This is a genomic window from Streptomyces buecherae (assembly GCF_014295035.1).
In the GTDB taxonomy this organism is placed as follows: domain Bacteria; phylum Actinomycetota; class Actinomycetes; order Streptomycetales; family Streptomycetaceae; genus Streptomyces; species Streptomyces youssoufiensis.
Window position 1 is genome coordinate 5,381,644 of the sequence record NZ_CP060404.1, and the last position, 230,686, is coordinate 5,612,329.

205 protein-coding genes, 2 tRNA genes, 4 pseudogenes and 1 riboswitch (2 of these 212 running past the window's edge) are annotated in these 230,686 nt (G+C 71.3%); of the genes and pseudogenes, 122 read left to right on the forward strand and 89 right to left on the reverse strand.

Annotated features, from left to right (window positions below):
• From sdhA to H7H31_RS21185, 4 genes are all read right to left on the reverse strand, one after another.
• Window positions 1-8, reverse strand: the 5' portion of a protein-coding gene (gene sdhA, locus H7H31_RS21170; RefSeq protein ID WP_187060127.1) for a succinate dehydrogenase flavoprotein subunit. The gene continues 1,747 nt to the left of window position 1, outside the view; 8 of the gene's 1,755 nt are visible here — the first part of the coding sequence; its start codon is at window positions 6-8; the stop codon falls past the left edge of the window.
• Window positions 9-30: 22 nt separating this feature from the next.
• Window positions 31-501, reverse strand: a complete 471-nt coding sequence (locus H7H31_RS21175; RefSeq protein WP_187060128.1) for a succinate dehydrogenase hydrophobic membrane anchor subunit — start codon at window positions 499-501, stop codon at window positions 31-33.
• Between the two features lie 2 nt (window positions 502-503).
• Window positions 504-884 carry a succinate dehydrogenase, cytochrome b556 subunit gene (gene sdhC / locus H7H31_RS21180; RefSeq protein ID WP_176162091.1) on the reverse strand — a complete coding sequence of 127 codons (381 nt, stop codon included), beginning with the start codon at window positions 882-884 and terminating at the stop codon, window positions 504-506.
• A gap of 202 nt (window positions 885-1,086) precedes the next feature.
• Complete coding sequence (locus H7H31_RS21185) at window positions 1,087-1,731, reverse strand: 2-oxo-4-hydroxy-4-carboxy-5-ureidoimidazoline decarboxylase (RefSeq protein WP_332112644.1); 645 nt, start codon at window positions 1,729-1,731, stop codon at window positions 1,087-1,089.
• 421 nt (window positions 1,732-2,152) lie between these two features.
• Between H7H31_RS21185 and H7H31_RS21190 the strand changes: the two genes are divergently transcribed.
• Window positions 2,153-3,922, forward strand: a complete 1,770-nt coding sequence (locus H7H31_RS21190) for a family 20 glycosylhydrolase (RefSeq protein WP_232109996.1) — start codon at window positions 2,153-2,155, stop codon at window positions 3,920-3,922.
• Between the two features lie 412 nt (window positions 3,923-4,334).
• On the opposite strand, the gene H7H31_RS21195 is transcribed toward H7H31_RS21190, so the two are convergent.
• A complete protein-coding gene (locus H7H31_RS21195) occupies window positions 4,335-5,054 on the reverse strand; it encodes a creatininase family protein (RefSeq protein ID WP_187118004.1) in 720 nt (239 codons plus the stop codon).
• Window positions 5,055-5,068: 14 nt separating this feature from the next.
• Window positions 5,069-6,418, reverse strand: a complete 1,350-nt coding sequence (locus H7H31_RS21200) for a tetratricopeptide repeat protein (RefSeq protein WP_187118005.1) — start codon at window positions 6,416-6,418, stop codon at window positions 5,069-5,071.
• Between the two features lie 261 nt (window positions 6,419-6,679).
• Between H7H31_RS21200 and H7H31_RS21205 the strand changes: the two genes are divergently transcribed.
• The 4 genes from H7H31_RS21205 (at window position 6,680) to H7H31_RS21220 (ending at window position 11,085) form a co-directional block, all read left to right on the forward strand.
• Window positions 6,680-6,901, forward strand: coding sequence for a DUF7848 domain-containing protein (locus H7H31_RS21205; protein ID WP_187118006.1), 222 nt, complete (start codon window positions 6,680-6,682; stop codon window positions 6,899-6,901).
• Window positions 6,902-7,147: 246 nt separating this feature from the next.
• Entirely contained in the window at window positions 7,148-7,744 is a 597-nt protein-coding gene (locus tag H7H31_RS21210; protein WP_187118007.1) for a hypothetical protein, read from the forward strand.
• A 1,652-nt stretch (window positions 7,745-9,396) separates the two neighbouring features.
• Window positions 9,397-10,161: a hypothetical protein gene (locus H7H31_RS21215; RefSeq protein WP_187118008.1), complete on the forward strand. Its 765-nt coding sequence runs from the start codon at window positions 9,397-9,399 to the stop codon at window positions 10,159-10,161.
• Window positions 10,162-10,218: 57 nt separating this feature from the next.
• Entirely contained in the window at window positions 10,219-11,085 is an 867-nt protein-coding gene (locus H7H31_RS21220; RefSeq protein ID WP_187118009.1) for an endonuclease/exonuclease/phosphatase family protein, read from the forward strand.
• A gap of 842 nt (window positions 11,086-11,927) precedes the next feature.
• On the opposite strand, the gene H7H31_RS21225 is transcribed toward H7H31_RS21220, so the two are convergent.
• Window positions 11,928-12,284, reverse strand: coding sequence for a hypothetical protein (locus H7H31_RS21225; RefSeq protein WP_187118010.1), 357 nt, complete (start codon window positions 12,282-12,284; stop codon window positions 11,928-11,930).
• Between the two features lie 3,410 nt (window positions 12,285-15,694).
• Between H7H31_RS21225 and H7H31_RS21230 the strand changes: the two genes are divergently transcribed.
• The 11 genes from H7H31_RS21230 (at window position 15,695) to H7H31_RS21280 (ending at window position 26,435) form a co-directional block, all read left to right on the forward strand.
• Entirely contained in the window at window positions 15,695-15,955 is a 261-nt protein-coding gene (locus H7H31_RS21230; protein ID WP_187118011.1) for a hypothetical protein, read from the forward strand.
• Window positions 15,956-16,601: 646 nt separating this feature from the next.
• Window positions 16,602-16,814 (forward strand): hypothetical protein, encoded by a 213-nt coding sequence (locus H7H31_RS21235; RefSeq protein ID WP_187118012.1) that lies wholly within the window; start codon window positions 16,602-16,604, stop codon window positions 16,812-16,814.
• 119 nt (window positions 16,815-16,933) lie between these two features.
• Window positions 16,934-17,197: a hypothetical protein gene (locus H7H31_RS21240; RefSeq protein ID WP_187118013.1), complete on the forward strand. Its 264-nt coding sequence runs from the start codon at window positions 16,934-16,936 to the stop codon at window positions 17,195-17,197.
• 974 nt (window positions 17,198-18,171) lie between these two features.
• Complete coding sequence (locus H7H31_RS21245; protein ID WP_187118014.1) at window positions 18,172-18,780, forward strand: hypothetical protein; 609 nt, start codon at window positions 18,172-18,174, stop codon at window positions 18,778-18,780.
• Window positions 18,781-18,964: 184 nt separating this feature from the next.
• A complete protein-coding gene (locus H7H31_RS21250; RefSeq protein ID WP_187118015.1) occupies window positions 18,965-19,318 on the forward strand; it encodes a hypothetical protein in 354 nt (117 codons plus the stop codon).
• Window positions 19,319-20,212: 894 nt separating this feature from the next.
• Complete coding sequence (locus H7H31_RS21255) at window positions 20,213-20,386, forward strand: hypothetical protein (protein ID WP_187118016.1); 174 nt, start codon at window positions 20,213-20,215, stop codon at window positions 20,384-20,386.
• Between the two features lie 220 nt (window positions 20,387-20,606).
• Window positions 20,607-20,903, forward strand: a complete 297-nt coding sequence (locus H7H31_RS21260) for a hypothetical protein (RefSeq protein WP_187118017.1) — start codon at window positions 20,607-20,609, stop codon at window positions 20,901-20,903.
• A gap of 134 nt (window positions 20,904-21,037) precedes the next feature.
• Window positions 21,038-21,178, forward strand: coding sequence for a hypothetical protein (locus tag H7H31_RS21265; protein ID WP_187118018.1), 141 nt, complete (start codon window positions 21,038-21,040; stop codon window positions 21,176-21,178).
• A 1,627-nt stretch (window positions 21,179-22,805) separates the two neighbouring features.
• Window positions 22,806-23,138, forward strand: coding sequence for a histone-like nucleoid-structuring protein Lsr2 (locus tag H7H31_RS21270; protein WP_187118019.1), 333 nt, complete (start codon window positions 22,806-22,808; stop codon window positions 23,136-23,138).
• A 1,876-nt stretch (window positions 23,139-25,014) separates the two neighbouring features.
• Complete coding sequence (locus tag H7H31_RS21275; RefSeq protein WP_187118020.1) at window positions 25,015-26,088, forward strand: recombinase family protein; 1,074 nt, start codon at window positions 25,015-25,017, stop codon at window positions 26,086-26,088.
• The gene (locus tag H7H31_RS21280) at window positions 26,085-26,435 is read left to right on the forward strand and encodes a hypothetical protein (protein ID WP_187118021.1); all 351 of its coding nucleotides are present in this window, start codon (window positions 26,085-26,087) and stop codon (window positions 26,433-26,435) included. The genes H7H31_RS21275 and H7H31_RS21280 overlap by 4 nt, the downstream gene beginning before the upstream one ends.
• A 59-nt stretch (window positions 26,436-26,494) precedes the next feature.
• Here H7H31_RS21280 and H7H31_RS21285 read toward each other — a convergent pair whose 3' ends face one another.
• The 23 genes from H7H31_RS21285 to H7H31_RS34635 form a co-directional block, all read right to left on the reverse strand.
• Entirely contained in the window at window positions 26,495-26,704 is a 210-nt protein-coding gene (locus H7H31_RS21285; protein ID WP_187118022.1) for a hypothetical protein, read from the reverse strand.
• A gap of 671 nt (window positions 26,705-27,375) precedes the next feature.
• A complete protein-coding gene (locus H7H31_RS35165) occupies window positions 27,376-28,374 on the reverse strand; it encodes a peptidoglycan-binding protein (protein ID WP_232109997.1) in 999 nt (332 codons plus the stop codon).
• A gap of 71 nt (window positions 28,375-28,445) precedes the next feature.
• The gene (locus H7H31_RS21295) at window positions 28,446-28,709 is read right to left on the reverse strand and encodes a hypothetical protein (protein ID WP_232109998.1); all 264 of its coding nucleotides are present in this window, start codon (window positions 28,707-28,709) and stop codon (window positions 28,446-28,448) included.
• Complete coding sequence (locus H7H31_RS21300) at window positions 28,706-29,119, reverse strand: hypothetical protein (protein WP_187118023.1); 414 nt, start codon at window positions 29,117-29,119, stop codon at window positions 28,706-28,708. The genes H7H31_RS21295 and H7H31_RS21300 overlap by 4 nt, the downstream gene beginning before the upstream one ends.
• A 155-nt stretch (window positions 29,120-29,274) precedes the next feature.
• Complete coding sequence (locus H7H31_RS21305; RefSeq protein ID WP_187118024.1) at window positions 29,275-30,357, reverse strand: hypothetical protein; 1,083 nt, start codon at window positions 30,355-30,357, stop codon at window positions 29,275-29,277.
• Window positions 30,358-30,361: 4 nt separating this feature from the next.
• Window positions 30,362-31,594 carry a Gp37-like protein gene (locus H7H31_RS21310; RefSeq protein ID WP_187118269.1) on the reverse strand — a complete coding sequence of 411 codons (1,233 nt, stop codon included), beginning with the start codon at window positions 31,592-31,594 and terminating at the stop codon, window positions 30,362-30,364.
• A gap of 15 nt (window positions 31,595-31,609) precedes the next feature.
• Entirely contained in the window at window positions 31,610-32,548 is a 939-nt protein-coding gene (locus H7H31_RS21315) for a phage tail family protein (protein WP_232110000.1), read from the reverse strand.
• Window positions 32,549-32,619: 71 nt separating this feature from the next.
• The gene (locus H7H31_RS34195) at window positions 32,620-37,287 is read right to left on the reverse strand and encodes a transglycosylase SLT domain-containing protein (protein WP_187118025.1); all 4,668 of its coding nucleotides are present in this window, start codon (window positions 37,285-37,287) and stop codon (window positions 32,620-32,622) included.
• Between the two features lie 10 nt (window positions 37,288-37,297).
• Window positions 37,298-37,696: a hypothetical protein gene (locus tag H7H31_RS34200; protein WP_232110001.1), complete on the reverse strand. Its 399-nt coding sequence runs from the start codon at window positions 37,694-37,696 to the stop codon at window positions 37,298-37,300.
• 17 nt (window positions 37,697-37,713) lie between these two features.
• On the reverse strand, window positions 37,714-38,022 hold the full coding sequence (locus H7H31_RS21330) for a hypothetical protein (protein WP_187118026.1): 309 nt from the start codon (window positions 38,020-38,022) through the stop codon (window positions 37,714-37,716).
• Window positions 38,023-38,050: 28 nt separating this feature from the next.
• Complete coding sequence (locus H7H31_RS21335; protein WP_187118027.1) at window positions 38,051-38,686, reverse strand: phage tail tube protein; 636 nt, start codon at window positions 38,684-38,686, stop codon at window positions 38,051-38,053.
• 131 nt (window positions 38,687-38,817) lie between these two features.
• Window positions 38,818-39,183: a hypothetical protein gene (locus H7H31_RS21340; protein ID WP_187118028.1), complete on the reverse strand. Its 366-nt coding sequence runs from the start codon at window positions 39,181-39,183 to the stop codon at window positions 38,818-38,820.
• Between the two features lie 20 nt (window positions 39,184-39,203).
• The gene (locus tag H7H31_RS21345; RefSeq protein ID WP_187118029.1) at window positions 39,204-39,368 is read right to left on the reverse strand and encodes a hypothetical protein; all 165 of its coding nucleotides are present in this window, start codon (window positions 39,366-39,368) and stop codon (window positions 39,204-39,206) included.
• 691 nt (window positions 39,369-40,059) lie between these two features.
• Window positions 40,060-40,551 carry a phage gp6-like head-tail connector protein gene (locus H7H31_RS21350; protein ID WP_232110002.1) on the reverse strand — a complete coding sequence of 164 codons (492 nt, stop codon included), beginning with the start codon at window positions 40,549-40,551 and terminating at the stop codon, window positions 40,060-40,062.
• A gap of 73 nt (window positions 40,552-40,624) precedes the next feature.
• Window positions 40,625-41,749 carry a hypothetical protein gene (locus H7H31_RS21355; protein ID WP_187118030.1) on the reverse strand — a complete coding sequence of 375 codons (1,125 nt, stop codon included), beginning with the start codon at window positions 41,747-41,749 and terminating at the stop codon, window positions 40,625-40,627.
• A 29-nt stretch (window positions 41,750-41,778) separates the two neighbouring features.
• Window positions 41,779-42,291, reverse strand: coding sequence for a hypothetical protein (locus H7H31_RS21360; protein ID WP_187118031.1), 513 nt, complete (start codon window positions 42,289-42,291; stop codon window positions 41,779-41,781).
• Between the two features lie 8 nt (window positions 42,292-42,299).
• Window positions 42,300-43,727 carry a phage portal protein gene (locus tag H7H31_RS21365; RefSeq protein ID WP_187118032.1) on the reverse strand — a complete coding sequence of 476 codons (1,428 nt, stop codon included), beginning with the start codon at window positions 43,725-43,727 and terminating at the stop codon, window positions 42,300-42,302.
• Window positions 43,728-43,769: 42 nt separating this feature from the next.
• A complete protein-coding gene (locus H7H31_RS21370; RefSeq protein WP_232110003.1) occupies window positions 43,770-44,795 on the reverse strand; it encodes a hypothetical protein in 1,026 nt (341 codons plus the stop codon).
• A gap of 38 nt (window positions 44,796-44,833) precedes the next feature.
• Window positions 44,834-45,157, reverse strand: coding sequence for a hypothetical protein (locus H7H31_RS34205; RefSeq protein ID WP_232110004.1), 324 nt, complete (start codon window positions 45,155-45,157; stop codon window positions 44,834-44,836).
• Between the two features lie 253 nt (window positions 45,158-45,410).
• Window positions 45,411-45,881 (reverse strand): XF1762 family protein, encoded by a 471-nt coding sequence (locus H7H31_RS35045; RefSeq protein WP_372455942.1) that lies wholly within the window; start codon window positions 45,879-45,881, stop codon window positions 45,411-45,413.
• The gene (locus tag H7H31_RS35170) at window positions 45,838-46,311 is read right to left on the reverse strand and encodes a phage terminase small subunit (protein ID WP_187118033.1); all 474 of its coding nucleotides are present in this window, start codon (window positions 46,309-46,311) and stop codon (window positions 45,838-45,840) included. Before H7H31_RS35170 ends, H7H31_RS35045 begins: the two co-directional genes overlap by 44 nt.
• Window positions 46,308-46,460 (reverse strand): hypothetical protein, encoded by a 153-nt coding sequence (locus H7H31_RS21385; RefSeq protein ID WP_187118034.1) that lies wholly within the window; start codon window positions 46,458-46,460, stop codon window positions 46,308-46,310. The genes H7H31_RS35170 and H7H31_RS21385 overlap by 4 nt, the downstream gene beginning before the upstream one ends.
• A 70-nt stretch (window positions 46,461-46,530) precedes the next feature.
• Window positions 46,531-46,872: an HNH endonuclease gene (locus H7H31_RS34635; protein ID WP_269475458.1), complete on the reverse strand. Its 342-nt coding sequence runs from the start codon at window positions 46,870-46,872 to the stop codon at window positions 46,531-46,533.
• Window positions 46,873-47,241: 369 nt separating this feature from the next.
• Between H7H31_RS34635 and H7H31_RS21395 the strand changes: the two genes are divergently transcribed.
• On the forward strand, window positions 47,242-47,703 hold the full coding sequence (locus tag H7H31_RS21395; RefSeq protein ID WP_187118035.1) for a hypothetical protein: 462 nt from the start codon (window positions 47,242-47,244) through the stop codon (window positions 47,701-47,703).
• Window positions 47,704-47,753: 50 nt separating this feature from the next.
• On the opposite strand, the gene H7H31_RS21400 is transcribed toward H7H31_RS21395, so the two are convergent.
• Window positions 47,754-48,272, reverse strand: coding sequence for a LuxR C-terminal-related transcriptional regulator (locus H7H31_RS21400; protein WP_187118036.1), 519 nt, complete (start codon window positions 48,270-48,272; stop codon window positions 47,754-47,756).
• 749 nt (window positions 48,273-49,021) lie between these two features.
• Here H7H31_RS21400 and H7H31_RS34640 point away from each other — a divergent pair.
• From H7H31_RS34640 to H7H31_RS21485, 19 genes and pseudogenes are all read left to right on the forward strand, one after another.
• The gene (locus tag H7H31_RS34640) at window positions 49,022-49,144 is read left to right on the forward strand and encodes a hypothetical protein (RefSeq protein WP_269475459.1); all 123 of its coding nucleotides are present in this window, start codon (window positions 49,022-49,024) and stop codon (window positions 49,142-49,144) included.
• Window positions 49,145-49,590: 446 nt separating this feature from the next.
• A complete protein-coding gene (locus tag H7H31_RS21405) occupies window positions 49,591-50,358 on the forward strand; it encodes a RecB family exonuclease (protein ID WP_187118275.1) in 768 nt (255 codons plus the stop codon).
• Between the two features lie 25 nt (window positions 50,359-50,383).
• On the forward strand, window positions 50,384-51,220 hold the full coding sequence (locus tag H7H31_RS21410) for an AAA family ATPase (protein WP_187118037.1): 837 nt from the start codon (window positions 50,384-50,386) through the stop codon (window positions 51,218-51,220).
• 22 nt (window positions 51,221-51,242) lie between these two features.
• Window positions 51,243-51,584 (forward strand): hypothetical protein, encoded by a 342-nt coding sequence (locus H7H31_RS21415; RefSeq protein WP_187118038.1) that lies wholly within the window; start codon window positions 51,243-51,245, stop codon window positions 51,582-51,584.
• A complete protein-coding gene (locus tag H7H31_RS21420; RefSeq protein ID WP_187118039.1) occupies window positions 51,584-52,009 on the forward strand; it encodes an endonuclease VII domain-containing protein in 426 nt (141 codons plus the stop codon). The genes H7H31_RS21415 and H7H31_RS21420 overlap by 1 nt, the downstream gene beginning before the upstream one ends.
• Window positions 52,006-52,191: pseudogene (locus tag H7H31_RS35050) on the forward strand (CHC2 zinc finger domain-containing protein); the annotation flags it as partial. The gene H7H31_RS21420 and the pseudogene H7H31_RS35050, both read left to right, overlap by 4 nt.
• A 64-nt stretch (window positions 52,192-52,255) precedes the next feature.
• A complete protein-coding gene (locus tag H7H31_RS21430) occupies window positions 52,256-52,918 on the forward strand; it encodes a toprim domain-containing protein (RefSeq protein WP_232110006.1) in 663 nt (220 codons plus the stop codon).
• An 86-nt stretch (window positions 52,919-53,004) separates the two neighbouring features.
• A complete protein-coding gene (locus tag H7H31_RS21435; RefSeq protein WP_197995966.1) occupies window positions 53,005-53,346 on the forward strand; it encodes a DUF3310 domain-containing protein in 342 nt (113 codons plus the stop codon).
• Between the two features lie 359 nt (window positions 53,347-53,705).
• A complete protein-coding gene (locus H7H31_RS21440) occupies window positions 53,706-54,518 on the forward strand; it encodes a metallophosphoesterase (protein WP_232110007.1) in 813 nt (270 codons plus the stop codon).
• A complete protein-coding gene (locus H7H31_RS21445; protein WP_187118043.1) occupies window positions 54,515-55,072 on the forward strand; it encodes a hypothetical protein in 558 nt (185 codons plus the stop codon). Before H7H31_RS21440 ends, H7H31_RS21445 begins: the two co-directional genes overlap by 4 nt.
• A gap of 9 nt (window positions 55,073-55,081) precedes the next feature.
• Window positions 55,082-55,633 carry a hypothetical protein gene (locus H7H31_RS35175; RefSeq protein WP_443728872.1) on the forward strand — a complete coding sequence of 184 codons (552 nt, stop codon included), beginning with the start codon at window positions 55,082-55,084 and terminating at the stop codon, window positions 55,631-55,633.
• Between the two features lie 91 nt (window positions 55,634-55,724).
• Entirely contained in the window at window positions 55,725-57,512 is a 1,788-nt protein-coding gene (locus H7H31_RS21450; RefSeq protein WP_232110008.1) for a DNA polymerase, read from the forward strand.
• An 8-nt stretch (window positions 57,513-57,520) separates the two neighbouring features.
• On the forward strand, window positions 57,521-57,772 hold the full coding sequence (locus H7H31_RS21455; RefSeq protein ID WP_187118045.1) for a hypothetical protein: 252 nt from the start codon (window positions 57,521-57,523) through the stop codon (window positions 57,770-57,772).
• The gene (locus H7H31_RS21460; protein ID WP_187118046.1) at window positions 57,765-58,046 is read left to right on the forward strand and encodes a hypothetical protein; all 282 of its coding nucleotides are present in this window, start codon (window positions 57,765-57,767) and stop codon (window positions 58,044-58,046) included. The genes H7H31_RS21455 and H7H31_RS21460 overlap by 8 nt, the downstream gene beginning before the upstream one ends.
• Before the next feature lie 16 nt (window positions 58,047-58,062).
• Window positions 58,063-58,218 (forward strand): helix-turn-helix domain-containing protein, encoded by a 156-nt coding sequence (locus H7H31_RS21465; RefSeq protein ID WP_187118277.1) that lies wholly within the window; start codon window positions 58,063-58,065, stop codon window positions 58,216-58,218.
• A gap of 625 nt (window positions 58,219-58,843) precedes the next feature.
• Window positions 58,844-60,124 (forward strand): tyrosine-type recombinase/integrase, encoded by a 1,281-nt coding sequence (locus tag H7H31_RS21470; protein WP_187118047.1) that lies wholly within the window; start codon window positions 58,844-58,846, stop codon window positions 60,122-60,124.
• Between the two features lie 469 nt (window positions 60,125-60,593).
• Window positions 60,594-61,505, forward strand: a complete 912-nt coding sequence (locus H7H31_RS21475) for a DUF4328 domain-containing protein (protein WP_232110009.1) — start codon at window positions 60,594-60,596, stop codon at window positions 61,503-61,505.
• A gap of 77 nt (window positions 61,506-61,582) precedes the next feature.
• On the forward strand, window positions 61,583-62,464 hold the full coding sequence (locus H7H31_RS21480) for an RNA polymerase sigma factor (protein WP_187118278.1): 882 nt from the start codon (window positions 61,583-61,585) through the stop codon (window positions 62,462-62,464).
• Window positions 62,464-64,110 (forward strand): hypothetical protein, encoded by a 1,647-nt coding sequence (locus H7H31_RS21485; protein WP_187118049.1) that lies wholly within the window; start codon window positions 62,464-62,466, stop codon window positions 64,108-64,110. Before H7H31_RS21480 ends, H7H31_RS21485 begins: the two co-directional genes overlap by 1 nt.
• A 605-nt stretch (window positions 64,111-64,715) precedes the next feature.
• Here H7H31_RS21485 and H7H31_RS21490 read toward each other — a convergent pair.
• Window positions 64,716-65,603, reverse strand: coding sequence for a L,D-transpeptidase family protein (locus H7H31_RS21490; protein ID WP_232110010.1), 888 nt, complete (start codon window positions 65,601-65,603; stop codon window positions 64,716-64,718).
• A gap of 289 nt (window positions 65,604-65,892) precedes the next feature.
• Here H7H31_RS21490 and H7H31_RS21495 point away from each other — a divergent pair, with 289 nt between their 5' ends.
• Both H7H31_RS21495 and H7H31_RS21500 read left to right on the forward strand, forming a co-directional pair.
• Window positions 65,893-66,630: a GNAT family N-acetyltransferase gene (locus tag H7H31_RS21495; protein ID WP_187060538.1), complete on the forward strand. Its 738-nt coding sequence runs from the start codon at window positions 65,893-65,895 to the stop codon at window positions 66,628-66,630.
• A 121-nt stretch (window positions 66,631-66,751) separates the two neighbouring features.
• On the forward strand, window positions 66,752-68,107 hold the full coding sequence (locus tag H7H31_RS21500) for an erythromycin esterase family protein (protein ID WP_187060539.1): 1,356 nt from the start codon (window positions 66,752-66,754) through the stop codon (window positions 68,105-68,107).
• A 44-nt stretch (window positions 68,108-68,151) separates the two neighbouring features.
• On the opposite strand, the gene H7H31_RS21505 is transcribed toward H7H31_RS21500, so the two are convergent.
• Together H7H31_RS21505 and H7H31_RS21510 are read right to left on the reverse strand one after the other, a co-directional pair.
• Window positions 68,152-68,928 carry an SAM-dependent methyltransferase gene (locus H7H31_RS21505; protein WP_187060540.1) on the reverse strand — a complete coding sequence of 259 codons (777 nt, stop codon included), beginning with the start codon at window positions 68,926-68,928 and terminating at the stop codon, window positions 68,152-68,154.
• Window positions 68,929-69,095: 167 nt separating this feature from the next.
• Entirely contained in the window at window positions 69,096-69,797 is a 702-nt protein-coding gene (locus H7H31_RS21510) for a FadR/GntR family transcriptional regulator (RefSeq protein ID WP_176162084.1), read from the reverse strand.
• 131 nt (window positions 69,798-69,928) lie between these two features.
• Here H7H31_RS21510 and H7H31_RS21515 point away from each other — a divergent pair, with 131 nt between their 5' ends.
• The 4 genes from H7H31_RS21515 (at window position 69,929) to H7H31_RS21530 (ending at window position 75,248) form a co-directional block, all read left to right on the forward strand.
• The gene (locus tag H7H31_RS21515) at window positions 69,929-70,453 is read left to right on the forward strand and encodes a gluconokinase (protein WP_187086460.1); all 525 of its coding nucleotides are present in this window, start codon (window positions 69,929-69,931) and stop codon (window positions 70,451-70,453) included.
• 222 nt (window positions 70,454-70,675) lie between these two features.
• Complete coding sequence (locus H7H31_RS21520) at window positions 70,676-72,073, forward strand: GntT/GntP/DsdX family permease (RefSeq protein ID WP_187060365.1); 1,398 nt, start codon at window positions 70,676-70,678, stop codon at window positions 72,071-72,073.
• 540 nt (window positions 72,074-72,613) lie between these two features.
• The gene (locus H7H31_RS21525) at window positions 72,614-73,474 is read left to right on the forward strand and encodes a GNAT family N-acetyltransferase (RefSeq protein WP_187060366.1); all 861 of its coding nucleotides are present in this window, start codon (window positions 72,614-72,616) and stop codon (window positions 73,472-73,474) included.
• 772 nt (window positions 73,475-74,246) lie between these two features.
• Window positions 74,247-75,248 (forward strand): hypothetical protein, encoded by a 1,002-nt coding sequence (locus H7H31_RS21530; RefSeq protein ID WP_187060367.1) that lies wholly within the window; start codon window positions 74,247-74,249, stop codon window positions 75,246-75,248.
• 135 nt (window positions 75,249-75,383) lie between these two features.
• Here H7H31_RS21530 and H7H31_RS21535 read toward each other — a convergent pair whose 3' ends face one another.
• On the reverse strand, window positions 75,384-77,369 hold the full coding sequence (locus H7H31_RS21535) for an FAD-dependent monooxygenase (RefSeq protein WP_187118050.1): 1,986 nt from the start codon (window positions 77,367-77,369) through the stop codon (window positions 75,384-75,386).
• Between the two features lie 236 nt (window positions 77,370-77,605).
• Between H7H31_RS21535 and H7H31_RS21540 the strand changes: the two genes are divergently transcribed.
• Complete coding sequence (locus H7H31_RS21540) at window positions 77,606-78,280, forward strand: TetR/AcrR family transcriptional regulator C-terminal domain-containing protein (protein WP_187063530.1); 675 nt, start codon at window positions 77,606-77,608, stop codon at window positions 78,278-78,280.
• Window positions 78,281-78,507: 227 nt separating this feature from the next.
• On the opposite strand, the gene H7H31_RS21545 is transcribed toward H7H31_RS21540, so the two are convergent.
• Genes H7H31_RS21545 through H7H31_RS21555 form a run of 3 tightly spaced genes read right to left on the reverse strand, consistent with a single transcriptional unit; the run spans window position 78,508 to window position 82,057 of the window.
• A complete protein-coding gene (locus tag H7H31_RS21545; RefSeq protein ID WP_187063531.1) occupies window positions 78,508-79,695 on the reverse strand; it encodes an acyltransferase family protein in 1,188 nt (395 codons plus the stop codon).
• The gene (locus H7H31_RS21550; RefSeq protein ID WP_187063532.1) at window positions 79,692-81,080 is read right to left on the reverse strand and encodes a polysialyltransferase family glycosyltransferase; all 1,389 of its coding nucleotides are present in this window, start codon (window positions 81,078-81,080) and stop codon (window positions 79,692-79,694) included. Before H7H31_RS21550 ends, H7H31_RS21545 begins: the two co-directional genes overlap by 4 nt.
• Window positions 81,080-82,057: a glycosyltransferase family 2 protein gene (locus H7H31_RS21555; protein WP_187063533.1), complete on the reverse strand. Its 978-nt coding sequence runs from the start codon at window positions 82,055-82,057 to the stop codon at window positions 81,080-81,082. Before H7H31_RS21555 ends, H7H31_RS21550 begins: the two co-directional genes overlap by 1 nt.
• 187 nt (window positions 82,058-82,244) lie before the next feature.
• On the opposite strand from H7H31_RS21555, the gene H7H31_RS21560 reads away from it, so the two are divergent.
• From H7H31_RS21560 to H7H31_RS21615, 12 genes are all read left to right on the forward strand, one after another.
• Complete coding sequence (locus H7H31_RS21560) at window positions 82,245-83,585, forward strand: DUF6716 putative glycosyltransferase (protein WP_187063534.1); 1,341 nt, start codon at window positions 82,245-82,247, stop codon at window positions 83,583-83,585.
• A 224-nt stretch (window positions 83,586-83,809) separates the two neighbouring features.
• Window positions 83,810-85,165, forward strand: coding sequence for an acylneuraminate cytidylyltransferase (locus H7H31_RS21565; RefSeq protein WP_187063535.1), 1,356 nt, complete (start codon window positions 83,810-83,812; stop codon window positions 85,163-85,165).
• A complete protein-coding gene (locus tag H7H31_RS21570) occupies window positions 85,162-86,085 on the forward strand; it encodes an N-acetylneuraminate synthase family protein (RefSeq protein WP_176162073.1) in 924 nt (307 codons plus the stop codon). Before H7H31_RS21565 ends, H7H31_RS21570 begins: the two co-directional genes overlap by 4 nt.
• A 205-nt stretch (window positions 86,086-86,290) precedes the next feature.
• Complete coding sequence (locus H7H31_RS21575; RefSeq protein WP_187063542.1) at window positions 86,291-87,532, forward strand: hypothetical protein; 1,242 nt, start codon at window positions 86,291-86,293, stop codon at window positions 87,530-87,532.
• A gap of 189 nt (window positions 87,533-87,721) precedes the next feature.
• Window positions 87,722-89,077 carry an amidohydrolase gene (locus H7H31_RS21580; protein WP_187063536.1) on the forward strand — a complete coding sequence of 452 codons (1,356 nt, stop codon included), beginning with the start codon at window positions 87,722-87,724 and terminating at the stop codon, window positions 89,075-89,077.
• 142 nt (window positions 89,078-89,219) lie between these two features.
• Entirely contained in the window at window positions 89,220-90,254 is a 1,035-nt protein-coding gene (locus H7H31_RS21585) for a BMP family lipoprotein (protein ID WP_176162071.1), read from the forward strand.
• Between the two features lie 136 nt (window positions 90,255-90,390).
• A complete protein-coding gene (locus H7H31_RS21590; protein WP_187063543.1) occupies window positions 90,391-91,992 on the forward strand; it encodes an ABC transporter ATP-binding protein in 1,602 nt (533 codons plus the stop codon).
• Window positions 91,989-93,107, forward strand: a complete 1,119-nt coding sequence (locus tag H7H31_RS21595) for an ABC transporter permease (RefSeq protein ID WP_187063537.1) — start codon at window positions 91,989-91,991, stop codon at window positions 93,105-93,107. The genes H7H31_RS21590 and H7H31_RS21595 overlap by 4 nt, the downstream gene beginning before the upstream one ends.
• Window positions 93,104-94,411, forward strand: coding sequence for an ABC transporter permease (locus tag H7H31_RS21600; protein ID WP_187063538.1), 1,308 nt, complete (start codon window positions 93,104-93,106; stop codon window positions 94,409-94,411). The genes H7H31_RS21595 and H7H31_RS21600 overlap by 4 nt, the downstream gene beginning before the upstream one ends.
• Window positions 94,408-94,920, forward strand: a complete 513-nt coding sequence (locus H7H31_RS21605; RefSeq protein WP_187063539.1) for a cytidine deaminase — start codon at window positions 94,408-94,410, stop codon at window positions 94,918-94,920. The genes H7H31_RS21600 and H7H31_RS21605 overlap by 4 nt, the downstream gene beginning before the upstream one ends.
• Before the next feature lie 154 nt (window positions 94,921-95,074).
• Complete coding sequence (locus H7H31_RS21610; RefSeq protein WP_187063540.1) at window positions 95,075-96,352, forward strand: thymidine phosphorylase; 1,278 nt, start codon at window positions 95,075-95,077, stop codon at window positions 96,350-96,352.
• A 186-nt stretch (window positions 96,353-96,538) separates the two neighbouring features.
• A complete protein-coding gene (locus H7H31_RS21615; RefSeq protein ID WP_187063541.1) occupies window positions 96,539-97,129 on the forward strand; it encodes a Uma2 family endonuclease in 591 nt (196 codons plus the stop codon).
• Between the two features lie 51 nt (window positions 97,130-97,180).
• On the opposite strand, the gene H7H31_RS21620 is transcribed toward H7H31_RS21615, so the two are convergent.
• Window positions 97,181-98,353, reverse strand: a complete 1,173-nt coding sequence (locus tag H7H31_RS21620) for an MFS transporter (protein ID WP_187063544.1) — start codon at window positions 98,351-98,353, stop codon at window positions 97,181-97,183.
• Between the two features lie 750 nt (window positions 98,354-99,103).
• Here H7H31_RS21620 and H7H31_RS21625 point away from each other — a divergent pair.
• Window positions 99,104-99,973, forward strand: a complete 870-nt coding sequence (locus H7H31_RS21625) for a LysR family transcriptional regulator (protein ID WP_232110012.1) — start codon at window positions 99,104-99,106, stop codon at window positions 99,971-99,973.
• A 106-nt stretch (window positions 99,974-100,079) separates the two neighbouring features.
• On the opposite strand, the gene H7H31_RS21630 is transcribed toward H7H31_RS21625, so the two are convergent.
• On the reverse strand, window positions 100,080-100,706 hold the full coding sequence (locus H7H31_RS21630; protein ID WP_187059707.1) for a TlpA family protein disulfide reductase: 627 nt from the start codon (window positions 100,704-100,706) through the stop codon (window positions 100,080-100,082).
• Between the two features lie 298 nt (window positions 100,707-101,004).
• Window positions 101,005-101,778 carry an alpha/beta hydrolase gene (locus H7H31_RS21635; RefSeq protein ID WP_187059964.1) on the reverse strand — a complete coding sequence of 258 codons (774 nt, stop codon included), beginning with the start codon at window positions 101,776-101,778 and terminating at the stop codon, window positions 101,005-101,007.
• A gap of 115 nt (window positions 101,779-101,893) precedes the next feature.
• On the opposite strand from H7H31_RS21635, the gene H7H31_RS21640 reads away from it, so the two are divergent.
• Both H7H31_RS21640 and H7H31_RS21645 read left to right on the forward strand, forming a co-directional pair.
• The gene (locus H7H31_RS21640) at window positions 101,894-103,024 is read left to right on the forward strand and encodes an adenosine deaminase (RefSeq protein WP_187059965.1); all 1,131 of its coding nucleotides are present in this window, start codon (window positions 101,894-101,896) and stop codon (window positions 103,022-103,024) included.
• A gap of 173 nt (window positions 103,025-103,197) precedes the next feature.
• Window positions 103,198-103,431, forward strand: coding sequence for a hypothetical protein (locus tag H7H31_RS21645; protein ID WP_187059968.1), 234 nt, complete (start codon window positions 103,198-103,200; stop codon window positions 103,429-103,431).
• Window positions 103,432-103,542: 111 nt separating this feature from the next.
• On the opposite strand, the gene H7H31_RS21650 is transcribed toward H7H31_RS21645, so the two are convergent.
• From H7H31_RS21650 to afsQ1, 5 genes are all read right to left on the reverse strand, one after another.
• Window positions 103,543-103,749 carry a PspC domain-containing protein gene (locus tag H7H31_RS21650; RefSeq protein ID WP_187059966.1) on the reverse strand — a complete coding sequence of 69 codons (207 nt, stop codon included), beginning with the start codon at window positions 103,747-103,749 and terminating at the stop codon, window positions 103,543-103,545.
• 87 nt (window positions 103,750-103,836) lie between these two features.
• Window positions 103,837-104,385 (reverse strand): VanZ family protein, encoded by a 549-nt coding sequence (locus tag H7H31_RS21655; RefSeq protein ID WP_187059967.1) that lies wholly within the window; start codon window positions 104,383-104,385, stop codon window positions 103,837-103,839.
• A gap of 224 nt (window positions 104,386-104,609) precedes the next feature.
• The gene (locus H7H31_RS21660) at window positions 104,610-105,311 is read right to left on the reverse strand and encodes a hypothetical protein (protein ID WP_232110013.1); all 702 of its coding nucleotides are present in this window, start codon (window positions 105,309-105,311) and stop codon (window positions 104,610-104,612) included.
• A complete protein-coding gene (locus H7H31_RS21665) occupies window positions 105,308-106,963 on the reverse strand; it encodes an ATP-binding protein (protein ID WP_232110014.1) in 1,656 nt (551 codons plus the stop codon). The genes H7H31_RS21660 and H7H31_RS21665 overlap by 4 nt, the downstream gene beginning before the upstream one ends.
• Before the next feature lie 50 nt (window positions 106,964-107,013).
• Window positions 107,014-107,691 (reverse strand): two-component system response regulator AfsQ1, encoded by a 678-nt coding sequence (gene afsQ1, locus H7H31_RS21670; protein WP_176166125.1) that lies wholly within the window; start codon window positions 107,689-107,691, stop codon window positions 107,014-107,016.
• A 203-nt stretch (window positions 107,692-107,894) separates the two neighbouring features.
• On the opposite strand from afsQ1, the gene H7H31_RS21675 reads away from it, so the two are divergent.
• Window positions 107,895-108,686, forward strand: coding sequence for a SigE family RNA polymerase sigma factor (locus H7H31_RS21675; RefSeq protein ID WP_187060121.1), 792 nt, complete (start codon window positions 107,895-107,897; stop codon window positions 108,684-108,686).
• A 310-nt stretch (window positions 108,687-108,996) separates the two neighbouring features.
• On the opposite strand, the gene H7H31_RS21680 is transcribed toward H7H31_RS21675, so the two are convergent.
• The 4 genes from H7H31_RS21680 to deoC form a co-directional block, all read right to left on the reverse strand.
• Window positions 108,997-109,623, reverse strand: coding sequence for a uridine kinase family protein (locus H7H31_RS21680; RefSeq protein WP_232110015.1), 627 nt, complete (start codon window positions 109,621-109,623; stop codon window positions 108,997-108,999).
• A gap of 335 nt (window positions 109,624-109,958) precedes the next feature.
• Window positions 109,959-110,843 carry an aldehyde dehydrogenase family protein gene (locus H7H31_RS21685; protein WP_187062613.1) on the reverse strand — a complete coding sequence of 295 codons (885 nt, stop codon included), beginning with the start codon at window positions 110,841-110,843 and terminating at the stop codon, window positions 109,959-109,961.
• A complete protein-coding gene (locus tag H7H31_RS21690; protein ID WP_187062614.1) occupies window positions 110,843-112,324 on the reverse strand; it encodes an aldehyde dehydrogenase family protein in 1,482 nt (493 codons plus the stop codon). Before H7H31_RS21690 ends, H7H31_RS21685 begins: the two co-directional genes overlap by 1 nt.
• 5 nt (window positions 112,325-112,329) lie before the next feature.
• Window positions 112,330-113,328, reverse strand: coding sequence for a deoxyribose-phosphate aldolase (gene deoC, locus H7H31_RS21695; RefSeq protein WP_187062615.1), 999 nt, complete (start codon window positions 113,326-113,328; stop codon window positions 112,330-112,332).
• A 618-nt stretch (window positions 113,329-113,946) separates the two neighbouring features.
• Between deoC and H7H31_RS35055 the strand changes: the two genes are divergently transcribed.
• On the forward strand, window positions 113,947-114,519 hold the full coding sequence (locus H7H31_RS35055; RefSeq protein WP_187062622.1) for a PH domain-containing protein: 573 nt from the start codon (window positions 113,947-113,949) through the stop codon (window positions 114,517-114,519).
• A gap of 82 nt (window positions 114,520-114,601) precedes the next feature.
• Here the strand turns inward: H7H31_RS35055 and H7H31_RS21705 are convergent, their stop codons facing one another.
• The 3 genes from H7H31_RS21705 to H7H31_RS21715 form a co-directional block, all read right to left on the reverse strand.
• Window positions 114,602-116,377: a phospho-sugar mutase gene (locus H7H31_RS21705; RefSeq protein WP_187062616.1), complete on the reverse strand. Its 1,776-nt coding sequence runs from the start codon at window positions 116,375-116,377 to the stop codon at window positions 114,602-114,604.
• Window positions 116,378-116,679: 302 nt separating this feature from the next.
• The gene (locus H7H31_RS21710; protein WP_372454717.1) at window positions 116,680-117,525 is read right to left on the reverse strand and encodes a purine-nucleoside phosphorylase; all 846 of its coding nucleotides are present in this window, start codon (window positions 117,523-117,525) and stop codon (window positions 116,680-116,682) included.
• 128 nt (window positions 117,526-117,653) lie between these two features.
• Window positions 117,654-118,091, reverse strand: a complete 438-nt coding sequence (locus H7H31_RS21715) for a gamma-glutamylcyclotransferase (RefSeq protein WP_176162053.1) — start codon at window positions 118,089-118,091, stop codon at window positions 117,654-117,656.
• Window positions 118,092-118,332: 241 nt separating this feature from the next.
• Here H7H31_RS21715 and H7H31_RS21720 point away from each other — a divergent pair, with 241 nt between their 5' ends.
• Window positions 118,333-119,772 carry an NAD(P)H-quinone dehydrogenase gene (locus tag H7H31_RS21720; RefSeq protein WP_176162052.1) on the forward strand — a complete coding sequence of 480 codons (1,440 nt, stop codon included), beginning with the start codon at window positions 118,333-118,335 and terminating at the stop codon, window positions 119,770-119,772.
• A gap of 135 nt (window positions 119,773-119,907) precedes the next feature.
• Entirely contained in the window at window positions 119,908-120,900 is a 993-nt protein-coding gene (locus tag H7H31_RS21725) for a DeoR/GlpR family DNA-binding transcription regulator (protein WP_232110346.1), read from the forward strand.
• A gap of 165 nt (window positions 120,901-121,065) precedes the next feature.
• Here H7H31_RS21725 and H7H31_RS21730 read toward each other — a convergent pair whose 3' ends face one another.
• Complete coding sequence (locus H7H31_RS21730) at window positions 121,066-121,710, reverse strand: TetR/AcrR family transcriptional regulator (protein WP_372454716.1); 645 nt, start codon at window positions 121,708-121,710, stop codon at window positions 121,066-121,068.
• 435 nt (window positions 121,711-122,145) lie between these two features.
• On the reverse strand, window positions 122,146-123,927 hold the full coding sequence (locus H7H31_RS21735; protein WP_187062618.1) for an ATP-binding protein: 1,782 nt from the start codon (window positions 123,925-123,927) through the stop codon (window positions 122,146-122,148).
• A gap of 415 nt (window positions 123,928-124,342) precedes the next feature.
• Here H7H31_RS21735 and H7H31_RS21740 point away from each other — a divergent pair, with 415 nt between their 5' ends.
• Window positions 124,343-124,801 (forward strand): hypothetical protein, encoded by a 459-nt coding sequence (locus tag H7H31_RS21740; RefSeq protein ID WP_187062619.1) that lies wholly within the window; start codon window positions 124,343-124,345, stop codon window positions 124,799-124,801.
• Between the two features lie 83 nt (window positions 124,802-124,884).
• Here H7H31_RS21740 and H7H31_RS21745 read toward each other — a convergent pair whose 3' ends face one another.
• The 4 genes from H7H31_RS21745 to H7H31_RS21755 form a co-directional block, all read right to left on the reverse strand.
• On the reverse strand, window positions 124,885-125,520 hold the full coding sequence (locus tag H7H31_RS21745; RefSeq protein ID WP_187062620.1) for a Maf family protein: 636 nt from the start codon (window positions 125,518-125,520) through the stop codon (window positions 124,885-124,887).
• A gap of 118 nt (window positions 125,521-125,638) precedes the next feature.
• Window positions 125,639-125,770 (reverse strand): morphogenic membrane protein MmpB, encoded by a 132-nt coding sequence (gene mmpB, locus H7H31_RS34645; protein WP_261801409.1) that lies wholly within the window; start codon window positions 125,768-125,770, stop codon window positions 125,639-125,641.
• Window positions 125,771-125,867: 97 nt separating this feature from the next.
• Window positions 125,868-126,077: an acyl-CoA carboxylase epsilon subunit gene (locus H7H31_RS21750; RefSeq protein WP_222624505.1), complete on the reverse strand. Its 210-nt coding sequence runs from the start codon at window positions 126,075-126,077 to the stop codon at window positions 125,868-125,870.
• A 13-nt stretch (window positions 126,078-126,090) separates the two neighbouring features.
• Complete coding sequence (locus H7H31_RS21755) at window positions 126,091-127,680, reverse strand: acyl-CoA carboxylase subunit beta (RefSeq protein ID WP_187060307.1); 1,590 nt, start codon at window positions 127,678-127,680, stop codon at window positions 126,091-126,093.
• A 224-nt stretch (window positions 127,681-127,904) separates the two neighbouring features.
• Between H7H31_RS21755 and H7H31_RS21760 the strand changes: the two genes are divergently transcribed.
• From H7H31_RS21760 to hutH, 6 genes are all read left to right on the forward strand, one after another.
• Complete coding sequence (locus H7H31_RS21760) at window positions 127,905-128,894, forward strand: biotin--[acetyl-CoA-carboxylase] ligase (RefSeq protein WP_187060308.1); 990 nt, start codon at window positions 127,905-127,907, stop codon at window positions 128,892-128,894.
• A gap of 376 nt (window positions 128,895-129,270) precedes the next feature.
• Window positions 129,271-130,527, forward strand: a complete 1,257-nt coding sequence (locus tag H7H31_RS21765; protein ID WP_187060310.1) for an adenylate/guanylate cyclase domain-containing protein — start codon at window positions 129,271-129,273, stop codon at window positions 130,525-130,527.
• Window positions 130,528-130,856: 329 nt separating this feature from the next.
• Window positions 130,857-131,651 carry an enoyl-CoA hydratase/isomerase family protein gene (locus tag H7H31_RS21770; protein ID WP_187059782.1) on the forward strand — a complete coding sequence of 265 codons (795 nt, stop codon included), beginning with the start codon at window positions 130,857-130,859 and terminating at the stop codon, window positions 131,649-131,651.
• 281 nt (window positions 131,652-131,932) lie between these two features.
• Entirely contained in the window at window positions 131,933-133,246 is a 1,314-nt protein-coding gene (locus H7H31_RS21775) for a GGDEF domain-containing protein (protein WP_217202155.1), read from the forward strand.
• 879 nt (window positions 133,247-134,125) lie between these two features.
• Entirely contained in the window at window positions 134,126-136,495 is a 2,370-nt protein-coding gene (locus tag H7H31_RS21780) for a coiled-coil domain-containing protein (protein ID WP_187060494.1), read from the forward strand.
• 33 nt (window positions 136,496-136,528) lie between these two features.
• The gene (gene hutH / locus H7H31_RS21785) at window positions 136,529-138,085 is read left to right on the forward strand and encodes a histidine ammonia-lyase (RefSeq protein ID WP_187060495.1); all 1,557 of its coding nucleotides are present in this window, start codon (window positions 136,529-136,531) and stop codon (window positions 138,083-138,085) included.
• Between the two features lie 61 nt (window positions 138,086-138,146).
• Here the strand turns inward: hutH and H7H31_RS21790 are convergent, their stop codons facing one another.
• A complete protein-coding gene (locus H7H31_RS21790) occupies window positions 138,147-138,431 on the reverse strand; it encodes a hypothetical protein (protein WP_187060496.1) in 285 nt (94 codons plus the stop codon).
• A gap of 109 nt (window positions 138,432-138,540) precedes the next feature.
• Between H7H31_RS21790 and H7H31_RS34845 the strand changes: the two genes are divergently transcribed.
• The 3 genes from H7H31_RS34845 to H7H31_RS21805 all read left to right on the forward strand — a co-directional run bounded on the left by H7H31_RS34845 (window position 138,541) and on the right by H7H31_RS21805 (window position 142,341).
• Window positions 138,541-139,050 (forward strand): hypothetical protein, encoded by a 510-nt coding sequence (locus H7H31_RS34845; RefSeq protein ID WP_308284250.1) that lies wholly within the window; start codon window positions 138,541-138,543, stop codon window positions 139,048-139,050.
• A gap of 342 nt (window positions 139,051-139,392) precedes the next feature.
• Complete coding sequence (locus H7H31_RS21800; protein WP_187059626.1) at window positions 139,393-140,667, forward strand: L,D-transpeptidase; 1,275 nt, start codon at window positions 139,393-139,395, stop codon at window positions 140,665-140,667.
• A gap of 375 nt (window positions 140,668-141,042) precedes the next feature.
• Window positions 141,043-142,341 (forward strand): DUF2786 domain-containing protein, encoded by a 1,299-nt coding sequence (locus tag H7H31_RS21805; protein WP_187118051.1) that lies wholly within the window; start codon window positions 141,043-141,045, stop codon window positions 142,339-142,341.
• A 51-nt stretch (window positions 142,342-142,392) separates the two neighbouring features.
• Here H7H31_RS21805 and H7H31_RS21810 read toward each other — a convergent pair whose 3' ends face one another.
• Entirely contained in the window at window positions 142,393-142,812 is a 420-nt protein-coding gene (locus H7H31_RS21810) for an acyl-CoA thioesterase (protein ID WP_187060214.1), read from the reverse strand.
• 229 nt (window positions 142,813-143,041) lie between these two features.
• Window positions 143,042-144,544, reverse strand: a complete 1,503-nt coding sequence (locus H7H31_RS21815; protein ID WP_187060215.1) for a DUF2079 domain-containing protein — start codon at window positions 144,542-144,544, stop codon at window positions 143,042-143,044.
• 254 nt (window positions 144,545-144,798) lie between these two features.
• On the opposite strand from H7H31_RS21815, the gene H7H31_RS21820 reads away from it, so the two are divergent.
• The 3 genes from H7H31_RS21820 (at window position 144,799) to H7H31_RS21830 (ending at window position 147,573) form a co-directional block, all read left to right on the forward strand.
• Entirely contained in the window at window positions 144,799-145,527 is a 729-nt protein-coding gene (locus H7H31_RS21820; RefSeq protein ID WP_187060216.1) for an HNH endonuclease family protein, read from the forward strand.
• A 290-nt stretch (window positions 145,528-145,817) separates the two neighbouring features.
• Entirely contained in the window at window positions 145,818-146,462 is a 645-nt protein-coding gene (locus tag H7H31_RS21825; RefSeq protein ID WP_187063408.1) for a SurA N-terminal domain-containing protein, read from the forward strand.
• Window positions 146,463-146,493: 31 nt separating this feature from the next.
• Window positions 146,494-147,573, forward strand: a complete 1,080-nt coding sequence (locus H7H31_RS21830; RefSeq protein WP_187063409.1) for a nucleoside triphosphate pyrophosphohydrolase — start codon at window positions 146,494-146,496, stop codon at window positions 147,571-147,573.
• A gap of 30 nt (window positions 147,574-147,603) precedes the next feature.
• Here H7H31_RS21830 and H7H31_RS21835 read toward each other — a convergent pair whose 3' ends face one another.
• Complete coding sequence (locus tag H7H31_RS21835; RefSeq protein WP_254391219.1) at window positions 147,604-148,983, reverse strand: MFS transporter; 1,380 nt, start codon at window positions 148,981-148,983, stop codon at window positions 147,604-147,606.
• Between the two features lie 242 nt (window positions 148,984-149,225).
• Here H7H31_RS21835 and H7H31_RS21840 point away from each other — a divergent pair, with 242 nt between their 5' ends.
• The 8 genes from H7H31_RS21840 (at window position 149,226) to H7H31_RS21875 (ending at window position 158,465) form a co-directional block, all read left to right on the forward strand.
• Complete coding sequence (locus H7H31_RS21840) at window positions 149,226-149,675, forward strand: DUF6479 family protein (RefSeq protein WP_187063410.1); 450 nt, start codon at window positions 149,226-149,228, stop codon at window positions 149,673-149,675.
• Between the two features lie 306 nt (window positions 149,676-149,981).
• Window positions 149,982-151,220: a cytochrome P450 family protein gene (locus H7H31_RS21845; protein ID WP_187063427.1), complete on the forward strand. Its 1,239-nt coding sequence runs from the start codon at window positions 149,982-149,984 to the stop codon at window positions 151,218-151,220.
• 669 nt (window positions 151,221-151,889) lie between these two features.
• Window positions 151,890-152,993 carry a transglycosylase family protein gene (locus H7H31_RS34650; RefSeq protein WP_187063411.1) on the forward strand — a complete coding sequence of 368 codons (1,104 nt, stop codon included), beginning with the start codon at window positions 151,890-151,892 and terminating at the stop codon, window positions 152,991-152,993.
• A 275-nt stretch (window positions 152,994-153,268) separates the two neighbouring features.
• Window positions 153,269-153,434, forward strand: a riboswitch (cyclic di-AMP (ydaO/yuaA leader).
• 2 nt (window positions 153,435-153,436) lie between these two features.
• Window positions 153,437-154,198 carry a LysM peptidoglycan-binding domain-containing protein gene (locus H7H31_RS21855; protein ID WP_187063412.1) on the forward strand — a complete coding sequence of 254 codons (762 nt, stop codon included), beginning with the start codon at window positions 153,437-153,439 and terminating at the stop codon, window positions 154,196-154,198.
• Window positions 154,199-154,694: 496 nt separating this feature from the next.
• The gene (gene eno, locus H7H31_RS21860) at window positions 154,695-155,981 is read left to right on the forward strand and encodes a phosphopyruvate hydratase (protein ID WP_187063413.1); all 1,287 of its coding nucleotides are present in this window, start codon (window positions 154,695-154,697) and stop codon (window positions 155,979-155,981) included.
• 259 nt (window positions 155,982-156,240) lie between these two features.
• Window positions 156,241-156,711 (forward strand): FtsB family cell division protein, encoded by a 471-nt coding sequence (locus H7H31_RS21865; RefSeq protein ID WP_187063414.1) that lies wholly within the window; start codon window positions 156,241-156,243, stop codon window positions 156,709-156,711.
• Between the two features lie 135 nt (window positions 156,712-156,846).
• Complete coding sequence (locus H7H31_RS21870; RefSeq protein WP_187063415.1) at window positions 156,847-157,449, forward strand: DUF501 domain-containing protein; 603 nt, start codon at window positions 156,847-156,849, stop codon at window positions 157,447-157,449.
• On the forward strand, window positions 157,446-158,465 hold the full coding sequence (locus H7H31_RS21875) for a Ppx/GppA phosphatase family protein (protein WP_187063416.1): 1,020 nt from the start codon (window positions 157,446-157,448) through the stop codon (window positions 158,463-158,465). The genes H7H31_RS21870 and H7H31_RS21875 overlap by 4 nt, the downstream gene beginning before the upstream one ends.
• 423 nt (window positions 158,466-158,888) lie before the next feature.
• Here H7H31_RS21875 and H7H31_RS21880 read toward each other — a convergent pair whose 3' ends face one another.
• Entirely contained in the window at window positions 158,889-159,170 is a 282-nt protein-coding gene (locus H7H31_RS21880) for a type II toxin-antitoxin system Phd/YefM family antitoxin (protein WP_187063417.1), read from the reverse strand.
• 138 nt (window positions 159,171-159,308) lie between these two features.
• Between H7H31_RS21880 and H7H31_RS21885 the strand changes: the two genes are divergently transcribed.
• Both H7H31_RS21885 and gap read left to right on the forward strand, forming a co-directional pair.
• Complete coding sequence (locus H7H31_RS21885) at window positions 159,309-160,265, forward strand: GlxA family transcriptional regulator (RefSeq protein ID WP_187063418.1); 957 nt, start codon at window positions 159,309-159,311, stop codon at window positions 160,263-160,265.
• A 251-nt stretch (window positions 160,266-160,516) separates the two neighbouring features.
• Window positions 160,517-161,515 carry a type I glyceraldehyde-3-phosphate dehydrogenase gene (gene gap, locus H7H31_RS21890; RefSeq protein WP_187063419.1) on the forward strand — a complete coding sequence of 333 codons (999 nt, stop codon included), beginning with the start codon at window positions 160,517-160,519 and terminating at the stop codon, window positions 161,513-161,515.
• A 323-nt stretch (window positions 161,516-161,838) separates the two neighbouring features.
• Here the strand turns inward: gap and H7H31_RS21895 are convergent, their stop codons facing one another.
• Window positions 161,839-162,099, reverse strand: coding sequence for a hypothetical protein (locus H7H31_RS21895; protein WP_187063420.1), 261 nt, complete (start codon window positions 162,097-162,099; stop codon window positions 161,839-161,841).
• 439 nt (window positions 162,100-162,538) lie between these two features.
• On the opposite strand from H7H31_RS21895, the gene H7H31_RS21900 reads away from it, so the two are divergent.
• Window positions 162,539-163,000 (forward strand): hypothetical protein, encoded by a 462-nt coding sequence (locus tag H7H31_RS21900; RefSeq protein WP_187063421.1) that lies wholly within the window; start codon window positions 162,539-162,541, stop codon window positions 162,998-163,000.
• Window positions 163,001-163,081: 81 nt separating this feature from the next.
• Here the strand turns inward: H7H31_RS21900 and H7H31_RS21905 are convergent, their stop codons facing one another.
• From H7H31_RS21905 to H7H31_RS21920, 4 genes are all read right to left on the reverse strand, one after another.
• Window positions 163,082-163,507, reverse strand: coding sequence for a hypothetical protein (locus tag H7H31_RS21905; protein WP_187063422.1), 426 nt, complete (start codon window positions 163,505-163,507; stop codon window positions 163,082-163,084).
• Window positions 163,504-163,917, reverse strand: coding sequence for a hypothetical protein (locus H7H31_RS21910; RefSeq protein ID WP_187063423.1), 414 nt, complete (start codon window positions 163,915-163,917; stop codon window positions 163,504-163,506). The genes H7H31_RS21905 and H7H31_RS21910 overlap by 4 nt, the downstream gene beginning before the upstream one ends.
• Window positions 163,918-164,030: 113 nt before the next feature.
• Complete coding sequence (locus H7H31_RS21915; protein WP_187063424.1) at window positions 164,031-165,218, reverse strand: helix-turn-helix domain-containing protein; 1,188 nt, start codon at window positions 165,216-165,218, stop codon at window positions 164,031-164,033.
• Window positions 165,219-165,449: 231 nt separating this feature from the next.
• Window positions 165,450-166,670: a helix-turn-helix domain-containing protein gene (locus tag H7H31_RS21920; RefSeq protein WP_187063425.1), complete on the reverse strand. Its 1,221-nt coding sequence runs from the start codon at window positions 166,668-166,670 to the stop codon at window positions 165,450-165,452.
• A gap of 647 nt (window positions 166,671-167,317) precedes the next feature.
• Between H7H31_RS21920 and H7H31_RS21925 the strand changes: the two genes are divergently transcribed.
• Both H7H31_RS21925 and H7H31_RS21930 read left to right on the forward strand, forming a co-directional pair.
• A complete protein-coding gene (locus tag H7H31_RS21925) occupies window positions 167,318-168,301 on the forward strand; it encodes a BtrH N-terminal domain-containing protein (protein WP_187062186.1) in 984 nt (327 codons plus the stop codon).
• 603 nt (window positions 168,302-168,904) lie between these two features.
• Window positions 168,905-170,302, forward strand: a complete 1,398-nt coding sequence (locus H7H31_RS21930; RefSeq protein WP_187062187.1) for an NAD(P)/FAD-dependent oxidoreductase — start codon at window positions 168,905-168,907, stop codon at window positions 170,300-170,302.
• A gap of 311 nt (window positions 170,303-170,613) precedes the next feature.
• On the opposite strand, the pseudogene H7H31_RS34230 reads toward H7H31_RS21930, so the two are convergent.
• A pseudogene (locus H7H31_RS34230) lies at window positions 170,614-170,770 on the reverse strand (transcriptional regulator); the annotation flags it as partial.
• Window positions 170,771-170,977: 207 nt separating this feature from the next.
• Here H7H31_RS34230 and H7H31_RS21935 point away from each other — a divergent pair.
• On the forward strand, window positions 170,978-172,459 hold the full coding sequence (locus H7H31_RS21935) for an SAM-dependent methyltransferase (RefSeq protein WP_187062188.1): 1,482 nt from the start codon (window positions 170,978-170,980) through the stop codon (window positions 172,457-172,459).
• Window positions 172,460-172,596: 137 nt separating this feature from the next.
• Here the strand turns inward: H7H31_RS21935 and H7H31_RS21940 are convergent, their stop codons facing one another.
• Both H7H31_RS21940 and H7H31_RS21945 read right to left on the reverse strand, forming a co-directional pair.
• Window positions 172,597-175,125 (reverse strand): ABC transporter permease, encoded by a 2,529-nt coding sequence (locus tag H7H31_RS21940; protein WP_187062189.1) that lies wholly within the window; start codon window positions 175,123-175,125, stop codon window positions 172,597-172,599.
• 48 nt (window positions 175,126-175,173) lie between these two features.
• Window positions 175,174-175,944: an ABC transporter ATP-binding protein gene (locus H7H31_RS21945; RefSeq protein WP_187062190.1), complete on the reverse strand. Its 771-nt coding sequence runs from the start codon at window positions 175,942-175,944 to the stop codon at window positions 175,174-175,176.
• Window positions 175,945-176,752: 808 nt separating this feature from the next.
• On the opposite strand from H7H31_RS21945, the gene H7H31_RS21950 reads away from it, so the two are divergent.
• Window positions 176,753-176,837 (forward strand) — tRNA-Leu (locus H7H31_RS21950).
• 466 nt (window positions 176,838-177,303) lie between these two features.
• On the opposite strand, the gene H7H31_RS21955 is transcribed toward H7H31_RS21950, so the two are convergent.
• The gene (locus H7H31_RS21955) at window positions 177,304-178,350 is read right to left on the reverse strand and encodes an EamA family transporter (protein ID WP_187062191.1); all 1,047 of its coding nucleotides are present in this window, start codon (window positions 178,348-178,350) and stop codon (window positions 177,304-177,306) included.
• Between the two features lie 69 nt (window positions 178,351-178,419).
• On the opposite strand from H7H31_RS21955, the gene H7H31_RS21960 reads away from it, so the two are divergent.
• Window positions 178,420-179,289, forward strand: a complete 870-nt coding sequence (locus H7H31_RS21960; RefSeq protein ID WP_187062192.1) for a LysR family transcriptional regulator — start codon at window positions 178,420-178,422, stop codon at window positions 179,287-179,289.
• A 69-nt stretch (window positions 179,290-179,358) separates the two neighbouring features.
• Here the strand turns inward: H7H31_RS21960 and H7H31_RS21965 are convergent, their stop codons facing one another.
• A complete protein-coding gene (locus H7H31_RS21965) occupies window positions 179,359-180,255 on the reverse strand; it encodes a helix-turn-helix domain-containing protein (RefSeq protein ID WP_187062193.1) in 897 nt (298 codons plus the stop codon).
• A gap of 287 nt (window positions 180,256-180,542) precedes the next feature.
• Between H7H31_RS21965 and H7H31_RS21970 the strand changes: the two genes are divergently transcribed.
• The 3 genes from H7H31_RS21970 to H7H31_RS21980 all read left to right on the forward strand — a co-directional run bounded on the left by H7H31_RS21970 (window position 180,543) and on the right by H7H31_RS21980 (window position 184,218).
• Window positions 180,543-181,445, forward strand: coding sequence for an MBL fold metallo-hydrolase (locus tag H7H31_RS21970; RefSeq protein WP_187062194.1), 903 nt, complete (start codon window positions 180,543-180,545; stop codon window positions 181,443-181,445).
• A 234-nt stretch (window positions 181,446-181,679) separates the two neighbouring features.
• Entirely contained in the window at window positions 181,680-183,182 is a 1,503-nt protein-coding gene (locus H7H31_RS21975) for a carboxylesterase/lipase family protein (RefSeq protein ID WP_187060738.1), read from the forward strand.
• 151 nt (window positions 183,183-183,333) lie between these two features.
• Window positions 183,334-184,218 (forward strand): Bax inhibitor-1/YccA family protein, encoded by an 885-nt coding sequence (locus H7H31_RS21980; protein ID WP_187060734.1) that lies wholly within the window; start codon window positions 183,334-183,336, stop codon window positions 184,216-184,218.
• 171 nt (window positions 184,219-184,389) lie between these two features.
• Here H7H31_RS21980 and H7H31_RS21985 read toward each other — a convergent pair whose 3' ends face one another.
• Complete coding sequence (locus H7H31_RS21985; protein ID WP_176162010.1) at window positions 184,390-184,620, reverse strand: DUF4287 domain-containing protein; 231 nt, start codon at window positions 184,618-184,620, stop codon at window positions 184,390-184,392.
• Window positions 184,621-184,740: 120 nt separating this feature from the next.
• Here H7H31_RS21985 and H7H31_RS21990 point away from each other — a divergent pair, with 120 nt between their 5' ends.
• On the forward strand, window positions 184,741-185,097 hold the full coding sequence (locus H7H31_RS21990) for a hypothetical protein (RefSeq protein ID WP_232110016.1): 357 nt from the start codon (window positions 184,741-184,743) through the stop codon (window positions 185,095-185,097).
• 106 nt (window positions 185,098-185,203) lie between these two features.
• On the opposite strand, the gene H7H31_RS21995 is transcribed toward H7H31_RS21990, so the two are convergent.
• The 3 genes from H7H31_RS21995 to H7H31_RS22005 all read right to left on the reverse strand — a co-directional run bounded on the left by H7H31_RS21995 (window position 185,204) and on the right by H7H31_RS22005 (window position 189,231).
• Complete coding sequence (locus H7H31_RS21995) at window positions 185,204-186,106, reverse strand: hypothetical protein (RefSeq protein WP_187060735.1); 903 nt, start codon at window positions 186,104-186,106, stop codon at window positions 185,204-185,206.
• Window positions 186,107-186,476: 370 nt separating this feature from the next.
• On the reverse strand, window positions 186,477-187,697 hold the full coding sequence (locus tag H7H31_RS22000) for an acetyl-CoA C-acetyltransferase (RefSeq protein WP_187060736.1): 1,221 nt from the start codon (window positions 187,695-187,697) through the stop codon (window positions 186,477-186,479).
• 304 nt (window positions 187,698-188,001) lie between these two features.
• A complete protein-coding gene (locus tag H7H31_RS22005) occupies window positions 188,002-189,231 on the reverse strand; it encodes an SGNH/GDSL hydrolase family protein (protein ID WP_187118052.1) in 1,230 nt (409 codons plus the stop codon).
• Window positions 189,232-189,664: 433 nt separating this feature from the next.
• On the opposite strand from H7H31_RS22005, the gene H7H31_RS22010 reads away from it, so the two are divergent.
• Entirely contained in the window at window positions 189,665-191,053 is a 1,389-nt protein-coding gene (locus tag H7H31_RS22010; protein ID WP_187060910.1) for a cystathionine beta-synthase, read from the forward strand.
• A gap of 467 nt (window positions 191,054-191,520) precedes the next feature.
• Here H7H31_RS22010 and eno (H7H31_RS22015) read toward each other — a convergent pair whose 3' ends face one another.
• Window positions 191,521-192,867: a phosphopyruvate hydratase gene (eno, locus tag H7H31_RS22015; RefSeq protein ID WP_187060911.1), complete on the reverse strand. Its 1,347-nt coding sequence runs from the start codon at window positions 192,865-192,867 to the stop codon at window positions 191,521-191,523.
• A gap of 173 nt (window positions 192,868-193,040) precedes the next feature.
• Here eno (H7H31_RS22015) and H7H31_RS22020 point away from each other — a divergent pair, with 173 nt between their 5' ends.
• Window positions 193,041-193,463 carry a MarR family winged helix-turn-helix transcriptional regulator gene (locus H7H31_RS22020; RefSeq protein WP_187060912.1) on the forward strand — a complete coding sequence of 141 codons (423 nt, stop codon included), beginning with the start codon at window positions 193,041-193,043 and terminating at the stop codon, window positions 193,461-193,463.
• A 42-nt stretch (window positions 193,464-193,505) separates the two neighbouring features.
• Here H7H31_RS22020 and H7H31_RS22025 read toward each other — a convergent pair whose 3' ends face one another.
• Window positions 193,506-194,717, reverse strand: a complete 1,212-nt coding sequence (locus tag H7H31_RS22025) for a DMT family transporter (protein WP_232110017.1) — start codon at window positions 194,715-194,717, stop codon at window positions 193,506-193,508.
• A gap of 83 nt (window positions 194,718-194,800) precedes the next feature.
• Between H7H31_RS22025 and H7H31_RS22030 the strand changes: the two genes are divergently transcribed.
• The gene (locus H7H31_RS22030; RefSeq protein WP_187060914.1) at window positions 194,801-195,700 is read left to right on the forward strand and encodes a LysR family transcriptional regulator; all 900 of its coding nucleotides are present in this window, start codon (window positions 194,801-194,803) and stop codon (window positions 195,698-195,700) included.
• Window positions 195,701-195,714: 14 nt separating this feature from the next.
• Here the strand turns inward: H7H31_RS22030 and H7H31_RS22035 are convergent, their stop codons facing one another.
• Complete coding sequence (locus tag H7H31_RS22035; RefSeq protein ID WP_176162002.1) at window positions 195,715-196,152, reverse strand: hypothetical protein; 438 nt, start codon at window positions 196,150-196,152, stop codon at window positions 195,715-195,717.
• A gap of 352 nt (window positions 196,153-196,504) precedes the next feature.
• Between H7H31_RS22035 and H7H31_RS22040 the strand changes: the two genes are divergently transcribed.
• On the forward strand, window positions 196,505-197,968 hold the full coding sequence (locus H7H31_RS22040; RefSeq protein ID WP_187061807.1) for an acyl-CoA synthetase: 1,464 nt from the start codon (window positions 196,505-196,507) through the stop codon (window positions 197,966-197,968).
• Window positions 197,969-198,107: 139 nt separating this feature from the next.
• Here H7H31_RS22040 and H7H31_RS22045 read toward each other — a convergent pair whose 3' ends face one another.
• The gene (locus H7H31_RS22045; protein WP_187061808.1) at window positions 198,108-199,154 is read right to left on the reverse strand and encodes a helix-turn-helix domain-containing protein; all 1,047 of its coding nucleotides are present in this window, start codon (window positions 199,152-199,154) and stop codon (window positions 198,108-198,110) included.
• A 96-nt stretch (window positions 199,155-199,250) separates the two neighbouring features.
• Here H7H31_RS22045 and H7H31_RS22050 point away from each other — a divergent pair, with 96 nt between their 5' ends.
• From H7H31_RS22050 to H7H31_RS22080, 7 genes are all read left to right on the forward strand, one after another.
• Entirely contained in the window at window positions 199,251-200,147 is an 897-nt protein-coding gene (locus H7H31_RS22050; protein WP_187061809.1) for an alpha/beta hydrolase, read from the forward strand.
• Window positions 200,148-200,354: 207 nt separating this feature from the next.
• Window positions 200,355-200,777 (forward strand): cupin domain-containing protein, encoded by a 423-nt coding sequence (locus H7H31_RS22055; protein ID WP_187061810.1) that lies wholly within the window; start codon window positions 200,355-200,357, stop codon window positions 200,775-200,777.
• Window positions 200,778-200,976: 199 nt separating this feature from the next.
• Entirely contained in the window at window positions 200,977-201,828 is an 852-nt protein-coding gene (locus H7H31_RS22060; protein WP_187061811.1) for a MurR/RpiR family transcriptional regulator, read from the forward strand.
• Between the two features lie 186 nt (window positions 201,829-202,014).
• Window positions 202,015-202,632 carry a hypothetical protein gene (locus tag H7H31_RS22065; protein WP_187061812.1) on the forward strand — a complete coding sequence of 206 codons (618 nt, stop codon included), beginning with the start codon at window positions 202,015-202,017 and terminating at the stop codon, window positions 202,630-202,632.
• 200 nt (window positions 202,633-202,832) lie between these two features.
• On the forward strand, window positions 202,833-203,237 hold the full coding sequence (locus tag H7H31_RS22070) for a cupin domain-containing protein (protein WP_308284235.1): 405 nt from the start codon (window positions 202,833-202,835) through the stop codon (window positions 203,235-203,237).
• Window positions 203,238-203,386: 149 nt separating this feature from the next.
• Complete coding sequence (locus tag H7H31_RS22075; RefSeq protein WP_232110019.1) at window positions 203,387-203,935, forward strand: AAA family ATPase; 549 nt, start codon at window positions 203,387-203,389, stop codon at window positions 203,933-203,935.
• A gap of 145 nt (window positions 203,936-204,080) precedes the next feature.
• Window positions 204,081-204,149, forward strand: a tRNA-OTHER gene (locus tag H7H31_RS22080).
• A 167-nt stretch (window positions 204,150-204,316) separates the two neighbouring features.
• Here H7H31_RS22080 and H7H31_RS22085 read toward each other — a convergent pair.
• Window positions 204,317-205,828, reverse strand: a complete 1,512-nt coding sequence (locus tag H7H31_RS22085) for a type III PLP-dependent enzyme domain-containing protein (protein WP_187061813.1) — start codon at window positions 205,826-205,828, stop codon at window positions 204,317-204,319.
• Window positions 205,829-206,163: 335 nt separating this feature from the next.
• Here H7H31_RS22085 and H7H31_RS22090 point away from each other — a divergent pair, with 335 nt between their 5' ends.
• The 6 genes and pseudogenes from H7H31_RS22090 (at window position 206,164) to H7H31_RS33500 (ending at window position 212,565) form a co-directional block, all read left to right on the forward strand.
• A complete protein-coding gene (locus tag H7H31_RS22090; protein WP_232110020.1) occupies window positions 206,164-206,823 on the forward strand; it encodes a helix-turn-helix domain-containing protein in 660 nt (219 codons plus the stop codon).
• 39 nt (window positions 206,824-206,862) lie between these two features.
• Window positions 206,863-208,062 (forward strand): annotated as a pseudogene (locus H7H31_RS22095) (NAD(P)/FAD-dependent oxidoreductase); the annotation flags it as partial.
• A gap of 147 nt (window positions 208,063-208,209) precedes the next feature.
• On the forward strand, window positions 208,210-208,614 hold the full coding sequence (locus H7H31_RS35060; RefSeq protein WP_269475471.1) for a (2Fe-2S)-binding protein: 405 nt from the start codon (window positions 208,210-208,212) through the stop codon (window positions 208,612-208,614).
• Complete coding sequence (locus H7H31_RS22100) at window positions 208,611-210,335, forward strand: FAD/NAD(P)-dependent oxidoreductase (protein WP_187118054.1); 1,725 nt, start codon at window positions 208,611-208,613, stop codon at window positions 210,333-210,335. The genes H7H31_RS35060 and H7H31_RS22100 overlap by 4 nt, the downstream gene beginning before the upstream one ends.
• Before the next feature lie 11 nt (window positions 210,336-210,346).
• Entirely contained in the window at window positions 210,347-211,441 is a 1,095-nt protein-coding gene (locus tag H7H31_RS22105) for a dihydrodipicolinate synthase family protein (RefSeq protein ID WP_187059664.1), read from the forward strand.
• Window positions 211,441-212,565, forward strand: coding sequence for a proline racemase family protein (locus tag H7H31_RS33500; protein ID WP_197995967.1), 1,125 nt, complete (start codon window positions 211,441-211,443; stop codon window positions 212,563-212,565). The genes H7H31_RS22105 and H7H31_RS33500 overlap by 1 nt, the downstream gene beginning before the upstream one ends.
• 109 nt (window positions 212,566-212,674) lie before the next feature.
• Here the strand turns inward: H7H31_RS33500 and H7H31_RS22120 are convergent, their stop codons facing one another.
• Window positions 212,675-213,919, reverse strand: coding sequence for a multidrug effflux MFS transporter (locus H7H31_RS22120; protein ID WP_187060869.1), 1,245 nt, complete (start codon window positions 213,917-213,919; stop codon window positions 212,675-212,677).
• 429 nt (window positions 213,920-214,348) lie between these two features.
• Window positions 214,349-215,377, reverse strand: coding sequence for a helix-turn-helix transcriptional regulator (locus H7H31_RS22125; RefSeq protein WP_187060870.1), 1,029 nt, complete (start codon window positions 215,375-215,377; stop codon window positions 214,349-214,351).
• Between the two features lie 198 nt (window positions 215,378-215,575).
• Between H7H31_RS22125 and H7H31_RS22130 the strand changes: the two genes are divergently transcribed.
• The 6 genes from H7H31_RS22130 (at window position 215,576) to H7H31_RS22155 (ending at window position 223,984) form a co-directional block, all read left to right on the forward strand.
• Window positions 215,576-216,325 carry a class I SAM-dependent methyltransferase gene (locus tag H7H31_RS22130; RefSeq protein ID WP_187118055.1) on the forward strand — a complete coding sequence of 250 codons (750 nt, stop codon included), beginning with the start codon at window positions 215,576-215,578 and terminating at the stop codon, window positions 216,323-216,325.
• Between the two features lie 241 nt (window positions 216,326-216,566).
• Window positions 216,567-218,231 (forward strand): urocanate hydratase, encoded by a 1,665-nt coding sequence (hutU, locus tag H7H31_RS22135; protein ID WP_187060872.1) that lies wholly within the window; start codon window positions 216,567-216,569, stop codon window positions 218,229-218,231.
• 143 nt (window positions 218,232-218,374) lie between these two features.
• Window positions 218,375-219,580: an allantoate amidohydrolase gene (locus H7H31_RS22140; protein WP_187060873.1), complete on the forward strand. Its 1,206-nt coding sequence runs from the start codon at window positions 218,375-218,377 to the stop codon at window positions 219,578-219,580.
• Between the two features lie 167 nt (window positions 219,581-219,747).
• Entirely contained in the window at window positions 219,748-221,190 is a 1,443-nt protein-coding gene (locus H7H31_RS22145; RefSeq protein ID WP_187061478.1) for a formimidoylglutamate deiminase, read from the forward strand.
• A gap of 17 nt (window positions 221,191-221,207) precedes the next feature.
• Window positions 221,208-222,452, forward strand: coding sequence for an imidazolonepropionase (gene hutI, locus H7H31_RS22150; RefSeq protein ID WP_187061469.1), 1,245 nt, complete (start codon window positions 221,208-221,210; stop codon window positions 222,450-222,452).
• A 131-nt stretch (window positions 222,453-222,583) separates the two neighbouring features.
• Entirely contained in the window at window positions 222,584-223,984 is a 1,401-nt protein-coding gene (locus tag H7H31_RS22155; RefSeq protein WP_187061470.1) for a methyltransferase, read from the forward strand.
• Window positions 223,985-224,027: 43 nt separating this feature from the next.
• Here H7H31_RS22155 and H7H31_RS22160 read toward each other — a convergent pair whose 3' ends face one another.
• Window positions 224,028-224,444, reverse strand: a complete 417-nt coding sequence (locus H7H31_RS22160) for a nuclear transport factor 2 family protein (RefSeq protein ID WP_187061471.1) — start codon at window positions 224,442-224,444, stop codon at window positions 224,028-224,030.
• Between the two features lie 243 nt (window positions 224,445-224,687).
• Between H7H31_RS22160 and H7H31_RS22165 the strand changes: the two are divergent.
• Window positions 224,688-225,263 (forward strand): annotated as a pseudogene (locus H7H31_RS22165) (TetR/AcrR family transcriptional regulator); the annotation flags it as partial.
• Window positions 225,264-225,474: 211 nt separating this feature from the next.
• On the opposite strand, the gene H7H31_RS22170 reads toward H7H31_RS22165, so the two are convergent.
• Window positions 225,475-226,470 (reverse strand): zinc-binding dehydrogenase, encoded by a 996-nt coding sequence (locus tag H7H31_RS22170; protein ID WP_187061473.1) that lies wholly within the window; start codon window positions 226,468-226,470, stop codon window positions 225,475-225,477.
• A 126-nt stretch (window positions 226,471-226,596) separates the two neighbouring features.
• Here H7H31_RS22170 and H7H31_RS22175 point away from each other — a divergent pair, with 126 nt between their 5' ends.
• Window positions 226,597-227,286: a TetR/AcrR family transcriptional regulator gene (locus H7H31_RS22175; RefSeq protein WP_187061474.1), complete on the forward strand. Its 690-nt coding sequence runs from the start codon at window positions 226,597-226,599 to the stop codon at window positions 227,284-227,286.
• 199 nt (window positions 227,287-227,485) lie between these two features.
• Here H7H31_RS22175 and H7H31_RS22180 read toward each other — a convergent pair whose 3' ends face one another.
• A complete protein-coding gene (locus tag H7H31_RS22180; protein WP_187061475.1) occupies window positions 227,486-228,433 on the reverse strand; it encodes an RNA polymerase sigma factor SigF in 948 nt (315 codons plus the stop codon).
• Between the two features lie 252 nt (window positions 228,434-228,685).
• On the opposite strand from H7H31_RS22180, the gene H7H31_RS22185 reads away from it, so the two are divergent.
• The gene (locus H7H31_RS22185) at window positions 228,686-229,054 is read left to right on the forward strand and encodes an STAS domain-containing protein (RefSeq protein ID WP_187061476.1); all 369 of its coding nucleotides are present in this window, start codon (window positions 228,686-228,688) and stop codon (window positions 229,052-229,054) included.
• Window positions 229,055-229,225: 171 nt separating this feature from the next.
• Window positions 229,226-229,711 (forward strand): ATP-binding protein, encoded by a 486-nt coding sequence (locus H7H31_RS22190; protein WP_187061477.1) that lies wholly within the window; start codon window positions 229,226-229,228, stop codon window positions 229,709-229,711.
• 759 nt (window positions 229,712-230,470) lie between these two features.
• On the opposite strand, the gene H7H31_RS22195 is transcribed toward H7H31_RS22190, so the two are convergent.
• On the reverse strand, window positions 230,471-230,686 hold the 3' portion of the coding sequence (locus tag H7H31_RS22195; RefSeq protein ID WP_187059770.1) for a peptide MFS transporter. The gene runs 1,314 nt beyond the window's last position; only the last 216 of its 1,530 coding nucleotides appear in the window; the start codon falls outside the window, past its right edge; it ends in the stop codon at window positions 230,471-230,473.

A 230,686-nucleotide genomic window follows, 5' to 3' on the forward strand; every position in this document is an offset into this window, starting at 1 on the left:
ATCTTCATCGGATTGCGTCAGCCCCGGGCTCTAGCGGATGTTCGGGTCGAAGGTGAAGATCACCAGCGTGCCCAGCAGGATGGTCCACACGGTGGCGCAGTAGAGCACCGTCTTCAGCCAGAAGCGGGTCTGGTCGCGCTCCGCGTAGTCGTTGATGATGGTGCGCAGCCCGTTGGCGCCGTGCAGCATCGCCAGCCACAGCATCACCAGGTCCCACGCCTGCCAGAACGGCGAGGCCCAGCGGCCGGCGACGAAGGCGAAGCCGAGCCGGGAGACGCCGCCGTCGATCACGAGCTGGATCAGCAGGTGACCGAGGACCAGGACGGTGAGCAGGATCCCGGACAGCCGCATGAACAGCCAGCCGTACAGCTCGAAGTTGGTCCGGCTGGCCTTCGGGGTCCTGGAGGTGCGGGCCCGGGGCGGTTCGATGACCGGCGCGGGGTTGTCGACGCCGTACGTCGTGACCGTGCCGGCCGTCGCGGGGGTGGTGTCAGTCGCCATCATCAGCTCCCGAAGAGGTCGCGGAGGGAGTGCTCCATGATCGGGTAGAAGGCGCCCGCCATCAGGACGACCCAGATACCCACCGAGGCCCAGAGCATCTGCTTCTGGTATCGGGGACCCTTCGACCAGAAGTCCACGGCGATCAGGCGCAGGCCGTTGAGCGCGTGGAAGAGCACGGCGGCGGCGAGGCCGTACTCCATCAGGTTCACTACGGGATTCTTGTAGATCGCGATCGTGTCGTCGTACGCCTCGGGCGATACGCGGACGAGCGCGGTGTCCAGCACATGGACGAGCAGGAAGAAGAAAATGGTCACGCCGGTGACTCGATGAGCCACCCAGGACCACATGCCTTCCCGGCCGCGGTACAGCGTTCCAGCCGGCACGGAAAACCCTCCGGGAGCGGGGACTGGGGCCACCGGCTTGCTGTCGGTCGGGCCCGGCCGGGTACGGTCCACCGGCCCTGGCCATCGTAGCGACGTGTTGTCGGTTCCCCGCGCCGGGGTCCGGAGGTGTGATCAAACAGCCACGTACGGCCTAGGGCCGCCTGGCCCCCGGCGCGTCGGGTACGGCGCGGCGTGCGGAGTCTCAGGTTCCGTGTGGCCTGGTCGCGGCGAGGTGGGCGAGCCGTCCCCGCGCGATGCGGCGCAGTTCCTCGGCGGCCACCTCGCGCTCGGTCTCCGCGTCGTTGTCGAGCCGGGCGCGGATGGCGGCCAGCACGTGGCCGAGCACCTCCTCGTGCGGGACGCCGTCCAGGCACACCACGAAGACGTGGCCGAACTTGCTCTCGTACGCGGCGTGCGCCGCCCGCAGCGCGGTGTGCGCGGCGAGCGTGCCGGGGCCACGGGAGCCTGAGGGCGCGTGCTGGGCCACGGACTCGTCGGCGAGCGCCTCGGTGAGGTCGCGGGGCGTGAGGTCGTAGCTCGCCTCGTCGGCGGCGGCCAGCAGTGCGGGCAGGTCGGGGTAGGGGCGGTGGGTCGCGAGCCGGCGGGCCCAGCGGCGGCTGCCGCAACAGGCCAGCAACGCGGCCTCGACGGCCCCGTCCTGGGCGGCGTTGAGCCGGTCGAGCGCGCAGCCGGGCGGTGGCGGTGGCGCGGCGGGTGCCGGGGTCGGCGCGGCGGGGGCCCCGGCGGCGGGGGCGGGCGCGGGGGCCGGGGCCGGCGGGGCGATGGCTGAGGGCTGGGTCGACGCGGTGGTGGCGCCGGTCAGCACGTCCGGGGTGTCGCTGGACACGGTGGCCTCCTCGGGATGAGCGGCCCGGAGAAGAAGGCGGCGAACGGGGCGGGTGCGGGCGACCGCGGGGCCGGACCGCGGAGGCCGGACGCTGCGGAGCGTGACGAGATGGATACGTGAAGGGAACGGCCAGGGAAAGTGGGCGGGAAGAGGGAGTGCGTTGGCCAGGGTCGCCGAGGGCGGTGCCTGGCGGGCGGGAGGGGGATCGAGCGAGGTGGGCCAGCGGGAGGAGGGAGCGGGAGGGTGCGCGGGAGGCAGGTGAGAGCTCAAGGGGGAGGCGGAGGTCACGGTAGCGACACCTCTCCGAAATGGACCCGGTGCGACGTGAACTTCACCCGAAGGAGAGAGTTTTTCTGCGGGTGGTGGACGATTCGCCTCCGCTATCTCCGCTCTTTCGCCCCTCAATGGGAAGTTTGCCCCCATGAGGATGCCTCGCTCTGTCTCCAAGACCACGATCATCGTCGCGGCCCTCGCGGTCGTGGCGGCCCTGGCGATCGTGCTGGCCGTGGTGGGGTGGCCCGGCGGCGACGACGACTCCGAGCCCGCGCGCGACGGCCCCGGCTCCGCCTCCGCCGGCCCCTCGCAGCCGCCGCCGCTCGACGCCCGCCCGGCCCGCTCCCTCGGCTCGGCCGACCCGCCGCCCGCGCCGCGCACCGTCCCCGCCGTCCGCTCGTACGAGCCCGAGGGCGGCCCCGGTTGGCGGCCGGGCGACGACTCGCGGGTGGTCGTGGACCGGAAGAGCCCGCTCGCCGACGAGGCCGACCGGCTCGCCCGCGAACTCGGGCTCACCGTCGCCACGGGGCCGCCCCGCCGTGGCGACATCGCCCTCGCGCTGCGCCCCGCGTCGGCCATCCGGGCCACGCCGAAGGGCGGGGACGGCAGGGGCCCGGCGCGGCGGCCCGACCAGCGCTCGGCACCGCGCGGCGCGCGGGCGCCGGAGCGGCCGGGCGAGGACCAGATCGCGCGCGAGTCCTACGTGCTGACGGTGCGTGACGGGCAGGCGCTGATCACCGGCTCCGCCGACGCGGGCGTCTTCTACGGCACCCGCACGGTCCGCCAGGCGCTGCGCTCGGGCGACGGGCGGCTGCCGGCCGGCGTCGTGCGGGACGGTCCGGACCGGCCGCAGCGCGGGCTCATGATCGACACGGCGCGCAAGCACTTCACGGCGCGCTGGATCGAGGACCGGGTGCGCGAGGCCGCCGAACTCAAGCTCAACCAGGTCGGCCTGCACTTCTCGGACGACCAGGGCTTCCGGATCGAGAGCACATCGCACCCGGAGATCGTCTCCGCCCAGCACCTGACCAAGGCTCAGGTGCGGCGGATCGTACGGCTGGCCGAGCGACTCCACGTCGCGGTGATCCCGGAGATCGACTCGCCCGGCCACCTGGGCACGGTGATCCGCGCCCACCCCTCGCTGCAACTGCGCGGCGCGGACGGCAGTGCCCCCCGCGGCACGATCGACATCTCCGCGCCCGGCGCGGCCCGCATCCTGGACGACCTGCTGCGCGAGTTCGCCCCGCTGTTCGCGACCGACGCCGGCGGCGGCCCGTACTGGCACCTGGGCGGGGACGAGTACCTGGCCCTGACCGTGCGCGACCCGGAGAACACCTTCCCGCAACTGGCCCGGCACGCCGAGCGCAGGTACGGGTCCGGGGCGCGGGTGCGGGACCTGGCCACCGGCTGGCTCAACGACCGCGCCAAGGCGGCCCGCGCGGCCGGAGCCCGGGTCAAGTCGTGGAACGACGGCCTGTTCCGGGGCGGCGTGGTCCAGGCGGACAAGGACCGCGAGGTGGAGTACTGGACCGGCAAGGAGATCGGGGCCCGACAGCCGGAGGAGTACCTGCGCGAGGGCCGTCCGGTGATCAACGTGAACGACGAGTACCTCTACTACGTACTCGGGGAGCCCAACGACTTCACGTACCCCACCGGCCGGCGGATCTACGAGGAGTGGTCGCCGCGCGTGCTGCGGGGCAGCGAGTCGGTGCCGGCCGCGCTCGGTGGCCGGGACCGGGTGGTGGGGGGCCGGTTCGGCATCTGGTGCGACATCGCCGACGCACAGACGCCGGAACAGATCGCGCGCGGCATCCGCGCGCCCCTGCGCGCGCTGGCGCAGCGCGTGTGGGACCCGCGCGAGCCCCGCGAGCCCTGGGCGCGGTTCGCGGCGCTGGGCGAACAGGTGGCGGGCCGGTAGCCGGCGGCCCGCCGGCCTGACCGGACTCTCGTGAGCCGCGCGTGCGCGGGTCACGCCGCGGGTCACGCGCCGGTCGCACGAAGGCCCTGGTCCGCGTGGAGTCGCAGGCCAGGGCCGTGGGAAAGCTCAAGACGGTCGGGGCCGCCACCCCCGACCTAACTGGTAGACAAAAGCCCTCTGACCAGGCACTTTGGGCCTGGTCAGAGGGCTTGCCGTTGTCTGGAGTCGTGCTCTGTTACCAGGTGTTTCTGCCCGTTCCTGGGCGCCGTTGGTCATGCGTTGGTCACGTGGCCAACGGGCCGAAACGGGTCGCACTGACCGGGAGCAGTACCCTGCTCGGAGACAGCTCGCCCCCACCCAGCAAGGGGGGCGGGCTGTTGCGTCTCTGGGCACATCTGCCCAGGAACGGGGGCTAAGACGGGTTCCCTACGATCAGGCTCAGGTGGGCACGGGCAGCGTGGGAGAGGCTATCGAGCAACGCTTTACCCTTGGCCGCCGTAGCAAGCGATGGCCGCCCGATGATGCCGTTGGTGGTGTACCCCGCCATGCCAACAGTGAGTAGGTGGGGCCGGCTCGGGGCTGAGTGGTCGTCGCCCTGAATGCCATCGCGGACAAGGTGGGGTGCGCCGTGTAGTAGTAGCGAGACCTCGAACTCCCCGCCGTGCATATCTTCGGCGCTGCTGCTTTCCAACCTTGCATATGCCCTGGACTGATCGCGGTCTTCTGGAGCAGGAAAGAGGGCGACTCGTGGGCCGGCGCTGTTGAGCTCCTGGACGACGTTGGACAGGACGTAATTGCCGCCGTGCCCGTTGACGATGATGAGCCCCGGGACTCCAGCGGCTTCGAGAGACCGCCAGATGTCATTGATCATCGCGTACAGCGTCGCCGCGCTGATACTCACAGTGCCCGGCATCGAGGCATGTTCGTGAGAGCAGGCAATAGTGATGGGCGGCAAGAGGAACAGGTTGTGGTCGTCCGCTATGCGACGGGCTATCAGGCAAGCAATGGCGGTGTCGGTGGTGAGGGGCAGATGCGCGCCGTGTTGCTCGAAGCTTCCGACAGGGAGGACAGCGATAGAGGGGCCTCTGCGCTGCTCATCGCTGGACGTGGCTTGCGTGATCAGGTCATCCATGCACTCAGCATCTCTCACCGCTGGAGTCCCAGCCGCCTCGGTCGCTGAACAAAACGGCCGCGAACAGCCTCGTACCCCTCCATGAAACTCGCCACCTCCGATGAGCCTGACCGTGCCGCAACCGCGCGCACAACGGTGCCCAGTTCGGTGAATGTGCGGGCCGATCCCGTTTGCCCCACGATCGCAAGCGCCTTCGAGGCGGAGCGCGCCCCCTGATCGATCTCGCCAGCCGCCACGTACGCGCGGGCGAGCCGGGCTAGGTACACCCCCCGGTCATTGCGGTAGACCTGGGGTAGCGCTCCCAACTCGTCCTCAAAGAGCCGTGCGGCGCGCAGCGGCTCACCGAGGGCGATCCAGCAACTCGCGCGCTGAATTTCGATATATGCAGGTGTGCAGTACGACGTGTCGAGCGTGGAATCTGCGCTGGTGTCAGCCGCATCCGAAGTAAGCTCGTGTGCCGCGTCAAAGCAAGCAAGGGCGGCCGTCGGGTTTCCCTGGAGTGCGTACGCTGTCGCTTCCTGTTGGATGGCAAGGGCCTTGATCGTAGGCGTCAGCCCGGAGATGCGCTGAGCCGCCCTGGCGAGCCCTACCGCCTGCCTGGCAAGTCCTGCGGCCCGCTGCGCGGTCGCTCGCGCCGCGGCCTGGTGACTCTTCCGGAACAGTACGTATGCCTGCATGTGATCGTCCGTCGCCTCTTGTGCCCACTCCATGGAACGATCCGACCAGTAAGCCGCTGACTCGAAGTCGCCTAGATCTTGGTAAAGCCATCCAAGGAACTCGGCGACTCGGCTACCTGTCCGTAAGAGAGCTTGCCGGGGTGCCCCCGCAGCGCGCTCCAGTAGAGCTACGAGGTTCTGCGCGTAGTGTGCGGCTGCGGGGATGGCCTGATGGGCACCAAAGAAGTTGGCGCTTTCGTAGAGCTGGGGAAGCTGGCTTTCGATGAGCCTGACAACGAACTCATCGTCCTCATCCTCGTCCGGGTAGGCAGCCCATGCAGCAGTCGCGGATGTGGGCAACGACGACCAAGTGGCCGCGGCGCCCGGAGGCACGGGAACTGGCGCACTGCCGTCAGCGGCTTCCCAGTCCCGCATGCTGAGTCCGAGCATGTGGCCAGGGATGCGCAGGCCATCAGCCACGCGCTCGATAACGTCGATGTCCTTAATGGCCCGTCGTCCGGCCAAGACTTCGCCCACTCGGCTGGGGGTCATCTCGCAGCGGCGCGCTATCAGCGAGGGGTAGAACCCGCCCCGAGCTTTGGCCAACGCGAAGATCTTAGAGAAGTCACGCTTGGCGCAGGCGCTGATCATCTCGTCATCAGCTAACAGACGGGCGGGAAGCTCTTGCGGCTGCTCGTACTTGGGCATACGTGGCGCTCCGGGGCTGGCTAGCCGGGCTGCTCGGTTACCGGCAATGTTACCCACCGTGGGTAACCGCGTTGGGCTAGTTACCGCTGTTCGCCCGCTGCAACTCTGGTGGCACGAGGGCGCCCACGGCGGCCGAACCGCCGTAGGGCCTGAACCACCCCGGATGAGGCAGGTAGCCATGAACAGGAGTAGGACGCGGCCCGACCGTTCTGCCCGAAGGCGCGGGACACAGGCGAAGTTGGCCTTCCCTGGCGGCTCCTCGTGAGCGTCCGCGCCGGCGTCGTCATCCCCGAGGAGCGAGCGCCGGCCCCGAGGGTCGAGGCCGCGTGCACGGTCCCGGGGTGCGCAACGGCTGGTGGCTTCGAGGACCAGGCCGCGGCCGACGACTGGGCGGCCTGGCACGCGGGTCGGTACCCGGAACACACCCGCTTCCGCATCGAGACCACGCGAACCCAAATCGTGGTCGCCCACCCGCCCGACTGAGCGCCTGGGCGCAGAGCTCCACCCCCGATAACTCCCGGCCTGAGTCGCCTATCCATTCGGCCACCTCCAGGCCGGGACGGAGGGGGACCGGAAAACGGGCCAGTGGATTGGTGCCGGCTCCCCCTCCGTGATCTCCCGCCCCTCACAGGATGCGCAGCACGTGGCTCCCCCGCCCGCATGTGCCTCCTTCCCTGTGAGGGGCGGGCCCCACCCGCCACGCCTTCTCTGTCAGTCAGGTGGATTCCCTTGTCTGAGAAGATTTCCCGCGATCTCCGCCGCATCAGTCAGCTATGTGCCGGCGGTGGCCGTGAGACCCATAGGGCGGTCTTTCACGAGCTTGCCGAGATCGTAGGAGCTCTGGCGGAAACTACTTTCTGGTCGAGCGTCCCCAGGGGAACGCAACGCCACCTCCGGGATTTCTGCGGCAAAGCCGTGACGGCACTGTCTGACGCGAGCGCTGATGCGGTGGGCCTGTACCTGCGACTGACCAGCGGTGCCCTGAATAGGGTGGCGGACCTCTACGACGAGTGGCGCTCTCCCGAGGAACTTGCTCACGCGCTCCGGTGCGTGGGGAACTTGCTCTTCTTCGGCAAGTCCGTAGAGCAGGCCCTAGAGGACACTCAGAGGCTTGTAGAGGATCTAGGGAAATACTGGCGGCGTGATTTTCCGGACGGTTTGCAGCGCCGACTCTATGACGCCTATCGCCTCGCGGAAGACGCGTGTACGAGTGGCGAGACGCCGGGACGCTTGATTCTGATGGACATGGGAGAGGCGCTAAATTCTGCGGCAGATCATATTGCCCTCAGCCTCAGAGCGTCTAGAAGTCCCGATGACGCCCCGTAAGGAAAAAGGCAAGAGCGAAGACGGGAACGCTCAGGGCCGCAGTTTTTGCGGCTTCTGCACGAGCCATCTCGAAGTTTGGTGTCCCGTGTGCTGGGGCTTCGAGGGCTGTGAGCACTGCGGCCCCGAGACAAAGAAAGTGCCCTGCCCCTACTGCTCTGGGGGCGACATCACGCTTTTCAGGTAGACGATTGGAAATCTCATGGGGAACGCCATTTTCGTGGTCCTGTCCCTCGCCCTCGTGATCGCCATACCGTGGGCCGCGGCCACCGGAAACCTCGGATAGCACTAGGAGTTCTTGTGGTTGGCCTCGACTGGTCTCCACCTTCCGGCGATGGGATAAGCCTGCTCCCTATCGGGGAAGAGTGGGACGTGGTGCGGGCGCCCTTGGCAGTTGATGACCACATGATGGATGCGGGAATCACCGAAAGTTTCCTCATCATGGCCATCGAAGCCAATTACTGCGCCTGGTTGATACCCGCCGGGGCCGCAGCGTTGCGGCCGTACAGTTTCACGCGGCTCAGGCGCTACGTACAGGTGATCACCGAGGGATACGCGGCTATTCCGCATACGGACCGGAGGGAAGGCCCGGGGCCGCACTGGGTGCGGTCGCCCCGCTGGTCTTACCTCTCGGACACGTATGTGTGCCCTGCGGCGGATGTGTCATTGGATTTGGCGACGGCCACGCTTGACCTGGGCCCTGCTTCAACTCGCTGTCACTGCGGGGCTCCCGTCTATCCCGATGAGGCGGTCTGGGGCCCCAACCCGCTTGACCCGTACGGGCAGAGAAAGGCGATGCACCCGACCTGTGCGGGTCCGGGTATCGCGAATGATCTCCCTTCGGGCGTGCGCGTCCTTTCGAGTGCCCCCAGCGCCAGGCGCCGAGGGCAAGTTTGGCCGCCTGATGAAACGGATTGGGGAGCCTGATGGCCAGTAATCTCCGAAACGGCCTGCTGCGGTCTCAGTCCGGGCCGCCTGACCCCGACTCGTGCGAGACCTGCCGATTGCTGTGGAAGACGCTGGACGGCAATAACAGCAAGGACTACGGGCTTGGTGTGGGAGCGGCATATGTTGCTCTCGCGCAGCACATCGAAAACAGTCACGCCGAGTACATCAGTGCTTGGGGAGAGGAGTAGAGCCAATGCCATCTGATGGTCGGGTGGTTATTTTCTGGGTTTTCTTTTTGGGGATGATTTTCGCCCTGGTGTACTCGCTGTCCAGTCTGGTGCTGTGATGGGCGAAGAGACGAGGGCCGCCGGAACTTCATCTGAGAGGTCAGAGCTCCTAAGCAGAGTGCTGGCACAGCTTCGGGCGGGCCTACGAAGACGGCTCCTGGCGGAGCTGCGCGAGGTCAGCCGGCATCTGCGCTTGGCTCCAGCGCCGGACAGCCCTCCCGAGAGGGCTGAGCGAGCCTTGGCACGCGTAGGCCCGGCCTTGGCGGTCGTGGAGATGCAGCCGGACGTGATGGCCGCGCTGGACCCCGAGGGGCGCCGGGCGCTGCGTAGAGCTCGCCTGCTGTGCGCGGCGCCCACCACGGAGCCCGTGGGGCTCGCACCGTACTTCCTGGCTTGTGCCGCGGATTTCGCCACGGAGGCTCTAGCGGGACCCTGGCAAATCGAACCCGAATAGTCGATGAGTGAAATCGATTGGAAACCATGAACGTCACTGACAAGAACGAGCTTTTCGGCGAGGGGCTGTACCAGGGAGCCAGCATCCTCATTTTTGGGGGTCCGCTCGACTCCGTACTCATGGTGCGAGAGGCTAACGGCGACAAAAAGTGGTGCCTCCCCAGTAGTCCAATGCTCCCTGGGAAGAGCCCCGAGGGGTCTGCCGTGGCGCATCTGGCCGCGATTTCGGGCATCGAGAGCCGCGCGAGGCGTCTCCTCGTCACGGACCACCAGGCCGATGGCCGCGGCCTGGTGCACGTCTTCCATGGCACATATCTCGACCCTGACCATGAGAGCGCGCTCAAGCTGACGGAGGAGGGGAGGAAGGCGTACAGCGATATCGCGCTTATCCCGCGACGCGATATCTACGCCAGTTGCACCGAACGAATCGCTATGCGAGTGGAACGAGCGATCCTGGCGAGGAACTACAAGGAGCCCGCCATTCTGCGCGATGGCACAGCACCTGTCGCAGGGTGGCACTACGACCTTGCAGCCGAGGCCCACGAATACTTCACGACGCCAGAGCGCCGGGCCGCCGAGGAAGCCGGTTACACGCTATTCAAGACCTTCGAATCCTGCGGCGTGCATCTGGGACCGATGAGCCTGGAGCCGGCGCCAGAAGACGCCGAGGACGACCGGCCCGAGTTTCTGATCTCACTGGGCAGCCTGGACGTACGTGACGCGCGGTCGCTCACCTTGCAACTCGAAGCGGTTCAGCAGGCCCGGAAGAGGAACCGCGCAGAGCGCGAGTAGACCGCAATCACCTCCCACCCCTAACTTTCGGAAGAAAGCTCCGAGAAAGCGGCCACCGTGGCAGATGAGTTAGTAGTCGTCTCATGGAACGTCAAGAACAACGGCGGCTTGAACGGCGGAGATGTGATCAGCATCCTCCAGAAACTCAAGCCGGACATTCTATTCCGCCAAGGGTTCTCCGAAGTGACGCATGCCGGGAAGATCGGCCTGCATGGCGCCGGCACCCTGCTCGGCATGACGCCTTTCAGCACCGAGCCGAAGAAGGGGCGTAGCCAAAACCCTGTCGGGGTCCTGGTGAACCCGTCCATCTTCGAAGTGCACGCAGAGGTGGAGCACGACTTGCCTTGGAGGCCGATCCTTCAAGTCAAGGGAACCTTTGTCGGCGGTACACGCCCCCTCAGCCTGCTATCCGCACACCTGACGCACTTCGACCCGAGCATCCGGCAAACGGAAGCTCTGCGAATCACAACCGTGGCCGACCACTGCCAATCTGCCCTGGTGGGTATGGATGCCAATTCGTACCCTCATCGATACCGGGACGAGGTGGCAGAGCCTATCGACTGGGGATTTGCCGCCGATCCAGTCCACTACATGCACCGAACCATTCCCGGACCAGATGGCGAACGCATTTCTGATATGCGTCCGAGTGAAATCCTCACCGGCGGCAAGGCCATCTTCACGGACTTGGCTCACTACGCCGGCACGAGCCTGGACCAACCCGATGCCCTCAAACCCACAAGCAACCTGTGGCGAGACGACCAAGGGCCGCGCCAGCGTACCGATTGGCTGCTAGCCACTTCTGACGTGGCATCCGCACTGCAAAGCGTCGAGGTGGTTGACGGCGCCGACGTGGCGCGCCTGAGCGATCACGCTCTCTTGGTCGCGCGCTTCGGCCTCGCTGAACTTCGCTACATCTTCGCGTAAGGCCGGCGAGCAGAGCCTTACCCCATGGCGACCGTTTCGGGTCAGGGTCGCACTGCACCACCCCAGAACTCCCGCTGCCGCGGAACCACTCGGGAGGGCACCGCGGCAGCGGGTTGGCGAGCACAGGCACAAAGCGGCTCGCAGGACAACGAGAATCGGGGCACACGAACGCGTCAACTGCCCCCGTAGAGAGGGGAGGAGGTGAGACCATGGCCGGTAGGGACGAGGTGAACGGGTATGACGTGTATGAGAACGAGATCGTCACACCCGCTGAGCCAGAGCCAGAAGAAGAGGGCGAGGGCGACGATGGCTAAGAAGCCCTGGACAGGGATCGGTCCGTACATCAAGCGCGACCTACCGGAGCGCGCTCCTGCATCGAAGTGGTGCGGGAAGCACGGCCAGGAGCGCACGCGCCTGGTGGCGCGAGCCCAATGGGTCTGCTTGGACTGCGTACGAGAGGCCGCCCGACCGGCGGCCTAGGGAACCGGAGGCCCCCCGCGGCAAGCAGGGGGCCTCTGGCAGCTTGCCCCTGTCTCTACGCCCACCTTTGGTGGGCGACAGACCCTGCGGCCCTCTGGGCCGACTCTGAGGGGCAACAGACAGGCCCTCGACCCTTTGGGGGGTCGCGGGCCTGTGAGTGAGCGAGACTCGACTTTCCCCGGCCTGGCGGGGCCGGGGAAGACTGAGAAGAGAGTCTTTCTGGCGGGGGATATTATTTCCCCCGCCATTAATTATGTACGTGTCCTCTGGCATGCGCTGGGACACAATGTGTCCGAGGCCACAGAAACTCTTCTTCTCTTCATCGTGAGGGTATGAGGAGTTTTCAGCGCTCGACAGAGGTGCTAGGAGGCCGACACGTGTTCGTCGGCAGCGGAGCAAGGCCCAGTCAGCCGCAGCACGCGCCCGCACCTACCAAAGATCGCGTTCTCAGGGCACCTTGCGAGGTGGATGGCACCCAACTTGCGTAGCTCGCCCGCCAGCTCGGCCGCGGCGACCTGGATGGCGGGCAAAGCTTCCTGGTCCACAGCGCGGGCGAAACCGCGATACGTGGCGTTGAGCTGCGGGTATCGCAGCGTCCACGCAACGCTAGCCCGAGAGAGCCGGAGCAGGTTGGCCACGCCATCTGGTGTCAGCTCGTGGATGGCCGTCAGAGCCTCAGCGAGCTCGACGGCATTCATTTTCCTGTAGTCCGTGGACACGTCTCCCCTTTCAGTCGCGATTCCTGCGTCAGAACCTATACCAGGGCCGCACCAGAGGTGCCCGGGTCCCGGAAACTGGACTGACGATCGAAAAGGGACGGCCGCGGCCTGGAGCCGCGAGGCGAATCGTTCCGCTAAAGGCGTTGAAAGCATGTCCCGGGAGCTCAGAAACTACTCTTCGATTGCCCCCTTGTGAATCAACAAAACTCGTACAGAAGCAAAGGGAGGCCCTCCGGCGGTTATTGTGATGATGAGTAGTAGCCATTACCCCCGGTGTGTCAAGACATGATGAATAGTTGTTTCGGGTGCGCTACTACATCTCTTCTCTTCATGGCAAGGGTATGAAGAGTTTCCGCGCGTGTGACGTAGACAACGCCTGTCGAGCTGCCCGCTGATTGCGGGCGCCGTCCGCGCCTTTCCTCCGTCCGAGTTGACCTGGTTCGTCGCATGTAAAAGTCAAGAGCAAGTAAAGACTTGCTTTGTGGTGGACTCGGGGCAAAGTGGATAAACCACCACAGTGCAAGTCGCCCACCTCTCCTTATGTCTTTACTGGGGCGCCTGGCGATGGCCCTGCATGTCGTTTCGCCACTTGCTTTGTGGTGGGCAATGGTGCGTAATTAGAGGGCACCACCGAGCAAGCCAAGAGCGGCCCGCAGTACCACCCACAGAAGTGGGGTCGGGAAATGGGTTTCACGCGTAGAAGGGCTTTCAGGCTCAGAGGGTGGAGCCATTCCCCAAGAGGGAGTGCAAGCGGGAGACGCAACGGACGCCGAAAGCTCGTACGAGGGGAAACCCGACAACAGATGAGCGACGGAGAAGCGGGACCGGGCGACGAACGGAACAGCCGTACTTTGAGAACTTAATAGCTCTGCGCGCCCGTTGAAGCGAATAGACACGGGATGAGCCCTGAACGCCCCGCCTCGCTGTGAAGCGACCACGGGAGTACGTCAAGGGAGAGCGCTAGGAGTGGTCAGAAATGAACTGACGATCGTAGAGAACCCGCCCGACAGGGTTGCCAAATAGTCGGGACTGCAATGCCTGCTTTACCTACGACTCATGCCCCAACACGGGGTGTCCAGCGTGCTCGGGGTCATGGTGACTGATACTCGCCAGGCCCTTTCAGTGCGTCTCTAAGCCCCTGCGGGGCGTGAGTCGGGGGGGAAGTGCAGGACTGCGCTTCAAAGGGCCGTACGCGGCCACTGAGAGAGGATGTAGGGCATGAGCGTGAGCCTGGTGAAGCCGGCGGCTCTACTGCGGACGCTCCCTTGTGACATGGAGCGGTGCAGCATTCCCGCTGTGTTCACTGTGGTGGCTTCTTTCACTAGCTCTAAGTGTGAGAGAGCCATTCTTGCCGTGGATAACGTTTGCTTGGTGCACTGCTTCGAAGCTGTGGCGTTCCTTGCTCAGTCCGATACCGTTCACGCGACGGTAATGGCCGCTCTTTTGGTCCATGGATAACAGGCTTTGCCGTAACTACTTGCCACATGAGGGTGCACGTGTGCCCGCAGTGGTTGAGTACAGGGAAGATTTCTTCAACGGCTATGAGTCTGAGTCGTTGCATGTCTGTCGTGAGTGCTTCGAGCGTGCGAAGCGCGAGGGCATAAGGGTGCGTGTGATTTCGGAGTTGGAAACCTGAGAGAGGACAGGGGATGACGTTTCACAGAGAGTTTGTGAACCACCGTTTCTTGGTGCGTGTCAGTAGCGCGCACGGGGTGACGGAGAACGAATTCAGTTCGTGGGGTGGGGCGGTTAACGGTATTCGTTCCGCGTACCGCACGTGGATGGGGCTGCCCGTGCGAGCTGGCCAGATGCGCTCGATTTACATATCTGGATACGGACTCATTCACGGACTCAATGTCCGCGTGATTCCGCTTCCCTAGCCTCCGTGCGGGAGTCGGGTACCCAATCCGTGCTGGAGATTGGGTGCCCTCTCGCCTGTACGGCGACGTATGAAGGGAAAGGGGGCAGGGTGTTTTGGTATGGAGTGTGCGCCTATCTGGGTGAACGCGAGATCCTTATAGGCGAGTGGCGGGGTGAACTAGGCCGCGCCGAATCCGCAGCATTGGCGACCTATAACCGTTTCCACGGTACGGCGGCCGTAGTAATCCTGCGGGATGGCGGCTCGTGGCGCCATGTGGTGGCGCCGCCCCGCCGCATCCGGGGCCGTAAGCCGTTCATCACGGATGCGGGATTCTGCGCGCACTCTCAGTGTGGGCAGATTCCTCCCGAGAGTTGCTATTGCTTAGAGAGTGAGGCGTGAATGAGTACGGCCACGTACAGGGTTATCAGGAACGGCAAGGCGCTGCCTGTGACGCTGGCAATGCGTGACGCAGCTCGACTGGCTTCCCGCTTGCGGGTCCTTTTCCCGGGTGACGACGTTCAGGTTGTGCCCCGCAGGATTAGCCAGTGTGAGGGCTGCTACAGCCCGCTAGGTGCCTACGAGGGGGGCGGGGTCCATCACTTCATAGATCAGATCGTGTGGTTCCCCTGCTCTGTGCATGCCGGTTAGTCGTAGTCGGTCGATTGGCGCACGTGACAGGGATCAAGGTCACGTGCGCTTTTCTGTCTACTGCGGCGGGCGGTAGCGAGAGAAGGGGTGAGCGGTTTTGAATGCATGGCAAGAGGCTGGCCGTATGGCCGCGAGGTATCTCGCGGTACCCGTTACTCCGGAAAACCTCAAGCGGGGGGACATCATCACGGGATTCCACTTGGAGCCGGTTTCGGTGGTGGAGTCCGCGCCTGTCCCTCATCCGACGCGCGAGGGGTGGTGGACGCTTGAAAAGGCCACACGTTATGGCGTAGGTCAGTACGTCCTCACCGAGGGAGAAACGGAAAGCGTTGGGCGTGTGCCACTGGTAGACGTGGGTCACTCCTTCGGAATATGGCTCGCTCCGTGTGGTTGTGCCGTTAGCGCGGAGGACCATTGCGAAAAATGCGGGCCGTACAACCGTCACAGCCCCAAGTACGGAGAGGAGACGAACGCCGGTGTCTGAGATCAAGACAGGGAATCGCGTCGGAGTCCATTACAGCAGCTATGCGGCGGCGCACGGAATCATTTGTGTGCCGTACTGCAACGAGAAGCCAACGCATTGGATTTGCACTGAACGTTTCGGGGATAGGCATCATGCCTGTGCGGCTCGTTGCGAGAAGCACGGGCGAGATGGCGGGGAGAATACCCGATACACAGAGATTGAGTGAGCTTCCGTAGTAGGTCGATTGGCGCACGTGACAGGGATCGGGGTCACGTGCGCCTTTCTGTCTACTGCGTCGGAGCGGTAGCGAGAGAAAGGGTAAGAGGGGCCTGAGCCTGTGTAGCTGATTGATTGGATTTGGTAGCGCACGTGATGGGAAATGGGTCACGTGCGCTTGCCATGTCCGCTCATTCGGAGCGGGAGAGAAAGGGGGCAGGAATGATTGACCAGTGGACGGGCAAGGTCATTTTGCGCAAGGTGGCTAAGCGGCATCTGTTCATCACGCCGAAGTCGGGGCACCTACGCGCTACCGCCGTAGCGACGATGGATGGTCAAACCAGTGTGCGCCTGATCTTCTGGCGGACGGATGGAACGGTTCGAACCGCCGAGATCACCGCTTTCGGATTCGATGAGTCCGTGGCGCGAGTGAGGGGCATGGAAGCGCCCTTCACTACTGCGGAAATACCTCCTAAGCCTTGATCGGGTTTGGTGGCGCACGTGGCGAAGCTGGGGCCACGTGCGCTTGCCATGTCCGCTCATTCGGAGCGGGAGAGAAAGGGCAACGTATGAATGCGTGGGTGCGGGAGCGGTGCGCCTGGTGCGGCATCTTATGGCGCGTGGTGCACGTGGACTACTTGACGCGGGGCATTGGCAACCAGCCACAGAGAAAGCCGCTGTGTCTGGACATGTGCTTGCCGCGTATGCAGGCGCTTTCGGAGTGCCAGGGGCGAAAGCACGGGCTGTATGAGTACGTGCGTCAGGCGCCTACCTACGTGCATCGCGACACGTGGGGTAACAAGGAGACGCGGGAGATCACGGCCCCCCAGACACACGCGGGGCAATCGTCTGAGTCTCTAATCGGGGAGCTAGTCCGGGCGCGACCGTATTACCACGTGCCGGACACGCGGCATTCGCTCAAACGCGCTCGATCCCACGTGACCTACGAAGCGCGTGTAGTTGATTCGGCGCTACTCGCAAGCATGGTCTACGTCGAATACACCTGGGTAACTGGTTCGTCCCCATGGAAGCCGCGACAGCTTTTTTATCCGCGCGAACTGCACCTAGCCACCTGCGAATGCGCGGCATGTGTCGGCGACGGAAATCACGAACTGGACGGGGCGTGACAATGAGCACGGATAAGCGGCTGAGCATCCGTGAGACGAACGCGGCTTACGGGGACCTTGAAGATATGGCGCACGCTCTACGCGAGGACATTTTTATGTGGGCGCTCGAAGATGAGAAGCCACACCGAAAGTCGCGTGAGGAACTGCGCGTCGCACTTGACGCCTATATAGACCGGGCGGAGTGGCTGGACAAGCACGGGCACAAGGGCGAGTAGTCGCTAGCGGCTGAATATCGGGGGCGAAAGAAGGTCAACCGCGTGAGCGGTCGGGATCACTTTCGCCCCTTGGTATTGGGTCTCTAGAGACTGGCTCTAGAGCCTCGAAAGGGGGACACGTGTCAATACTGCTCATAGGGTACATGAACGACTCTGGGCACCTGATCATTACCAGATCTCTGCCCGTGGAAGACGAGGCAGCCGTTAGCGCCATCGTCGGAGAGCTGCACGATGCGAGCGCCTGGGCAGCAACCTTCGATGAGCCGACGCATAAGCGCGCCATTCAACAGGCTTTTGAAGAGTACGTCAGGGACGAATGGGAGCGGGACCCGAACACTCGGCTGATAGATGAAGTGGAGCACTACGAGCCGAGCACGGACTAGGGAGAGAAGCGAATGAGCGTCACTTTCACTTGTACGAGCAATGAGGAAGCGGAAACCATCGGGAACGCTGTCAACCTGTATGGCCGGTGTGTGCTGCGGGAACAAAGGGGGGTGGATCTCCGGAATTATGCGCCCGCCATCCCCGGTGTGGCCGCTGGTTTCGGTTGGGATGCTGTGCGCGACGCAGCACGACAAATGCACGAGGGCAGCGTTACGCCCATGTCGGACCGCATGGCGGAGGCAATTCGCCTCGCTCTCCGGTACCGCGCTTACAGCGGCCGGTATGAGCGGGTAGGTATCGCCACGGTACTTGAGGAGCGCATGAGCGCTTGCATTCGCGAGGCGTGGCGTCAGGCCGAGTCTCGGGGCGAGTACATGTGTGAGGTCTACCGGAGCAAGGCCGAAGGGCACTGCTCGACGCGGGGCGTTGTAGTGGCTCACAGAGAGCACAAGGGAGAGCGTATTTCCCTCGTGATGTGCGCGGGTCACGCTCTCCAACACTTCACCCACTGGGAGCGCACGCCAGTGGGTGAGTACATCAGAGGGCACGGCCGTACTCCGGCAATCCACGTAAAGGGCCGCGCTTTCCCTGACCCTGATATCCCTGTCAAGCGCACGGGCTATATGGCTGCACCGCCTGTGTGGGGCGACGAATACGGGGCCCGTTACGCGGCCCCGGTTCCGGCGCTCGACGTACGAGCCGGAGATCTGTATGTCTTCACCAACGGTCACGGTAATGCGCATGAGGTGAAGACGATAGAAGAAATCCCCATGCCGGACGGGTCAACCTGGATGCGTTTTGGCTGCAACAGGGGTGTGCAGGCGGGCGCTGGTCGGCATCGCGTTGTCACCGTACTTCGTCCGACGCCTTTCTAACCCTGTAGCGCGGGAGGTTGGGGCACGGGCCTGTTTGGTCCGTGCCCTTTCCTCCGGACCTACCGGAGACAGACGAAAGGGCAGAGATGTCTGGAAGAGTGATCGAGTACCCCTACACCATCTCGGAATACAGTCGCGCGGCTGTAGATGTGCTGGGGTACGGCTGGGATGGGGATTCCGGATTCCTGGGGGCGTACGGACTCATCTGGCGGAAGGCCGATGACCGCACTTTTCGCGTGTGGGTTGACGCGGAGCGAGACGACGAATCCCGTCTGATGGTGGCGGACAAGGACGACAGCGCACGATTTGTGGAGGTGCCGTTGACTAGCGAAGCGCCGACGGACGCGGAGAGCTTGAGGGAAGTGGGGCGGGCCGTCGCGGCGGCTGTCCTGTCAGTGGTGGGTGTGCATTACCACATTTCTGTGACGCGCGAGTTGACGCCGTACACGACGTGCACCCGGTACGACACTGAGCCGCTGGCGCGGGAGACGGCTGCCAGGAAGGTGACCGAAGCCTTTCTAGAGGAGGAGCCCAAAGAATGGGGGGAGGGCACCGGGCAGCGCTTGACGGAGGCCGTAGGAATGATCACCGCTTTCGGCTCCGTGGTTGCCGGAGGCGTGCGCATAGACGTGGTGGAGAGAGCCAACGAGCGGTGCGGGCACTGTGACCCCTTGGTTGGTGTGGTGGGCTGGGTGGCCCCGTGGTAGGGCCCGCCGATGCGCTGATTGTCGGGGCCCTGGCGCCCCTGGTGGTGGTGCTGCTGTGGGAGGTAGCGCACTGGACTCGGGTTGGGGTGGCCGGACTCCGGGAGTACAGGGCCAACCGTCCGCCCCGGCCTCGACCCCGGCACGCGCGCGGCCGGCGCTTGCTTCGACAGATGGAGGGAGCGCGGTGACGACGCATATGGCCGTAGGGCTCATGGCCGAGCTGCCACAGCTTCACGTGATCGTGGAGTGGACCCAGGAAGAGGCCACGGTGACTGGGGACCGGCCCCCGGAAGCGGCCACGGTGGTCGTGTCCGTGCAGGGCCAGAACGGGGAAGTGGTGCGGGAGGAGACGCAGCATGCGACGCCTCTAGGTATCGCCCCTTCGTCGTTTCTCCTCGACCTGGTGGTAGTGAGCGCTCTTCGCTGGCATTGGCAACGAATGACAGCAGGAATCGAGGCCGCTACAGAGCCGGGCATGGTCTTTGAGGAAGCCGCCAAAGAGGCGATCGAATGGAAGGGCAGCACCCACCACAAGTGACTGACTGATTAAGACAGTTGATGTTTTCGGGGCCGCGCACACCGTGCGGCCCCTTCGTCATTCGAGAGAGGGAGAGATGCGGAGACAAGAGCAGGTGCGCCAGTGGCAGCGTCTCAAAGCGCGGTGGCCGCGCGTACGGCGCGGCGGGATTAGCGCGCGTCGTGCCCTGGTGCACGCGGACCAACACAGCCTCGCCGGTTGGACGCATGCGCCAGGAGTTCGAGAGTGGCAGCCCTATGCCGCTGACAACATCCGCATGGCGGAAGCCAAGGGCGAGCCCCGCCCGGATTGGTGCCGGGACGTGGTGAACCGCGTGCGTGTGCGGCCCCTCCGGCGGGGGCCGGCCGCTGCCCCCCTTCGTCGGGGCCCGGACTTGCCTCGTGTCCGCGTGAGCGAGCTGGACCAGATACCGCCGTCCGCTCCCCGGCGCGGGGTGCCCTATGTGCCGTACGTGCCGTTGAGCGTGCGCGAGGCGTCCGCGCGCATGGAGCGGTGGCGGCGGTGACGGGCCAGCTTGACCCGCGCGCGGCGCGGGCCCTGGCGGTAGCCAGGGGGCTGGTATCTCCTGACACTCCCTTGCCTGTGTCCCCGGCGGAACTGCGTCTGCTGGCTGAGCACTTGAAGAGTCAGTCACGGCGGGCCGAGATAGAGCGCGCGAGGGCTCGCCGGGAGCGCGATGCGACGCTGATAGCCGCAGAGCGCGACTTGCGGGCCCAGACGCGTACCCCGCACGGGCCGGCCATTGTCCGGCTGGCCCGGGAGTGGGCCCTGCGTACAGGGAGGCACAGAGGCACGCGCGGGCGCCTGCCCGCGCTCGTCCTACACGCCTACCGCACACACGTCGCCCGGGGATGGCTGCTCACTGACGGCCCGCGCTGGGCCGTAGGTGACCGCGTGGCCGATGAACGGGAGCCGGGACGGGCCGGCGTGGTCGTGAGCGTAGGGGCTGACCTCTACCGGGGTGCGTGGCTCTATGAGGTCCAGTACCCCGACGCTCCGACCCGCCATGTGCCCTACCGCGGGGGCCTGGTGGCCGCGCAGGACCAGGACCAGGACCAGGGCGAGTGAGCGCCATGGGTGCGCTCGGAATTGACGCGGCCGAGCTGGAGCGGGCCGCGCGCGCCGCCGCGCAGCTCGGTTCCGCGCGTGAGCGCCTGGCGGCGCTTGCCCTCGTCTACGGGAGCGCCGGAGAGACAGCGAACCGGTACGCCGACCCTGGCCGTGCCGCGCTAGAGCTGGTGCGCCTGGTAGCGCACGCATACCGAGAAGAGATAGAGGAGGGGCAGTCATGCCTTACGTAGATCAAAGCATTTTGGACGGCTTGGAAAGGCGGTCCAAGGTACTGGAGAAGCACGCGCCGGCAATCCGGCGGTTGCTCGGGGACGCGGCAGAGGTTGCACGCATCGGAGAGCTGGAGATGATGTCCGCCTATCTGCGCGGCCTGGAAGATGCGGGGTACCGGGCCGCGCTCGATGCTGGGGTCGTGACTCACGTGGGCTGGAAAATAGCGGCCGAGAAGCAAGCGCAGGTAGTTGCTCAGACAGAGCGAGATCTAGAAGAACTCGACGCGGTGATTCCTGAATGACTAAGCCACTGCTTTTCTGGACCCGCCAAGCCGCTCTACTGCTAGGGCGACTCAATGCGCCTAGGCTCTACCCTTCGACGCTTATTGTGCTGCGGGAGTGCCCGGGTGAGGTAACTATTCACAGGGTCGCGCTCGTGGGCGCGCACTACGATCCTGGGCAATCTTTCCCGGATATCGATACGGCCAAGGCTTTTGCTGAGCAGCTATTAGCCGACTGGTACGAGATGATTAGTGAGGGGATGAGCCACGCGCAGAGAGTGGCAGATGGTTCCTGAGCCGCTTTGATCGGGGCCGGGCCTGCGGGCCCGGCCCCTTTCATGGAGTCTCATGAAAGGAGAAGGGTGCATGGAACGGGATGGAGCGGAATTCGACTCCATGGCCTACGGGCCTATCGGTAAAGCTGTGCGAGCCTCGATGGCGCACTCCGAAGCTGACCCAATAGGAACGCTGGCCGCGCTGCTCGCTCAAGTATCTACGGCCTTTACAGGGCATGTGCGTCTGCTTTTTGACGAACCCTTGGGCGTGTGGACTTTGGCCGTGGGTCTTCCTGCGGAGGGCAGGAAGGGGACCGCCGTGCGTACTGCGTTGGCTCTCCTTCCTCCGAAGGTTCGCGCTTTCATTGGGGATCGTACGGTGTCAGGGGTCGCTAATGGGCCCGCATTCCTGGATAAACTCTTGGAGGTGAAGGAGGAAGCCGACACAACAAAGGACAGCCGCGGGCCGGGGATGCTCGTTTTTGAGAGTGAGTACACGAACATCACTATGTCTTCGTGCCGGAAGCTGCAACCTTTCTTACATGACGCTTGGGATGGGGCCCGGATCAGCAATACGACGAAAGGGGGCCCTCAGTCCATCAGCCGGCCACGAGTCGGGTTCCACGCTCATATTCAACCGGGTATCTGGGGCGCGGCAATTAAGCCCTTGGCCGCTCAACAGGGCTCATATAGCCGCGTCCTGCCTGTCTGGGTTCACTCTGAACGCCTGCTGCCGACCCCCAAGAAGGGGGCCCCGGACTGGCTTGCCAGTGTGAAACCGTGTGCGGCGCTCGATGCGGCCTTTGAGTGGCTTCTCAAGGAGCCCCGCCTCATTGGTTTTGATGAGGGGGCCCGTGTCGAGTACGACGCGCTAAGGCAGCGGTGGATGCGCCAGAATCGAACACGCTCAAGAGATCTGAGCGCCTTTTTCACGCGTGCCGATGCTCACGTAAGGCGCATCGCTGCTGTCTATGCGATCGTGGCGCGAAAGACAGAGATCACGCGGCCCATGTTGCAAGCGGCAAGGGCATTCGTGGAATACTCGATGTCAACCGTCGAATGGCTAGAGAGTCAGGCGACGCGCAAGAATCGCAGGGGTATTGTGATTCCCATCGATGATCGCATTGTCTCTGCCCTTGGTCGGCTCGGAGGTCAGGCCACGCGGACCCAGCTTTTTGCGGCTCTTGGGGGCATGGTGCCGCGCGCGGAGATTGACCCGGCGCTAGATCTCCTAATAGAGATTGGCCGTATCGAACCTTTCGCAATCCCCCGGGAAGCGGGGGCGCGAGGACCCGCACCCAGGGCGTATCAGATAGTCGAAAGAGCCCTGGAGGAGCCCGAGCCTGTGAAGCAGGCGAAGAAAGCCCGGCCTGCGCGGACAGCTCGACCCGCGAAGAAGGCTCCGGCTGCGCGGAAGCGCACGCAGAGCGCCCCCGCGCAGCCGGAGGAGTCGGCGCCCAAGCGGCGACCCAGGCCGGCTAAGACGGCCAAGACGGCGGCGCCCAGTCCGAACCTCGCGCTTTTCCCGGAGGAGTAGCGCTCTACCCGACAGGGGGCAGGCTCCGTGCCTGTCCCCTTCTAAAACCGGCACACGCGCACTCGCGCGTGTGCTTCACTATCAAGCAATCCCAGATTGAAAGGCACCACCGTGGCACAGAGGGTCGAAATCCTGCTCGTTGACGACATTGACGGCGGGGAAGCTGACGAGACAATCACGTTTGGCCTGGATGGCCGGACGTACGAGATCGACTTGACCGGCAAGAACGCTGACAAGCTGCGTAAGGCACTTAAGCCGTACGTAGAGAGCGGGCGCCGTATTGGGGGCCGTGCGACGAGCGGACGCAAGGCGAAGCCGGCCGCGTCCGGTGGCGCGGACACGGCCAAGATTCGCGAGTGGGCGAAGGAGAACGGCTTCGAGGTCAACGACCGCGGCCGAGTGCCCGCCACCGTGCGTGAGGCGTACGAGAAGGCCAACGGCTAGGCAGCTCGCACATCGAATCGAAGGGGCCCCCGAGTGGGGCCCCTTCGCTGTTGTGGGGACCCTATGACCGACACTCACACACTCCGACGGCGCCCGGAGGGGCGCTGGCAGTGCACGAAATGCCGGGCGGCCTACCTGGCGCCGGAGCGCGCCAGGGGCGCCGTGTGCGCCGGAGAGCACCTAGCACACGCGCCCCCCGGATTCAGAGAGCACCTGGTAGAGCCACGGGACCTGGACAGATCGTGCGCGGCCTGGAGCTGCCCGGACCCGGACCCCTCCCACGCGTGGCACGGCCCTGACCCGTGGTGTGACTCCCACACGTGCCGGCGGTGCCAGCACGACTGCACATGTGACGCGTGCACGGGCACTGTGGATGCGCCCGGCCTGGCCCTCCTGGAAGACGTGGCGGACCACAAACAGAACTGCACTAGAAAGAAGAGGCGACAGCGAATGGCTGACGAACTGGCGGACCAGTTAGGAAAGTTGGGGCCGGGCGACTCCGTGACCGCTCGGGGTTTCGACGCGGGAGGACGGGCGGTGACGCGTACTGGCGTCCTCCTGGCCCAGCCCCAGGAGGTGACCGCACGCCGCAGCGGCGTGCGAGAGAAGGCGTGGCGGGTCTACGTCGGGTCTCTTGGCGCTCCGGCAGGCAGGGCCGTCCTTGTCACGCTCTTCCCGGGCCGGGGGACCATTGAGCCCCAGGCCGACGAGCCCGAGATTTCCCCGGCCGCCGAGAAGCGCGACCAGGACCAGGGCCAGGACCCGTCGCCCGCCAGCTCGACCCCGCCGCGTCGGCGCGGACTCCTGGCAGAGGGCTGGCTAGGGAACCTGGAGGGCCGCGGGTACGCGGTGTGGAGTCTCGATCGCACGCGTGTACTCGGCTGGCTGACGCTAGACCGGTCCCGCTTCCTACGGGCGACGTGACTGGATATCTTAAAGACTGGCGCCCCGCCGTGCGGGGGTGGTTCCTTTTCTCGTCTGCCCATGCTTATCGCGCTAACGCAGTCCCCGCATTGCGGGGCTAGGGAGCGAAAACGCTCCCTGCCGCGTTTGGGAGAGATGTAGAGTGGCAGAGAATCGTAAGACGTTACGTCTATGCCTCAGAGAGCCTGACGGGAATGACGAGCTAATCTACGAAGACGTAGAGCTAGACTTGCTCACCCCGAAGGCCCGAGCCCTGGCGGAAACGATCGGGCAGTCTGCCCTAAAGGCGCGCCGGCATTTTCTCATTGAATCTGATGCCGGCGAGCTGCGTGCGTGGGATCACTGGAGAGACAGGCCGGCGAATGCTTCGGAGTCGGCTATTCTCTACCTGGAGTACGAAGCGAGAAAGATTCCGCAAGGGTGGCACGTATACGGCATCTCGGTTGAACGGCCGGCCCCCTCACGCGAGGCCGCCGCTAACGATCGGCACCTCACGGAAAGGCAAGCCAGGGCGTATCTTCGCCTCAAGCTCGATGATTTCAATCGGCTGAGGGCAAAATTGCCCCGGGGGGATCGTTATGTAGGTCGGGCGCCGGAGTGGTTGCCTGAGACCTTGGACGCATTCGCGGCGGAGACGCTACATCGCGACTCGACTCCGTCCATTGAACCGGAGGACAAGCCGTAACTTGAAACGCCCCCTCAACGCAGGAATAGGCGGCCTCGACACTTACCGTGCGGGGCCGCCTTTCTTTGCGCAAACAGGAAACAACAACGAGAGGAGTGGCGGGCTACTTGCCCGATAAATGCCATGCCATCGCACTTTGGTCCCCCTGTTGACCTTGCAGACCTACCCAACTACGAACGGGCCGACCTACGGCCCCGGCGTCCGGTTTTCGTCGGCAGAGTCTCTACGAAAGACAATCAGAACCCGGCTTCGTCCATACCGCGGCAAGTGGACACTGCTTCTGAGCGTCTAGAGCCAGGAGAAGAGTTCGTTGCGTATTACTGGGACGTGGAAAGCGGCATGCTGCCCCCTGAACTGCGGGGGCTGGGGCCGCAGGAGATGTACGACGCGCTTGGAGTGCCTACGCCCCGCACAGGGGGGCTCCAAGACCTGATAGACCGCGCGGAAATCCTAGGCATAACCCACGCACTAGCCGAACGGTCCGACCGCATAGCGCGCGCGATGCTTACCAGCCTCACTGTGGAACACGCGCTGAAAAAGACCGGAACGGAAGTCGTGTACGCCAACGAGCCGACGGGGGGCACGGAATCAGGGCGACTACGGGCCCGTCGATACAGCCAAGTAGACGCGGAAGTCTTCAAAGCCACGCTGATGGAAATGTCAACGGGCGGGCAAATACAGCACGCGGTACAAGGGTGGAATCACGGCTACCCCCCGTACCCCTATATCGCGGTGGTTGACGAGGATGCGCCAGTTCCTACGAGGGGGCGCTTTGGCGCGACGCGACCTAAGCGAAAACTCGTCCCACACCCCGATGCTCGCCGAGGCGAAGCAGTCCGCGAAATGTACCGACTTCGCCGCGAAGAACGTCTAACCGATACGCAAATCGTCACCATATTGGCCGCTGATCGTGACCGGTACCCGATTGAGAGACACTGGACATACAATCGGGTGTACGGACTCCTCTCCAACCCTAAGTTGACGGGCTATCAGGTATACAACCGAAAGGCCAGTCGGACAGGCCGGCAAGGCTTCTCCAGGCTGAACCCGGTTTCCGAATGGGTCTGGTCACCGGAAATCGTTCATGAACCAGTTGTCAGCTTGGAGGAATGGAAGCAAACGCAGGAAGTAACCGCGGAACTGCGCACCCGCGCGGGCAGCGGTACGGGCCTGTCTCGCGTTCGCGCCGCTGCCCGCGAGCTGGGCTACAGCGTCACCCTCATCAACCGCAGTGGCACGCACGCGCTGTACCAGATTGGAGGCCGGCGCATGGCGCTGCCCTCCCCTTTGCCCGAATTGATGGCTCAGCAGGTGATAGACGATCTGAGGCGACAAGGATGAGCGAAGTCATTAAGTGCCGGGCCGCTCGGCGCGGTCGGGCCTGGTACGTCGATGTCCCTGGCCTCGTCGGCGTGTACGGGCATGGAAGGACGCTCAAAAGGGCCCAAGAGAGTATCGAAGCCGCGCTTACCCTCGTTGGAGAATCCACCGAAGTGGCGCTTATCCCCACGTCGGCGGAGTTGGATGCCCTGCGGGCTGCTGAGGAAGCTTATGAGACAGCTTTGCGAGAGGCTGTGAAGGCTTTAGCCCTACGTCAGACAACGAGGACTGACATAGCGCAAGCTACGCACGTCACCCGCACTGCGGTGAGGAAAATCCAGGATGAACTAGCGAAAACCCGGGACTGACAAAAAAATCCCCCTCCTCCGGCAAGCGCCGGAGGAGGGGGATTTTTTTGTGTCTGAGCTTAGAAAATGTTCAGATACATGGCCTTATCGGTCTTGCGGTCCTCATGCCGCTGCGCCACTTCACCCGCGCCAAAAAGCGTCGCCGCAAAACTGAGCAGCGCCTCTGCGGGAAGACCGGGGATGTAGATCAGCAGCAGCGGTATAGCTGCGGCGAGCAGAGCATAGAGCCGTACGCCATGCTGAGAAATGAAACGGAGAATATTGGACATGTGTCACTCCATCGGGTGATAGCCCTTGCGGGAACAGGAAAAAGAGAGTAGGTGTAATGGAATGGATAACGAACTGTCGAGTGCTCCGCTAACGGACCAAGCCGAAGCAAAGGAAAATGGGGCCTGCCCTCGATGCCGGGGGCCGCTGGCGCAATTCCCGGGAGATCTTGGAGCCGGCTCACGCGCGAGCCTTGGACGGGAGTGGCGAATCTGCGGGCCGTGTGGCCTAGACGAGGCTGTACGGGATAGCCGCGGCCTGCCGCCGACCCCGCCCGGGGAATGGCCCGTTTCGGGGCCACTGCTCACCTGGACCTCCCCGGCCTAGCCGGAGCCATAGCCGGGGTAGCCGCAGACGGCTACCCCGGCTTTTCTTGCGTCCAGCGCCGGCCCTCGTGCCCACTGTGGGACGATTGCGCCCCGTCGAAGATAAGGACACCGACCCATGTCCATAGATCAATGCCCCCGCTGCCACGGGCGGCTTCGTGCGTACCCCACAGACGGCGGAGCTCAGCCGCGTGCGAAGCTGGACGATCCCGGTGTGACGATCTGTGCGGACTGCGGCCGGGATGAGGCGATCCGCGCAGCCCAGGGGCTGCCGCTGCCGCCCCAGTCGGCGTGGCCGGTGGGGGGCCGCCTGACGAGTCAGGACCTGGCTCACATCACCTCGACCGCTACGCGCTGAACAGGCGCCGCCAGGTCTCGGGGCCGGGGTAGCCATCTGCGTCTGCCCCGGCCCACCCTTGCGCCCGCTGGAACGCCCGCACGGCGGTCCGGTCAGCCTCTGTCCACCGCGGCCCAGGGCCCTCCGTGTAGAAGCGCCCGTATCCCTTCTTGACGAGCTGCCGGCCGAGCGTGGTCACGTGCGCGCTCACCGCCCCTGCCCTGAAATGCTGCCGGCCCGGAAACGCGGGCGGCGTCGGCTTCGCCGGCGGCTTGCTCGGAGCCTTGAGCTTGAGCACCTGTCCCGGCTTGAGTGGGTAAGGCGACTTGAGGCCATTCAGCGTGGCAATCACCTTCCACGAGACGCCTGTCTTTCGCCCGATACTGGAAAGCGTGTCGCCCGGCTGCACCGTGTACGTGCTCGGGCTTGGCTCCGGACTCCCCCCGCCCGCAGCCAGGAAAAGCGCCTTGGTGCTGATGGCCCCTGGGTCCCAGTGATCATTACCAGGGACCTGAGAATGCCCGAAGTGCCCACCCCTCGTCAGCCAAACATTCCGGTCCCGCTTCGCCGCACTCGCGGTCTTCGCCGGCGTACCAGCCGGGAAAGCATCGGGGATTCCCCAGCTTCTGATCGCAGCCATCAGCTTTCGAAAATTGGGGCCCGGCTTCCAATGGCCCGTGAAGGGCGTCCCGGCCCTGCCAAGTACCTCGATCTGAATGCATGCCTTGCCCGTCCGATTCGTGCGGGCCGCGCCATCATTACGCAGCGCTCGGGCGCTGTGCCCGAGAGGGCCGAATTGCCCGATCCTGTCTGTGGCAGGGCAGTAGAGAATGTGGGGCTCCGCGCCAATCTGACGCAGATACCTCTCCACCGCGTTGAAAGCCGCGTTCCCGTCGCCAGATTCTGTCGTGTGCCAAACAACGCGAGCCGGCCGGCCCGGCGAGTCCATCGGACCGCCAATAGTGCCGTCTCCAAGCCGCTCTGCGCCAGCAATCCACTGTGTACCCAAGTCGTCTCCTCTTGTTTTCGGGCATGAAAAAGGCCCGGCAGTCGGCCGGGCCGGTTGGTTCGTGTGCCGCGCTAGCGCGGTAGGCGCGCTACGGCTTGCGGGTCGAGCGCAGTAAGAAGCTGGATCAGCCTCGCGTTCTCCGCCTCGATACGCGTAAGCCGTTCCTTGATCTCCGCTAGGTCGTCTTGGAGCCGGTCGGCCCTGACCTTCTGGGCCTCTGCTTCCTCGCGCCATATCTGCGCAGTGCTGACTCTGAAAGCAGCCCAGAGCATGACGTACGCGCTGACGACTGCGGAGAGGCTGCCCGCTAGGGCGAGTATCTGAGTAGCCGTCACCCTGCCTCCGCCGCGGCGTCGAGCCGGAGCACGGCGCGCACCGAGCTGCCGTCTGCCAACGTGGCCGTTCCCTCGAAGAGGACAGGGCCGCGCTCCTGGTCGAGCTCGGCGACGAGCTGAGTTTCCGCGGCCTGCGCCGTGGCGGGGAGCTGCGCGGCGGGGACCAGGCCGGCCGCGTCCAGGGTGGCGAGCCCTCCGGGTACGCCCATGAGGCCGGCTAGATGGTCAGCGGTCCAGGCCCGGTCTCCGTGCGCGTCCTCCTGGCCCTGGTGCTGCCGTAGCCTGTCGCCCACGTCTACCGCCACCAGGGCCACGCGGCCGGCCCCGAAATCCACGTGAACGCGCTCGGGCCCACCCTCGACGTAGAACCGGGGGATCATCCCGTCAGCATCCGCGCGCAGCTCCGTCATCGGGCTCCCGTACTCGTCCGTGACAACGAGCTGCGTCGCCCCCTCTCCTTCCCCGTCCCATACAGTCCCCGTCGCGTGCGGCACGCGCCGGCCGTCAGCGTCCTCGGCTACGTCGGCCGCGGTCCCCCCAAATTGGATCTGCATACGCCTCCCTTCTACTCGTCAAACTGGTTCGCCTCGTAGACGCCAGAAAGCGTGAGCGTCCCCTTTCGCGGGATGATGCTCAGACCATCGAGCCCAGATTTGGTACTCACAGGACTTGGGATATACAGGAAGACGGCGCTTGGGGCACCGCCCTTACCGATTTTCCCAATGACATCCGAGAAGTTCGGCAATGCGGGGCTGACTGCCCCGCCCGTCCCGTTGTTGTCTATGTGACCTGCGATGACCTGCCCAGTCCGGCCATTCGCATGTACGGGAAGCGAAACGCCGAAAATCCAGTTGTCGCCGCTCAGCTTTACGTCGCTCGTCGCCGGATTTTCAATGACAACAGAGAACCAAATCATGTTCGGCGCTATCCAACGCCAGCGCCCCCACCGTGAGGACTCAGGAACCGTGCCCCCGCCGAGAAGGGCGGGGGTGTATGTCCTTGACTTCGCGAAATTGCGGGTGATGACATAGCCGTCACGAGTGTTGATTGCCTCATAGGGGCTGTCACCCCCGTTGTTGTCCATGTCGTAAATGAACGAGCCGCGAGGCTGTAGAGCCGCGCTCTCAGTCGTATTCCACGGATAGGCCGCAGGGCCCGGGACAGAGAACGGCATGCGCCCTGTGGCGCTTACAGAGGCGTTTCGGGCCCCCGCTACGACTTCATACAAGGGCATTTCCCACAGTCCGCCAGGCTGGCGCCTAGGCTGCGGAACCTGCGGAGTAGCGGCCGGCGCTCCCTGGACGAGCACAATATTCGCGCTGCTCTTCGCTAGGTCCACCTGAATCGCAATCAGGTCTTTCCGCGGCTTGTCGCCCGAATTCGCCGGCACGGTAATGCTCCTCGTGCCAGAAAGCTGATAGAAAAAGCCGCCGACCCACGCGGAGCCGGCGGCTATCTCGACCGTGCGATTGTCTAGCACCTTGGCGTAGAAGGGCAGCGAGGTAGAACCGTAGCTAGAGCCAGTGAGCTGGAAATTTACACGGTCCGGGCTCCACATGGTGGCCATAGACTGCCATTGCGCTTGCGCCACGACATCCATGCCGCCATTCGGATTTGCGGCATTGAATGGGTAACTGACTTCTGCCAAGGCATCACATCCTAGCTTCGAGCTTGCGCAGCTTCCGCTGCATATCGAAAACGGTCCGGTACAGATTCAAGGGCTCGCCGCTACCCTGCTGGCCGATCTTCGGCTTAATGTCCGTGGCCTTACCCCCGTCGTCTACGGACACGACGACTTCGCGCACCACATCTGAATACTCCGTGCCATCTACCGCCACGGTCACGATGTCACCGACGAAATAATCGCGCCCGAAAGCGCAGTCCTCCGTGTCGATCGGGTAAATCTGAAAATTGCCGTCCTTCTCGCCCTCTGCAAGAGCTTCGGCCGCAGCTTCTTTGGCCGCTTCTAGTGCGGCTTTGAATTCCGCGTCTGTCATCTCTTCGTCGGCCTTCACAGGTTCACCCGTGCCGCGGTTGATGCGTACCTGAATGTCTCGGCGATCCACAAAAACTTCGTGGGAGATTCCCCATTCGGCTTCGGACGCGCTGTCAACCTTCTGGTAGTAATAGCGGTTCTGGCCCTCACCCGCACACCCGACAATCGCCCTTGTCGCCCTTGGTGCGTTCAAGGTCCAGATGTATTCGCGGAGATTTCCTAGCTCGGTCGAGAAGCGCACGTCCTTTGAGCGGTCGCGGGGCTGGAAAATGTCAAGGTCCACCTTTTGCGTGGTGGGGTTGTAGATGAGGCGGTAGGCGATTGCGCGCCGATCGCACCACTCCTCGAATTTCGATCCGAGGACATCCCAGCGGACCACATCATTTTGGTGAAGCCCGATCGCTCGGTCTACAAGATTGAGTCCGGCCACCCGCCTATCAGGAAGGGCGGACGGCCCCATAGCCATATCTAGCTCACGAAAGAGAAGCTGCCCCGCTGTCGGGGCATTGTGCACATGCCGGACCTTCGGCACCTTGTATTGATCCGTAATCGGCCGCAGGGGATCGGGGAAAGCTAGACGCCGATAGGCAAGCTGATTGTGGCACTTGCCGCCGATGTAAAGAGAACCCGGACCAGTGTGCTGCACCGTCGTCCAATATTTTTGGAAGACATCGACCTGCCCAGAGAGTATGGGCTTAGCCACGCCATCTTGATAGATGGCGATGCCGCCCCCCTTCTCGATGATTTTTGATTGCGGCGTGCCGTCCTTGATGAGTAGCTGCCAAATGCCGGCCTGCACTAGTCGGACCGTAAAGTCAAGCGAGATCCATTCATCGATCTCGCCGACGCGCCGTAGATTCTTATCGAATACCTCAACTCGATACCCCAGAGTCTTGCCTCCTTTCTAGACATAGCTCGCGTACCGCGGCATGAGCTCTAGCGTCACGGCGGCCTTACCGCCACCTGTGACAATCGCTAGGTCTGCCTCTGTCTCTCCCGGCTCCACTGGCCAAAAGGCCGGAGCCACGTCCATACGCGACCAGTAATTGACTCCGGCACTGTCTTTGATGGTCTTCTTTCCGGGCCGCGTATCGATCGTGAGCGATTTGCCGGCTGGCACGAGGTCAGAGCCGTCAACGGGCGGAGAAGCCCGCAGCACTGCTTTCCGCGGCCGGCGCGGAGTGACCGGGCTCGTGAGTGCGAAAGACTTGATGGGCCCGTACAAGCGCCAAATGGGCCATGCGTCCTCGTCGCCGGGATTGCTGAGTGTATAGGGGCCCCCTAGCGCGCCCTCGGCCACGCGCAGCGGCAGGAAAGGCCGTGTCGTGCTCAGCATCGGGTCGCCGGACCCGAAATCCCACCTCCTACGCTCGGGGGCGAGTGGATAGAAATAGGGGTCCATCGCTTGGAAGGTGAGCCCATAGCGGGCCCACGTGAAGCCCGCTGTCTCACCCTCGGCACCCTCGGCGCCGCCCTCGTAGTAGGCGGAGAGCTGTCGCGTGTGGTCGCCCTCAGTGAAGCGCAGCAGACAATGGCCGTGCGCCGGGTTGAGAGCCTGGAAAAGCGCCCGCTTCAACTCGTTCACCGTCCGGCGATCGACGCCATACAAGAAAACGGGGATCATGACTTTTCGCGCCTGAGTCCGGGCGCTGCGGAAAATGGAACCGTCAAGACTCGGGCTCTCATCCGCGAAAAGGGCGACAGGCGGCATGTCAAGCCCCGTAGCCCCAGGCTGGATTAAGATTCCGGGCCATGCGCTGCTGTGGCCCGTGAGCGGGATTTCCTCGCCGCGGCCGGCCTCGCCGACCAGGACCACGCTCGTGCGCTGCCACTGCTCCGGCACCGGAGGCATGGGCTGGTGCTCCGGCGCCGGGCTCGTGACTCCTACAGGTATAGGCAGGGGCGATCACCTCCTTAGAGTGGGCTGTATAGGGCCTCCGCCTGCTGGAGGGCTCGCATAACTGCCTGCGGGGTTGGTTCGGTGCGGGCCTCGTGGACGTGGATCTCGTAGCGGGGACCGCCGTTCAACAGGGCCTTGGTCTCCTCGTGGTCCCAGACGCGCTCACCGCCGCGCATGCTGACCAGCTCGGGACCGAGCTCACCTACGAGCGCCAGGCCGGGAGAGGCAGAACGGGTCCCGGTCCAGTAGCCGCTGGTCCCTGCAAGCACCTGTGGCCAACGGGCGCCGTAACGGTGCGTCGCGTAATTCAAGCCCGCGTAGATGTTGGCGAGCGGGTTCATGGACGTTCCGTACGCCGACGGCTGCGTACGAGCAAAAGGCCCGGCATACGTACGGAAAGTCGGCCCGATTACCTGGAGCAATCCGACAGAAGGATGTCCCGCAGCCCAGTTGCTATCCCACATGTTAATGATGCTCGGGTTTCCTCCGGACTCCACCTGAATACGGTGGAGTACCGTGCTCAGATATTTGTGAGGTATTCCGAGCATCGTCATTGCCGTTTTAGCGACAGGCGCCCACTGAGTGACTGCATTGCCAGGGCCGGGCTTACTGCTTAGCCCTCCGTCGCCGGGCATGTCGTCAGTAACTCGACTGCCCTTATCGAAATCGAAGAGGCCCTTTGTGTTCGGCATCGCCTCCTTAGCTGTAGAAAGGAACTCACCCGCAACGCGTCCTGCGTATGCCTTCGGCGAGTCCATGATTTCCTTCACGGTCTCGAACATGGCGACGTAGTTATTGATCGATCCGCGAATGATCCCGTAGATGTCATCCACGCCGCCAGTGACAGCGCCTATCGGGTCCTTGACTACGGAGGTCACCGTGTCCCAGAGAGATGACGCGGACTCCAGTACACCCCCCGCTAGGTCATCCCAGATGCTGCCTAGGGTGTCCATCGAGAAGACGTGACCTAGGAAGCGTTGGCCGCGCTCCACGATGTTTCCAGAGCCCCGCCAAATGTCATCCCAGAAATGGTCCTTGAGCGTGGGCGCGACGGCGCCGCCGACAACTCCGGCCACCTGTCCCACGAGGGACGGAATACGGCGGAGGGCCTGCCATGAGTCCTCAGTGATCCAGTCGTACATGCCCCGGAATCGCTCCGCGGCCTTGGTGCCCGTGTATCGGGCGCCGATGTCGCCGACTCCGAGAATGCCTCGTTTCGTTGGCCCGCCGAGAGCATCGGAGGACGCATCCAGACCCATGACCTTTGTCGCGGCCTTGCCCATGGGGGCAATGTCCATCTCGGCTATGTAGTCCTTGATTGAGTCAAGGCTCAGATTTCCCTTGCCGGCGATGCCGCCGCGGGCATGGCGGGAAAGCTGGCCGCGAATGGCGGCCTCATTCCATGCATTGATTCGCGCTTCACCGAGGACGTTCGTAACTTCGGGCCGTAGGACCGCTTCACCGGGCGAGAGGAGAGCTGGAATTTTGTCTATCCACGGTGCATAGCCAGGAAGTACACCGCCCCCGCCCTCGTTGATGACGCCGCCACGGGCACGCCGGTTGGGCTTTCCTCCTCCGCCCCCTCCCGGTGCCTTGCCGGCGATGGACCCTAGGGCTTCATCCGTCCCCTTAGCGTGGCCCTGGGCCTTATCCAGGGCCCCGGCGAGATCTTCCACGCGCTTCGTAATGTCTTTGAGGGAGCGCTGATTCAGAAGACCAATACGGCCGGCCAGAGAGCCGGCTCCGGTACCCTGTCCGACTTTCTTGTACGCCTCATTGGCACCGGTTGTCACGGAATCAAATTGCTGCCGTAGCGCCCGGAGAGATCGACCGGCCAGATTGACGACTGCGGCAGAGACGTTTTTGGTTGCCTTCTCCGTACCGTTCGCCGCGGTGGTCGTGGCTTTGAAGTGATTCCGCAGTGCGCTCAAAGATTTGCCGTCGAGCTTGCCGACCTGATCGGCCGCCGCGCGTACGGCGTTTCTGAGCTGGTCTGTGCGCTTGGTCGTCGTCTCGATCTGCTGCACCCGCAGCGAGCCGAGTTTCCGGCCGTCGAGCGTGCGTACCTCGCCGCTCGCGTTGCGCACGGCCTTGCTGGCGCCGTCTGCGGCGGCCTTCACCGCGTCGAGCTGCTGACGCACCTGGGCCGCCCGCAAGCCGTCCAGCTTGCCTACCTCTGCGGCAGAGGTGCGGGTCGAGCTGGTGACGCCATCGGCCGCAGCCCGTACCGCGTCGAGCTCGCGACGCAGCCCGTTGGTAGGTGTGGTGTTGAGGGCCTGCGCTTGCGTCTGCGCCTGGCGTAGCGCGCCCTGGACCTGAGAAGCGGCGCCACCGACAGAGGCCCCGCCCGAGCCCGCCAGGGCATCGGCGATCTGTCGCATGGTCTGGCTGTTGACCTGCCGCAGCTCGTCACGGAGCTCCGCGGCCTGGCGCTGGGCCTCGGTTATCTGATCTTCGAGCGCCCGTATCTGCGCCCGCTGTGAGCGCGTGTCGTCGCTGCCGCCGCTCGTACCTATAAGGCCGTCCCACATGCGGCGGCCTAGGCCGCGCGCGTCGCCGCCTCGGTTGGTGGTCCGCTGCTGCCGGTAGGCAGCCTGGCCCGCCTGGGTGATCGCCTCCGGGCTCCGGCCTGCCTCGCGCGCCTCTGTGCGCGCGGTGCGCCGCGCCCGGAGCTGCTGACGCAGATTCCCCCCGCCCCGCGCTCCGCGCACTGCTCCGCGTGTAACTGCCGCTAGCGGAGTGAAGGCCCTACCCACGAGGCCAGTTACCTTGCCAATGACCTTCGAAAGAAGGCCCACGGCAAGAATGAGGGGGCCCCACTCGATCAGGAATTTGGCGAAAGCCTCCGCAGTCTCCGTGATGTACGAATGCTCTCGCAGGAACTCGGCGATCGACTCGATTGTGTCGGCGCCGCTCTCAAGAGCGTCCATGAAAATGCCCAGCGCCTTGGGCAGGGCCGGCCCGTACTCCTTGGCCATTTCTTGGAGTTGTTCAAGCAGACCGCCCCGGTACTCGTAACCGGTAATCTCTCCCTTCATGTCTCTAAGCGCGGTCTTCTTGCCCATCAGACGTTCACCGAGGGGCGTGTACTCGTAGATGCCCTGTTTGTTCTCCTTGGCGAAGAGGTTGCCGAGCTCGAAGGCGGCTCGCTCTTTCATCTGCTGGATGCGACCAGAGATGGTGGCGCTGGTGGTCTGCTCCGCGTAGCCCTTCGAGCCCTTTCGGCCGTCAGTTCCCTCCCAGTTTTTCAGGAGGGAATTGACGATCTCGACACCGGTCACGCCTCCACCTTTATTGGCGGGGGTGCCGATCTTCTTCCACATGGCCTCTGAACTCTCAAAGCCCAAAAGATTGGCGAGCTCTGCGGCCGGAATGCCTGTGGCATTCACGAGCTGCGTCACATTTCGAGTCGGAGCCCGGTCACGATCCATGATCTTGTCAATGGCGTACATGGCGCGGGCAAATTCCTGGGGGTTCAGGTTTCCCGCGCGGGCCATGCCGTCACCGATTGCACGGATCAGCTCTGTCGTCTTGGCGGCGGCCTTATTTGATGCAGTAGTACGTTTGTCAGGGTTCTTACTGAACCAATTTTTATCCGCACCGGCCATCGACCGAATGAGCTTCATTTGGTACTCGTGCATGACATCGATGCTGAAAGGCGTATCGATGGCGTAATGCTGAATGGCCTTCATCTGCTTGGCAGCCACGTCAGGAGATACGCCCGCAGCTCTAAGGCCAAGCTGTCCAAGCAGGCGTGTGTCCGCGTTCTTAACGCCTATCGCTGTAAGCGTGGAGCCGGCCACGGCCAGCGGCCCCAGAAATTTTTGCGTCAGAATGGTGCCGGCCTCGTGGATATGAGTGCCGACCTGGTCAAACCAGGTGCCGGTTCTCCGCAGTGACGTTTCAGCGCGCTTGAAAAAATTCTGAGTTGTCGTGGTGGTGTCCTGGATACCCCGACGAACGTCCCGAATCTGAGTCCGGAGATTCGCTATGGTGCGCTGCTGCGCGGCAATGCCGTCCTGGAGAGAGGCCCGCTGTGCCGCGGCTTGAGCTCGGATGTCCGCTATCTGCTGGCGTGTGGCCTCTCTCTGCGCCTGCACCTGCTGGCGCAGTGCCGCGCGCTGGGCCTGCACCTGTAGGCGCTGCTGGCGCTCGGCCTCACGTGTGATCTCCCGCTGCTGACGCTCCGCCTCCCGGCGCTGTTGCACCGCCAGGCGCTCGGCCTCGCGGACCCGCGCCCGCTCGGCCGCTATGCGGTCCTGCGCCGCGCGCTCCTCCTGGCGCACGGTCTCTCGCAGAGCTCGCCGGGTGGTGGCGGAGGCATCCTGCTGTAGCGCCTCCTGGCGGCGGTAGAAGTCGCGCATCTCCTGGAGCCGCCGGCCGGCCTCCTGGCCGTACTGGCGGGTGACCTCCCGCTCCAGGCGCTCGATCGTCTCGGCGCTGTCCTTGGCTTCCTTCACTGCGGCCTGCGCGGCTTTCTTCGCCTGCCGCGCTACATCACGCGGCAGCTCCTTGAGGCCCTTCTCCGCGGCCTCGGCGATCTCTTTTCCCGCTGCCGTGCCAATGCTACGGAGCTCAGCAATGATTTTGCCCCGTAGCCGCGACATTACATCGCGGTCGAGATCCGGGTAAATCTCAATGTAGCCAGAACCGACCTTGATAGGGGTGCGGCCTTCGGCCATAGGCACCCCCTTAAAGGTTGTTCATCTGTCCAAAGAAGCTGATGATCTCCTGTGGTGACGACATTTCCTGGCCAGACTTCTCGGCCGGCCCCTCGTCTTCCGTTTCTCCCGGCCGCGGAAGCGGCTCAGGGAAAGGTATATCCTTCGTGTCCTCCGCGTTCACCTTGATGGCGATGTAATTGGAGAGCTCTAGAGCATCGGACGCACGAGCGAGTATGTAATCGGAGTCAGACCACCGGGCCCGCTCGTCCATTGCTTGGAGCAACGACGAGCGGCCCGGCTTCTTCATCAAGGACTTAATCAGCACACCGACTCGGCGGATAGATAGCCGTCCACGCCAGAGGTCGAGCAGGTCCACGCCGAAGAATTCGAGTAGGTCCGCTTCGAGCTCATCAGGGTATTCCTGCACTAGGCGGACGGCATCAATCAGTTTCCCGATTGGATGGCCATCCCCTGAGCCTCAGTGACTGCGGTCAGGAGATCCGTCCAATCACCGAAAGACGCTCTCTCTTCGAACGAGTTCTTCCATGCCTTCCACTGCTTCTCACCCAAAATGAGCTTCGTGGCCTCAATCTCGTCATCGGTCTCGAAAACATCGATTGGCAGCGCCTTGCCCACGGGAATGGTGAAAACGATGCCGCGATGCTCGAAAGTAGTGGTCTTCTTCTCTGCGGCCTCGATCTGCTGGCCGGCGCTCTTGGGCGCGGTGGCGCTCTTCGGCTTCTTGGCGGTCATTCAGGCAGCTCCTAGGGGTAAGTGGAATTCAGGCAGAGGCGGACTTAGACAGCGTGCCGGGGGAAGTGGCCGGCGGCATGATGGACGGGTCATTCGTCAGCACGTAGCCAAGGCCACCCGCAAAGTCCAGGCCCTCTAGAGTCAATTCGTATTTGTGCGGTTCCTTGCGAGTGAGCTGAATGGCTCCGCGGTCAGAGACCATGGCGCGACTGATAACCACGCGCCACAGATAGCCCTTCTGCTGCCAGTCCACTACCAGGCTCACATCGGAGAATTCGGGAGTGGACGACAGATTCAATCGATAGACACCTGTCCCCGTCTCGCCGGTCTTGATCTCCGTCCACGGGGCGCCAAAAAAGTGCTCGGTGGTCACAGAATTGGTCTCGATAAAGGTGGACTTCACGGAGAAAGCGGCGCCGGTCACGATGTAAAGCACCGGCACGGCGCTTTGCCAGGCCGCGACCGGACTCGTCTCCACGCTGGGGGTAAGAGTGACCCCGCTTTCGTCCACGTAGCCGAAATCGCGGTAGCCGGGCGGCGCGGTCTTCCCGTCGCCGAGCTCGGTTGGTGGCTTAGTTCCCCCGGTCGCCCCATCCACGGGCGCCGGAGCAATGTACAGCGCACCATTAGGCGCGAAGCGGATCTTCTGAGCATTGTTAGCCATGGTCCTCCTGCGGGCATGAAAAAAAGCGCCCTGCTGTGAGGGCGCTTCATTGGTCGGTGGGCTGGCAGCGCCTCTATCGGCGCCGCCGGGTTATGTATCGCAGCATCAGGGCCCTGAGGGCGCCGGAGATGCTAGGGATAAGGAGTGTAGAAAACACTCACCTCACCTCCGTACACGTGCTCTCGCGAGGTCACATCCGGGATGTAGACCGGAGCTGAGATTTCCCCTATGTCCAGCACCTCAGCCCCACCCAGAATCATTCCGGGTAGATTCTCTAGCAATTCTTCACGAACGAGCAGAGCCAGATCAATGCAGCGCTTTCGATCGAGCGCATACACCTCGTACTCAATGTCAGCTCGATCCATGGCTTCGCGGACGACGCGATAGCCGCCCGAGTGCTCCAGATAGACAGTCGTGGCACCCGTCGTGTGCTCGGTCATGTCGCCGCGCACCGCATCGCGCGGAATGCTCGGACGAGTGCGGAGGAACTCGATCACGACCTCAACAGCGTCTACTGTCAATCGATCCTCATTTTGTAAAGAGCCTCCTTGAGAAAGCGCCGGCCCGGATGTTCACGACCCGACCGGTCCGTGAATCCGTCCTCCTGGAGCAGCGCATGACGAGCCCGCGGATTCGGCTCCACCGAGACGATCCCGTGCCAACCCTCGGACGTGCGCTGCATGATGGATTTGATATTGCGAGACACGGCGTTCCAAGGGGCCGGGCGACTCCGGCGACGCCTCGGGGCGCGGCGGATGGCCTCGACCTGGAGCTCGTCAACGCGCTGGGCGATCAGATCCCGCACCTGGGGGCCGCGGAAAAAGGGGGTCTCCCAGTTGGGGCGGAGGACCAAGCGCACGCGAGGGCGCCTCATGTGACCGCCCGCCACAGGCTCAGCCGGACGTGACGGCGAGAGGTCTGGGGGCGCCGCTTGATCGCGTCTACCTCGTAGCGGGCGCCGCGCACGAACACGCGGTCCGCGGTGGCCACGTCCACCCCATAAGGGAGGAACACCGCCAGGCGCTCAGCGGCGGGCCGGCGCCCCGGGTCGGGTTCCTCCTCCTGGCCCTCCTCCTCCGGCTGGACGGAGCCCAGTCCAGCCCAGACGCGTACGGCCTGGTCCCAGTCTGGGCGCGTCGTGTACGCGGTCTCTGTCCTGGCGACCGTACGCCAGATCTCTACGGGTTCAGTGAATGAGAGCAGGCGAACTCCCTTCTATGTCATCCTGGTTGCTGGTCCCCGCGTGGGCGGGGATGGCCCAAGCCAAGCAACCGTAGACCCGATACACACTCACTCGTCCCCGCGTGCGGGGTTGGCTCCGTGACGACGTGTGCGAGGTCAGCGAGGCTGGCGTATCCCCGCGTGTGCGGGGCTCACTCCCATACGCGCTTCGCTGCCAGATTGAGCGTCCCTGCGGTCGGTCTTCGGTACGGCCGGAGGGAGGCCCGCGCGGCGCCTGAGAGGGCCTGCGCCGTGCCGGCCCCGGCAAAGGACACCTCAACCTCTCCGACCCGTTCCGACTCCACACCCGGACTCAGCGCTAGCCACCGGATGACCTCGGCACTGGTGATGGCGACCAGGCCGGCCGGCGCCGGCGTGTGGCCCCAGGAGCCAGTCACTGTGACGAGCTGCCCGAGCCAGTGAGCGTCGCGCACCAGCTCGGTGCCGCGGTGCGTGTAGTCCGTGACGACAGCGCCGTCCTGGTGGACGGCGGAGATCGTGAGGCGGGTCCGGTACCGGAGGGGGATCGGGAGGGCCGGCCCGCCCTGCGGGTACAGGGCGAAGGTCGCACCCTCGCGGCGCAGCAGCTCGCGCCCGCAGTAGTCCTCTATCAAGGCGCTCACGTCCTGGAGGAAGGCGCTCACTCGCGGAGCCTCATCGAGGCCGATGGGCCGCCCGAGACGGGCGGCCACATCGTCTACCGTCGCGAATGCCAGATCAGCTATCGCGGCCCCGCTTACTGGCCGCGCTGGCAGTTCCAGCGGCCTTTTCCGTGATATTGATCTTGAGGCCGCGCACGAATTGTTCGCCGATCAAAACCCCCCGCGCCTCGTAATCTGGATCTTCCTTCACAGTCGCCAGGCCGTACATAGTGTCAAGGCCGATGGTGTCCGCCTTCTTGTCGTAGTCATAATCCACCAGCATCCTGGTAGCGATCCCGTTTACGTCCTGGACGGAGCCGGTAACCGCGCCCATCGGAATTGCAGGGCAAGCGGAAGCGAGGAGCATGGCCGACTTGTGGAAGACGTAGCCCTCAAGGCCGAAAGAATTGTGTGACACAACGTCAAACGTGTAGATGTTGCCGACCACTGCGCGCCGCAGGGCGTTCGTGTCGCCGCTGTAAGAAACCGCGACGAATTCGGGGTCCTTGATCAGGATGTTGTGAAATTCCGGACCCACGATGAGGTAGCGCTCAGAAACGGGAACATTCGCAATATCCATGTGCATCCGTGCATCCGCGAGGGCGGTACGGAGAGCCAAGGCCCTGTCAGCAAGATTCTGACGGGTGCCATCCGCAGCGGGAATGGTGACGTTGATGTCCCCGCCTACCGCCGCAATGGCTTCTGCGGAGAGACCTGCCCGAGTAATGTTCCTCTTAATGAAGCCGGCCGTGGTGTCATCGAAATACTCGGCAAAACCCCGAGTCAGCTTGGAGAGCACCTGGGCGCCGAAGCGCTTCAAATCAAAGGCTATCTGCTCCATGCTCAGCGTGGTGCCATTCTGAGCCAGCGTCGTCAGGCGGACCGGGAACCGCGACTCGCGAATGAAGCCGTCCGGCGCCCGACGAGGCGCGGTAGGCAGCGGCCGATCCGAGGCCGCGGCGAATCGATCGCTGTCGCCCTTGATCGGGTTCTCGATCGGCGCGGAGATTCCGGATTCCTGGACCTTGATTCCGCGGCCCTCCCGGTTGACGTTGATCACATCGCCCACGCCGCCAGTAAAATTGAGCTGGCTATAGCGGGCAGGAATCCCGCCCAAGGTGAGCTGTCGATCCAAAAGGCCCAGTGCCGCAATGGTCACCTGAACCGGGTTCAAATTAAATCGATGCGTGGTACGCGCCATGTATAGCCTCTCTGCTAGGGAAAAGGGATTTAGAGGAAGCGACCGTCAGTGATCATGTCGGCGAGCTCGGTCGGGTTCATGCTGGAAATGTCCGATCCCCGAGACGGAAAGGTGCCGGCTCCGTGGAGCTCGGGGAAATCCGGCCGAGCCTTGATCTTTTGCTTTTCGATGTAGTCACCGATGCGCTCGGCGCTGGGCCGGCCATCCTCGCCGGTGAAAGCCGTCAGATTCAGGTACTCCAAGGAGTCGGCCACGTCCACGCCGGCCGAAGCGCCCTGGGCGCGCAGCTCCGCCTTCACCAGCTCCGCGCCGAGCTCGGCCAGGACGCCGCGGCGGGCCTCGGCCTTGGCGTCTTCTAGGGCGCGTTCCTGGTCCGTGAGCTCGGCCTGTCGTGCGGCCTCCAGCTCGGTCCGGAGCCGGGCGGCCTCCTCCTGGGCCTGCGTCAGCGCGGCCTGGAGGGCAGCCGGCGCAGTCTCGGGGTCGGTCTTGCCCTGGCCCTCGTCGGCCGGGGCGCCGGTCTCGGTGCTGTTCTCGTCGCTCAAAGCGCCTCCTAAGAGTCTTCGTTTAGCTTGCGGTTGACGTTGCCTGAGTTGCCTTGCGGCGGTTTAGAAGCCATTTGGCGGGCCGTTTTCGGCTGGGGAGTCGCCCCAAAGCCCCCACCTGTTTCAGGCTTAGGGCCGATATGTTGGAGTTCCGCTGCGGCCCGTGCATCTTCCTTCCGCCACTCGCGGAAAGTAGCGATCTGAGCATCTGAATAGCCGGCGTCTGCCCAAAGTTGAGGCAAGGGCACATCCAATTGATGCAGCTTCAAAAGCGCGTCAATATGCTGCGCCTCAGTTCGATACTCTGGGTCACGCCACACAGTTTCCATGTCGTATGCGTGCTGCCGCTTGTCGTGTTTGATGGCAAAGCACAAACGAATTACCTGTTCCCAGGACTCGCCGAAGCCCCGAAGGCGCTCTTTTACCTTCGCGACTAGGCCGGCTTCGGCCGAGAGAATTGATTCACCCGAAGGGAAAGTGGTCCCGTTGGCTAGGAAGTAGGTGGGCGGAGTTCTGGAAATGCTCGCGAGGTGCTGCACGAGCATGCTGATCAAGGTCACCCAGTTAGCGAGGTCAGCCGCAGCGAATGATCCGAAACGGGCTTGAGGGTCCTCGGCCTGCAAGAGCTTGTCCACGGCCACTTGAAAGGGCTCGACCGGATTCCCGTTCTCGTCCTCTGTGATCTCAAGACCGCTGACGAATTTCTGCGGGAAAGCCGCCGTCTCAGACGCCATCAGCGCGTCAGAGATCACTTTGTTCACTGCATCCTGGATAGGGATCACATCGGACAGCTCTGAGCGGTCAACGCCGCTCAGTCGCAGGCGATTCCGGAATGGGACGATGGGAACGATGTCCAGAGGATTCGGGCCCCGCGTGCCCTCTTCCCAGGACTGCCCTGGCCGGGTCTCGTAGACATATTCCGGAGTCCATAGCGTGGCCCAGTGCCGACCCCAGGAGTCCACATGAAAGTGAGCTGCTGCCTCTATCTCCGTGATAGATCCGCGGCGGTACTCGACCGCCAGATTGCGGGCCTCGATAGGGCTAATCTTCGGCTCGCTGGTCTTCTCGTCAGGCCAGACGAGGACGTACGCGACGCCCTGAACCAGGCTATCGAGGTGTACCGCACCGCTCAGCGCGTCCATGCGATTGCGCTGCCAAATGTGTCGAGCCTGGTCGTCTGTGCCTGGGGACTCCGCCAGGCGAAAAGCTTCGACATGCATTCGCTCCGTGCACGAGTCCACGATGAGGCCGCAGAAATTATCCCGCCACGTTTCGAAGACCTCGCGAAATTCGTGACGGTACCGCATCTGGGCAAAAGCTAGCCGCTGATGCTCGCCATCGTAATACTCGACGTAGCCGTCTAGTTCCGGCCGCTGCTGGGTCAGCTTTCCGTAGAGATACCGGAGCCAGTCAGCGGGGCTTTCGGGCGGGGACATGGCGCTATGGCCACCGGGGGGAACTATCAAATAACCTCCTTCCTAGAATCCGACGACACGGGCACGCCTGATCTTCATGCGCCCGTCCGCGATAGCGTCGGCGCGAGCCTCCAGAGCCAATACGCCACACATGGCGAGGTCTATTTTTCGCTTCGACTTTGGGTTCTCCTTCTGAATGAGAACGCCGGTTGATGAGCCCTGCGGTACCTCGCGTTTCACGGCATTAAGGACGTGCGTCGTCAAACGCTTGTCCCCGTCGTGCTTGAGATCCCGAGAGGTGACCGCGGAGCGGAAGCGCTCAATGGCCTGGACTGTCCGCGTGATCTTATTAGTCCAGAACTCGAAGACGATATCCGTGCCGTGCTTGATGGCCCATCGCCCGATAGCCTCTTGGAAGTACGGAGGATCGCAATAAACCCAGAGCACGCGATAACGGCGGAAAGCTTCATCGATAGCGGCCTCGACCGCGAGTGCGTCAACTTCCCAATCCTCGGGCGCATTCTCCGGTCGCTGCCACACGGCAATCACGAACAGCTTGGCGTCCCGCATTCTGACGCCCACGATCCCGGTCGCGTCATTTCTGACACTGCCGTCGAAACCGATCGCGATCATGTCGCCGTCGCGTATCGGGTCGCCCTCCGACAGGCACGCTTTCCATTCAGCCGCGTTCATCCAACCGTCGGATGACTCGGCGATCTGGTTGAAGTAGAAGCGGCAGTATGTCGAATCCGGTGTCGTGCGGTCGTAGAGAATGGTCCGCATTAGACCGTCGATATCGGCCCACACGGCATCGCCGTACGCCTCTATGAGCGCCCGGCGTACGGCCCGCGCGGTGCGTAGGTCTTCCAGGGCAATAGAGCCCTCTACGCAGTCATAAAGCCAGAAGCCTTGCAAGACCATTTCTGACTCGTGGATGATCTGCGCAACGCTACCTTCGAGCGGGTTGTATGCGTTGGTGGTACAGACCCACCGAGACCCCATCTTGGTTGTCTTTTCGACATTCCTTTTCAGGGTCTGGTAGAAGTCGGGCCCGCCATTCGTGCCCACCCAATGATGGACCTCATCCATGAGAACGAATCACGCATTCACCAGGGCCCCAGCAGGGGTCAGCCCACCGGGGCCCTGGCAAATGTCGGGCGGTTCCCTTCATTGGTTCGGCCCGCAGTCGCCTTGGGCCTGATCGACCCCGGCTTACCAGACTTGAACTGAACGATCGATTTGCCGATCTCAAGCCCGAATTCACGCTCGGCCGGCGACTCCGACAGCATTCCGCGGATAAAATCGATCGTCTGCTCTGTCTGATCGAGCGCCGTCGCGCCAACCTGCACGACAGGCAACGGCACGGCCTTACCGACGGGCAGGCCGAACGCGTCAAAATGACTGAACCGACAGGGCCCTAGGAATTCAACAATGGCCAGGGCCGCCAACAATGGCGTCTTCCCCCAGCCTTTCGCACGGCGCAGAGTCGCAGCGCTGTACGCCCATGTCCCATCGGGATTAATGGCATAGAACCACAAAACAAAGCGGAGCTGTTCCGGCGTGAACTGCCAGCTCTCGCCGGCGCGCTCACCGTCAGGCGTGACGATGTATTTCTGAGCCCAACGAATGATCTGGTAGCCGAGAGTTTCACGGGGGCTCGGGACCCCTATCGGAAGATTCCCTGTCTGCGCGGGTGATCACCTCCTATGGTCGCGGCCAAGGCGGATTGAGCTGTTTCGCCCACCGCTGCTTCGATTCTTCGGGGTGCGCACTCTGCCGGTTCCTTGAAGGCCGATTCCAACTCCCGCCCGCGGACGCGCCATCCCACACCCACCCGGAAGCCATCAGGGATACGCCAGTCTCACGGCAAAGAATGAATGTCTGTATGTATTCAAAGCCCATGGAGTGAGCCGTACGAGCTGCGGCCCCGTAGAGTTTGGAACAGCCGTTGGGTATTCCATCAGTGACAAGGCGGGTCACTTCCGCTACGGAATCTTGCGGGGTGAGTCGGGCGACAGGGCGGCCCACAATCGCGGCGCCATGTGCTTTGCCGTTCGCATCAAAGAGGCCGATGCTGAATCGGTGCCCCTGCACCGGAGAGTGATGCCGATGCCAGCGAGCGACAAGCGAATTAGCCGCTCGCAGAGTCAGCGGACGAACGTGTATGAGCCTCACCTGCTTCGGTATTTAGAAGGCGGTACAGCTCCTCATCCATCGTGAGCGCGGGCGGTTCCTCGGGCGTATCGCCCTCGGGCTCGTCGGTGCCGGGCTCCTTGACGGAGATACGCAATCTGGCGCGATCCTCAACGGTCGCACCCCACTTAGCGACTCTCTGACGGATTTCCGCAGCCACTTTCGTATCGCCCTGAAAGAAGGCGTCCACGAGCTTTGTAGTCACTTCGAGCTCAGCCCAGTCGGTCTCAAGCCAGGTGACTGTCTGTGGGGCGCGTGTCCACGTCTCCCAGAATCTCTTGGCCCCCGCCGTCTTGATTCCGAGAGCTCGGGGGAGCTCCCGGCCCGGCTGGAGCTCAGGTGTGAGCTCCTGGGCGTGGGGGTGCTTGTTCCTGCGTACGGCGTTGGACTTCGGCTTCGGCCCTCGGGTCACGGCAGATGCACCGCCGGGAGGTCGAGGTCGTACAGCTCCGCCAGCTCGTCAAGCTCGATGAGAACGAGCTGCCGCCACTCGTGGCGCTCTGTTGCTCGGGACGGGCGCCGCTCGCGTGGCTCCTGGCGCTCGTCCTCCTCCTGGTCCACGGTCAGGGCCTCCTGGGCATGAGAAAGGCCCCGGGGTTTCCGGGGCCGGAGAGAAGAGAGAGGGACCGCGCTACAGGGCGCGGTCCTCTGCGGTCTTGTCGCGATGGCAGCCAGCGCAGAGCGTCTGCGCGTTGGTCAGGTCCCACGTACCGCCGCGGCTCACAGGCGTGATGTGGTCCACGGTCAGGGCCTCCTGAGACCCACACCAGACACAGGCGTACCCGTCCCGCCGCAGAGCCTGCGGGCGTACCCTCCGCTCCCATACGCGCCGGGCTGCCGCGTGTCGCAGCGAGTTCCGCGCGCTGGTGCGGGACCAGGGCGCCGGGGCATGGTCCCCACACTGGCCGGCGCGGACGACCGTCCGCGTGCAGCCGGCCCGGTAGCAGATCTGTGCAGCTCTAGGCAGAGTCACACCTCTCGGAGTAGGACAAATGAGCCCCGGGCGGCTGCTGATCTGGCGCCCGGGGCTCGACTAATGACCAGGATTGAGCAACAAACAACTACAGACAGATACCTCACAGATACCTCTAAGAGGAATCAGTCATATGGACAGCCTTTGGGGGCTGTCCATATAGTGACCTGTTTAGTTGCTCTCCTGTTTAGTTCTCACTAAGTATGTACGTGTCCTCGGCAGGGCCGTGGGACGGAGGATCGAGAAAGTGTGACGCAGGTCACTGCATCGGTGCCCGTGTGGTGGTCAGCGGGTTGCCTAGGCGCCAGAGCGGCGACTAGGCTCATCTGATTGAGCGCCGGTATGCCCGCCCATTGCTTGGATACTTCGATGCCCTTGCCCAACGATCACATCTTGCTCCAAGAGTTTTACGCCGGGCTAACTCCTGTCGCCTTGGCTGAGAAATATGGGGTCACCCGGCAAGGTGTGCAGTGGCGGTTGAATAAACTGGGAATTTACATACAAGGCGACAACGCCCGCATCAATCAACTGTTGCCCTGGAACCTAAGTGGGCACCCCCGAAAGCGCGCCTATATGCAGCAGCGCAGCTATCGAGGGGCCCGGGCATACATGCAGCGACAGCAAGGCCAGGAACTTTCACAGCGGGCCGTGGATGACCTTGAAGCGTTCGAAAGGCGTCTTTCGGCGGGGCAAATTCTTGCGTTTGACCCGGAGAGCGGATTTTCCTATGTTCAGCGAACTCCGGAAGATGGGAACCTGATTTTTCGCTGGCCTAGTGAGGCACCTCTACCGAAAGGCGCAGAACTGAGGGTCGTTCAATGGAGCACTTAACTGCATACGCGTAGTACCCGCGAACCGCTCAGGGCTCCCGCCCTCCTCTCCTATTGCCCGGCCTCAGATCTGCCGTACCAAGCGCCCAGAGTGAATTGCGAATCGGTGCCAGTCATCTCGTAAAGATCAGACACTTCTTTGCCTACGGTGCGTTCGCTCAAGTCCAGGTGGGCCGCGATTTGCTTGATCGTTTTGCCGCCATCCAAGGCTCTTAGAATCGACCGCGCACGGTCGGACATCTCTGGAGCCTGGCGGCACCTTTCGCCGGCCCAGGGGCGAGCCTGAGCCCATTTCTGCTCGTACTCAGCCGCGATGTACTCCGCGAGGGCAGGGTGGGTCACAACGTACGCGGCTTTACTGTCTGGGTCTGCCAGATGTGTGCCGATGAAAACGATCCGGCGATCCACAATGACCATGCGCTCAAAGGGCGCATCCAGCGTCCGCACTTCCGCGCCGGCCCGGGTCACTGCGGTTGCCCACTCGCGCTCCTCTTGGCGGGCGCGAGCACTACCCGCGTAGAGAGTGCGAAAGCTTAGGCCGCGGTTAATCAGGTGAAGGTCCCGTTCCACCGACCGCCGTAGCATCCCAGTTGGGCGGCTGGTGGGCTGGGCGGTCCACACGCACGTCGCTGCTCCGTCAAGCGCCTGCGCAATCCTTGCGTTCGCCGCATCGGGCGTGGCGAGGAATGCCACGTGCCCTGGCCCCGCGCCCGCGACGCTGGCCCCCACTGCGGCCACGGCATCCGCTATCTGACTCATCTGGTGTAGGTGATGAATGATCGCTGCGCGCTCCGACCGCACTCCGTCTTGGACTGCGTGATGCAGGTCTGCGGCCACGTACCGTCGGGTAGACGGCTCCCGGACTGCTAGGCCCAGTTCGATCAGGTCGCCCAGTCCGGGGGTATCTGCCTCGTGGGCCTCGCCCGCGTGCAGAGCGGTCAGAGCCGCTAGCGCCTCGGAGGAGAGCCCAAGATCGTGCGAGGTGTCGGCATGTCCGATGTGGGCCCCTTTTCCGGGACCACCCTTTTCTTCCACTTTGACCTTCCTCCTTCCGCAGTGCAGATATATGCAGCCATCGTCACTTGATCTCACCCTGCCGGCTAGGCAGAGTACAGGGAGTCACCAGCGGGGCAGGTTGTCCCAGAGTTGCACGGACGCCGCAGGTCAGGGCGCCAGGCGCGCGAAGCGGGGCAGGTGCCTCCTACGCGGCGTGACATTCGGAGCAGTCGAGAGGGCGGGGACTAAGCATGCGGCATATGCGTCGTGTCCGGAAGTGGGTATCTAGCGTCGCGCTGATTGCGGCGATAGCAGTGGGTGGGGTGGCCCTGTCCGCCTCCGCCGTGGAGCGGGCCGCAGGAGACCCGAACTGGTCCAGTCAGGCCGATGAGGGCGCGGTCCAGCCCGCGCCCGAGACCGAGTTGCAAGACCCCAACTGGGGCTAGCAGGACAGCAGCAGCACACAGGAGCCAGGCGGGGGCCCTCTGCCTGGCTCCGATCGTTTGGGGGTGGGATTTTATGGCTAGACAGCTCGTGCGACCCGTTCTCTTGGGAGTCCAGGCGGTAATGAGTACGGCCCGCGTAGCTTCGGTTCGCGTGGCGTATGCCTCTGACTGTGTGCTGATTCACGAAATCACAACGCAGGTAAATGGCGTCTATTTCTTCGTGGTAGAAAGCGATGTCGGCGTAGATCGTGGGGCCGCAGAACTGCTTGACGCGGCCCTCGTCGCCCCGTGGCGAGAGTGCGTTGTTTCGACAGAAAGACACGCGCGCCCACACCCGGACCTGCTATGGTCCGCCGCGTTCGCGATTCACGCCGTTGCATCTTCCGCACTATTCCATGTGTCAAGTCAGGAGTTGGATGTCAGAGCAGCTAGCTAAGGTCGCCCGTATGACCCGCTCAGTCAGTCAGCTAGAGCAGTATGAGCAGTGCGGGCACCAGTATTACTTGCGCCGCGTGCAGCGAGTGACGCCGCGGCCGGCAGCCTGGTCCCACCAGGGCACGGCCTTTCACTCCGCGATCGAGGCGTACGAGCGGAGTGGCCGGCAGTTGGCAGTCGGCGTGGTCACAGAGATGTTCAGCGATGAATACACGTCTCTGACTACTCGCGCGATGCGCGAGGAGCCGCGCCTAGACCGGTGGATGACCGCTGGCCGAAAGGCTCCTGTAGCTGATATAGAGGACCGCCACACGCTGGGGCGGGAGCAAGCTGCGGCCTATGTGGCGTGGGCCCAGGACAAGGGTCCGAGCATTTGGAAAGCACCCGACGGTAAGTTGGGCATCGAATTGCACTTGACAGTCGAGATCGGAGGCGTCACTGTCCAGGGCTATGTAGACCAGCTCCCCGTAGAGCCGACTGGATCAGTGCGAGTGCGTGACCTCAAAACAGGCTCCATGAAGTCGAAATTCCAGCTCCAGACATACGGGGTCCTTGTGCGTAAAGCTCTCGGCCTGGAGGTCGAGCGGGGCGATTGGTACATGGCCAAGAAGGGAAGCCTGTCCCGACCGGTAGACCTGGCACAAGTGCCCGAGGAGGAGATAGGTCGGCGCTTTGCGGACATGGACCAGGGTGTCAAGGCTGGCCGCTTCCCAGCGTCCCCCGGGTTCCACTGTCGGTTTTGCGATGTCTCACATTCGTGCTCTTTTTTTTCGTCTTAGACTTGCTTTGTGGTGGGGGCATCGTATGTATTCACTTACTCAGTCGGCGGGTCTGCGGGGGGAAGAGGGTGAGCCCCTGCCGCAACCGTGGACGGGGCTCGATCGGCTCGAAGTCCAGTTCAGACGGGGAGAGTTCTCCCTCGTGGTGGCGGGCCCGGGTACCGGCAAGAGTCTTTTCGCGCTGAACCTCGCTATCCGCAGCAACGTCCCGTGCCTGTATTTCAGTGCCGATTCCACGTCTACAACGCAGACGGTTCGAGCTACGGCCATGATCACAGGAGGGGACGCGAAGCGGATCAAGAAAGCTCTGCTTGACGATGCCTTTGAGCAGTATCAGGGCGCGCTTAGTGAGCGTTGGTGGATTCGTTTCGACTTCTCGGCTCGACCCACACTGGCCGCTATGGAAACGCTTCTTCTGTGCTATCTGGAGGTCTTCGGGGTCTCGCCGCACTTGATAGTGGTGGACAACGTGACCAACGTGGACGCCGGACGGTCGGCGAATTCAGACAGTTTCGCGTTCGCCCTTGAAGACCTATTCGAATACCTTTCTGAAATGGCTCGTGAAACCAGCGCGCATGTGCTAGGGCTTCACCATACAACCGGAGAGTACAGCGACGGATTGCTTCCGACTCCGCTCTCTGGCGTAAAAGGCAAAGTGGGCCGAGTTCCGGCGCTTGTGATCACCATCCACAAGGGGGATGGCGGCGACGGAGTGCGCATCCTGAATGCGAGTCCAGTCAAGAACCGCGAGGGCTTCGAAGACTCGTCAGGCGGCACCTTTGCCAGCCTGACCCTCGATCGCTCAACTCTCCTGCTGGAGGACGTTGAGACCGAACTACCCGCAACTTTCGCTACCCAGTAAATTGCGTTGAGGAGACGGATCAATGAGCGTAATGGAGCAGGCTTTTAAGGGTGGTTTCGTGGCCGAGAAGGAGTTCGGCTTCATGCTGCCGACGCGCTTCCCGGACCTGGATCTGACTGGAGTGGACACGTCCGGTGTCGCCCTGGTGGTGCGAATCGCCGACGCGAGACACTTGAACGTGCGCTACCTCGCTAAGGTTCTGATCGGTGCGGCGAGTGGCGGCGTGAAGACCGCCGTAGTCTGCCGCCGCGACGGGGGGTCGGCTCGGGCTTTCCCTCTCGGTAATTTCTGGCTCATGGTGGCCGAGACCGACGAGCTGAAAAGGCAGCTTATAGCCGAGCGTCGTATACGCGCGGCGGGCTGATGGCGGAGCCTCGCAAGGGGTATCGCCCCTGTGCCAAGTGCGAGCGGAGTCGAGCAGAGCGCTTCTACAGCGGGCCTCGGGGCCGCGTGTGCCAGAGCTGCCGGAAGGCCACGCGGCGCCGGTCGTCCCGAGACGCACGGATCAGGGCCACGTACGGCCTGACGGCGGAGGAGTACGCCCGCCTCCTGGAGCACCAGGGCGGCCGGTGCGCCATCTGCCTGGAGACCCGCCGCGGGCACCTGGCGGTGGATCACTCGCACCAGTCAGGCGCGATCCGCGGACTCCTCTGCGGCCGGTGTAATGGCACGCTCCTCGCCAGGGGAGCGAGGGACCGGCCCGAGGTACTGCGCCGAGCTGCTGAGTACCTGGAGAGCTACCCGTGTGACGCGGTGCTGGGGCGCCGCTACGTCCCCCCTGCCGCATGAGCCGGCCCTCTATCGGCGCTGTGCTCCAGCACTACTACGGCATCTCCGTCCGCCAGGACCACACCGGCTATCAGCGCATCAGATGCCCGCTGCACGCGGACTCGTCGCCTAGCGCCTCCGTCAACGTCACGGCGGGCAGATGGGCCTGTTTCGTCTGCCGCCTATCAGAGGACGCGTATGCGGTAATTCAGAGAGAAAGAGGGTGCTCATTCGCTGAGGCCAAAGAATTCGCACATTCCGCATTCGGTGGAAGCAGCCAAGACCTACCACCATCACTACCCGGGGAGTCCAGCGGAAGCCTACGTAAAGGCACGCGGACTCGACAGCCGGGCCGTAGCATTCGGCCTCGGATACGTAGCCGATTCGGCAATACCTGGTCATGAGCAATACCGGGGATACCTGGCGATCCCTTATCTGCGCCCCGCCGGGGGCGCCCACGGGGTGGCGACCATCCGTTTCCGCTGTATCGCGGATAAGTGCGTCAAAGATGCGCAGGGGCGATATCTGGTAGCGCAGGGACTCAAAGAGACCCACACTGGTCATGGCAAATACTTGAGCCAGTCAGGCGATCCGCCCCGCATTTTTAACTCGGCTGCCCTCGTTCAAGCGAGCCCTTACCTAGCCCTGCCAGAGGGCGAGCTCGATGTAATGGCATGGGCCGTGGCCGGCGTACCGGCCGCAGGAATCCCGGGCACAGGCTCTTGGCGGGACTACTGGGCTCCCGCTTTCCGCGGCTATCGCACGGTCTATCTCATTGCCGAGGGCGACGAGGCCGGACGCAATCTCATGAATGATCTGGGCGCCAAGTTGCCCAATAAGCAGATCGTGAGACTCCCTGATGGTCAGGATTCCAATTCACTGCTCCTCGCGGAGGGGCCCGCACGGCTGAGAGAGAGGCTAGGTATTTGAAATATCGAGTTGGACAAGAGGTGCGGCTATCCACCACCTACGGGCGATGGGTCATGTACCCGCCGCGTATTCGTAAGGGGCGCATCGTGAGCGTCACCGAAGAGGCCGGGGCCTGGTATCCGTACGGGGTGCAATTTGAGGGCCGCAAAGGCGGCCTCATTTACGTCTCTGAGCATGAGATAGAGGAAGTTCCGGTGGCAGTGGATAGCGTCGAGGCCCCTCCCCACTACCAGCTAGGCGATGGGCGGCAGGCGATCGACATCGCGGAACTGCTGACTTTCAATCGCGGTAATGCCGTCAAGTACCTCGTCCGCGCCGGCCGCAAGGGCGGCGCATCGGAGCTCGAAGACCTGCGTGCGGCGGCGTGGTATGTCGCTCGGGAAATCGACCGCATTTCAGGAGGGCAGAGCAGTGACCATCACGGATGACACGCTGATGAAGACGCTACGCCAAGTCGTGGCGGAGAAGCCGACTCATGTCTACGAGGGCCCGGAGTACTCGGAACGTGCCGATGACTGTCTCTACGTGCATCGCGACGAGACCGGCGCCATTGAGGGCCCCGGGTGCGTGATGGGGCATGCGCTCCACCGGCTAGGCGTACCCCTGGAGGAGCTAGCCCTATACGAGGGCCTGGCCATTGCATGCGTGGTCGGCCACCTGACTTCTGGGATATCGCAAGGCACGGAAGAGATCCTACGGCGGGTGCAGACTCTCCAAGATGAAGGCTCGCCGTGGTCTGAGGCGTACGAGCTCGCCACCGGGCACAGCGCCATTTCGGAGCCGCCTAGTGGCGACTAAGCGAATCGTCGTCATCTCCGACACTCAGATCCCGTATCACTCGCCGCGGCATCTCAAGGCGCTCGTTCGATTCATTGGCGAGTACCAGCCTGACGAGCTGTACCAGATCGGGGACCTAAATGATTACCCCACGCCGTCCCGGTGGAGCCAGGGCACCCGCACCGAGTACGAACAGCGTGTGCGGCGGGACTCCGAGACGACTAAGCGGGTTTTCCTCAGCCCCATCCGGCGAGTGTACGAGGGCCCTTTCGGTATTCTGGAAGGGAATCACGATCTGCGACCGCGGACGTATCTGAGCGCTCAGGCGCCAGCCTTGGCGGAGTACGGGCCCGATTTCCACTTCTCCAAGCTCCTGGATTTCGACGGTTTCGGGGTCGATCTCATCGAGCCTTTCCACGAGGTGGGCCCGGATACCGTGCTCATGCACGGTCACGAGATCAAGGGGCTATCACAGGAGTCGGGTAAGACCGCTCTTCGTCACGCCCTCAAGGCCGGCACGAATGTCGTCATGGGGCACACTCACCGACTCGGCGTGATGCGTACCGGAATTGGCTACGGTGGCCGACGCGTAGTGCGGTGGGGTTTCGAAGTCGGGCACCTCATGGACCCGACTCACGCTACGTACCTGGGGCCGGGTGGCGTTGCGAATTGGGGCGCGGGTTTCGGGATTCTTTATGTGAGTAGCCGGCATGTGGCGCCGTGTGCTGTGGACATCGCGCCGAATGGTGAGTTTATTGTCGAAGGCCGCGTTTATGGCGGCGTCCGAAGGGGCGCGGGCGGAAGGTTCGTGAAGGCGGCATGAGCAGTGAAGTTGACTGGGGCTACATGGCCAACCTTGCGGATCGGGTCGCGCGTTCCATAGCCCGAGGGTGGGCGGTCGTGGAAAAGGATGACGTAAAGCAGGAGATTTTGACTCATGCTTACGCTAAGCGGCCCATCATCGAGGAACACCAGGACAGTGAGCCGTTCCTGTGGGATTTCTTCAAGCGGGCTGGGATCAAGTACGCGAGCAGAGAGAGGGATGCCCGTGACCTAGAAGACGGACAGTATTCCTACACGCCACGCGAAGCGCGCATTGCGCTGGCGAGTTTCCTCTACACCGACGAGGAGTTGAGCGAAAGGCTCGGGCGCCAGGATGACGTGTTGCAGTGCAGGGTGACGGACAACATCATGAGCGCCCGCATGGACGCCTCACTGGCCCTGAACCGCCTCCCACGCGCGTCACGTGAACTCCTCACGCGTCGTTATGTGCAGGGCTTGCCCCTGTCCAACGACACCGAGCGGAAGGCCGCTAACCGGGCCGTGGACGCCTTGGCGCGGCAAATGAATCGTGAGATACGCAGAGCTAAGACATAGGAGTAGCCTTTGAATTTCCCGAATCCCTTTGATGGCCCGAGCCCGTGGGGTGAAACCGACAAGCCTAAGACTGCTGATGAGGAAGTTCCGGATGCTTTCCGGCCCTACAAGATTGGCATGACGCTTAAGAGTGGCCCGGGGTATGAAGCCGAGTGGATCACCCCGGCTGTGTATGGCCGCACTGCCGCAGAGGCGGCCCAGGCTGCCGTAGACCTGCTGACTGCTTTGGCGGCGAAGGGTGTCATTCCCACCACCTCCGCGGCGTCCGTCGCCGTCCGCCAGGCGCACCAGCCGGCCAAGCCGGGCGCTGCGGCTGGTCCTGGTCCTGGTCCTGGTCCTGGCGCTCAGGCGCCCGCCCCGGCCGCTGCGGCGCCGACCTTTCAGGCCGGCCGCGTTGTCCTCCCTGACCAGCCAGCGGATGCCTGCCCGCATGGCCGCACGTTCCGGGAGGGTACCGGCAAGGCCGGCCCGTGGGCGGCCCAGTTCTGCGCCGGACCGCAGGGGGCCCAGTGCCCCCCGCTCTGGCGTCAGAAGGACGGTACTTTCAAGGCCAATGGCTGAGCTGAGTTAGCCACGGGGGCCGGGCGAAAACCCGGCCCCCTCCTTGGAGGCGCCTTTGAGACACCTGTCTTACCGCCTCAAAGGGCAGGCGGTGAATATCAATGTGGTCGAGTCCGCGGAAGACTTGATTGCCTTTCGGCGCTTCGTAGAGACACACGGGGAATTCCTCGGGTTCGACACAGAGACCACGGGCCTTGACTGGTGGGCTGAGGATTTCTCCGTACGGCTCGTGCAGTTCGGCCACGCGACTGAGACGTACGTTCTCCCTGTCGAGGCCGACCCCGAGTTCGGGCGTGCGGTTGTCTGGGCGCTGGAGTACGCCCGATTCCTCATCGCCCATAATGGGAAATTCGATCTTCATGTGATCGAGCGGTGTTACGGCGTTCCAATGGAGCGCCTAGCGCCGAAGCTGTGGGACACACAGCTACTCGCCCACCTCGTTGATCCGAGGGCGGTCAAGGAAGGCGGCCCCGGGCTCAAGCTGGAAGAGCTCGTCAAGCACTACATAGACGCTACCGCAGCCGAAGAAGTCAAAGGTTCCATGCGGGAGCTGGCTAAGAAGTACAAGACCACGAAGGATAAGATATGGCGTCTGGTTGATCTCTGGGATGAGGATTATCAGCGGTACGCAGGTATGGACCCGGCTTGGGCCTACCGCCTATTCGGGATTCTGTATCCGCTCGTGCCGGCGCGCTCACGCGCCCGAGGACTCATCGGCTGGGAACACCGCCTAGCCCATGTCATGGGCCTGGTGGAGCGCACGGGTTATCTGGTAGATGGCGACTACGCGCAAGCGCAGTCAGACAAGCTCGCTGCCGATAAAGCGCACTGGGAAGAAGTCGCCCGGTCGTACGGCGTTGAGAACCCAAATAGCAATGCCCAGCTTGCCGAAGCCTTGAAAGGTTTTGGGTTCGAGCTGACCAAGCGCACTCCCAAAGGTCAGCTTGCGGTAGACGATAGCGTTCTCAACTCGATCGACCATCCGCTAGCTAAAGCAGTTCTTAGCGCTAAGAAGGCGGGTAAATGGAAGGTGACTTGGTTTGATCGAGCTCTAGCGGGCCGTGACGCTCAAGGGCGAGTGCATCCCAGCATAAATTCGCTGTACGCGCGCTCGGCTCGGATGAGCATTACGGGCAGCATCCCGGCGCAGACATTCCCCGCAGGGGACGGCTATGTGCGGCACAGCTTTTTGGCGGAGGAGGATCATGTCACGGTAACGATTGATTTCGGGAATATGGAGCTCCGCGTGATGGCCGCGGCGTCCGGTGATCCGGTCATGCTGGATGCGTTCAGGAATAATGCAGATTTGCATAATCTGACTGCCATCGCAGCATTCGGTCCTATGCCAGAGGGTGCGACCAAGCACCCGAAACGCAAGGCCGGCAAGGGCACCAATTTTACCGTTGGGTTTGGTGGCGGGTGGCGGGCTGTCTCCTCCCAGTGGGGCATCCCCGAGGAGGACGCCAAGGCCGCTGTAAAAGCTTTCTGGGACACCTACAAGGGTGTCAAGGCGTTCGCTGATCGCCTCTCGGCTGAGGCGCGCAAGACGGGTTACATCTACACGGCCACAGGGCGAAAGCTTCCCGTGGACAAGGGGCGCCCGTACGCGGCCCTTAATTACTATATCCAAAGCAGCGCGAGAGACATCACCGCTCGGGCCATCCTGGAGCTACACAAAGCCGGATACACGCCCTGGATTCGGCTCCCCGTGCATGATGAGCTCGTATTCTCGTTCCCTCGTGAGCGAGCCGCAGAGCTCGCCGAAAAAGCAGCCCGGATCATGGAGTTCGTATTTCAGGGCCTGCTCATCCCCGCGGAAGCCGAGATCGGCGAGCGGAGCTGGGGAAGCGTTCTAGACCTCGAAACAAGCAAGCACTAAGGAGACACATGGACGACAACGCGTTTGATGAATTGGTTGAGGGCATCGCGAGCGAGCTGAACGTAAAGCTGGTTGCCGAACTCGGCTCTAAGGCCGTGCATGCCGTGCGAGTAGCGGGTTATCTCTATCTCGAAGCCGTGGCATCCTCTGTGCCGGCTGAGCTCGCTAAGGAAATGGCTGCTGATTTCTGGGCGAAGAGCATGGGAATCCCTTTTGCCACGGGCGTCGTTCAGCAGCCCGCCGGGGGCGATGATGACTGAGATGGAGGACCGGTGCGCGCCGTACCTGCCCGACCTGGGCGAGACTCCGTACGCGACCATCATCCCCGAGCGCACGCCCGTCGTGAGGGTCCACACCTCGCTCAGGCTGGCGCGGCTCGCCCTCGGCTGGGAGGTGCCGCCCCGGCACGGCCGTTACCGCGGCCTACGCGGCGGAGAGCTGTACGAGCACTGTGGCGGAGGCTGGGAGCTCGTTCACCGGGTTGAGCGTGGGGCAATGCCCGACGACCTGCCTTGGAGGGCAGTGGATGACTGAGCGTCAGTCGGTCCTCATGTCCGTGGTTGATGTGGCTGAGTACCTGGGCAAGCCCGTGTCCTGGGTGTACGCGAATTGGCGGACTGAAAAGATCCCGTTCAAGAAGGTGGGGCAAGCCCTACGGTGTCGCCCCGCTGACTTGGAAACGTGGCTAGATCGGGAAAGCGCGTAGCGAGGAGGCGAGTGCTACCCCCGGTCGTGGCTCGAAGGGCCGTTCAAGTACCCCGCTTTGCGCGCTCTGCTGAGGTGTACGCGAGTGTTGGCAGTGTTGCGGTTGATTGCCTTCGCTAGCCATTGAGTCGGACCTGACACGCCGTTGGCTGCCGCGTATGCGTACGCGGCAGCCAGGGCAGCCAGGTAGGCCCTGGAAATACCCTCGCGGTCGAGCAGCGCACGCGCCGTACTCCCTAGCTCCTGCATTTTCGCCCCAACTTCGTGTGCGGCGTCCTGCCCCGGAGACTCCTCCTCTGCCAGCGCCACAGCGCCAGGCAGGTCTACGCGGCGTAGCACCGTCGTGGTGATGCCGCGTGCTACCTCCGGGGCCGGTGCGTCCGCCGCCGCCTCGATGGCGATGCGCTGCGGGCCGCCGCTCACTGGGCCGTGAGGCCACCACATGCGGACGACCCAAGCACCTTGCCGCTGGGTGACCTCGTAGCCGCTCGTCTCCGTCATGACGCCAGCCTACCTACGCCCACTATCGAGCGGCGTAGGTCAAGCGCCGATTGACAAGAGCCGCTTGTTCGTGGAAGCTCGATCGCAGTCGGGGGCGTGCCCCGACAGGAGAGGAGTTGCGGCCAATGGTGGCCAAGAAGGGCAACGGGAACGGGGGGACCCCCGTCAAGGTCAAGAGAGTTGGGCGCCCGGATACTTGGGGCGTTAGAACCCCCCTGCACGTGAATGCTGCAACGGGGGAGCCGGATCGCTACTGGATCGGTCGGGAGTATCCGACCAAGACGGCTGCGGAAAGGGCGCTCCGAGAGTGGATCGCTGATTACGAGGCCGGCAAGGTTGTAGCTCGTTCAGACGTGACGTTGGGTGAGTGGCTGGACGCATGGTTGGCGCACCACCGAGGCGAAGAAACGACACTCGCAGGGTATGAGCCGAAGATTCGACTTCACATCAAGCCCTACATTGGGAAGCTAAGGCTATCCGAGGTCACTGACGAGTCCCTTAATGGTCTGTATAAAACGCTTGAGACCAAGCCGTGTCCCACAAACAAGGGGAAGCCTCTGGGGGCTAAGTCCGTGCGCCACGTTCACACCATCCTATCTGGCGCCCTCGGCGCGGCCGTCCCGAAGTTCATTCCCGTGAACCCAGCGGCAACGGCCAAGCCGCCTACCGGGCGACAGATACGGGCTCAGCGGCCCCGCTACGAGACCTTGAATGATGCCGAGACCCGTGCGTTTCTCAAGGACATTTGGTCGCCGTGTAAGCGGCGGGGCTGTGGACTGCTGCACTTCTGCACTCGTGACGCACCGCTGTGGACGGTGTACACGGCCACGGGCGTTCGCCGTAGCGAGGCGCTAGGGATGATGTGGCATCTAATCGATTGGGAAGAGTGCTCAATCCAACTTGAGTGGGTGGTGGTGGAGGTCAAGGGTAAGACCGTATTGCGGCGGCTTACCAAGGATGGGGATGACAATGCCCGCATTTATGTAGATCAGTCGTTGATGAAGGTCCTTCGGTTGCAATGGGAACGTCAGCAGGCGTGGAAGGAGAGGGTAGGGGATCTATGGGACGAAAACGATCTGGTGTTCGCCCGTGACGGGTACATGCTCAAGAAGGGGGGAGGGGGGATCTCGCCCGGCGGCCCGCAGGACCCGGGACAGGTTAGCGATCGGTGGCGGACAGCCAGGGAAAGGCTTCATCTCCCTGAGCGCTTCCGGCTGCACGACTGGCGACACAGCAAGATCACTAATGACCTGGACGCGGGTGAGAACCCGGTTGAGGTCAGCGCCAATGCCCGACACCACTCGCCGGGCTACACCATGGGGCAGTACGGGCATCGCCGCGCCACCGGGGCCCGCAGGCTGGCTGCTGGCTCAGCGCGGCGCATCGGCCTGGGTGAGTCTGAGTGACTTGGCAAACGCGTTGGTCACGCGTTGGTCATGTGGGGGGTCTGACGGTTGCATAACCGCAGGTCAGAGGCCCAGAAAAGCTCAAGACGGTCGGGGCCGCCACCCCCCACAGGAGAGGCCCCGACCGCCGTTCGAGACGGACCCGCGTACGAGCCCGTACCACCTACAGCGCCACGCGCCTCGAATGCGTCACACCGGCCCCGCGGACCGGTCTGGACGCGCCCTAGCGGATGCCCGTAACGTGCAGGTCCGCGCCGTCGGGCGCGCCGTTTGCATATCTCATCGCGGCCCGGATCACCGGCCGCGTTCCAGGGGGCCTGAAATGTTTCCGTGCGGGAATTGCCGCGCTACCGCCGTCGGCGCCGATGGGCGCTGCACCGCGTGCGGCTCCTACCAGCAGCAACAGCAGCAGCCGCTGCCCAGTGCGCCCCCGATCGGATACCCCGCTCCCGGTCCACAGGGGATAGGCATGCCGGCGCCCGTGGACCTGCGGCGCGGCCTGTCGACCGCGCTCACGGTGCTTTTCGGGGTGCTGATCGCCTCGGAGATCGCGGTCCTGGTGGCCGTCTCCGACCAGTGGAGCATCCTCGGGGACTTCCAGGACGGGAAGTTCATCTCCTACAAGAAGGCCGATGACGCCGACGACTTCGCCATGGGCATGTCGGTCATCAACTTCTTCGTGGTCGTCGCGGTCGCCATCGTGTGGGCCGTCTGGTTCCGCCGGCTGCGGCTGAACGCCGAGGTCTTCGCGCCGGGGCAGCACCGGTTCACGCCCGGCTGGGCCGCGGGCGCCTGGTTCACGCCGGTGGTCAACCTCTGGTTCCCCAAGCAGATCGCCAACGACATCTGGCGCGCCAGCTCCCCGCAGGGCCCGCAGGCCGCCAAGCGCGGTCTGCTGAACGGCTGGTGGGTGACGCTCATCGTCGGTCAGGTCATCGGCATGGTGGCCAGCGTTCGGTACGAGGTGGCCAACACCAAGATGGAGGACGGCGACATCAACAGCGAGAAGGAGGCGATGGACACCATCGACTCCATGCACTCGGCGCTCGGCGCCAGCATGTTCTCCTCCCTCGTGCTGATCGCCGCCGCGATCCTCGGCCTCCTCCTCGTCCGCCAGATCACCACCATGCAGGCCGAGCGCGCCACGCTCCCGCCGCAGTCCGGCCCCGCGCCGTACGGCCCCTCCGGCGGCCTGCCGTACGGGGCCCCCGCGGGTCAGCCCTACCCGAACCAGCCCTACGGAGGCGCCGCGCCCTACGGCGGCCAGCAGTACGGTGGACAGCAGTACGGCGGCGGCCCCGGCACGCCGCCGCCCGCCCCGGGGCAACAGGCGCCGGGCCAGCAGCAGCACCCGTACGGCTCCGGTCCCGCCGGGTACTGAGACCGGAGGCGGCCCGGACGACGACCACGTACGGCGCCGCTCAGCAGCGGATTCTCCAAGTGGAGCAGGATGAGGGCGTGCAGGGGGACGACGGGGAGTTGACCGCCGCGGTGCGCGCGGCGCAGGACGGAGACGAGGCCGCCTTCCGAACCGTCTACCGATCCGTGCACCCGAGGTTGCTCGGATACGTACGGACGCTGGTCGGCGAGTCGGACGCGGAGGACGTCACGTCGGAGTCCTGGCTACAGATCGCGCGCGACCTCGGCAGGTTCAGCGGGGACGCGGACCGGTTCCGGGGCTGGGCGGCGCGCATCGCGCGCAACCGGGCGCTCGACCACATCAGAATGCGCGGGCGCCGCCCGGCGATCGGCGGGGACGAGACCGAACTCGCCGAGCGGCCGGCCGACGCGGACACCGCGCGCGAGGCCCTGGAGTCGCTGGGCACCGGGCACACGCTCGCGCTCATCGCCCAGTTGCCCCGCGATCAGGCCGAGGCCGTGGTGTTGCGGGTGGTCGTCGGCCTGGACGCCAAGAGCGCGGCCGGCGTGCTCGGCAAGCGCCCCGGCGCGGTGCGCACCTCGGCCCACCGCGGACTGCGGCGCCTGGCCGACCTCATCGAAGGCCCACCGGGCGAGCCCGTCGACCAGGGCGGCGCGGGGCCCCTCGGCCCGGCGGGGCCGGGGAGCCCAGGCAGCGCCGGCGGCGGCGCGGGCCCGCCCCCGGGGTCGGGGCGGATGGAGAGCATGGCGGCGCGGGAACCGGCCCCGCTGCCACGGAGGGGGGCGGCTTCCGCCGTACGGCCGGGGGCCTCGGCGCTCACCGGCAGGGAGAGCACACCGGCCGAAGTGGGAGCGGACGCGACGGGAGAGCCGATCCCGTCGCAGCGCCTGGAACGCAGCGGCGCGACGACGTCCGCGAGTGTGACGGATTCGTGCGCGCGGACGCAGAGGGACATGTGATGGCCGACAAGCACCAGTACGGCTGGCTGGATGATGATGCCGCTGAGCGTTTGCTGAGCGGCGTCCCGGTGCCTGGTCAGAGCGGGTTCGGCGGAGCGCGAAGAGAGCGGAACGGGGCTGGTCCCACCCTCGCTGACCAGGGGCGGAGCGAGGCGGAACGAATCGCCACGGCGGGCCTCGGCGGCCCCGGCGCGGGTTCGGCCCACGCCGGGGACGACCCCGCCGACACCGACGGCCCGGGCGCCGCAGCGGCGTGGCCGACCGCCGCCGGTAGCCCGACGGGCGGCGATCCGGCCAACTCCGGTCGTGGCGCCCCCATGACGCACGACCACCTCGACCGGGCCGACCGGGCCGAGGCCCCGCGCGGAGCGGAGGAGCGGCTGGCCGCCGTGCTCGCGGCCGTGGCCGAGGACGCGATGGGGCCGCTGGGCCGCCTGGGGTGCCAGGAGGGGCCGCTGCCCGGTGAGGAGGCGGCGGTCGCGGCCTTCCGCGCCGCGCGCGCCGCCCCCGCGGCGTCCGCCGACGGGCCGCGCGTCGAGCCCGGCACGCCCGCGCTCGGCGACGTCCACGGGACCACCGCGAGGCTGTCCGAGGGGCCGATAGCCGGCGACGACGACGCTTCGCTGGCCGCGGCGCGCGGCGAACGGGGCGCCGCCGGCGCGCCCGCCCGCGCGCCCGGGGTCGCCGAGTCGGCCTCCGACGCGCGGGGCGCGTCCGCCAAGAGCCGCGGCGCGCTGGCCACGGCGCGCGGCCGGCGCACCACGGGCCCGTCGGCGATCACCGTGGTGGGCCGGGCGGACACCGGACCAGGCCGCAAGGGCAGGCCGGGCCGGGGAAGACCGGTGCCGGTGCGTGGCCCGCTGCGTGCCGGCCTCGCCGCGGCGCTGGTGGGCTGCGCGCTCGGCAGCGTCGCGGTCGCCGCCGGCACCGGCGTGCTGCCGACGCCCTTTCGGAACGACGTGCAGCCGGCCCCGGCCGCGAGCGTGACCGCCGCCGGGACCTCCGACGGCTCGGTGCCCCAACCGAAGATCAGCGGCGCGACGGGCACGCCGTCCGCCGACCCGAGCCACTCGCGGCCACCCGGCGACGGCACGCGGCCCACCGAGTCCGCCTCCGGGCGCCCCGAAGGCCCGGGCCCGGGTGGCGACGCGAGCCCGAGCGGCAGCGCGACCGAGGGCACGGGCGACGCGTACGACCCCGGCGACGGCCCCGACGCCACCGCGCCCGGCAACCGCCCGGGCAGCCAGCCACCGCGCTGGACGCCCGACCCGAACCGCAAGCGCTGGGTCCTCGCCATGTGCCGGGACTACGTCGCGCACAAGAACGGCAAGGACGTGGGCCTGGACTCGCAGACGCTGCTGAAGCTGGAGCGCGCGGCGGGTGGGGCGAGCGCGGTGCGGAAGTTCTGTGCCGGCCTGCTCAACGAGGACGGCGCCCCGCGCCCCGGCGGCGGGGGAGGCGGCGGCGGTGGTGGCGGCCAGAGCGGGGAGCCCGGCGAGGAGCCGGACGAGGGCGGCCAGGGCGGCGGTGACGGCGACGACGCCGGCCGGCCTCCCGGGCAGGGCCGCCCCTCGCCCACGCCGACCGCCACCGCGACCCCCAGCCACACCGCGAGCGCGACGCCGAGTCCCGCCACGCGTCACTGAATGTTCCCGGCCGTTCGCACGGGCGAGCGGAAGGTGTGCGGGCGACTTCCGCCCGGCATACCGCTGGTTAACGGACGAAGTGCCCGCTGTGGAGCACCGTGTACCGGCTAGAACCGATGAGGTGTGACGTTTTCTCGCGTCACGGCGCTGAATGGAGCGGGCCGACTGGTCATCGGCCGCGCGCAAGCCGGGGTTCCCCCCGTACCTGCGGCTACGCGCAACTGGCGCGGGTGGGGCACGTTCCCCCGGCCCTGCCCGCGCCCCCTCCTGCCCGCGCACCCGCCGCCGCCCGGCCGCCTGCCCCGGCCACGCACGCCCGCTGGGCCACTGCCCCGCCGCGGGCCACCCCTTCCGACGCCTTGCGATGCCGCCGCGCCCACGGCATGGCCGGATGGGCTCGGTGCGCTGGGTTCGTCCGAACGACGCGCGCGGGGTTGTCCGATCGGGCCGCGCGGAACCACCCCGAAGACGGGCATGGACGCGCGGCGGCTGGCCGTGCGCCGCCCGTACGGCCTGATGCCGGCACGCGTGCGGAAGCGTGGCGACGGCGTGGCCCCGCCCGGGGAAGCAGCGCGCGTCCGCTCACACGGTTCGGGAAGGCCCGCCTAGCGGTAGACGACCACCTTGTCGCCGGCCTTCACCTGGGCGAAGACCGAGGCGATCTTCTTCTTGTCGCGCACGTTCACGCAGCCGTGCGAGGCGCCGCTGTAGCCGCGGGCGGCAAAGTCCGACGAGTAGTGCACCGCCTGGCCGCCGCTGAAGAACATCGCGTACGGCATCGGGGTGTCGTAGATCGTCGAGACGTGGTCGCGGCTCTTGAAGTCCACCTTGAACGTGCCCTCGCGGGTCGGCGTGTACTGCGAGCCAAACCGGACGTCCATCGCCGCGAGCACCTTGCCGTCGACCATCCACGACAGCGTCCGGCTGGCCTTGCTGATGCACAGCGTCCGCCCGGTCATGCACCGCGGGTCGGGCTTGGCTATCGGGCGGCTCGTCGGCGGGTACATCGCGGTCCGGCTCGGCCGGTCCGTCAGATCGCGCAGCTTGGCCCACGTCTTGGCGTCCAGGGTGCCGGAGGCCGGGCGGTTGTGGCCGCGCTGGAAGGCGGAGACGGCCGTGCCGGTGACCGAGCCGTAGTACCCCGTGGGCTGACGGTCGAACAGGCCGAGTTGGCGCAGCCGGGCCTGGAGTTCGCGCACCTTCTCACCGCTGGTCCCGAGCGCGAGCACCGGGCGCGGCAGTGGCTTGGCGGGGCGCGTCGGCCAGGTGCGCTTGGCCGGCGTCCGGGTCAGGACCGGGGCCGGGCGGTGGGTGCGCGGCGGCGCGGGGCGCTGGGTGCGGGGCTTGGTCCGGGTGGGCTCCGGCGCCTTGTGCGTACGCTGCGGGGTGCTGCGCTCGGGCTCCGCCGTGGCGCTCGGCCCCCGGGACGCCCCGGACTGCACGGACGCGGGCTCGCACCCCGTGGCGACCGTCGTCACGGCTGCCGCCGTCACCACGGCAAGCGTGGTCCGTAAGACGGAAACGGGCATCCGGCGCATCTGTCGCCCCCCTCATCACGGCAATTTTTTTCCCTCCCACTTATGCCCGGGACCGCCGGGTGTCGAACCTCGCGCCGAGCGGCGAGCGGAGCCGGGGGCGCGCGCCCGCGCGCTCAACCGGCGGGCGAGAGCCGCGCGATCAGCGGCCCGGGAGCGCCGCGCGCTCGGCCGGCGCGGGCGCAACGCGGCCGGCGCGGGCAGAAAACCGTGTGCTCACCCCGGCGCGCGCCGCCGACAATGGGTCATGCTGATCGACCACTGGCCGCTGGCCGGGTTGCGCGTGACCACGCCGCGCCTGGAACTGCGGCTGCCCGACGACGAAGAACTGGCCGCGCTGGCCGACCTCGCCGCCGAGGGCGTGCACGCGCCCGACCGGATGCCGTTCACCGTCCCGTGGTCGGACGCGCCCGGGCCGCGGCGGGCGCGCTCGGTGGTCCAGTACCACTGGCTGCGCCGCGGCGACTGGACGCCGGACCACTGGTCGCTGAACCTGGCCGTCTTCCGGGACGGCCGGCCCGTGGGCACGCAGGAGTTGTCGGCCGACGACTTCGGCGTGCTGGGGGTGGTCGGCTCCGGCTCCTGGCTCGGCCTGCGTCACCAGGGCCAGGGCGTGGGCACCGAGATGCGGGCCGCGATCCTGCACCTGGCCTTCGCCGGGCTCGGCGCCCGGGAGGCGGTGACGGCCGCGTTCGAGGACAACGCGCGCTCGCGCGCCGTCTCGCGCAAGCTCGGCTACGCGCCCGACGGCGTGCGCCGCGTGGTCTCCCGTGGCCGGCCGGCGACGCTGCACCGACTGCGGCTGGCCCGCGCCGACTGGCGGCCGGACCCCGACCTGCCGGTGACCCTGACCGGCCTCGACCCGTGCCTGCCGCTGTTCGGAGTGGCCTCGCGAGCCGACGCGGCGGGCGAGGCGCCGGCCCACGGCGCGGGGCCGGCGGTCTCGCCGGGCGTGCCGGGGCGTGGCGGGGCGTGGCGCCCTTGACCTGAACCGAGGTCGAGGCCGCAGGCTGGGGGCGACCGTACGCTGTCTCACCGCACGTCCAGCCGTGACGCGTCCTCCGCGCCGGCCGGGACGGCCCGACGTCGCGACCGAGGAGCATGCCATGCCCGCGCCCGCCGATCCCTCCGAGCCGCTTCCCGTACCCGACGGCGGGGCGGGCGCCACGGCCGTCCGGCACTGGATAGCGGGGCACGCGCACCCGCTCCCCGACGTGAGCGCCCGCGCGCCGCTCGACCACCTCGCGCCGCTGCGCGCCATGGTCGGCGACGCCCGCGTGGTCGGCCTCGGCGCGGCCACCCGGGGCGCGGCCGAACTCACCACGCTGGCCCACCAACTGATCCGCTACCTCGTCGAGGAGTTGGGCTTCCGCTCGCTGGCCCTGGACGAGGACTGGTCGAAGGGGCTGCAGTACGACGCGTACGCGGCCGGCACCACCGTGCCCGGCTACGGCGGCGACGGACCGGTGAGCCCGCGCGAACTGCTCGCCGACGCCGGACAGCCGTACCGCTGCGCCGAGTTCCTGGCCGTGCTGCACTGGATACGCGCCTTCAACCAGCGCCACCCGGACGACCGGGTGCGCGTCGTCGGCCTCGACCGGAGCGCCGTGGGGGCGCACGTCTACGACGCGGTGACCGACCACGTCCGCGCCACGGCCCCGGACCAACTGCCGCGACTCCTCGACCTGTACGCCGCGCTGCGCCCCTCGCGCCCGGTCGCCGAGCACGTCCGCTGGTACGCCGCGCTGCCCGACCAGGCCCCCCTGCGCGCGGCGGCGCGGCGGGCCCGCGAGGTGGTGGCCGGCCTGCCGCCAGGCCCAGGGCGGGCGCTCGCGTTGCGGCACGCGCGGGTGATCGAGGGCTTCTACGCGTACCACGGGCGCGACCAGGACCCCGAGCCCGGCGGCGCGGACGCCGTCGGGGAAGCGGACGGTTCGCCGCCGTTCATGGCCGAGAACGCGATCTGGTGGCACGAACACACCGGCCACCGGCTGATCCTGTGGAGCGGCCTGGCCCACACCGCGGACGGCGCCCCGCTCACCGCGTCCCACCCGCCCGCGGTGGCGCGCTCGGCCACAGCGGGGCCCCCGCCAGCGGCGGCTCCGGCCCCGCTGTGGACCGAGGGCGGGGCGCTGCGGCGGCACTTCGGAACCGGTTACGCGTCGGTGGCCCTGATGTTCGGCGAGGGCGAGGCGCCGCACACCATCGCGCCTCCGTCCCCCGGCCTCGCCGACGCCGTGCTGAGCACCGCCCGCCCCGACGCGTATTTCCTCGACCTGCGCGCGCCGCAGCCCGTCGCGGCGCACACCTGGTTCGACGCGCCGGCCACGGTGCGGGTCGTCGGACCCGGCCACGAGGCGGAGCGGGACGCCGACCTCCACCTCGCCGGCGGGCGGCTCGCGAGCTGGTTCGACGTGGTGGCCTGGGTGCCCCGGGTGACCCCGCTCGACCGGCTGCCGTGAGCCGGTCCGGCCGGACCTGGCCGGTGGCCGTGGCCGTGGCCGGGTCAGGCCGTGGGCGGCTTCTTGCGCGCGTTCAGTAGCGCGAAGCCGAGGTGCGTGCCCTGGTCCGTGGTGAGCATGTCGATGACCCGCTGGTGCGCCGCGCGCTGCGCCGGGTGCGCCTGCGCGCAGGCGCGCGCCCACAGCAGCCAGTCCCGCCAGCCGTCCTCCTGGAGCCGAGCGGAGGTGACCTCGACGAGTTCGGTGATCTCCCACTGGAACCGCCACCACGCGGGCGTGTGCCAGGCGATGGCCTCCCAGCCGACGACGGCCTTGACGTGTGGCGGGATCGCGCCCATCTCGCGCACCTCGCGGGTCATGGCGGGCGTCGCCACCGCGAGTTGGCCGCCGGGGCGCAGGAAGCGCAGCAGATACGGCAGGTAACCGTCGGCGGTGCCGAAGTACTCGAACGCGTCGACGCTCACGATGGCGTCGAAGCTCTCGTCCGCGAAGGGCAGCGCGTGCGCCTCCGCGTGCACGGCCTCCACCCTGTCCCCGACCCCGGCCGCCGCGAAGACGGCCGCCGCCCGCTCCGCGCCGACCCACCAGTCGGCCGCGACCACCCGCACCCCGTACTCCCGGGTCAGGAACACCGACGTCGCCCCCATGCCGGACCCCAGGTCGAGCACCCGCGCCCCCGGCCGCAGGTCGAGGTCCCGAGCCAGGTCCTCCAGCAGCCACAGCGGGTTCGGCCCCATGTCGAGATCGAGCAGCCACGCGGGGTCGTACGCGGCCGAGCGGGGGTAGCGGTCGGGGCGTACGAGATCGTTCACGGCGGTCATGGGCACCGACTGAACCGGCGGCGCGCGGCGTGCGCAACGGGATTTCGACGTGGCGACGGAATCTCATAGGGGTTCTCGGACGGATCTCAGGCGGGATCCCAGGCGGGGGGACTCGGACGGGGTCCCAACGGAGCCCGGCCGAGGCGGGTCGGGCCCGGGGGCGGCGGCTACGGGGCCAGCACGTCCAGCTCCGCCATCGCGCCGGTGGCGATCTCGCGGGTCAGCGACTCGGCGCGGGCCGCGTCGCGTTCGCGTATCGCCTCGGCGACGCGCACGTGCAGGGAGACCGCCGCGGGGTCCGGGTCGGGGAACATGACATGGTGTTCGGTCCGCCCGGCCAGCACCTCGGCCACCACGTCGCCGAGGCGCGCGAACATCTCATTGCCCGACGCGTTCAGCACCGTTCGGTGAAAGGCCACGTCATGCACCAGATACGCATCGAGCTGCTGTCCGCGTGAGGTGGCCACCATGCCCAGGGCGTGCTCGGTGAGCCGCGCGCACTGCTCGGGTGTGGCGAGGGTGGCGGCGAGGCCGGCGGCGACCGGTTCGACCGCCGAGCGCAGCACCGTGAGGGAGCGGAGCTGACGCGGCCGGTCGGCCCCCGCCAGTCGCCAGCGGATCACCTGCGGGTCGAAGACGTTCCACTCCTCGGTGGGGCGGACCGTGACGCCGACCCGGCGCCGGGACGCCACCAGGTACATGGACTCCAGCACCCGCACGGCCTCACGGATCACGGTGCGCGACACGTCGAAGCGCCGTTCCAGCTCGTCCGTGCGCAACACCGTGCCCGGCGGGTACTCGCCCGCGGTGATCGCCGGACCGAGCGATGCCAGGACGCGGGCGTGGAGCCCCTGCCCGTGCTTTTCCATGGCGGTCAGCCTACGGCGTGGGGCTCACACCAAATAAGTATGACTTTTAAGTCACATCCTCTTGAATACGTCGTACCTATACGTGAAGGTGTGGGGCGTCGTCGAGGTCGATGAAGACAGCGAGGTTGTTCATGCATGCCGCCCACGTCGTGGTCGTCATGGGCGTGTCCGGTACGGGCAAGTCCACGATCGGTCGCTCACTCGCCGCGCTCCTCGGCGTCCCGTACGCCGAGGCCGACGACTTCCATCCGCCGCGGAACATCGCCAAGATGTCCGCCGGCACCCCGCTCGACGACGCGGACCGGGCCCCCTGGCTCGACGCGATCGGCGCCTGGGCCCAGGGCCGGGCGGGCCGGGGCGGCGTCGTGAGTTGCTCCGCGCTCAAGCGCGCCTACCGGGACCGACTGCGGGCCGCCGCCCCCGGCATCGTCTTCCTCCACCTCACCGGCGACCGCGCCCTCATCGCCGAGCGGCTCAGCTCCCGCAAGGGGCACTTCATGCCCGGCGCGCTGCTCGACTCCCAGTTCGCCGACCTCGAACCCCTCCAGGACGACGAACGGGGAGTGGCGGTGGACGTCACCCCGCAACCCGCCGTCATCACCCAGCGCGCCATCGAGGAAATCGCCCGGCTCGACGGGGTCCCCCCGACCACCTGACCGGCCCCGCCCCGCCCGCACCCCCGCCGAGGCCGCCTCCCGCCCCCGTCGGTACGAGCCCGTACCCGCCTCCCCGCCCCCGCCTCCGGGTCGCGCCACGCGCCCCCGTACGCGCCACGCCCTCTGCCCCCCTGCCCCCGCCCTCTGTCCTCGTACGCACCACACGCCCCTCGTGTCCCCGTACGTGCCCCCGCGCCCCCGTCCACGTAAAGGAACCGTTCCGTGAGCACTCTCAGCGTCGAGATGCTGGCAGCGGATGCCGCCGAACCCATCACCTCGGCCGGCCACGCCCAACTGGGCATCGCCGTCCTCGTCGGCATCGCCGCCATCGTCCTGCTCATCACCAAGTTCAAGCTGCACGCGTTCCTGTCGCTGACCATCGGGTCGCTGGTGCTGGGCGCGGTCGCGGCGGCGCCGCTCGACAAGGCCATCGCGAGCTTCACGGCGGGGCTGGGCTCCACGGTCGGCGGCGTGGGCGTCCTCATCGCGCTCGGCGCGATCCTCGGCAAACTCCTGGCCGACTCGGGCGGCGCGGACCAGATCGTGGACACCATCCTGGCCCGCGCCAACCAGCGCACCATGCCCTGGGCCATGGCCCTGATCGCGGGCATCATCGGGCTGCCGCTCTTCTTCGAGGTCGGCATCGTGTTGCTGATCCCGGTCGTCCTGCTGGTCGCCAAGCGCGGCAACTACTCCCTCATGCGCATCGGCATCCCGGCCCTGGCCGGCCTGTCCGTGATGCACGGCCTGGTGCCGCCCCACCCCGGCCCGCTCGCCGCCATCGACGCGATCGACGCCAACCTCGGCGTCACCCTCGCCCTCGGCGTCCTCGTCGGCATCCCCACCGTCGTGATCGCGGGACCCGTCTTCGCCCGGTACGCGGCGCGCTGGGTGGACATCGAGCCGCCCGAGGGGCTCGTTCCGCAGCGGCCGTCCGAGACGCTGGAGCGCCGCCCCAGCTTCGCCGCCACCGTCTGCACGGTGCTGCTGCCCGTCGTGCTCATGCTGGGCAAGGCGCTGGTGGAGATCGTGGTGGACGACCCGGAGAACCACCTCCAGCGGGTCACCGACGTCGTCGGCTCCCCGCTGATCGCGCTGCTCGCCGCCGTCCTGGTGGCCATGTTCACGCTCGGCCGGGCGGCGGGCTTCGCCAAGGAGCGGCTGTCGGGCATCGTGGACACCTCGCTGGTCCCCATCGCGGGCATCCTGCTCATCGTCGGCGCCGGCGGCGGGTTCAAGCAGACCCTGATCGACATCGGCGTCGGCCAGATGATCCTGGACTTCTCCAACGACTGGGACGTCTCGCCGCTGCTGCTCGCCTGGCTCATCGCGGTCGGCATCCGGCTCGCCACGGGCTCGGCCACGGTCGCCACCATCTCGGCCGCCGGCCTCGTCGCGCCGCTGGCCACCGACATGTCCACCACCCACCAGGCCCTGCTCGTCCTCGCCGTGGGCGCCGGCTCGCTCTTCTTCAGCCACGTCAACGACGCCGGGTTCTGGATGGTCAAGGAGTACTTCGGGATGAACGTCGGCCAGACGATCAAGACCTGGTCGCTGATGGAGACGATCATCTCGGTCGTGGCGGGCGGCCTGATCCTCCTCCTGTCCTTGATCATCTAGCCCCGCTCGCCGCTCGCTGCTTCCCGCCTCCGCTCCGCGCCGTCTCATCCCGCGCCCGTCGGTCCCCGGCCGCCGTTCTCCGGCTGTCGGCTCGGCGGGTGCTGGCTGCCTCGCCCCGGCTGTCGGTCCGGCGGGCGCCCGGTCCCGCGTACGCCGGCGGCTCCGGGGCGCGGCGGGTGCGGCGGGCGCGGTCAACCCGCGCCCTCGGCGCGGCGCCGACCCTCAGTCGGACGGGTGGGGTTCGCGCGCGGTGGAGTGACGTTTCTTGGTGTGCCCGCCACCGCTGCGCCACGCTCACCGCATGGAGGTACACGAGCGGGACGTACGGGGGCGCATGCCCGTACTCCCGGACACGCCAGGGGTGTTGGCCTTCCCTGTGGCCCCGTACGACACGGTCCGCGGCGGCCCTCGCCACCCGGCCGGACACCGCGGTCGCGGCCCGTGCCACCCGGCCACGCGCCGCGTTCGGGGCGCGCGCCGGGGGAGCTACGGGCCGTCGGGCCAGCGCGCGGGGGGCGACCGATGAACGGGCGTGGCGACATGTCACAGCGCGCCGCATGGGACCGGGAGCGGGGCCACGAGCGGGCGGACGAACGGACCCGGCCACGGGCCCACGGCACCCGGGAGACCGACCCGACCGGCGCTGACCACCGGGCCGTGGCCCCCGCGCGCGACGGCGTCCCCGGCGCGGCCCCGCCGGCACGGGCCGCCGATCCGCACCACGAGGCCGTCCCCGACGTGACCTGGGCGCTGCCAACGCCCGAGCGGCCGGCGGCGCACCGGGGCGCGCGGGGGCCGGGCGAGCCGGCGCCGCCCGGTGAGCGCGCCGTCGTGGTGGAGAGCGGTAGGTTCCGGCTGCGCGAACTCGCGCCCACGGACGTGGACGCCGTACTGGCCGTCTTCGACGACCCCGGCGCCCCGCGCGCGTTCGGGGCGCACTCCTTCCGCCGTCGCGACGCGGTCGCGCTGGTCGAAGAAGCCCTGGCCAGCGCGCGGCAGCGGCCTCGCACGCACTACCGCCTCGCCGTCAGCCGAGCGCACTCGGGCGAACTGATCGGCACGGCCAAGCTCGTCCTCGACCGGCCCGAGCGGGACGCCCTCGTACGCACCGGCCACCGCGGCGCCGAGGTCGGCATGGCCCTGCGCGCCGACCAGGCCAGCGTCGGCCACAGCATGGAAGTCGGCTACCTCCTCGGCGTGCTGGGCTTCGACCGGCTCGGCCTGCACCGCCTCTGGGCGGGCGTCCTCCCCTCCAACGCCGCCGCCCGACGCGCCGCGGAGCGGGCGGGCATGACCCGCGAGGGCGTGTTGCGGCACTACGCCTACGCGAACGGCGACTGGTACGACCTTGTCCGGTACGCCATCCTCGAACACGACTGGCACGCCCGCCTGCGACGTTGACCCCACCCCGCAACGGCCCACCGCCGCCCGGTGTTTGCCCTCCCGCTCCGGCTCGCCTCTCACCCCTCACCCCTCACCCCTCGCCTCTCTCGCCTCGCCGCCGCCCGCGTCCGCGCCCCGGCTGCCCCGCGCGTGGCTGCTGAGCCCTCGCGGCGTACCCCCTCCGCGCCGTACACACCGCCCGTGGCGCGCAGCTACCCCCGTACGTGCGGCCCGAGTTGGGCCGGGCCACCGCAGGCCCCGGGTACGACAGGACCGCCGCCCGGCCAAACGGGCGGGGACTCCACGTACGGCCGGAAATAGCCGGTGATAGGGAGAGATGAGGCGGGAAACGTGGGTGTATCTCACCTTGCCGCACACTGGAAGGGAAACGTGGGTGTGGAGCGAAACGGGAGCCGTCAGCGGGAGTTTAAAGCGGGCGTGCGGACGAAAAGAATGAGGGGTGCACCAGCCGAAAGGATTCGTCAACGGGCTTGACCCGGCGTGCCCTTCGCCGCCCTGGTTCACCGCCCCACGGGCGGATACAGTGACGCTCGCTCTCTCGCCTTGCCACCGCAGCGTGTCGAAGCCCGACCGGTGACTCTAGGAGAACCACATGGGGCGCATTCTCCGTCGACGGACTCCCCGCCTGTTGACCGCTTTGTTCGCCTTCTCCGTCATCTCCCTCCAGGCAGGCTGCGACAGCTCATCCGATTCCGCACCGTCGCCCACCGCTGTAAAGGGAGGCGTCGAAAGCCGGGTAAGGGGCACCGAATTCAGAATCCCGGAGACCGTGTTGCTGCTCAACTGCTCTCCGGCCAGGGAAGTCGCCCTCACCGCGCTCTCCGTGCGCGACGGCAGCGTCGTGTCCACGGCGTCGGGCGACCTGCCGGCCGACCAGAACCCCAGCGGCTCCTACGCCTGCCACGACGGCATCGGCGGATATCCCGCCTCCTCGGCGCTGCGGCAGATGTTCAACGAGGACTACACCCTGATGGCCGGGCGCATCGCCGGGCCCGGCGGGTTGGGCGAACGGGCGGTGGCCTTCGAGGTGCGCACCGGGCTGCCGGCGGGGCCGGAGCCGGAATCGGGAAGCCCCGCCGACGCTCCACGGGACAGTTATCCGGTCTTCCACGAGGGCGACCTCTGGTACATCGACCGCGCGGGCCGGCTGCGTAGTCGGCTGCCCGAGAACCCACCGGAGAGCGCCCGGGACCGTGGCCCGGCCGTCGACGCCGACGGCGAGCCGCTCAGCGAGGTCTCCTTCGGCGGCGGCGTGGCCTGGCGCGCGAAGGACTCCGACCTGAACGAGTCCGCCATTCACCCCACCGGCGGCTACATCGCCGAACACAACACCGTCTGGAACCAACTCCAACTCCGTAAGCGCGGTGCCGACCGCGACGCCGGAACCCCGTTGAGCAAAAGCGTGGACTACGGCGGCAACGGACCACGAATTCCCCGTGGCAGCACCGAGGTCCCCGATTGCTCGCCCGAATTCTGGCTGGACTCCCGCGAGCTGATCTGCTCCCACGCGGGAAAGTCGGACGCCCAGATCCTCCGGGTGCGATTCACGGCAGACCTCCAGATCGTGCGGGACGTCGAACCACTCCTCCCCGAGACCGATCTCCCCTCCTACGGTGCTGTGCCATCGCCGGACAAGAAACAGATCGCCTTTCTCGCGGAACGCGGCGACAAGGTCGAGGTGTACCGCCAGTCGCTGCGCGCGGGTTCGCAACCCGTCAAAATCGCCGAGGCGCCGGATTCCGGAGTCACCTACCTCCTGGGGTGGAATTGACGCCCCGAGTGCTTTGCTGCCGAGCTCTGCCGAGTCCTGCTGAGCCCGGGCACCCGGACGATCATGGTCGGGGCATCGGGGCATCGGGGCATCGGCACCTTGGGTGGGGAGGAGCGCCGCGCCGTTCCTACCGGCCTAACGGCTCGCGGGTGCGCCGGACGCCCGCTCCACCGTGCGGTCCGCACCGCCAGTCGCGTCGCGACCCGCGCCGGGAGTCGCGCCGCCAGCCGCGTGGGGTGCCGCGCCGTGGTCCGCACCCGGAACCGTGGTGGCGGGGCGTCCGCGGCGTATGCGGGTGAGGTAGTCCGGCACGTCGCTCGGGTCGTCGGTGATGAGGCCGATGTAGCCGTCGGGTCGGATCAGGAACACCGCGTTGCCGTACCGCTGTCGGGCGTGCGCGGAGGCGTGGCGTATGACGATGTGCCGCAGTGGGGCCTGGTCGTGGTGGTGGGCGGGGGTGGGTTCGGGGGGCGTGGGGGGACCGACGGCTGTGGTGAGGGCGGTGGCACTGGTGGCGGTGGCGGATGTGGGGCTGGTGGTCGCGGAGGGCTCGCTCTGGGGGGCGGGCCGGTCGGGTGGCGTGGGCGCGTCGGGCAGGTCGTGGGCGGTGCGGAAGTCCAGCAGGGTGAAGTGCGGGCCCTGGAGGGCGTCGAAGACGGTGAACTCCTTGCCGGCGGCGTCCACACAGCGCGCGTTCGGGGCGCGGTCGCCGGGGCGCAGGGCGTCGGAGTCCGGGGCCGGGCGTGGGGCGCGGCGGTCCACGGCGAGCCAGCCTCCCGCATACGAGAGGGTGAGCTGGTGGGTGTCGGAGCCCATCCGCACGCCACCGCCGGCCTCGTCGAGCGGGCGCCCGCGATGCAGCCGGGTGCTGAGGCCGAGCACTTCGGCGGCTATGGGCAGCCGCTCCTCCTCGTAGGTGTCGAGCAGGCTCTCGTGCGCGCCGTGTCGCAGCACCTGCTCCAGCTTCCAGCCGAGGTTGTAGGCGTCCTGCACGCTGGTGTTGAGGCCCTGGCCGCCGGCCGGTGAGTGCACGTGGGCCGCGTCACCGAGCAGGAAGACCCTGCCGATCCGGAACCGCTCGGCCATCGCGGCGCGCGGTCGGAACTCCGAGGCCCAGAGCACGTCGCGGACGGCCGACGCGGGCAACGACGTGCGCTCGGCCAGCAACCGGCGCACCGCGTCCGGAGTGGTGTCCGGCACGGCGTCCGGGTCATCGAACTGGGCCAGGAACTGGAACGTGTCCGTCCCGGCGAGCGGACACAGCGCCGTGCTCCCGTCCTGGTCCTCCGACCACACGTGCCAGTGGTCGCGATCGATCCGCGCTGCCGTCAGCCACTCGGAACCCTCCGCCTCCGCGCCGCCAGGACCAGCCGTCTCGTCGGCCGGCCCCGCCGCGCCCGCCTGGTCCGAGGCCGGGGTGACCGTCGCCCCGGTGTCGGACGCCGGGTCGGACGCGGGGGCGGACGCGGCGTCGCGCGAGGCCGCGATGCGTACGTCGGCGACCAGTATCGGCATCGGGTCCACCGTGTGCCCGCGCATGGCCACGCCGGTCAGCCTGCGCACCGTGCTGCGTCCGCCGTCCGCCGCGATCACATAGGCGGCCCGGACCGTCTCGTCAGGGCCGGAGGGTCTCGCCAGCGTCGCGCTCACGCCGTGCGCGTCCTGGTGGAAGTCGGTCAGCCTGGTGCGGAACTCGACCCTGCCGCCCAGCTCGCGCAGCCGCTCGTACAACACCTCCTGGGTGCGCCACTGCGGCACCATCCACGTCTCGCGATACGGAGAGCCCTCGTCCGGCTCGGCCCGGTCCAGCATGTCCCATTCCTCCAGGCGCTGCCTGCCGCGCCAGCGCTGCATGAGGGGATAGGGGCCACCGAACCGGGCGATGGCCGGGCCGATGCCGAGGTCGTCGAAGATCTCCCGGGTCCGGGGCTGGATGCCCTTGCCGCGCGCCCCGGGAAAGAGGGTGTCCGACTGCTCGATCACGCGCGCGGGCACGCCGCGCCGGGCCAGGTCGCAGGCGAGCGTGAGGCCCGTCGGGCCCGCGCCGACGATCAGCACGACCGTCGGCGCGGCCTCCGCCGTGGCCTGGGCCAACGGACCTGTCGCCGGGCCCGTCGGCATCCCTGGTTCGGAAACCTCCACCGGCCGCGCTGGACGCGCCGCCCCGGATGCCGCCCCCTCGGGCGGGGCAGTGGCCCCGGGCGCCGGCGGCGCGTGGGGAGTCGAGCGAGCGGCCATCACGGCTCCTTAACCTCGTTAAGTTCGCGTACTTGGAGTGTGCGCTTAACGCTGTTAAGTTGTCAAGGGCCCGCCGGACCTGGGGGCGGGGGACCGCGGTGGGAGGGGAAAATGGCCACATGGCGACGACGCGACTGGACCGGGCCCAGGTGGTGGACACCGCGCTGCGACTGTTGAACGAGGTGGGGCTCGACGGGCTCACCCTGCGCAGGATCGCCAAGGAGCTGAACGTGCAGGCGCCCGCGCTGTACTGGCACTTCAAGAACAAGCAGGAACTGCTGGACGAGATGGCCACGGCGATCTACCGCCGGATGCACGAGGAGCGTCCGATCGTCGCGGACACCTGGCAGGAGCAGCTCGCCGAGTTCAGCAGGCGGCTGCGGCAGACGCTGCTCGGCCTGCGGGACGGCGCGAAGGTCTTCAGCGGCAGCCGCTTCACCGACGCCGGGCACGCGCAGTCGCTCGACGCGCACCTGCGGGTGTTCGTCGACGCCGGCTACCCCGTGGGGCTGGCCGCCCGCGCCTCGTTCATCGCGTTCACCTACACCCTCGGCTTCGTCATCGAGGAGCAGGCGGTGCATCCGATGCCGGGCGAGCAGGCGCCGGGGTACGACGTGGCGGAGCGCGCCGAGTTCATAGGGTCGGAGTTTCCGCTGGCGGTCGAGGTGGGCCCGGACCTCTTCCACGACTACGGGGACCGGTTCGAGGAGGGGCTGCGGGTGATCGTCGCCGGCCTTGAGGCCACCCTGCTGGCCACCCCCGCCCCCTCCAGCCCGGCGAGCCAACCCGCCTGACCGCCCCGCCGTCGCGGACCGCCTCACCGCCGCGAACCACCCCGCGCCGCGAACGGCCGGTCAGGCGAACGGCCCCCGCGCCGCGAACGCCCCCGCAACGCGAACGGCCCGGCACCGCGCTGTGCGCGCGTACCGGGCCGAAGGGCTCTGCGGTCGGACCGACGGGCTCCGCGGTCGTGCCGGCGTCGCTCCGCGATCTCTCCGCGGGTGCCGCTCCGCGTACCCGCCTACCGCTTCCGCTTGCCGGAGATCGACCGCTTGATGACCGGGGTCAGGGGGTTCTCGACCAGTTTGTGCAGCAGCCAGGCGAGGGCCAGCATGATCGCGATGGTGAGCGCGAACGTCGCGTGCGAGGGGATGTCGAGGTCCTGGTGGAGCGTCTCCACGGCGACCCAGCCCAGGTGTTCGTGGACCAGGTAGAAGGGGTAGGTCAGGGCGCCGGCGACGGTGAGCCAGCGCCAGTTGGCCCAGTTCAGCTTGCCGAGGGCGACGAGGGCCACCGCCAGGTAGCCCAGCGCGACGATGCCGATGATGACCGAGGTGTGGCGGTACGAGAAGAAGTCCGGGTTCTGGGGGTGCCAGAGCTCGTCCACCGCGTACCGCTGTCCTATCAGGAAGCTGACTCCGACGATGCCCCAGGCCAGGGCGTCATTGCCGAAACGATGCACCAGGTAGAGGCCGATGCCGCCGACGAAGTACGGCGCGTACTCCGGCATCAGCACGATGTCCAGGAGTGGCTGGTCGGCGGCGTCGGCCATGGCCGCGGCCAGCGTCCACACCGCGCAGAACAGCACGACCCGGTGCCGGCTCGCCCCGGGGAGCACCACGAACAGGGCGAACAGCGCGTAGAACCGCAGCTCCGCCCAGAGGGTCCAGCACACGCCGAGCACCCGGTCGGCGCCGAGCGGCTGCTGGAGCATCGTGAAGTTGACCAGCGTGTCGCTGGGCGAGACGGTCGCGAACGCCACGGCCGGAAGCGCGAAGACGGCCGTGACCAGGATGATCGCCGCCCAGTAGGCGGGGAAGAGCCGCGAGACGCGGGAGGCGAAGAAGTCCTTGAGCGGACGGCCCCAGCCGCTCATGCAGATCACGAAGCCACTGATGACGAAGAAGATCTGCACGCCGAGGCAGCCGTAGGCGAACCACTCGGACGCGGTGGGGAACTGGTGGGAGGGGGACGAGCCCCACGCCTTGGCGATCTCGCCGTCGCGCCCGCCGTAGTGGTAGCAGGCGACCATGAGCGCCGCGACCAGCCGCAGCCCGTCCAGTGCGCGTAGCCGCGACGGCGGGCGCTGCCCCGGAGGCTTGCCCTCCAGGGCGGCGACCGGAGCGTCGGGCACCCCCGGCCTGTCGGCCGGGGGCGTGGCGGTCACGGCATCGGGGAGCGGCCCCGGTGCGGTACTCGGAGCCGTCATCCGAAGGCTGCCCTTTTCTTGATCTGGCGCTGCACGGCGCGGGCCCTGCGGGCCACCTTGCGCACCGTGGGGTTGCGCGGCAGGAACGAGAGGTGGGAGGGGACCGCGCCGGGCAGGCCGAGCGCGGTCAGGCGGCGGCGCTTGAAGTACCGCCAGGTGTGGGCGTTGAGCTTGGCGGAGAGGTAGCGCTCGGCGGCCGGCCGCAGGTCCGGGTAGATCTTCGCCTGCATGGCGAAGCCGACGGCGGTGACCAGGCCGGTCAGCTCCTTGCCCGCGCGGTCGCCGGGCGGCGCCTGCCACGCCTGGACCGCGGCGTGGTCGTCGAGGTTGGGCAGCAGCGCGTCCACGATCGTCACCGGCATGCGGTTGCTGTTCTGGTACGGCGTCAGCCGCTCCAGCAGCACCTCGGTACCGGTACGGGCGACGGGCAGGCCGTACAGGGCGCTCGCGGTGATCAGCGCGGTGGAGAAGCAGCCGACGACGAGGGACGGCCGGGTGCGCTGGTAGAGGACCTCGGCCAGCACCGGCGAGTCCACCACGGTCAGCTCGGCGCCGAGCGTGCTCGCCTCCGTCTCGAGGAGGCGCGACCAGCGGGCCGGCGCGGTCGGGTGCGGCTTGAAGACCACCTCGCGGTGGCCGAGCCTGACCACGCCGCGCAACATCCGGACGTGCAGTTCCTCCTCCTCCTGCGGAGTGAGGATGTCGAGCGCCGACAGGTACTGGCCGAGCAGCAGCGCCGGGCCCTTGGTGCCGGGGACCGCGTCCGGGACGGTGACCTCGGGGGAGACCCCGGCGATCTCGGCGAGCACCTTGGTGAAGTGGTCGGTGGGCACGACCTCCGACGGGACGCCGAACTCGGTCAGCAGCAGCGGCTTGAGCCCCGGGACCAGGTCCAGGTGGAGCAGCCTGCGCACCCGCGTGCCGACCAGCGGGGAGAGCTTGTTACGGGTCGGCCCGTAGCTCATCAGGCCGTCCGCGTAGACGTCGAGCGGGGCGTTGGGGAACAGTCTGGCCACCGCGAGGGCCGGATTGACCTGGATCGATTCGAGGATGATCTCGATGTCGTCGTCGCCCAGGCCCCACAGCAGCCGCAGGTGTCGTTCCCACAGCGGCGCGTCGTCCGCGCGCGGGGACCAGCCGCCGGGGTGGAACGGGCTGATCGTCTCGTTCCAGGACAGCACGCCGTCGAACCGGGGGCGCAGCACCTCGAAGCCGGGCATCTCGTCCAGGCTCGGGGTGGTCTCCGGGATGGCCGCGTTGTTGCTGATCAGCAGCAGTCGGCGGTCGGCCTCCGCGAAGCAGTCCGCGTCGATGGCGGCGGCCAGCGTGGCGGCGCCGTACAGCGTGGACGCGAAGAAGATCTGGGTGCGGTTACGGGCGTTCATCAGACCGCGACCTCCGGGCCGACGGGGCGGCGGCGCAGCTTGCGCAGCCGGGCGGCGCGATCGTAGTCCATCGCGTCCAGCGCCTCGTTCAGCACCTGCTGCGGCATCCGCTTCATCGCCGCCGCGCTCATGATGCGCAACTTACGTGCCACGGCCGGTTCAAACCTTTCGATGCCACCAAGGTGATGGGAAATGATCGCACAATAGGTGCGCACGGCCTTCGGAAGAAAACGCGCGGCTTCCCGATCGCGCGACGTTTCCTCGATCACCTGGTCGAACGCGCGAATGAAATCGAGCTGCCGGACGTCGCCGATCTGCGTCAGCGACGAGGCGACCCCGCGCCGGTAGAACACCCCGAGCATGCCCAGGACCGCGAATGACTTGGCCTCGCGGTGCAGTTTCCAGATCCACGGCCGGTCCTCGGCGGTCCGCAGCCCGTCCCGGAAATGCAGCAGCCCGTCGTCGAGCAGCCGGCGGTGGTACATGCCGGCCCAGGCGAAGGCGTAGTCGACGGAGGTGGAGCGGTCGGACGGCAGGATCACGTCGCGCGGATTGAGCACCGTGTTGCGCAGGCCGACCGGCACCCGGTGGATGGAGCGCGCCCGGTTGGTCACCTGCACGTGGTCGGTGCGCACGAAGTCGCAACCCAATTCCTCCATGGCGGCCAGGAGTTGTTCGTAGTACCCGGGGGCGAGCCAGTCGTCCCCGTCGAGGAAGGTCAGGTACTCGCCACGCGCCGCGTCCAGACCCGTGTTGCGCGCGGTGGCGAGCCCGCCGTTCTGTTCGTGCCGTACGAGGACCGCCCCGGGCAGGTCGCGCTCGGCGCGCTCCAACAGCTCGGGGGTCCCGTCCTTGGAAAAGTCGTCGACGAGAATGAATTCGAAGTCCTCCCGCGCGTTGGCGCGCAGACTTCTCAGTGTGTCTGGTGCGTAGGTCTGCACGTTGTAGAACGGCACGATGACGGAGAGCTTAACCACTCGGGTGACGGTAGGTGTCCGCCCGGCATTCGTCTTGACCTATGGCCTACGAGAAGGTGAACGAAGGAAGGCGGAATGGTTAACCCGCTGCTCTCACGGCCGGGTTCGCCAACAGTCGACATGCTGTTAACCGTTTGTTGCGTCTGTGTTGGGCCGTGACTCGCAAACCCTTCCTAGCGTCAGCGACGTGCCCACCCGTACCAATTCCCAGCCTCGCGTGGCCGTTCTCGCAGATTCCGACACTCGGTGGAAGTGGGGCGCGCTCACCGCACACCGCGTCGCACCGGACCACCGTCTCGACGGATACCTGCTGCGAGGACGCGCGACCCCCACCGCCCGCCAGCTCTCCGAGGTCGGAGTGCACGCGGACGCCATGCGTGAGGTCACGGGCATCGAGTTCCTCCACGCGATAGAGCGCGAGCGCTACGACGCCGTGGTGCTCTCCTGTGTCGGCGGCGGCGTCCAGGCCATGCTGCACGCCCTCGGGCACGCCCTGCGCGACGCCGGCCACCGCCCGGTCCTCATCACCGGCTACGTGGGCGTCGTCTACGAGAAGCTCGCCGACGGTCTGCTGCTGCGCAACGGCGCCGACATCGTGCTGGCCAACAGCCGCTACGACGCCGAGCGCTTCCGCGAGGTCTACCGCGGCGTCGGCGCCGACCCCGACGTGGTCGTCGAGTGCGCGCTGCCCTTCCTCGGCGGCGACCCGTACGACGAGACCGCGCGCACCCGGCGCCCCTACACCGGCGGCACCGTCGTCTTCGCCGTCCAGCCGTCCGTGCCCGACAACCGCGCCGACCGCGCCTACCTGCTGCGCCGCGCCGTCGAGCACGCCCGCAAGCACCCCGACCGCGAGGTCCTGGTCAAGCTGCGCAGCAAGCCGGGCGAGCACACCACGCACATCGAGGAACTGCCCTACCAGAAGCTGGCCGACCGGCACGCGGGCACGCTGCCCAGCAACTTCCGACTCGTCTACGGGCACATGGGCGAGGTCCTGGACAGCGCCGACCTGCTGGTGACGGTCAGCTCCACGGCCGCCCTCGAATCGCTGCACCGGAACATCCCCACCGCCATCCTCACCGACCTCGGCATCCGCGAGGGCCTGGGCAACCACCACTTCCTCGGCTCGGGCTGCCTGGCCTCCTGGGACCAGCTCGACACGGGCTACCGGCCCAAGGCCGACCCGGAGTGGGTCGAGCGGCAGGGCGTGGCCGCGGCCGACGGCGCGTACGAGCACGCCTTCGACGCGGTGCGCAACCGGCTTGAGGACCTGCTCACCGGCCCGCCGCTGCCGCCGGTCACCCCGTACTACACGGCCGTCACCGCGCCCGGCTACCTGCCGCGCATCCTGGGCCGCTACGGCTTCCAGGCCGACGGCAGCCCGCGGCCCGGCGTCAGCGTCGAGCCGCAGGACGCCTCCGGGCTCAAGCGGGTCGTCCGTAACACGATGCGCGAGGCCGCGCGCGGCGCCTACCGGCACGGCGTGCAGCGGGTCGCCCCCGTCATCCGCCGCATGGGGGAGCTGTGACGCCCGCGCCCGGCGAGCGCACCACCGCGGGGCCCCAGGAGCCGACCGCGGGCCCGGCGCCCGCGACCGAACCGCCCGCGACCGCACAAGACCACCCCACCACCGACGCCCACCCGACCAGGCCGCCGCGGGACCGGCAGGTCACACCGGGGGCGCCCCCCACCCACCCCGGCGCACCGCGCCACGAACCACCAGGCGCGCAGCGCCACGAGTCAGGAGCCGCCATGTCCACCTCGGAGCCCGCAGGACGCGCCAGCGCGCCGGGCACAAGCACGACGGCCGAGGGCCGCGACGGCGAACGGGCCGGGGGCGACCGGGTGCTCGCGGTGATCCCCGCGCGCGGCGGCTCCAAGGGCGTGCCCGCCAAGAACCTCGCCGCCGTCGGCGGCGTGCCGCTGGTGGCCCGCGCCGTACGCGAGTGCCGCGCCAGCCGGCTGGTCACCGACGTCGTCGTCTCCACCGACGACCCGGGCATCGCCGCCGCCGCGCGCGGCGCCGGCGCCGACGTCATCCAGCGCCCCACCGCCATCGCCGGCGACACCGCCACCAGCGAGGCGGCCGTGCTGCACGCCATGGACGCGCACGAGGCCGGGCACGACGGGCCCGGCAGCACGCGGGTGGTGCTGCTCGTGCAGTGCACCAGCCCGTTCATCACCCGCGAGGACATCGACGGCGTCGTGGGCGCCATCCTCGACGGCGGCGCCGACACCGCGCTGACCGTCGCCCCCTTCCACGGCTTCGTCTGGCGCGACGCGGACGAGGCCGGCGAGGCCGACGCGACCGGCGAGGCCGACGCGCGGACAGCCACGGCCGGCGAGGCCAGCGGCGGCTTCGGCGTCAACCACGACAAGTCGTTCCGCCCGCGCCGCCAGGACCGGCCGCAGGACCTGCTGGAGACCGGCGCCGCCTACGGCATGCGCGCCGACGGCTTCCGCGTCCACAAGCACCGCTTCTTCGGCCACACCGCGCTGGTACGGACCGACGCCGCCCGGGTCCTGGAGATCGACGACCCGCACGACCTGGAGCGCGCCCGCGCCCTCGCCCCGCTCCTGGACGGGCCGGGACCGAAGGCCCGCGGCGACTACCTCCCCACCCACCTGCCCACCCGCGACGACATCGACGCGGTGGTCATCGACTTCGACGGCACCCAGACGGACGACAGGGTGCTGATCGACTCCGAAGGACGCGAACTCGTCGCCGTACACCGCGGCGACGGGCTCGGTATCGCGGCGATGCGCCGAGCCGGCATCCCGCTGCTGATCCTGTCCACGGAGCAGAACCCGGTCGTCGCCGCGCGGGCCCGCAAGCTGCGGGTTCCCGTACTCCACGGCATCGACCGCAAGGACCTCGCACTGAAGCAGTGGTGCGAGGAGCAGGGCATCGCGCCCGAGCGCGTGCTCTATGTCGGCAACGACGTCAACGACCTCCCGTGCTTCGGCCTCGTCGGCTGGCCCGTGGCGGTCGCCGGTGCGCACGACGTCGTACGTGGCGCCGCACGCGCGGTCACCTCCACCCCCGGAGGAGACGGTGCGATCCGCGAGATCGCCTCGTGGATTCTTGGAAAGGAACTGTCTTCATGAGCTCCACCCGCCTCCGCACCCTCGGCGCCAAGACCGCGGGGCCCGGCCAGCCGGTCTACGTCACCGGTGAGATCGGCATCAACCACAACGGTGACCTGGAGAACGCGTTCAAGCTGATCGACGTCGCCGCCGACGCCGGCTGTGACGCGGTCAAGTTCCAGAAGCGCACCCCGGAGATCTGCACCCCGCGCGACCAGTGGGACATCGAGCGCGACACGCCCTGGGGCCGGATGACGTACATCGACTACCGGCACCGCGTCGAGTTCGGCGAGGACGAGTACCGCAAGATCGACGAGCACTGCAAGAAGCGCGGCATCGACTGGTTCGCCTCCCCGTGGGACACCGAGGCCGTCGCCTTCCTGGAGAAGTTCGACCTCCCGGCGCACAAGGTGGCCTCCGCCTCGCTGACCGATGACGAGCTGCTGCGCGCGCTGCGCGCCACCGGCCGCACGATCATCCTCTCGACGGGCATGTCCACGCCGAAGCAGATCCGGCACGCGGTCGAGGTGCTGGGCAGCGACAACATCCTGCTCTGCCACGCCACCTCCACCTACCCGGCCAAGGCCGAGGAGCTGAACCTGCGGGTCATCAACACCCTGCAGGCCGAGTACCCCAACGTGCCGATCGGCTACTCGGGCCACGAGACGGGCCTGCAGACCACGCTCGCCGCGGTCGCGCTCGGCGCCACCTTCGTGGAGCGCCACATCACCCTCGACCGCGCCATGTGGGGCTCGGACCAGGCCGCCTCCGTGGAGCCGCAGGGCCTGCAGCGCCTGGTCCGCGACATCCGCACCATCGAGGAGTCCCTCGGTGACGGCGTCAAGAAGGTGTACGAGAGCGAGCTCGGCCCGATGAAGAAGCTGCGCCGCGTCACCGGCGTCATCGCCGAGTCCGAGGAGCGCGAGCCCGCCGCCGTGTGACCCGTGTCCACGGGCCGTGGGCACGCCGCGCCGCCTTCCGGGCCAGGCACCCGGCAACTCCCGTCGGCAGTGCGGCCTCGTCGCGAGGCGAGGCCGCCGAGAGCGTGAGGTAGACCTCGTGAGCTCAACCACAGGGCCGCTCGGCCCTGTTCCGGAACCGACCCCCACCGCGGGTGGGGCCGGTTCCGAACGCCGCGTCCGGGCGCTGCCCGGGCGCGGCGCGTCCACCCAGGACGCCGCCCCGGGCAGCACGCTCGCCTTCGTGGAGAGCCCGGTGCAATTGTTGAATGTTCTGGAGTGGGCCTACGCCGACGCGCTGCGCGCGTCAAAGGACACCGACGCGCTGCGCGCGTTGGGAAGCACTGACGCGCTCCGCGCGACTGAGGGTGCTGACGCGCCGCGCGTGGCGGCCGGCGACGCGGACGGTTCCGGCGCCCCGGCGGGCGCCAGGGCCGGAGGGGACACCGGTGTTGGGGCACCGGGGGACCTGACCGTCATCGTGCTGTCACCGCACGACCCGATGACCCGTGGCCAGCTCCGTCGGATGGCGGAGCTGGCCAGGGAAGAGGGCGTGCGGGTGCGCTGGGAGGAGGCGCGGGGCGGCGCGTCCGCGCCGTTCCGCACCATCAGCGGCCTGGCCTCGCTGCTGCGCGCCGCGCGACGCATCGTCATCGGCGACCCGTTCTCGCGCTACGTGCAACTCCTGCTGAACATGGCCAAGGCCCGCGACCTGGTCGTCGTGGACGACGGCACGGCCACCATGGAGTTCATCTCCCAACTGGCGCGCGGGGAACGCCTCGAACGCTGGCACCGGCGCGGCAGCCGTGGCGCGCGCGACCTGGTGTTCGCGCCGGTCTCGGCGGGCGCGCGGCGCCGGCTGACGCCGGGTGAGCACCGCCGGGTCGAGGTGTTCAGCTCGATGCCGGTGGACCCGCCGCCCGGCGTCACGGTCACCTCCAACACGTTCGCCTGGACCCGGGCCCGGTTCGGCCCGCCCAAGCTGACGGGCGGCACCGACCTGGTGGGCACCTCGCTGGTGGAGACCGGCGTGGTGGACCTGGAGCGGTACGTGGAGGCGGTCACGGCGCTGACCCGTGAGCACGGGGCCACGCGCTACTTCGCGCACCGCAAGGAGGCCACCGACAAGCTGCACCGGATCAGCGTCGAGGTGGGTCTGGAGATCGTGCGGCCCGACCTCCCGCTGGAGCTGATCGCCCGGCGCGGTCCCATAGGGCGGATGATCTTGAGTTTTCCCTCGACGGTCGTGCACACGCTGCCGCTGGCGCTCGCGGGCACCGGCATCAAGGTCGCCGTGTGTGACGTCGATCCGGCCTGGTTGACCTCGAACGCCTCGCCGCGCGCCCAGGGGTTCCTGTCCGGCGTCACGGGCACCGCCCGTGACGTGCACAGACTCCCGTACGCGCCGGCTTCGCCGAGCCAGCCGTAGCCTCGCCGCAGTCCCCGGTCCGCTCACCCTGGGTGAGCGGACCGCCGTTCGATGGGCGAGCACAAACAGCGTTCATACCCCATCGGGTCGCCACTCATGCGACCAGCGGCCCGATTTTTCTTCCCCTAACGGGCTGAACTTTTGTTGATCGCCGCGCAGTTGCCCCGCGTGGCGTCTTACGCTGCACGCGTGAACCACGTAACGCCCCGCGACCTTGAGCCCGAAGCCACCGTCGAAGCCGAGCTGCCCGGTGTCACCGCAGAGGCCGAGCTGCCCGGTCGGCTGCCCGCCGCGCTGTGCGCCGAACTGACCGCGTTCCGCCGGGACTTGCACATGCACCCCGAGCTGGGGAACCGCGAGTTCCGGACCACCGCGGCCATCAAGGCCAGACTGGAGCAGGCCGGCCTCGCGCCGCGCGTCCTGTCCACCGGCACCGGCCTCGTGTGCGACATCGACCCGGCCCGGCTCATCGACGACGGCGCGGCCGAGCGGGGCGAGGGGGACGCGCGCTCGGCGTACGGCGGCGGGTACCCGGGCGACGGCGCGGGCGCCCGCCGGGACGACGGCCGGCCCTTCCTCGCGCTGCGCGCCGACATCGACGCGTTGCCGATCCCGGACACCAAGAACGTCGCGTACCGCTCGACCGTGCCCGACCGGGCGCACGCCTGCGGGCACGACGTGCACACCACCGTGGTGCTCGGGGCCGGCCTCGTCCTGGCCGAGCTGGCCCGCGAGGGCAGGCTGCCGCACCCGGTGCGGCTGATCTTCCAGCCGGCCGAGGAGGTGCTGCCCGGCGGGGCCGCCGACATCATCGAGGACGGCGTGCTGGACGGGGTGGGCCGGATCATCGCCGTGCACTGCGACCCGCGGGTGGACGTCGGGCGGCTCGGGCTGCGCGTCGGCCCCATCACCTCGGCCTGCGACCGGGTGGAGATCGCCCTCGACGGCGCGGGCGGGCACACCGCCCGGCCGCATCTGACCACCGACATGGTCACCGCCGCGGCCAAGGTCGCCACCGAGGTTCCCGCGGTGCTCAGCCGCCGCGTGGACACCCGCTCCGGGCTGGCGCTGACCTGGGGCCGTATCGCCTCGGGTCACGCCTCCAACGTCATCCCGCAACACGCCGAGCTGTCCGGCACGGTGCGCTGCCTCGACCTGCCGGGCTGGCGCTCGGCGCCCGACCTGGTGCACGCCGCGATCGAGGAGGTCGCCACGTTGCACCGGGCGAAGTTCGAGATCAACTACATCCGTGGGGTGCCGCCGGTCGTCAACGAGCCGGACGTGACCGAGCTGCTGCGGCGCGCGATGTCGGCCCGGCGCGGCGCGGACTCCGTCGAGGACACCGAGCAGAGCCTGGGCGGCGAGGACTTCTCCTGGTACCTGGAGCACGTTCCGGGCGCGATGGCCAGGCTCGGGGTGCGCCGCGTCGGCGACACCACCCGCCGCGACCTGCACGCCGGGGACTTCGACGTGGACGAGGAGGCCATCGAGGTGGGGGTGGAGCTCTTCACGGCCGCCGCTTTGCTCGATCGCAACCTTCCGTAGGGCTTCCGTAGACGGGATCGTCGCGGCAGGTTCGCGACGATCCGATAACGGCTTACTGACTCCCCTTTTCTGCGGTTCTACGCGCGTTACGATGCGGCGGAAATCAGCGCCACAGGTGGCGCTTCGAGTGAAGGGGACCCTCGTGCGCCGGGCATCCAAGATCGCCGTCGCGGGCATCGCTACCGCGGCTCTCGCCTTCTCCGCCACCGCGTGTGGCAGCAGTTCGGAAGAAGGGGACAAGGACAAGGGCATCGGCCTGGCGTATGACGTCGGCGGCCGGGGCGACCACTCCTTCAACGACTCCGCGGCCAAGGGCTTCGACAAGGCGAAGAAGGACCTCAAGGTGGGCGGCAAGGAGATGACCGCCAAGAACACCGACACCGAGGCCGACCGCTACCAGAAGCTCGCCGACCTCGCCGAGGCCGGCTACAACCCGGTCATCGGCGTCGGCTACGCCTACACCCCCTCGCTCGCCAAGGCGGCCAAGAAGTACAAGGACACCGACTTCGCCATCGTCGACTCGGTCGTCGAGGCCAAGAACGTGGCCAGCCTGGTCTCCGCCGAGCAGGAGGGCTCCTACCTGGCCGGCGTCGCCGCCGCGCTGAAGAGCAAGACCGGCAAGGTCGGCTTCATCGGCGGCACCAACAGCGCGCTGATCAAGAAGTTCGCCGCGGGGTACGTGCAGGGCGTCAAGGAGACCAACCCGAAGGCGACGGTGGACGTCCAGTGGGTCACCCCGGGCAGCACCGACGGCTTCGGCCTGCCCGACCGCGGTAAGGACATGGCCGAGGGCATGCTCGACAAGAACATCGACGTCATCTACTCGGCGGCGGGCGGTTCGGGCTCCGGCGCCATCGAGGCCACCGCCAAGAAGAAGGGCACCTGGTCGATCGGCGTCGACGGCGACCAGTACTACGAAAAGGGTCTGGCCGACTACAAGAACTCCATCCTCACCTCGGTGGTGAAGAACGTGGACGGCTCCGTCTACGACTTCATCGTCAGCGTCCTGAAGGACAAGAAGGCGATGACCGGCGTTCAGACGTACGACCTCAAGCAGGGTGGCGTCTCCCTCTCGTACTCCGGCGGCTTCCTCGACGACATCAAGCCGAAGATCGAAGAGGCCAAGAAGAAGATCATCGCGGGCGACATCAAGGTGAAGTCCACCTACGCGGGCTGACCCGCACACAGGCCGTGAGGCCGTTGCACCGGGCCTGGAGGAAGCCGCGTAGCCGCTGCTTTCTCCGGGCCCTTCCCCTGGGGCGCGGCCTCCCGCTCCCCGCGGGGCCGCCACCACCCCACCCTCTGGAGTCGCCATCAAAGCCGCCAGCGCCCCCACGGGCGAGCCACCCGCCGGCGAGGAACACCCCTTCGCCGTAGAACTCCGCGGAATCACCAAGCGGTTCCCCGGCGTCGTCGCCAACCACGACATCGACATCTCGGTCCGCCGCGGCACCGTGCACGCCCTCGTCGGCGAGAACGGCGCGGGCAAGTCGACCCTGATGAAGATCCTCTACGGGATGCAGCGGCCCGACGAGGGCACCATCGCCCTCCACGGCGAAGAGGTCGAACTGCACTCCCCGGCCGACGCCATCGCGCGCCGCGTGGGCATGGTGCACCAGCACTTCATGCTCGCCGACTACCTGACCGTCCTGGAGAACATCGTCCTCGGCGCCGAGAAGCTGCACGGCATCGGGGCCAGGGCACGCGCCAGGGTGCGCGAGATCTCCGAGGCGTACGGGCTCGGCGTGCGGCCCGACGCGCTGGTGGAGGACCTCGGCGTCGCCGACCGGCAGCGGGTGGAGATCCTCAAGGTGCTCTACCGCGGCGCCCGCGTCCTCATCCTGGACGAGCCGACCGCGGTGCTGGTGCCGCAGGAGGTCGACGCGCTCTTCGACAACCTGCGCGAACTCACCTCCGAGGGCCTGACCGTCATCTTCATCTCGCACAAGCTGGGCGAGGTGCTCTCGGTCGCCGACGACATCACCGTCATCCGGCGCGGCACCACCGTCGCCTCCGTGGAACCGGCCAAGACCACCGCCAAGCAGCTCGCGGAGCTGATGGTCGGCAGCGAGCTGCCCTCGCCGCAGACCTGCGAGTCGACCGTCACCGACGTGGAGTTGCTGCGCGTCGCCGACCTGCGGCTGAGCGCCGTCGACGCGGACGGCGTGAGCCGCCCCGTACTCGACGGCATCGACCTCACCATCCACAAGGGCGAGATCCTCGGCATCGCCGGCGTCGAGGGCAACGGGCAGGCCGAACTCGTCGAGGCCATCATGGGCATGCGCGACCCCGACGGCGGCACCATCACGCTGGACGGGCGGGACATCTCGCACGCCCCCACCCGCGCCCGGCGTGAGGGCGGCATCGGCTACGTCCCCGAGGACCGGCACCGGCACGCGCTGCTGCTCGAGGCCCCGCTGTGGGAGAACCGCATCCTCGGGCACGTCACCGAGGCGCCCAACAGCCGTGGCTGGCTCCTTGACCCGAAGGCCGCGCGGCGCGACACCGAGCGCATCGTCGCCGAGTACGACGTGCGCACCCCCGGCATCGAGGTGACGGCCGCCTCGCTGTCCGGCGGCAACCAGCAGAAGCTCATCGTCGGCCGGGAGATGAGCCACCTGCCCAAGCTCCTCATCGCCGCCCACCCCACGCGCGGCGTGGACGTCGGCGCGCAGGCCCAGATCTGGGACCAGATCCGCGCCGCCCGCGGCGAGGGCCTCGCGGTGCTGCTGATCTCGGCCGACCTGGACGAGCTGATCGGCCTGTCCGACACGCTGCGGGTGATGTACCGAGGCCGACTGGTGGCCGACGCCGACCCCGCCTCGATCACCCCCGAGGAGCTGGGCTCGGCGATGACCGGCGCGGCCAGCGGCCATCTGGAGCACCCCACCGACGGGCCGGGAGAGGGCCGATGAAGAAGTTCGACAAGGAGCGGGTGCTGCTGGCCATCGCCGCGCCCGCCCTCGCCCTGGTCGCCGCGTTCACGGTGACCGCCCTGGTGCTCCTCGCCACGGGCAAGGAGCCGTTCAACGCCTTCGGCGTGATGTTCGAGTACGGCAGCAAGGCCGACAGCCAGGTCTACATCCTCAACAAGGCCACCACGTACTACCTCGCCGGCCTCGCCGTCGCCATCGGCTTCCGGATGAACCTGTTCAACATCGGCGTGGACGGCCAGTACCGGCTCTCCGCCTTCATCGCGGCAGCCGTCGGCGGCGCGATGAACCTGCCGGGCCTGGTGCAGATCCCGCTGATCATCCTGGTGGCGATGCTGGTCGGCGCCATGTGGGCCTCGATCGCCGGACTACTCAAGGTCTACCGAGGCGTCAGCGAGGTGATCAGCACCATCATGCTGAACTCGCTGGCCACCGCCCTGATCAGCTACCTGCTCGTGGACGGCCGGCTCGGCGTGCTCGACCCCGACACCAACATCGTCTCGACCGAGCCGCTCCCCGAGTCCAGCCACTTCTTCACCATTCCGGCCGGCGGCGACCTCGACCCCGTCTGGGGCTTCCTCGTGGTGGCCGTGCTGGCCGGGCTCGCTTTCTGGTTCGTCCTCGGCCGCACCCGGTTCGGCTTCGACCTGCGCTCGGTGGGCCGCTCCGAGCCCGCCGCGCAGGCCAGCGGCGTGGGCGTCAAGCGCATGATCGTCACCAGCATGGTGCTCTCCGGCGCGATGGCGGGTCTGGTCGGCATGCCGACCGTGCTCAACGACACGCACCAGTTCACCGCCGACTTCCCGCTCGGCGTCGGCTTCACCGGCATCGCCGTGGCCCTCCTCGGCCGCAACCACCCGGTCGGCATCGCGCTGGGCGCCCTGCTGTGGGGCTTCCTGGAGCGCGGCGCGAACCGGCTGGAGTTCGAGGGGTACGACAAGGAGATCGTCGGCGTGATGCAGGGCGTGATCGTGTTGTGCGTCGTCATCGCGTACGAACTGGTGCGCCGCTACGGCATCAAGCGCCAGCAGCAGCGGGTGGGCGCCGAACTCGCCCAGCAGGCCGTCAATCTCACCAAGCGGGAGGTGGCCCAGTGAGCGGCGCCCCGACTCTCACCAAGACCCCGAAGGGCCCGCCGGGCGCCTCCAGGGCCGCCGGCGGACGACTGTCCTTCGCCAAGGTGCTGCTGATCATCGCGGGCGCCCTGATCACGCTGTCGGTGGTCCGCGAGATCATCGACCAGGTCGCCTCGGGTCAGACGCCCGCGTTCCACAACATCACCTCGTCCGGCCAGATCGCCGCCGGCCTGTCGATGGCCGTGCCCATCGGCCTCGCCGGCCTCGGCGGGCTGTGGGCCGAGCGGGCCGGCGTGGTCAACATCGGGCTCGAGGGCATGATGATCCTCGGCACGTTCTTCGGCGCCTGGGCCGGCTACCAGTGGGGCCCGTGGACCGGCGTGCTGGCCGGCGTGCTCGGCGGCGCGATCGGCGGCCTGGTGCACGCGGTGGCCACGGTCACCTTCGGCGTGGACCACATCATCTCCGGCGTGGCCATCAACATCCTGGCCCTGGGCGCCACCTCGTACCTGGCCAAGCGCTGGTTCGAGCCGCTGGCCGACGAGGGCGGCAGCCCCAAGCAGTCGCCGCAGGTCGACGACATCCAGCAGTTCACCGTGCCAGGTCTTGCCGACTGGCTGGCCGACCTGGAGAAACACCACTGGTTCCTGGTCTCCGACGTGGCCGGCATCCTCGGCGGCCTGGTCACCGACATCTCGGCGCTGACCGTGCTGGCCATCGCCCTGTTCGCCGGCACCTTCCTCGTGCTGTGGAAGACCTCGTTCGGGCTACGGCTGCGTTCCTGCGGCGAGAACCCGACCGCCGCCGAGTCGCTCGGCGTCAACGTCTACCTCTACAAGTACGCGGCGGTCGTCACCTCCGGCGCGCTGGCCGGCCTCGGCGGCGTCTTCCTCGCCCTGGTCCGCTCGCACATCTACAACGAGGGCCAGACCGGCGGCCGGGGCTACATCGGCCTGGCGGCCATGCTCTTCGGCAACTGGCGCCCCGGCGGCCTGGCCATGGGCGCGGGCCTGTTCGGCTACTCCGACGCGCTGCAACTGCGCAGCGGCGGCACCACCGTGCACGCCCTGATACTGCTCGTCGCGCTCGGCCTGCTGGCACTCGCCGTATGGCGACTGACCCGTCAGCACTACATCGCGGCGGGGCTGAGCGGCCTGGCCGCCGCGCTGCTGATCGTCTGGTACGCGATGACCGACTCCGTACCGAACGAGCTCGTCGGCGCCACGCCGTACATCGTCACCCTGCTCGTGATGGCCCTGGCGGCGCAACGACTCCGCATGCCCAAGGCCAACAACAGGCCCTACCGAAGGGGCCAGGGCGGATGACCGACGCCCCCGACACCCTCGCCCCGCTCCCCGAGAGCGCCTGGCGGGAACTGCGGCAGCGGGCCCGGGAGGCCATGTCCCGGGCCTACGCCCCCTACTCCGGCTTCCCGGTCGGGGCCGCGGCCCTGGTGGACGACGGCCGCACCGTCAGCGGCTGCAACGTCGAGAACGCCGCCTACGGGGTCGCGCTGTGCGCCGAGTGCGGCCTGGTCTCCGCGTTGTTCGCGAGCGGCGGCGGCCGGCTGACCGCGTTCACCTGCTGCGACCGCGAGGGCCGGGTCCTCATGCCGTGCGGGCGCTGCCGACAGTTGCTGTGGGAACACGGCGGCCCACGGCTCCGGGTGGACACCGCCCGCGGCATCCGCCCGCTGGCCGAACTCCTCCCGGACGCCTTCGGCGCCGCCGACCTCGAACGCGCCGCTTCCCCCGCGCCCGGCGCTTCCCCCGCGCCCGGTGCCGGCCCCGAACCCGGGGCCGATCCCGAACGCGACGCCGACCTCGAACGATAGGACCGCCCCGGACGTTGTACGGGCCAGTGGCCGTGCCACCTGCCTCGTTACCGACGGCCCGGGGCGGTCGCCTGCCCCCGACCGCGCGGCGGCCGGGGGCGCGCGCACCCCGCGTACCCCCGCGCCACCCCCGCCCAGAAAGGCCCGCACGCCCATGGACGCCATCTCCGTCATCCGTGCCAAGCGCGACGGCGGCCGTCTCACCGACGCCCAGATCGACTGGATCATCGACGCGTACACCCGCGGCGAGGTCGCCCACGAACAGATGTCCGCGCTGGCCATGGCGATCTACCTGAACGGCATGGACCGGGCCGAGATCGCCCGCTGGACCGCCGCCATGATCGCCTCGGGCGAGCGGATGGACTTCTCGTCGCTGCCCCGGGTGACCACCGACAAGCACTCGACCGGCGGCGTCGGCGACAAGATCACGCTGCCGCTCGCCCCGCTCGTCGCCGCCTGCGGCGCCGCCGTCCCCCAGCTCTCAGGGCGCGGCCTCGGCCACACCGGCGGCACCCTGGACAAGCTGGAGTCCATCCCCGGCTGGCGGGCCGCGCTCAGCAACGACGAGATGCTCGGCGTGCTGGCCGACGTCGGCTCCGTCATCTGCGCCGCCGGCGACGGCCTGGCCCCCGCCGACAAGAAGCTGTACGCGCTGCGCGACGTCACCGGAACCGTCGAGTCCATCCCCCTCATCGCGTCCTCGATCATGTCCAAGAAGATCGCCGAGGGCACGGGTTCGCTGGTCCTGGACGTCAAGGTCGGCTCCGGCGCCTTCATGAAGGACATCGAAGCGGCCCGCGAGCTGGCCTCCACCATGGTCGGCCTCGGCACGGACCACGGGGTGCGCACGGTCGCGCTGCTGACCGACATGTCCACGCCGCTCGGGCTGACCGCGGGCAACGCCCTCGAAGTGCGCGAGTCGGTCGAGGTGCTGGCCGGCGGCGGCCCGGCCGACGTGGTCGAGCTGACCGTGGCGCTGGCCCGCGAGATGCTGACGGCGGCCGGACTGCCCGACGCCGACCCGGCGCGGGCGCTCGCCGACGGCTCGGCCATGGACCACTGGCGCCGGATGATCCTCGCCCAGGGCGGCGACCCGGACGCGGAGTTGCCCGTCGCGCGCGAGCAGCACGTGGTCAACGCCTCCGCCGACGGCGTGCTCACCACCCTGGACGCCTACGCCGTCGGGGTCGCCGCCTGGCGGCTCGGCGCGGGCCGCGCCCGCCGCGACGACCCGGTCCAGGCGGGCGCCGGCATCGAGCTGCACGCCAAGCCGGGCGACCGGATCGTCGCAGGTCAGCCCCTGCTGACCCTGCACACCGACACCCCGGAGAAGTTCGGCTACGCCCTGGAGGCCCTCAACGGCGGCGTCCTGATCGCCCCGGCCGACACGCGGTTCGAGCCGCAGCCGGTGGTGCTGGACCGCATCGGATAGCGCGCAGGCGCCGCCCCCGGCGGGTGGTGCGCGGGTGTGCGGGCGCGGGCGGGGCGCGAGGGCATCGCTCTAGGGGCGCGCGGGTTCGGTATGCGCTCACACGTTCGAGTGGTGTGTGTCGGTGGACCGGCTCGGGTGCGGTTGGGCATGCTGGGATCGGTGACGCACCTAATGGAGGAGACCGCCATGAGCGCACTCACCGTCGATCACTCCTCGGCCTCCGGTCGAGAGTGGGACGACCTGGTCCGTGTCTGGGAGGAGACGGACGCACCCGAGGGCTGCAAGGTGGAGATCATCGAGGGGATCGTCACCGTGGCACCACCACCGTCCTGGGAACACAACGATGCTGCCGACGAGGTGCAACGAGTGTTGTACGGGGTCATCCCCAGAGACTGGGGGATTTATCAGAACCTGGGCCTTACCGTGCCCGAACGTAGAGGCGCCTTCGTGCCGGACCTTGTGGTGATCCCAAAGAAGGCGCCGAGGGGCGATAGGGGCTATTCCGCAGCGGGGGAGGCGCGACTCGTGGTCGAGATCACGTCACGCAGCAACGCCAATCACGACAGGATCGACAAGTTTCGCGCCTACGCCACCGCAGCCGTGCCCCTCTACCTTCTCTTGGACGCCTGGCACTCGGGCAAGCCCACGGCCACGCTCTACGGACAGCCAAAGAACGGCATGTATCGGGTCCTCGACACCGTGGCCTACGACAGCGAACTGAAGCTGCCGGAGCCGTTCAACGTCACCCTGGACACGGGGCTCCTTCCGGTTGCGTGATCGGAGCAGGCAGGGGCGCCACCCAGAGTGGTGGCGCCCCTGGTGAGCCCGTTACCGCGCCGCCGCCAGCGCCCGCCGCTGCGCCAGCGCCTTGCGGGTCGCGTAGAGCGTGATGCTCGCCGCCCCGACCATCGCCGCGAGGCCGAGTACGACGGTGCCCTCCCAGCCCGCCGTGTGGAAGGCGATGGCGCCGAGCGTGCCGCCCGCGCTGCTGCCCAGGTAGTACGCCGACTGGTAGAGCGCGGACGCCTGCGCGCGGCCCGTCGTGGCGGTGCGGCTGACCGAGGAGGAGGCCACGGCGTGCCCGGCGAAGAAGCCCGCCGTGATCAGCACCAGCCCGAGCAGCACCGCGAGCAGCGTGGAGGTCAGCGTCAGCAGCAGGCCGAGCGCCGTGGTGCCCACCGCGAGGTAGAGCGCGCTGCGCCGGCCGAGCCGGGCGACGAGTTGGCCCGCCGCCGCCGAGGAGAGGGTGCCGACCAGGTACACCAGGAAGATCGACCCGACCACGCCCTGCGGCAGGTTGAACGGCTCCTCGATCAGCCGGTAGCCGATGACGGTGTAGACCGCGCCGAACACGGTCATGAACAGCGCCCCGATCGCGTACAGCCGGCGCAACAGCGGGTCGGCCAGGTGGCCCCCGATGGTGCGGGCCAGCGCGCGCGGCCCGACCGGGCGCGACGTGAAGTGCCGGGCCCGTGGCACGAGGAGCCGGAAGACCACGGCGCACACCGCCGCCAGCAGCCCCACCGCGGCCAGCGCCGCCCGCCAGCCCCACGCCTGGGCGACCCAGCCGGTGAGGATGCGACCGGACATGCCGCCGATGCTGTTGCCCGCGACGAACAGGCCGATCGCTCCGACCAGCGCCTTGCCCCGCACCTCCTCGGCCAGGTACGCCATCGCGGACGCGGGCACCCCGGCCAGCGCGGCGCCCTGGACGGCGCGCAGCGCGACCAGCCAGCCCAGGTTGGGCGCGAACGGGGTGAGCAGGGCGACGACCGCGGCGACGCTCAGCGAGACGGTCATCAGGGTGCGCCGACCGAACCGCTCGGAGAGCGCGCTCAGCGGCAGCACCGCGAGCGCGAGGGCACCGGTCGCGGCCGACACGGTCCAACTCGCCTGGCCCGGCGAGACGCCCAGGTCACCGGAGATGGCGGGCAGCAGCGCCTGCGTCGAGTAGAGCAGGGCGAAGGTGGAGATGCCGGCGGCCAGCAGCCCGAAGCTCATGCGTCGGTAACCGGGTCCGCCGGGGCGCAGCTTGCCGCCGTCGGAGTCGGCCCCCTGGCCCGCACCGCCGGCCGCGCCGGCCGCGCCGTGCGCGCGGGGCGCGGGCCGACCGGCCGCGGGGCTCTGTTCCGGCGTGCCCGGCGTGCGCGCCGGGGCGGGCCCGGAGTTCGGGCCGCTCTCGCGGGCGGCCTTGCCGGGCGCGGGGCGGCAGGGGCGGGGGCCCGGGGGGTTCGGACGCCGGCGCGCGCGGGAGGCGGCGGCGCGGCAACGGCGCGCGAGGCGACCGGAGTCGGCGGCGGGCTCGGAGGCCGGCGCGGCCTGCCGCTCGGGCGCGGCCGTGGCGGGCGGCGCGGCGGCGGTCGTGGTGGTACGGGGGAACGGCGCGGTAGAGGCGCCCACACGGAGTTCGGTGGACGCCCCGGTATCAGCAGGAGGCATGTCCACGACCGTAAGCAGAGCGCTCTCATGCGTCCAATGCACAACATCGCCATAATCGATCCCATGGAGCATGAGCGCAGGTCAGTCCGTTCCGTGTCACGCCAGGGAAAGGAAAAAGTCACGTCGGACACACCTACCGTCGCGCGGCCGTCGACCGTGACTCCCACCCGGAGTCCGACCCCGAACCCGGCCGCGCCCCCGGTCGCTGGCCCGCCCTCGACCCCGCCCGCGCGCCCGACCCCGTCCCCGTCGACTCCGGCCGCGTCCGGCACCCATGCCGCCTCGTGGGCGGCGGCCCTCGCGCCGAGGCTCGTGCAGTTCGCGGCCGTGGCGCGGTACGAGCACGTCACCCGCGCCGCGCAGCAACTCGGCGTGCCGCAGTCCACGCTGAGCCGGGCCATGGCGCGGCTCGAAGCGGACCTGGGCGTCGCCCTGTTCGCCCGGCACGGCCGCACCGTCTCGCTCACGCCGGCCGGCCACACCTTCCTGGCCTCCACCCAGCGGGCGCTGGCCGAGGTGGAGCGGGCCGCGGAGTCGGTGCGCGCCGACGCCGACCCGGCCGCGGGCAAGGTCGCCTTCGGCTTCCTGCACACGCTGGGCTCCGAGACCGTGCCCGGGCTGCTGCGCGCGTTCCGCGCCGACCACCCGCGGGTGCGCTTCCAACTCGTCCAGAACTACGGCGAGGCGATGCTCGAACGGCTCCGCGCCGGCGACCTCGACCTGTGCCTGACCTCACCCGTCCCCGACGCCCCTGACCTGGTCGCGCGCCGCCTCGACGAGCAGAAGCTGCGCCTGGTCGTCCCCGACGACCACCGGCTCGCGCACCGTAAGCGGGTCCGCCTCGCCGAGGCGTCCGGCGAACTCTTCGTCACCCTGGAACCGGGCTACGGGCTGCGCCGGATCACCGACGCGGTGTGCGCCGAGGCCGGGTTCACGCCGAAGGTCGCCTTCGAGGGGGAGGAGGCCGAGACGCTGCGCGGTCTGGTGGCGGCCGGCCTCGGCGTGGCGTTGCTACCGCCGCCCGCGGTGCCGCGGCCCGGCGTGGTGGAGCTGACGGTCACGGCGCCGCGCGCGGTCCGCGAGATCGGCGTGGCCTGGCTCGACGGGCACCCGGACACGCCACCGGTGGCGGCCTTCAAACGCTTCCTGCTGAGCCGCCGTGGCCAGCTCCTGCCCCGCTGACGGTCGCCGACGCCGGCCTCGCCGGCGGGTTGCCCGGCCGACCCCGGCCCCGCCGGCGGTTGCCGGCCGACGGCTGCCCCGGCCGGCGTCCGGTGCCGCGCGGCGGCTAGGACTTCTCGGCCAGCAGCGGCTTGAGGGCCTCGCGCAGGTCGTCCTCGCCGACCGGGCTGAGCGCGCGGGCGGCGATCTTGCCGTCGCGGTCGATGAAGAGGGTGGACGGAATGCCCTGCGGGTTGAAGCTGCCCTTCGGGAAGTGCAGCGCCAGCTTGCCCGCCGGGTCGTGCCAGCTCGGGTAGCGCACCCCGAGTTCCTTCTCGAACTTGAGGCCCTGGGCCTTCTCGTGGTCGCTGTTCAGACCGATGAACGCCACGTCGCCCTTGGTCTCGGCGGCGACCTTGACCAGGCTCGGGGTCTCGGCGCGACACGGCGGGCACCAGGAGGCCCACAGGTTGATCGCGACCACCTTGCCCCGGTAGTCGGCGAGCCGCACGCGTTCGCCGTCCAGCGCGGCCCCGGAGATGTCGGGCGCGGCCGTACGGTCGGCCTTGGCTACGGTCTCGATGGTGCTGGACCCGTTGCGGGTGAAGGTGGCCTTGCCCGACGAGCTACCGCTGCCACACCCGGTGAGCGCCACGGTGGCGGCGAGCGCGCCGGACATCAGGCCGGCCGCGCGGGCGAACGCGGGGCGACGGCTGCGGACACGGGTGCGGGAAACCGGCCGGCGGTAAGGCATGCCGACAAGTCTTCCATGCGCCCCGCGCCCACCCCCGTGCGCCCCACCCCCCTACGCCGCCGAGCCACCGCCGAACTGCCGCCCTGCCACTGCCAGGCCACCGCCGAGCCGTCGCCGCCCTGGTTCCGCCCCGTGGCCCCGCCCCGCCCCACTCCGTGGCCCCGCCCCGCTCTGCCCCGCGAGACCCGCCGCCCCCGCCCCCTGCCGACCCCGTCCCGTGCGGAACCCGCGGGCTCAGCTCTCCACCCCCGTTCTTCGCCCCTCGCCTCTCGCCCCCCGGCCCCGTTCCCGGCCCGCGCTACCGCCGTAGCGACGAGCCGAAGCCCGCCGCGAGCGGCATCCGCAGGCCGAGCGGGGGCGGGGCGGCCAGCGCGTCCGCCAGTGGACGCGCGTAGTCCTGGTCGAAGAGGGAGCCCAGCGCGAAGTCGGCGGCGAGCGCGTACACCTCCTGCCGGTGCTGTTGCAGGCGGTGGCCGTCGGTGTGCACCTCGAAGCGGCACACCGTGCTGTTGATCTTCTTGGCCCGCTCGACCAGCCGGTAGGAGAGTTCGGGGTCGGTGTGCTCGTCGTTGCTGCCGTGCACGACGAGCACCTGTCTGCCCGCCAGGTGCTTGACCGGGTCCGGGTCCAGCGTGGCCTCCGGGCTCGGTAGCCAGGGGGCGATGGCGAGGACCGAGCCCACGGCCGAGTGCCCCGCCGCGAGCAGCGCGGCCCGCGCCCCCATGCCCATTCCGACCAGGCAGATCGGCACGTCCCCGTAGCGCCGCACCACCTCGTCCGCGGCCCACTCGGCGTCCGCCACGGGGTCCGCGGCCGACCCGTTCCAGCCGCGACATCGATAGCGGACGACGTGTGCCGTCAGCCCCTCCGGCCGGCCCGCCTTCGCCAGCCCGCGCGCGAGCGGCCACATCGCCGCGGCCGACAGCGCGGACGGCCGTCGGGTTCCGGTTGGCGTGCCGTCGGGCAGCAGCAGCGCCACCCCACCGACGGCCTTCCCCTCCGCCGCCACCCCCACGGGCCGCCCCAGCCGGGCGCTTCGATCCGGTCGTTCCGGCAACGCTTGCTGAGCCATGTCAGAACGATGGCAGAAGCAAGGGTGTACTCCACTACGCAGACTGGTCACTGTTCCGTATCTATCCAGCCGGTTACCCCAGGCGATCTACGCGCGTAGGGGCTATGGTGCGCAGATGACGAGCGAGAACACCCAGCAACCCAACCCGGAGCAGATCCGGCGTGCCCCCAAGGTGCTGCTGCACGACCACCTCGACGGCGGGCTGCGCCCGGCCACCATCGTCGAACTGGCCCGCGAGAGCGGCTACGAGGGGCTGCCCGAGACCGACCCCACCGCGCTCGGCACCTGGTTCCGCGCGGCGGCCGATTCCGGTTCGCTCGAACGCTACTTGGAGACCTTCGCGCACACCTGCGCCGTCCTCCAGACCGCGCAGGCGCTGCGCCGGGTAGCGGCCGAGTGCGCCGAGGACCTGGCCGCCGACGGCGTCGTCTACGCCGAGGTGCGCTACGCCCCCGAGCAGCACCTGGAGCAGGGGCTGACGCTGGAGCAGGTGGTCGAGGCGGTCAACGAGGGCTTCCGCGAGGGCGAGCGCCGGGCGCGCGCGGCCGGCCACCGCATCCGCGTGGGCGCGCTGCTCACCGCGATGCGGCACGCCGCCCGCTCCCTGGAGATCGCCGAACTGGCCAACCGCTACCGCGACCTGGGCGTCGCCGGCTTCGACATCGCGGGCGCCGAGGCGGGCTTCCCGCCCACCCGGCACCTGGACGCGTTCGAGTACCTCAAGCGCGAGAACAACCACTTCACCATCCACGCGGGCGAGGCGTTCGGGCTGCCGTCGATCTGGCAGGCGCTCCAGTGGTGCGGCGCCGACCGGCTCGGCCACGGGGTGCGGATCATCGACGACATCCACGTGTCCGAGGACGGCGCCATCAAGCTGGGCCGACTCGCCAGCTACGTGCGCGACAAGCGCATCCCGCTGGAGCTGTGCCCCACCTCCAACCTGCAGACCGGCGCCGCGAGTTCCTACGTCGAGCACCCCATCGGGCTGCTGCGCAAGCTGCACTTCCGGGCCACGGTCAACACCGACAACCGGCTCATGAGCGGCACCAGCATGAGCCGCGAGTTCGAGCACCTCGTGTCGACCTTCGGCTACACGCTGGACGACATGCAGTGGTTCACCGTCAATGCGATGAAGTCCGCGTTCATCCCTTTCGATGAACGTCTGGCGATGATCAACGACGTGATCAAGCCCGGATACGCCGAGCTGAAGGCCGAGTGGCTGTTCCGTCAGACCGCCGTCGGATAGGCGCTGACCAGCGGTTCTCCTGGTGCGGTGGGGTGCTGCGGCGAGGGTGGTGGCGGTGCGGGCACGCACCGGCACTCCCGACATTCCCGCCCACCTCCGGTGTTTGCGGGGCATCGGAGCGGCTGGCTACGTTGCAGTGCCGCTCAAGAACCCCGTACCAAGGAAGATTTCTGATGAAGCAGGGAACGATCAAGACCCTCGGCGTCACCGCCGTGGGTATCGCCTTCGCCGCCACCGCCGCGGGAACCGCTTCGGCCGCCCCGTCCGGGCTCGGGCCGGTCACGGGCCCGGCCAAGGAAGCGGTGAAGACGCTGCCGAAGAAGACGGAGAAGCTCGCGAAGCCCGACGCCAAGACCGCTCCGAACCCGGTGCAGAGCCTGCTCGGCGGGCTGCCGCTCGGGGGCTGACGCTTCGCGCGCGAGCCACGGTGGGCCGCACGTCCGGCAACGGGCGGGCGGCCCACCGCCGCGTGTGCCCGCCGCGCTCCGGCGCCCGGCGCATCGGCCCGGGCCGGTGGCTCACCAGGCGCCGGCCCGGTTCTTGTTGTCGGCCGGCAGCAGTATCCACAGCGCGAGATAGAGCAGGAACTGCGGGCCCGGCAGCAGACACGAGGCCACGAAGATCACCCGCATCGTGGTCGCGGACGTCCCGAAGCGCTGGGCCAGCCCGGCGCACACGCCGGCGATCATCTTGGTGTTCTGAGGGCGTACGAGAGCGGTGCTCATGGATGACTCCCTGTCGTCGTCCGCGGTCTCACCCGAGGAACTGTCGATAGCTCCACGCTAGGTGCCCGCGGCCGACGGGGCGTCGCACTACGGTGCGATGCCGACCCTGGAGATCGTCGGGGTCATCCCCGAGGCCGCCTCCTCCCGAGGGAGGGCGGCCGGCGCCCGGCCCTGCCCCCGGCGGCGGAGCCGGGCCCGTACGGCAGGCACCACCGCCAGGTGCGCCAGCGCGACGCCCGCCGTGTTGAGCAGCACCGTGTCCACGTCCACGACCTGGCCGGAGACCGTGGACTGGGCGAGTTCGATGGCGCACGAGATCAACGCGCTGGCCAGCACCGTACGCAGCAGCGACGCCAGCCGGTGGGCGTCGACGCGGCCCCCCGCCAGCGGCAGCAGCACCCCGAGCGGCGCGTACAGCAGCAGCTCGCGCGCGATGCGCCGGGTGGCCTCGGCGAACCCGACGTCGAGGTCTCCACGAATGGAGGCCAGCGGCTCCAGATTGCTGGCCGTGACCCAGGTGGCGGCCAGCGGGCGCAGGGAGAGCCAGGCGATGAAGGCGAGCTGCGCCACCAGGAGGAGGATGCCCGCGAAGCGGAAGCGGATGTCGGCCGTGCGGCCGGGACCATGACCCTGCACGCCAGTCAGGACGCGCGCCGCCGCCGTCCCGGTTCCGCCGACCCCACGGTGACGGGCCTCACGCTCCGCGCGACGAATCCCGCCCCGACCTGCGCCGCGGCCCGCCCCGCCCCATCGGCCCAGCCAGCCTCATAGGCCCCGCCGGCCCGGCCAGTCCCACCGCCCCGACGCGACCCGTACCCGCCGGGCCGCCGCCCACTCCGGCGGGCTGCCCAGCCGGCCGCCTACTCCACCAGGGTGCCGGAGCTCTGTGCGCTCTGCGGCCGGGTGCGCAGGTCGGTGTCGCACTCGTACCGCTTGAGGCCACCGACCCCGAGCGTGTCCTCCCCCTCGGGCGCGGCCGGCCCGCCGAGCAGCACCGCGCGCCGGCCGCCCACCGCCGGGGTCTCGGCGAAGGTGCACACGAGCTGCGCCAGCGCGTACGGCGGCAGCTCGTCGGGCTCCCGGTTCAGCCGCAGCGTCCCCGCCGGGTCGCCCTTGGCCGGCCCCGAAACCCGCACCCAGGAGCCCACCTCGCTACTGAAGCCCGCCCTCGCCTCGGCGGCCGACTCCGGCTGCTGGAGCTGGTTGAGCAGCGCCCGCGCGAACTCGTCGGGACGCGGCGCCTGGTCGCCCTTCGGCAGCCGGAGCACCCGCCGCACGGGCAGCAACTGCGCGGAGCACACGAGCTGCACGGTGACGGCGACCCCGTCGGTGGCCCCGGGGGAGGCCGCGGAACCGGGCAACTGGCACGAGGCGCGCGAGGGCGCCGCGCCAGCGTCCACGGGAACCGAGGTGGAGCGGATGCCGCACCCGGCGACCAGCAGCGCGGCGACCGCCCCGAAGACCCCGAGCGCCGCCGCCCGGGCGCCGAGCGCCCGACGTGGCGCCCGCGAGGTGGGGCCGGGGCGCTCCGTGCCGTACGGGTCCGCGGTCCGGGGGCTCATCGCTCGCTCCTCTTGTCTTTCCGGTCCCGGTCCTTCGTGCCGTCCCGCTTGTCGGCCTTGTCGGCCTTGTCGGCCTTGCCGGCGGCCTTGCCGCCCCTGTCCGCCCGATCCGGCTTCTCCGCCTTCTCGGGCTTCTCTGCCTTCTCGGCTCTGTCGGCCTTCCCAGCCTTCCCGGCCTTCTTGTTCTGCTCGGCCTGGTCCGACCGGCCCGCATCCGCCACGACCTCGGAGGCGTCCATCGGCAGCCGCAGCGTGAAGATCGCGCCACCCTCGGGGGAGTTGGCCGCGGTGATCTCGCCGCCGTGGATGTGCGCGTTCTCCAGGGCGATCGACAGGCCGAGGCCGCTGCCCTCCGAGCGCGGCCGGGAGGCGCTGGCCTTGTAGAAGCGGTCGAAGACGTGCGGCAGCACCTCTTCGGGGATGCCCGGGCCGTGGTCACGTACCTCGATCAGCAACTCGTCGGCGGCGGGCCGCACCGAGACGCGCACCGGCGAGCCGCCGTGCTTGAGCGCGTTGCCGATCAGGTTGGCCAGGATGACGTCGAGGCGCCTCGGGTCGAGGCGGGCGACGATGCCGCGCTCGGCGTCCAGCTCCACCGCGTCCAGCCAGGCCCGCGCGTCGATGCAGGCCGTCACCTGGTCGGCGACGTCCACGCCGTCCAGGACGAGGCGGGCGGTGCCCGCGTCGAAGCGGGTCACCTCCATCAGGTTCTCCACCAGGTCGTTCAGCCGCCGGGTCTCGCTGACGACGAGCTGCACGGCGGGCGCGATCATCGGATCGAGCGAGTTCGCCTCCTCCTCAAGAACCTCCGTCACGGCGGTGATCGCCGTCAGCGGAGTCCGCAGCTCGTGCGACATGTCGGCGACGAACCGGCGGCTGGACGCCTCCCGCGCGCTCAGGTCGTCGACCCGCTTCTCCAGCGACTCGGCCGTCCGGTTGAACGTACGGGACAGGTCGGCCAGTTCGTCCGTGCCCGAAACCCGCAACCGGGTGTCCAGCTTGCCCTCGCCGAGCTTGCGCGCGGCGTCCGCGAGGCGTTGTACGGGGCGTAGCACCGTCGCCGCGGCGGCCTGCGCCAGCAGCGCGGAGCCGATCAGCGCGAGCCCGGTGGCGATCCCGAGGGACCAGGCCAGCGAGTTGAGGTCCTGCCGCTCGTTCTCCAGAGACTTGAGCATGTAGCCCGTGGGGCCGCCGCCGATCACCCTGGTGCCGCCCACCAGGTACGGCGCCCCGTCCAACGTGACGCGCTGCCAGTACAGGTGGTACGGGTAGGCGTTCGAGCCGTCCACCGGGCGTTTCTTGTTCACCGCCTTGCGCAGCGCGTCCGGCACCATCTCCCAGTCGAAGACCTGCTCGTTGGAGAAGGCGGCGCAGCCGGTGTGGCCGCTCTGCTGGGTGATCAGCAGCACCTCGTACTTCTGCGAGCTCTCCGCCATGTGCTGCGCGGCGGCGTCCAGCGCGTCGCAGTCCGGCTCCAGCGGCAGGGTCCCGGTGTGGTCCTCGAGCGACTTGTGGAAGTCGTCGAGCGCGGCGTTCTGCGTCCGGTTCAGGACGGCGTCACGGTTCAGCCAGTACGCGATGCCGGACGCCGAGACGGCGGCGACCAGGGCGACCACGGCGAACACGAGCATCAGCCGCAACCGCAGGCTCATCCACCGCAGAATTCCCGCAGCCCAGCCCCGTACCCGACTGGGCCCGTCCGTCACTGGGGGGTGTCCAGTCGGTATCCGACCCCACGCACCGTGCGGATCAGCGTCGGCGACGAGGGCACGTCCTCGACCTTCGCGCGCAGCCGCTGCACGCACGCGTCGACCAGCCGCGAGTCACCGAGGTAGTCGTGCTCCCAGACCAGGCGCAGCAACTGCTGTCGGGACAGCGCCTGCCCCGGGCGGCGGCTCAGCTCCAGCAGGAGTCGCAGCTCGGTGGGGGTGAGCTGGAGATCCTCGCCGTTCTTGGTGACGGTCATCGCGGAGCGGTCGATCACCAGTGAGCCGAACGACGCCGAGTCGTTCGCCTCCCGCTCGCCGCGGCGCAGCACGGCGCGGATGCGGGCGTCGAGCACCCGCCCCTGCACGGGCTTGACCACGTAGTCGTCCGCGCCGGACTCAAGGCCCACCACGACGTCGATGTCGTCGCTCCGCGCGGTCAGCAGGATGATCGGCAACTGGTCGGTGCGCCTGATGCGGCGACACACCTCAAAGCCGTCAATACCGGGCAGCATCACATCCAACACGATCAGGTCAGGCCGCTGCTCGCGCAGCAGCTTGAGGCCGTCCTCTCCCGTGGCCGCCGTCGCCACACGGTGGCCCTGGCGGGACAGGGAGAGTTCGAGGGCCGTGCGGATGGCGTCGTCGTCCTCGATCAGCAACAGGAAAGGCACGTTGGTCATTCTGGCCTACAGGTGGGCTGGAGTTCGACCTCCGGGGCAGCGCGCGACGGCTCGCCCGGGTTTCGTGGCCTGTGACACGGCTGTGACAGTCGACGGACAACGCGATGAAACTGGCTTGCCAGTCTTTTGGTCACCGGGCGGAACCACCCCGGTAGGCAAGAGACCGAGACAAGCTCCACGACGGGGGGCGCGACATGAACACCTTGCACGGCACGACAACCAGCGCAGGTATTCGGACGCGCCTACACGCCGGTTGGAGCTGGGGGAACCCTCAGACGGAGTCTGGGGGAGACAAGTCCGGTGCCGTGAGCGGGCGGGGGTGCGCTCGCGGCACCGGACGTCAGCGGTCGCCCATCATGTACGTGGCGGCGGCTGACGCGGCCACGGAGGCCCGTGGGGGCGCCGCGGTCGCCGTAGGCAACGGGGGAAACGGGGGCACGGCGCACGGGGGAAGCGGCAACCGGGCCGAGGCGGAGTTCACCGCGTACGTCCAGGAGCGCCGCGCCTCCCTCTTCGCCACCGCCTACCACCTGACTGGTGACCGGTTCGAGGCGGAGGACCTGCTGCAGAGCGCGCTGTTCTCCACGTATCGGGCCTGGGACCGTATCAGTGACAAGGCAGCGGTCGGCGGATACCTCCGCCGCACCATGACGAACCTGCACATCAGTGCCTGGCGTCGTCGCAAGTTGAACGAGTACCCGACCGAGGAACTGCCCGAGACCGTCGGTGACCACGACGCGATGCGCGGCACCGAGCTGCGCGCCGTGTTGTGGCAGGCGCTGGCGCGGCTGCCCGAGTTGCAGCGCACGATGCTCGTCCTGCGCTACTACGAGGGCCGCACCGACCCTGAGATCGCCGACATATTGGACATCAGCGTCGGCACGGTGAAGTCCAGCATCTGGCGTTCGCTGCGCCGACTGCGCAGCGACGAAACGCTCGCCTTCGGGCGGGACGAAGAGGAGTCCTTCGGCGAGCTCGTCGCCTGAAGGCAGGGGGAAACACGGGGGAGCACGGGGGGAACCGGGGGCCGTCTTTCGGGGGAGAGGCGGAACCACGGGGGGAAACCGGCGGACCGTCTTCCGGGGGGGAAGGCGGAACGCCACGGGGGGAGAACGGGGGAAACGGGGGGGCCGTCTTCCGGGGGGAAGGCGGGACGTCAGGGGGGAACACGGGGGAAACTGCGGGGCGGGACCGGCGCGCGGGGGGTGCGCCGGTCGCGCCCCGCACTGCTGTGCGCGGGCGCGACGCGTTACGGGGCGGTGTCGCGGGGCGACGTACGAGCGCGGGGGCGGGCGGTCAGGCGGCCAGGTGCGCGGCGGGGGCGGTCGCCGCCGCCGCGATCCGGCGCAGGGCACTATCCGCGTCGCACGGGTGGGCGCCGAGACCGGTCTGGCGGGCGATGATGCCCCGCTCGGCGCGCAGCAGGCGCAGCCCGCGGCGTAGCAGGTAGGGCACCGGCTTGCGGCCCTCGCGGAGATCGCGCACCAGCCGCCGGCGGAAGGTGGTCAGCGGGCGGCCGGTCAGGCACAGCGCGTCGGCCAGCAGACCCAGCTCCCGGCACCGGTCGATGATCTCCGCCGCGAAGATGCCCTCGGCGACGCACAGCGGTGCGCCGTGAAGGGCGAGACTGGCGCTGCCGGTGCGCGAGCTGGTGGGGATGTCGTACAGCGGCACCTCGGTGCGGCCCGTGCGGCACAGCGTGCCGATGGCGGCGACCGCCGCGTCCGCGTCCCAGGACAGCGGGGAGTCCCAGTCGGCGCCGCCGCCGTCGGGGAGCGCTGGCAGGGACGGGTCCGTGGCCTCCTTGTAGAAGTCGTCGAGGTTGAGCACGGGCAACCCGCTGCGGGCGGCCAGGGAGGACTTCCCCGAGCCCGACGGGCCGGCCAGCAAGATCACGCGAGGATACGAGGGAGGCGCTGTCACGGGACACCAGTGTGCGGCATGGGGCCGAACGAGGGACCCCCTGGGCAGGCGAGTCGTTGCCCGCCGACCGCTGCGACCGCGGTGCGTGTCCGACCGATGACGCTTTCCGACAGGAAACGGGCAGGTGCACGCGGCCTCACGCACGGGTGACAAGCGGGCCCTCGCACGGCGCGCGTAGCCGCGCGCGGGGCTGGTCGTCACGGCACGGCGGCCGGCGCGGCCCTGGCGGGCGGCGCGGCGAGCGAGCGCGCGGGCGGGCGGGCCGGCGAGCGCGCGGGCGGGGTCGGGGCTCGTGCCCCGGCCCCGCCCGCGCGTCGCCCGTCAGGGTCTGAGACTCAGACGCCCATCGGGTGCCAGACGGTCTTGGTCTCCAGCAGGGAGAGCATCCGCTCCGTGCCGGGGTCGGCCAACCAGTGGTCGCCCTTGGCCGTGTCCCCAGGCTGTGGACGAAGGACGCGCTTGAGGTTGTCGGCCGCGGCCCGCTCCAGCTCGACCGCCAACTCGCCGGCCACGCCGGCCAGGTCGATCGCGTTGACGTCCTGGTGGGCGGCGAGCGGCGGGCCCAGTTCGGCGGCCCGGCCCGAGAGGATGTTGACCACGCCGCCGGGCAGGTCGGAGGTGGCCAGCACCTCGCCGAGGGACAGGGCCGGCAGCGGCGCCCGCTCGCTGGCGACCACCACGACCGTGTTGCCCGTGACGATCGCCGGGGCGATCACCGACACCAGGCCGAGGAAGGCCGAGTCGGTCGGCGCGAGCACCGCGACCACGCCGGTCGGCTCGGGCGTGGAGAGGTTGAAGTACGGGCCGGCGACGGGGTTGGCCGCGCCGGCGACCTGGGCCACCTTGTCGGACCAGCCCGCGTACCAGACCCACCGGTCGATCGCCGCGTCCACCCGCGCCGCGGCCTTCTTGGCCGACACGCCGTCGGCCGCGGCCACCTCGGCCGCGAACTGCTCGCGGCGGCCCTCCAGCATCTCGGCGACCCGGTAGAGGATCTGGCCGCGGTTGTACGCCGTCGCGCCCGACCAGGGGCCGAACACCTTGCGGGCCGCGACGACCGCGTCCCGGGCGTCCTTGCGGGAGGAGAGCGGGGCGTTCGCCAGCCATGCGCCCTTTGCGTCGGTCACCTCGTACACCCGCCCGCTCTCGGACCGGGGGAACTTCCCCCCGACGAACAGCTTGTAGGTCTTGAGCACGCTCAAGCGGTCAACAGTGGACATCAGCGATCGCCCTCCGGGCTCGTCGTTCCGGCGCGGTCGCCCTGCGGGCCCGCCGGGGCGAGGTACGCCTCCAGGCCGTGCCGGCCGCCCTCGCGGCCGTAGCCCGACTCCTTGTAGCCGCCGAACGGCGACGTCGGGTCGAACTTGTTGAAGGTGTTGGACCACACGATGCCCGCGCGCAGCTTGCTCGCCATCCACAGGCTGCGGCTGCCCTTCTCGGTCCAGATGCCCGCCGAGAGGCCGTACGGGGTGTTGTTGGCCTTCTCCACCGCCTCGGCCGGGGTGCGGAAGGTGAGCACCGAGAGCACCGGGCCGAAGATCTCCTCGCGGGCGATGCGGTGCGCCTGGGTCACGCCCGTGAACAGGGTCGGCGCGAACCAGTAGCCCGTGGACGGCAGGTCGCACGCCGGGGCCCAGCGCTCGGCGCCCTCGGCCTCGCCGGCCTCGGCGAGCGCCGTGATCCGGGCGAGCTGCTCGGCGGAGTTGATGGCGCCGACGTCGGTGTTCTTGTCGAGCGGGTCGCCGACGCGCAGCGTGGCCATGCGCCGCTTGAGCGCGTCCAGCAGCTCGTCGGCCACCGACTCCTGCACCAGCAGCCGCGAGCCCGCGCAGCACACGTGGCCCTGGTTGAAGAAGATGCCGTTGACGACGCCCTCGACGGCCTGGTCGATGGGGGCGTCGTCGAAGACGATGTTGGCCGCCTTGCCGCCCAGCTCCAGCGTCAGCCTCTTGTCCGTGCCGGCCACCGTGCGGGCGATCTGCCGGCCGACCTCGGTGGAGCCGGTGAACGCGACCTTGTTGACGTCCGGGTGGGCCACCAGCGCGGCGCCGGTCGAGCCGTCGCCGGTGAGGATGTTGACCACGCCGCGCGGCAGCCCGGCCTGGCGGCAGACGTCGGCGAAGAACAGCGCGGACAGCGGGGTGGTCTCGGCCGGCTTGAGCACCACCGTGTTGCCGGTGGCCAGCGCCGGGGCGATCTTCCAGGCCAGCATCATCAGCGGGAAGTTCCACGGGATGATCTGGCCGGCCACGCCCAGGGGCCGCGGGTTCGGGCCGAAGCCCGCGTGGCTCAACTTGTCGGCCCAGCCCGCGTAGTAGAAGAAGTGCGCGGCGGTCAGCGGCAGGTCGGTGTCCCGGGACTCGCGGATGGGCTTGCCGTTGTCCAGCGACTCCAGGACGGCCAGTTCGCGCGAGCGCTCCTGGATGATACGGGCGATGCGGAACAGGTACTTGGCGCGCTCGGTGCCCGGCAGCGCCGACCAGGGGCCGAAGGCCCGGCGGGCCGCCCTGACCGCCCGGTCCACGTCCGCCTCGCTGGCGTGGGCGACCTCGGAGAGCACCTCCTCGGAGGCGGGCGCCACGGTCTTGAAGACCCTGCCGTCCGCCGCCTCCTGGAACTCGCCGTCGATGAAGAGCCCGTAGGACGGCGCGATGTCCACCACCGCGCGGGACTCGGGTGCGGGTGCGTAGTCGAAAGCCATCTGTCTCAGTCCACCGTCACGTAGTCGGGACCGGAGTAGCGCCCGGTGCTCAGCTTCTGGCGCTGCATCAGCAGGTCGTTCAGCAGGCTGGAGGCGCCGAAGCGGAACCAGTCGGCCGACAGCCAGCGCTCGCCCAGTGTCTCGTTCACCATCACCAGGTACTTGACGGCGTCCTTGGTCGTCCGGATGCCACCGGCCGGCTTGACGCCGACCTGCACGCCGGTGGTGGCGTGGAAGTCGCGCACCGCCTCCAGCATCAGCAGCGTCACCGGCGGCGTGGCGTTGACCGCCACCTTGCCCGTCGAGGTCTTGATGAAGTCGGCGCCCGCGAGCATCGCGAGCCAGGAGGCGCGGCGCACGTTGTCGTACGTCTGGAGCTCGCCGGTCTCGAAGATGACCTTGAGGTGGGCGGCGTCACTGGACGAGGCGCCGGCGGGCCGGGCGCACGCCTCCTTGACCGCCCTGATCTCCTCGAAGACCTCCATGTACCGGCCGGAGAGGAAGGCGCCGCGGTCGATCACCATGTCGATCTCGTCCGCGCCGGCCGCCACCGCGTCCCGGGTGTCGGCCAGCTTGACCGGCAGCGCGGCGCGGCCCGCCGGGAACGCGGTGGCCACCGAGGCGACCTTGACCCCGGAGCCGGCCACGGCCTGGCGCGCGGTGGCCACCATGTCCGGGTAGACGCAGATGGCGGCGACCGGGGGCGCCCCGTCGCCGGGGCGCACGCCCTTGGTGCCGAGGGCCCGCACCTTGCCGGGGGTGTCGGCGCCTTCGAGTGTCGTCAGGTCGACCATGGAGATCGCCAGGTCGATGGCGTACGCCTTCGCCGACGTCTTGATCGAGCGGGTGCCGAGCGTCGCGGCGCGGGCGTCGAGGCCGACCGCGTCGACCCCCGGCAGGCCGTGCAGGAAGCGGCGCAGCGCGCCGTCGCTCGCGGTCACGTCCGCCAGCGACGCCAGGCGCCGCGCGGCTTCGTCGCCGTATGCGGGAACTGTGGTGGGCATGGTCACCAGGCGAGCATATCTACGCGCGTAGCGGCCTGTCACCCCCGTGAATCGACGCACTTTTTCGATGCGGTAACGCAACGTCCGCATTCCGGAGCGTCGGGCACAATCGGGCGCATGACGAGTCCGGACCCCTCCTCCTCCCACGCGCGGCCGGAGCCCTCCGCCCCCGCGCAGCCGGAGCCGCCCGAGCCGACCGGCGCGGACCGGCCCGCCGGCACGGCCGACCGGTCCGGCCGGGCGGACCCCGCAGGCCCCGTGGACCCCGTGGCCGCCACCGCCCCGGCCGACCAGGCTGACCAGGCCCAACGGCCCGAGAAGCCGGAGCGGTCCGAGAAGCCGGAGCGGGCCGGGAAGCCGGACCAGCGCGCGGAGCCCGAGCGGGCCGAACAACCCGCGAAGCCCGAGCAGGCTGAGCGGGCTGGGCAGCCCGACCCGCCCGCGCGGACCAGGCTGACCAAGACGCCCCGCGCCACCGCCGGGTCCGGGGCGGCCGGCGCGGGCCGAGGCGCCACCCGATCGGGCCAGCGCGCCCGGCCGGCGGGGCGCTCGGCATCCCCGTCGCGGGACGCGGACGCGGAGGTGTACGAGGACCGGGTCTACCGCTCCACCGGCGCCATGGCCACCGGCGTGCTGCTGCTCGTGCTCGGCGCCTGGCTCGGCGGCGACGCGCTGGTCCGTGGCGAGGGACGCACGCCGTGGCTCTCCCTGTCCGGGCTGCTCCTCGTGGTGCCGCTGGTGGTGGCGTTCACGCTGCGCCCGGCGGTGTTCGCGGGCGCGGACCGGCTCCTGGTGCGCAACCCGTTCCGTACGATCACGCTGCCCTGGCAGTCGGTCGAGGGGGCCCGCGCCGGCTACAGCAGCGAGGTGCTGGCCGGCGGCGGGAAGTACCAGCTCTGGGCCATCCCGGTCTCGCTGCGGCAGCGCAAGCGCGCCTCGCGGCAGCAGGCGCGCGCCGCCGCCGAGGACGTGAGCGGGCGCGCGCCGGTGGGCGTCCGGCGCGGCGACACGCTGGCCGACTCCGGCCGCGCCCCCTCGGACCAGGCCATCGACGACATCCGCGAGCTGGCCGAGCGGCACGCCACTCGGCCCGGCGCCCAGGGCCAGCCGACCGCGCGCTGGGCGTGGGAGGTGCTGGCACCGGCGGCGGTGGGCGCCGTACTGCTGATCGTCCTGGCCAGCACGGGCTGAGCGCGGCCGTCCGCGCACGCGTGGGGGCCGGCCCGAGTCACACGACCCGGGCCGGCCCCCACGGCATACCGCCGACCCGGCGTCAGATGCCGGCCGCCACGGCCAGGTCGCGCTTGACGGCTTCCAGCACCTCCCGCGCGCGGGCGCGGGCCGCGGGGAGCGCGTCGGGCGCGGCCACCGGGAGGACGACCTCCAGGTAGCACTTGAGCTTGGGCTCGGTACCGCTCGGCCGCACGATGACCCGGGCCGTCTCGACGCCGGAGCCCGCGCCGCCGGCCAGGTGGTAGCGCAGCCCGTCGGTGGGCGGCAGCGCCTCGGAGCCCTGGGACAGGTCCTGGGCCGAGGTCACCGGCAGCCCGGCGAGGTCGGTGGGCGGCTGCGCGCGCAGCCGTTCCATGGCCGCCGCGATCACGGACAGGTCTTGGACCCGCACCGAGAGCTGGTCGGTCGCGTGCAGGCCGTGCGCGAGCGCCAGCTCGTCCAGCAGCTCGACCAGCGTCCGGCCCTCCGCCCTGAGCCCCGCCGCCAACTCGGCCACGAGCAGCGCGGCGGTGATGCCGTCCTTGTCGCGCACGCCGGCCGGGTCCACGCAGTAGCCGAGCGCCTCCTCGTACGCGTAGCGCACGCCGTCGACGCGGGCCAGCCACTTGAAGCCGGTGAGCGTCTCGGCGTACGGCACGCCGGCGGTGGCCGCGATCCGGGAGAGCAGCGACGAGGAGACGATGGTGGTGGCGAAGGTGGTGTCGGTCGCGCTCTGGCCGCCTTGGCCAGCGCGGCCCGTGCGCACCAGGTGCGCCGCGAGCAGCGCGCCGACCTCGTCGCCGCGCAGCATCCGCCAGCCGGCGGGTTCCTCGGGCGCGGGGACGGCCACGGCGCAGCGGTCGGCGTCGGGGTCGTTGGCGATGACGAGGTCGGGGGCGGCGCCGGCGTCGGCGGCGGTCGCGCGGGCCGTGGCGAACGCGAGGTCCATCGCGCCCGGTTCCTCCGGGTTGGGGAACGCGACGGTCGGGAAGTCCGGGTCGGGCTCGGCCTGCTCGGCGACGACGGTGGGCGCCGGGAAGCCGGCGCGCGCGAACGCGGCGGTCAGGGTCTCCCGCCCGACGCCGTGCAGCGGCGTGTAGACGACGCGCACCGCGCGCGGCGAGCCCTCGGTCAGCACGCTGGCGGCGCGCTCCAGGTACGCCTCGACGACGTCCTCGCCGGCGATCTCCCAGCCGGCGTCGGGCCGGGGCACCGCGTGGACGCTGGCGACCGCGGCGATCTCGGCGGCGATCTCCGCGTCGGCCGGCGGGACGATCTGCGAGCCGCCACGGGACGCGGTGCCGGCGACGCCGTCGCCGAGGTAGACCTTGTAGCCGTTGTCGCGGGGCGGGTTGTGGCTCGCGGTGACCTCCACGCCGGCGACCGCGCCCAGGTGCCGGATGGCGAAGGCGAGCACGGGCGTGGGCAGCGGGCGCGGCAGCAGCACGGCGCGCAGCCCGGCGCCGACCATGACGGCGGCGGTGTCGCGGGCGAAGTCGGCGCTGCGGTGTCGGGCGTCGTAGCCGATGACGACCAGCCCCGGCCCGGGCCGGCCACCGGCCGGCTGGGCGTCCTGAGCGGGGCGCGGGCGCTGCCGGTTGAGGTAGCTGGCCAGGCCGGCGGCGGCCCGGATGACCACCGCGCGGTTCATCCGCATCGGGCCGGCGCCCAGCTCGGCGCGGAGGCCCGCGGTGCCGAACTGGAGCGTGCCCGCGAAGCGCGCGGCCAGCTCGTCGCCCGCCCCGGCCTCGATGAGGTCCGTCAGCTCCTGCCGGGTGTCCGGGTCGGGGTCGTCCGACAGCCAGTCCCGGGCTCGGGCGATCAGTTCGTGCTGCACGGTGGTTCCGCCTCTCGCGTGGGGGTTCGCGTCCTTCGGGATGCCGGCTCGGGCGCCGGTCCGGGGCGCCACAGGGCGCGTGCGGGCGAGCCTACGAGCAACGGCCTGCCTCGGCCGGTACGGGTCGCCGCTACGGTCCGGGCCAGCAGGCCCGCCCCGGGCTGCCGTCCCGCGCGGCCGTCCCGCACGGAGCCACCCCGAGCAGGCCCACCCGGGGCGGGCCGACCCGCGTGGAGCCGTGCCGAGTGGAGCGCGGGGTGGTCGGCCGGGCCGACGCGGCCGGGCCGGCCCTGAATGTCCGCTCAGAGCTTGCCGAGCACCTGGCTCAGCAGGCTGCCCATCCGGGCGGCCGAGTCGCGGCCCGCCTGGAGGACCTCCTCGTGGTTGAGGGGCTCGCCGGTCATGCCCGCGGCGAGGTTGGTCACCAGCGAGATGCCGAGCACCTCGGCGCCGGCCTCGCGGGCCGCGATGGCCTCCAGCGTGGTGGACATGCCCACCAGGTCGGCGCCCATCGTGCGGATCATCGCGATCTCGGCGGGCGTCTCGTAGTGCGGCCCGGGGAACTGGGCGTACACGCCCTCCTCAAGGGAGGGGTCGACCTGCTGGCACAGGGCGCGCAGGCGCGGCGAGTACAGGTCGGTGAGGTCGACGAAGTTGGGGCCGACGATCGGGGAGGTCGCCGTGAGGTTGATGTGGTCGCTGATCAGCACCGGCTGGCCGACGCGCATCCCGACCCGCAGCCCGCCGCAGCCGTTGGTGAGCACGACGGTCTTACAGCCCGCGGCGACGGCGGTGCGCACGCCGTGCGCCACGGCGGCCACGTCCCGGTTCTCGTAGTAGTGCGTACGGCCGAGGAAGACCAGCGCGCGCTTGTCGCCGATGCGGTACGAGCGGACCGTGCCGGCGTGGCCGGCGACGGCGGGGGCGGGGAAGCCGGGCAGCTCGGTGACCGGGAACTCGTGGTCCGCGGTGCCGAGCGCGTCGGTGGCGGGCACCCAGCCGGAGCCCATGACGAGCGCGACGTCGTGGGTCTCGGCGCCGGTGAGCTCGCGCAGGCGTGCGGCGGCGCCGTCGGCGGCGGCGAAGGGGGTCTGGCCGCCGGCGTGGAGCGGGCCGCCCTGGATGTCCGAAGAAGCTGATGCGTTCACGCGCACGAGGGTAACCGGTAATCCCCTACGCGCGTAGATGCGTTTGCGACGATGTGCGGGCCAGTGGCCTGGTTCGGTCCTTACTGGCCCGTACGAAACCGTCGTGACCTGCGCGAACGCCGTTCGGCTCAGCAGGGGCGCTTGCGCAGCTCCATCACGTAGTCGTGCGGTGCGCCCGCCGACTCCGCGGCGTCCGCGATCTCCCCCAGATGGCGGGCCGACGGCAGCCCGCCCTCGTACCCGTTGAGCACGTACAGCCAGGCGCTCTCCTCGCCGTCCAGCGTGTGCACCCGCATGCGCGCCCGGCGGTAGATGTCGAGCCCCACGCCCTCCCAGCCGTCCAGCGACTCCTCGTCCATCGGGGCGATGTCGTAGAGGGCGACGAAGACCTGCGAGCCGGGTACTTCGACCAGCGTCGGCAGCGCCCCCTCCCAGCCCATCTGTTCGCCGCCGAAGGTGAGTCGCCAGCCGGAGAGCCAGCCGGTGCCGCGCAGCGGCGAGTGCGGGGCGCGGCGGGACATCAGCCGCGCGTCGAGGTTGCCGGCGTACGCGGCGTAGAGCGACATGACCTTGAGGGTACGGGAGAGCCGCAAGGCGACGTCTGTGACGGCGTCCGCGCAGCCCGGACGCGCGCGGCCGGCCCGGAGGGCCCCGACAGGCGGGTGTTTTGTTGGGTGCGGGACAATGGGGCACGTAACTCATCCCCCTGGGGGCGACCCCCGGACCGGCCGGCGGTGACACCGGCCGCCTTCGCGGCGCGGTCGGGCATCCCGGGCCGACCGAGACGAATACGCGAGGCGAACTTCAGTGACCCGGATCGTGATCATTGGCGGCGGACCTGGCGGCTACGAGGCGGCGCTGGTCGCGGCGCAGCTCGGAGCGGACGTGACCGTCGTGGACTGCGACGGTCTCGGCGGGGCTTCGGTGCTGACCGACTGCGTGCCGTCGAAGACGCTGATCGCGACGGCAGAGGTGATGACGACCTTCGACTCCTCCTACGAGGAGCTGGGCATCATCGTCGCCGACGACACGCCGCCGATGGAGCAGGCCGCCCGGGTGGTCGGCGTGGATCTCGGAAAGGTCAACCGCCGGGTCAAGCGGCTGGCGCTGGCCCAGTCGCACGACATCACCGCCTCCGTCACCCGTGCGGGTGCCCGGGTCATGCGCGGTCGCGGGCGTATCGAGCCCGCGCAGGCGCCCGACGGCTCGCGCACGGTGACCGTGCAGGCGGCCGACGGTACGGAGGAGACGCTGGCGGCGGACGCGGTCCTGATCGCCACCGGCGCCCACCCCCGGGAGATCCCGGACGCGCTGCCGGACGGCGAGCGCATCCTGAACTGGACCCAGGTCTACGACCTCGACGAGCTGCCCGCCGAGCTGATCGTGGTCGGCTCGGGCGTCACCGGCGCCGAGTTCGCCGGCGCGTACCAGGCCCTCGGTTCCAAGGTCACCCTCGTCTCCTCGCGCGACCGGGTGCTGCCGGGCGAGGACCCGGACGCGGCGGCCGTCCTGGAGGACGTCTTCCGCCGCCGCGGGATGAACGTGATGGCCCGCTCGCGCGCGCAGTCCGCCAAGCGGGTGGGCGACCGGGTCGAGGTGACGCTCGCCGACGGGCGCGTCATCTCCGGCACGCACTGCCTGATGGCGGTCGGCTCCATCCCCAACACCGCGCGGATGGGCCTGGAGGAGGCCGGGGTCAGGCTGAAGGAGTCCGGTCACATCTGGACCGACAAGGTCTCCCGTACGAGCGCGCCGGGCGTGTACGCGGCCGGCGACTGCACCGGCATCTTCGCCCTCGCCTCGGTGGCGGCCATGCAGGGGCGCATCGCGATGTACCACTTCCTCGGCGAGCCGGTGGCCCCGCTGAACCTGAAGGCGGTGTCCGCGAACGTGTTCACCGACCCGGAGATCGCCACCGTCGGCTACACGCAGGCCGACGTGGACAGCGGGAAGATCGACGCCCGGGTGGTCAAGCTGCCGCTGCTGCGCAACGCGCGGGCCAAGATGCAGGGCATCCGGGACGGCTTCGTCAAGCTGTTCTGCCGGCCGGGCACCGGCATCGTGGTGGGCGGCGTGGTGGTCTCGCCGCGCGCGAGCGAGCTGATCCACCCGATCTCGGTCGCGGTGGACAACAACCTGACGGTCGCGCAGATCGCGAACACCTTCACGGTCTACCCCTCGCTGTCGGGTTCGATCGCCGAGGTGGCCCGCCAGCTCCAGACCCGCAAGACGCAAAACGAGCTCTAACGCACTCCTATACCACCTGTGCTGCCCAGCAGTGAACAACTTCTGCTAATTGGCGGAACCGGCTGAAAGCAGACGGTCGTTGGCGTTACTGTCAGTTTCGTGTTCGCTGCAGAACGTCGCCAATTGATCCTTGAAATGGTGCGCGCGAACGGAGCCGTCTCGCTCCGTGAGCTCGCCCGTGTCGTCCAGACCTCCGAAGTGACCGTACGGCGGGACGTGCGGGCGCTGGAGGCGGAAGGACTGCTCGACCGCCGGCACGGCGGTGCGGTATTGCCGGGTGGTTTCACCAGGGAGTCCGGCTTTCCGCAAAAGTCCCATCTAGCAACCGCGGAGAAGACGGCCATCGCCGACCTCGCCGCCGGCCTCGTCGAAGAGGGCGAGGCCGTGGTGGTCGGCGCGGGGACGACGACGCAGGAGCTGGCCCGCCGGCTCGCCCGCGTCCCCGGTCTGACCGTGGTCACCAACTCCCTGCTCGTCGCCCAGGCCCTGGCCCACGCCAACCGGGTCGAGGTCGTCATGACCGGTGGCACCCTCCGCGGCTCCAACTACGCCCTGGTGGGCAGCGGCGCCGAGCAGTCCCTCCAGGGGCTGCGGGTCTCCCGCGCCTTCCTCTCCGGCAGCGGGCTGACCGCCGAGCGCGGCCTGTCCACGTCCAACATGCTCTCGGCGAGCGTGGACCGGGCGCTGGTGCAGGCGGCGGCCGAGGTGGTCGTCCTCGCGGACCACTCGAAGCTGGGCACCGACACCATGTTCCAGACCGTGCCCACGGACGTGATCACGCGGCTGGTGACGAACGAGCCGCTGACCCGGGACGAGCGCTCGGCCACCGAACTCCAGGCCCTCGCCGACCAGGGGGTGCAGATCGCCGTCGCCGGCGTCGGGCAGCCGGCCCCCGCTCCCGGCCAGGGCCAGGGCGCCGGCCCCGGCGCCGGCCCGGGCGCCGGCCCGGGCCGCACCGACGGCGGCCCCGCCGTGGGGCGGCCGGCGCGGCGCGACATGCCGCTGCCGGGCCCGCGCCGTACGCATCCCCCCACGGCACCCGGTGGCCCGGGGCTGCGGGGTCCGGTGTCCCTGTCCGAACAACAACTCGGCGGCCGGGTGGCGGACCTGGCACCCCGCCGGCGCTGAGCACACCCCGGGCCGGGCACGGAGCCCCGCCCGGGTCCGCACGCACGCGCCCTCGGGCCGACGCACCCCGCGCGCCGGCCCGGGGGCGCGTGCGCGCCCGCGGCCCCCGGCGGCCCGTCGGCGGGTCGACCGCCGCCCGGACGGGGCGCGGCGGGCGCGGACGCGTTACGCGGCGCCGCCGGCCTCGGGGGCGTCGCCCCGCGGCGCCGGGCCCGGCTCGGACGGCCGGGCGCGCAGCCCCTGGAGCGTGAGGGTCAGCAGCCGGTCGGCCAGCTCCGGGTCGTCGGGGGACTGCTCGACGGCGAGCGCGATCGCGTTGGTCAACTGCATCAGGTCCGCGATGTCCACCCCCGCCCGTACGGCGCCGGCCTGCTGGGCCCGGTCCAGGAGTTCGCTGCCGGCCGCCAGCATCGGCATGCTGCACCGCGACATGGCCGAGCCGTCATCGCCGTGCGCGGCCATCAGCGCCCGGGACAGGCCACGGTAGGTGCTGGCGTGCGTGACGATGGCCCGCAGCCACTCCAGGAGGGCGACGCACGGCTGGGGCGCGGCCAGGAGTTCGCGGGAGCGCGCCAGCAGCGCCTCCACCTCGTCCTCGAAGATCGCGCTCATCAGCGCCGTGCGGTGCGGGAAGTGGCGGTAGAGGGTGCCGATGCCGACGCCGGCCCGCCGCGCGATCTCCTCCAGGGAGGCGTCGGTGCCGCGCTCGGTGAACGCCGTACGCGCCTCGGTCAGCAGCCGCTCGTAGTTGCGCCGCGCGTCGGCGCGCATCGGCCGCCCCTCGGTGACCCCCGCCGTTCCGCTCGCCATCATGGCCCTCCCGTGGACCGCACCGCGCGCCCTGTGGCGGCGGCCGATGCCGTCCGTCCGTGCGTCCCGTCATGCCCTGCCGCGCCGTGGCCCCGTGGTGCTCCCGGCGCCGGCTCCCCGTCGGCGGCGTCGCGCCGGTGTGCGCCGTCCACGCCGCCCGCGGAGCGGCGCGCCGCCCGGCATGACCCTGCCTCCAGCATCGCACTGGTCGGGCGCGCGCCCTGACGGTCGCCGGACGGCCGCGGGCCCGCCGTGCCACTGGTTCGGGTGATGTCGCAGTGTTGCACGCGGGCAGGGGGTGTGGCGGGAAAACAGCGCGGGCCCCGGCCAGGGTGATCCCGGCCGGGGCCCGCGCCCGCGTGCGGTGGGGGACGGCGCCCCGCGCTGCTCGATATGGCTTGATACGGCTGGGGGGCAGCGCGCATCAGCCCGTGCTCAGTCCTTGATCTCGCAGATGACGGCGCCGGCCGAAACGGAGCCGCCGACCTCCGCGGTGAGGTCCTTGACGGTGCCGGCGCGGTGGGCGTTGAGCGGCTGCTCCATCTTCATCGCCTCCAGGACGACGACCAGTTCGCCTTCCTCGACGACCTGGCCCTCCTCGACGGCGACCTTGACGATGGTGCCCTGCATCGGGGAGGCCAGCGCGTCACCCGAGGCGGCGGAACCGGACTTCTTGGTCGCCTTGCGCTTGGGCTTCTTGGCCTGGCCGCCGTTGGGGGCTGTGGGGGCGAAGCCGAGGGAGGCGGGGAGGGAGACCTCAAGGCGCTTGCCGCCGACCTCGACAACCACGGTCTCGCGGCCGGCGCCCTCGCTCTCGCCGTCCTCACCGCTGGCATCGCCGGGGGTGAAGGGCTTGATGTCGTTGACGAACTCCGTCTCGATCCACCGCGTATGCACCCTAAACGCCTCCGAGGAGCCCGAGCGCTCGGGGGCGAACGCCGGGTCGGCGACGACCGCGCGGTGGAAGGGCAACGCGGTCGCCATGCCCTCGACCTCGAACTCGCCCAACGCCCGCGCGGCCCGCTCCAACGCCTGCCGCCGCGTGGCACCCGTGACGATCAGCTTCGCCAGCAACGAGTCCCACGCCGGCCCGATCACCGACCCCGACTCCACCCCCGCGTCCAACCGCACACCCGGACCCGAGGGCCCCGCGAACCGCGTCACCGTCCCCGGCGCCGGCAAGAACCCACGCCCCGGGTCCTCACCGTTGATGCGGAACTCGAAGGAATGCCCGCGCACCGGCGGGTCCTCGTACCCCAACTCCTCGCCATCGGCGATCCGGAACATCTCGCGGACCAGGTCGAGGCCGGTGACCTCCTCGGTCACCGGGTGTTCCACCTGGAGGCGGGTGTTGACCTCGAGGAAGGAGATCGTGCCGTCCTGACCGACCAGGAACTCACACGTGCCCGCGCCCACGTACCCGGCCTCACGCAAGATCGCCTTCGACGCCCGGTACAACTCCGCGTTCTGCTCCTCGGACAGGAAGGGCGCGGGGGCTTCCTCGACGAGCTTTTGGTGTCGGCGCTGGAGGGAGCAGTCGCGGGTGGAGACCACGACCACGTTGCCGTGCTGGTCGGCCAGGCACTGGGTCTCCACATGCCGCGGGCGATCCAGGTACCGCTCCACGAAGCACTCACCGCGCCCGAAGGCGGCCACCGCCTCGCGCACGGCCGAGTCGTAGAGTTCGGCGACCTCGTCCAGGGAGCGGGCGACCTTCAAGCCGCGTCCGCCGCCACCGAAGGCCGCCTTGATCGCGATCGGGAGGCCGTGTTCGCGGGCGAAGGCCACGACTTCTTCCGCGCCGGAGACCGGGTCGGGGGTGCCGGCGACCAGGGGCGCGCCGGCGCGTTGGGCGATGTGGCGGGCCGCGACCTTGTCGCCCAGGTCCCGGATGGCCTGCGGGGGCGGGCCGATCCACGTCAGTCCCGCGTCCAGCACGGCCTGGGCGAAGTCCGCGTTCTCCGACAGGAAGCCATAACCGGGGTGGACCGCGTCCGCGCCGGACTCGGCCGCCGCGGCCAACACCTTGCCCATGTCCAGGTAACTGGTGGCCGGAGTGTCACCACCCAACGCGTACGCCTCATCAGCAACCCGCACATGCAACGCGTCCCGATCCGGGTCCGCGTACACCGCCACACTCCCGATCCCGGCATCCCGACAAGCACGGGCAACACGGACAGCGATTTCGCCACGGTTGGCGATGAGCACCTTGCGCACGATGGCTCCCTCCTTGAAACAAGCAGAGTTTAGGTACAGGCAACACTGTGCGCCGAGAAGCCTCCGGGAGTGAGCTTGACCACAGAGTGCACGCACCAGGTCCCCGCAGAGGGACCACATCCCCCGATGCACCACGGTACGCCCCACTTTCGCGCCTACCGGAGCGCTTCCGTGTGTGGGCAAGGTCTCGCCTGGATGCCCCGGCGAGGGGCCGGGATTCTTTGTGGGGAATCTACTAACGAGGGACGGAAACTTTGCCTTCTCGTCGTCCGTACCTGATGGCGCGGCGGCTGACGGCGCGCGGCGGCCATACGGCCGGTGCAGACCCCTTGTCCGGGCGCCTTACTCGTTAGTAGCGTTCCCGGGACGGCGTACCGGGGGTAACTGACCGGGCGGCACGGAGGAGGTGACGTGAGTGGCGCGCAGAACGGTGGCCGCTGTGGCGGCTGTGGTGCTGATGGTCGAGGCGGTCTTCATCGCGCTGCTCAACTGGGTCCTGGGGCTGGTCGTGGACCACCAGGACATGTCCCTCGCCGACCTGGACCCCGGCGCGATGACCATCGCCACCTGGATCGCGGGCGGGCTCATCGGGCTCTATCTGATCGGCTGTGGCGTCGCGTTGCTGCGGATGGCCGTGCGGGACCTGCCGCCCGGCCGCTTCGCCCGCATCCTGCTCATCACCTGCGCGGTCACCCACGGCCTGCTGGGCGCCTTCGCGGTCGGCCTGGTCGGCTGGCCCGCCTTCGCGTTCATGATGGTCGTGCTCGGCCTGATCGTGCTCAGCCTCTTCAGCTACGACGAGGAGCGCGACGACACGCGTCCGGGCGCCGAGGAGGCGCCCCCGGTCGGCCCCGCGCCGTACACGAGCGCGTAGCCGCGCGGCGCCCGCGCCCGCATGCCGGCGCACGTCCGCGCTCGCGCGCCGGGGCGCGGGCTTCGGCGCGCGGGCGGCCGGCCTCAGCGGGTCGGCGGCTGCCACAAGTCGGTGATGCCGGTGCCCAGTTCGGCCAGCAGGCGGCGCAGCAGCGGCAGCGACAGGCCGATCACGTTGCCCGGGTCGCCGTCGATGCCGTCGACGAACGGCGCCGAGCGGCCGTCGAGCGTGAACGCGCCCGCCACGTACAGGGGTTCGCCGCTGGCCACGTACGCCGCGATCTCCGCGTCCTCCGGGTACCCGAAGCGGACGGTGGTCGAGGCCGTGGCGCTGGCCTGCGCGCCGGTCGCGGTGTCGATGACGCAGTGGCCGGTCTGGAGGACGCCGGAGCGGCCCCGCATCGCCTTCCAGCGCGCGGTGGCCTCCTCGGCGTCGGCCGGCTTGCCGAGCGCCTGCCCGTCCAGTTCGAGGACCGAGTCGCAGCCGACGACCAGCGCGTCGGCCGCCGCCGGGCGCTCGGCCACCGCGCGCGCCTTGGCCTCGGCGAGCACCAGCGCCAGGCGCGCGGGCGAGTCGGCGCTGAGCGCGTCCTCGTCCACGCCGCTGACGATCACCTCGGGGGCCAGCCCCGCCTGGCGGAGCAGGCCGAGGCGGGCGGGCGACTGCGAGGCGAGGATGAGGCGTCGGGGGCCGGTGCGGTCGGCGTGGTGGGCGTTCATGCGCCCATCGTAGGAGGGGCGACGCGCGGGCCACGGCGGGGCACGGGGTGGGTGGGGGAGGGTCGTACGGAGGGTGGGGGCGGGGGGAGTGCGGGGGAGTGGGGGCGGGCGGGTCGGTTCAGGCGCTGAGCGTGATGATGAGCATCAGGACGACCGTGGCGACCGCGAGGACGGTGCCCGCCCGGCGCACCATGGACTCCGTCACCCGGAGTTCATCGGGTGGTTCATCGGGCGGGTCGGACCACAACATGCGGAACATCGTGCGCCGCAAAAGCGGCCGGCGCCTGAGTACGGGTACTCAGGCGCCGGACCGTGCCGTGCTGGTTTTCTGGCGGTTTACGGGTGGGTCAGGCCGGCCAGAAGGCGGTGCGCCACGCCTTCGGCCCCGGGTGGGGCAGCCGGCGGCCGGGGACGGTGCGGGCCGGGTCGGACCACTCCTGCGGTGCCTCGCCGTCGGACGCGGCGGCGCCGCGCGCTGCCGCGCGGGCCCGGACCACCGCCAGGGCGGCGGCGAGCTCCTCGGGGGTCGGGTTACCCCGTACAACCTTGATCACCATGTCAACGGCCCTCCTACAGCGGGATGTTGCCGTGCTTCTTCGGCGGCAGGGACTCGCGCTTGTTCCGCAGTGTGCGCAGGCCGCGGACGATGTGGCGACGGGTCTCCGACGGCATGATCACAGCGTCCACATACCCCCGTTCGGCCGCGACATACGGATTCAGCAGGGCGTCCTCGTAATCGGCGATCAGTTCCCTGCGCAACTCCTCGGCGCGCTCGGGGGTCTCGGCCGCGGCGATGGTGCGCCGGTGCAGGATGTTGACCGCGCCCTGCGCGCCCATGACCGCGATCTGCGCCGTGGGCCAGGCCAGGTTGAGGTCCGCGCCCAGGTGCTTGGAGCCCATCACGTCGTACGCCCCGCCGAACGCCTTGCGGGTGATGACCGTGATCAGCGGAACGGTGGCCTCCGCGTAGGCGTAGATCAGCTTGGCGCCGCGCCGGATGATGCCGCTGTACTCCTGGTCCACGCCGGGCAGGAAGCCCGGCACGTCCACGAAGGTGAGCACCGGCACGTTGAAGGCGTCGCAGGTGCGCACGAAGCGGGCGGCCTTCTCGGACGCGTCGATGTCCAGGCACCCCGCGAACTGGAGCGGCTGGTTGGCCACGATGCCCACCGGGTGGCCCTCGACGCGGCCGAAGCCGGTGATGATGTTGGGCGCGAACAGCGCCTGCGTCTCCAGGAACTCCGCGTCGTCCAGCACGTGCTCGATGGCCTGGTGCATGTCGTACGGCTGGTTCGCCGAGTCCGGGATCAGCGTGTCGAGCTCCAGGTCCTCCGGCGTGACCTCGAGGTCGGCCTCCTCCGGGAAGACGGGCGGCTCGGAGAGGTTGTTGGAGGGCAGGTAGGACAGGAGCGCCTTGACGTACTCGATGGCGTCCTTCTCGTCGCCCGCCATGTGGTGCGCCACGCCCGAGGTGGTGTTGTGCGTACGGGCGCCGCCCAGCTCCTCGAAGCCCACGTCCTCGCCGGTGACCGTCTTGATCACGTCGGGGCCCGTGATGAACATGTGCGAGGTCTGGTCGACCATCACGGTGAAGTCCGTGATCGCGGGCGAGTACACCGCGCCGCCGGCGCACGGGCCGACGATCAGGCTGATCTGCGGGATGACGCCCGAGCCGTGCACGTTGCGGCGGAAGATCTCGGCGAACAGGCCGAGCGCCGCCACGCCCTCCTGGATGCGCGCGCCGCCGCCGTCGTTGATGCCGATGATCGGGCAGCCGTTCTTGAGCGCGAAGTCCATCACCTTGACGATCTTCTCGCCGTAGACCTCGCCCAGCGAGCCGCCGAAGATGGTGAAGTCCTGCGAGTACACGCACACCGGACGCCCGTCCACGGTGCCGTACCCGGTGACCACGCCGTCGCCGTACGGGCGGTTCTTCTCGATGCCGAAGTTCGTCGAGCGGTGCCGCGCGAACTCGTCCAGCTCGGCGAACGACCCCTCGTCCAGCAGCAGGTCGATCCGCTCGCGCGCGGTGAGCTTGCCCTTGGCGTGCTGCTTCTCCACCGCCCGGGCGGAGCCCGCGTGGGTGGCCTCCTGCACGCGGCGCTGGAAGTCCGCGAGCTTCCCCGCGGTGGTGTGGATGTCGTGTTCCGGCTCGGACATCGGGATGCGGCTCCTGCTCGTCCTCGGGGGTGTGGGCCGCCCGCGCTCTCTGCTCGTGCCGCGCGGGTCGGCTTGGCTACCGAGTCGTAGGGTATCGGCGTGACCGCGCTCCGGCGGTGCGTCGTTGGCCACACCAGCGGAGCGCGGCGGCGACCCCGGATCGCACCGTCTCGACCGGGTGTGACGTCCACGGATCAGGTGCCTTCCGCTTCTAGGCTGGCCGCATGACCTCATCTGACGCCCCACAGACCCCCCGCTTCTCCGGCGGCGAGCGCTGGTCCGACCTCGACCGGCCGCCCCTCAACGAGCCCGCCCTGCGCCGGGCGCTGCTGCGCCCCGGCGGCCTGTGGACCGCGCTCGACGTGCTGCCCCGGACCGGCTCCACCAACACCGACCTCGTCGCCCGCGCCGCCGCCGGCGCCGGCGAGGGGCAGATCCTGATCGCCGAGGAGCAGACGGCCGGCCGCGGCCGGCTCGACCGTGGCTGGAGCGCGCCGCCGCGCTCCGGCCTCTTCTTCTCCGTGCTGCTCCAGCCCGGCCCGTCGGTGCCGGCCGAGCGGTGGGGCTGGCTGCCGCTGCTGGCCGGCGTCGCCACGGCCAGCGCCCTGTCCCGCACCGCCGGCGTGGACACGGCCCTCAAGTGGCCCAACGACCTGCTGGTCACGGTGCACGGGGAGGAGCGCAAGCTGGGCGGAATCCTCGCCGAGCGCACCACGGCGCGCACCGCCGGCGCGAACGGCGCCGGGGCCGAGCCGGGCGTCGACTCGCGGACCGACGCGCACGGGGCGCACGTCGCCGGCGCGGACGCGGCCGACGGCGCCGGCGTCGTGGTCGGCGTCGGGCTCAACGTCTCGCTGCGCGCCGCCGAGCTGCCCGTGCCCGGCGCGGGCTCGCTCACCCTGGCCGGCGCCAAGGAGGTGGACCGCGACCCGCTGTTGCGGGCCGTGCTGCGCTCGATCGAGGAGTGGTACGGGAAGTGGCGGGAGGCCGACGGCGACCCGACGGCCTGTCGGCTACAGGAGGCGTACGCGGCCGGCTGCGCCACGCTCGGCCGGTCCGTGCGGGCCGTGCTGCCGGGCGAGCGGGAGTGCGTCGGCCAGGCCGTGGCCGTCGACGGGTACGGCCGGCTGGTCATCGAGACCGAGGGCGGGGGCCGGGAGGCGGTGTCCGCCGGGGACATCGTCCACCTGCGTCCGGCTTCGACGGGAGAGTGAGCTACGGCACACCTGTCGTATCGTTGTGCTGGTCCGTCCGGCTGGCCCGCTGGTGGGACGGGAGCGGGGGTGGTGCCCGCTGGCCACGGTCGCGGAGGCGGCTGGGCTGGGGCGCTGCCGCCGCCCGGTGTTCCGGGGGCGCCGGGCGACGCGTGCCGCCGGTGGCACCGGGCACGATCGGTGGCAACGGTGACAGGCAGGCGTGCGGTATCCGCGTGGCGTTCGAGTTCGCGCGCGGTGGTGCGCGGGGCGCTCCGCGCGAGGGCGGGCGGGGCGTCACGGGCGAGCGGAAGAACGGAAGGGCAGTGCGCAGGGACCGGACAGGGATTGGGGCCTCCTCGCCCAGGGCGACCACGCCACGGACAGGGGTACGCCGGTGAGCGTCGACGACTCGGGTGCCGGTGAACCGGCTCCCCCACACCCTCCGCGCACCGCGCCGGACGCGGCGCGGGCCACCTCGGGCGCCGAGCGCCCCGATGACCCGGCGGCGGACGCCGCCACGGACGAGGCCGGCGCGGAGGAGGACGGGGCGCCCCCGTCCCCGACCGACCCCGGCGCCGGGCACGACCGGAACGCGGCGGCCGAGCGGGCCGCCGCCGTCGAGGACGACCCGATCGCCCTCAAGCTGGAGCAGCTCATCCTGGGCGCCGAGCGGCGGTACACGCCCTTCCAGGCGGCCCGCAGCGCCGGCGTCTCGATGGAGCTGGCCTCCCGCTTCTGGCGGGCCATGGGGTTCGCGGACATCGGCCAGGCGAAGGCGCTCACCGAGGCGGACGTGCTGGCGCTGCGCCGGCTCGCGGGCCTGGTCGAGGCCGGGCTGCTGAGCGAACCGATGGCGGTGCAGGTCGCCCGCTCGACCGGGCAGACCACGGCGCGGCTCGCCGACTGGCAGATCGACTCCTTCCTGGAGGGGCTCACCGAGCCCCAGGAGCCGGGGATGACCCGGACCGAGATCGCGTACCCGCTGGTCGAACTCCTCCTGCCGGAGTTGGAGGAGTTCATCGTCTACGTGTGGCGACGCCAGTTGGCGGCGGCCACCGGGCGCGTGGTGCAGGCGCAGGACGACGCGGAGATGGTCAACCGCCGGCTGGCCGTCGGCTTCGCCGACCTGGTCGGTTTCACGCGGCTGACCCGGCGCCTTGAGGAGGAGGAGCTGGGCGAGCTGGTCGAGGCGTTCGAGACCACGGCGGCCGACCTGGTGGCCGCGCACGGCGGGCGGCTCATCAAGACGCTGGGCGACGAGGTGCTGTACGCGGCCGACGACGCGGGCGTCGCGGCGGAGATCGGGCTGCGGCTCATCGAGACGATGTCGCACGACGAGACGATGCCGGCGCTGCGGGTGGGGCTCGCCTTCGGGTCGGTGACGACGCGGATGGGCGACGTGTTCGGTACGACGGTCAACCTCGCGAGCCGCCTGACATCGATAGCACCGAAGGACGCCGTGCTCGTGGACGGCGCGCTCGCGGACGAGCTGTCGCGCACCGGCGACGCGCCGCGCTCCGAGGCGGAGGCCGCGGCGGCCGAGAAGGAGGGCGAGTCCGTGAAGTACCGGTTCGCGCTCCAGCCCATGTGGCAGCGCGCCGTCCGCGGACTCGGCGTCGTCGAACCCTGGCTCCTCACCCGCCGCCCCTGACCCCGCCGCGCCCCCCGCCCCGCCACGTCCTCGCCCCCGCGCCCGGCGCCGCTGCCACCCCAGGCACCGGCGCCGCGCCGTTCCCCGGGCCGGACGCGTGGGGCTGTGCCGTACGCCGATGCCGTACGCGGGACCCCGCCGTACGCCGACGCCGCGGAGCGGCCCGTACGCGTCCCGCACAGCGCCCGCCTTCCCCCGCGCGCTTCTCCCCGCGCACTCCCCGCGCTCTTCCGGTGGTCGGTCGGTGGGGACGGGAGGTAGCGGGGGTGCGGGTGGGGCTGCGATGATCCGGTGGCAGGTTCACGATCGTTAACTGGGAGGGTGGCGTGATGGCGGAGCAGCGGTTCGGTGAGTGGGTGGCCGTGCGACGGGACGGCTTCGTGGCCGAGCTGGTGCTCGACCGGCCGCAGGCCATGAACGCGGTCTCGACGGAGATGGCCCGCTCGATCGCGGCGGCGTGCGCCGCGCTCGGCGCGGACCGGGACGTCCGGGCCGTGGTGCTGACCTCGACGCACGAGCGGGCGTTCTGCGTGGGCGCCGACCTCAAGGAGCGCAACTCGTTCAGCGACGCCGACCTGGGCCGGCAGCGGCCGGTGGCGCGCGGCGCGTACACCGGCGTCCTGGAGCTGCCGGTCCCGGCCATCGCCGCGGTGCACGGTTACGCGCTGGGCGGCGGGTTCGAGCTGGCCCTGTCGTGCGACGTGATCGTGGCCGACCGGACGGCCGTGGTGGCGCTGCCCGAGGTGTCGGTAGGGGTGATTCCCGGCGGTGGGGGTACCCAGTTGTTGCCGCGCCGGGTGGGTGCGGCGCGCGCCGCCGAGCTGGTGTTCTCGGCGCGCCGGGTCGCCGCCGACGAGGCGCGCGAGCTCGGCCTCGTCGACCAGCTCGTCGACGCGGGCGAGGCCCGGACCGCGGCGCTCGAGTTGGCCGGTCGGATCGCCGCCCACTCGCCGGTGGGGCTGCGGGCGGCCAAGCGCGCGCTGCGCCTGGGCCAGGGCCTCGACCTGCGGGCCGGGCTTGAGGTCGAGGACGCGGCGTGGCGGTCGGTGGCCTTCTCCGGCGACCGGGCCGAGGGCGTCGCGGCGTTCAACGAGAAGCGGACGCCGCGGTGGCCGGGTGAGTGAGCGGGCGGGCGCGGGCGGCACGGCGGGGGGCCGGTTGGTATGGATGCGGGAGGTTACGGGCGAGCAGCGTTGACCGTCCTCGCGCGGTGACCGAGACTCCGGGGGCGGGAGGGTGCCGCACGGGTGGGCCCCTGCCGCGCAGCTCAACCTGCCGCAAGCGAAAATTGCCGAACATTCTTACGCTGAGGTGCGGGCATGTGCGGACAGTGACGGAATGCGAGGCGTGCGTGACGGATCGGGGCGATGCGAGGCTGACTGCCGTGGCGGGGCTCGCGCAGGCGATGGCGGCCGCGCACACGGCACGGGAGTCGATGCGCGCCGCCGCGCTGAGCGCCCTGGGCGCGCTGGAGGGGTCGTTCGCCGCGATCTGCGTGTGGGAGCGCGAGCTGGGTCGGCTGCGGGTGCTGGTCAACGTCGGGGAGCTGGCGCCGGGCGAGGAGCAGTTCCCCGTGGACGAGACGTACCCGGTGCACGACTTCCCGGAGATCACCGAGTTCCTGCACGAGCGGTGGATCGACGGCGGCGAGCCGCGCGCCTGGGTGGAGACGGCGTCGGGCCAGGTGGCCACGGACGCGCCGGCGGCCGACGCGACCGGCTCGGGCGGTGGGCGTCGGGGCGGGGCGCGGTCCGGGCGGGTCGCGGCGCTGCGGCGGCGCGGCCGGGGCTGCTGCGTGGTGGCGCCGATCGTGCTGCGCGGGCGGGCGTGGGGCGAGCTGTACGTGGCGCGGCCCCCGGGGCGGCCGGCGTTCGACCGGGCCGACGCCGACTTCGCCACCGTGCTGGCCTCGGTCACGGCCGCCGGCATCGCGCAGAGCGAGCGGCTTGAGGAGGCGCACCGGCTGGCCTTCACGGACCCGCTGACCGGGCTCGCCAACCGGCGCGCGGTGGACATGCGCCTTGACGAGGCGCTGGAGGCGCACACCCGGCAGGGCGCGGTGGTGAGCCTGGTGGTGTGCGACCTCAACGGGCTCAAGCGGGTCAACGACTCGCTCGGCCACGAGACGGGCGACCGGCTGCTGGAACGATTCGGCTCGGTGCTCTCGGTGTGCGGCGCGATGCTGCCGGGGGCGCTGGCGGCCCGGCTCGGCGGCGACGAGTTCTGCCTGCTCGCGGTCGGCCCGCCGGCGGACGCGGTGGTGGCGGTCGCCGGCGAACTGTGCCGCCGGGCGGGCGCCCTGGAACTCGGCGAGGGCGTGGCCTGCGGCGTGGCGTCCACCGGCGATCCGATCGGCCCGGTGCGCTCTGCGCGCCGGCTGTTCCGGCTGGCGGACGCGGCCCAGTACCGCGCGAAGGCGGCCCACGCGGACCGCCCGGTGGTCGCCGGCCGCGACGGCGGCACCAAGGACCCGGTGGTCCGGCTCGCCGACGCCCCGGCCCCCACCGCGGACCGCCGCCGCATCCGTGGCCGGGGCCGGGGCAACGGCGCCTCCCGTGGCAAGGCCGCCCCCCAGCCCGGCGGCGCCCCGGGCGGCACGTCCGGCGCCCCCGGATCCCCGGGCGGCGGCAACGGCCCGGGCGGCGGCCCCGGCGGCGGCCTGTCCGGCGGCGGCGGGGTGCCCGGCGGCGGCCTGGCGGGGGGCCGTGGGCGGCGCTGAGCCGCGGTGAGCCGGGGCGCGGGCGCGCGGCGGGGCCGGGTGCGACTTGGCCCGGCGGGTGGGCCGCGCGGCGCGCGGGGCGCGGGACGCGGGGCGCCGGCTGATGCCGTTCGTGCGCCGTGAGGACAGCTTTCGCGCGCGTCGGTTGGCACGGTTGGCGTGAGGCGCCGACTGGCATCGCTCGTACGCCGATGGCCAGCTCTCGCGCGTCGGTTGGCATGGCTGGCCCGGCTGGCGCGAGGGGGCCGGCCGACGCCGTTCGTACGTCGTCGGCCGATGTCGTTCGTACGCCGCCGGCCGAGTCCCCGCGCGTCGGCTGGTCGGTACGTCCACCGGGTGGCCCGGACGCGGGCGGCGGCCGGGCCAGGTGGGGGGTCGCCCCGGGGTCAGCGGCGTTGCGCCCAGACGATCAGCAGGGTGACGAGCGCCGAGCCGCCCGCGCTCGCCGCGCCGGCCAGGGCCTGGAGCGCGAGGCGGCGGGTCAGCCGCCGCCAGCGCAAGGGCCGGTCGGGTGGCGGCGCCTCTTCGCCGTCGTGGCGGTGGGGTGGGTGGGTGCTGGTGATGGCTCCTCCTCGGGTCGGTCCTGGCCGGTGCGCCTCACTGTCGCCCGGCGGCGGGGAGTTGCGGCAAGGGGCGACGGGGGGTGCGCGGCGGATCGGCGACGCCGCCGCGCACCCGTCGCCAACCGGGGCAACGCCCGGCGCCCCGGCGCCTGTTGCCGGGGGTGGCGACGGGGCGTCGCCGATGTGACTGGCAACGGTCGAACCGGTCGTCAGCCGTACACCGAGCCGCGATAGTGGGGGAGTTGGCGGTCCTCCCCGCCGACGCGAGCGGCGGGACGCCCCGGCGGGCCCGCGACCGAGAAGTCAAGAGGCGGGCGTGGCAGGCGAGAGCACGGCAGGGGCACTGGCCCCGTTGGACACCGGACTGGCCGAGGACAAGCGGGCGCTGGCCCAGACGTTGCGCGAGTTGTTCGCGTGCCTGGACTTCAGCATCCGGCGTTACGCGATCCACCGGCACCTCGACAAGGGCACGGTCTCCCGCTACCTGAACGGTGGCCGGACCCCGCCCTGGTCGTTCATCGCGAACCTGATGGCCGACCTCGCCGACGAGGGGAAGCCGGTCACGGCCGAGGTCGAACAGTTGCTGCGGGAGTTGCACGGCAGGTCGCGGCGGGCCGGCTCCGCCGCCTCCGAGGTCCAGCGGCTCCAGGACCGGCTCGCCGACGCCGACGAGGAGGCGAGCCAGGGCAAGGCGCTGGCCAGGGCGTTGACCGAGGTCCTACGGGACCGGGAACGACGGCTCGCGACGCTCCAGCGCAAGATCAACCGGCTGGAGGAGGAGCGCGCGGAGGACCGCCACGCGTACGGCCAGGCCCTGATCGCCTGGCGCGGCACCTACCAGGAGCTGCGGGAGGAGCGCGACCGGCTGCTGCGCGAGGTGGACGACCTCCAGGGCGCGCTGGCCGACGCCAAGCGGGAGGTCAGCGAGGCCGAGGAGCAGTGCACCCAGTTGGAGGGGCAGCTCGCCGAGGCCGAGAAGCGGGCCGGGGAGGCCGGCGAGCGCCCGGGCCTGCTGGAGATCCTGGAGACGACGGACCGTACGGCCTCGGTACCCCAACTGGTCGACCTGGTGACCCACCTGAGCGTGCCGGGGCGTACCGCGATGGCCACCGAGCTGGTGAAGTCGGCGGGCCAGTCGCGCCCGGTGGAGGAGGCCGCCACCCTGATCGAGGCGCTGTACGGGGCGGGGCACCACCGGCAGGCGGAGGCGGCGCTGCCCGCGCTGGTGCTGGTGCGGCCCGCCGCCGACGCGGCCGTCTTCATCCGGCACTTCGGCGGGGAGGGCCTGGAGGCCGCCACGGCGACCGTCATGAAGACCTCGCTGGAGATCCACTCGATGTCCGACATCGCGCACGTGGCGCTGCACCTGGTCCGGTTCGGGCAGGCGGCCAGCGCGCGGGTGTACCTGGGGGCCGCCACCACCGTCAAACCCGTCACGGACGTGGTGGACCTGGTCGTCCTGCTCGACGGGGTGGGCGCCCGGCAGACGGTCGAGGCGGCCCTGGAGGTGTGCGCGCGGGAGCGGTCCGTCCAGGAGGTGGCCGAGCTGTGCGAGCTGCTCGCGGTGGGCCCGTCCCGCGAGGCGGCGGCCTGCCTGGAGCGGGTGGCGGCCGAGACGCGGCCCGCGCGGGACGTCGTGGACCTGGCCGTGATGGTCTCCCGGTTCGCGCGCTCCGGCGCGGACCGACTGCTGTGGCACAGCGTCAACCACCGGCGGCACGAGCACGGGCATCTGGTCGCGCTGGTCACGGCGCTGCACACGGCGAGCCTCCAGGAGCGGGCCAGCTGGCTGCTCTCCCACGCGGTGGGCGACTGGAGCGTGTCGGAGGTCGGGAGGCTGGTGGGCGCGCTGTACGCCGCCGGGCACTGGCAACACGCGGTCGACGTGCTGACCCAGGCATTGCGCGCGCACGGCGCGAACGAGTCGGCCTCGCTGATCGCGGTGGTCGATGACGTTCTGGAGGGCGGCGCCTGGACGATCCTCTCCGAAGCCTGTGTGGTGCAGACGCCGGAGGAACTCGCGGTGCTGATCGCGCGGCTGGGCGAGTGCGGGGCGCGCGGCCACGCGAGCCGGGTCTTCTGGAAGGGCCTGCGCAGCCACTTCGCCGGGCACGCGGTGCACCTGGTGCGCAGCATGCGTCGCGGCGGCAGCGAGCTGCTGGCCCCCGACGCGCTGTGGGACTACGCCCAGCGGGCCACGGCCGGCGATGTCGTGGAGCTGGCCTGTGCCCTAGAGGCGGCGGGGCATCGCGAGGACGCGCGCTCCCTGCTGGCCCAGGCGGGCAGCGGCAGCCGCGCCCATTTCCTGAGCCTGCTGGCGTACCTGGCCAGCCGGGACGGGCGGCTCGCGGAGCTGCTCGTACGGGACGTGGCGCTGGGCGCGCCGGTCCCGGAGCGGGTCAGGCTGGCGGTGGCGCTCGCGGCCTCCGCCGCCGAGACCGCCGCGTACGAGCAGTGCCTGCTGGACGCGCTGCGCCAGGGGGACGCCGGGGAGCTGGCCGAGTTCACCCGGCTGCGCAAGGCGGCCCGCAAGAAGCGGAAGAAGGCCCTGGACCAGGTGGCCAGGGACGGTCTGCGGCGCGAGCGCAGGCAGCGGCAGCGGGAGTTCGTCCGCAAGATACCGGGGCTCGCGGGGCGCGGGGCGAACGAGGCGACGGAGGCGGAGGTCGCGACGAACGGATGGTGACAGGTCGCGATTCAGTCTCTAGGGTGCCTGAATATGGATATGCACTCTGTGGTGGTGGGGACGTCCGGTACGACCGCCGAGGACGTGATCGCTGTGGCGCGCGGGCTGGCGCGCGTCGAGCTGTCGCCGCAGTCCCTGGCCAGTGTCGCGGCCTCGCGCCAGGTCATCGACGATCTCGCGGCCAAGCCCGACCCCGTGTACGGGGTCTCGACGGGCTTCGGGGCGCTCGCCGTCCGGCACATCAGCCCCGAGCTGCGCGCCCAGTTGCAGCGCAACATCGTGCGCTCGCACGCGGCCGGCATGGGGCGGCACGTCGAGCGCGAGGTGGTGCGCGCGCTGATGTTCCTGCGCCTGAAGACGCTGGCCTCCGGGCACACCGGGGTCCGCCCCGTGGTGGTCGAGACGATGGCCGCGATCCTGAACGCCGGGATCACCCCGGTGGTGCACGAGTACGGCTCGCTCGGCTGCTCCGGCGACCTCGCGCCGCTCTCGCACTGCGCGCTCACCCTCATCGGCGAGGGCGAGGCGGAGGGCCCCGACGGCGTGCCGCGGCCCGCCGCCGAGCTGCTGGCCGAGCACGGCATCGCGCCGGTCGAGCTGCGCGAGAAGGAGGGGCTCGCGCTGCTGAACGGCACCGACGGCATGCTGGGCATGCTCGTCATGGCCTGCGCCGACCTGGCCCGCCTGTTCACCTCGGCCGACATCACGGCCGCCCTCTCGCTTGAGGCGCTGCTCGGCACGGACCGGGTGCTCGCCCCCGAGTTGCACGCCATCCGCCCGCATCCCGGGCAGGCGGTGAGCGCCGACAACATGTCGCGCGTGCTGGCCGGCTCCGGGCTGACGGGCCATCACCAGGACGACGCGCCCCGGGTGCAGGACGCGTACTCCATCCGCTGCGCGCCGCAGGTCGCCGGCGCCGGCCGGGACACCCTCGCGCACGCGCGCCTGGTGGCCGAGCGCGAACTGGCCGCCGCGGTGGACAACCCCGTGGTGCTGCGCGGGGCCGACGGCACCGGCCGGGTCGAGTCCAACGGCAACTTCCACGGCGCGCCGGTCGGCTACGTCCTGGACTTCCTCGCCATCGCCGTCGCCGACCTCGGCTCCATCGCCGAGCGGCGCACCGACCGGCTCCTGGACAAGAACCGCTCGCACGGCCTGCCGCCGTTCCTCGCCGACGACGCGGGCGTGGACTCCGGCCTGATGATCGCTCAGTACACGCAGGCCGCCCTGGTCAGCGAGCTGAAGCGGCTCGCGGTGCCGGCCTCGGTCGACTCCATCCCGTCCTCCGCGATGCAGGAGGACCACGTCTCCATGGGCTGGTCGGCCGCGCGCAAGCTGCGTACCGCGGTGGACAACCTGACCCGGATCATCGCGGTCGAGCTGGTCACCGCGACCCGCGCCATCGAGCTGCGGACGGGCATGACCCCGGCGCCGGCCACCCAGGCCGTGCTGGCCGCCGTGCGCGCGGCGGGTGTCGAGGGCCCCGGGGCGGACCGTTTCCTCGCCCCCGACCTGGCGGCGGCCGAGGCGTTCGTGCGCTCTGGCGCGCTCATCGAGGCCGTGGAGCCGGTGACGGGCCCGCTCGCCTGACCCCCGCGAGGCGCGCCCACGGCGGCCGGGTTCGGCTGGACAGCCGGGCCCGGCCGGGTGCTCAGAGGGCGCGCGAGCGGCGCAGCGAGACGGTGACCATCGCCGCGCCGAGGCCGAGGAAGCCGACGCCGCCCACCACGTACGGGGTGGTGTCGATGCTGCCGGACTCGGCCAGCCGCGCCTGGCTGGCGGGGGTGTTCGGGCTCGCGGCGGGGGTCGGTCGCGACGAGGGCTGGCGGCTCTCGGGGCCGTCCTCCGTCGCCTTGGCGGAGGGCACGAACCACAGAGCACACAGCAACGCGCCAGCGGCAGCGGCGGTCAGCAGTGGTCGGCGTGCGGTGGTCACGTAGGAGATCCCCCTTGTGCTGGCGGCCAATTGGCCCTGTATCGGCCGATGGTAGTGACCGCTGCGGGTCGCGCGGAAGGCTGGGCGCGGGCCGCCTACGCTCCGGGACATGAGCACTCCGGAAACATCCACGTTCGTACGGCTTCGCGTGGAGCTCGTACTCGACATCAACGACGCCGAACAACTCGCCGTCGCCGCGCGGGAACAGATCGACGGCGACGCGTTCATGCCCGAGGAGGAGCGCGCGCACGCGCGGGTGGCCATCCGCGACGACCAGGCCGAGGCGCTCGCCTACCTCATCGACCCGTACGCCCTGGTCAAGGAGGTGCCCGGGATCGAGCTGGCCCAGGCGTCGTGGAGCAGCGAGCCCATCGACTACGACCCGGACGCCCAGGTGTGGGGCCTGGACGACGACGAGGACCTGTACGACGACGACCTGCCGGACGAGCACTACGACGCCGACGCCGACGCCGACGAGGTGGCGGAGGGGGCGCGGGACGAGGACGGCGCCGGCCACGACGTGGGGCTCGGCGGGCGGATCGACGCCGCGGCGGACGACCCCGACGCCACCTACGACCCGGCCGGCGGCTGGGCCGCCGGCGGCTACCGGCAGCCGTGAGGCGCCCCCCGCGCGCCGATCCGCCTCGCGCCCGCGCCGGGCGGCGCGAAGCCTGGCCCACGCGCCGCGCGGCTGGGCGACGGCGGCGCGGGGCGGGAGGATGCCGGGCGGGCGGGGTGGGGAGGATAACGAAACCGATGCGGGAAGGGGGCGGCGGACGCTGACCCGTACCACCGGAGCCCCGGTCAGGCATATGGTCTGACCGGGGTCTTTTGGTGAGTGGCCTTGCCCACAGTTTCACTGGTAGTGGAACGGGCCAAAAGGTGCACGCGTTCATATGCAGTGGCCGGTACGCGTGTCTGCCCGACCGTCCGGCTCGGGGATTGACGGGGTTCAGCAGTAATGGAGAAGCGTGTGATGACGGACGGCAAGCGCCGCAAGGGCCTCGTGGCCGTGGCTGCGCTGCTCGGCGGCGTACTGACCCTCTCCGCCTGTGGCGGGGACGACGGTGGCGACGGCGGCGGTGGCGACAAGGAGAAGCCGGGCAAGTCGCAGGCCCAGGTGGACAAGGCCGCGGCGGAGGACGCGTCCGACGCGCACATCAAGATCACGCCGAAGGACGGCGCCGACAACGCCGGCATCAACAGTGACGCCAAGGTCACCGTGAGTGGCGGCAAGCTGTCCGAGGTCACCATGACCAGCGCCGCGGGGACCGAGGTTCCCGGCGTGATATCCCCGGACGGCACCTCCTGGAAGCCGAGCGGGCAGCTTGAGCGCTCGACCGTGTACAAGATCAAGGCGACCGCGCAGGACTCCGAGGGCCGCAAGGCCACGGAGAACACGTCCTTCACGACCGTCTCCCCGAGCAACAGCTTCATCGGCAACTTCACGCCCGAGGACGGCTCGACGGTCGGCGTCGGCATGCCCGTGTCGATCACCTTCGACAAGCCCGTGACGAACAAGAAGGACGTGCAGTCCGCGATCAACGTCACGAGCACCGGTGGCCAGGAGATCGTCGGCCACTGGTTCAGCGCCAACCGCCTCGACTTCCGGCCCAAGGAGTACTGGAAGGCCGGGTCCGAGGTGACGATGAAGATGAAGCTCGACGGCGTCGAGGCGTCCAACGGCGTCAAGGGCGTCCAGGACAAGACCGTCAGCTTCAAGATCGGCCGCTCGCAGGTCAGCACGGTGGACGCGAAGACCAAGCGGATGACCGTGGTCCGCGACGGCAAGAAGATCAAGGACATCCCGATCTCCGCGGGCAGCGCCGAGAACCCGACCTACAACGGCCAGATGGTGATCTCCGAGAAGTTCAAGGAGACCCGGATGGACGGCTCGACCGTCGGCTTCACCGGCAAGGACGGCAAGGGCGAGTACGACATCAAGGACGTGCCGCACGCCATGCGGCTGTCCACGTCGGGCACCTTCATCCACGGCAACTACTGGGGCTCCGACTCGATCTTCGGCGCCGCCAACACCAGCCACGGCTGCATCGGCCTGAACGACGCCAAGGGCGCGGGCGACCCCTCGCAGGACGGCGCCTGGTTCTACGAGCAGACCATCCTCGGCGACGTCGTCGTGATGAAGAACTCCCCGGACAAGACCATCAAGCCGGACAACGGGCTCAACGGCTGGAACATGGACTGGAACGAGTGGGTCGCGGGCAGCGCCGTCTGAGTTCCCTGTTCATCCCCACCCGCTGAACTCCACCCGGGTCGGCGCCCCCGCGCGCCGACCCACCCCGGGCCGACGGCCCGACCCCCCTCCCCGCCGCCGGGCGGCGATCGGCACCCCGCCGATCGCCGCCCGGCGGTCGTCGTATCGCCCCTCGGCGGCGCCGGGAGACGGACCGGCACTCGCCGGGCGCGGTGGGGCGGTGCGAGCGGCGCGTGGGCGGCCCCAGAGGCGCGAGGGGGCGTACGCGGCGCCCCCAGCGGCCGGGAGCCGGTGGGGGCGCCGCGTGGTGGAGTGGGGGGAGTGGCGGGACGCGCATGTACGGGCGGGGCGGGCAGGCGGCGGGGCGGGCGGACGTGGCGACGGCAGGAGGCTGTGGTGGGTGAGCGCGAGGAGACGGGCGCGCTGGTGGAGCGGGTGTTGCGGGAGGTGCTGAGCGTGCCGGCCGGCGCCGACGCGGACGCGGTGGACCTGGCGCTGGACGCCGGCGCGTCCGCCCTCGCCGCCGCGCCCGGCGGCGCCCCGGCGGTCAGCCGCGCGCTGCTGCGCGCCGCGCGCGCCAGCCTCGCCCGGTGCTGGGGGAGCGGCTGGTACCCCGCCGACGTGGTGCGACTACTGCGCCGCGAACGCCCGGCCGACCGGGCCGGGTTGGCCCTCGACCTGATCGCCGACGACGCCCGCCGCCACCCGCCGGCCGAACTGCCCGAGCGCTGGTCGGCCCAACTGCGGGCGCTGGAGGCCCGGGTGTGGTGGGACGGCGGCGCCGCCGGCTACCTGGACGCCCTGGCGGGCCGGGAGCGGGCCAGCCGCTTCGAGGTGGTGCGCCGCGCCCTCGACGTGCTGCGGTTCGTCGGCCAGTTGCCGCCGCTGACCCCCATCGGCCCGCCGCCCGGCCCGTACGCCGGCGCGCGCGGCGGCCCGCGCCCCACCGGCGGCGCTCCCGCGCGCGATGCCCGGCGGGGCGCCGATCCGCGCTTCCTGGAGCGGGTGCGGGCGCTGCTGGCCAAGGCGGAGTCCACGGAGTTCCCCGAGGAGGCCGAGGCGCTCACGGCCAAGGCCCAGCAACTGATGGCCCGGCACAGCATCGACGAGGCGCTGCTCGCGGCTCCGGACCCGGCACGGCCCGGCGGCCCCGGGGCCCTGGACGACGACGGGCCGCGGGCGTGCCGGATCGGCGTGGAGGGCCCGTACGAGTCGGCCAAGGCGCTGTTGCTCGACGCGGTGGCCGAGGCGAACCGCTGCCAGGCCGTGTGGTCCGCCGAGTTCGCCTTCTCCACGGTCGTCGGCTACCCCGCGGACCTGGAACTCGTGGAGTTGCTGCACACCTCGCTGCTGGTACAGGCGACGACCGCGATGCGGCGGGCCGGCGACCGCCACCACGCCGGCGGCCGGGCCCGGCGCACCCGTGACTTCCGCGAGTCGTTCCTGATCGCCTACGCGGGCCGCATCCGCGAACGGCTGGCGGGCGCCGCCCGGCAGGCCGAGCGGGAGGCGGCGCACGAGGCGGCGCGGGAGCGGACGGCGGACCCGCTGCCGGTGCTCGCGGCGCGCGAGGTGAGCGTGGGCGACGCGGCCGAGCGGATGTTCCCGCAGACCGTCTCGCACCGGCTCAGGGGGCGCGACGCGCACGGCTGGGCCTCGGGCCTCGCGGCGGCCGACGAGGCGCGGCTGCGCTAGCCGCCCGGGCATCGCGCTTCGCGCCCCGGGCACCGCTGGCCACCGGCCTGCTCAGAGGTCGAGGACCTTCGGGTCGGCGCCGAGGTCGCGCAGCCGGGCGCGCGGGTCGGCCACCATGCGGCGCTCGGTGAGGTCGAGCATCCCGACCACGCTCCTGAGTTCGGCGGCGACCGTGCCGTCCCGCTTGGTGATGGTCTGCTCGATGCCGAACGTCTTCCGCTCGCCCCACACGACCGCGCAGCTCACCTCGACCTCGTCGCCGGCGCGCAGTTCGCGCAGGTACTTGATGGTGGTCTCCAGGTTGACCGGCCCGATGCCCGCCTCCAGCAGCTTCGCCTGCGTCAGTCCGGCGGCCTGGAACAGGCCCCACCGGGCGTGCTCCGCGTACTGGATGTACACGCTCATGTTGAGGTGTCCCTGCGAGTCCGTCTCATAGCCACGTACGGTGATCGGCACGGTGATCGGCTGCATGGGACCCCTCGTTCGGTTCGCGTCCGCCGGGCCGTCCCGGCCCGATCTGCCCGTCCTGCGTGATCGGTTGACCACCCGTGACTATCGCCGGTGCCGGGGCGCGAGGCAAACGCCGGGCGGTGTGGCCCTGCGCACAGCGCCCGGGCCGCGCGCCCGCGCACGCGCCCCATCCCCCTTGCCTCGTACGCGCCTCCCCGTACGCTCCCGCCATGCCGCCGCCGTCCGGACGCTACGCCGTGACCCGGTCCCCGCCCCCGGCCCGGGCCAGCAGGTGGACGCCGCCCGCGCTGCCGACGTGGGCGTAGCGCGCGGTGGGGTGGAGTTGGCGGGCGTAGTCGACGAGTTGGTCCGGGGTGCGGCCGTTCGGCTCGTGCAGGGCGATGTAGTCCGGCAGCACGCCGCGGGTGTCGCCGATCCACAGCACCCGGCAGCGCTGCGTGAGGCGGCTGATCGGCCCTATGTTGGCCTCCACCGTGGCGTCGTCGGGGACGCGGTCGAGCAGGCCCTCCGCCTCGTTGACCCAGGCCGGCTTGCGATAGGTGTCCGCCTCGGTGAGCCCGGCCATGGGCAGCGCCGTGCACAGCGCGAGGCTCGCGGCGGCGACCGCGGCCGGCAACTGGTCGGCGTAGCCGCGCAGCCATCCGCGCTGGCTGCGCCGCGAGCGGTGGACCGCGTCCACGAGGGCGAGGAAGACCACCGGCATCAGCACCGCGCTGTAGTGCCAGTCGGTGCCCCAGTAGTGCTCCTCGTGCGACACGAAGCGCCACCCCAGCGTCGGCAGCGCCACGAGCAGCAGCGGGGAGCGCAGCGCGAGCAGCCCCGTGGTGGGCACCAGGACCCAGGCCAGCGTGCGCAGCGCCGTCTCCAACGGGATGGTGGGGGCCGGGCCGCCACCCTCGGCGTCGATCTTGTTCCAGTAGTCGTACGAGCCGCTGGTGTTGAACTCCGGGATCACCACGCTGAGCGCGAACGCCGAGGCCAGCACGCCGAATCCGATCAGGCCAAGCGCCAGCGGCGCCACCTTCTCGTGCGCGCGGCGCCCACGCAGGAACAGCACCACGCCGATCGCCGCGACCGTGGCCCCGAGGTCCTCCTTGACCAGCACCAGCGGCGCCGCCCAGCACGCCGCCGCCAGCCAGCGCTCACGCAGCAGCGCCTCAAGGGCGAAGGCGATCAGCGGGACGGCGAAGCAGATCTCGTGGAAGTCGAAGTCCACGGCCCGCTGCACGCCCCACGAGACGCCGTACGCGATGCCGACGGCCAGACCCCGGCGGCGGCCGAGCAGGCGCGCCGCGACCCGGGTGACCGGCACGGCCGAGACCGCGAACAGCACGGCCTGCGCCACCAGCAGCGTCACCGGGCTGGGGAAGACCCGGTAGAACGGCGCGAGCAGCGCGGTGACCGGGCTGAAGTGGTCCCCGAGCACGTTGGTGCCCGGCCCCTTGAGGTCGACGATGGGCGCCTGGAAGTGCGCGTACGAGCGCACCGCCTGCTCGAATATCCCCAGGTCCCAGGACATCGACGCGAACCGGCGGTAGCGGGTGACCGACAGCGTCGCGTACGCCACGAACAGCGCGGCGGCCAGCCAGTACGGGTCGCACCTGGCCTCCCGCAGCCGCCGCGCGGAGCGCCGCAGTCGGTGCCCGGCGGGCCGCGCGTCGGCGGCGTCGTCGGGGGAGCCGTCGGGCACCGCCGACTCGGCTGAGGCGGCGACGGAGGGGGCCGAATCCATGGTGCGGTCCTTTGGCTGCGAGCGGCGGTGACGGTGCGCGGCGACGGTGCGCGGTGCCTGCGCGCGGGGACGAAGGAGCCCACCCCCGCCGCAAAGATACGCGAATCGGACCCGCTGCCAGCAGGGGTCTCACCGGCCCGGGCCACGGTCCGCGCCGATCGCGTCGCTCCCGCCCCCTCGCGCCGCGACAGCCCGTACCGTGATGCCGCCCCACGGCACATCCCCGCCCGCGCCTGACGAACGGACAGCACCCCGTGATACGCGCCCGCCGCACCGCCCTGCCCGCCGCGGCCCTCGCCGCGCTGCTCGCGCTCACCGGCTGCTCGCCCGACCAGGACGGGTCGGACAAGGGCGGGTCGCCGAGCGGCGGTCCCGCGCCGAGCGCCGGCACGGCCAGCGCGCTGCGGGCCCTGGACGAGTTGGCGGTCAAGGGCCGCGCGCCCAGGACCGGGTACGAGCGCGGCGAGTTCGGCCGGGCGTGGACCGACAGCGACCGCAACGGGTGCGGCACCCGCGACGACATACTCCGGCGCGACCTGGAGGACGTGCGGTTCCGCGACGGCAAGTGCGTCGTCGTCGCCGGCACCCTGGTGAGCGACCCGTACACCGGTCGCGACGTCGCCTACCGGCGGGGCCGCAGCAAGGTGGACATCGACCACGTCGTCGCGCTGTCGGACGCCTGGCAGAAGGGCGCCGGCCGGTGGCCGCGCGGCAAGCGGGTCGCCTTCGCCAACGACCCGCTCAACCTGATCGCGGTCGAGGCGTCGGCCAACCGACGCAAGAGCGACGGCGACGCCGCGACCTGGCTGCCCGCCAACACCGGCTACCGCTGCCCGTACGTGGCGCGGCAGGTCGCGGTGAAGAAGAAGTACGGGGTGTGGGTCACGCGCGCCGAGAAGGACGCGATGGCCCGGGTGCTGCGCGGCTGCCCGCGGACGGCCCTGCCGGTCGGCACCGCCCCCACCGACGCCCCGGGCCGCTGAGCCGGCGGGCCGGCCGGGCCGGGGCGGACGGGGCACTGGCCGACGCGGCGGGGCGCTGGGCCGGCGGGCCGGCCGGGGCGGGGCGAGGGGTGGGCGCGCGGGCGGTGATCCGTCCGCTAATTCGCCCGTACGTCCCGCTCGCGCATCCCAACCGAACACGAATCGTTGGTCGAACTGGTGGCTACCGCCGCTGCGACTCCTTACCATCGATCAACGCCAGGTCGATGCGCACACCCCTGGAGGGGTTCCGCCCGCCCCTCCTCAGGTCTTGAACCTTGCCGGGAGGCTCCATGCTGCGTTCGCTTCGAAGCCCCAGGACCGCGCGGGGCCGTAGGCCCGCGCTCGCCGTCTCCGCCGTGGCACTGCTCGGCACGGTGCCGCTGCTCACCGGCTGCGGAAGCGACGCGCACCCCGGGGCGGCGGCCGTCGTGGACGGTGACCGGATCACCGTCTCGCAGCTCCAGTCGCAGGTCAGGGACGTACGGGACGCCCAGCGTGACTCCCCGCAGGCCACCGAGCTGATCGCGCGGTCCGGGCAGCTCAGCCGGGACACCCTGATCCGCATGATCCACACCAGGGTGGTGGAGCGCGCGGCCAAGGACAACGGCGTCAGCGTCACGCCGCGCGAGGTGCAGCAGGAGGTCAAGCGGGCCGAGAACCGGCCGGGCGGCGCCAAGGCGCTGCGCACCGTCTTCCTCGAGCAGGGCATCGCCCCGCGGCAGATCAACGCCACGATGCGGGTCGAGCTGCTGCGCATGAAGCTGATCCAGGAACTCGGCGAGGGCCCGGCCGTGACCGCCTTCCAGTCCACCTCCAAGCGCCTGGGCATCGACGTGAACCCGCGCTACGGCAGTTGGGACAGCCTGCAGGGCAGGGCCGTGCCGACCAAGGAACCGTGGATCAATCTCAACGAGCCGGAGCGGCGCCCGGCGTAGTCGGCCCCGGCGGGTGGGTTACGTTCGAGGGGTGAACGCTCCTCGAACGTCGGCCCCCCAGGCCGCCCCCGGCACCGGCCGACTCGTCCTGCTCACCACCACCCACCGGGTCGCGCCGGGCCTGCTGTCCTGGCCCGCGTGGCAGACGCTGCGCGCGGCGGACCGGGTGCTGTGCGCCGACGCGGACCACCCCCAACTCCCGTACCTGCGGGACGCGGGGATCGACGTCGAGATCACCGAGGCCGACGCCCGCGCCCTGGTGGCGTACTGCGTCGCCGACGCCGCTGCCGATGGTGGCGCCGATGGCGGGGCGGAGGCGGCTGCCGGCGGGCGCACCGTCGTGGTGGTGACCTCGGCCGCCGGCGAGTCCGCCCTCACCAACGAGCTGGCCGCCCTCGCCGGCTCCGGCCGCGCCGCCGTGCCCGACCTGGAGCTGCTGCCCGGCTCGTACGACCTGCCCGGGGCGCGCCTCCTCGACCTGGTGCAGATCATGGACCAGATCCGGCTCGCCTGCCCGTGGAGCAGCCAGCGCACCCACCAGGACCTGGCCAAGTACGGCATCGAGGAGGCGTACGAGCTGGTCGAGGCCATCGAGGCCGGGGACCGCGACGAGCTGCGCGAGGAACTCGGCGACGTGCTGCTCCAGGTCGTCTTCCACGCCCGTATCGCGCAGGAGGACCCGGCGGAGCCGTTCGGCATCGACGACGTCGCGGCCACCATCGTGGACAAGCTGATCCGCCGCCACCCGCACCTCTTCGGCAACGCGAGCGCGCGCACGCCCGAGGAGGTCAAGGAGCTGTGGCTGCGGACGAAGGCGGTCGAGAAGCAGCGGACCTCGGTCACGGAGGGCGTCCCGCTCGGCCAGCCCGCGCTGGCGCTGGCCGCCAAGCTCGCGCTGCGGGCCCGTAAGGCCGGCATCTCCGCGCTCCCCGACGGCCCCGGGGTCGGTTACGAGCTGCTGGCGCTCGCGGCCCGCGCCGAGGCGGCGGGCACCGACCCCGAGACGGCGCTGCGGGCCGCCGCGCGCACCTACCGGGACGCCATCCGCGCGGCGGAGGAGTCCGACGCGCAGGCGTCGGGCGCCATGGGAGCCGGGGAGTCGGCCGAGTAGCCGCCGCCCGGGCCCGCGCGGCACGGCTCGCTACGCGGCCGGCGGCGCGGGCCGGGGCGCGCGCGGGGCCGCGAGGAGCAGCGCGCCCGCCGCGAGGACCGCACCCGCCACACAGGTCGCCGGCCAGCCGCCCGTGGCCCACATGCCCGACGTGATCGCCGAGCCCGCCGCGCCGCCGGCGAAGTAGCTGCTCATGTAGGCGGAGTTGAGCCGGTTACGGGCCTCGGGGCGCACCGCGTACACCAGGTTCTGGCTGCTGATGTGGACGCCCTGCACGGCCAGGTCCAGGGTCAGCACGCCGAGCAGCAGCGCGGCCACCGCCCACGGGCCGCCGGGACCAGCGGCGAGCAGCGGGCCCCAGGACAGCAGCAACAGCAGCGCGCCGACGCGACTCACCTGGTGGGCCAGGCCGCGGTCGGCCAGCCGGCCGCTGATCGAGGCGACGAGGGAGCTGGCCGCCCCCACCAGGCCGAGGAGTCCGATCGCCGAGTCGGACCAGCGGTAGTCGGGCCCCGAGAGCAGGAAGGTCATCGCGGTCCACAGGACGCTGAACGAGCCGAACGTCAGCGCCCCGATCGCCGCCCGCCGCCGCAGCACCGGCTCCTGCCCGAGCAGCGCGGCCGTCGAGCGCAGCAGCGCCGGGTAGCGGAGCGTGGAGGTGGGCCGCAGCCTGGGCAGGTAGCGGTGGAGCAGCACCGCGAGGACCGCCATCAGGGTGGCGTTGACCCAGTAGACGGTGCGCCAGCCGCCGAGGTCGGCCAGTACGCCGGCCGCCGTGCGGGCCAGCAGGATGCCGAGCAGCAGCCCCGACATGACGGTGCCCACGGTGCGCCCGCGCTCGTGCGGCGCGGCGAGGGTGGCCGCGTACGGGACGACGACCTGGGCCGCGACCGAGGTGAAGCCGGTCAGGGCGGTGCCGACGAGGAGCAGGGCGCCGCTCGGGGCGCTGGCGGTGACGGTGAGGAAGGCGGCGGTGGCCGCGGTGAGGCCGACCGCGAGCCGCCGCCGCTCGACCAGGTCGCCGAGCGGGACCAGCAACACCAGGCCGAGCCCGTAGCCCACCTGGGCCACCGTGACCACGAGCGCGGCCAGCGAGGAGCCGAGGCCCAGGTCGCCGCCGATGGTGTCGAGGAGGGGCTGGGCGAAGTAGTTGCCCGCCACGGACAGGCCGGCCGCCACCGACATCAGCAGCAACAGGCCACGCCCGATGCCCGGCGCCTGCGCCGCCGGCTCGGCGCCGCCCGCCACGCCGTCGCCTCCCTCGGCCGCGTCCCGCACGGCGCCTCCCGTCCCGGCCGCCCGCGACCCGTTCGCGCGCGGTCCGCTCTCCCGCGACCCGGTCGCGTCCGGCGCGTCCGCGCCCGGCGCCGTCTCGCGTACGCCGTCGTCCCGCATGTTCTCCTCCGCCATCGTCGCCGCGCGCCTCCTGTCGGGTCGCTCGCGCGCCGCGCGTCGGGGCACGGCGCCCGCCCGACCCTCCCCCGGCGACCACGGGGGCGTCCAGCACTTAATTGCCCCGACCATCCATCGCGCTCGCCGACCGGTGGGCGGGGCGCCGGGGGCCGAGGGGGAGTACGGGGGCTCGCGCGGGACCTGGGCCGTTTTGTCCAGGTGGGCCGACTGAGCACGGACAAGAGGGGTACTCGTGGCTCATGAGCATCCAGAGCATGGCCCCCACCACCGGTTTCCCGACGGGTTCGGCCTCCGACGCGGTCGTCGAGCTCGCCATCAAACGTGACCACCTGGTCGGCATCGCGCCCTTCGTGGCCGGGCTCGCCGTCGTCGCCGTGCTGATCCTGGCCGTGGTCTACGGTCTCCGCCGCCGCGACCGCGAGCCGCCGCCCCCGCAGGAGCCCCAGCGCCGCTCCGGCTCGTGGGAGACCTCCGACGAACACCGCTCCGGCCACTGCCCACCCGACCACGGCCCCGGCCACCAGGAGGGTGAGGAGATCGGCTACGAGACCCAGCACCGGGTCCCGGACGAGGTGCCGAAGAGCGACGGGCGGCACCGGATGATGCCGTACGAGTTCAAGGACCACGGCAACGAGGGCACCAGGCCCGCCCGCGAGGGCGAGCACACCGGCCGGCGCCCCCGCGAGTAGCCGCCCCGCCGCACGGTCACCCCGGCACCGCGCCGGGGGCCGGCGCCGGGCGAGTAGCGTCGGAGGGTGCCCGAAGAAACCGCTCCCCGCCCGCCGGCCCCGACCTGCCCGCTGACCCAGGCCCCCGACCAGGCCGCCGCAGAGGCTCTCGACCAGACCGCCGCACAGGCCGCCGCCCACCGCCCGCCCACCGAGCCGCCGGCGCCCGAGCCGCTGCCCGGCGGGGCGGGGCGGGACGCCGCCGGGCCCTGCCCGCGAGGGCCGCACGGCCCCGGGCCGGACGGGCCCGGGGGCGGCGTGCCGCCGATGCCGCCGCTGTTCACCTGGGAGTTCGCCAGCGACCCGTACCCGGCGTACGCCTGGCTGCGCGAGCACGCCCCCGTGCGCAGGACCACGCTGCCCAGCGGCGTCGAGGCGTGGCTCGTGACGCGGTACGCCGACGCCAGGCGGGTGCTGGCCGATCCGCGACTGTCGAAGAACCCGCTGCGGCACAGCGCCGCCGCGCACGCCAAGGGACGGGTCGGCATCCCGGGGGAGCGCAGCGCCGACCTGATGACGCACCTGCTCAACATCGACCCGCCGGACCACACGCGGCTGCGCCGGCTGGTCTCCGCGGCGTTCACGCCGCGCCGGGTCGCCGAGTTCACGCCGCGCGTGCGGGAGCTGACCGACCAGTTGATCGACGCGTTCGCCGAGCGCGGCAGCGCCGACCTGATCCACGAGTTCGCCTTCCCGCTCCCCATCTACGCCATCTGCGACATGCTCGGCGTCCCGCCCGAGGACCAGGACGACTTCCGGGACTGGGCGGGCATGATGATCCGGCACGGCGGCGGCCCGCGCGGCGGCGTGGCCCGCTCGGTCAAGAAGATCCGCGCCTACCTCGCCGACCTCATCCACCGCAAGCGCGAGAACCTGGGCGACGACCTGATCTCCGGGCTCATCAGGGCCAGCGACCACGGCGAGCACCTCACCGAGAACGAGGCCGCGGCCATGTGCTTCGTCCTCCTGTTCGCCGGGTTCGAGACGACCATCAACCTCATCGGCAACGGCACCCTGGCCCTGCTGCGCAACCCCGGCGAACGGGCCAGGCTCCAGGCCGCGCTGGCGGCGGGGGACACCGCGCTCCTGGACACCGGCGTGGAGGAGCTGCTGCGGTACGACGGGCCGGTCGAGCTGGCCACCTGGCGGTTCGCCACCGCGCCGCTGACCATCGACGGGCAGCACATCGCCGAGGGCGACCCGGTCCTGGTGGTGCTCGCCGCCGCCGACCGCGACCCACGCCGCTTCCCCGACCCCGACCGGCTCGACCTCTCCCGCCGCGACAACCAGCACCTGGGCTACGGCCACGGCATCCACTACTGCGTGGGCGCCCCGCTGGCCCGGATCGAGGCCCGCACCGCGATCGGCACCCTGCTGACCCGGCTGCCCGACCTCCGGTTGGACGCCGACCCCGACGAACTGCGCTGGCGTGGCGGCCTCATCATGCGCGGCCTCCGCACCCTGCCGGTCACCTTCACCCCACACGGCGGCCCGGCCTCCTCTTAGTAGGGCGGCTTGTGAAGGAGGGCTCCTCTTAGTACGGCGGTCGGCGACGGAGGTCTCCTCTTAGTACGGCTCGCGGCCCGGCCTCCTCTTAGTACTGAGTACGGAGGCTCGCGGCGAGGGGCTTCCTCTTCACTGCGGCGGCTCGCGGTGGTCCGGCTTCCCCTGAGTGCGGCGCCCCGCGGGGGCGCGACCTCAGCGGGTCGGCCTCCAGCGGGGTGGCCCTCCAGCGGGGTGGCCTCCGGCGGGGTCGCCCTTCAGCCGGGCCGTCGTGCCCTCGCGGCCGGCTGCGTAGGGCGCGTACGGCGATGAGGGGAGGCGCCGTTGACGCGCCCGGGTGCCCGAAAGGGGCGGCGGGCGCCCCGTGCGCCGGCCGTTCGACGTGCCGGGCAGCGCGACGCCGCCCGCCGTTGCCGACTCCGCGCACCCCGCGCCCCGTTCCCGACCTCCCGCGCCCCTCGGCACGGCCGCGCGCCGGGTCCTCGACCGCCCGCCCGCGAGCGCGTGACGCCCCTGTGCTAGGGCGCGGGCAAACGCACGCCCACACCCGTCACCTGACGAACCGTCACCGGTGTGATCGTCGCGTGACCTCCGCTACATCAGCTTGTGACGGTCCCGGGCCGGCAGTATGTTCGACCGTCAAAATCTGCCGCCCACCTGAGAGGCCACCGCATGCGATCCGGCAACGGCAAACATCGCCGCCCCCGTCAGGCCCCGGCCATCGTCGTCGCCGCGGGGGTGACCGGCGCGGGAATCGCCCTCCCGCTGCTCGGCGCCACCAGCGCCGGCGCCGCCGACACGGCCACCTGGGACCGCGTTGCCGAGTGCGAGAGCGGCGGCACCTGGAGCGCCAACGACGGCAACGGGCGCTACGGCGGCCTCGGCCTGAGCCTGGACGCCTGGCAGCTCTACGGCGGCACGGACCACGCGCCCCGCCCGGACCTGGCCAGCCGCGCGCAGCAGATAGCCATCGCCCAGACGATCCTGTCCGAGCGCGGCCCCATGGCGTGGAACGACTGCGCGCAGCCGGCCGGCCTGACCGAGGACGGCGAGGTGCCGGACGTCAACCCGGGCGACCCCAGCCACGACGACCGGGGCACCGACCGAGGCGACTACGGCCACGCGCCGAGCCCCGAGCCGGACCGGACCCCGGACGCGAAGCCCTCCCCGGACGGCGCCAAGCCGACCCCGACCGACGAACGGGAGCCGGACGCCGAGCCGACGCCGGACACCAAGCCCGGCCAGGGCGAGGAGTCGAGACAGGGCGGCAGGCCCGGCCCCGACGCGTCCGCGCCGAGCGACGACGCGCAGCCCACCGAGGCGCCCCGCACCACCCCGGGCCCGAGCCGGGACGAGGAGTGGCCCGCCGATCGCGACGAGGCCGGGCGCGAGAGGCCCGACGCGTCCCGGGGCGGCGCCGAGCGGCCCGGCGCCGGTGAGAAGGCGCGTGAGGACGGCACGGGCACCGGCAAGCACCGCGGCGAGCCCGACGGCGCCCCGGGCCGCCCCGACGGCCGGGACGACGACCGGCAGCGGCCCGAGGGCCGGCACGCCGACCGCGGCGAGCGCGGGCGCGTGAGCGACCGGGCGGACCAGGAGACGCGGAGTGAGCACCGGGTCCGGTCCGGTGACACGCTGTGGACGATCGCCGAGCAGCACGAGACGCCGGGCGGTTGGCCGGCGCTCTACGAGGCCAACGAGAGCGTCATCGGGGGCGACCCCGACCTGATCCTGCCGGGCCAGAAGCTCGACCTGGAGGCGGCAGCGGACCGCTGATCGGCCGTCACTTTGGGTGCTTCACCCCGGTGTACACCGATTCGCGAAAGTGAGACATGGGTCTCGTTCGATCTCTGGCGTGTCGCGCTTTTCCGTCCTTCAGGTGCCCTGTCTGACCTGCGGTGATGTGATTTTCTTGCGGGCAAACCCCACTGGCTTTCCAGGGATGTTGGGGTTTGAGCACTCCGGGGATCTGTGATTACGGTCTTCATCGCTCGCCACCGCGAGCGCCACTGGTCGTCACGCCGAATCCTGCCGGCGGCCGGGGGGAACCGACGCGTCAAGCGCCGAAGGCAGGAGCGGGGGAACCACAGGTAAGTGCCGGACGGTCCGTGGAACGAGGGGGCTGAACGGCTTGGGGTGAAGCCGCGGGAGACCGCGGCCGGGCAACTCACAGTCCGAACCCGACAGCTCACCTCGTAGGCGTCGGTGAGGAAACCAACATGCTGATTTCCAAGGGCAAGCACCGCCGTCCGTCCAAGGCCACTCGCATCGCCACGCTCGCCGGTGTCACCGGTGCCGCCGTCGCCGTGCCGCTGATGGGGGCCACCGGCGCCAACGCCGCCACCACCGACCAGTGGGACCAGGTCGCCCAGTGCGAGTCGACCGGCAACTGGTCGATCAACACCGGCAACGGCTACTACGGCGGCCTCCAGTTCTCCGCCTCCACCTGGGCCGCGTACGGCGGCACCGCCTACGCCTCGACCGCCGACAAGGCGTCCAAGACCCAGCAGATACAGATCGCCGAGAAGGTCCTCGCCAGCCAGGGCAAGGGCGCCTGGCCGCACTGCGGCGTCAACCTGACCCAGGGCGGCTACACCGCGCCCAAGCAGCAGGCCCCCAAGCAGCAGGCGCCGCAGCAGGTCGCGCCCAAGCAGCAGCAGTCCGCCCCGCAGCAGTCCGCGCCGAAGGCCGCCCCGAAGCACGCCGGCCCGCGCGCCACGGACGAGCAGGCCCCGAGCCGCAGCTCCGAGCGGTACGTGCCCAAGCACGCCGCCCCGAAGCAGTCCGTGCCGCAGCAGAGCGCCCCGAAGACGATCAAGAAGGGCGACGGCGAGTACAAGGTCCAGGCCGGCGACACCCTCGCCAAGATCGCCGAGGCCGAGAACGTCAAGGGCGGCTGGGCGAAGCTGTACGACCTGAACGACGAGATCGTCACCGACGCCGACCTGATCTACCCGGGCCAGCAGCTCCACCTGAGCTGATCCCCGCCTCCGGCGCCCGGCCAGCTCCGCCCAGAGTCGGCCAGGCCGCCCGTCCCTCCCCGCCCGGAGGGACCGCATACCGCCCCGCCACGGTGCGCCTACCCCCGAGCGCATCGCGGCGGGGCTCCGCGTTTGCCACCCGGACGCGCCGTCCCCACGCGTCGTACTCACACGCCGCCCCCACGCGCCACGCGCCGTACCGCCGCCGTGCCGCCCCCGTGCGGACGCCATGCCGCCCCCGTACGGACGCCGTGCCGCCGCCGGCTGGACGGCGCCCGGTCGCCTGGGCCCGGTAGGCATGCCGCGGGCGCCACGCGCGGACGTCCCGGCCGGCGCTGTCCGGGGCCGCGCGACCGATTCGGTTGCGCCGTTCACCCATCGATCTGCGCTTTTGTCCCTCTTGTCGTCTCGTCCGGCGGGCGTGCGGCGAGCCGGGGTGCCGGGGCCGGTTAGGCTCGTGTCTCAGAAGCTCAGACCCACACGAAGGAGACCGCTCGTGCCGTCTATCGACGTCGTCGTAGCTCGCGAGATCCTCGACTCGCGAGGCAACCCCACGGTCGAGGTCGAGGTCGGCCTCGACGACGGCAGCACCGGCCGTGCTGCCGTGCCGTCCGGCGCCTCGACCGGCCAGTTCGAGGCCCTTGAGCTGCGGGACGGCGACAAGGCCCGCTACGGCGGCAAGGGTGTGGAGAAGGCCGTGCTCGCGGTCATCGAGCAGATCGGCCCGGAGCTGGTCGGCTACGACGCCACCGAGCAGCGCCTGATCGACCAGGCCATGTTCGACCTGGACGCCACGCCGGACAAGTCCTCGCTCGGCGCCAACGCCATCCTCGGCGTCTCGCTGGCCGTCGCGCACGCCGCCTCCGAGGCGTCCGACCTGCCGCTCTTCCGCTACCTCGGCGGCCCGAACGCGCACCAGCTCCCGGTGCCGATGATGAACATCCTGAACGGCGGCTCGCACGCCGACTCCAACGTGGACATCCAGGAGTTCATGATCGCTCCGATCGGCGCGGAGTCCTTCTCCGAGGCCCTGCGCTGGGGCGCCGAGGTCTACCACACCCTCAAGGGCGTCCTGAAGGAGCGCGGCCTGTCCACCGGCCTCGGCGACGAGGGCGGCTTCGCGCCGAACCTGGACTCCAACCGCGAGGCGCTCGACCTGATCGTCGAGGCCATCAAGAAGGCCGGCTACACCCCGGGCCAGGACATCGCGCTCGCGCTCGACGTCGCCGCGTCCGAGTTCTTCAAGGACGGCCAGTACGCGTTCGAGGGCCAGGCCCGCAGCGCCGCCGAGATGACCGCGTACTACGCCGAACTGGTCGCCGCCTACCCGCTGGTCTCCATCGAGGACCCGCTGAACGAGGAGGACTGGGACGGCTGGAAGACCCTGACCGACGAGCTGGGCGACAAGGTGCAGATCGTCGGCGACGACCTGTTCGTCACCAACCCCGAGCGCCTCGCCCGCGGCATCGACTCCGGCACCGCCAACGCCCTGCTGGTCAAGGTCAACCAGATCGGCTCGCTGACCGAGACGCTGGACGCGGTCGAGCTGGCCCAGCGCAGCGGCTTCAAGTGCATGATGTCCCACCGCTCCGGCGAGACCGAGGACGTCACCATCGCCGACCTGGCCGTCGCCACCAACTGCGGCCAGATCAAGACCGGCGCCCCGGCCCGCTCCGAGCGCGTGGCCAAGTACAACCAGCTCCTGCGCATCGAGGAGATCCTCGACGACGCGGCCGTCTACGCGGGCCGCAGCGCCTTCCCGCGCTTCCGCTTCGAGGGCTGAGCCGGGCCGCGCCGCGCCCACCGCGCGGCGAGCCCACCGCTTTTCCGTCCGTCCCCGGCCCCGGTCCCGTACCGTGGCCGGGGACGCACGTGTGTGCTGGCGGCGCGCGTTCGGCCGGTCGGCGCACGCCGACCGACCAGGCGCACCCGTCCGGACGCGCACGGCCGACACCTGTCGACGACGGTTGACCGCTGTCGTACGACCGCTGACGACCGTTCACGGACGGCATGCGGACGACCTACGGATGAAGGGGTAAGACGTGCCCGCGGACCGGTTCTCCACCGCGACCAGGCTGAGGGCGCTCGGCGGACACGCCGCGGCCCGGGTCTACCGGGCCCGCACCCGGGCCAGGCCACCCCGCCGCGGCCGGCTCACCGGCCGTGCCGCGCTCCTCGCGCTCGTCGTCTGCTCGCTCGTCGTGGCGCTCGCGTACCCGATACGGCAGTACGTGTCGCAGCGCTCCGACATCGCCGACCAGCGTCGGCAGGCCGAGCGGATCCGTGCGGACGTCGAGCGGCTGCGCGACCGCAAGGCCCGCCTTGAGGACCCCGCGTACATCGAGCGCCTGGCCCGCGAGCACCTGCACTACCTGCGCCCCGGCGAGACCGGGTACAGCATGCTGGGCCCGGGCGACGACGACGCCGAGCGCTCCGACGAGGACCGCTCCGCCGACCAGCCCTGGTACGGCAACCTGTGGGGCGAGGTCGACACGGCCGACGCCCAGCGCTGACCCACGGCGCCGGCCGCTCGCCCGTCACCTCGTCACCACCGCACCAGCCACGCCGTACCCGCCCCATCCGCCACCTCCGCCGCGCCCTTCGCACCCGGCGCGGCGGCCCGACGAACCGAAGAGAACCCTGCTCGCATGGAAACGCCCCCTCCGCAGACCGCACCCGCCGCCCCGACCGACGCGGACGTCGCCGCCGTCGGCGACCAGCTCGGCCGGGTCCCGCGCGGCCTGCGCGCGATCGCCCACCGCTGCCCGTGCGGCAACCCGGACGTCGTCGAGACCGCGCCCCGGCTGCCGGACGGCACGCCGTTCCCGACGCTGTACTACCTGACCTGCCCGCGCGCCGCCTCCGCCATCGGCACGCTGGAGGCCGAGGGCGTCATGAAGGACATGACGGCGCGGCTGGCCACCGACCCGGAACTGGCCGCCGCCTACCGCGCGGCCCACGAGGACTACCTCGCCCGCCGGGACGCCATCGAGGTCCTGGAGAACTTCCCCAGCGCCGGCGGCATGCCCGACCGCGTCAAGTGCCTGCACGTCCTCGTCGGCCACTCGCTGGCCGCCGGCCCCGGCGTGAACCCGCTGGGCGACGAGGCCATCGCGCTGCTGCCCGAGTGGTGGCGCAAGGGCCCGTGCGTCGCCCCGTGCGCCGACGGCGGCACGTGCGACTCCGCGACGCCCGCGGCCCCCGACGCCGCCGAAGCCGATGCCGAAGCCCCCGAAGGAGACCGCGAGTGAAGCGCGTCGCCGCCATCGACTGCGGCACCAACTCCATCCGGCTGCTGGTCGCCGACATCGACCCGGACACCGGCGCCCTGCACGAGCTGGACCGCCGCATGACCATCGTCCGGCTCGGCCAGGACGTGGACCGCACCGGCCGGCTGGCCCCCGAGGCGCTGGAGCGCACCTTTGCCGCCTGCCGCGAGTACGCCGAGGTCATCGGGGAGCACGGCGTCCCGGGCGGCCCGCACCCCGCCCTGCGCTTCGTCGCCACCTCCGCCTCGCGCGACGCCTCCAACCGGGAGGACTTCGTCCGCGGCGTACGCGACATCCTCGGCGTCGAACCCGAGGTCATCACCGGCGACGAGGAGGCCGCCCTCTCCTTCGCCGGCGCCACCCGCGAACTGACGGCCCACCAGGACCCGGCTGCCCAGACCCAGGCCCCGGCCTGCGGCGCTCCTTACCTCGTGGTGGACATCGGCGGCGGCTCGACCGAGTTCGTCGTCGGCGACCGGGAGGTGCGCGCCGCGCGCAGCGTGAACGTCGGCTGCGTCCGCATGACCGAACGTCACCTCGCCGACGCCACCGGCAAGGTCCCCGAACCCGGCACGCCGACCGAAGCCCAGATCGCCGCGATACGGGCCGACGTGGAGGCCGCCCTCGACACGGTCGAGCAGACGGTCCCGCTCCGCCCCGCCGACGGCGGCTACACCCTGGTCGGCCTGGCCGGCTCGGTCACCACGATCGCCGCCATCGCACTCGACCTGCCCGCGTACGACTCGGCCGCCATCCACCACGCGGTCATCCCACTCGACCGCGTCCGCGAGATCACCGACCGCCTCCTCCACTCCACCCACGCCGAACGCGCCGCCATCCCGGTCATGCACCCGGGCCGCGTGGACGTCATCGGCGCGGGCGCGCTCGTCCTGCTGGCCCTAATGGAACGCGCGGGCGCGCGCGAGGTGGTCGTGAGCGAGCACGACATTCTGGACGGGATCGCGCACAGTTGCGCCTCCCGTGATCATGGTCGTTGACCACGGTGAATGTGAGTAAAACACTCGCAAGGTGACCTGCGGAACGAGCAGCACCCCCGGCGATCCTGCCGGGGGTGCTGTCGGCGCCCGGGGGCTGCCCCCGCGTGCGCGGGGACCAGGCCCACCGCGTCAGCGAAAGCGCCCGGAAGCCGGGGCCATCCCCGCGTGCGCGGGGACCAGCGGTGCGGGTCGTGCGCAGCGTCGGCGCGGCGAGGGCCATCCCCGCGTGCGCGGGGACCAGAGCAATTGACCTGCGGCTTTAGCGCGCGGAACCCCAGTTTTCTGCAACTTCCACTGATCGCGACCTATCGCCCCATCTCGCCAAATCGCTCACGCAGGGTTTATACGAGCGAATAGGCCCTTCAGCCCACGGTGCCGCCCGAGGCCCCCACTGCGCTGCCGCAGTGAACCCGAACGCGTACCTCACGCCGCGCCCGCACCGCGCTCGCTGAACAGGTCCGCCAGTAGTTCGGCCATCGTCGCCGTCGGCCCGCCCTCGGCCAGGACCGCCTCCGCCTCATGCACCAACAACACGTCGGCCGCTTCCTCCAGTTCCTCCAGCGCTTCGAGGTCCGAGATCGGGACCAGGGCCGCCACCGATACGCCGTCGCGCGTGATGACGGTCGGAACGCCCTCCTCGGCCCGGTTGATGTAGTCCGCCAGACGCGCGCGGGCTTCCCGTACGGGCACGGTGTTCTCAACCATGAGCTCAGCGTACGGAGCCGCGCGTACACGCGGCGGGATCCGGGCGGGCTGGCCCCACCGGCCGCCGAACCGCCCGGCTCGCCCGCCCCGCGCAGCGGCAAACGTGGGACCTGACGACACCCCACGTAACCTCTCCCTGTGCCCGCACCCCGTCTCCACCGCGTCGCCGTCCTCGTGCTCGAAGGGGCGAAGCCGCTCGACGTCGGGATTCCCGCGCAGGTCTTCACGACCCGCGCGAGCATGCCGTACGAGGTGCGGGTGTGCGGGGCGGCGCCCGGCCGGGTGACCGGCGGCGACGGCCTCGCGTACGACGTTGCCCACGGCCTCGACGCGCTCGCCTGGGCCGACATCGTCTTCGTCCCCGGTTACCGGTTTCCGGACCGCGACGACCCGCCGCCAGCCGTGGTCGAGGCGTTGGTCGACGCCCACGGCCGGGGCGCGCGGCTGGCTGCCATCTCGACGGGCGCCTTCGCGCTGGCCGCCACGGGCCTGCTCGACGGCCGGCGCGCCACCACGCACTGGCACTACACGCGCGCCCTCATGGCCAGGTATCCGCAGGTCAAGGTGGACGAGAACGTGCTGTTCGTGGACGAGGGCAGCGTGCTCACCTCGGCCGGCGCGGCCTCCGGCATCGACCTGTGCCTGCACATCCTGCGCGGTGACCTCGGCGTGGCCGCGTCCAACCACGCGGCCCGCCGCCTGGTCGCGGCCCCCTACCGCAGCGGCGGCCAGGCCCAGTACGTACCGCGCAGCGTGCCCGAGCCGCGCGGCGAACGGTTCGCCGCCACCCGCGAGTGGGCGCTGTACCGGCTCGGCGAGCCGCTGACCCTCGACGTACTGGCGCGGCAGGCGGGGGTCTCGCCGCGCACGTTCTCCCGGCGCTTCGTCGAGGAGACCGGCTACACGCCGATGCAGTGGGTGATGCGCGCCCGCGTCGACCTGGCCCGCGAACTGCTGGAGCGCTCGCAACGCAGCGTCGAGCAGATCGCCGCCGACACCGGACTCGGCACCGGCGCCAACCTGCGCCTACACTTCCAGCGCATCCTCGGCACCACGCCGAGCGAGTACCGACGCACCTTCACCCGGGGCGAGTAGCCCGCCCGGTACGCACGGTCCGTTCGGTACGTCGCGGCCCGTCCGGTACGTCGCGGCCAGCCCCCGTACGGCGCGGTCTGCCCCGTACGGCCTGGTCCGCGTGGTCCGCGCGGTGTGGCGCGGCCTGTCCCGGCGGGGTGGCGCGATCCTTGTGAACCATGGCGATCCCGCCACTGTCAGTGGCGCTCGCCGCGCGCGAGGCTGGTGGGGAAGGAAATGAGCCCGGGTGTGAAAGGGAAGGGACGTCACTCATGACTCGCATCGCCATCAACGGATTCGGCCGCATCGGGCGCAACGTGCTGCGCGCACTGCTGGAGCGTGACAGCGCCCTGGAGGTCGTGGCCATCAACGACCTGACGGAGCCCACCGCCCTCGCCCGGCTGCTCGCCTTCGACAGCACCTCCGGCCGCCTCGGCCGCCCGGTGACCGTCGACGGGGACGTCCTCGTCGTGGACGGCCACCGGATCAAGGTGCTTGCCGAGCGCGAGCCGGAGCGGTTGCCGTGGGCCGAACTCGACGTCGACCTCGTCCTGGAGGCCACCGGCCGCTTCACCGCGGCCAAGGCCGCGCGGGCCCACCTGGACGCGGGCGCGCGCAAGGTGCTGGTCAGCGCGCCGTCCGACGGCGCTGACATCACGCTGGCGTACGGCGTCAACACCGACGCGTACGACCCGGCCGCGCACACGATCGTCTCCAACGCCTCCTGCACCACGAACGCCCTCGCGCCGCTGGCCGCGGTCCTGGACGAACTCGCGGGCATCGAGCACGGTTTCATGACGACGGTGCACGCCTACACGCAGGAGCAGAACCTCCAGGACGGCCCGCACCGCGACCCCCGCCGCGCCCGCGCCGCCGGCGTCAACATCGTCCCGACCACGACCGGCGCCGCCAAGGCCATCGGCCTGGTCCTGCCGCAGCTCGACGGCAAGCTGTCGGGCGACTCGATCCGCGTCCCGGTACCGGTCGGCTCGATCGTCGAACTCAACACGACCGTCGCCCGCGACGTGTCCCGCGACGACATCCTGGCGGCCTACCGCAAGGCGGCCGAAGGCCCCCTCGCCGGCGTCCTGGAGTACTCGGAAGACCCCCTGGTCTCCTCCGACATCACGGGCAACCCCGCCTCGTCCATCTTCGACTCGGCCCTCACCCGGGTGGACGGCCGCCACGTGAAGGTGGTCGCCTGGTACGACAACGAGTGGGGCTTCTCGAACCGCGTGATCGACACGCTGGAGCTGCTGGCGGCTGGCTGACGGACCCTGCCGCCGTCGCCGGCGAGTGAGTCGGTTTCGGCAACGTTCGTGAGCGCTCTGGTTGGCCATACGGGCCGGCCGGGGCGCTCGGTCGTGGGTGGGGTGCGGTGCCGGCAGGACGAGGCGGCCGCTTCTAGTGCTCGGGTAGCGGACGCGCGCCCCGCCGGCGCGGGGTCCACCGCCGCGGCGGGTGCGGCCCGGGGATGCTGGGGCCGTCCCCGCACGCGCGGGGGTAGCGGGCCGGGATCCATCGGCGCGGACGTCACCAAGCCACCGCGCTCGCCACGGCTACGGTCACCGTCACGGCCGCTGCCGCCGCTGGCTCAGGCGAAGGGGTCGCCCGCCACCCCGCTGAGGCGAACCAGTCCGGGCCTGCCTTCGTCGGTGACGCGCACGTACAGGGTGTGACTGGAGCCCGTCTCCCGCGCCTTGGCGCGGGCCCAGGCCATGACCTCCTCGACATCGGCGCCCGTCACCTCGTATGTGTCGGCCGCCATCGTTGACCTGTCCCAGAAACACGCCCGATAAGTGGCGTCGTCTTGCTCCCAGGTCGTGTCGCGCGGGTCCACTTCTCGTACGTGCATGGGGTGATCGTAACGGGCAGGTCCGGCCGGCAACCGGCCCGTCGACGGGGCGACAGTGCCCCGGGGACGCCCCTGACCATGACGCCTCCGAAGCAACTCGACCCAGCTTCTCCGCTACCTCCTCGACATCGTGCCCGAACGACTCAACACCGCTATTCAATTCACCAGTTGACCGGCCGCCGCATCGCGAAGGAAAGCGCGTCCGTTCATTGACGCGTAGCCCCGGCCCATCGCGATCCGATAGTTCCTGAACGGCCATGGTGCGGTAACTCGCGCGATGTTCCGCGTGCCGGTACGCCGCGTACCCGCTATGGCGTATGAGGTACACCAGGAACCGGAAGGTCGTTGATCGTTTGTCGTGTCCGGGCTAATATCCGTATCGAACACGAAAGCGGAGCCGTGACCTGGCTTTCCGTTATGCGCAACAGGGGGAGCAAAGATGCGTAATTCGCTGAGGGCAGTCGTCGTTTCAGCAACCAGTATCGTCATGCTCGGCGGCCTGAGTGCCGGTCCCGTGGTGGCCGACGGCCAGCAAGCCGCCGCAGCGCGGAAGTTCGTTTGCAAGGCGTCGGCTGACCGGCCGCACTGGTCCAAGGGGGCCAAGAGCGTTATCTACAAGACCCGCGTCGAGTGCGCGGGCAGCGAGCCGACCATCAAGGTCCGTTGCAAGGGGCAGTTGATCTACGCTGCCGGCGGTTCTCCTTCGACGGCCGCGTCGTCGGACGAGACTCAATCGGTCAAGACGGACGGCTCGAAGACGACCTTCTACACACCCGAGGCGGGTGGAAAGAAGGTGAAGTGGTCGGGCAAATTCCAGGGCTCGACCCACTGCACCAGCCCGGGTACCACCGTCGAAATCGGTGACGCCACGACGCCCGTCGTTCCGGTAAAGGTCCCGTAGCGCGGCACGGGTGCGCGCGCGGTTCAAACGGAGCCAGGCTCATCTCCACGTAGCGGTATCGGCGTCGGTGGGTCATGGCGGCTACCGACTTCGGTGGGGGCCGTGGGCGGCGTGGACAGCGGGGGTGAGGGCGGCGGCCAGGTAGGCGGGTTCGGTGAGGTAGCGGCCGGACCAGTTGTGCGGGACGTACCAGTGCAGTCCCGGGCCCGTACGGCGGTGCGTGGGTGGGATGCCGACGTAGTGCGTGCCGGGCCTGGCCGGGAGCACGGCTACGTGGGGGTGCAGGCGTTGCCAGTGGATGAAGTCGTGTGCCTCGCCCGGTGGCAGGAGCCAGTACGTGGAGCAGGTGTACGGGTCCATGATGGCCGCGCTCTCGTGCGGGCCGTTGAGGATGGGGAAGGCCCAGCGGGCGGTGGCGGCGTCGGCGCGTACGGCGTCCCAGTCCCGGCCGGCGGGCAGCAGCGAGACGGTGTCGCTGGGTGGCGGGCACCAGTCGGGGTGGGTCACGGCCGAACTCCCGGGCGCAGTACGGCGATGGCCTCAACCAGTCGACCGGCGTCGGTCAGGAGGCGGTCCGGGTTCGGGGGGATGCGCCACCAGACCAGGCGGGCGCGGGCCATGCCCGGCACGAACAGGTACGACCCGTCATCACCGGCCAGCGTGATCTCCTCGTGGTCGCCGAGGTGTTGCACGGCCGGGGCCGTCGGCTCGATCAGCCACACCAGCCGCGCCGGAACGTCCTCCTCGATGACCGCCCCACTCGCCTCCCCGAGCCCCGCCAACACCCGATTGCCCAGGTAGCACGGCAGCGACAGCGCGTGCCAACCCAGTTCACCCACCCGCGTCCACCGCACCCCACCCCCAGGCGGCACCCAGTCATAGGGCGAGGGAGAGGTGTACTCGGCTCCGATGGGCATGGCGCAGCCTCCGGCGTCATCAGGGGTGATCGCTTGATGACTGACCGTAAGAGGGTTGTGCGTGCCTATGCCATGACATCTTGAGCGGGGCATCGCTCTAAGTGACAAGTCGTTTACAGGGGTAGCCCCACGGCGTCGGCGAGGCGTCGCATCTCGGGCGTCAGTGTGCGGCGCCGCTTGACCACGTCGCCGAGGATGTCCTTGGCGTACCGCTGCTGGGCCAACCACTCCGGAACCCGAGCGTGCACCTCTGACAGAGCCTTCACGGCCTGGGCATGGTGTCGCATGCGGACGTGCGCTGCTGCCACGTCGAGCTGATGCCGGTTGAAGCCGTTCTGCACTCGGCCCGCGTCACTCGTGTGTGCCTCGGTGCCTCCCGCGATCTCCAGCACCTTGTCGGGGCGGTCCACGATCATGTGCTGCTCCGCGCGTTTGTAGGCGACCGTCAGTGGCCCCCACGCGCCCATGCGGCGCCTGACTGGCAGCTCGTGGCCGGTCATCACCGCAGCCGCTTGCGCGAACCTCAACGCGTCGGCGGCCTCGCCCGGTCGGTTGTCGCGAGCGCAGGCCGATGCCAGGTGGAGGAGCAATCCGCCCCACGCTGCCAGGTCCCCCGCCGTGGCCCGACTCACCCTCGGCTCGACATCGTCCGCCCACCGCGTCGCGAGCGTGCGAGCCTGTGTCAACCTGCCTTGCCTGATCGCCAGCCAGCACATGGTTCCGGCGACGGAGGCACTTCGATGCCGCCCTTGGGCGGCGTCCAGGGCTCGCCGAAGCGCCGTCTCGGCAGCGTCGTACTGCCGGGTCTGCGTAAGAAGGGAGCCGGCGAGATGGAGTACGTAGGCGTACGCCTCGCGTCCCTCGTCTCCCAGTGCCTCCGCGTCGCGCAGCGCGGGCGGAAGCAATGTGGCGGCTGTGGCGAGCTGGTTGGTGGCCCAGGCCGCCCCCACGGCATCCGCCGCCGCTTGGACCCCTTCCAGGGTGGGTGCTTCGGTGGTGGTGTCCGTCGGCGGACGCTCCACGGCGTGCCGGACCGGGGCCCACGCCTCGGCGTCCGGTGACGCGTCGGGGTCGGCGCCTTCGGGGGATTCGTGGCGGTCGAGGAGGTGTGTCGTCGGGACGCGAAGGGCGGTGGCTAGCTTGTGAGCGGTCTCCAGGCGTGTGTGGTCGACCTGTCCCTGCTCCAGCTTTCTGATGAGGGAGATTGATACACCGCTGGCCTCGGACAGCCCCTTCTGGGAGAGGCCGCGCCGCTTGCGGATGTCGCAGAGAGTCGCGCCCATGCTGATGCTCTCGGACATATAACACTCCGTTCAGGCTCGTCACGAGAACGGTACCTCCGCTCCAAGCTGTCGGACCATGACCGCTGGTCGCAAGATGTGCCTGTGGTACGGGAGTTAAGACGGAGTGCGTCGACAGGGCGGTCAGTCCTGGGATCGGCTAACCCGCACGCGCGGGGATCAGAGCGATGGACCTGCGGGTCTATGACGCGTCACCCCCGTCTTAAGCCCTGACCTGCGGCGCCCGCGTCGCTACTCGCCACTCCACTCGGCGAACTGGCGCAGCGGGTCGGCGGCACGTTGCCGGGCCCGTAGGAGCGTGCCGACGGTCTGGTGCACGTCCGGGTGGTAACGGGTCAACTGGGGGGCCGCTTGGCGGGCTTGGAGTAGCGAGTTCAGAGCCGCGTCGAGGCGTGCGGTCCATGCCTCCGCGGCAGCCTTACGAATCAGGAAGCCCGCGGCCCTGGTCGGCTGGTACGTCGCAGGGAGGCGCACCTCCGAGGCGACCCGCACAGCCGTCTCGTGATCGTCCTGGAGGAGGGCGACGTCCAACCTTCCCAGCGAGACGTTGAGTTCCCCGAAGGCCAGGGCGTAGCGGGTGCCGGGCGGGTCCTGCGCCGCGTCGGCCCGCTCGCCGGCCGCCACGACTTCGGCCGCCTGCTCCAACCAGTCGCTCGCCGCGGACTTCTGCTGCTGCACGGCCGACAGGGCCGAGGCGCGCAACAGCAGCGTGCCGCGTACCGCTGAGGTCTGCGGGTCGCCGTCCTCTTCGAGGTCGCGCAGTGCTTGCTTCACCAGGGCCACGCCGCGGTCGGGGCGCGACGTCTCCGCATGCGTGATCACGGCGCGTTCGTACCGCTCGACGGCCACCTGTCGCGGGTCGCCCGAATGCGGAGCGGCGGCGGCCATGCGGGCGAGGGCGAGCCGGGCCAGGTCCATGTAGCCGAGTCGGTACGCCAGGATGGCCGTGGTCCGCGCCACCTCCGCTTGCAGGTAGTGCGCGCGCTCCCGTGCCGCGCCGGGCGCGGTGTGGGTCTGCACGGCGAGTGTGGTCGCCGCGATGGCCTCGGGAAGCCCCTCGGCGACCTGGGCGAACTCGCCCTTCGCGCGCAACCGGGAGAGCGCCGAGACCCGTCCGGCCACCGCGTCGAGGGAGTCCTGCGGCATGTCGTCGTCCGGCGGGATGTCCCATGCGTCGAGCGCGCTGCTGATCGGGGCGAGCAGCCGATCGAGCTGGTCCTTCTGGAGCATGTGAACGTACGGCTGCCCGTGCAACACGGAGAGGGTTACCCCGAGGGCCCGTGCGACGGCTGCCAGAACGGAGGGGCTGGGTGGCTGTTCTCCGTTTTCCACGCGGGAGAGTTGACTCGTCGAGACGTGCGAACGCTGGCTGAGTTGGGCCAACGTGTAGTCGCGGATGAGCCGGATTTCGCGGATGCGGGTACCTGCGTGCTTGTCCTGGACGTCGGGCATGCTGACTCCCCATTGCGTACTGACACTGGCAATGTACGCCGGCTGGAGGCCCAGTTGTACGGCTTCGCGAGGTCGTTCCCGCCACCGGCGCCCTCGGGGCGCCAACCCCGCATACGCGGGGACCAGGTCGTCGACATGCACGCCGTCTGCCCCGGCCCTGGGCCATCCCCGCGCGCGCGGGGACCAGGCCAGTTCAGTCACCGTCTGCCGCGAGAACGAGGGGCCATCCCCGCGCGCGCGGGGACCAGAGCAATTGACCTGCGGCGTTATCCGGCGGCACCCCGGGTTTCTGCACCTTCCGCGAACTCCGACTTACCGCCCAAGCCTGACATGCAACCCACACCACCCTCGCCGCATCCCACCGCGCTGAGCCTACCGACGAGCCGTTCCACATCCGGACACCCGCGACCAGGCCGCCCCACAACCCAGCCGCCGCACAAAGCCTTCCCCGCGATCAGACCACCCCACAGCGCCACCCAGGCGCCCCCACACAACCCACCGGCCCCACAGCCCGGTCAACAGCCACCCATCCCCACCCACATCCCGACTACCCCGTGCCCGAAGCCGCCGCCCCGCCCCACGTCCCCACTCACTCCCCGGACAGCCACCCACAGGCAGCCGCCTCCCAACCCGGAAGAATGCGCCGCATGACCATTGTGGAAGGCGTCGACGCCCGAGGCATGCAGCACTGCGAGACCACGGCGCTGGGCGTACTGCTCCGGCATGAAGGGCTTGAGTTGTCGGAGCCCATGTTGTTCGGGCTCGGGTCCGGGTTGGGCTTCGTCTACTGGGACAGCAAGGCCATGGACTTTCCGTTTCTCGGGGGTCGGGTCAAGCCGTTCGAGCTGACCCGGAATCTGGCTGCCGCGCTCGGGCTTGAGTTGGTGGTGGGGGAGACCACCTCGCCGCGTAAGGCGTGGCAGAACGTGGCGGCGTCCATCGACGCCGGCCGGCCCGTCGGCCTCCAGCTCGACAGCTACCACCTGGACTACTTCCGTACCAAGGTGCACTTCGCCGGGCACGTCGTCGCCATGTACGGCTACGACGCACAGGACGCCTACCTGGTGGACACCGCCCCGCAGGGCGGAGCCGTCTCGACCAGTCTGGCCGGGCTCGCCAGGGCCAGGGCCGAGCGTGGGCCCATGGCCGCCAGGCACCGGTCCTTCACCCTCACGGCGCCCCGCGACCTCGCCCCACCACAGGACCGGATCGTGCCCGCGATCAGGGCCTGTGCGCACGCCTTCCTGAACCCGCCGATCGCGAACCTGGGCTACCGGGGCATCGAGAAGGCCGCCAAGCAGGTGCCGAAGTGGCTCCAGCGCGGCAGCCACCCGCACGAGGATCTGGCGCGGGCCGCCCTGCTCATGGAGAAGGCGGGCACCGGCGGCGCCCTGTTCCGCAATCTCTACCGGGACTTCCTCGCCGAGTGCGCCCAGTACGTCGACAGCGGCCACCTGCGTACCGGACACGGCCTGTACGCCGAGGCCGCCGCCCTCTGGACCCGGGTGGCCGCCCTCATCGCGACAGCGGGCGAGTCGGGCGACGAGCGGAGCCTCGTGGAGGCGGGCTCCCTCCTCCGCGAACTGTCACGCGTGGAGCGGGACGCGATGCGGGCGCTCAGCGCGTTCTAGGGAGTTCGGCATGGGGAGGGTCCGCGCGAGTCCCCACTCCGCGAGGCCCCGAGGGCCCGCACACGGGGAATCGCGTAACCCCGCCCGCGCGGTCCGCCGCCCCGCCCGCCGGCCGGCCCGCGTTCGCGGCCCCGCAGCCGCCGTCTCGCCCGCCAGGGGCGGGCCTCCACCCCGGCGGACCCGCAGGCCCCACAACACCCCCACCCGGGGCCGAAACCGGGGCGTTTGGCGCTCTCCGGGCGCCCTCGAAACCGCGCCCGCGAGAAAGTTCGTGAAATCCTTCACATGAAAAAAGTCCCGGTGAGGGCCCTGAAGGCGCCCTGGGGGCCGGTTCGTGGCGGTGGGCCCGCCCGATGTCGGACCACGCCCTGTTTCGGCCGAGTTAAACGCGAGATACAGATCGTCCGCGGGGGGCGCTTATTTACTGCGGAGTAGCCCGACAGGCCCTGATCAGCGGGGGTGGGTAACGCTCCGGCTCGGCCTCCGGTTCCCCCGGCGTCGTATGGGATCGATCACGAGGGCCGCGCAGTGTAACAGACCCAGTAGCCCACCTTGTGAAGGGGCTCACGAGCAACCCCCCTGAGGGTGCTGGATACTCGAATCATGAGCACCACGGAGCGTCCCCGAATCCTCGTTGTAGGCGGTGGGTACGTAGGTCTGTACGCGGCACGCCGCATCCTGAAGAAGATGCGGTACGGCGAGGCGACCGTCACGGTCGTCGACCCCCGGTCGTACATGACCTACCAGCCCTTCCTTCCCGAAGCTGCTGCCGGCAGCATCTCCCCGCGCCACGTCGTGGTTCCGCTGCGACGGGTGCTCCCGAAGGCGGAGGTCCTCACGGGCCGCGTCACGACCATCGACCAGGACCGCAAGGTCGCCACGGTCGCCCCGCTGGTCGGCGAGGCGTACGAGCTGCCCTTCGACTACCTCGTCATCGCGCTCGGCGCCGTCTCCCGCACCTTCCCGATCCCCGGCCTGGCCGAGAACGGCATCGGTATGAAGGGTGTGGAGGAGGCCATCGGCCTGCGGAACCACGTCCTGGAGCAGCTCGACAAGGCCGACTCGACGACCGACGAGGAGATCCGCCGCAAGGCGCTCACCTTCGTCTTCATCGGTGGCGGGTTCGCCGGCGCCGAGACCGTCGGTGAGGTTGAGGACATGGCCCGGGACGCGGCCAAGTACTACCCGAACGTCAAGCGCGAGGACATGCGCTTCGTGCTGGTCGACGTCGCCGACAAGATCCTCCCCGAGGTCGGTCCGAAGCTCGGTGCCTGGGGCAAGGAGCACCTGGAGAGCCGGGGCGTCGAGGTCTACCTCAAGACCGGCATGGACTCCTGCGTCGACGGTCACGTGGTGCTCAACAACGGGCTTGAGGTCGACGCCAGCACCATCGTGTGGACCGCGGGCGTCAAGCCCAACCCGGCGCTGGCCCGCTTCAACCTGCCGCTGGGCCCGCGCGGGCACGTGGACACCGCCGCCACCCTCCAGGTGCAGGGCACCGACTACATCTGGGCCGCCGGCGACAACGCGCAGATCCCCGACCTCGTGGCGCGCGCGGCCGGCAACGAGAACGCCTGGTGCCCGCCGAACGCGCAGCACGCGCTGCGGCAGGCCAAGGTCCTCGGCGACAACGTGATCTCGGGCATGCGGGGCTTCCCGCAGCGCGAGTACAAGCACGCCAACAAGGGTGCGGTGGCGGGCCTCGGCCTCCACAAGGGCGTCGCGATGATCGTCATGGGCAAGATGAAGATCAAGCTCAAGGGCCGGCTCGCCTGGTACATGCACCGTGGCTACCACGGCATGGCCATGCCGACCTTCAACCGCAAGATCCGCGTGTTCGCCGACTGGACGCTCGGGATGTTCCTCAAGCGCGAGGTCGTCTCGCTGGGCGCCATCGAGAACCCGCGCGAGGAGTTCTACGAGGCGGCGTCCCCCGTCTCGGCCCGCGCCGCCGCGCCGGCGGACAAGGACGACGCCAAGGCCGCCAAGGCCAAGGCGTAGCGACCCGGTCGCCGAAGCCCGTCCGTACGGGCTTCCCCGCCGGCCGCACACCGAGCGGGCCGCCAGGCCCGCGACCAGCACGCGTCGAGGGCGTCCACCAATCCGTGGGGTGGGCGCCCTCGACGCGTGCGCGCGTTCCGTGGGCCGTGGCCGTACCGGCTCACGGCATGCGTCCCGCGCGGTCGGGCGCGCGGGATGCTCGCGGTCAGGTGTGGCGGGCCTACCAGTGGCCCGCGCGCGCGACGATCCCGTACGCGTGCGGCGTGCGCTCGCCGCGCCGCCCGGTGCGGTTGGTGTAGCGGATGGAGACCGAGCCAGCGCCTCGTCGTCGCCGAGCATGAGCGGCGGCAGGCGGTATCGGGGCGCGAGCCGGGAGCCGCCGTGGCGGCCCCGTACGGACTTCACGGGCACGTCCACGTCCAGGTCGATCAGGTGGTCCACGTACCGGCGCACGGTGCGCCCCTCGACGACGCGGTGCGGCGCCGCGCGACGACGGGCACGGGAGCCCGGAGACCCCGGTGTCGGGCCCGCGTCCGGCCGGGCAGCCGGGTGATTTTGCCGTTTCCTCAACCGCGCCCGGGACTGCCGCACGGGCGATCGGTGTTTTACGTGGCAGGTGAATCTTTCTGAGGTGCACCGCTACCACGACACCGCGTCTCCCTGGAGGTGTGCGACATGGCCGATGCCGCTGGACGGCTCTCCGCGCTCGCTGAGGAGGCCCTCGGGACCCCGTTCCCGGTCCGCATCCGGGCCTGGGACGGCAGCGAAGCCGGACCCCCGCCCGGCCCGTCCCCCCACACCGGAGACACCCGAGACGCGGCGGGCACAGCGGAGGCGGTAGACGCGGCGGCCACGGCGGGCGCCTCCCCGCAGCCGTCCACGGCGGACGCCTCCCCGCAGCCGCCCACGCTGGTGGTGCGCAACCGCAGGGCCGTCCGCAGACTGTTGTGGCGGCCGGGCGAACTCGGCCTCGCCCGTGGCTGGGTGGCCGGCGACCTGGACGTCGACGGCGACCTGTACGCGGCCCTCGACCTGCTCTCCGGGGTGCTGTGGGACCGAGGCGAGGAGTCGGCGCCGCGACGCGGCCCGCTCTCCGCCCTGAACGCGGCCCGCGACCCCCGGCTGCGCTCCGCCGCCCGCGACCTGCTCGCCATCGCCGGCCCGTGGCCGCCCCCGAAGCCGCCCGTCGAGGAGGTCCGCGCGCACCGTGGCCCGCTGCACACCCTGCGCCGGGACCGGGCCGCCATCAGCCACCACTACGACGTCGGCAACGACTTCTACGAACTGGTCCTCGGCCCCTCCATGGTCTACTCCTGCGCGTACTGGCCCGCCCCCGACGCCGCGTCACAGCCCGCCGCGTCACAACCCGCCACGTCCCAGCCCGCCCCGGACGCGGACCTGGCGGAGGCCCAGCGCGCCAAGCTCGACCTGGTCTGCCGGAAGCTGGGCCTGGAGCCCGGGCAGCGGCTGCTCGACGTGGGCTGCGGCTGGGGCTCGATGGTGCTGCACGCGGCCCGCGAGTACGGCGTACGGGCCGTCGGCATCACGCTCTCCCAGGAACAGGCCGAGTACGCCCGCAAGCGGGTCGCCGACGCGGGGCTCACCGACCGGGTCGAGATCCGGGTCCAGGACTACCGCCGGGTGAGCGACGGGCCGTACGACGCGATCTCCTCCATCGGCATGGCCGAGCACGTCGGCGCCGTGCGGTACGGGGAGTACGCGGCGCTGCTGTACGGGCTGCTGCGGCCCGGCGGGCGGCTGCTCAACCACCAGATCGCCCGGCCGCCGCAGCGCCACGAGGACGCCTACCGGGTGGACGAGTTCATCGACCGCTACGTCTTCCCGGACGGCGAGTTGGCGCCCGTGGGGCGGACGGTGGGCCAGTTGGAGGAGGCCGGATTCGAGGTGCGCGACCTGGAGTCGCTCCGCGAGCACTACGGGCTGACGCTGCGGGCCTGGGTCGGCAACCTGGAGCGGAACTGGTCGCAGGCGCTCCGGCACGTCTCGCCGGGCCGGGCCAGGGTCTGGCGGCTGTACATGGCAGCGAGCGCGCTGGCCTTCGAGCGCAACCGCATCGGCGTCAACCAGGTCCTCGCCGTCCGCACCCCGGAGCCCGGCGCCTCCGGCCTGCCACTGCGCACCCGCACCTGGAACTGACCGCCCCCTCGCCCGGGCCGGCCCGTGGGGCGTACGCCGTACCGGGCGGGCCCGGGGCGGCGCGGGCGGAAACGGCCGGGGCCCCGGGGCGACGTGGTGTCGCCCCGGGGCCCTGGGTGTGCGTCCCGCTCGGCGGGCTACTCCGCCTTGATCGCCGCGAGCATGTTCAGCTTCGCGGCCCGGCGGGCCGGCCACAGCGCGGCCAGCACGCCGACGAGAGCGGCGAGGACGAGGAAGAGGCCCATCCGGCCCCACGGCAGGACCAGTTCGTACGAGCCCAGGCTCGGGCCGATCAGCTCGCCGGCGGCCCAGCCGAAGAACACGCCGAGACCGATGCCGAGCACGCCACCGAAGAGCGAGATGACCAGCGACTCCAGCCGCACCATCCGCTTGATGCCCTTGCGGTCCAGGCCGATGGCCCGCAGCATGCCGATCTCCTGCGACCGCTCGAAGACCGACATGGCCAGCGTGTTGACCACTCCGAGCACCGCGACGATCACGGCCATCGCGAGCAGCCCGTAGAGCATGTTCAGCATCAGGTTGATCAGCTTGGCTATGTCGTTGGAGACGTCGTCCATCGTCTGGACCTTGATGGCCGGGTTGTCACCCAGCGCCTTCTCCAGCGACTCCTTGGTGTCGTCGCTGAGGCCGTCCTTGGTCTTGAGCAGGACCTGGAAGTCGGCGATGTCCTTCACGTGCGGGGTGAGGGTGGCGTTGTCGACCATCACGCCGGAGATGATCATGTTGCCCTCGTAGATGCCCGACACCACCAGGCGGCTCTTCTTGCCGTCCTCGAAGGTCGTGGGCAGCGAGGAGCCGACCTTCCAGCCGCGGTCCTCGGCGAGGTCCTTGTCGACGACGACCCGGTTGCCGCCGAGCCCGGCGAAGGAGCCCTCGGTGAACTCCAGCTTCGTCAGGTCGCCGATGGCCTTGCCGTTGACGCCGGCCAGCTCCGTCTTCTTGCCGTTGACCCGGGACGGCGAGAACCGCAGCGGGCTGGACTTCTCGACCTCGGGCTGCTTCTCCAGCTTCTCGCCGACCTCGGGGGCGAGCGGGGTCATGCTGGCCATGCTGACGATGTAGTCGGCCTTGAGCGAGTCCCGGGCCATCTTGTCGATGGCGTTCTGTATGCCACCGGCGATCACGGTCAGGCCGGTGATCAGGGTCAGGCCGATCATCAGCGCGGAGGCCGTGGCGGCCGTGCGGCGCGGGTTGCGCACCGCGTTCTGCCGGGCGAGCTTGCCGGGCATTCCGAAGATCCGCAGCACCGGGGCCGCGGCCGCGATCAGCGGCCGGGAGAGCAGCGGCGTCAGGACGAAGACGCCGATCATCAGCAGCCCGGCGCCCAGGCCCATCGGGCCCTTGCCGTCGTCCATGGTGGTCGCGGCCAGGACCAGGGCGATGCCGACACCGGCGAAGAGCGCGCCGATGCTGTTGCGCACCACCAGGCCACGCGTGGTCGGCGGGGCGTGCACGCTGCCCATCGCGGCGATCGGCGGGATCTTCGCCGCGCGGCGGCCGGGCAGCCAGGCGGCCAGCACGGTCACCACGATGCCGACGAAGAGCGAGGCGCCGATCGTGGTGGGGGTGATCACCAGCGGGCCGTCCGGGACGGTGGCGCCGCTGGAGTTCAGCAGCGAGCGCAGCCCGGCGCCGATGCCGATGCCGGCGAGCAGGCCGGTCACGGCGGCGATCGAGCCCACGACCGTCGCCTCGATGAGCACCGAGCGGGTCACCTGGCGGCGGCTGGCGCCGACCGCGCGCATCAGCGCCAGCTCCTTGGTGCGCTGCGCGACGAGCATGGTGAAGGTGTTGGCGATGATGAAGATGCCGACGAACAGGGCGATCCCGGCGAAGGCGAGCATGCCGGTCCGCATGCCGCTCAGCTCGTTCTCGATGTCCTTGGCCTGGTCGTCCGCGAGCTTGTCGCCGGTGTCGACCTCGGTCCGGTCCGGCAGGACCTTCTCGACCTGCGCCTTGAGCGCCTCCTGCGTGGTGCCCGGCTTGGCCTTCAGCTCGATGCCGGTGAACTTGCCGGGCTCCGCGTACAGCTTCTGCGCGGTCTTGGTGTCGAACAGCGCGAGGCTTCCGCCCGCCGCGACGTTGCCGTCGTCGGTGGTGAAGATGCCGACGACCTTCTGCTTCAGGACGGGGCCGTCGACCGACACGTCGATGCTGTCGCCGATCTTGTAGTCGGCGCGGTCCGCGGTCCTGGAGTCGAGCGCCACCTCACGCACGTTGGTCGGGCCGCGGCCCTCCTTCATCGTGTAGCGCGCGTCCTTGCCGTCCTTGGACGGGAAGTAGTTGCCGCCGGAGGAGGTGAACCCGTCGCCGACGAGCTTGCCGTCCTTGTCGGGTATCGCGGCGAAGCCCGTCACGGTACCGGTCGCCGACTCGGCGCCCGGCAGCTTCGTCACCTGGTCGAGCAGGGACTGGCTCAGCTTGGGCGCGTCGCCCGGGTTGTCCTTGACGTCGGCGTCGTCGGGGTTGATCGCGACGTCGACGTTGGTGAACCCCTTCTCGGAGCTCTTCTGGTAGGCGTCGGAGATGGTCGAGGTGAAGACCAGGGTGCCGGCGACGAACGCCACGCCGAGCAGCACGGCGAGGACGGTCATCAGCAGTCTGGCCTTGTGCGCGAGCACGTTGCGCAGGGCGGTACGGAACATGGGTCTGTCAGTCCTGGGGGAGGGGGCCGGTGGTCGGGGTCGCCTGGATCAGCTCGTCCGGCCCTTGGCGTCGAAGCGCTTCATGCGGTCGAGGACCGCGTCGGCGGTCGGCTCGTACAGCTCGTCGACGATCTGGCCGTCGGCGAGGAAGACCACGCGGTCCGCGTAGCCCGCGGCCACCGGGTCGTGGGTGACCATCACGACGGTCTGGCCCAGCTCGCGCACGGAGTTGCGCAGGAAGCCCAGCACCTCGGCGCCCGAGCGCGAGTCGAGGTTTCCGGTCGGCTCGTCGGCGAACATGATCTCGGGCTTGCCGGCCAGGGCGCGGGCCACGGCCACGCGCTGCTGCTGGCCACCGGAGAGCTGGTTCGGCCGGTGCTTGAGACGACCGGAGAGGCCGACCGTCTCCACGACCGTGTCGAGCCACTGCTTGTCGGGCTTGCGGCCCGCGATGTCCATGGGGAGCGTGATGTTCTCGATGGCGTTCAGCGTGGGCAGCAGGTTGAACGCCTGGAAGATGAAGCCGATCTTGTCGCGGCGCAACTGGGTGAGCTTCTTGTCCTTCAGGGTCGTCAGCTCGACGTTGCCGATCTGGGCCGAGCCGCCGGAGACCGAGTCGAGGCCGGCCATGCAGTGCATGAGCGTGGACTTGCCGGAGCCGGAGGGGCCCATGATCGCGGTGTACTCGGCCTGCCGGAACTCGACGGTGACGCCACCGAGGGCCACTACCTGGGTCTCGCCCTGTCCGTAGACCTTGCGAAGATCCGTTGCGCGTGCGGCCACCGCGGTGCTGCGGGTGGCGGTGGAGGTGGTGGTCACGGTCGAACTCCTGTCGTGCGGTGCCTGGGGACTCCACTATCTTCGCCGGCCTTTCGCCCCGGGCCATCAGCCCCTGCGCCCGTTCCCGGGGAGACTCACGAGGTACGCCGGAGGAGGCGACTCATCCTTGGGTAGGAGGAGAACCCCGAGAGACGGCCGCGCGCCTCGGGCAGCGGCCCCCACCACCCTGAGCCGATCCGCGCGGTCCGGCCGGCCCCCGCTCCCTGGTCCTCCGGCTCCCGGCCGCGCGTTGCCCGCCGCCGTCCCCCGACGCCGCGATGGTCACGATGGTCGCGGCGGCGCGAGAGGGGCGAGACCGTGCGGAGGGAGCCGCGGCCACCGGCAAGGGGCCGGGAAGGGGTTGGGAAGGGCCGCGCTGCGTACGATGCGGTGGCTCGTAGCGGGGGCTTTCGCTCCGTTTCGGTTTCTGCTAATGCGGGCGCTTTGTGATGTGTCGACAGGCCCTGGCGGGGGCGGGGTTGCGGCCCTTGGCGCGGCGCGGCGCGTACGGGAGGTGTACGGCCTACGGGTGGAGGACCGGAAGCGCGTTCGTCACTTTTCTCAACGCTGCGTCGAGTTTCCGTCATTTCGGTCCGATGGGCGTGACGTACCGCACCAACAGTGCCGATGGGCCAGCGGCATGTGCCAGCGGCGAGTTCGTCCTGCTGATGCTCCCTCAGGTGCCAATAAAATAAGACAACGGCGATCGACCGTTCAGCCGTTCGTGGCGCCTTCCCCGGCTAGGCTCGTCCTGCTCTCCTTTGAGGGGACGGCCGTACGCCGTATGTGCGGCAGCGAGAGCGCCCCTGCCCGGATGGTGGAATGCAGACACGGCGAGCTTAAACCTCGCTGGCCTACGGGCCGTGCCGGTTCAAGTCCGGCTCCGGGCACCACTCCGCTCGTCCGGTCTGACCTGGAGATACGGCCCGTAGCCCGGGCCCACCCGAACCCCCACGACGCTGCGTGGCGACGCCGCCCGCGCACGCCGCCCGTCACCACCCGCCGCCGGCCCGGGCGGACTTCCCGCCGGGGCGCACTCCCACCGCGCGCGACGGGGCGCCCGACCCGCCCCAGCGGCTTTCTCGGCGCGGCGCGCGCCCTGTGTCGCGCCTCACCCGGGGCCAGTTGGGTGTACCCGGCACGTGGCCGCGCCCCGCGAGAGGGACGCGGCGCTACAGGTCCGCCCTTCTGGGGATTTGCCGGATTTCCCGAACTTTCCCAAGAATGAACCGTCTTGGCCTGCCTCCTGGACCCCCGTCGCGTCGCCGGCACCGCGCCCGCCGTGGCGACCGGTTCGCTTCGGGTTCCGAACGCGGCGCCGTCGCCGGCCTCGCGCGGGCCCGTACGGGAACCCGTACGTCACCCCGTGCGCGAACCCGAACCCGAACCCGAACGCGGTGCCGTGCGTGGCCGGGTGCCCCGCTTCGTCGCCGGCACCGGCGCCGGTGACGTCGCAGTCCGGACGGCGCCCGCGCTGGCGGCCACCACCAGTGCGATGGCCGCGACTTCGGGCAGCGCCAGGCCCTGATGGAGGACCAGGTACCCGGCGAGGGCGGCGACCGCGGGCGACAGGCTCATCAGTACGGAGAACGCGGCGGGCGCCAGGCGGCGCAGTGACAGCAGCTCCAGGGTGTAGGGGAGCACCGACGACAGCAGGGCCACCGCGCCCCCGAGGGCCAGCGCCGCCGGGTCGAGCAGGGCGCCGCCCGCGCTGGCCACCCCGAGCGGCAGGCTCAACAGCGCGCCGCAGGCCATCGCCCACGCCAGCCCGTCCACGCGCGGGAAGCGGCTGCCGGCCCGGGCCGACAGCAGGATGTACGCGGCCCACAGCGCCCCCGCGCCCAGCGCGCAGCCCGCCCCGGCCGCGTGCAACTCGCCGAACCCGCCACGGCCGAGCAGCGCCACGCCGGCCAGCGCGAGCCCGGCCCACAGCCAGCGGCCCGGGCCGCGCGCCGTGACCACCGACAGCGCCAGCGGGCCCAGCACCTCCAAGGTCACGGCGGTGCCCAGCGGAATGCGGTCGATGGCCTGGTAGATCAGCGTGTTCATACCGGCCAGCGCCACCCCGAAGCCCGCGACCACGGCCCAGTCGGCGCGCCCGTAGCCGCGTACGGCCGGGCGGCAGACGAGCAGCAGCACCAGCGCGGAGAGGGCCAGCCGCAGCGAGACCACGCCGAGGGCGCCGACCCGGGGAAAGAGCGAGGCGGCCACCGCCGCGCCGAACTGTTGGGAGCAGATGCCGCCGGCCACCAGGCCGACCCCGACCCACCCCGCCGCGCGCTCGCCACGCCCGGCCCCGGCCGGGCCAGTCGGGGCAGCCGGGTCGACCGGGACAGCCGGGGCCGGGCTTTCGGGGCCGCTCACGCTCGCGTCGGCGGTGGGGGCGGGGGCGCGCACATCGGTCATACCGGCCACGCTAGGCAGCCCGCGCTGAGTGGGGAAATGCCGGTTGAGCGGTGGTTATGCTTCCCAGTCATGACCATGGAGCTGCGTCATCTGCGCCACTTCCTCGCCATCGCCGACGAGGCCAACCTGACCCGCGCCGCGGCCCGGCTCCACCTCACCCAGCCCGCCCTGTCCCGCTCCCTGCGCCAGCTCGAAGCGCACCTCGGGGTGCGGCTCGCCGACCGCTCCACACACCACCTGCGCCTCACCGACGCCGGCCGCGCCTTTCGGTCCCGGGCCGCCACCGCGCTGGCCGCCGTGGACGCGGCCCTGGACCCAAGCCGCCTGGGCGCCTGGCCGCTGCGGCTCGGGCACGCCTGGTCGGCGCTCGGCACCTTCACCACGCCGCTGCTCCGCCGCTGGCGCCAGACCCACCCCGACACACCACTGGAACTGCTGCGCATCGACGACCGCGGCGCCGGCCTCACCGCGGGCAAGGTCGACGCCGCGCTGCTGCGCGGGCCGCTGCCCGAGCCCGGGCTGCGCAGCGCGTACCTGCTCAGCGAGGACCGGGTCGCGGCGCTGCCCGACGACAGCCCGCTGGCCGGGCGCGCCGAGCTGACGCTGGCCGACCTCGCCGACCAGAGCGTCACCCTCAACACGGTCTCCGGCACGACGAGCAGCGAGCTGTGGCCGCCCGGGCGCGGGCCGTCCGCGACCGTACGGGTCGGCAACACCGACGACTGGCTGGCCGCCATCGCGGCCGGCCGCGCGGTCGGCGTGAGCACCGCGGCCACCGCCGCCCTGCACCCCCACCCCGGCGTCACCTACCGGCCGCTGACCGACGCCTCGCCCGTGCCGGTCTTCCTGGCCTGGACCGACCCGCCGAGCCACCCGGCCGTGGCCGACCTCGCGGCCCTCGCCCAGGAGGTGACGCGCCAACAGCCGCCCGCCGGGTGACGCACGGGCCCGCCGGGAGCCCCGCACCGGTCGCACGGGCGCCGCTGGCTTGCCGCACGCGCCGCGGGCTCAGGCCCGGGCGGCCGGGCCGGGCGCGGGGGGTGCCACGGGGTGCCGGCGCCGTGCCTGCGCCAGCAGCGTCAGCGCGTGCTGGGACGCCGAGTCGGCGGCGGCGGTGATCAGCACCAGGGACTGCCCGGGCGACCGTGGCAGCGGCAGGTTCTGCTGGGTGACCGTGAGCGAGCCGACGACCGGGTGGCGCAGCTCGTACACGTCGCCCTCGCACGGGTGCACGCGGTGGTCGGCCCAGAGCGCGGCGAACTCCGGGCTGCCGATCGACAGCTCCCCGATCAGCGCGGCCAGGCGGGCGTCACCGGGGTAGCGGCCGGCGACGTGCCGCAGGTTGCTCACCATGGCGCGGGCCTTGCGCCGCCGGTCGACGTACAGGTCGCGGCCGTGCGGGTCGAGGAAGAGGAGGCGGGCCAGGTTCGGCCGGCCGTCCTGGCGGTCGGGGCTCGCCGGGTCGAGGTGGCCGGCCAGCAGGGCGTGCCCCGGGCCGTTCCACGCGAGCACGTCCGCGCGCCGGCCCACCACGAGCGCGGGCACCTCGCCCACCGCGCCCAGCAACTCCCGCGTCGCGGGCAGCACCCGTTCGGGGCCCGCACCCGCGCCCGCCCCCGGCCCCGGCCGCCGCGCCGGTCCGCTCAGGTGGTCGAGGTGGGCGCGCCCGTGCGCGTCGAGCCCGAGCACCCGGGCGATGGCGTCCAGCACCTCGGGGGACGCGTTGTGCGCCTGCCCCTGTTCGAGCCGGGTGTAGTACGAGACGCCGACCCCGGCCAGCAACGCCAGCTCCTCCCGCCGCAGCCCGGGCACCCGCCGCCGCCCCGCGTCGGGCAGCCCGACGTCCTCGGGCCGCACCCGGGCCCGTCGCGCGCGCAGAAACTCACCGAGCCGCCTGTCGTCCATCCCCCCAGCCTCGCGCCCACCGCCGCCGCGAGCCAGCCCCTGTCAGGGGTGGGCACGGGCGGGGCTGGTCCGCCGCGCGCGCCCACCAGAGCCTGAACGGGTCCGACCCACCCGCCCCACCCCCGCCGGAGACAGCCATGAACGACGCGGCCATGAACGACGCGCTTATGCACGACGCGGCCATGAACGGAGCGACCGTGAACGACGCGGCCATGAACGAAGCGACCGCGAACGCAGCGACCGTGAACGAAACAGCCGAAGGAGCGGGAGTCGTGCCCGAGGCGGCCGTGCACGAGATCGTCCTCGGTGACGTCACGATCACCCGGGTCACCGAGTACTACGGGTCCGTCCGCATGAGCCCCCGGGAGTTCTTCCCGGACAGCCCCGAGGCCGCCTGGGAGTCCCACCGCCCCTGGCTGGTCCCCGACTTCCTGGCCGCCGACACGGACATCTGCCAGTCCGCGGTGCAGACCTGGGTGGTGCGCAGCGAGGGCAGGACCATCCTGGTGGACACGGGCGTCGGCAACCACAAGGAGCGGCCCTACGCGCCGGTCTGGAGCCATCTGCGCACCGGATACCTGGACAACCTGGCGCGTGCCGGCGTACGCCCCGACGACGTGGACCTGGTGATCAACACCCACCTGCACGTCGACCACGTCGGCTGGAACACCTTCCTGGACGGCGGCGTGTGGACGCCCACCTTCCCGCGCGCGACGTACCTGATGCCGCGCCGCGACTTCGAGTTCTGGGACCCCGCGCGCGGCCACACCCCCCGGCTCGGGCGGGGCAACCAGAACGTGTTCGAGGACAGCGTGGCGCCCGTGCACGAGGCGGGGCAGACCCTGCTGTGGGACGACGGCCACACCATCGACGCGAACCTGCGCCTCGAACTCGCCCCCGGCCACACCCCCGGCTCCGCGGTGCTGAAGCTCGCCTCGGGCGGGGATCGCGCGGTGTTCGTCGGCGACCTGCTGCACACGCCGCTCCAGTTCGTCGAGCCCGACGTCAACAGTTGCTTCTGCGAGGACCCGGTGCGCGCCCGCGCCTCCCGGCACCGACTCCTGGGCTGGGCCGCCGACCACCGCGCCCTGGTCCTGCCGGCCCACCTCGGCGGGCACGGCGGCGCGGAGGTCGGCCGGCGCGGCGCCGGCTTCGCCATCAGGAAGTGGGCCCCCTTCTCCCGCCTCTGACCCCGCCGAGCCCCCCCGAGCAAGCCCCCCCGAGCAAGCCCCCCCGAGCAAGCCCCCCCGAGCAAGCCCCCCCGAGCAAGCCCCCCCCCGAGCAAGCCCCCCCCGAGCAAGCCCCCCCCCGAGCAAGCCCCCCCCCGAGCAAGCCCCCCGAGCACGCACCGCCCGGGCCGCCGACCGGCCGAGCGAGGCCGACCCCGCGCGCCCGGCCCGGCACGCCAGATGGAGCCAGCAGCCATGACCCACCGCGACCCACCCACGCCGACCCCGACCGTCGAGACCGCCTCCGGCACGCTGCGCGGGCGCGCCGCCGACGGCGTCCAGCACTTCCTCGGCGTCCCCTACGCCGACCCGCCGCGAGGCGCCGCCCGCTTCGCGCCGCCCGCGCCGGTCACGCCGTGGTCGGGCGTACGGGATGCCGGCGCGCACGGCCCGACGGCACCGCAGCCGCGCCGGGACGCCTTCGGCGGCCTCGACATGACGCCCTACTTCGGCCCCGGCTGGGTGCCGGGGCCCGACTACCTCACCCTCAACGTCTGGGCCCCCGCGCCCCCGACACCCGGCCCCGGCCGCGCGCTGCCGGTGCTGGTCTTCGTGCACGGCGGCGGCTTCGTGGCCGGCTCGGGCCGCGCGCCGCTGTACGACGGGGAAGGCTTCGCCCGCAGCGGCGTCGTGCTCGTCACCGTCAACTACCGGCTGGGCGTCGCCGGCTTCCTCGACCTCCCCGGGGCCCCACCCAACCGTGGGCTGCTCGACGTGGCGGCGGCGCTGCGCTGGGTGCGACGGCACGCGGCGGCCTTCGGCGGCGACCCGGACAACGTCACCCTGTTCGGCCAGTCCGCCGGTGCGACCCTGGTGGCCGCCCTGCTGGCCGACGGGGAGGCGGCCGGCCTGTTCCGGCGGGCGATCGTGCAGAGCGGCAACGGGCTCGGCGCGCACACCCCCGAGCAGGCGGCCCGCGTCACCCGGGCGGCGGCCGACGCGCTCGGCGTCGCGCCCACCGCCGCCGCCTTCGCCGAGCTGCCCGACGAGCGCCTGGTGGCGGCCCTCGACGCGCTCGCCGGCCTCGACCTGCGCACCGCGACCACGGGCGACCCCCTCCTCGGCCTCAGCCCCCTCAGCCTGACCCTCGCCCGCCAACCGGCCGAGACCCTCGCGGCCACGGCGGCCGGCGCCGACGTCACCCTGATGGTCGGCACCACCGCCGACGAGGGCAACCTCTACCTCGTCCCGCAGGGCCGCCTGACCAGCACCACGCGCGCGGAGCTGACCGCCACCGCCGCCCTGGCCCACCCCGCCGGCCGGCACGCCGACGCGGCTCGCGACATCGCGGCGGCCCGCGCCCGCAGGCCCGGGGCCAGCGACGGCGAGCTGCGGGCGGCCGTCCTCGGCGAGGCACTCTTCGGCCGCGGCAGCAGGCGGCTGGCCCAGGCGCACGCGGCGCACGGCCGCGCCGCGACGTACGCGTACGAGTTCGGCTGGCGCTCCCCGGCGCTGGGGGGCGCGCTGGGCGCGGCGCACACCGTGGAGCTGCCGTTCGTCTTCGCGCGCACCGCCCTGCCGGCGCTGCGCGGCCCCAGCGCCCTGCTGGGCCCCGGCGAGCCGGCGCGCGAACTGGCCGCCCGGACGCACCGCGCCTGGGTCGCCTTCGCCCGCGACGGCGACCCCGGCTGGGCCCCGTACGACGGGCGGCACCGACACGTCGAGGCCGTCGGCGGGGGCGCGGACGCTCCGTGGTGAGGGCGTCGCCGAGTGTTCGCCGCATGGCCGGGTGGAGGGCGGGTAGCGGCTGAAGAGGGGCGAAAAGATCCTCCCCTGGCACTAGGGTGATTGTTTTGCTTACCCATTACCCTTGACTCAAGGTCGCGCAGGGCGGCCATGGAGGAGTGAGATGAGGAGCAGCAACCCGGTCTTCTCGCGACGGGGCTTCAGCCGCGACAACGCCTACGCGGGCTTCAACACGCCGCCGCAGGCCGGGGGCCCCACCGCGACTCAGGGCAACCCGTACGCCACTGGTGCTCAGCCCACCAACCCGTATGCCCCGGGCGCGCAGGACCTGACCCCCGAGCAGACGCAGCAGCTCTACGGCGGACAGGCGGCGCCGCCGCGGGCCGATCGCATGACGATGGACGACGTCGTCATGCGGACCGCCATGACGCTCGGCACCGTCATCGTCGGTGCCATCGTCGCGTGGGCCGCACTGCCGGTGTCCAGCAAGAGCTACGGCATCGCGATCGGCTCCGCGCTCATCGCGATGGTGCTCGGCCTGGTCCAGGCGTTCAAGAGCAAGCCCGTCCCGGCCCTGATCATTGGGTACGCGGCGTTCGAGGGCGTCTTCCTCGGCGTGATCAGCGAGATGTTCAACGCTCGCTGGTCCGGCATCCCGATGCAGGCGGTGCTCGGCACCATGGCGGTCTTCGCCGGCGTGCTGATCGCGTACCGCACCCGTCTGATCCGCGTCAACGCCCGCTTCCAGCGCTTCGTGATGGCGGCGGCGATCGGCTTCGTGCTGCTGATGGCGGTCAACCTGCTGTTCGCGGCCTTCGGCGGCGGCGACGGCCTCGGCTTCCGCAGCGGCGGCCTCGGCATCGTCTTCGGCATCGTGGGCGTGGTCCTCGGCGCGGCCTTCCTCGCCATGGACTTCAAGCAGGTCGAGGACGGCGTGGCGTACGGCGCGCCGCGTGAGGAGTCGTGGCTGGCCGCGTTCGGCCTCACGCTGACGCTGGTGTGGATCTACCTGGAGCTGCTGCGGCTGATCGCCATCTTCCGCGACTAGTCGCCCGGGCGCGGCCGGCTCCGGCCGCGCCCCGCACCAGGAGGGACGGCACGGCCGCCCGAGTCAGCGGCCCGCTGCCCCCCTTCGCCCGCACCACCGTGACACACGACAGAGCCCCGGAGGCAAGCGCCTCCGGGGCTCTGTCGTTGCTCGGCGCGCGGCCGGCGCTGTCTACCGCAGCTTGCGTGCCGCACGCCGCAGGTCGTGCTCATGGATGATCGCCTTGGCGTGTCCGTAGGCGAGCTGGTGCTCGCCGCGCAGCCAGTTGACCTTCTCCTCGAATCGGAAGAGGGCGGGGCCATCGTCTACCGTGCGCAGCCAGTCGGCCACGGCGCGGCCGGTGCAGTGGGGGATTCGGGAGAGCAGGTTCCGGTGGGTCTCTTCGGAGAAGACTTGGGACATCGGCGCCTCCGGCGTTGTCCTGATCGCTGCGCCACAGGGTGGCCCAGCAGTCCTTCACCTCACCGTGCCTGAGCGTTTGGGCGTTGGCAACAGTCCGCGGCTGGCGCATAGAGTCGCGGCGTGGATGATGTGACCGCCTTCCTGGCCGACGTGGACCGCCTCGCCGACCGACTGCGGGCCCTGCCCCAGTCCCGACTCGGCCAGGGCCCGGCCGCCGAAGGGCTGGCGCTGGCCCGCGAGTTGGCGCTGCGCGCACAGCGCCTTGAGGCGCCCGGAAGCCCGCCTCGTACGGTGCCGGACGCGGGCATGTTCGTGGTGGCCGACCAGGTGGCGGTGACCGGACACGATCTCGCCCACGCCCTCGGCTGGGAGCCGGCCGACGTCGGGCGGCAGCGGACGTTCCCCGCCCCGGCCCGGCACGCGGCGCGGGAGGCGACGGCCCTGGTGCGGGCGGCCCGGGAGCGCTGCGGGCTCTAGCGGCGCGACGCGGCGGGCGGATCGCGGCGGTGGGCGACGGGGCGGACCGGCGGTGCGCACGGGGCGGGCGGCGGGGCGCCCGGAGCGCGGGGCGCGGGCGCGCGGGTCAGAGCGAGGCGATGACGCGGTCGGCCAGGACGTAGACGCTGGTGTCGCCGTAACCGAAGGTCAGCGTGTACGCGCCGGCGACGCCGGAGCCGCCGAGCAGCACGGGGGCGTCGCCCTCCCGCAGGGCCCGCGCGAGTCGGTCGGCCGTCTCGCGGTGACCGGGGGTCATGCAGACCGTGGTGCCGTCGGCGAAGACGTAGACGTCGAGGGTGCCGAGCGGGCCGGGGCGCACGTCGACCAGCGGGGTGCGGGAGTCCGCCAGTTCGCCGAGGAGCGCGACCGTGCGCTCGTGGCCGACGACGGCCGACTGCTGCGCGCCGTCGCCCGCGCCGTGCGACGGGTGCGAGGGGTGGCGGCGGCGGGCGGCGGCCAACTCGGCCGCCTCCGGGCCCTCCGGCTCGCCGGCCAGGTCGAGCGCGGGGTCGAGCACCGCGTCCAGCGCGGGGTCGAACGCCGCCTCCAGCGCGGCGTCGAGCAACTCGGCCTCAAGGGCCGACGGGGGGCCGGCGAGGTCGGGCTGTCGGGGCACGTACGGCGTCGGGTCCATGGACGGCTCGTCGCCGAACCCGGCCAACCCGCCGAGCAGCGCGGAGCCCTCGCCTCCCGAGGCCGCGTCGCGGGCCTCCTGGGCGGCCCAGAACGCGCGGGCCTCGGCCAGTTCGCGCTCGCGTTCCTCGGCGAGCGCGTCGGCGACGGCCGCGCGTATCTCCTCGGCCGGGCTCTGCCGGGCGGCGGGCACGTCGACGGAGGCGGCCCGGGCACCGACGGCCGTGGCGGTCGCGACCTCGGCGCGCAGCGCGGCGATCTGGCGGCGCAGCCCGCGAGTGGTGTGCAGGGCCGCGACGCCGACGGCCGTGGCGATGCCCGCGGCCAGCAGTACGGCTAGGGACGTAGCGCTCACTGACATACTCCCGATTGCTGTGGGTCCCCCGAATTCCTACCTCAGCTTGGCGGGTGGCGTCGCCCCGTGTCAGTGCACAACGTCATGGATTGGGTGGGTATAAAGACCCAGACAGTCTGTACCGGACACCCCTGACCTGCGCGATCGGTACCGCTCGGCGTGATAGGTCACATCCTGGGGGAGATTCGGTCACGGCCCGGTGGGTGGACGCCGCCCCGACACCGCCCCGCGCCGGGTGGCGCGGGGCGCGGGAGTCGCGCATGTCACACGAGGGCGCGCTACGGGGCGCACGGCGGGGCGTGCGAGCCACGCGCGGCCGGGAGGGCGCCGGGCCGGGGCCCGTGGTGGTCGGGCCCCTCGCGGCCCGGGCTCAGCTCAGCCGCTCGATGACCATGGCCATGCCCTGGCCGCCGCCCACGCACATGGTCTCCAGGCCGAACTGCTTGTCGTGCCACTGCAGCGAGTTGATCAGGGTGCCGGTGATCCGGGCCCCGGTCATGCCGAAGGGGTGGCCGACGGCGATGGCGCCACCGTTCACGTTGAGCCGGTCCAGGTCGATGCCGAGGTCCCGGTAGGACGGGATGACCTGCGCCGCGAACGCCTCGTTGATCTCGACCAGGTCGATGTCGCCGATCGTCAGGCCCGCGCGCTTGAGGGCCTGCCGGGACGCCTCGACCGGGCCGTACCCCATGATCTCGGGGGACAGGGCGGAGACGCCGGTGGAGACGATGCGGGCGAGCGGGGTCAGGCCCAGCTCGCGCGCCTTGGTGTCGGACATGATCACCAGCGCCGCGGCGCCGTCGTTGAGCGGACAGCAGTTGCCCGCGGTGACCAGCCCGTCGGGGCGGAAGACGGGCTTGAGGCCCTGCACGCCCTCCAGCGTCACGCCCGCGCGCGGGCCGTCGTCCTTGCTGACGACCGTGCCGTCGGGCGTGGTGACCGGGGTGATCTCGCGCTCCCAGAAGCCCGCCGCGATGGCCTGCTCGGCCAGGTTCTGCGAGCGCACGCCGAAGGCGTCCATGTCCTCGCGCGTCACGCCCTTGGCGCGGGCCAGGTTCTCGGCGGTCTGGCCCATCGCGATGTACGCGTCGGGCACCAGGCCGTCCTCGCGCGGGTCCTGCCAGTCCTCGCCGCCGTGCTCGGCCCGGTGCGCGGTGCGCGCCTCGGCCTCGGCGAACAGCGGGTTGTGGGTGCCGGGCATGCCGTCGGACGAACCGTTGACGCTGCGCGAGACGGTCTCGACACCGGCCGAGACGAACACGTCGCCCTCGCCTGCCTTGATGGCGTGCAGGGCCATCCGCGAGGTCTGCAACGAGGACGCGCAGTAACGGGTGATGGTGCAGCCCGGCAGGTGGTCCATGCCCAACTGGACGGAGACGATCCGCCCCAGGTTGTGGCCCTGCTCCCCGCCGGGCAGGCCGCAGCCGAGCATCAGGTCGTCGATGTCACGCGGGTCGAGCTCGGGCACCTTGGCGAGCGCGGCCCCGACGATCTGGGCGGTCAGGTCGTCGGGCCGCACCTCCTTGAGCGACCCCTTGAAGGCGCGACCGATGGGGGAACGAGCGGCTGAGACGATCACTGCTTCGGTCATCACGGCTCCAGAGGGCTAAGGCGGGCACTGCGTCGGAAGCTACCCGCCCGTAGCCGCGAGGTCACGGGCCGCGCGCTGTGATGCGGGCCTCTTTTCTAAGCGCTTGCTCACCCAGCGGTACGGGCGGTTTCGGGCCACCCCCCACCTCGTCCCGTACCCGTCCTCGCCCGCGCGCAGTCCGGCCGCCCGGGGCAGCACCCGAGGCCGCGCGCGTCCCGCCCGTCCCATACGTGGCTGTCGTACGGGACGGTGGGCTGGGGCCCGCACGGCAGGACGTACGGGGCGCCCACGGGCCGGCGGACGGTCAGCCGCTGAGGGTCGCGGACGTCGGATCGGCCGGCAGGCGGCGGCGCCGGCGGCGGAAGAGCTGGGCCCAGGGGCCGCGGGCCGCCGCGACCTCCGTGCCGCCCTCGGCCGCCGCCTTGGCCGCTGCCTGCGCCACCGGCCAGAACCCCTCGCGGCGGGCCGGGTCCGGCTGCTCCTCCTCCGGCCACAGCCCGAGCGCCGCGCACAGGGTCGGCAGGATGGCCATCGCGGCCGTCATGTACCCCTCGGCCGACGGGTGGTAGTTGTCGGGCCCGAACAACTCCGTCGGGTGGGCGGCGAACTCGGGGCCGAGCAGGTCGCCCAGGGAGACCGTGCGCCCGCCGTGCTCGACGACGGCGATGGTCTGCGCGGCGGCCAACTGCCGGCTCAGCCGCCTGGCCACCCAGCGCAGCGGCTGGTAGACGGGCTCGATGGTGCCGAGGTCCGGGCAGGTGCCCACGACCACCTCGCACCCGGCGGCGCGCAGCGCGCGCACCGCGTCGGCGAGCAGCCGCACCGACTTCGCGGGCGGCATCCGGTGCGTGACGTCGTTGGCGCCGATCATGATCACGGCGATGTCCGGACAGCGGACGGGCGCCGGCCCGCCACCCTCGCCGCCGAGCGACCCCACCACGGCACCGCCCACCCCCGCGCCCACCGACGTACCACCCGCACCCACCGCCGCGCCGCCAGCCGCTGGGCCCACCGTCGCGCCGCCCGCCGCCGCACCCGCCACCCCGGGGCCCGTCAGAGCCGGGCCCGCCTCGGCCGCCTCGACCGTCGCCCCCACCACCAGGGCGCCGGGCCCGTCGGCATCGGCCGGCGGGCCGAGCAGCAGCGCCACCTGTCGGGCCAGGTCGTCGGACTGCGCGCCGGGCTGCGCCGCCACGCGCAACTCCACCGGGCGCTCGGCCACGGCGGCCAGCCCCGAGGCCAGCAGCGCGCCCGGCGTCTGGTGCGCGTGGCGTACGCCCTGGCCGGCGGCGGTCGAGTCGCCGAGGAAGGCCAGGCGCAGCGGCGGGGCGGCGCTCTCGTGGTCGAAGACCGTGCCGTACCGCCCGTCGGCCCGCGGCGGCTCGTCATCAAAGCCGCCCACCACGCGTCTGGCCAGCCGCATCTCGGTGAGCAGCAGCCCGACGGCCGCCCCGCCCAGCAGCCCGATCCCGCCGCCCCCGTACGCCGCCGCGGTCGCGATCCGCCGCGCTACCCGCGCTCTCGACATCGACATGGGCCCGCTCACCTCCGTGCTCTCTCGCGTGCGTAGGTCTCCCGGGCCAGTCCGGCGGATGCGCACCGCCGGTCGGGCCTACTGCTGTGTTGCCCGGTCAGCGCCGGATCGCAACGCGCCCATCGGGCGGTCCCGCCGCACGTCGCGGCGCGGGCGGGGCGCGGTAGGGGCGCTGGGCGGGTGCGGTACGGGGACTGGCCGGGGCTCAACTGGCGGGAATCCGCCCTCGCCGTTCCGGCCGGAAGCCGGTCGGTCCGGGCGAGGCGTGGGCCGGGCGGGGGGTGTCGTCGTCGCCCGATTGCCGGGATGCGGTTGCGCTGAGTTATCCACAGGGCAGTGGTCGCCGGGCCGTGGCGCAATAGGCTTATGGGGTGGGCCCGCGCCGGCGGCAGCCCCTTGACCCGCGGAGACCCCGCTGAACCTGGAGTAGGGCGTGCAGTTTCACGAATCGATGATCGACCTGGTGGGCAACACCCCGCTGGTGAAGCTCAACAGCGTGGCCGAGGGGATTCAGGCCACCGTCCTGGCGAAGGTGGAGTACTTCAACCCGGGCGGGTCGGTCAAGGACCGGATCGCCGTGCGGATGATCGAGGCCGCCGAGGAGTCGGGGGCGCTCCAGCCCGGTGGCACGATCGTCGAGCCGACCTCGGGGAACACCGGAGTGGGCCTGGCGATGGTCGCCCAGCGCAAGGGGTACAAGTGCGTCTTCGTCTGCCCGGACAAGGTCTCCACGGACAAGATCAACGTGCTGCGGGCGTACGGGGCCGAGGTCGTGGTCTGCCCGACCGCCGTCGACCCCGAGCACCCGGACTCGTACTACAACGTCTCCGACCGCCTGGTGCGCGAGATCCCCGGCGCCTGGAAGCCCGACCAGTACAGCAACCCGGACAACCCGCGCTCGCACTACGAGTCCACCGGGCCCGAGCTGTGGCAGCAGACCGATGAGCGGATCACGCACTTCGTCGCGGGCGTCGGCACCGGCGGCACGATCAGTGGCACCGGCCGGTACCTCAAGGACGTCAGCGACGGCCGGGTCAAGGTGATCGGCGCCGACCCGGAGGGCTCGGTGTACTCCGGCGGCTCGGGGCGCCCGTATCTGATCGAGGGCGTCGGCGAGGACTTCTGGCCGAGCGCGTACGACCGGACCGTCGCGGACGAGATCGTGCCGGTCTCCGACAAGGACGCCTTCCAGATGACCCGCCGCCTCGCCAAGGAGGAGGGCCTGCTCGTCGGCGGCTCCTGCGGCATGGCGGTCGTGGCCGCCCTGCGCGTCGCCGAGCGCCTCGGCCCGGACGACGTGGTGGTCGTGCTGCTGCCGGACAGCGGGCGCGGGTACCTCTCGAAGATCTTCAATGACGAATGGATGGCGGACTACGGTTTCCTGGAGGAGGCCGGGCCCGCCGTGCGCGTCGGTGACGTGCTGCGCGGCAAGGAAGGCGGCCTGCCGTCGCTGGTGCACATGCACCCGGAGGAGACCGTCGGCGAGGCGATCGAGGTGCTGCGCGAGTACGGCGTCTCGCAGATGCCCATCGTCAAGCCCGGCGCGGGCCACCCGGACGTGATGGCCGCCGAGGTCATCGGCTCCGTCGTCGAGCGCGAGCTGCTGGACGCGCTGTTCGCGCAGCGGGCGGCGCTCACCGATCCGTTGGAGAAGCACATGAGCCCGCCGCTGCCGCAGGTGGGCTCCGGCGAGCCGGTCTCGGACCTGATGGCCGTGCTCGGCGCGGCGGACGCCGCCGTCGTGCTGGTGGAGGGCAAGCCGACCGGGGTCGTCAGCCGGCAGGACCTGCTGGCCTACCTGGCCAAGGGCGCGGCCAAGTAGCCGAGGCACCGGGGCCGCCCGCGCCAGGAGGGCGTTACGGAAAGCCGCGTGGGCGCCCCTTCGCGTAAGCGGTACGTATGCGTCACGCGCCAGCAGCACGCATTTAACACGCGTCCGGCACATTGGTGGACGTCGGCAGGACGACACCGACACCCGATGTGCGGCGACACGGACCTCCGGAGCGGCTCCCGGACCTCCATGGTCGCCCGGACGCGGCGAGACCGGCCCAAGGCCCGTCCCGCGTCCCCCGCGGGGACCGTCGTCGTCCCGCCCCCGGCGAGTGCGTCGGGGTGCGGCGGTCCCCGCGTACGCCCGCGGTGGCCCGCGACCCTCCCGGTCGCGGGCCATGCGCGCGTGTCGGCGCGCCCGGGCTCGGGCCAGTCCCGGGCCAGCCTCGGGTCCGGCGGCTACCGCCGCGCCGCCGCCCGCCCGCTTACGCCGCCCGCCCGCTCCCGCCGCCCGCCCGCTCACGCCGCTCGCCCGTTCACGCCGCGCGACAGGGCGGAGCGGCCGGCGTAGCGTGCCGCGTCGCCCAACTCCTCCTCAATGCGGATGAGTTGGTTGTACTTCGCCGTGCGGTCGGAGCGGGAGAGCGAGCCGGTCTTGATCTGACCGCAGCCGGTGGCCACCGCGAGGTCCGCGATGGTGGTGTCCTCCGTCTCGCCCGAGCGGTGCGACATGACGGCCGTCCAGCCGGCCCGGTGGGCCGTGGCCACGGTGGCCAGCGCCTCGGTCAGGGTGCCGATCTGGTTGACCTTGACCAGGACCGAGTTGCCGACACCGGTGCGGATGCCCTCGCGTAGCAGCGGCTCGTTGGTGCAGAACACGTCGTCGCCGGTGAGCTGGCAGCGGTCGCCGACGCGGGCGGTCAGCTCGCGCCAGCCGTCGAGGTCGTTCTCCGCCATCGGGTCCTCGATGGAGACGATCGGGTACGCGTCGACGAGCCCGGCCAGGTAGTCGGCGTTCTCGGCGGGGGTGCGGCGCAGCCCCTCGCCGGCGTAGTCGTACACCCCGTCGCGGAAGAACTCCGACGACGCCGGGTCCATGACCAGGCCGATGTCCGCGCCCGGGCGGTAGCCGGCGCGCTCGATGGCGGTCATGACGAAGTCGAGCGCCTCCTCGGCGGTGCGCAGCGCGGGGGCGAGGCCGCCCTCGTCGCCGACGGCCGTGGAGTGCCCGGCGGCCAGCAGGTCGTGGCGCAGGGTGTGGAAGACCTCGCTGCCCATCCGGACGGCCTCGGCGAAGGTCCCCGCGCCCACCGGCGCGATCATGAACTCCTGGAAGTCCAGCGGGTTGTCGGCGTGGGCGCCGCCGTTGACGATGTTCATCATCGGCAGCGGCAGCAGGTGGGCGTCGGCGCCGCCGAGGTGGCGGTAGAGGGGCTGGCGGCGGGAGGCGGCGGCGGCCTTGGCGGTGGCGAGGGAGACGCCGAGGATCGCGTTGGCGCCGAGCCGGGACTTGGTGGCGGTGCCGTCGAGGGTGATCAGCAGGGCGTCGAGCCCGGTCTGGTCTGCCGCGTTCCGACCGCGCACGGCCGCCGCGATCTCCCCGTTCACGTGGGCCACCGCGCGCTCGACGCCCTTGCCGTGCCAGCGCGACGGGTCCGCGTCGCGCAGTTCCACGGCCTCCCGGGCGCCGGTGGAGGCGCCGGAGGGGACGGCCGCGCGGCCCAGCGACCCGTCGGCCAGGACGACGTCGACCTCGACCGTGGGGTTGCCCCGGCTGTCGATGATCTGGCGGGCGGTGACGGCCTCGATGGGGGCGTCGACGGCGTGGGCCGCCGGTGCGGAGGTGGGAGCTGCCTGTGCGGACATGGGAGCCCTTCCCGTTGTCGGGTGCCGGGGCCGTGGTGCGACGTCGCTGGCGCTGACCCCGGCCCGGTGGACTCTACAGCAATGCTGAGCAGTTTAGCTGTTCAGGCAGGCTGCGCAGTCTTGCTGTGCGGTTCGCCTCCGCGGCCGTGCTGGCCAGCGGGGTAAAGTGCCCTATGCCCACCTCGGAAGCCGCCGCCATCGCCGCTGAACTGCGCACCGCGATGGGCAAGCTCACCCGACGCGTGACCCACGAGGACCGCATCCCGCTCGGCCAGGTCGCCGTGCTCGGCGCGCTCGACCGCAACGGCGCCATGACCACCAGCGACCTCGCCACCGACCAGCGCGTACGCCCCCAGTCGATGGCCCGGGCGGTGGGGCTGCTGATGGAACAGGGCCTGATCACGCGCCGGGCGCATCCCACGGACGGCCGCAAGTCGCTGGTGGAGCTGTCCGACGCGGGCCGGGCCGCGCTCGAAGCCGAGCGTGGCCGCCGGGTCGGCTGGCTCGCGCAGGCCATCGAGGCAGAACTCACGGACGAGGAGCGGGAGTTGCTGGCGCGGAGCGCCACCCTGTTGGAGCGGCTCGCCACGCGTTAGCGGCCCGACGGGCGGTGCGGCGGTCCGTGCTCGGCGGGGCGGCTATCGCCGTACGCCCCGGGCACGGGGGCGCGTGCGCGGGGCGGGTTCGGCGGCGGGGTGGCGCGCGCGGGTGGTGTCCCAGACGGCGAGGACGACGATCACGCAGCCGGCCGCCTGCCAGCCGCTGAGCCGTTCGCCGAGGAACACCATGCCGAGCAGTACCGCGAGCACCGGCTGCACCAGCAGGATGGAACCGCCCTCCTTCGCCGGAAGCCGCGGCAGCGCCGCGCCGATCAGGAGCCAGCCCAGGAACTGCCCGGTCACCGCGAGCGTGGCCAGCCAGCCGAAGGCGGGCCAGCCCGGCGTGAGGTCGAGGTCCTGTCGGACAAGGCCGACCAGCAGCGGGAGCGCCCCGGCCGTGACGGTGGCCAGCGTGACCGGCAGGAAGCGGTAGCGCGGGCCGGTGGCCGCGCCGCGCCCGCGCAGCAGGAACAGGTAGCCCGCGTACGCCACGCCCGCGCCCAGGCCGGCCAGCACGCCGCGCACCGGATCGCCGGCCGTGCCGGGTGCCTCGGCGACCCCGCCCGCCAGTGCCACGCCGGCCAGCATCACGGGCACGGTGAGCGCGAAGCGGCGCGAGAGCCGCTCCCCGAAGAGCAGCAGGGCCAGTAGCGGCACGATGACGACCTGCACGTTGACGATCACGGTGGCGATCCCCGCACCCAGCTCCGGGATGGACGCGCCCCACAGCACCAGGTCGGCCCCGAGCAACACCCCGGCCAGCAGGTCGATGCCGGCATGCCGTGGCGGCCGCGGCCCGAGCCGGCGCCGCTCGCGCAGCGCCAGCGGCAGCAGCAGCGGCAGCGCCAGCGCGCACCGGAAGAACGCGGCGGTCTCCGGTGAGGTGGCGGAGAGCCGGACCAGCATGGCCGAGACCGAGATGCAGGCGGCCCCGGCCACCGCGAGCAGCCGCGGGTTGCGCGACAACCGGCGGGCCACGCCGCCGGGCGCGGCGGGGGTGGCCGCGCGCTTCTCATCGCGGGGGAGGGGCGCACCGGCCGTCGTCGCGGGATCGGCCGTCATCGGATCGGCCGTCGTTGTCGGGCCCGCCGTCGTTGTCGGGCCGGCCGTCGTCGTGGGGCCGGCCGTCGCCGTCGGGTTGGCCGCCGTCGCGGGGCCGGTGGGGGTCGCGGGGCCGGGGGCCGTCGTCGGGGCGGTCGCGATCTGGGGGCGCCCCGGTGTGGGCCGCTGGGTGGGTTCCTTCGCCGTCACGGCCTCCAGCATGGGAGCGCGCGACTGTGGGGTCTAGCTCAACTTTTTTCGCGGTAATCGGTAGCAGCGCTACCGTGTCCGCTGTGTTCAGCCTCGATCGACTCCGGGCCCTGCACCTCGTCGCCACGCACGGCACGGTGGCGGCGGCTGCCGCCGTGTCGCACGTGACGCCCCCCGGGGTCAGCCAGCAACTGGCCAAGCTCGAACGCGAGACGGGTCACCAGCTTCTCGAAGCCGACGGGCGCGGGGTGCGGCTCACCCCCGCCGGCGAGGTGCTCGCCGGGCACGCCGCGCGCATCCTGGGCGACGTCGCGACGGCCCGCGCCGAGCTGGACGCCCTCGGCTCGGCCGTCGCCGGCCCGCTGCGGGTGGGCTCGTTCTCCACCGCGATCATGACGTTCCTGCCGCGCGCCCTGGTGTCGCTGCGCGAACGGCACCCGCGGATGCGGACCACGGTGCTGGCCGGCGAGGCCGAGGAGATGCTGGCCGGCGTGCGCACCGGCGAACTCGACCTCGCGGTCGTGGAGAGTTGGGAGGAGCTGCCGACCGTGCTGCCGGCCGGCCTGACCTCGGTCGAGCTGCTCTCCGACGTCGCGGACGTCGCCCTGTCCGTACGGCATCCGCTGGCCGAGCGGAGCGTCGTCGACCTCGACCGACTGGCCGACACGCCGTGGGCGTCGTGGACCGGCGACGGCGTCTGCCACCAGTTCCTGGTGCAGACGCTGCGCCAGCGGGGCTTCGAGCCGGACATCAGGTGTCACGTCGCCGGATACCCCGCCCAACTGGCGCTCGTGGCGGCCGGTCTGGTGGCCGCGCTGGTCCCGCGGCTGGGGCGCGGCCCGCTACCGGCCGGGGTCCGCGCGCTCGCCACCCGCCCCGTGCTGCGCCGCAAGGTCCTGGTGGCGCACCGGAGCGGGGAGGCGGTGCGGCCCGTGGTGGTCGCGGGCGTCGCCGCGCTACGGGAGGCCGTGGCGGAGCTGTGAGGACGCCGGCGCCGTCAGTCCCAGTCGCTGGTGGACTTCTTGCGCTCCCGGTGCAGGAACGCGAAGCCGCCGAAGGAGTGCACCGCGTTCACGCCGACGATCCCGCCCCAGGCGACGAGCAGTCCCGACAGCCCCTCGTTCACCACGGCGATCGCCGACAGCGGGATGGCCAGCACCAGCGAGACCGCGACGAAGCCGAACCGCTCGCCGAGGCCGATCCCGGTGGCGTTGGCGGTGCCCGCCCCCGTCGGTGAGCGCACCCCGCGCGCGGCGGACATCTGCTGTTCGGCCAGTTGCCGGCGTACGTGCCGGTCGGCGGTGTCGTTGAAGCGCTGCTCGACCTTCTCCATGAAGGAGTCGACCAGTTCCGACTCGTACTCAGGACCGAGCTCCTTGCGGGTCTGCAAGATCGCGTCGAGTTCCTTCTTTACCTCTGGGTCGCGGGCGTCCATGGTGCCTACGCTACGGGCAACCGCCACCGGTGTAAGTAGGGTCAGCCCCCCTATCGGGCCGGGGGTTCAGCCCCCGGACCGGCCCGTGACCAGGCGAACCCCGCCCCGCCCCCGTGCCCCGACCCCGTCCCGACCCCCGTTCGCCGGGCCGCGCCGGGCCCGCCGGGCGCCCGCCGTTCACCGGGGCGAGGCCCGCCGGCCTCCCGCCGCTCGGTCGGGTCCGGCCAGCGAGCGGCCCGCGCACGGGGCGGGCGGGCGAGTGGGTAACGTCGCCCCCGGCGGCGTACGCCATACGCGGCGTACGCCATACGCGGCGTACGCCATACGCGGCGTACGACACACGCGGGGCGCGATGTGGCCCGAAGGAGAGGAAACGCTGGTGAGCAAGGCTCTGTTGGCGGCCCTGACAAGCGCAGGCGAGGACCGGCCCGACGCACTGACCGTCGCCGGGCGCCCCTGTTCCCGGGAGGAACTCCTGGGGGCCGCGGGCGCGGTGGCGGCCCGGATCGCGGGCGCGCCGGTGGTGGCCGTGCGGGCGGAGGCCACCCTGGAGACCGTGGTGGCCGTGGTGGGCGGGCTGCTGGCCGGCGTGCCGGTGGTCCCGCTGCCGCCCGACTCCGGGCCCGCCGAACGCGACCACATCCTGCGCGACTCGGGCGCGACCCTGCTGCTCACCGGGGCCGGCGGGGCGGGCGGCGACGCCGGGCCGGGCGACGGCGCGGGCGGTCAGGGTGGACAGGGTGGCGGCCCGGGCGTCACTGTCATGCCCGTCGACGCGGCCGAGCGCGCCGACTGGGCGAAGCCGGAGCCGGACGAGGCCGCCACCGCGCTCATCCTCTACACCTCGGGCACCACCGGCGCGCCCAAGGGCGCCCTCATCTCGCGGCGCGCCGTCGCCGCGGGGCTGGACGGGCTGGCCGACGCCTGGGCCTGGACCCCGGACGACACGCTCGCCCACGGCCTGCCGCTGTTCCACGTGCACGGCCTGGTCCTCGGCGTCCTCGGCGCGCTGCGCGTCGGCAGCCGCCTGGTGCACACCGGCCGGCCCAGGCCGGAGGCGTACGCGGCGGCGGGCGGCACGCTGTACTTCGGCGTGCCCACCGTGTGGCACCGGGTCGCCGGCGACCCGGCCGCGGCCCGGGCGCTGCGCGGCGCCCGGCTGCTGGTCTCCGGCAGCGCGCCGCTGCCCACGCCGGTCTTCCGCGGGCTGGCGGAGCTGACCGGGCACCAGGTGGTGGAGCGGTACGGCATGACCGAGACGCTGATCACCGTGGCGACCCGCGCGGACGGCGAGCGGCGCCCCGGCCACGTCGGCGTCCCGCTGCCCGGCGTGCGGACCCGGATCGTCGTCGAACCGGGCGCGGAGATCGGCGAGTTGGAGGTGACCGGGCCGACCCTGTTCGACGGCTACCTGAACCGGCCGGAGGCCACGGCCGCCTCGTACGCCGCCGACGGCTGGTTCCGTACGGGCGACATCGCCGCCATCGGTCCGGACGGCACGCACCGCATCGTCGGCCGGGCCTCGACGGACATGATCAAGTCCGGGGGGTACCGGATCGGCGCCGGCGAGGTCGAGAACGCGCTGCTCGACCACCCGGCCGTGCGCGAGGCGGCGGTCGTCGGCGCGCCGCACGAGGACCTCGGGCAGGAGATCGTGGCGTACGTGGTGGCCGACGGGGTGGGCGAGGCGGAGCTGATCGACTTCGTCGCCGGTCACCTGTCGGCCCACAAGCGACCGCGCAAGGTGCGCTTCCTGGAGGCGCTGCCGCGCAACGCCATGGGCAAGCCGCAGAAGCGCCTGCTGCCCCCGGCCTGAGCCGCCGGCCCGGTGCGCTGGCCTGAGTCGCTGGCCCGGGTCGTTGGCCTGAGCTGCCCGGCCTGAGCCGCTGGCCGCCGCGCGGCGGGGCGCCCCGGGCCGGGCGCGCGGGCCGACGGTCGAGCACGGTGCCGGCCCGTCACCCCGGGGCGCGGTCGTCGGTGAGGTGCCAGGCGGCGAGGGCGAGTCGGGCGCGCATCAGCCCGGCGGGCTCGGTGAGGTCGAGGTCCAGGGCCTTGCCGAGCAGTTCGAGGCGGCGGGCGACGCTGCTGTGGTGCAGGTGGAGCAGGTCGGCCGCCCGCCGCAGGGAGCCGGCGGCGCAGTAGGTGTCCAGCGTCTCCAGGTCCCGCGGGTTGGCGGCGACGCGCGCGATGGCGGCCACGTCCGCGTTGGCGCGCAGGGCGTCCGGCGGCACCTGCGCGAGCAGCGCGAGCGCCCCCAACTCCCGGTAGCGAACGACCGGTTCGCGGCCCGTGGCGAAGCGCAGCGCGGTGCGGGCCTGCTGCCAGGACAGTTCGGGCCGCTCGGCGGCGCCGATGCCCGCGCGCACGTCGGCCGGTAGCCGGGCCGGGTCCGCGTGGCTGGCCAGGATGACACCCACGCCGGTCAGCGGCGCGGCTTTCACCCGGTGGGCCGGGCAGAGCAGGCCGGCGACCCGGTCCAGCGGGAGCCGGGTGCGCACCGCCAGCACGTGGACCGGCTGATCGGCGGCGAAGCCCAGCAGCCGCAGCGCCCGGGCCCGGGCCGCCTCGTCGCTGTCGGCACTGATCACCAGCTCGACCAGGGCGGGGTCGGCCATGGTGGTGCGGGCCGGGCCGTACCGTTCGACCACCGCCGCCGCGGCGATGGCCAACCGGTCCAGGACCACGTCGTCCAGCGGGTTCGGCGGCCCGGAGCGCTCCAGCCACACCGTGCCGATCTCCTCCTCGTCCAGGACGATCGGCGCCTGGCTGGACGCGGGCGCCGGCGGGCTGGGCGCCGGCTGGCCGTCGGGCGCGAGCCGGATCGCCCGCCCCGTACTGTGCAGCCGCACCCCCGCCACGCACTCGGCCAGGCCGGCCGACGCGCGGGCGAGCGCCGGCAGGTCCACGCGGCGGCGCATCAGCGTGTCGTAGAACATGACGACCCGGATCGCGCCCTCGACGTGCGTGTCCAGTTGCGACAGCCGTACGGCCAGTGCCTCCATGGCCGCAGGATAGGCGCCGATCGGCGCGCGATCCGCGTCGGTTGTCCGACGGTTGGCGGATGACCTGGGTGGGTGGCTGTCGCGAGGATGGCCGCCATGGACCCAGAACTCGAAGCGTTCCTGCCGCTGCTTCCCCAGGCCAGGCTGACCGACCCGATCGCCGAGCGCGCCAACTTCGCCGCGCTGGCCGGCTCCGTGCCCGGGCCCGACGTCAGCGGCATGGACGTCGAGGACCGCACCGTGCCCGCCGACCCGGACGTGCCCGTACGGATCTACCGCCCGCACGGGGCGCGCGGCGCCATCGTGTGGCTGCACGGCGGAGGTTGGGTGATGGGCGACGTGGACACCGAGCACCCGTGGGCCGCCCGGCTCGCGTCGACCTCCGGCGCGACGGTGATCTCGGTGGGCTACCGGCTGGCCCCCGAGCACCCGTTCCCGGCCGCCTTCGACGACGCGTACGCCGTGCTGACCTGGGCCAGCGAGCACGCGGCCGAACTCGGCGCCGACGCGGACCGGATCGCGGTCGGCGGGCACAGCGCGGGCGGCGGGCTCGCCGCCGGACTCGCGCTGCGCGCCCGCGACCAGCAGGGGCCGCCGATCCGCTTCCAACTGCTCAACCAGGCCGGCCTCGACGACCGCCAGGACACCTGGTCGAGCCGGAACTTCACGGACACGCCCTGGATGAACCGGTCCACGGTCGCCGCCGCCTGGCAGCACTACCTGGGCGGCCGGCCCGCCACCCCGTACGCCGCCCCCGCCCGCGCCACCGACCTGTCGGGACTGCCGCCGGCCTACGTCGCCTCCGCGGAACTCTGCCCGAACCGCGACGAGGACATCGCCTACGCGCTGCGCCTGCTCCAGTCCGGCGTGTCGGTCGAACTCCACCAGTGGGCCGGCACCTTCCACGGCTCGCAGGCCATCCTGTCCGCCGAGATCTCCCAGCGCCAGTTCGCCGAACTCGGCGGCGCCCTGCGGCGCGCCCTGGACACGTGAGCCGGGTCCTGACCGTGTGGGCCCGGCCCTGACCGTACGGACCCGACCCTGACCGTACGGGCCGAGCCCCGGCCGTACGAGCCGAGCCCCGGGCCGGCGGCGCGCGGCGCCGGCCCCGTCGAGGGGGCTGACGCCCGCCCCGTACGACCGACCCAACCACCGCCACCACATCCGAACGACCCCGATCCCAGACAAGGAACCCTCGCCATGACCGCGACCCCGATCGACGACCCCACCGCCCCCATCCGCCCCGTCGACCTCTTCGCCTCCTTCCTCCACCTGCACCAGGACGGCCACGCCCGGGCCGCGGAGCCGGTGTTCCAACGCGAGGGCGACGGCTGGCAGTTGATGACCTTCCACGTGGAGACCGACGCCGACGTCCACGGCGACCACTGGGAGGTGCACCCCGAAGCGGAGGAGGTCGTGGCCTGCCTCGCCGGCGGGATACGCCTGTACTTCCGCCCGGAGCGGCCGGACGAGGCGGAGGAGGAGGTCGCGGTGGCGGCCGGCTCCGCGGTCATCGTGCCGCGCGGTCGCTGGCACCGCATCGCCCTGGACGGCCCGAGCGACATCATGTCCCTCACCGTGCCGCGGGGCAGTCGGCTGGAGAAGCGGGGGGCTGACGCCTGAGGGGCGCGGAGGAGTACCCGGGGCCGGGTGCCCAGCCCCGCACCCCCGCCCGTTTCGCGCCACCCCCGCCTGCTGCATATATTCATGCAGAGACAGCCGTAGCTGAATGAGCGGCGCTGGCCGGCCCCGGTCCGACCGGTGCCGGGTCGGCGTCGGTGGGCGAGCGTCCGTGGGGCGCCGACGTCGCCGGGAGGGCACGATGGACGAGACGCCGGACGCGAGTGGGGCAGCCGCGCGGCTCCAGAAGCTCTTCGAGGGGCACCGGCTCACGCCCACCCAGCGGCGCATCGCCCACTGCATGGTGCGCCGGGCCGCCGACGCGCCGTTCCTGTCCAGCGTCGAACTCGCCGAACTCGCCGGCGTCAGCCAGCCGTCCGTGACCCGCTTCGCGGTGGCGCTCGGCTTCGACGGTTACCCGGGGCTCCGCAAGCACCTGCGCGACGTCGCCCCGACCGAGCGGAGCGCCGACCAGACGGGGGCCAACGAGTACCAGCAGGCGGTGCAGGCCGAGATCGACAACCTGCGCCACCTGGCCACGTTGCTGGCCGACCCGGAGCCCGTCGCCCGCGCCGGCCGGCTGCTCGCCGCCTCCCGGCCGCTGCCCGTGCTCGGGCTGCGCGCGGCCTCGGCGCAGGCGGCCGGGTTCAGCTACTTCGCGCGCAAGGTGCACCCGGACGTACGGCTCCTCGACGAGGGCGGCACGATGCTCGCAGACCGCGTCGACGCCGCCGTCGCCGCGGGCGCCAGCGCCCTGCTGTGCTTCGCGCTGCCCCGCCACCCGCGCGAGGTGGTCGCCGCGCTGGAGTACGCGCGCACGGCCGGGTTGGCCGTCGTCACGGTCGCCGACAGCGCCTTCGCGCCGGTCGCCGGCCACAGCGACCTGCTGCTGCCGGCCGCCGTGGGCACCGGGCTCGCCTTCGACACGGCCTGCGCGCCGATGCTGCTGGGCCGGGTGCTGCTGGAGGCCATGTGCGACGAGCTGCCGGACGCGCAGGCCCGCCTTGAGGAGTTCGACGCCAGGGCGGCGGCGCGCGGCCTCTTCGAGGACTGATTCCCCGGCAGCGTTCCCGCCCGCGCCCGGGAAGCTCCGCGCCCCACGCCCCGGGCGCCCCCCCCCGTATCGGCCTCTCTCCCGACTATCCGGTATCTCAGCGAACTCTCATCCGCGCTGAGTACAGTCCCGCCGGAAGAGTTCCCGGGCGGGCGCGAGGGCGCCGGTGGGTCCGGGCGGAGTGCGATGACGGAGTCGAGGAGGTTCGTCGTGGGGCGCGGCGCGTACGCGGTGGCACGGGTGGCGGTGTTGGTACGGGCACCGGCCGGGTGGCTGTGGTGGCTGGGGGTGGTCGCGGCCGGCATCGGGCTGCTCGTTCCGAGCGTGACCGGCCGCACGATCGGCGTGCTGGCCGGCGCGGCCCTGTTCCTGGTCGCGCTGGCGGTGACGGCGACGGTGCGGCGCAAGCGGTACGCGGCGCTCGCCCGCTCCGCGTCGCGCGCCGGCAAGACCGTCATCCTCCAGGACCGCGCCGTCAGCGTGCGCGTCTGGCGGCGCGCCCACCGCTGGCACCTGGCGGCGGCGTTCCTGCTGGCCGTCGGCGCGTCCTTCGCGGCACCCGCCGCGGGCGGGATGCTGCTGGCCGGCGTCGGCGTCGGGCTGTGGTGGAAGGCGCTGTGGATCGGCCGTTGGGAAGAGGCCAACGAGAGCCTGCTGTGGGTGCGTACGGACGCGCTGCCCGGCCCGTGGGCGATCGGTGGCCCGGCCCACTCCGCGGTGCGCGGCTACCTGACGACCGGCGTGGTCGCCGGCGACGCCCGACCCGGCGGCGCCAAGCGCGTCGTGGCGAAGGCGGCCCGCTGAACCACCGGCGCTGACCCGGCGCCGGCCCGGTGCGCCGGGGCGTACGCCGTGCCCCGACGGTTCGCCAGCCTTTGCCGAACGGTCAGCCACCTCACCGACGCACCGGGCTAACGTCCTGGTCAGGGCCGTCCGACCGGGGCGGCGAGCGGCAGCCGGCCGCGGCCCGTGGGCCGGGGTCGGCGCGACGGGAGGAGCGTGCGGTGCGCGGAGCGCGGGCGAACGACACGACGGAAGCGGCGACCACCCTCGGGCCGGCGCCCGGCGCGGCCGGACCCGGGGCGCCCGGCGAGCCGCCGCCGGCCGCCGTCGCGCTGCGCCGGGCCGCCGACCGGCTGGCGCGGCCGTGGCGGTCACGGGTGCTGGGCCGGGTCGGTACGAGCGCGGTCAAGGTGGTGCGGATGAGCGAGTTGCCCCTCGCGGAGGAGCGCCACGAGAGCGCGGAGGCCCTGCTCGTGCTCAACGGCCTCCTCGCCCTGGAGGTGCGGGGCGAGCCGGTGGACGTACGCGCCGGGGAACTCTTCCTCGTGCCGGCCGGCGCCCCGCACCGGGTGCGCCCCGGGAGCGCGGGGACACTGCTGATCGTGGAGGAGGAGCCGGAGCGGTAGTCCCCGGGCGGCGGGGGCGGCCCGGCGGGCGGGGGCGAAACCCGGGTGCGCGGGGCCCGGGGCGGCTGCGACGATGCTGTGCGAGAGGGCCGGCTCCCGGTGGCTTGGTGGCCGGCGCGGCCGACTGGCCAGGCGATGCGGGAGGGTTCGTGCCACAGCGTCCGCGCTCCACGGGGTGCCTGATCATCTCGGGCATGCCCGGGTCGGGCAAGTCGACGGTCTCGCCGCTGGTGGCCGCCCACCACGACCGCGCGGCCCACATCAGCGGCGACGTCCTGTCGTACATGGTGGTACGGGGCCGCGTCGGCTTCCTGGGCGAGCCAGCCGAGGAGTCCCGGCGCCAGGCGCTGCTGTGCGCGCGCAACATGTGCGCGCTGGCCGGCAACTTCGCCCAGAACGACATCTTCCCGGTCATCGAGCACACCATCGCCGACCGCGAGATGCTCGACGCCATGGTGGGCTGGTTGCGGCCCCGGCCCGTGCTGTTCGTGGTGTTGGCGCCGCCGCTCGCGGTCTGCCGGGAGCGCAACGCCGCCCGCCCCGCCCGCTCCCGGGTCCACTTCGACTTCGGCCCGCAGTACCGGGAGATGCGCGAGCGGCTGGCCGGCACCGGCTGGTGGCTGGACACCTCGGCCCAGACCCCGCAGGAGACGGCCGCCGTCATCGCCAGTCAGGCGCACGAGCGGGCCAGGCTCTGACGCGACGGACGGCGTACGGGGCGGCGCTGGGCGGGGGCTGGGCGCGGTCTGGGCGGGTCGCGCGGTGACGGCGGCTGGTTCGACGCAGCGTGAGGCTTGGGGTAAAGTGGATCACGCAACGCCGCCCCGAGGGGCGGGGGTTGATGCGTCGGTCGTCTAAGGAAAGATACTCGTCTCCAAACGAGGGATGTAGGTGCAAGGCCTGCTCGGCGCTCTTTTCGAGAAGCCCTTCTCCAGCTCAGGCTGGGGGAGGGCTTCTTCCGTGTGCGCCGGTGCGCTCGCCTGCCGCCCGGGTCCGCGACCCGTACGCCGTGACCACCCGTCAGGCAGCCGCGGCTCGGTCCTCGTAACCGGCATCCGTGGCGGCGGCGGGTGTGGCCGTCAGGAGTCGAGGCCGGTCAGTGCCTCGCCGTGGGCGCCGCCGCTCTCGGTCACGATCTCGGCCACGGTCTGCGGCTCGCGCACGGTCGCGAACCGCACGCCCCCCGCCGCCCCCGGATCCGTCACGAAGCCGTAGACGCCCGGCCGGGGCAGGCTGTTGTAGGCGAAGTGGTGGCAGAAGTAGTACGCGCCGGTGTCGAGCAGGGCCGTCAGGTCGCCGGCCTCCAGCAGCGGCAGGGGCCGGTTCTTGGCCACCAGGTCGCCCGCGAAGCAGCACGGGCCCGCCACGTCCTGGGCCACCAGCGGGCCGCGCTTGGGCAGGCCCTGCGGGGTGTAGCCGGCGACGCGGATGGGCCAGGAGCGCGGGGCGAAGACGGTACGGGTGGCCACCTGGGCGCCCGCGTGGGTGATCGCGATGGGGCGGCCCCCGGCCGACTTGGCGTACTCGACGCGCGCCAGCACGGTGCCCGTCTTGGCCAGCAGGGACCGGCCGAACTCGGTGACCAGCGCGTACCGGCCGTCGAGCAGCCCGGGCACGGTCGCGTGCAGCAGCCGCGCGTAGTCGCGGTAGGTCGGGGCGACGGTGTCGGACGCGAAGTTGACCGGCAGTCCGCCGCCCAGGTCGAAGCCGGTGATCTGCCGCCGGCCGGCCGCCTCGTTGATCTCCTCGGCCAACTCGTAGACCTCGCGGACGCCGCCCGCCAGCAGCTCCAGCGGACAGCCCTGCGAGCCGACGTGCGCGTGCAGCCGGGTGAGCCAGGGCCGGGCCAGGACCGCGGCCACCACCCTGGCCCGCACCTCGGCCGGTGAGCCGCCGCGCGGGCCGTCGTCGCGCAGCGGCACGCCGAACTTGGAGGTCGCCGTCGCCGTGCTCAGCGCGCTGATCGTGCCCCCGCCCACCTGCGGGTTGACGCGCAGCCCGAGCGGTGACGCGGTCGGCGCCGCGGCCACCAGCTCGTCCAGGCGTTCCAACTCCTGGAAGCTGTCGGCGTTGACGGCGATGCCGAGCGCGAGGGCCGTCCGCAGCTCGGCCACGGTCTTGGCGGGCGAGTCGAGCACCATGCGCTCCGGGGCCACGCCCGCCGCCTGGGCCAGGGCGAGTTCGCCGGGGCTGGCCACCTCGCAGCCCAGGCCCGCATCGGCGAGCAGCCGCAACACCGGTACGAGGTTGGCCGCCTTGACCGCGAACGCGTGCAACACCGGCGTACCCGGCGCGGTCACCTCCGCGAACGCGGCCTGGAGCGCGGCGGCCGAGGCGCGGATCGCGGCCACGTCCACGAGCGCGATCACGGGCGCGTCCGGGCCGATCAGGCCCTGTTCGACGGCGGCCCGCACCGCCTGGTCGCGCCGGCGCGCGGCGGCCTCGCCCGGGTCGGCCTCGCCGTCCCCGTCCGGCCCGGCCACCGGGCCCGTCGTCGCTCGGTCCTGTGCGGGCGTGTCCGGGCCCGTCGGCCCCGGCCGCCTCCGCGTCGCGTCGTCCCGTGGCCCCTGGCCCGTCTCGATTGAGGTCATGGCAGCACTCCACCACTCGGGCCGGGCGCTGCCCAGTACGCGTGGCCGACCGGCGTGCGGTGGCTACGCCGGCCACGCCACTCGGCGTAGCGGGACCACCTCGCGCGTCGAGGCGCCGATGGCCGTGGGCGGGGGCCTCGTTCCGTACGCCGGAGGCCGGTCCGCCGCGCACCGCTCGGGGCCGGCCCGGCGGGCGCTGGCTACAGTGGCGCCGGCCGTCAGCCGCCGAGAGCCGAGGAGGAACCGCCATGGGGGAGCCGGACGGAGAGCCAGCCGACGGGCGCGGCGCGACGGGCGCCGGGGGAGCGGGCGAAGGGGCCCGGTTGGGGCGGCCCGTGCGTCAGTCCGGGGGCCGGCCCGCGAGCCCGGGCGGCGAGTCGCACGAGCGGCGGGGCGGCGGCGAGGCCAGGGAAGCGCAGCGGGCCGGGCACATGCTCGGGGTCAACGTGCGCGCGCTGCGCGGGGAGCGCGGCCTGTCGCTGTCGGAGGTCGCGCGCCGGTCCGGGGTCGCCAAGAGCGCGCTGTCCCAGTTGGAGAGCGGACTCGGCAACCCCACCATCCAGACGGTGTTCTCTCTGGCGAACGCTCTCCAGGTCCCCGTGTCCGATCTGCTCGCCGAGCCGGCGCCGCCCGACGTGCTGCTGGTCCGCTCGGCCGGCCTTGAGGTGCTGCGCAGCCGGGCCGTCGACCTGCGCATGCTGCGCCGGATCGAACCGCGCGGCGGGGTGCTCGAACTGTACGACCAGCGGGTGCGGCCGGGGGCCAGGCAGCACTCCAACGGCCACCCGGGACGGGAACACGTCGTGGTGACGCAGGGAGTCCTGCGCGTCGGACCGCCCTCGGACCCGTACGAACTCGGCCCCGGCGACTACGTCTGCCTGCCCGGCTCCCAGCCGCACATCTACGAGACGGCGGGCCCGGAGCCGGTGCTGTCCGTGTTGCTCATCGAGTATCCGGGCGGCACCGGTATTGACCGCCCTGCCAGGCCGCACTAGCGTCGCCAACGTTCTTTCTGGAGAACGGTGGTGCGCTTCATGCACGGTTCATGGACGTACGGACAACACCCCGACGCGGTCGTCGTCGGCAGCGGCATCATCGGCGCGGCCTGCGCCGAGGCGTTGACCCGGCGCGGCGTGCGGGTGCTGGTGCTCGACCGCGGGGCCGTCGCCTCGGCCACCACCGCGAGCGGCGAGGGCAACCTGCTGGTCTCCGACAAGCCGCCCGGGCCCGAACTGGGCCTCGCGCTCGCCTCGTTACGCCGCTGGCCCGCGCTCCTGGCCGAGCTGCGGGAGGAACTCGGGCCGCGCCGCGCGGCGTGCGAGTACGAGCGCAAGGGCGGGCTCGTCGTCGCGATCGGCGCGGCGCAGTCGGCCGCGCTGCACGCCTTCGCGGCGGCTCAGCGCGTCGTCGGCGTCGAGGCCCACGCGCTGGCGCCGGACGAGTTCGCCGCGTACGAGCCCCACCTGACGCCACGGGCCACCGCCGTCCTGCACTACCCGCAGGACGCCCAGCTCCAGCCGGTGTTGGCGGCGACGGCGCTGCTCGCCGCGGTGCGCGCACGGGGCGGCGAGGTGCGCGGCGGCGTCGCCGCGCTCGGCGTGCGGCGCGACCGGCGCGGCCGGGTGCGCGCGGTGCGCACCGCGCGCGGGGACGTGCCGTGCGGCGCGGTCGTCAACGCCTGCGGCCCGTGGGCGGGTTCGTTCGCCGACGCGGCCGGCGCCCCGCTGCCGGTGGCGCCGCGCCGTGGCTTGGTCCTGGTCACCGCCCCGCTGCCGGCCGGCACCGTACGGCACAAGGTCTACGCCGCCGACTACGTCGGCGCGGTCGGCGCCGCCGAGGCCGACCTGCGGCTCTCCACCGTCGTGGAGGCCACCCAGGCGGGCACCGTGCTCATCGGCTCCAGCCGGCAGCGGGTGGGCTTCGACCCGGCGATCCCGGTCGCGGTGCTGCGCGCGCTGGCCCGCGGCGCCACCGCGCTGTTCCCGCTGCTCGCCGCCGTTCCGGTGCTGCGCGCCTACGGCGGCTTCCGCCCGTACACCCCCGACCACCTCCCCGTCATCGGCCCCGATCCGCGCCGGGCCGGCCTGTGGCACGCCACGGGCCACGAGGGCGCGGGCATCGGCCTCGCCGCCGCCACCGGCGACCTGCTCGCCGAACTGTTCACGGGCGAGCCGCCCCACCTGGACCCCGCCCCGTTCCGGGTGGACCGCCCGGGGCTGCGCGGCGCGCCGGAGGCGGCGGGAGGCGTACCGGCGGCGGGGGTGGCGGCGGTGCCGGTGCGGCCGGGGCCCGGGGCGGAGAGGGCGGAGGGGCCCGTGGCGCGGGTGGCGGCGGGCCCCGGGGTGGCGCAAGCGGACGGCGGCGGGGGCGTGCCGCTCACCGTGGACGGCGTCGCGCGGCGCGCCCGCCCCGGCGACACGGTGGCCACGGTCCTGCTGGCCACGGGCCGGGCCGCGTGGCGCACCACGCGCGGCGGCGATCGGCCACGCGGCGTCTTCTGCGGCATCGGGGTGTGCCACGACTGCCTCGTGGTCGTGAACGGGCTGCCCGACGTGCGGGCCTGCCTGCGGGAGGTCGCCCCGGGGGACGCGGTGGAGACACAACGCGGCGCCGTCCTGCCGGGGCCCGCGACGGGCGCGGGCGAGGACTCGGGTGGGGGCGGGGCGGGGGCGGCTGGTCGGGACGGTGGCGGCGGGGCGGTCGATGCCAGCGGCGCGGCCGGGTCGACCCGTACGGCGGCCGTCGACGGTGACGGCGCGCACGGCGACGGAGGGGACCGGGCATGACGGACGGGCGGCGGATCGTCGTCATCGGCGCCGGGCCGGCCGGGCTGCACGCGGCCCTGGCCGCCGCGCGCGCCGGCGCGCGGGTCACCCTCGTGGACAACGGCGCGCGCGTCGGCGGCCAGTACCACCGCCACGCGCCGCCCGCCGACGAGCCGAGCCCCGGTCACGCCCCGGTACGCCCCCGCCACGCGCCGCCCGCCGGCGAGCTGAGCCCCGGCCGCGCCCCGGTACGCCCCCACCACGCGTCACCCGCCGGCGGAGCCGCCCCCGGCCGCGCCCCGGAGGGCCAACGCCTGGCGCGGGCCGTCGCCGCGCACCCCGCCATCGACCACCGGCCGCACACCACCGCCTGGTCGATCGAGCCGACCCGGGACGCGGGCGGTGGCGCGCCGGCGCCGCACCTCGTGCACGTCCTCACCGGGCCGGCCGACGGTTTCCGTACGCCGGGCACGCTCGCCGCCGACGCGCTGGTGCTCTGCCCGGGCGCGTTCGACCGGTCGCTGCCCTTCCCCGGCTGGGACCTGCCCGGCGTGGTCACGGCCGGCGCCGCCCAGACGTTGGCCAAGGGACAGCGGCTCGCCGTGGGCCAGCGGGTGATCGTGGCCGGCACCGGCCCGTTCCTGCTGCCGGTGGCGGCGGCGCTGCTTGGCGCCGGCGCCCGGGTGCTCGGCGTCTGGGAGGCCGGCTCGCCCGCCGGCTGGCTGCGCTCCCCGCTCGCCGCGCTCCGCGACGGACGCGGCAAGCTCCCCGAACTCGCCGCGTACGCCGGCACGTTGGCCCGCCACCGGGTCCCGTACCGCACCCGACGCGCGGTCGTCGCCGCGCACGGCGAAGGACGGCTGCGCGCCGTGACCGCCGCCCGGCTCGCGCCGGACTGGACGGTGCGGCCCGGGAGCGAGCGCCGCGTCGAGGGCGTGGACGCGCTCTGCGTGGGCTACGGGTTCACCCCGCAACTCGAACTCGCCCTCGCCACGGGCTGCGCGCTCGAAGACGGCCCCGACGGCACGCCGCGCGTCGCGCTGCGCGCGGGGCAGCGCACATCGGTGCCCCGGGTGTACGCGGCCGGCGAGCTGACCGGCGTGGGCGGCGCCGAACTCGCCGCGCACGAGGGAGAGTTGGCGGGCCTGATGGCCGCCGCCGCGCTCGGCCACCGCGCGGGCGACCCGGCCCGCGTCGCCTGGCTGCGCCGCCGGGTCCGCTCGGGTCGCCGCTTCGCCACCGCGCTCGCCCTGGCCCACCCGGTGCGGCCGGGCTGGCACACCTGGCTGCGGGGCGACACCCTCGTCTGCCGCTGCGAGGAGGTGACGTACGACGCGCTGCGCGCGGCCGTCACCGAGCGGCACGTCGACGGCCCGCGCGCGCTCAAGCTCACCTGCCGCGCCGGGCTCGGCGCCTGCCAGGGCCGCACCTGCGGGCGCGCCGTCACGGAGTTGGCGGCGGGCCTCACCCCGGACGTGTCGGCGCCGGGCACTCCGGCGCCGCGCGGGCGTCGGCCCCTCGGTTACGCCGACCGGTACGCCATCGACACCCGCCCCATCGCCCAGCCCATCCGCCTCGGCGACCTCGCCGGATCCCCCACCGACTCCCCGGCCCCCGCTGACTCCCCGGCCCCCGCCGACCTCTCCATCCCCATCGACCTCACCCCACCCCCGCTCACCTCCCCGCCCCCGGACGAACTGGCGCCCCCGCAGCACCGCGACCCTCAGCCCCCGGACGCGTAACGGAGACCCCCATGAGCACCGACCTGCCTACCGACCCGCCCACCGACCTTCCGGAGCCAGCCGCCGCGCCGTCTGCCGCGCCCGGCGCCCGCTCGAAGCCGCACGCGCGCGCCCTGACCGGCGTCGTGGTCGCCACCGCGCTCCCGTACGCCGACGACCCCGCCGCCCCCGCCGGGCTGCGGCCCGACCTCGACCGGTACGCCGAACACTGCCGCTGGCTGGTGGACAGCGGCTGTCACGGGGTCGGCCCCAACGGATCGCTGGGCGAGTACTCCTCGCTCACCGACACCGAGCGGCGCGCGGTCGCCCGTACGGCCGTCACGGCCGTCGGCCGGGACGCGCTGGTGGTGGTCGGGGTGCACGGCGTCGGCGCGCACCAGGCCCGCCGCTGGGCGGAGCACGCCGCCGAGGACGGCGCCGACGGGGTGCTGTGCCTGCCGCCGACGCTCTACCGCGCGTCCACCGCCGAGGTCGTCCACCACTTCGAGCAGGTGGCGGCGGTCGGGCTGCCGGTCATGGTTTACAACAACCCGCTCGACACCAAGGTGGACCTCACGCCTGAGGTGATCGGGGAACTCGCCGCCATCGACAACGTCGTCGCCGTCAAGGAGTTCTCCGGCGACGTGCGGCGCGTGCGGCACATCAAGGAGTGCGCCCCCGACCTCGCCATGATCGCCGGCGCCGACGACCTGGTGCTCGAATCGCTGCTGATGGGCGCCGAGGGCTGGTTCGCCGGCTTCCCGAACGTCTTCCCCGCCGCGTCGGTGCGGCTGTTCGACCTCGCCCGCGCGGGCCGGCTCGCGGAGGCGCGGGCGCTGTACGAACCGCTGGTGGCGGCCTTCCGCTGGGACTCGCGCACCGAGTTCGTCCAGGCCATCAAGCGGGCGATGGACCTGGTCGGGCGGTACGGCGGGCCCAGCCGCCCGCCGCGCGGGCCGCTGGCCGGCGACCAGCTCGCCGCGCTGGACGCGGACGTACGGCGCGCCGTCGACGCGCTCGCGGCGGCGGACGCCGAGGCCGCTCCCCGGCCCGGCGAGCCCGTGGCGGCCGGGGCCCGGCAGCCCGCCGCGCCGGCGGTCGGCGTGCGCGCGGCCGGGGGCCGCTGATGCGCGCCGCGCGCTGCCTGAGCGCCGTCGACTCGCACACGGAGGGCATGCCGACCCGCGTCATCACCGGCGGCATCGGCCCGGTGCCGGGCCAGACGATGGCCGAGCGGCGGCACTACTTCGTGGAACACCTCGACGCGATACGGCAGTTCCTGGTCAACGAGCCGCGCGGGCACCCCGCCATGAGCGGCGCCGTCCTCCAGCCCCCGACCCGGCCGGACGCCGACTGGGGCGTCCTGTTCATCGAGGTCTCCGGCTGCCTGCCGATGTGCGGCCACGGCACCATCGGCGTGGCCACGGTGCTGGTCGAGACGGGCATGGTGGAGGTCACCGAACCGGTCACGACCGTACGCCTGGACACCCCGGCCGGCCTGGTCGAGGCCCGGGTGGACGTGAGCGGTGGCCGCGCCGAGCGAGTGACGCTGCACAACGTGGCCGCGTACGCGCACGAGTTGGACGCCACCGTGGACGTTCCCGGCATCGGGCGGGTCCGCTACGACATGGCGTACGGGGGCAACTTCTACGCCATCACCCCGCTCAGCCGGCTCGGCATCCCCTTCGACCGGCGGCACAAGGACGAGATCCTCGCCGCCGGCATGGCGATCATGGCGGCGGTCAACGAGCAGCGGCGGCCCGAGCACCCCACCGATCCCGGCATCGCCGGCTGCCGCCACGTGCAGTTCACGGCCCCGGGCACGCCCGGCGTCGGCGCGGCGGGTGCCGGGGGCGGGGCGACCGGGGGCGGTACGGGCGGGGGCGGTAGGGCCGTGGCCGGGGGAGCGGGGGTGGCTGGGGGAGCCGGGCGAGCGGGGGCGGCCGGGGGTGGCAGTCATGCCCGGAACGCGATGGTGATCCACCCCGGCTGGTTCGACCGCTCGCCGTGCGGCACCGGCACCTGCGCGCGGATGGCCCAGCTCCACGCGCGCGGCGAACTCGCCCTGCACGAGGACTTCGTCAACGAGTCCTTCATCGGCACCCACTTCACCGGCCGCCTCGTCACCACCGAACGCGTCGGCGACCGCGCCGCGGTCCGCCCCGCCCTCGCCGGCCGGGCCTGGATCACCGGCATGGGGCAGTACCTCCTCGACCCGACCGACCCCTTCCCGGCCGGCTTCGTGCTGTAGGGGCGACCGGGGGCGCGCGGCGCGGGGGGCACGCACCGCGTGTGCCCGCGCCCCCTCGCGCCTCAGCGCCGGCCGGCGGACTCCCCCTCAACCGGACGGTCGGCCTGCCCTAGCCCTGACCGGCCCCGTCGCTCTCGCCCCCGTCCCGCCACGGCCGGGCGAGCGCGACCAGCGCCAGCGCCGAGAGCAGGACGCAGGCCAGCACGACGCAGGCCATCGACAGGGCGGTCGTACGCCCCAGCGCGCCGGGGAGCGGTGCCGCCGCCGCGCCGAGCACGAACTGGGCGCCGCCGAGCATGCCGGACGCGGCCCCGGGGGCGTCGCCGCCGAGCGCGAGGACGAGGGTCGTCGAGGCGGGCAGCACGAGGCCGAACCCGAAGGTCAGGCCGAACAGACAGGCCCAGGTGGCGCCGAACGCGCCGCCGCCCGTGCCGAGCAGGACCACCAACGTGAGCGCGCAGACCACGGTGGCGGCCACGCCGCCGAGGAGCAGGGTGCCCAGGCGTACGCGTCCGGCCAACGCCCCGAACACCACCCCGGCCAGCACGGTGCCGACGGCGTTGGTGGCGAAGACGAGGCCGTACGCCGTGGGCGACAGGCCGTAGCCGTCCTGGAAGACGAAGGGCGAGCCGGTGATGTAGGCGAAGAGCGCACCGAGCGCGCAGCCGACGACGAGCAGGTTGCCGACCAGCGCCCGCCGCCGCACCAGCGGGCCCATCGCGGCCAGCACGGTCCGCACGTCGCCGCGGCGGCGCCGCTCGACGGGCAGCGACTCGGGCACCCACGCCCAGACCGCGGCCCCCAGCAGCAGCCCGGCCCCGGCGAGGGCGACGAACACCAGCCGCCACGACCCGACGCCGAGGAGCAGCCCGCCGGCGACCGGCGCCAGCACCGGCGCGGTCATCCCGATCACGCTCAGCGTGGAGAGTTGGCGGGCCGCCCGGGCGCCGGTGTACCGGTCGCTGATCACCGCCCGGCCGATGACCAGGCCCGCGCTGCCGGCGACGCCCTGGAACAGGCGGGCCACCTCGAAGACGGCGATCGACGGCGCGAGCGCGCAGGCCAGGGACAGGCCGGCGAACGCGCCGGACCCCGCGAGCAGCAGCCGTCGCCGCCCCAGCGCGTCACTGACCGGGCCGAGCACGACCTGCCCGACGGCGAGCCCGATCAGACAGGCCGTCAGGGACAGTTGGACGGCCGTGCCCGAGGTGCCGAACGAGGTGACGATCTCCGGGAAGCCGGGCGCGTACATGTCGGTGGCGAACGGCGATATCGCCGACAACCCACCCAACACGATCACCAGTCGTACCGTCCCGGTCGCAAGCGAAGCAGAGTCGGTGGCTCGCTCGCTCATCGCCGCTCACCCCGGGGCGAGGGCTGCGGGGGCGGCACGTTGGCGAGCTCCCGGCGGCGCCGGCTGGCTGGGCGCCGGCTGGCTGGGCATCGGCCGGCGGGAGCGTACGGGTGGGACATCGGGCGCCTTCCTCGGGTGGGTGCGACGGCCGGTGCGACCGCCGCCGGTCACAGCCTCGGTGCCGGGGGCGGACGGTGGTGTGGAGCGCGGGTCCGGGGCGTGTGGAGGGCGGTGCGCGGTGTGCGTGCGACGGGCCCCGCACCGGCGCGCGGGCGGGAGCGTGTCCCGGCAGGCACGAGAGCGTCCCCGCAGGCAGGCAGGCAGGCAGGCAGGCAGGCGGGCAAGCAGAGGTGGGCGGGCCAGGCGGAGAGGCAGGCAGAGGCAGCCAGGCAGGCGGGCCAGGCGGAGAGGCGGGCAGGCTGGAGGTGGTCAGGCGTGCGCGCGGCGGAACCGGGCGGGCGTGGTGCCCCGGTCGCGGCGGAAGGCGTAGCCGAAGTTGCTGGGCGAGGCGTAGCCGACCTCGTGCGCGATGCGGGAGACCGGCCAGTCGGTCTCGACGAGCAGCGTCGCGGCCCGGTCGAGGCAGCGGCGCCGGTGGTACGCCCACACCGAGTCCCCGTACAGCACGCGGAACCCGGTGGTCAGCCGGCGGACGGACAGGGAGGACGCGCGGGCCAACTCGGCGAGCGTCGGCGGGTCGTGGCGCCGTTGCCAGAGCAGTGCGGGGACCCGGCGCAGGGCGGCCACCTCGTGCGCGGCCAGCGCGCGGCCCGGCGCGCCGGTGGCCGGCGGCGTGGTGGCCGGCGGGGCGGCGGCGAGTCCGTCGACCAGCGCGGCGAGCGCCGCCACCAGCCGCGACTCCAGGTACAGCAGGCGCCCGGGGGAGGTGCGCCGGTGCACGTACATCTCCGCCAACGGCTCCGCCACCGGGCGCAGCGCGGCGGACCGGCCGAGGTACCGCTCGCGCGCGACGTGCTCGGGACCGACGGCGGGCAGGTTCCGCGCGCCGAGTCCCCCGAGGTAGGCGTCCAGGCGGGCCCAGCTCCCGGTGACCGACACCGCCCGGTACCGCTCGCCCGGGTCGTGCGCGACGACGCCGCCGGTGGCGCGGCGCGGGCTGAGCGCCACCGAGCCGGCGTGCAACTCGTCGGCGCCGGCGGCGGTCTCGCTCACCCGTACCCGCCCCTCGACGCAGTGCTCCAGCTCGAAGTGGTCGCCCGGGAACCGGTAGCCGATCCGGTGCCCGGCGGCGAACGCGACGTCGTAGCGGACGAGGTGGAACCCGCTGTGCAGCGGCGTCACCTCGATCGTCCCGTCGCCGACCTCGGGCCGCAGTCGGTGCCGCACGGTGCCGTCGCCGCGCGCGTCGGCCCGCGCGATCGAGGCGTAGTACGCGGCGGACGTCGCCTCCCACGCGGCGGAGCCGGCCGCGCCGGCGAGCTGGTGTACCCGGGTCACACGTCCGCAGGTTAGCCGCCCCGTGGGGGAGGGGCACGGGCGGTCGCGGGCTGCTCCCCTGGACGAGGAACGAACTGCCGTGCCCGCCCCCGACCCCCGTCCGGGCCCTTGCCCCCTACACCCTGAGTAGCCCGCGCGGCCCGAGGGCACCCATACGCAGCGTAAGAGAGCGGTTGCCAAGCGTGCGGAAGGCGTGACGTGGGAAGCAAGCAGTACGACGAGACGGCCGATGTGTACGACGACACCCTGAACGTCCTCACCTATGCGCGACACGCGGAGGAGCCCACCTTCCGCGCGGTGATGGGCGACGTGCGCGGGCTGGACGTGCTGGACCTGGGGGCGGGGACGGGGATCTGGACCCGCCGGATCAAGCGGGCGGGGGCGGGCCGGGTGGAGGGCCTGGAGATCACGGCGTCCATGGTGGAGACGGCCCGTGAGCGCGAGAGGGGCGAACGGCTGGGCATCACGTACCACGTCGGCGACGTCGCGCGCGGGCACGAGGCCGTCGAGGCGGTCGCCTTCGACGTGGTGACCGGCGTCAACGTCCTGCACTACAGCGCCAGCCGGGACGAGTTGCTGGCCATGTGTCGCACCGCGAGTCGGGCGCTGCGGCCCGGCGGGCGGCTGGTGGCCAACTGCGCCAACTACGACATGCCCGCCGACCCCGACTACTACGGCCCGTTCGGCATCACGGCCACCGTGCCCCGGCCGCGCGCCGCCGGCGCGACGGTGCGCGCGCACACCACGATGGGCGGACGCCCGGTCGACGTCGAGTTCTACCTGTGGCCGCCGGACACCTACGAGTCCGCCCTGCGCGAGGCCGGTTTCGGCCAGGTGCGCTGGCACCCGTGGCAGATCTCGCCGGAGGGGATCGCCCAGTACGGCCAGGACTACTGGCGGCGCTACACCGAGCACCCGCCCACGCTGGTCCTGGAGGCGGTGAAGTGAGGCCACCCGCCGCCTGACCGGCGCCGACCGGCCCGACCCTAATCGCCCCGGTGGCCCAACCCGATCCGCCTCGGCTGCCCGATCCGCCCCGCCCCGGTGGCCCGACTCGCCCGACGGCCCGACCTCGCCCCTGCTGGCCCGAGGTCGGGCCGTCCTGTTGACTGGGACTATTCATCACAGGACTATGTGAATGAACTAATCCAATCGGCGTACCACCCGTCGAGCCAGGGAGGCAGCACCCATGTCGGGACCGCGACCCGTACGAGCACCGCGCGGCACGGAGCTCAGCACGCTGGGCTGGCAGCAGGAGGCCGCCCTGCGGATGCTGCAGAACAACCTCGACCCCGAGGTCGCCGAACACCCCGACAAGCTCGTCGTCTACGGCGGCACCGGCAAGGCGGCCCGCGACTGGCGCTCGTTCGACGCGATGGTGCGCACCCTGACCACGCTGCGCCAGGACGAGACGATGCTCGTGCAGTCCGGCCGCCCGGTGGGCGTCATGCAGACCCACGAGTGGGCGCCGCGCGTCCTCATCGCCAACTCGCACCTGGTCGGCGACTGGGCCAACTGGGAGGAGTTCCGCCGCCTTGAGGCCCTCGGCCTGACCATGTACGGGCAGATGACCGCCGGCTCCTGGATCTACATCGGCACCCAGGGCATCCTGCAGGGCACGTACGAGACCTTCGCCGCCGTCGCCGCCAAGAAGTTCGGCGGCTCGCTGGCCGGCACCATCACGCTCACGGCGGGCCTCGGCGGCATGGGCGGCGCCCAGCCGCTGGCCGTCACCATGAACGGCGGCGTGGTCATCTGCGTCGACTGCGACCCGCGCGCCATCGACCGCCGCATCGAACACCGCTACCTCGACGTCAAGGCCGACAGCCCCGCGCACGCCCTGGAACTGGCGACCGAGGCCCGCGACGCCCGCAAGCCGCTGTCCATCGGCGTCCTCGGCAACGCGGCCGAACTGCTGCCCGAACTGCTCGCCGCCGGCGCGCCCATCGACATCGTCACCGACCAGACCAGCGCCCACGACCCGCTGGCCTACCTGCCGATCGGCGTCGACTTCGCGGACATGGCGACGTACGCGGCCGACAAGCCCGCCGACTTCACCGCCCGCGCCCGTGAGTCGATGGCCCGGCACGTGGAGGCGATGGTCGGCTTCCAGGACGCCGGCGCCGAGGTGTTCGACTACGGCAACTCCATCCGCGGCGAGGCCCAGCTCGCCGGCTACGAGCGCGCCTTCGACTTCCCCGGCTTCGTCCCCGCGTACATCCGCCCGCTGTTCTGCGAGGGCAAGGGCCCCTTCCGGTGGGCGGCGCTCTCCGGCGACCCGAAGGACATCGCGGCCACCGACAAGGCCATCCTCGAACTCTTCCCGGAGAACGAGTCGCTGGCCCGCTGGATCAAGCTCGCCGGCGAACGGGTGCACTTCCAGGGGCTGCCCGCGCGCATCTGCTGGCTCGGCTACGGCGAACGCGACCGGGCCGGCGAGCGGTTCAACGACATGGTCGCCAACGGCACGCTCCAGGCGCCGCTGGCCATCGGCCGCGACCACCTGGACTGCGGCTCGGTCGCCTCCCCGTACCGCGAGACCGAGGGCATGCTCGACGGCTCGGACGCCATCGCCGACTGGCCGATGCTCAACGCCATGGTCAACGTCGCCTCGGGCGCCTCCTGGGTGTCGCTGCACCACGGCGGCGGCGTCGGCATGGGCCGCTCGCTGCACGCGGGCCAGGTCACGGTCGCCGACGGCACGCCGCTCGCGGGCGAGAAGATCCGCCGGGTGCTCACCAACGACCCGGGCATGGGCGTGATCCGCCACGTCGACGCGGGGTACGACATCGCCGAGCGCGTCGCCGAGGAGAAGGCGGTCCGCGTCCCGATGCGCGAGGGTGACCCGTCGTGAGCGAACGCGCCCCGGAGGGACCCGCCGCCGACTCGGCCAGCCCGGCGGGCTCGGCCGTGTCACCAGACTCACCGGCGTCACCAGGCTCACCGCTGTCACCCAGCTCACCCGGCCCGGTCGGCACCGGCTCCTCCTTCCACGAGATGTGGCGCGACCTGCGCCCGATCGGCCGCGACGCGGACAGCGGCGGCTACCGCCGCTTCGCCTGGAGCGGCGCCGACACCGACTGCCGGGCCTGGTTCCAGGCCCAGGCCACCTCCCGGGGCCTCGCCTACGAACTGGACCGCAACGGCAACCAGTGGGCCTGGCTCGGCGCCCGCGACCACCGTGACGTGGCCCCGGGGGAGGCCGTCGTCACCGGCTCGCACCTGGACTCCGTCCCGGACGGCGGCGCCTTCGACGGGCCGCTCGGCGTCGTCTCCGCCTTCGCCGCGCTCGACGAACTTCGCCGGAGGGGTGCGGAGTTCGCCAAGCCGGTGGCCGTCGTCAACTTCGGCGACGAGGAGGGCGCCCGCTTCGGGCTGGCCTGCGTGGGCTCCCGGCTCGCCGCCGGCCAGCTCACCGTGGAGGCCGCGCACCGACTGCGGGACGGCGACGGCACCAGCCTGCCGCGGGCCATGGAGCGTGCCGGGTACGACCCGGAGGCGATCGGGCCCGACCCCGAACGCCTGGCCCGCGTCGGCGCCTTCGTGGAGCTCCACGTCGAACAGGGCCGGGCCCTCGACCTGTCCGGCGACCCGGTCGGCATCGCCTCCGCGATCTGGCCGCACGGCCGCTGGCGGTTCGACTTCCGTGGCGAGGCCAACCACGCCGGCACCACCCGTATCGAGGACCGCCGCGACCCGATGCTCACCTACGCCAACACCGTGCTGGCCGCCCGCAAGAAGGCGGCGCTGGCCGGCGCGCTGGCCACCTTCGGCAAGGTCAGCGTCGAACCGAACGGCGTCAACGCCATCCCGTCGCTGGTCCGTGGCTGGCTCGACTCCCGCGCGGCCGACCAGGCCACGCTGGACACGGTGGTGGCCGAGATCGAGCGCGCGGCCGTCGAGCGCGGCCAGCGCGACGGCGTGGACGTCCGCATGGTGCGCGAGTCCTTCACCCCCGTCGTGGAGTTCGAGCACGCCCTACGGGACGAACTCGGCCGCATCCTGGGCGGTGCCCGCCCCGTCCTGGGCACGGGCGCCGGCCACGACGCCGGCATCCTCTCCGGCACCGTCCCCACCGCCATGCTCTTCGTCCGCAACCCCACCGGCGTCTCCCACTCCCCGGCCGAGCACGCCACCGAGGACGACTGCGTCGCCGGCGTCCACGCCCTCGCCGACGTACTGGAGGGCCTCGCGTGCGCGTGACGTACTGGGCGGAGCACGCCTGGCTCAACCCCACCCCGACCCCCGAGCCCACCCCGGGCCCCACCTCCACTTCCGCCCCGGCCGCACGGCCGGAGCCCTCGCCGTCCGTGGGCGCGGCCGTCGCGGCCCAAGCCCCCGAAGGCGCGGCCCCCGTGGGCCCGGACTCCGTGGGCCCGGGTTCCGCAGGCGCGACCTCCGCTGGCCCGACGCCGGGCGGCGGTGTCCTGGCCGGCGTCCTCATCGAGGTACGCGACGGCCGGGTGGGCGCCGTGCGCCCGGGCGTGGCCACGCCGCCACCCGGCGCGGTCGTGCTGCGCGGCCTGACCGTGCCCGGCCTGGCCAACGCGCACAGCCACGCCTTCCACCGCGCCCTGCGCGGCGCCGCCCAGGTCAGCCCGGCCGCCCAGGCCGCCTCCCCGGGTGCCACCACCTCCTCATCCATCACCTCCTCGGAAGCCGGCCCCGCCAGCACTCACCGTGGCGGCGGGCGCGCACCGGACTCGTTCTGGACCTGGCGCGAGGTCATGTACGGCGTCGCTGAGCGGCTGACCCCGGACAGCTACCACGCGCTCGCCCGCGCCACCTACGCCGAGATGGCGCTCGCCGGCATTACATGCGTCGGCGAGTTCCACTACCTGCACCACGCCCCGGGCGGCGCCCGCTACCAGGACCCCAACGCCATGGGCGAGGCCCTCCTCGCGGCGGCCGCCGACGCCGGCATCCGCATCACCCTCCTCGACACGGCCTACCTCTCCGCGGGCTTCGGCGATCCGCCGACCCGCCCCCAACTGCGCTTCAGCGATGGCACGGCCGACGCGTGGGCGGAGCGCGCGAGCGCGCTGGGGGCGCCCGAGCACGCCCGGCTCGGCGCGGCCATCCACTCCGTACGCGCCGTGCCGGCCGACCAACTGGCCACCGTCGCCGGCTGGGCGGCCGGTCGGAACGCCCCCCTGCACGTCCACCTGTCCGAGCAGACCGCCGAGAACGACGCCTGCCGCGCCGCGCACGGCCGCACCCCCACCGAACTGCTCGCCGAACACGGCGCGCTCGGGCCGCGCACCGTCGCCGTGCACGCCACGCACCTGACCAGCGCCGACATCGCCCTCCTGGGCGGCGCCCACACCGGCGTGTGCATGTGCCCCACCACCGAACGCGACCTCGCCGACGGCATCGGCCCGGCCGTGGCCCTCCAGGAAGCCGGCTCGCCACTCTCCCTCGGCAGCGACAGCCACGCCGTCATCGACCTGCTCGAAGAGGCGCGCGCGATGGAGCTGGACGAGCGGCTGCGCACCCGGGCCCGGGGCCACTGGACGGCGGCCGAACTCCTGCACGCCGCGACGGCGGCCGGTCACGCGGCGCTGGGCTGGCAGGACGCCGGCCGCATCGCTCCCGGGGCGCTCGCCGACCTCACCACGCTGGCGCTGGACTCGGTGCGCACCGCCGGCCCGCCACCGTCGCTGGGCGTGGAGACCGCCGTATTCGCCGCGTCCAGCGCGGATGTCCGGCACACGATCGTCGGCGGTCGCCATATCGTCCGGGACGGGGCACACGTCCTGCTCCCCGACGTGCCCACCGCACTGGCCCAGTCCATCGCAGCCGTGCTCGGCTGAAGGAGAACCACCCCGCGATGACCCCCAACACCCCCACGGGCGCCGGCGTCCCCGCCGGCCGGCCCGCCGCCACCCCCGGCAGCGCCCACAGCGCCCGCACGACGACGGCCATTACCCACATCAGCACCCTCGTCACCAACGACCCCTCCCTCGGCGAAGGCCCCCTCGGTCTGATCCAGGACGCGGCGCTCGTCATCGACGGCGACCGCATCGCCTGGGTCGGTGTCACCAGCAAAGCACCCGCCACTGACAGTCACCTCGACGCCGCGGGTCAGGCGGTCATTCCCGGCTTCGTGGACTCGCACTCGCACCTGGTGTTCGCCGGCGACCGCACCGCCGAGTTCAGCGCGCGCATGTCCGGCAGGCCGTACACCGCGGGCGGCATCCGCACCACCGTCGCCGCCACCCGAGCCGCCAGCGACGAGCAGCTCGAAGCCAACCTGCTGCGCTACCTGCGTGAGGCCGCCCGGCAGGGCACCACGACGCTGGAGACCAAGTCCGGCTACGGGCTCACGCCGCACGACGAGGCCCGCGCGCTGCGCGTCGCCGCCGCCCACACCGAGGAGACGACGTTCCTCGGCGCGCACATCGTCGCCCCGGAGTTCGCCGACGACCCCGCGGGCTACGTGGACCTCGTCACCGGGCCGATGCTCGACGCCTGCGCCCCGTACGCCCGTTGGGTGGACGTCTTCTGCGAGAAGGGCGCCTTCGACCGGGACCAGGCACACGCCATCCTCAGCGCCGGCAAGGCGCGCGGCCTGACCCCCCGGGTGCACGCCAACCAGCTCACGTACGGGCCCGGCGTCCAACTCGCCGTCGAGCTGGACGCCGCCTCGGCCGACCACTGCACGCACCTCACCGACGCCGACGTCGACGCGCTGGCCAGCGGGGACACGGTGGCCACGCTGCTGCCGGGGGCCGAGTTCTCCACCCGCGCGAAGTGGCCCGACGCGCGCCGGCTGCTCGACGCGGGCGCCACCGTCGCGCTGTCCACGGACTGCAACCCGGGCTCGTCCTTCACCAGCTCCATGCCGTTCTGCGTCGCCCTCGCCGTACGGGACATGGGCATGACGCCGGACGAGGCCGTGTGGGCGGCCACCGCGGGCGGCGCCCGGGCCCTGCGCCGCGACGACGTCGGCTACCTGCGCCCGGGCTCCCGCGCGGACCTGGCCCTGCTCGACGCCCCGTCCCCGGTCCACCTCGCCTACCGGCCCGGCGTCCCGCTGGTCACGGCCGTCTGGCGGGGCGGCCAGCGCGTCTGAACCCACCGCGCCCGGCGGCCCCGGCCGCCGCCCGTGGGCGGTGCGGCGGCCGTTGTCAGTGGCCCGTGGGAAGGTGTCCCCAGCGCGTCGGGACCTCGCCGCGCGCCCGTCGTCCCGCGAAGCTGGAAGAGATGCACACCCCCGATCCGCGCCGCACCACCGCCGCCGCCGCCGGCGGCACCACCGCCGACGGCGACACCGGCCCCGCCCCGTCGGCCGTCAGCGCCCCGTCGCCCGGCGCGACGGCCGGCGACGCCCGCGCGGCCGGATCGCCCGCGACCGGCGCCGACGACGCGGCCCACCCCCGCGTCGGCTGGACCGAGGGCGAGGTACCGCACACCGCGCGCTGGCGCTCCGAGAGCGGTGCGCCGGCACCCCGGCGCGTGGTGGTCGGCGACGACCGGATGACCGCGGACGCCGCGTACAAGCTCGTCTGCGAGGGCACGGCGGTGCTCTGGCGCGGCGACTACCACAACGCGCGCCAGCTCCTGCAGGCCATGGCCCGCCGCGCCGACCGCAAGCGCCCCGCCCGCAAGCGCCGCCGTGGCGCGACCGGCCCCGCCACCCCCGTGGCAGGCGACCAGGGCGCGCCCGACGAGTCGCCCGCCCGCGCCTTCCACCTGCACCGCAAGGCCCAGGCACAGCGGGCCCGGCTGCTCGGCATGCTGCTCGTCCCCCTCGAACCCGGGCCCGACGCGGACGCCGGCCCCCGGGTGCCGCTGCGGCGGGCGCCCGACGTCGGCGCGGCCTGCCGCGAGGCGTGGGGCGCCGGCGACGCGGCCGAGCCCGCGGTGATCTCGCTGCGGGAGCTGCTCGGCCTCATCGGCGCCCACGAGTGGCGGCGCAAGGGCGTGCCGATCCCGGCGCTGGGCGGCGAGCGCGTGCACGCGTACTACGGCGTGTTCTCGCCGGTCCGTGGGGAGTACGTGGACCTGGTGGCCGAGGCGCCGCTGCCCGCGGGCGCGCGCGAGGTGGCGTTCGACATCGGCACCGGCACCGGGGTGCTGGCCGCGCTGCTCGCCCGCCGGGGCGTACGGCGTGTGGTGGCCACCGACCAGGACCCGCGCGCCCTCGCCTGCGCGCGCGAGAACGCCGCCCGGCTCGGGGTCGCGGAGCGCGTGGAGGTGCGCGCGGCTGACCTCTTCCCGCCGGGCCGGGCACCGCTCGTCGTCTGCAACCCACCCTGGGTGCCGGCCCGGCCCAGCTCGCCGGTCGAGTACGCGGTGTACGACCCGGACAGCCGCATGCTGCGCGGCTTCCTGGACGGCCTGGCCGCCCACCTCGCGCCCGGCGGCGAGGGCTGGCTGATCCTCTCCGACCTGGCCGAACACCTCGGCCTGCGCACCCGGGCCGAGCTGCTGCACCTCATCGACGCGGCCGGCCTGCGCGTGCTCGACCGCCTCGACACCCGCCCCCGGCACGGCCGCGCCACCGACCCGACCGACCCACTGCACGCGGCGCGCGCGGCGGAGGTCACCTCGCTGTGGCGGCTCACCGCGATATCCGGCGCGCCGCCCTCGGACACCGCCTAGCCCGGCGCGTACGCCCCGCGCCCCGCGTGGTCCGGGCCACGGCTCAGTCCGTGAGCTGCCGATCGCGTTCGGCGATGGCCAGGTCGTTGATGCTGGCGTAGCGCCGCCGCATCAGGCCGTTCGCGGCGAACTCCCACTGCTCGTTGCCGTAGCTGCGCCACCACTGCCCGGCCACGTCGTGCCACTCGTACGTGAAGCGGACCGAGATGCGGTGGTCGGTGTACGTCCACAGCTCCTTACGCAGCCGGTAGTCGAGTTCGCGGCGCCACTTCTCGCGCAGGAAGGCGCGGATCTCCTCGCGTCCGCGCAGGAAGACGTCCCGGTTCCGCCACTCGGAGTCCTCGGTGTACGCCAGCGCGACCCGCTCGGGGTCGCGGGAGTTCCAGGCGTCCTGCGCCGCCTGGACCTTGCGGCGCGCGGTCTCCTCCGTGAACGGCGGCAGGGGTGGCCGAGTGGACATGTCGCCTCCTTCGTCCGGGCGCGGCGGCGCCGGGCCCCGAACGGCCGGGGCACGGAACGGAGAACGATCGTTCTCCGGCGCTGCCGCGTACGATAGGAGAACGCTCGTTCTCCGCGCAAGCGGCGGCCATGGCGACGGCCCATGGCCCCACGGTCGGTGGCCGAGGGCGTCGGGCGATGGTCGCGAGGACGACGGCGGGTGGCCGGTGGCGCCCGGACACGTGAGAGGCGAGGCGGGACAGGGATGACGGTGGGCGGGACGGCCGAGGAACAGGCGCGGGCGCGCGTGGTGGACGCGGCCGAGGAGCTGTTCTACGCGCGCGGGGTGCGCGCGGTCGGCATGGACGCCGTGCGCTCCGCCGCCGGCGTCTCGCTCAAGCGCCTCTACCAGCTCTTCCCCGCCAAGGACCACTTGGTGGAGGAGTTCCTACGGCGCCGGGACCACGCCTGGCGCGCCGCGCTCGTCCGCCACGCCGACGCCCGGCCCACCCCGCGAGCCCGGCTGCTGGCGGTCTTCGACTGGCTGTACGAGTGGTTCGCCGAGCCGGACTTCAGGGGCTGCGCCTTCCTCAACTGCTTCGCCGAACTCGGCGGCACCTCGCCGGCCGTGGCCGAGGCGGCGCGCGCCCACAAGGCGGCGGTACGGACCTACCTCGGCGAGCTGACCGCCGCCACGGGCGCGTCCGAGCCGGAGCCGCTGGCCGACCAGTTGGCCCTGCTCGCCGAGGGCGCCATCGCCACGGCCGCCGTCACCGGTTCGCCGGAACCCGCCCGCGCGGCCCGCGCGGCGGCCCAGGCCCTGCTGGCGGCGGCGGGCGTCGAGGGCGGCGGCGCCGACGGGCCCGCCGCGCACCCGGCGGGCCCCGAGGGATACGAGGCCGGGGCCGCGCCACGCCAGGCCCCGGCCAACCCCCGTACCGCGACGGCCCACACGGACCCGGCCAGCGGATGACGCCACCGCCCCGCCCGCGCGTGCGGCGGGGCGGGGTCCGACCTCCGGGGAGCCGGGCCGGGCCGGACGGTGGTCGCCGTTACGCGTCCGCCGCCGGCACCTCAAGCACCGCCTTGCCCGGCACCCGGCGGCCCGCCAGCGCCCGCGTCGCCTCGCCGATCCGGGACCAGTCGCCGCGCCAGGCGATCTGCGGGTCGAGGGTGCCGGCGGCGAGCAGTCCGGCGAGCCAGGTCAGGTCGTCGCCCAGCCGCGTCGCGTCCTGGAGCAGGTAGAAGGTGGCCAGCGTGCGGTCGTGCCGACCCTGGTCGCCGAAGAGCGCCCCGAACGGGAAGGTCTCGCCGACGCCGGACGCGTGGCCCACCGACACCAGCGTGCCGTGCGCCTCCAACGCCGCGTAGGCGGCCACCAGTTGGTCGCCCCCCACCGTATCGACCACGCCGTACACCGGCCCACTGGGCACCAGCCCCGCGCCCTCGCCGGCGTTTGACGGGTCCGACGGGTCCGCCGTCCCCGCTGCCCCGGTGAGCCAGACCTCGTCGGCGCCCAGCGCGCGCAGCGCCTCGGCGTGCGCCGGGGTGCTGGTGGAGGCCACCACGTGGGCGCCGCCGAGGGCCGCCAGTTGGACGGCGAACCGTCCCACGCCGCCGCCCGCGCCGGTGATCAGGACGCGACGGCCCAGCAGGGGGCCGAGGCGGCGCAGCGCGCGCAGCGCCGACCCGGCGGCCACCGGCAGCGTGCTAGCCGCGGCCAGGTCCACGCCGTCGGGCACGGCGCCGACGAGACCGGTGTCCACGGCGCGGAGTTCGGCCCACGCGCCGCCGTCGCCGAGGGTCACCACCCGGTCGCCGACGGCCGGCCCCGAGCCGTCGGCGGCGGCCCGTACGACGACGCCGGCCGCGTCCCAACCGGGCACCGCCCCCGCCGTACCACGCGGAATGACGGCGTCCACCTCTCCCCGGTTCAGCGAGAACGCCGCCACCCGCACCAGCGCCTGACCCGGGCCCGGCACGGGGTCGGGGGTCTGTGTCAGGCGCAGTCCGTCGGGGGCGCTGGGGTCGATCGCCCATGCGTGCATGGCTCACTCACTTCCTCACGGATTTCCGGGGTCGGCGACCCCGGCAGCGCGATAGTGCCACTCAGTGGCATAAGCCTGCAAGGGGCTCTTGCCTCCGCAAGGCGAGTGGGTGGGTACACTCCCCACGTGACCTCCGCAGCCGCCACCCCCACCGGTCCGACCCCGCCCGACCCGGCGCGTCAGCTCCCGTTGCGCGAGCGCAAGAAGCTGCGCACCCGGCAGGCGTTGGTGGACACGGCGCTGCGCCTCTTCACCGAGCAGGGTTTCGCGGAGACCACGCTCGACCAGCTCGTGGACGAGGTGGAGGTCTCCAAGCGCACGTTCTTCCGCGCCTTCTCCTCGAAGGAGGACGTGGCGCTCGCGCCCGAGAAGGAGCTGTGGGACACCTACCGGCGGCGGATCGAGGCCGCCTCGCTCGCGGGCCCGCTGCTCGACGCGTACCAGGACGCGCTCATTGCCGCCATAGCGGACATGTCCGACGGCTGGGAGGACCGGTTCCTGATCAGCCGCGCCCTCGCCGACCGCACGCCGGCCCTGACCGCGCACAGCCTCCAGCACTGTGCCGAGGTCACGGACGCGGTGGTGCGCACGGTCGTCGCCAGGCTCCCGGCCGACAGCGGGATCGACGAGCTGCCGGCTCGCCTCCTGCTCGAACTCATGGTGGCCGCCTGGCGCAGCGCGCTCAGGGAGTGGTCGGCCACGGCCGACGACGCGGCGCCGACGGCCGCCGCCGGCCGGGACCGGGAGGCCCTGCGCGCCAGCGTGCGCGCGGCCTTCGCGGCGCTCCCCGACGTGGCCACCCTCGTCCGCGCCTGACCACCCGCGCCCCCGGGGCGCCGCCCCCACCGCCACCGCCACCGACGCCCACCGTCCGCGCGGCGGCCCGAAACGGACGCGGCGGCCCGGAAACGGAGCAGGGCCCCTCCCGATCGGTCCGGGATGGGCCCTGCTTCCGAGGTGCGGCCGGCTGTGGCCGGCGCGCCGTCGGCTCCGTAGCGGTGGTGCGGTGGTCTGTTTATTCCTCCAGCGTCAGGCCCTTGCGAAGTTTGGTCAGCGTGCGAGAGAGCAGACGTGAGACGTGCATCTGGGAAATGCCGAGCTCCTCGCCGATCTCCGACTGCGTCATGTTCGCCACGAACCGCAGGGAGAGGATCTTGCGGTCGCGCGGCGGAAGTTCGGCGATCAGCGGCTTCAACGACTCGACGTACTCGATGCCTTCGAGTCCGTGGTCCTCGTAGCCGATGCGGTCGGCGAGCGCGCCCTCGGTGTCGTCCTCTTCCGGTTGGGCGTCCAGCGAGCTCGCGGTGTACGCGTTGCTCGCGGCCATGCCCTCGACAACCTCTTCGTTGGTGATGCCCAGGCGCGTCGCCAGCTCGCTCACGGTGGGGGCGCGGTCGAGCTTCTGCGCCAGCTCGTCGCCGGCCTTGGCCAGGTCGAGCCGCAGTTCCTGGAGGCGTCGCGGGACGCGCACCGACCAACTGGTGTCGCGGAAGAACCGCTTGATCTCGCCGATGATGGTTGGCATGGCGAAGGTCGGGAACTCGACGCCTCTGCTCAGTTCGAAACGGTCGATCGCCTTGATCAGGCCGATGGTGCCGACCTGGACGATGTCCTCCATCGGCTCGCTGCGGGAGCGGAACCGGGAGGCGGCGAACTTGACCAGCGCCAGATTCAGTTCGACCAGGGTGTTGCGGACGTACGCGTGCTCGTGCGTGCCTTCCTCAAGCGTCTCAAGGCGCTCGAAGAGGGTCTTGGACAGGGCCCTCGCATCGACCGCTCCGACCTCGGCGAAGGGCGGGATCTCGGGCAGATCCCCGAAAGGGCCGGTGTGCGCCGGGTCTTCCGGCGCGGTGCCCGTCCGGGCGCCCGGGGTCGGTGCGAGGTCGGTCTGCTGGGGCGAAGGTGTCGACGAGGCGGGGTTCCGATGGTGTTCGGTGCGCGGTTCGTCGAGCCGGGGTGACATGGGAGTCCTCCATCATTCTCGGCATGTGGCTGCCGAAGCCATATCGTCGTGCTGCGGTGAGCGGCGCCTCCAAAGCCGGGCCGTGTTCGGGTGTGTCCTACTACGCCTACCCGCATTGACCCGGAAGTGGCAAGTGCGTGTTGTCCGTATTTGGTGATATATGCCAGTTGTTCGGCTACCGCACGCCGGCTCGAGGGCGTAGGGTTCGAGGCGCGCAATCGAAAGCCACGAGACACCAGAAGAGGTGCGTGCATGGACCGCGGGATGGTCGGCAGCACGAGCAGAGGCCGACTGCGAGTCGAGGTACGACACCAGGGGGCGAGTGCGGTCGTGACTCCGGCAGGTGAGCTCGATCACCACACTGCCGAGTTGCTCCGTGAGCCACTGGAGCAGTGTGTGACCGACGGGCAGTCCCGGTTGGTCGTGGACTGCTCGCGGCTGGAGTTCTGCGATTCGACGGGTTTGAACGTGCTCCTCGGGGCACGACTCAAGGCGGAGGCGGCTGGGGGTGCTGTCCACTTGGCGGGCATGCTCCCGGTGGTGGCTCGGGTCTTCGAGATCACCGGAGCCGAGGCCGTTTTCACGGTGCACGACACGTTGGAAGCCGCGCTCGTCGAATGACGCGGGGCTGGTCTGTTGCGTGCGCTTCATGCGTGCGTTACCTGAGTCACACAGTCCGGGGCGAATAAGTGGGTGTTCTCACGCCGCATCCGGGCAGGAGACAGCTAAATCTGCTCGATGCGACAGGCAGCCCCTGTCCTAGATTCGGTGAATCGGTGAGGTGATGCGCTGATGAGCTCCGCGCGGCCGTGCTCGCCGGGCGACCGCGGCCCGGAGGCGGGTGCCACTGCTCCGGTCCGCCCGTCGAGCGGACAAACCCGCCGACTCGCCCTGACCGACGCCAGCGGCGCCGTGCCACGCGCCCGCGACTTCGCTCGGGAAGCGCTACGCGACTGGGGCTGGTTGCCCGCCGCGAACGCGGACCAGCGTGCTGCGGCGGAGGACGTGCTGCTGGTCGTCTCGGAACTGGTCACCAACGCGTGCCTGCACGCCGAGGGGCCGGAGGAACTCCGGGTGAGCTGCGACGCCAAGTCGCTCCGCCTTGAGGTACGCGACCGGGGCGCGGGCACGCCGGCCCCGCGCACCCCGCACCGCGCCGGCCGCCCCGGCGGCCATGGGATGTTCATCGTGCAGCGCCTCTGTCTGGACTGGGGTGTCGTACGGAACGCCGACGGTGCCGGAAAAACGGTCTGGGCGGAACTCGCCGCGCCAGGCTGACCCGCCCGTTCGCCCACTCCGCCGCAGCACCGCCCGCCCGCCGCGGGCCCCCGCACCACCCCGGCCCGCCCGCCGGGCCCGCGGCACCCCCTGCCCCTCCGCCCGAGCTGGGCCCGTCGCGCCCCCGCACCCCTTCCGTACGGGGGCCGCGCCGCTCCGTACGCCATGCCGCCACGGCGAGGTCGACCCGCTGCCGCCGGAGCACCGTTGTCCGCGCCGCTCCGTACGCCGTGCCGCCCCACGCCGGCACCTCCCGTACGCGCCGACACCACGCGCCCCGCACACCCCGCGCCCCGACCTCCCCCGGCCGGGGCTCCCGCGCGTGCCAGGGCCCGCTCCCTCCCGAGCCCCGCCCAGTCGCCGCCTACGCGCCCCGCGCGCCCGGGCGCGCCCCCGCCACCCAGCCGCCGCGTACCCGCCGCACGCGCCCCGTGGCGCCCTCCTCAGGGCCAGCCACCACACGCACCCAGCCCTGGTCCGGCCTGACCCTGGAACCCGGGCCTTCGGCCCGCGCGCCGTACCGGCCTCGTAGCCGCCCGCGCGCCAGAGTCGCCCAGGCCCCGGCGCAGGTTCCGACTCCCGCGGCCCCCGTAGGACATCCCGGCCCACGCACCCCACGCACCTCACGGCCCCACCCCGCACCCCACACGACGGGCGCGCGCGGCCTTCCCCCGAGGCGGACGCGCCGAGGGCCCCGGCGCTGGTGCGCCGAGGCCCTCGGGGTGTTTCAGGTGGGTCGGCCCGCTGGGGGCGGGGACGTCAGCGGACGTCGCCCATCATCTGCACGACCTTCTTGCGGTACATCCAGATGGCGACACCGGCAAGGACCGCCAGCGAGGCTTCCGCGGCGACCACCCCTTCACCACTGAGGTCCACGCCGGCGATGGAGAGCAGGCCCGTGGTGCAGTCGCCCGCGGTGACCGCGAGGAACCAGACGCCCAGCATCTGGCTGGCGTACTTCTCGGGCGCCATCTT

Bases quoted from the DNA above. Each gene is read 5' to 3' on its own strand.
- H7H31_RS21175 (WP_187060128.1), bottom strand. From the start codon at position 501: ATGGCGACTGACACCACCCCCGCGACGGCCGGCACGGTCACGACGTAC.
- H7H31_RS21190 (WP_232109996.1), top strand. From the start codon at position 2,153: ATGAGGATGCCTCGCTCTGTCTCCAAGACCACGATCATCGTCGCGGCC.
- H7H31_RS21195 (WP_187118004.1), bottom strand. From the start codon at position 5,054: ATGGATGACCTGATCACGCAAGCCACGTCCAGCGATGAGCAGCGCAGA.
- H7H31_RS21200 (WP_187118005.1), bottom strand. From the start codon at position 6,418: ATGCCCAAGTACGAGCAGCCGCAAGAGCTTCCCGCCCGTCTGTTAGCT.
- H7H31_RS21215 (WP_187118008.1), top strand. From the start codon at position 9,397: ATGAACGTCACTGACAAGAACGAGCTTTTCGGCGAGGGGCTGTACCAG.
- H7H31_RS21230 (WP_187118011.1), top strand. From the start codon at position 15,695: ATGATTGACCAGTGGACGGGCAAGGTCATTTTGCGCAAGGTGGCTAAG.
- H7H31_RS21235 (WP_187118012.1), top strand. From the start codon at position 16,602: ATGAGCACGGATAAGCGGCTGAGCATCCGTGAGACGAACGCGGCTTAC.
- H7H31_RS21260 (WP_187118017.1), top strand. From the start codon at position 20,607: ATGCCTTACGTAGATCAAAGCATTTTGGACGGCTTGGAAAGGCGGTCC.
- H7H31_RS21280 (WP_187118021.1), top strand. From the start codon at position 26,085: ATGAGCGAAGTCATTAAGTGCCGGGCCGCTCGGCGCGGTCGGGCCTGG.
- H7H31_RS21285 (WP_187118022.1), bottom strand. From the start codon at position 26,704: ATGTCCAATATTCTCCGTTTCATTTCTCAGCATGGCGTACGGCTCTAT.
- H7H31_RS21300 (WP_187118023.1), bottom strand. From the start codon at position 29,119: ATGACGGAGCTGCGCGCGGATGCTGACGGGATGATCCCCCGGTTCTAC.
- H7H31_RS34195 (WP_187118025.1), bottom strand. From the start codon at position 37,287: ATGGCCGAAGGCCGCACCCCTATCAAGGTCGGTTCTGGCTACATTGAG.
- H7H31_RS21330 (WP_187118026.1), bottom strand. From the start codon at position 38,022: ATGACCGCCAAGAAGCCGAAGAGCGCCACCGCGCCCAAGAGCGCCGGC.
- H7H31_RS21335 (WP_187118027.1), bottom strand. From the start codon at position 38,686: ATGGCTAACAATGCTCAGAAGATCCGCTTCGCGCCTAATGGTGCGCTG.
- H7H31_RS21345 (WP_187118029.1), bottom strand. From the start codon at position 39,368: ATGCAGCGCACGTCCGAGGGTTGGCACGGGATCGTCTCGGTGGAGCCG.
- H7H31_RS21355 (WP_187118030.1), bottom strand. From the start codon at position 41,749: ATGGCGCGTACCACGCATCGATTTAATTTGAACCCGGTTCAGGTGACC.
- H7H31_RS21365 (WP_187118032.1), bottom strand. From the start codon at position 43,727: ATGTCCCCGCCCGAAAGCCCCGCTGACTGGCTCCGGTATCTCTACGGA.
- H7H31_RS21370 (WP_232110003.1), bottom strand. From the start codon at position 44,795: ATGGATGAGGTCCATCATTGGGTGGGCACGAATGGCGGGCCCGACTTC.
- H7H31_RS21395 (WP_187118035.1), top strand. From the start codon at position 47,242: ATGCCCTTGCCCAACGATCACATCTTGCTCCAAGAGTTTTACGCCGGG.
- H7H31_RS21405 (WP_187118275.1), top strand. From the start codon at position 49,591: ATGACCCGCTCAGTCAGTCAGCTAGAGCAGTATGAGCAGTGCGGGCAC.
- H7H31_RS21410 (WP_187118037.1), top strand. From the start codon at position 50,384: ATGTATTCACTTACTCAGTCGGCGGGTCTGCGGGGGGAAGAGGGTGAG.
- H7H31_RS21415 (WP_187118038.1), top strand. From the start codon at position 51,243: ATGAGCGTAATGGAGCAGGCTTTTAAGGGTGGTTTCGTGGCCGAGAAG.
- H7H31_RS21420 (WP_187118039.1), top strand. From the start codon at position 51,584: ATGGCGGAGCCTCGCAAGGGGTATCGCCCCTGTGCCAAGTGCGAGCGG.
- H7H31_RS21445 (WP_187118043.1), top strand. From the start codon at position 54,515: ATGAGCAGTGAAGTTGACTGGGGCTACATGGCCAACCTTGCGGATCGG.
- H7H31_RS21455 (WP_187118045.1), top strand. From the start codon at position 57,521: ATGGACGACAACGCGTTTGATGAATTGGTTGAGGGCATCGCGAGCGAG.
- H7H31_RS21460 (WP_187118046.1), top strand. From the start codon at position 57,765: ATGACTGAGATGGAGGACCGGTGCGCGCCGTACCTGCCCGACCTGGGC.
- H7H31_RS21465 (WP_187118277.1), top strand. From the start codon at position 58,063: ATGTCCGTGGTTGATGTGGCTGAGTACCTGGGCAAGCCCGTGTCCTGG.
- H7H31_RS21470 (WP_187118047.1), top strand. From the start codon at position 58,844: ATGGTGGCCAAGAAGGGCAACGGGAACGGGGGGACCCCCGTCAAGGTC.
- H7H31_RS21475 (WP_232110009.1), top strand. From the start codon at position 60,594: ATGCCGGCGCCCGTGGACCTGCGGCGCGGCCTGTCGACCGCGCTCACG.
- H7H31_RS21485 (WP_187118049.1), top strand. From the start codon at position 62,464: ATGGCCGACAAGCACCAGTACGGCTGGCTGGATGATGATGCCGCTGAG.
- H7H31_RS21495 (WP_187060538.1), top strand. From the start codon at position 65,893: ATGCTGATCGACCACTGGCCGCTGGCCGGGTTGCGCGTGACCACGCCG.
- H7H31_RS21500 (WP_187060539.1), top strand. From the start codon at position 66,752: ATGCCCGCGCCCGCCGATCCCTCCGAGCCGCTTCCCGTACCCGACGGC.
- H7H31_RS21505 (WP_187060540.1), bottom strand. From the start codon at position 68,928: ATGACCGCCGTGAACGATCTCGTACGCCCCGACCGCTACCCCCGCTCG.
- H7H31_RS21510 (WP_176162084.1), bottom strand. From the start codon at position 69,797: ATGGAAAAGCACGGGCAGGGGCTCCACGCCCGCGTCCTGGCATCGCTC.
- H7H31_RS21515 (WP_187086460.1), top strand. From the start codon at position 69,929: ATGCATGCCGCCCACGTCGTGGTCGTCATGGGCGTGTCCGGTACGGGC.
- H7H31_RS21525 (WP_187060366.1), top strand. From the start codon at position 72,614: ATGTCACAGCGCGCCGCATGGGACCGGGAGCGGGGCCACGAGCGGGCG.
- H7H31_RS21535 (WP_187118050.1), bottom strand. From the start codon at position 77,369: ATGCCGACGGGCCCGGCGACAGGTCCGTTGGCCCAGGCCACGGCGGAG.
- H7H31_RS21540 (WP_187063530.1), top strand. From the start codon at position 77,606: ATGGCGACGACGCGACTGGACCGGGCCCAGGTGGTGGACACCGCGCTG.
- H7H31_RS21545 (WP_187063531.1), bottom strand. From the start codon at position 79,695: ATGACGGCTCCGAGTACCGCACCGGGGCCGCTCCCCGATGCCGTGACC.
- H7H31_RS21550 (WP_187063532.1), bottom strand. From the start codon at position 81,080: ATGAACGCCCGTAACCGCACCCAGATCTTCTTCGCGTCCACGCTGTAC.
- H7H31_RS21565 (WP_187063535.1), top strand. From the start codon at position 83,810: ATGTCCACCTCGGAGCCCGCAGGACGCGCCAGCGCGCCGGGCACAAGC.
- H7H31_RS21570 (WP_176162073.1), top strand. From the start codon at position 85,162: ATGAGCTCCACCCGCCTCCGCACCCTCGGCGCCAAGACCGCGGGGCCC.
- H7H31_RS21595 (WP_187063537.1), top strand. From the start codon at position 91,989: ATGAAGAAGTTCGACAAGGAGCGGGTGCTGCTGGCCATCGCCGCGCCC.
- H7H31_RS21605 (WP_187063539.1), top strand. From the start codon at position 94,408: ATGACCGACGCCCCCGACACCCTCGCCCCGCTCCCCGAGAGCGCCTGG.
- H7H31_RS21610 (WP_187063540.1), top strand. From the start codon at position 95,075: ATGGACGCCATCTCCGTCATCCGTGCCAAGCGCGACGGCGGCCGTCTC.
- H7H31_RS21615 (WP_187063541.1), top strand. From the start codon at position 96,539: ATGAGCGCACTCACCGTCGATCACTCCTCGGCCTCCGGTCGAGAGTGG.
- H7H31_RS21620 (WP_187063544.1), bottom strand. From the start codon at position 98,353: ATGAGCTTCGGGCTGCTGGCCGCCGGCATCTCCACCTTCGCCCTGCTC.
- H7H31_RS21630 (WP_187059707.1), bottom strand. From the start codon at position 100,706: ATGCCTTACCGCCGGCCGGTTTCCCGCACCCGTGTCCGCAGCCGTCGC.
- H7H31_RS21635 (WP_187059964.1), bottom strand. From the start codon at position 101,778: ATGGCTCAGCAAGCGTTGCCGGAACGACCGGATCGAAGCGCCCGGCTG.
- H7H31_RS21640 (WP_187059965.1), top strand. From the start codon at position 101,894: ATGACGAGCGAGAACACCCAGCAACCCAACCCGGAGCAGATCCGGCGT.
- H7H31_RS21645 (WP_187059968.1), top strand. From the start codon at position 103,198: ATGAAGCAGGGAACGATCAAGACCCTCGGCGTCACCGCCGTGGGTATC.
- H7H31_RS21650 (WP_187059966.1), bottom strand. From the start codon at position 103,749: ATGAGCACCGCTCTCGTACGCCCTCAGAACACCAAGATGATCGCCGGC.
- H7H31_RS21660 (WP_232110013.1), bottom strand. From the start codon at position 105,311: ATGAGCCCCCGGACCGCGGACCCGTACGGCACGGAGCGCCCCGGCCCC.
- H7H31_RS21665 (WP_232110014.1), bottom strand. From the start codon at position 106,963: ATGAGCCTGCGGTTGCGGCTGATGCTCGTGTTCGCCGTGGTCGCCCTG.
- H7H31_RS21675 (WP_187060121.1), top strand. From the start codon at position 107,895: ATGAACACCTTGCACGGCACGACAACCAGCGCAGGTATTCGGACGCGC.
- H7H31_RS21685 (WP_187062613.1), bottom strand. From the start codon at position 110,843: ATGTCCACTGTTGACCGCTTGAGCGTGCTCAAGACCTACAAGCTGTTC.
- H7H31_RS21690 (WP_187062614.1), bottom strand. From the start codon at position 112,324: ATGGCTTTCGACTACGCACCCGCACCCGAGTCCCGCGCGGTGGTGGAC.
- deoC (WP_187062615.1), bottom strand. From the start codon at position 113,328: ATGCCCACCACAGTTCCCGCATACGGCGACGAAGCCGCGCGGCGCCTG.
- H7H31_RS35055 (WP_187062622.1), top strand. From the start codon at position 113,947: ATGGCCACCGGCGTGCTGCTGCTCGTGCTCGGCGCCTGGCTCGGCGGC.
- H7H31_RS21715 (WP_176162053.1), bottom strand. From the start codon at position 118,091: ATGTCGCTCTACGCCGCGTACGCCGGCAACCTCGACGCGCGGCTGATG.
- H7H31_RS21725 (WP_232110346.1), top strand. From the start codon at position 119,908: ATGGTGCGCGCGAACGGAGCCGTCTCGCTCCGTGAGCTCGCCCGTGTC.
- H7H31_RS21730 (WP_372454716.1), bottom strand. From the start codon at position 121,710: ATGGCGAGCGGAACGGCGGGGGTCACCGAGGGGCGGCCGATGCGCGCC.
- H7H31_RS21745 (WP_187062620.1), bottom strand. From the start codon at position 125,520: ATGAACGCCCACCACGCCGACCGCACCGGCCCCCGACGCCTCATCCTC.
- mmpB (WP_261801409.1), bottom strand. From the start codon at position 125,770: ATGTTGTGGTCCGACCCGCCCGATGAACCACCCGATGAACTCCGGGTG.
- H7H31_RS21750 (WP_222624505.1), bottom strand. From the start codon at position 126,077: ATGGTGATCAAGGTTGTACGGGGTAACCCGACCCCCGAGGAGCTCGCC.
- H7H31_RS21755 (WP_187060307.1), bottom strand. From the start codon at position 127,680: ATGTCCGAGCCGGAACACGACATCCACACCACCGCGGGGAAGCTCGCG.
- H7H31_RS21760 (WP_187060308.1), top strand. From the start codon at position 127,905: ATGACCTCATCTGACGCCCCACAGACCCCCCGCTTCTCCGGCGGCGAG.
- H7H31_RS21770 (WP_187059782.1), top strand. From the start codon at position 130,857: ATGGCGGAGCAGCGGTTCGGTGAGTGGGTGGCCGTGCGACGGGACGGC.
- H7H31_RS21775 (WP_217202155.1), top strand. From the start codon at position 131,933: ATGGCGGCCGCGCACACGGCACGGGAGTCGATGCGCGCCGCCGCGCTG.
- hutH (WP_187060495.1), top strand. From the start codon at position 136,529: ATGGATATGCACTCTGTGGTGGTGGGGACGTCCGGTACGACCGCCGAG.
- H7H31_RS34845 (WP_308284250.1), top strand. From the start codon at position 138,541: ATGAGCACTCCGGAAACATCCACGTTCGTACGGCTTCGCGTGGAGCTC.
- H7H31_RS21800 (WP_187059626.1), top strand. From the start codon at position 139,393: ATGGAGAAGCGTGTGATGACGGACGGCAAGCGCCGCAAGGGCCTCGTG.
- H7H31_RS21810 (WP_187060214.1), bottom strand. From the start codon at position 142,812: ATGCAGCCGATCACCGTGCCGATCACCGTACGTGGCTATGAGACGGAC.
- H7H31_RS21815 (WP_187060215.1), bottom strand. From the start codon at position 144,544: ATGGATTCGGCCCCCTCCGTCGCCGCCTCAGCCGAGTCGGCGGTGCCC.
- H7H31_RS21825 (WP_187063408.1), top strand. From the start codon at position 145,818: ATGCTGCGTTCGCTTCGAAGCCCCAGGACCGCGCGGGGCCGTAGGCCC.
- H7H31_RS21835 (WP_254391219.1), bottom strand. From the start codon at position 148,983: ATGGCGGAGGAGAACATGCGGGACGACGGCGTACGCGAGACGGCGCCG.
- H7H31_RS21840 (WP_187063410.1), top strand. From the start codon at position 149,226: ATGAGCATCCAGAGCATGGCCCCCACCACCGGTTTCCCGACGGGTTCG.
- H7H31_RS21845 (WP_187063427.1), top strand. From the start codon at position 149,982: ATGCCGCCGCTGTTCACCTGGGAGTTCGCCAGCGACCCGTACCCGGCG.
- H7H31_RS34650 (WP_187063411.1), top strand. From the start codon at position 151,890: ATGCGATCCGGCAACGGCAAACATCGCCGCCCCCGTCAGGCCCCGGCC.
- H7H31_RS21855 (WP_187063412.1), top strand. From the start codon at position 153,437: ATGCTGATTTCCAAGGGCAAGCACCGCCGTCCGTCCAAGGCCACTCGC.
- H7H31_RS21870 (WP_187063415.1), top strand. From the start codon at position 156,847: ATGGAAACGCCCCCTCCGCAGACCGCACCCGCCGCCCCGACCGACGCG.
- H7H31_RS21880 (WP_187063417.1), bottom strand. From the start codon at position 159,170: ATGGTTGAGAACACCGTGCCCGTACGGGAAGCCCGCGCGCGTCTGGCG.
- gap (WP_187063419.1), top strand. From the start codon at position 160,517: ATGACTCGCATCGCCATCAACGGATTCGGCCGCATCGGGCGCAACGTG.
- H7H31_RS21895 (WP_187063420.1), bottom strand. From the start codon at position 162,099: ATGCACGTACGAGAAGTGGACCCGCGCGACACGACCTGGGAGCAAGAC.
- H7H31_RS21900 (WP_187063421.1), top strand. From the start codon at position 162,539: ATGCGTAATTCGCTGAGGGCAGTCGTCGTTTCAGCAACCAGTATCGTC.
- H7H31_RS21910 (WP_187063423.1), bottom strand. From the start codon at position 163,917: ATGCCCATCGGAGCCGAGTACACCTCTCCCTCGCCCTATGACTGGGTG.
- H7H31_RS21915 (WP_187063424.1), bottom strand. From the start codon at position 165,218: ATGTCCGAGAGCATCAGCATGGGCGCGACTCTCTGCGACATCCGCAAG.
- H7H31_RS21920 (WP_187063425.1), bottom strand. From the start codon at position 166,670: ATGCCCGACGTCCAGGACAAGCACGCAGGTACCCGCATCCGCGAAATC.
- H7H31_RS21925 (WP_187062186.1), top strand. From the start codon at position 167,318: ATGACCATTGTGGAAGGCGTCGACGCCCGAGGCATGCAGCACTGCGAG.
- H7H31_RS21930 (WP_187062187.1), top strand. From the start codon at position 168,905: ATGAGCACCACGGAGCGTCCCCGAATCCTCGTTGTAGGCGGTGGGTAC.
- H7H31_RS21935 (WP_187062188.1), top strand. From the start codon at position 170,978: ATGGCCGATGCCGCTGGACGGCTCTCCGCGCTCGCTGAGGAGGCCCTC.
- H7H31_RS21940 (WP_187062189.1), bottom strand. From the start codon at position 175,125: ATGTTCCGTACCGCCCTGCGCAACGTGCTCGCGCACAAGGCCAGACTG.
- H7H31_RS21955 (WP_187062191.1), bottom strand. From the start codon at position 178,350: ATGACCGATGTGCGCGCCCCCGCCCCCACCGCCGACGCGAGCGTGAGC.
- H7H31_RS21960 (WP_187062192.1), top strand. From the start codon at position 178,420: ATGACCATGGAGCTGCGTCATCTGCGCCACTTCCTCGCCATCGCCGAC.
- H7H31_RS21965 (WP_187062193.1), bottom strand. From the start codon at position 180,255: ATGGACGACAGGCGGCTCGGTGAGTTTCTGCGCGCGCGACGGGCCCGG.
- H7H31_RS21975 (WP_187060738.1), top strand. From the start codon at position 181,680: ATGACCCACCGCGACCCACCCACGCCGACCCCGACCGTCGAGACCGCC.
- H7H31_RS21980 (WP_187060734.1), top strand. From the start codon at position 183,334: ATGAGGAGCAGCAACCCGGTCTTCTCGCGACGGGGCTTCAGCCGCGAC.
- H7H31_RS21985 (WP_176162010.1), bottom strand. From the start codon at position 184,620: ATGTCCCAAGTCTTCTCCGAAGAGACCCACCGGAACCTGCTCTCCCGA.
- H7H31_RS22000 (WP_187060736.1), bottom strand. From the start codon at position 187,697: ATGACCGAAGCAGTGATCGTCTCAGCCGCTCGTTCCCCCATCGGTCGC.
- H7H31_RS22005 (WP_187118052.1), bottom strand. From the start codon at position 189,231: ATGTCGATGTCGAGAGCGCGGGTAGCGCGGCGGATCGCGACCGCGGCG.
- eno (WP_187060911.1), bottom strand. From the start codon at position 192,867: ATGTCCGCACAGGCAGCTCCCACCTCCGCACCGGCGGCCCACGCCGTC.
- H7H31_RS22020 (WP_187060912.1), top strand. From the start codon at position 193,041: ATGCCCACCTCGGAAGCCGCCGCCATCGCCGCTGAACTGCGCACCGCG.
- H7H31_RS22035 (WP_176162002.1), bottom strand. From the start codon at position 196,152: ATGGACGCCCGCGACCCAGAGGTAAAGAAGGAACTCGACGCGATCTTG.
- H7H31_RS22040 (WP_187061807.1), top strand. From the start codon at position 196,505: ATGTGGCCCGAAGGAGAGGAAACGCTGGTGAGCAAGGCTCTGTTGGCG.
- H7H31_RS22045 (WP_187061808.1), bottom strand. From the start codon at position 199,154: ATGGAGGCACTGGCCGTACGGCTGTCGCAACTGGACACGCACGTCGAG.
- H7H31_RS22050 (WP_187061809.1), top strand. From the start codon at position 199,251: ATGGACCCAGAACTCGAAGCGTTCCTGCCGCTGCTTCCCCAGGCCAGG.
- H7H31_RS22055 (WP_187061810.1), top strand. From the start codon at position 200,355: ATGACCGCGACCCCGATCGACGACCCCACCGCCCCCATCCGCCCCGTC.
- H7H31_RS22060 (WP_187061811.1), top strand. From the start codon at position 200,977: ATGGACGAGACGCCGGACGCGAGTGGGGCAGCCGCGCGGCTCCAGAAG.
- H7H31_RS22065 (WP_187061812.1), top strand. From the start codon at position 202,015: ATGACGGAGTCGAGGAGGTTCGTCGTGGGGCGCGGCGCGTACGCGGTG.
- H7H31_RS22085 (WP_187061813.1), bottom strand. From the start codon at position 205,828: ATGACCTCAATCGAGACGGGCCAGGGGCCACGGGACGACGCGACGCGG.
- H7H31_RS22100 (WP_187118054.1), top strand. From the start codon at position 208,611: ATGACGGACGGGCGGCGGATCGTCGTCATCGGCGCCGGGCCGGCCGGG.
- H7H31_RS22105 (WP_187059664.1), top strand. From the start codon at position 210,347: ATGAGCACCGACCTGCCTACCGACCCGCCCACCGACCTTCCGGAGCCA.
- H7H31_RS33500 (WP_197995967.1), top strand. From the start codon at position 211,441: ATGCGCGCCGCGCGCTGCCTGAGCGCCGTCGACTCGCACACGGAGGGC.
- H7H31_RS22120 (WP_187060869.1), bottom strand. From the start codon at position 213,919: ATGAGCGAGCGAGCCACCGACTCTGCTTCGCTTGCGACCGGGACGGTA.
- hutU (WP_187060872.1), top strand. From the start codon at position 216,567: ATGTCGGGACCGCGACCCGTACGAGCACCGCGCGGCACGGAGCTCAGC.
- H7H31_RS22140 (WP_187060873.1), top strand. From the start codon at position 218,375: ATGTGGCGCGACCTGCGCCCGATCGGCCGCGACGCGGACAGCGGCGGC.
- hutI (WP_187061469.1), top strand. From the start codon at position 221,208: ATGACCCCCAACACCCCCACGGGCGCCGGCGTCCCCGCCGGCCGGCCC.
- H7H31_RS22155 (WP_187061470.1), top strand. From the start codon at position 222,584: ATGCACACCCCCGATCCGCGCCGCACCACCGCCGCCGCCGCCGGCGGC.
- H7H31_RS22160 (WP_187061471.1), bottom strand. From the start codon at position 224,444: ATGTCCACTCGGCCACCCCTGCCGCCGTTCACGGAGGAGACCGCGCGC.
- H7H31_RS22170 (WP_187061473.1), bottom strand. From the start codon at position 226,470: ATGCACGCATGGGCGATCGACCCCAGCGCCCCCGACGGACTGCGCCTG.
- H7H31_RS22180 (WP_187061475.1), bottom strand. From the start codon at position 228,433: ATGTCACCCCGGCTCGACGAACCGCGCACCGAACACCATCGGAACCCC.
- H7H31_RS22185 (WP_187061476.1), top strand. From the start codon at position 228,686: ATGGACCGCGGGATGGTCGGCAGCACGAGCAGAGGCCGACTGCGAGTC.
- H7H31_RS22190 (WP_187061477.1), top strand. From the start codon at position 229,226: ATGAGCTCCGCGCGGCCGTGCTCGCCGGGCGACCGCGGCCCGGAGGCG.